This is a genomic window from Moraxella sp. K02 (assembly GCF_041154755.1).
In the GTDB taxonomy this organism is placed as follows: domain Bacteria; phylum Pseudomonadota; class Gammaproteobacteria; order Pseudomonadales; family Moraxellaceae; genus Faucicola.
Genome location: NZ_AP031590.1, coordinates 519,043 through 749,728, shown reverse-complemented (window position 1 = coordinate 749,728; position 230,686 = coordinate 519,043). Strand labels below are relative to the sequence as shown.

General features: G+C 43.1%; 198 protein-coding genes, 6 tRNA genes, 1 other RNA gene and 7 pseudogenes (1 of these 212 cut by a window edge). 84 read left to right on the top strand and 128 right to left on the bottom strand.

What is annotated here, in order from left to right:
- A protein-coding gene (locus ACAM39_RS03445) for a carbon starvation CstA family protein (protein ID WP_472828267.1) crosses the window boundary here: on the bottom strand, nt 1–216 show its start. 1,875 nt of this gene lie to the left of the window's left edge; the window shows 216 of its 2,091 coding nt (coding positions 1–216); it begins with the start codon at nt 214–216; its stop codon lies beyond the left edge, outside the window.
- Between the two features lie 483 nt (nt 217–699).
- Here ACAM39_RS03445 and ACAM39_RS03440 point away from each other — a divergent pair, with 483 nt between their 5' ends.
- From ACAM39_RS03440 to scpB, 6 genes are all read left to right on the top strand, one after another.
- On the top strand, nt 700–1,689 hold the full coding sequence (locus ACAM39_RS03440; protein ID WP_369628561.1) for an LpxL/LpxP family acyltransferase: 990 nt from the start codon (nt 700–702) through the stop codon (nt 1,687–1,689).
- Nucleotides 1,690–1,816: 127 nt separating this feature from the next.
- Nucleotides 1,817–2,908, top strand: coding sequence for a tryptophan--tRNA ligase (gene trpS / locus ACAM39_RS03435; RefSeq protein WP_369628232.1), 1,092 nt, complete (start codon nt 1,817–1,819; stop codon nt 2,906–2,908).
- A gap of 10 nt (nt 2,909–2,918) precedes the next feature.
- Complete coding sequence (locus tag ACAM39_RS03430) at nt 2,919–3,533, top strand: O-methyltransferase (protein ID WP_369628231.1); 615 nt, start codon at nt 2,919–2,921, stop codon at nt 3,531–3,533.
- A 7-nt stretch (nt 3,534–3,540) separates the two neighbouring features.
- A complete protein-coding gene (locus ACAM39_RS03425) occupies nt 3,541–4,167 on the top strand; it encodes a nuclease-related domain-containing protein (protein WP_369628230.1) in 627 nt (208 codons plus the stop codon).
- Entirely contained in the window at nt 4,164–4,952 is a 789-nt protein-coding gene (locus tag ACAM39_RS03420; RefSeq protein ID WP_369628229.1) for a segregation and condensation protein A, read from the top strand. The genes ACAM39_RS03425 and ACAM39_RS03420 overlap by 4 nt, the downstream gene beginning before the upstream one ends.
- Nucleotides 4,949–5,494 carry an SMC-Scp complex subunit ScpB gene (gene scpB, locus ACAM39_RS03415; RefSeq protein ID WP_065263368.1) on the top strand — a complete coding sequence of 182 codons (546 nt, stop codon included), beginning with the start codon at nt 4,949–4,951 and terminating at the stop codon, nt 5,492–5,494. Before ACAM39_RS03420 ends, scpB begins: the two co-directional genes overlap by 4 nt.
- A 62-nt stretch (nt 5,495–5,556) precedes the next feature.
- Here the strand turns inward: scpB and ACAM39_RS03410 are convergent, their stop codons facing one another.
- Nucleotides 5,557–6,255, bottom strand: a complete 699-nt coding sequence (locus ACAM39_RS03410) for a DUF805 domain-containing protein (RefSeq protein WP_369628228.1) — start codon at nt 6,253–6,255, stop codon at nt 5,557–5,559.
- A 234-nt stretch (nt 6,256–6,489) separates the two neighbouring features.
- Here ACAM39_RS03410 and rluB point away from each other — a divergent pair, with 234 nt between their 5' ends.
- Nucleotides 6,490–7,353, top strand: a complete 864-nt coding sequence (gene rluB, locus ACAM39_RS03405) for a 23S rRNA pseudouridine(2605) synthase RluB (RefSeq protein ID WP_036591148.1) — start codon at nt 6,490–6,492, stop codon at nt 7,351–7,353.
- Between the two features lie 96 nt (nt 7,354–7,449).
- On the opposite strand, the gene ACAM39_RS03400 is transcribed toward rluB, so the two are convergent.
- The 5 genes from ACAM39_RS03400 to ACAM39_RS03380 all read right to left on the bottom strand — a co-directional run bounded on the left by ACAM39_RS03400 (nt 7,450) and on the right by ACAM39_RS03380 (nt 11,529).
- Nucleotides 7,450–8,181, bottom strand: coding sequence for a hypothetical protein (locus ACAM39_RS03400; RefSeq protein ID WP_369628227.1), 732 nt, complete (start codon nt 8,179–8,181; stop codon nt 7,450–7,452).
- A 199-nt stretch (nt 8,182–8,380) separates the two neighbouring features.
- Complete coding sequence (locus tag ACAM39_RS03395; RefSeq protein ID WP_369628226.1) at nt 8,381–8,701, bottom strand: hypothetical protein; 321 nt, start codon at nt 8,699–8,701, stop codon at nt 8,381–8,383.
- A 98-nt stretch (nt 8,702–8,799) separates the two neighbouring features.
- Nucleotides 8,800–9,108, bottom strand: a complete 309-nt coding sequence (locus ACAM39_RS03390) for a hypothetical protein (RefSeq protein ID WP_248145401.1) — start codon at nt 9,106–9,108, stop codon at nt 8,800–8,802.
- Between the two features lie 35 nt (nt 9,109–9,143).
- On the bottom strand, nt 9,144–9,896 hold the full coding sequence (gene rpe / locus ACAM39_RS03385; protein WP_369628225.1) for a ribulose-phosphate 3-epimerase: 753 nt from the start codon (nt 9,894–9,896) through the stop codon (nt 9,144–9,146).
- A 511-nt stretch (nt 9,897–10,407) separates the two neighbouring features.
- Nucleotides 10,408–11,529: an endonuclease/exonuclease/phosphatase family protein gene (locus tag ACAM39_RS03380; RefSeq protein WP_369628224.1), complete on the bottom strand. Its 1,122-nt coding sequence runs from the start codon at nt 11,527–11,529 to the stop codon at nt 10,408–10,410.
- Nucleotides 11,530–11,832: 303 nt separating this feature from the next.
- Between ACAM39_RS03380 and asd the strand changes: the two genes are divergently transcribed.
- The 3 genes from asd (at nt 11,833) to ACAM39_RS03365 (ending at nt 16,775) form a co-directional block, all read left to right on the top strand.
- Nucleotides 11,833–12,975, top strand: coding sequence for an aspartate-semialdehyde dehydrogenase (gene asd / locus ACAM39_RS03375; protein ID WP_309596319.1), 1,143 nt, complete (start codon nt 11,833–11,835; stop codon nt 12,973–12,975).
- A 430-nt stretch (nt 12,976–13,405) separates the two neighbouring features.
- Complete coding sequence (locus ACAM39_RS03370) at nt 13,406–14,869, top strand: type IV pilus assembly protein FimV (RefSeq protein WP_369628223.1); 1,464 nt, start codon at nt 13,406–13,408, stop codon at nt 14,867–14,869.
- A gap of 157 nt (nt 14,870–15,026) precedes the next feature.
- Nucleotides 15,027–16,775: a hypothetical protein gene (locus ACAM39_RS03365; RefSeq protein ID WP_369628222.1), complete on the top strand. Its 1,749-nt coding sequence runs from the start codon at nt 15,027–15,029 to the stop codon at nt 16,773–16,775.
- A gap of 96 nt (nt 16,776–16,871) precedes the next feature.
- Here the strand turns inward: ACAM39_RS03365 and ACAM39_RS03360 are convergent, their stop codons facing one another.
- The 4 genes from ACAM39_RS03360 to ACAM39_RS03345 all read right to left on the bottom strand — a co-directional run bounded on the left by ACAM39_RS03360 (nt 16,872) and on the right by ACAM39_RS03345 (nt 20,357).
- Entirely contained in the window at nt 16,872–17,408 is a 537-nt protein-coding gene (locus ACAM39_RS03360; RefSeq protein WP_313425427.1) for a gamma carbonic anhydrase family protein, read from the bottom strand.
- A gap of 105 nt (nt 17,409–17,513) precedes the next feature.
- Nucleotides 17,514–18,609 (bottom strand): peptide chain release factor 2 gene (gene prfB, locus ACAM39_RS03355; protein ID WP_369628221.1). Its coding sequence is split into 2 segments (ribosomal slippage): nt 17,514–18,536 and nt 18,538–18,609, totalling 1,095 coding nucleotides; the frame shifts between segments, so codons are not numbered across the junction.
- Between the two features lie 101 nt (nt 18,610–18,710).
- The gene (locus tag ACAM39_RS03350; protein WP_369628220.1) at nt 18,711–19,415 is read right to left on the bottom strand and encodes an HAD family hydrolase; all 705 of its coding nucleotides are present in this window, start codon (nt 19,413–19,415) and stop codon (nt 18,711–18,713) included.
- Nucleotides 19,416–19,445: 30 nt separating this feature from the next.
- Nucleotides 19,446–20,357, bottom strand: a complete 912-nt coding sequence (locus ACAM39_RS03345) for an energy transducer TonB (RefSeq protein ID WP_369628560.1) — start codon at nt 20,355–20,357, stop codon at nt 19,446–19,448.
- A gap of 345 nt (nt 20,358–20,702) precedes the next feature.
- Here ACAM39_RS03345 and ACAM39_RS03340 point away from each other — a divergent pair, with 345 nt between their 5' ends.
- Nucleotides 20,703–21,419 (top strand): hypothetical protein, encoded by a 717-nt coding sequence (locus ACAM39_RS03340; protein ID WP_369628219.1) that lies wholly within the window; start codon nt 20,703–20,705, stop codon nt 21,417–21,419.
- A gap of 91 nt (nt 21,420–21,510) precedes the next feature.
- On the opposite strand, the gene ACAM39_RS03335 is transcribed toward ACAM39_RS03340, so the two are convergent.
- The 17 genes from ACAM39_RS03335 to rplU all read right to left on the bottom strand — a co-directional run bounded on the left by ACAM39_RS03335 (nt 21,511) and on the right by rplU (nt 40,503).
- A complete protein-coding gene (locus ACAM39_RS03335; RefSeq protein WP_369628218.1) occupies nt 21,511–22,380 on the bottom strand; it encodes a ferredoxin--NADP reductase in 870 nt (289 codons plus the stop codon).
- A gap of 95 nt (nt 22,381–22,475) precedes the next feature.
- Nucleotides 22,476–23,996 (bottom strand): NADH-quinone oxidoreductase subunit N, encoded by a 1,521-nt coding sequence (locus tag ACAM39_RS03330; RefSeq protein ID WP_369628217.1) that lies wholly within the window; start codon nt 23,994–23,996, stop codon nt 22,476–22,478.
- Nucleotides 23,997–25,583: an NADH-quinone oxidoreductase subunit M gene (nuoM, locus tag ACAM39_RS03325; RefSeq protein WP_369628216.1), complete on the bottom strand. Its 1,587-nt coding sequence runs from the start codon at nt 25,581–25,583 to the stop codon at nt 23,997–23,999.
- Between the two features lie 5 nt (nt 25,584–25,588).
- Nucleotides 25,589–27,490 carry an NADH-quinone oxidoreductase subunit L gene (gene nuoL, locus ACAM39_RS03320; protein WP_369628215.1) on the bottom strand — a complete coding sequence of 634 codons (1,902 nt, stop codon included), beginning with the start codon at nt 27,488–27,490 and terminating at the stop codon, nt 25,589–25,591.
- Between the two features lie 7 nt (nt 27,491–27,497).
- The gene (gene nuoK / locus ACAM39_RS03315; RefSeq protein WP_007115476.1) at nt 27,498–27,821 is read right to left on the bottom strand and encodes an NADH-quinone oxidoreductase subunit NuoK; all 324 of its coding nucleotides are present in this window, start codon (nt 27,819–27,821) and stop codon (nt 27,498–27,500) included.
- Complete coding sequence (gene nuoJ / locus ACAM39_RS03310) at nt 27,821–28,465, bottom strand: NADH-quinone oxidoreductase subunit J (protein WP_369628214.1); 645 nt, start codon at nt 28,463–28,465, stop codon at nt 27,821–27,823. Before nuoJ ends, nuoK begins: the two co-directional genes overlap by 1 nt.
- On the bottom strand, nt 28,462–29,013 hold the full coding sequence (nuoI, locus tag ACAM39_RS03305; RefSeq protein ID WP_007115474.1) for an NADH-quinone oxidoreductase subunit NuoI: 552 nt from the start codon (nt 29,011–29,013) through the stop codon (nt 28,462–28,464). Before nuoI ends, nuoJ begins: the two co-directional genes overlap by 4 nt.
- Before the next feature lie 15 nt (nt 29,014–29,028).
- Complete coding sequence (gene nuoH, locus ACAM39_RS03300) at nt 29,029–30,084, bottom strand: NADH-quinone oxidoreductase subunit NuoH (protein WP_007115473.1); 1,056 nt, start codon at nt 30,082–30,084, stop codon at nt 29,029–29,031.
- Nucleotides 30,084–33,086 carry an NADH-quinone oxidoreductase subunit NuoG gene (nuoG, locus tag ACAM39_RS03295; RefSeq protein ID WP_369628213.1) on the bottom strand — a complete coding sequence of 1,001 codons (3,003 nt, stop codon included), beginning with the start codon at nt 33,084–33,086 and terminating at the stop codon, nt 30,084–30,086. Before nuoG ends, nuoH begins: the two co-directional genes overlap by 1 nt.
- A gap of 9 nt (nt 33,087–33,095) precedes the next feature.
- Nucleotides 33,096–34,568 (bottom strand): NADH-quinone oxidoreductase subunit NuoF, encoded by a 1,473-nt coding sequence (gene nuoF, locus ACAM39_RS03290; protein WP_128681081.1) that lies wholly within the window; start codon nt 34,566–34,568, stop codon nt 33,096–33,098.
- Complete coding sequence (gene nuoE, locus ACAM39_RS03285; protein ID WP_076774498.1) at nt 34,565–35,074, bottom strand: NADH-quinone oxidoreductase subunit NuoE; 510 nt, start codon at nt 35,072–35,074, stop codon at nt 34,565–34,567. The genes nuoF and nuoE overlap by 4 nt, the downstream gene beginning before the upstream one ends.
- 13 nt (nt 35,075–35,087) lie before the next feature.
- Entirely contained in the window at nt 35,088–36,890 is a 1,803-nt protein-coding gene (gene nuoC / locus ACAM39_RS03280; protein ID WP_472828221.1) for an NADH-quinone oxidoreductase subunit C/D, read from the bottom strand.
- Between the two features lie 127 nt (nt 36,891–37,017).
- Complete coding sequence (locus ACAM39_RS03275; protein WP_007115468.1) at nt 37,018–37,680, bottom strand: NuoB/complex I 20 kDa subunit family protein; 663 nt, start codon at nt 37,678–37,680, stop codon at nt 37,018–37,020.
- 93 nt (nt 37,681–37,773) lie between these two features.
- Nucleotides 37,774–38,307: an NADH-quinone oxidoreductase subunit A gene (gene ndhC / locus ACAM39_RS03270; protein ID WP_472828220.1), complete on the bottom strand. Its 534-nt coding sequence runs from the start codon at nt 38,305–38,307 to the stop codon at nt 37,774–37,776.
- A gap of 528 nt (nt 38,308–38,835) precedes the next feature.
- The gene (lolA, locus tag ACAM39_RS03265) at nt 38,836–39,525 is read right to left on the bottom strand and encodes an outer membrane lipoprotein periplasmic chaperone LolA (protein WP_369628211.1); all 690 of its coding nucleotides are present in this window, start codon (nt 39,523–39,525) and stop codon (nt 38,836–38,838) included.
- A gap of 362 nt (nt 39,526–39,887) precedes the next feature.
- Complete coding sequence (gene rpmA, locus ACAM39_RS03260; protein ID WP_036591251.1) at nt 39,888–40,151, bottom strand: 50S ribosomal protein L27; 264 nt, start codon at nt 40,149–40,151, stop codon at nt 39,888–39,890.
- A 40-nt stretch (nt 40,152–40,191) separates the two neighbouring features.
- On the bottom strand, nt 40,192–40,503 hold the full coding sequence (gene rplU, locus ACAM39_RS03255) for a 50S ribosomal protein L21 (protein WP_007115464.1): 312 nt from the start codon (nt 40,501–40,503) through the stop codon (nt 40,192–40,194).
- A gap of 443 nt (nt 40,504–40,946) precedes the next feature.
- Between rplU and ACAM39_RS03250 the strand changes: the two genes are divergently transcribed.
- A complete protein-coding gene (locus tag ACAM39_RS03250) occupies nt 40,947–41,867 on the top strand; it encodes a polyprenyl synthetase family protein (RefSeq protein WP_369628558.1) in 921 nt (306 codons plus the stop codon).
- Nucleotides 41,868–42,035: 168 nt separating this feature from the next.
- Nucleotides 42,036–43,121: an alpha/beta fold hydrolase gene (locus ACAM39_RS03245; RefSeq protein WP_369628210.1), complete on the top strand. Its 1,086-nt coding sequence runs from the start codon at nt 42,036–42,038 to the stop codon at nt 43,119–43,121.
- A 14-nt stretch (nt 43,122–43,135) separates the two neighbouring features.
- Here the strand turns inward: ACAM39_RS03245 and ACAM39_RS03240 are convergent, their stop codons facing one another.
- Entirely contained in the window at nt 43,136–43,714 is a 579-nt protein-coding gene (locus ACAM39_RS03240; protein ID WP_369628209.1) for a TetR/AcrR family transcriptional regulator, read from the bottom strand.
- A gap of 287 nt (nt 43,715–44,001) precedes the next feature.
- Here ACAM39_RS03240 and ACAM39_RS03235 point away from each other — a divergent pair, with 287 nt between their 5' ends.
- On the top strand, nt 44,002–45,063 hold the full coding sequence (locus tag ACAM39_RS03235; protein WP_369628208.1) for an efflux RND transporter periplasmic adaptor subunit: 1,062 nt from the start codon (nt 44,002–44,004) through the stop codon (nt 45,061–45,063).
- Here ACAM39_RS03235 and ACAM39_RS03230 read toward each other — a convergent pair.
- Both ACAM39_RS03230 and ACAM39_RS03225 read right to left on the bottom strand, forming a co-directional pair.
- The gene (locus tag ACAM39_RS03230) at nt 44,959–45,459 is read right to left on the bottom strand and encodes an IS630 family transposase (protein ID WP_369628142.1); all 501 of its coding nucleotides are present in this window, start codon (nt 45,457–45,459) and stop codon (nt 44,959–44,961) included. The genes ACAM39_RS03235 and ACAM39_RS03230 overlap by 105 nt on opposite strands.
- Before the next feature lie 32 nt (nt 45,460–45,491).
- The gene (locus tag ACAM39_RS03225; RefSeq protein WP_101965293.1) at nt 45,492–45,872 is read right to left on the bottom strand and encodes a helix-turn-helix domain-containing protein; all 381 of its coding nucleotides are present in this window, start codon (nt 45,870–45,872) and stop codon (nt 45,492–45,494) included.
- Between the two features lie 44 nt (nt 45,873–45,916).
- On the opposite strand from ACAM39_RS03225, the pseudogene ACAM39_RS12430 reads away from it, so the two are divergent.
- From ACAM39_RS12430 to ACAM39_RS03210, 4 genes and pseudogenes are all read left to right on the top strand, one after another.
- Nucleotides 45,917–45,973, top strand: a pseudogene (locus ACAM39_RS12430) (hypothetical protein); the annotation flags it as partial.
- Between the two features lie 3 nt (nt 45,974–45,976).
- Nucleotides 45,977–46,366, top strand: coding sequence for an efflux RND transporter periplasmic adaptor subunit (locus ACAM39_RS03220; RefSeq protein WP_369628207.1), 390 nt, complete (start codon nt 45,977–45,979; stop codon nt 46,364–46,366).
- A gap of 14 nt (nt 46,367–46,380) precedes the next feature.
- Nucleotides 46,381–49,644 carry an efflux RND transporter permease subunit gene (locus tag ACAM39_RS03215; protein WP_369628206.1) on the top strand — a complete coding sequence of 1,088 codons (3,264 nt, stop codon included), beginning with the start codon at nt 46,381–46,383 and terminating at the stop codon, nt 49,642–49,644.
- 76 nt (nt 49,645–49,720) lie between these two features.
- Entirely contained in the window at nt 49,721–51,307 is a 1,587-nt protein-coding gene (locus tag ACAM39_RS03210; protein ID WP_369628205.1) for an efflux transporter outer membrane subunit, read from the top strand.
- A 102-nt stretch (nt 51,308–51,409) separates the two neighbouring features.
- On the opposite strand, the gene ACAM39_RS03205 is transcribed toward ACAM39_RS03210, so the two are convergent.
- A complete protein-coding gene (locus tag ACAM39_RS03205; RefSeq protein WP_369628204.1) occupies nt 51,410–52,018 on the bottom strand; it encodes a thioesterase family protein in 609 nt (202 codons plus the stop codon).
- Between the two features lie 147 nt (nt 52,019–52,165).
- Here ACAM39_RS03205 and hemB point away from each other — a divergent pair, with 147 nt between their 5' ends.
- From hemB to ACAM39_RS03165, 8 genes are all read left to right on the top strand, one after another.
- Nucleotides 52,166–53,170 (top strand): porphobilinogen synthase, encoded by a 1,005-nt coding sequence (hemB, locus tag ACAM39_RS03200; RefSeq protein WP_313013231.1) that lies wholly within the window; start codon nt 52,166–52,168, stop codon nt 53,168–53,170.
- Nucleotides 53,171–53,612: 442 nt separating this feature from the next.
- Entirely contained in the window at nt 53,613–53,843 is a 231-nt protein-coding gene (locus ACAM39_RS03195; RefSeq protein ID WP_369628203.1) for a hypothetical protein, read from the top strand.
- 251 nt (nt 53,844–54,094) lie between these two features.
- Nucleotides 54,095–56,134 (top strand): UvrD-helicase domain-containing protein, encoded by a 2,040-nt coding sequence (locus tag ACAM39_RS03190; protein WP_369628202.1) that lies wholly within the window; start codon nt 54,095–54,097, stop codon nt 56,132–56,134.
- 431 nt (nt 56,135–56,565) lie between these two features.
- Nucleotides 56,566–57,135, top strand: coding sequence for a porin family protein (locus ACAM39_RS03185; RefSeq protein ID WP_369628201.1), 570 nt, complete (start codon nt 56,566–56,568; stop codon nt 57,133–57,135).
- A 176-nt stretch (nt 57,136–57,311) separates the two neighbouring features.
- Nucleotides 57,312–57,776 (top strand): dUTP diphosphatase, encoded by a 465-nt coding sequence (gene dut, locus ACAM39_RS03180; RefSeq protein WP_369628200.1) that lies wholly within the window; start codon nt 57,312–57,314, stop codon nt 57,774–57,776.
- Nucleotides 57,777–57,888: 112 nt separating this feature from the next.
- Nucleotides 57,889–59,457, top strand: a complete 1,569-nt coding sequence (locus ACAM39_RS03175) for a phosphomannomutase/phosphoglucomutase (RefSeq protein WP_369628199.1) — start codon at nt 57,889–57,891, stop codon at nt 59,455–59,457.
- Nucleotides 59,458–59,518: 61 nt separating this feature from the next.
- Nucleotides 59,519–60,415: an acetylglutamate kinase gene (gene argB / locus ACAM39_RS03170; RefSeq protein WP_100269645.1), complete on the top strand. Its 897-nt coding sequence runs from the start codon at nt 59,519–59,521 to the stop codon at nt 60,413–60,415.
- A 274-nt stretch (nt 60,416–60,689) separates the two neighbouring features.
- Complete coding sequence (locus ACAM39_RS03165; RefSeq protein ID WP_369628198.1) at nt 60,690–61,196, top strand: BLUF domain-containing protein; 507 nt, start codon at nt 60,690–60,692, stop codon at nt 61,194–61,196.
- Nucleotides 61,197–61,328: 132 nt separating this feature from the next.
- Here ACAM39_RS03165 and rnpB read toward each other — a convergent pair.
- From rnpB to coaD, 4 genes are all read right to left on the bottom strand, one after another.
- An RNA gene (gene rnpB / locus ACAM39_RS03160) (RNase P RNA component class A) lies at nt 61,329–61,683 on the bottom strand.
- A 28-nt stretch (nt 61,684–61,711) separates the two neighbouring features.
- Nucleotides 61,712–62,125, bottom strand: a complete 414-nt coding sequence (locus tag ACAM39_RS03155; protein WP_065252345.1) for a PaaI family thioesterase — start codon at nt 62,123–62,125, stop codon at nt 61,712–61,714.
- Nucleotides 62,126–62,191: 66 nt separating this feature from the next.
- Nucleotides 62,192–62,455, bottom strand: coding sequence for a YfhL family 4Fe-4S dicluster ferredoxin (locus tag ACAM39_RS03150; protein WP_313013250.1), 264 nt, complete (start codon nt 62,453–62,455; stop codon nt 62,192–62,194).
- A 43-nt stretch (nt 62,456–62,498) separates the two neighbouring features.
- Nucleotides 62,499–63,023: a pantetheine-phosphate adenylyltransferase gene (coaD, locus tag ACAM39_RS03145; protein WP_135888323.1), complete on the bottom strand. Its 525-nt coding sequence runs from the start codon at nt 63,021–63,023 to the stop codon at nt 62,499–62,501.
- Nucleotides 63,024–63,443: 420 nt separating this feature from the next.
- Here coaD and smpB point away from each other — a divergent pair, with 420 nt between their 5' ends.
- Together smpB and ACAM39_RS03135 are read left to right on the top strand one after the other, a co-directional pair.
- Nucleotides 63,444–63,914 carry an SsrA-binding protein SmpB gene (smpB, locus tag ACAM39_RS03140; RefSeq protein WP_007115442.1) on the top strand — a complete coding sequence of 157 codons (471 nt, stop codon included), beginning with the start codon at nt 63,444–63,446 and terminating at the stop codon, nt 63,912–63,914.
- Nucleotides 63,911–64,702, top strand: coding sequence for a methyltransferase domain-containing protein (locus ACAM39_RS03135; protein WP_369628197.1), 792 nt, complete (start codon nt 63,911–63,913; stop codon nt 64,700–64,702). The genes smpB and ACAM39_RS03135 overlap by 4 nt, the downstream gene beginning before the upstream one ends.
- Here ACAM39_RS03135 and ACAM39_RS03130 read toward each other — a convergent pair.
- Nucleotides 64,699–65,898: an extracellular solute-binding protein gene (locus tag ACAM39_RS03130; RefSeq protein ID WP_369628196.1), complete on the bottom strand. Its 1,200-nt coding sequence runs from the start codon at nt 65,896–65,898 to the stop codon at nt 64,699–64,701. The two genes, ACAM39_RS03135 and ACAM39_RS03130, sit on opposite strands and share 4 nt — an antisense overlap.
- Nucleotides 65,899–66,065: 167 nt before the next feature.
- Entirely contained in the window at nt 66,066–66,746 is a 681-nt protein-coding gene (locus tag ACAM39_RS03125; protein WP_369628195.1) for an alpha/beta fold hydrolase, read from the bottom strand.
- A gap of 232 nt (nt 66,747–66,978) precedes the next feature.
- Here ACAM39_RS03125 and ACAM39_RS03120 point away from each other — a divergent pair, with 232 nt between their 5' ends.
- Nucleotides 66,979–67,845 carry a rhomboid family intramembrane serine protease gene (locus ACAM39_RS03120; protein WP_369628194.1) on the top strand — a complete coding sequence of 289 codons (867 nt, stop codon included), beginning with the start codon at nt 66,979–66,981 and terminating at the stop codon, nt 67,843–67,845.
- Nucleotides 67,846–67,995: 150 nt separating this feature from the next.
- The gene (locus ACAM39_RS03115; RefSeq protein ID WP_369628193.1) at nt 67,996–69,534 is read left to right on the top strand and encodes a fumarate hydratase; all 1,539 of its coding nucleotides are present in this window, start codon (nt 67,996–67,998) and stop codon (nt 69,532–69,534) included.
- 237 nt (nt 69,535–69,771) lie between these two features.
- On the opposite strand, the gene ACAM39_RS03110 is transcribed toward ACAM39_RS03115, so the two are convergent.
- Nucleotides 69,772–69,993 (bottom strand): PspC domain-containing protein, encoded by a 222-nt coding sequence (locus tag ACAM39_RS03110; protein ID WP_036597767.1) that lies wholly within the window; start codon nt 69,991–69,993, stop codon nt 69,772–69,774.
- A 513-nt stretch (nt 69,994–70,506) separates the two neighbouring features.
- Between ACAM39_RS03110 and nadR the strand changes: the two genes are divergently transcribed.
- From nadR to ACAM39_RS03075, 7 genes are all read left to right on the top strand, one after another.
- Nucleotides 70,507–71,577, top strand: coding sequence for a multifunctional transcriptional regulator/nicotinamide-nucleotide adenylyltransferase/ribosylnicotinamide kinase NadR (gene nadR / locus ACAM39_RS03105; RefSeq protein ID WP_472828266.1), 1,071 nt, complete (start codon nt 70,507–70,509; stop codon nt 71,575–71,577).
- Between the two features lie 108 nt (nt 71,578–71,685).
- Nucleotides 71,686–72,432 carry a nicotinamide riboside transporter PnuC gene (gene pnuC, locus ACAM39_RS03100; RefSeq protein ID WP_369628191.1) on the top strand — a complete coding sequence of 249 codons (747 nt, stop codon included), beginning with the start codon at nt 71,686–71,688 and terminating at the stop codon, nt 72,430–72,432.
- Nucleotides 72,433–72,615: 183 nt separating this feature from the next.
- The gene (locus ACAM39_RS03095) at nt 72,616–73,071 is read left to right on the top strand and encodes an Mpo1 family 2-hydroxy fatty acid dioxygenase (RefSeq protein ID WP_369628190.1); all 456 of its coding nucleotides are present in this window, start codon (nt 72,616–72,618) and stop codon (nt 73,069–73,071) included.
- 150 nt (nt 73,072–73,221) lie between these two features.
- A complete protein-coding gene (locus ACAM39_RS03090; protein ID WP_369628189.1) occupies nt 73,222–74,412 on the top strand; it encodes a hypothetical protein in 1,191 nt (396 codons plus the stop codon).
- A 444-nt stretch (nt 74,413–74,856) separates the two neighbouring features.
- A complete protein-coding gene (locus ACAM39_RS03085; RefSeq protein WP_369628188.1) occupies nt 74,857–75,228 on the top strand; it encodes an HAD-IIIC family phosphatase in 372 nt (123 codons plus the stop codon).
- Between the two features lie 43 nt (nt 75,229–75,271).
- Entirely contained in the window at nt 75,272–76,846 is a 1,575-nt protein-coding gene (locus tag ACAM39_RS03080) for an aminoglycoside phosphotransferase family protein (protein ID WP_369628187.1), read from the top strand.
- A complete protein-coding gene (locus tag ACAM39_RS03075) occupies nt 76,837–77,568 on the top strand; it encodes a glycosyltransferase family 2 protein (protein WP_369628186.1) in 732 nt (243 codons plus the stop codon). The genes ACAM39_RS03080 and ACAM39_RS03075 overlap by 10 nt, the downstream gene beginning before the upstream one ends.
- Before the next feature lie 75 nt (nt 77,569–77,643).
- On the opposite strand, the gene ACAM39_RS03070 is transcribed toward ACAM39_RS03075, so the two are convergent.
- From ACAM39_RS03070 to ACAM39_RS03040, 7 genes are all read right to left on the bottom strand, one after another.
- Nucleotides 77,644–78,720 carry a WavE lipopolysaccharide synthesis family protein gene (locus tag ACAM39_RS03070; protein ID WP_369628185.1) on the bottom strand — a complete coding sequence of 359 codons (1,077 nt, stop codon included), beginning with the start codon at nt 78,718–78,720 and terminating at the stop codon, nt 77,644–77,646.
- Nucleotides 78,721–78,950: 230 nt separating this feature from the next.
- On the bottom strand, nt 78,951–79,922 hold the full coding sequence (locus ACAM39_RS03065) for an HpcH/HpaI aldolase/citrate lyase family protein (protein WP_369628184.1): 972 nt from the start codon (nt 79,920–79,922) through the stop codon (nt 78,951–78,953).
- Between the two features lie 77 nt (nt 79,923–79,999).
- Nucleotides 80,000–81,136 (bottom strand): cysteine protease StiP domain-containing protein, encoded by a 1,137-nt coding sequence (locus ACAM39_RS03060; protein WP_369628183.1) that lies wholly within the window; start codon nt 81,134–81,136, stop codon nt 80,000–80,002.
- 2 nt (nt 81,137–81,138) lie between these two features.
- On the bottom strand, nt 81,139–81,969 hold the full coding sequence (locus ACAM39_RS03055; protein WP_369628182.1) for an HAD family hydrolase: 831 nt from the start codon (nt 81,967–81,969) through the stop codon (nt 81,139–81,141).
- A 96-nt stretch (nt 81,970–82,065) separates the two neighbouring features.
- Entirely contained in the window at nt 82,066–83,265 is a 1,200-nt protein-coding gene (locus tag ACAM39_RS03050; RefSeq protein WP_369628181.1) for a phosphoribosyltransferase domain-containing protein, read from the bottom strand.
- A 27-nt stretch (nt 83,266–83,292) separates the two neighbouring features.
- A complete protein-coding gene (locus tag ACAM39_RS03045; protein WP_369628180.1) occupies nt 83,293–84,375 on the bottom strand; it encodes an ATP-grasp domain-containing protein in 1,083 nt (360 codons plus the stop codon).
- A gap of 264 nt (nt 84,376–84,639) precedes the next feature.
- On the bottom strand, nt 84,640–85,629 hold the full coding sequence (locus ACAM39_RS03040; RefSeq protein WP_315264095.1) for an extracellular solute-binding protein: 990 nt from the start codon (nt 85,627–85,629) through the stop codon (nt 84,640–84,642).
- A 182-nt stretch (nt 85,630–85,811) separates the two neighbouring features.
- On the opposite strand from ACAM39_RS03040, the gene ACAM39_RS03035 reads away from it, so the two are divergent.
- The 3 genes from ACAM39_RS03035 (at nt 85,812) to ACAM39_RS03025 (ending at nt 90,279) form a co-directional block, all read left to right on the top strand.
- Nucleotides 85,812–87,413, top strand: a complete 1,602-nt coding sequence (locus ACAM39_RS03035; protein ID WP_369628179.1) for an ABC transporter permease — start codon at nt 85,812–85,814, stop codon at nt 87,411–87,413.
- Nucleotides 87,410–88,486, top strand: a complete 1,077-nt coding sequence (locus tag ACAM39_RS03030) for an ABC transporter ATP-binding protein (RefSeq protein ID WP_369628178.1) — start codon at nt 87,410–87,412, stop codon at nt 88,484–88,486. Before ACAM39_RS03035 ends, ACAM39_RS03030 begins: the two co-directional genes overlap by 4 nt.
- Before the next feature lie 425 nt (nt 88,487–88,911).
- Entirely contained in the window at nt 88,912–90,279 is a 1,368-nt protein-coding gene (locus ACAM39_RS03025) for a tyrosine-type recombinase/integrase (RefSeq protein ID WP_369628177.1), read from the top strand.
- A 107-nt stretch (nt 90,280–90,386) separates the two neighbouring features.
- Here the strand turns inward: ACAM39_RS03025 and ACAM39_RS03020 are convergent, their stop codons facing one another.
- Nucleotides 90,387–90,638 carry a helix-turn-helix domain-containing protein gene (locus tag ACAM39_RS03020; protein WP_188875799.1) on the bottom strand — a complete coding sequence of 84 codons (252 nt, stop codon included), beginning with the start codon at nt 90,636–90,638 and terminating at the stop codon, nt 90,387–90,389.
- Between the two features lie 160 nt (nt 90,639–90,798).
- On the opposite strand from ACAM39_RS03020, the gene ACAM39_RS03015 reads away from it, so the two are divergent.
- Entirely contained in the window at nt 90,799–91,161 is a 363-nt protein-coding gene (locus ACAM39_RS03015) for a hypothetical protein (protein WP_369628176.1), read from the top strand.
- Nucleotides 91,162–91,322: 161 nt separating this feature from the next.
- On the opposite strand, the gene ACAM39_RS03010 is transcribed toward ACAM39_RS03015, so the two are convergent.
- Complete coding sequence (locus ACAM39_RS03010) at nt 91,323–92,435, bottom strand: hypothetical protein (RefSeq protein ID WP_369628175.1); 1,113 nt, start codon at nt 92,433–92,435, stop codon at nt 91,323–91,325.
- Nucleotides 92,436–92,556: 121 nt separating this feature from the next.
- Between ACAM39_RS03010 and ACAM39_RS03005 the strand changes: the two genes are divergently transcribed.
- From ACAM39_RS03005 to ACAM39_RS02985, 5 genes and pseudogenes are all read left to right on the top strand, one after another.
- The gene (locus ACAM39_RS03005) at nt 92,557–93,456 is read left to right on the top strand and encodes a competence protein CoiA family protein (protein WP_369628174.1); all 900 of its coding nucleotides are present in this window, start codon (nt 92,557–92,559) and stop codon (nt 93,454–93,456) included.
- Between the two features lie 12 nt (nt 93,457–93,468).
- Complete coding sequence (locus ACAM39_RS03000; protein WP_128680693.1) at nt 93,469–94,008, top strand: Holliday junction resolvase-like protein; 540 nt, start codon at nt 93,469–93,471, stop codon at nt 94,006–94,008.
- A gap of 23 nt (nt 94,009–94,031) precedes the next feature.
- Nucleotides 94,032–94,436, top strand: coding sequence for a hypothetical protein (locus ACAM39_RS02995; RefSeq protein WP_128680585.1), 405 nt, complete (start codon nt 94,032–94,034; stop codon nt 94,434–94,436).
- 84 nt (nt 94,437–94,520) lie between these two features.
- Complete coding sequence (locus tag ACAM39_RS02990; RefSeq protein WP_188875803.1) at nt 94,521–94,694, top strand: hypothetical protein; 174 nt, start codon at nt 94,521–94,523, stop codon at nt 94,692–94,694.
- 595 nt (nt 94,695–95,289) lie between these two features.
- A pseudogene (locus ACAM39_RS02985) lies at nt 95,290–95,797 on the top strand (transposase).
- Nucleotides 95,798–95,804: 7 nt separating this feature from the next.
- On the opposite strand, the pseudogene ACAM39_RS02980 reads toward ACAM39_RS02985, so the two are convergent.
- Nucleotides 95,805–96,164 (bottom strand): annotated as a pseudogene (locus ACAM39_RS02980) (transposase); the annotation flags it as partial.
- 332 nt (nt 96,165–96,496) lie between these two features.
- Here ACAM39_RS02980 and ACAM39_RS02975 point away from each other — a divergent pair.
- The 8 genes and pseudogenes from ACAM39_RS02975 to ACAM39_RS02940 all read left to right on the top strand — a co-directional run bounded on the left by ACAM39_RS02975 (nt 96,497) and on the right by ACAM39_RS02940 (nt 105,443).
- Nucleotides 96,497–96,913 carry a cation efflux protein, CzcI-like gene (locus tag ACAM39_RS02975; RefSeq protein ID WP_227522854.1) on the top strand — a complete coding sequence of 139 codons (417 nt, stop codon included), beginning with the start codon at nt 96,497–96,499 and terminating at the stop codon, nt 96,911–96,913.
- Nucleotides 96,914–97,036: 123 nt separating this feature from the next.
- A pseudogene (locus ACAM39_RS02970) lies at nt 97,037–97,628 on the top strand (transposase family protein).
- 32 nt (nt 97,629–97,660) lie between these two features.
- Nucleotides 97,661–98,986, top strand: a complete 1,326-nt coding sequence (locus tag ACAM39_RS02965) for a TolC family protein (RefSeq protein ID WP_369628172.1) — start codon at nt 97,661–97,663, stop codon at nt 98,984–98,986.
- Between the two features lies 1 nt (nt 98,987).
- Entirely contained in the window at nt 98,988–100,217 is a 1,230-nt protein-coding gene (locus ACAM39_RS02960) for an efflux RND transporter periplasmic adaptor subunit (protein WP_309576110.1), read from the top strand.
- Nucleotides 100,207–103,347 (top strand): efflux RND transporter permease subunit, encoded by a 3,141-nt coding sequence (locus tag ACAM39_RS02955; protein WP_369628171.1) that lies wholly within the window; start codon nt 100,207–100,209, stop codon nt 103,345–103,347. Before ACAM39_RS02960 ends, ACAM39_RS02955 begins: the two co-directional genes overlap by 11 nt.
- An 86-nt stretch (nt 103,348–103,433) precedes the next feature.
- Nucleotides 103,434–104,336, top strand: a complete 903-nt coding sequence (locus ACAM39_RS02950) for a cation diffusion facilitator family transporter (protein ID WP_065263189.1) — start codon at nt 103,434–103,436, stop codon at nt 104,334–104,336.
- Nucleotides 104,337–104,368: 32 nt separating this feature from the next.
- Nucleotides 104,369–104,869: pseudogene (locus tag ACAM39_RS02945) on the top strand (transposase); the annotation flags it as partial.
- A 66-nt stretch (nt 104,870–104,935) separates the two neighbouring features.
- Nucleotides 104,936–105,443 (top strand): annotated as a pseudogene (locus ACAM39_RS02940) (transposase).
- A 51-nt stretch (nt 105,444–105,494) separates the two neighbouring features.
- Here ACAM39_RS02940 and ACAM39_RS02935 read toward each other — a convergent pair.
- The 14 genes and pseudogenes from ACAM39_RS02935 to ACAM39_RS02870 all read right to left on the bottom strand — a co-directional run.
- Nucleotides 105,495–105,743 (bottom strand): annotated as a pseudogene (locus tag ACAM39_RS02935) (SOS response-associated peptidase family protein); the annotation flags it as partial.
- Between the two features lie 200 nt (nt 105,744–105,943).
- A complete protein-coding gene (locus tag ACAM39_RS02930) occupies nt 105,944–106,615 on the bottom strand; it encodes a hypothetical protein (protein ID WP_128680589.1) in 672 nt (223 codons plus the stop codon).
- Nucleotides 106,608–107,036: a hypothetical protein gene (locus tag ACAM39_RS02925; RefSeq protein ID WP_128680590.1), complete on the bottom strand. Its 429-nt coding sequence runs from the start codon at nt 107,034–107,036 to the stop codon at nt 106,608–106,610. The genes ACAM39_RS02930 and ACAM39_RS02925 overlap by 8 nt, the downstream gene beginning before the upstream one ends.
- 4 nt (nt 107,037–107,040) lie before the next feature.
- Entirely contained in the window at nt 107,041–108,111 is a 1,071-nt protein-coding gene (locus ACAM39_RS02920; RefSeq protein ID WP_188875973.1) for a hypothetical protein, read from the bottom strand.
- Nucleotides 108,112–108,204: 93 nt separating this feature from the next.
- A complete protein-coding gene (locus ACAM39_RS02915; RefSeq protein ID WP_369628170.1) occupies nt 108,205–109,836 on the bottom strand; it encodes an HsdM family class I SAM-dependent methyltransferase in 1,632 nt (543 codons plus the stop codon).
- A gap of 8 nt (nt 109,837–109,844) precedes the next feature.
- A complete protein-coding gene (locus ACAM39_RS02910) occupies nt 109,845–110,189 on the bottom strand; it encodes a HepT-like ribonuclease domain-containing protein (RefSeq protein WP_369628169.1) in 345 nt (114 codons plus the stop codon).
- A gap of 14 nt (nt 110,190–110,203) precedes the next feature.
- Nucleotides 110,204–110,494, bottom strand: a complete 291-nt coding sequence (locus ACAM39_RS02905; RefSeq protein ID WP_369628168.1) for a nucleotidyltransferase family protein — start codon at nt 110,492–110,494, stop codon at nt 110,204–110,206.
- A gap of 20 nt (nt 110,495–110,514) precedes the next feature.
- On the bottom strand, nt 110,515–111,702 hold the full coding sequence (locus tag ACAM39_RS02900; protein ID WP_369628167.1) for a restriction endonuclease subunit S: 1,188 nt from the start codon (nt 111,700–111,702) through the stop codon (nt 110,515–110,517).
- Nucleotides 111,699–114,794: a type I restriction endonuclease subunit R gene (locus ACAM39_RS02895; RefSeq protein WP_369628166.1), complete on the bottom strand. Its 3,096-nt coding sequence runs from the start codon at nt 114,792–114,794 to the stop codon at nt 111,699–111,701. Before ACAM39_RS02895 ends, ACAM39_RS02900 begins: the two co-directional genes overlap by 4 nt.
- 130 nt (nt 114,795–114,924) lie before the next feature.
- A complete protein-coding gene (locus tag ACAM39_RS02890) occupies nt 114,925–115,173 on the bottom strand; it encodes a helix-turn-helix transcriptional regulator (RefSeq protein ID WP_081454561.1) in 249 nt (82 codons plus the stop codon).
- Between the two features lie 124 nt (nt 115,174–115,297).
- Complete coding sequence (locus ACAM39_RS02885; RefSeq protein WP_369628165.1) at nt 115,298–116,167, bottom strand: recombination directionality factor; 870 nt, start codon at nt 116,165–116,167, stop codon at nt 115,298–115,300.
- A gap of 142 nt (nt 116,168–116,309) precedes the next feature.
- Nucleotides 116,310–117,368, bottom strand: coding sequence for a YqaJ viral recombinase family nuclease (locus ACAM39_RS02880; protein WP_369628164.1), 1,059 nt, complete (start codon nt 117,366–117,368; stop codon nt 116,310–116,312).
- A gap of 133 nt (nt 117,369–117,501) precedes the next feature.
- On the bottom strand, nt 117,502–118,494 hold the full coding sequence (locus ACAM39_RS02875) for a DUF932 domain-containing protein (RefSeq protein WP_369628163.1): 993 nt from the start codon (nt 118,492–118,494) through the stop codon (nt 117,502–117,504).
- Nucleotides 118,495–119,012: 518 nt separating this feature from the next.
- Nucleotides 119,013–119,903, bottom strand: coding sequence for a YagK/YfjJ domain-containing protein (locus tag ACAM39_RS02870; protein ID WP_128680609.1), 891 nt, complete (start codon nt 119,901–119,903; stop codon nt 119,013–119,015).
- Between the two features lie 646 nt (nt 119,904–120,549).
- Here ACAM39_RS02870 and ACAM39_RS02865 point away from each other — a divergent pair.
- Nucleotides 120,550–121,668 (top strand): hypothetical protein, encoded by a 1,119-nt coding sequence (locus ACAM39_RS02865; protein WP_369628162.1) that lies wholly within the window; start codon nt 120,550–120,552, stop codon nt 121,666–121,668.
- Nucleotides 121,669–121,785: 117 nt separating this feature from the next.
- Here ACAM39_RS02865 and ACAM39_RS02860 read toward each other — a convergent pair.
- Nucleotides 121,786–121,861: transfer RNA gene (locus tag ACAM39_RS02860), tRNA-Arg, on the bottom strand.
- 279 nt (nt 121,862–122,140) lie between these two features.
- Here ACAM39_RS02860 and ACAM39_RS02855 point away from each other — a divergent pair.
- From ACAM39_RS02855 to nagZ, 5 genes are all read left to right on the top strand, one after another.
- Nucleotides 122,141–122,734, top strand: coding sequence for a c-type cytochrome (locus tag ACAM39_RS02855; RefSeq protein WP_369628161.1), 594 nt, complete (start codon nt 122,141–122,143; stop codon nt 122,732–122,734).
- A 159-nt stretch (nt 122,735–122,893) separates the two neighbouring features.
- Nucleotides 122,894–123,853: an ABC transporter ATP-binding protein gene (locus ACAM39_RS02850; RefSeq protein ID WP_369628160.1), complete on the top strand. Its 960-nt coding sequence runs from the start codon at nt 122,894–122,896 to the stop codon at nt 123,851–123,853.
- A gap of 1 nt (nt 123,854) precedes the next feature.
- Nucleotides 123,855–124,628: an ABC transporter permease gene (locus tag ACAM39_RS02845; RefSeq protein ID WP_369628159.1), complete on the top strand. Its 774-nt coding sequence runs from the start codon at nt 123,855–123,857 to the stop codon at nt 124,626–124,628.
- 38 nt (nt 124,629–124,666) lie between these two features.
- Nucleotides 124,667–125,518: an NADPH-dependent 7-cyano-7-deazaguanine reductase QueF gene (queF, locus tag ACAM39_RS02840; RefSeq protein ID WP_369628158.1), complete on the top strand. Its 852-nt coding sequence runs from the start codon at nt 124,667–124,669 to the stop codon at nt 125,516–125,518.
- 112 nt (nt 125,519–125,630) lie between these two features.
- Nucleotides 125,631–126,671, top strand: a complete 1,041-nt coding sequence (gene nagZ, locus ACAM39_RS02835) for a beta-N-acetylhexosaminidase (protein WP_369628157.1) — start codon at nt 125,631–125,633, stop codon at nt 126,669–126,671.
- Between the two features lie 147 nt (nt 126,672–126,818).
- On the opposite strand, the gene ACAM39_RS02830 is transcribed toward nagZ, so the two are convergent.
- The 17 genes from ACAM39_RS02830 to ACAM39_RS02750 form a co-directional block, all read right to left on the bottom strand.
- Nucleotides 126,819–127,391, bottom strand: coding sequence for a hypothetical protein (locus ACAM39_RS02830; RefSeq protein WP_369628156.1), 573 nt, complete (start codon nt 127,389–127,391; stop codon nt 126,819–126,821).
- Between the two features lie 266 nt (nt 127,392–127,657).
- Nucleotides 127,658–127,733: transfer RNA gene (locus ACAM39_RS02825), tRNA-His, on the bottom strand.
- Nucleotides 127,734–127,764: 31 nt separating this feature from the next.
- A tRNA-Arg gene (locus tag ACAM39_RS02820) sits at nt 127,765–127,838 on the bottom strand.
- Nucleotides 127,839–127,900: 62 nt separating this feature from the next.
- A tRNA-Pro gene (locus tag ACAM39_RS02815) sits at nt 127,901–127,977 on the bottom strand.
- A gap of 153 nt (nt 127,978–128,130) precedes the next feature.
- Nucleotides 128,131–129,267 carry a quinolinate synthase NadA gene (nadA, locus tag ACAM39_RS02810; protein WP_369628155.1) on the bottom strand — a complete coding sequence of 379 codons (1,137 nt, stop codon included), beginning with the start codon at nt 129,265–129,267 and terminating at the stop codon, nt 128,131–128,133.
- 190 nt (nt 129,268–129,457) lie between these two features.
- Nucleotides 129,458–130,897: a lipopolysaccharide biosynthesis protein gene (locus ACAM39_RS02805; RefSeq protein ID WP_369628154.1), complete on the bottom strand. Its 1,440-nt coding sequence runs from the start codon at nt 130,895–130,897 to the stop codon at nt 129,458–129,460.
- 33 nt (nt 130,898–130,930) lie between these two features.
- Complete coding sequence (locus ACAM39_RS02800; protein ID WP_062334149.1) at nt 130,931–131,116, bottom strand: hypothetical protein; 186 nt, start codon at nt 131,114–131,116, stop codon at nt 130,931–130,933.
- Between the two features lie 155 nt (nt 131,117–131,271).
- Nucleotides 131,272–132,693: an FAD-dependent oxidoreductase gene (locus ACAM39_RS02795; RefSeq protein ID WP_224053509.1), complete on the bottom strand. Its 1,422-nt coding sequence runs from the start codon at nt 132,691–132,693 to the stop codon at nt 131,272–131,274.
- A gap of 150 nt (nt 132,694–132,843) precedes the next feature.
- On the bottom strand, nt 132,844–137,313 hold the full coding sequence (gene gltB, locus ACAM39_RS02790) for a glutamate synthase large subunit (protein WP_369628153.1): 4,470 nt from the start codon (nt 137,311–137,313) through the stop codon (nt 132,844–132,846).
- A gap of 222 nt (nt 137,314–137,535) precedes the next feature.
- On the bottom strand, nt 137,536–138,519 hold the full coding sequence (locus ACAM39_RS02785) for a hypothetical protein (protein ID WP_369628152.1): 984 nt from the start codon (nt 138,517–138,519) through the stop codon (nt 137,536–137,538).
- 69 nt (nt 138,520–138,588) lie between these two features.
- Entirely contained in the window at nt 138,589–139,686 is a 1,098-nt protein-coding gene (aroB, locus tag ACAM39_RS02780) for a 3-dehydroquinate synthase (protein ID WP_369628151.1), read from the bottom strand.
- Between the two features lie 68 nt (nt 139,687–139,754).
- Nucleotides 139,755–140,291 carry a shikimate kinase gene (locus tag ACAM39_RS02775; protein WP_160002372.1) on the bottom strand — a complete coding sequence of 179 codons (537 nt, stop codon included), beginning with the start codon at nt 140,289–140,291 and terminating at the stop codon, nt 139,755–139,757.
- A 107-nt stretch (nt 140,292–140,398) separates the two neighbouring features.
- A complete protein-coding gene (gene pilQ, locus ACAM39_RS02770) occupies nt 140,399–142,753 on the bottom strand; it encodes a type IV pilus secretin PilQ (protein WP_369628150.1) in 2,355 nt (784 codons plus the stop codon).
- A gap of 17 nt (nt 142,754–142,770) precedes the next feature.
- Nucleotides 142,771–143,304, bottom strand: coding sequence for a pilus assembly protein PilP (locus ACAM39_RS02765; RefSeq protein ID WP_369628149.1), 534 nt, complete (start codon nt 143,302–143,304; stop codon nt 142,771–142,773).
- Nucleotides 143,304–144,053 (bottom strand): type IV pilus inner membrane component PilO, encoded by a 750-nt coding sequence (locus tag ACAM39_RS02760; RefSeq protein WP_369628148.1) that lies wholly within the window; start codon nt 144,051–144,053, stop codon nt 143,304–143,306. The genes ACAM39_RS02765 and ACAM39_RS02760 overlap by 1 nt, the downstream gene beginning before the upstream one ends.
- A gap of 2 nt (nt 144,054–144,055) precedes the next feature.
- Complete coding sequence (locus ACAM39_RS02755; RefSeq protein ID WP_135888357.1) at nt 144,056–144,727, bottom strand: PilN domain-containing protein; 672 nt, start codon at nt 144,725–144,727, stop codon at nt 144,056–144,058.
- Complete coding sequence (locus ACAM39_RS02750; protein ID WP_369628147.1) at nt 144,727–145,779, bottom strand: pilus assembly protein PilM; 1,053 nt, start codon at nt 145,777–145,779, stop codon at nt 144,727–144,729. Before ACAM39_RS02750 ends, ACAM39_RS02755 begins: the two co-directional genes overlap by 1 nt.
- A 201-nt stretch (nt 145,780–145,980) precedes the next feature.
- Between ACAM39_RS02750 and ACAM39_RS02745 the strand changes: the two genes are divergently transcribed.
- A complete protein-coding gene (locus tag ACAM39_RS02745; protein WP_369628146.1) occupies nt 145,981–148,707 on the top strand; it encodes a penicillin-binding protein 1A in 2,727 nt (908 codons plus the stop codon).
- 75 nt (nt 148,708–148,782) lie between these two features.
- Here the strand turns inward: ACAM39_RS02745 and ACAM39_RS02740 are convergent, their stop codons facing one another.
- The 23 genes from ACAM39_RS02740 to ACAM39_RS02630 form a co-directional block, all read right to left on the bottom strand.
- Complete coding sequence (locus tag ACAM39_RS02740) at nt 148,783–149,301, bottom strand: DUF6586 family protein (RefSeq protein WP_369628145.1); 519 nt, start codon at nt 149,299–149,301, stop codon at nt 148,783–148,785.
- 86 nt (nt 149,302–149,387) lie between these two features.
- A complete protein-coding gene (rpoC, locus tag ACAM39_RS02735; protein ID WP_369628144.1) occupies nt 149,388–153,620 on the bottom strand; it encodes a DNA-directed RNA polymerase subunit beta' in 4,233 nt (1,410 codons plus the stop codon).
- A gap of 145 nt (nt 153,621–153,765) precedes the next feature.
- Nucleotides 153,766–157,884 carry a DNA-directed RNA polymerase subunit beta gene (gene rpoB, locus ACAM39_RS02730; RefSeq protein ID WP_369628143.1) on the bottom strand — a complete coding sequence of 1,373 codons (4,119 nt, stop codon included), beginning with the start codon at nt 157,882–157,884 and terminating at the stop codon, nt 153,766–153,768.
- A gap of 537 nt (nt 157,885–158,421) precedes the next feature.
- The gene (gene rplL / locus ACAM39_RS02725; RefSeq protein WP_036597696.1) at nt 158,422–158,793 is read right to left on the bottom strand and encodes a 50S ribosomal protein L7/L12; all 372 of its coding nucleotides are present in this window, start codon (nt 158,791–158,793) and stop codon (nt 158,422–158,424) included.
- A gap of 69 nt (nt 158,794–158,862) precedes the next feature.
- A complete protein-coding gene (gene rplJ, locus ACAM39_RS02720; protein ID WP_007116396.1) occupies nt 158,863–159,372 on the bottom strand; it encodes a 50S ribosomal protein L10 in 510 nt (169 codons plus the stop codon).
- Nucleotides 159,373–159,714: 342 nt separating this feature from the next.
- Complete coding sequence (locus ACAM39_RS02715) at nt 159,715–160,215, bottom strand: IS630 family transposase (protein WP_369628142.1); 501 nt, start codon at nt 160,213–160,215, stop codon at nt 159,715–159,717.
- A gap of 32 nt (nt 160,216–160,247) precedes the next feature.
- A complete protein-coding gene (locus ACAM39_RS02710) occupies nt 160,248–160,628 on the bottom strand; it encodes a helix-turn-helix domain-containing protein (RefSeq protein ID WP_101965293.1) in 381 nt (126 codons plus the stop codon).
- Nucleotides 160,629–160,677: 49 nt separating this feature from the next.
- On the bottom strand, nt 160,678–161,352 hold the full coding sequence (rplA, locus tag ACAM39_RS02705; protein ID WP_369628141.1) for a 50S ribosomal protein L1: 675 nt from the start codon (nt 161,350–161,352) through the stop codon (nt 160,678–160,680).
- Complete coding sequence (gene rplK, locus ACAM39_RS02700) at nt 161,353–161,784, bottom strand: 50S ribosomal protein L11 (RefSeq protein ID WP_036597691.1); 432 nt, start codon at nt 161,782–161,784, stop codon at nt 161,353–161,355.
- A gap of 214 nt (nt 161,785–161,998) precedes the next feature.
- A complete protein-coding gene (gene nusG, locus ACAM39_RS02695; protein ID WP_369628140.1) occupies nt 161,999–162,529 on the bottom strand; it encodes a transcription termination/antitermination protein NusG in 531 nt (176 codons plus the stop codon).
- A gap of 140 nt (nt 162,530–162,669) precedes the next feature.
- On the bottom strand, nt 162,670–163,137 hold the full coding sequence (secE, locus tag ACAM39_RS02690; protein ID WP_369628139.1) for a preprotein translocase subunit SecE: 468 nt from the start codon (nt 163,135–163,137) through the stop codon (nt 162,670–162,672).
- Between the two features lie 73 nt (nt 163,138–163,210).
- Nucleotides 163,211–163,286 (bottom strand) — tRNA-Trp (locus ACAM39_RS02685).
- A gap of 73 nt (nt 163,287–163,359) precedes the next feature.
- Nucleotides 163,360–163,872 carry a DUF2726 domain-containing protein gene (locus tag ACAM39_RS02680; protein ID WP_369628138.1) on the bottom strand — a complete coding sequence of 171 codons (513 nt, stop codon included), beginning with the start codon at nt 163,870–163,872 and terminating at the stop codon, nt 163,360–163,362.
- 152 nt (nt 163,873–164,024) lie between these two features.
- Nucleotides 164,025–165,344, bottom strand: coding sequence for an SPOR and LysM peptidoglycan-binding domain-containing protein (locus tag ACAM39_RS02675; protein WP_369628137.1), 1,320 nt, complete (start codon nt 165,342–165,344; stop codon nt 164,025–164,027).
- Nucleotides 165,345–165,506: 162 nt separating this feature from the next.
- Nucleotides 165,507–166,856, bottom strand: coding sequence for a bifunctional tetrahydrofolate synthase/dihydrofolate synthase (gene folC, locus ACAM39_RS02670; RefSeq protein WP_369628136.1), 1,350 nt, complete (start codon nt 166,854–166,856; stop codon nt 165,507–165,509).
- Between the two features lie 24 nt (nt 166,857–166,880).
- Nucleotides 166,881–167,786, bottom strand: coding sequence for an acetyl-CoA carboxylase, carboxyltransferase subunit beta (gene accD / locus ACAM39_RS02665; RefSeq protein WP_369628135.1), 906 nt, complete (start codon nt 167,784–167,786; stop codon nt 166,881–166,883).
- A gap of 148 nt (nt 167,787–167,934) precedes the next feature.
- A complete protein-coding gene (gene trpA / locus ACAM39_RS02660) occupies nt 167,935–168,756 on the bottom strand; it encodes a tryptophan synthase subunit alpha (protein WP_369628134.1) in 822 nt (273 codons plus the stop codon).
- 16 nt (nt 168,757–168,772) lie between these two features.
- Nucleotides 168,773–170,050, bottom strand: a complete 1,278-nt coding sequence (locus ACAM39_RS02655) for a hypothetical protein (protein WP_369628133.1) — start codon at nt 170,048–170,050, stop codon at nt 168,773–168,775.
- Nucleotides 170,051–170,125: 75 nt separating this feature from the next.
- The gene (trpB, locus tag ACAM39_RS02650) at nt 170,126–171,352 is read right to left on the bottom strand and encodes a tryptophan synthase subunit beta (RefSeq protein ID WP_036601146.1); all 1,227 of its coding nucleotides are present in this window, start codon (nt 171,350–171,352) and stop codon (nt 170,126–170,128) included.
- A 16-nt stretch (nt 171,353–171,368) separates the two neighbouring features.
- Nucleotides 171,369–172,121 carry an SDR family NAD(P)-dependent oxidoreductase gene (locus tag ACAM39_RS02645; RefSeq protein WP_369628132.1) on the bottom strand — a complete coding sequence of 251 codons (753 nt, stop codon included), beginning with the start codon at nt 172,119–172,121 and terminating at the stop codon, nt 171,369–171,371.
- 94 nt (nt 172,122–172,215) lie between these two features.
- Nucleotides 172,216–172,860 (bottom strand): phosphoribosylanthranilate isomerase, encoded by a 645-nt coding sequence (locus ACAM39_RS02640; protein WP_369628131.1) that lies wholly within the window; start codon nt 172,858–172,860, stop codon nt 172,216–172,218.
- A 129-nt stretch (nt 172,861–172,989) separates the two neighbouring features.
- The gene (locus ACAM39_RS02635; RefSeq protein ID WP_369628130.1) at nt 172,990–173,412 is read right to left on the bottom strand and encodes a YgaP family membrane protein; all 423 of its coding nucleotides are present in this window, start codon (nt 173,410–173,412) and stop codon (nt 172,990–172,992) included.
- Nucleotides 173,413–173,430: 18 nt separating this feature from the next.
- Nucleotides 173,431–174,312, bottom strand: a complete 882-nt coding sequence (locus ACAM39_RS02630; RefSeq protein WP_369628129.1) for an MBL fold metallo-hydrolase — start codon at nt 174,310–174,312, stop codon at nt 173,431–173,433.
- 299 nt (nt 174,313–174,611) lie between these two features.
- On the opposite strand from ACAM39_RS02630, the gene ACAM39_RS02625 reads away from it, so the two are divergent.
- The 5 genes from ACAM39_RS02625 to ACAM39_RS02605 all read left to right on the top strand — a co-directional run bounded on the left by ACAM39_RS02625 (nt 174,612) and on the right by ACAM39_RS02605 (nt 178,295).
- Nucleotides 174,612–174,920 (top strand): ArsR/SmtB family transcription factor, encoded by a 309-nt coding sequence (locus tag ACAM39_RS02625; RefSeq protein WP_257619619.1) that lies wholly within the window; start codon nt 174,612–174,614, stop codon nt 174,918–174,920.
- A 93-nt stretch (nt 174,921–175,013) separates the two neighbouring features.
- Nucleotides 175,014–176,729 carry a SulP family inorganic anion transporter gene (locus tag ACAM39_RS02620; protein ID WP_369628128.1) on the top strand — a complete coding sequence of 572 codons (1,716 nt, stop codon included), beginning with the start codon at nt 175,014–175,016 and terminating at the stop codon, nt 176,727–176,729.
- Nucleotides 176,730–176,792: 63 nt separating this feature from the next.
- The gene (locus ACAM39_RS02615) at nt 176,793–177,125 is read left to right on the top strand and encodes a protein tyrosine phosphatase family protein (protein ID WP_050323982.1); all 333 of its coding nucleotides are present in this window, start codon (nt 176,793–176,795) and stop codon (nt 177,123–177,125) included.
- Between the two features lie 30 nt (nt 177,126–177,155).
- Entirely contained in the window at nt 177,156–177,605 is a 450-nt protein-coding gene (locus ACAM39_RS02610; protein WP_369628557.1) for a YaiI/YqxD family protein, read from the top strand.
- A gap of 6 nt (nt 177,606–177,611) precedes the next feature.
- On the top strand, nt 177,612–178,295 hold the full coding sequence (locus ACAM39_RS02605) for a hypothetical protein (RefSeq protein WP_369628127.1): 684 nt from the start codon (nt 177,612–177,614) through the stop codon (nt 178,293–178,295).
- 13 nt (nt 178,296–178,308) lie between these two features.
- Here ACAM39_RS02605 and ACAM39_RS02600 read toward each other — a convergent pair whose 3' ends face one another.
- The 6 genes from ACAM39_RS02600 to ahpF form a co-directional block, all read right to left on the bottom strand.
- Nucleotides 178,309–178,788, bottom strand: coding sequence for a DMT family transporter (locus ACAM39_RS02600; protein ID WP_369628126.1), 480 nt, complete (start codon nt 178,786–178,788; stop codon nt 178,309–178,311).
- Nucleotides 178,789–178,818: 30 nt separating this feature from the next.
- Nucleotides 178,819–179,784, bottom strand: coding sequence for an EF-P lysine aminoacylase EpmA (epmA, locus tag ACAM39_RS02595; protein WP_369628125.1), 966 nt, complete (start codon nt 179,782–179,784; stop codon nt 178,819–178,821).
- A gap of 107 nt (nt 179,785–179,891) precedes the next feature.
- Nucleotides 179,892–180,995, bottom strand: coding sequence for a 4-phosphoerythronate dehydrogenase (locus tag ACAM39_RS02590; protein WP_369628124.1), 1,104 nt, complete (start codon nt 180,993–180,995; stop codon nt 179,892–179,894).
- Nucleotides 180,996–181,113: 118 nt separating this feature from the next.
- Nucleotides 181,114–184,065, bottom strand: coding sequence for a hypothetical protein (locus ACAM39_RS02585; protein WP_369628123.1), 2,952 nt, complete (start codon nt 184,063–184,065; stop codon nt 181,114–181,116).
- Between the two features lie 165 nt (nt 184,066–184,230).
- Nucleotides 184,231–185,133 carry a 3-hydroxyacyl-CoA dehydrogenase gene (locus tag ACAM39_RS02580; protein WP_369628122.1) on the bottom strand — a complete coding sequence of 301 codons (903 nt, stop codon included), beginning with the start codon at nt 185,131–185,133 and terminating at the stop codon, nt 184,231–184,233.
- A 173-nt stretch (nt 185,134–185,306) separates the two neighbouring features.
- Nucleotides 185,307–186,890 carry an alkyl hydroperoxide reductase subunit F gene (gene ahpF, locus ACAM39_RS02575; RefSeq protein ID WP_369628121.1) on the bottom strand — a complete coding sequence of 528 codons (1,584 nt, stop codon included), beginning with the start codon at nt 186,888–186,890 and terminating at the stop codon, nt 185,307–185,309.
- Between the two features lie 338 nt (nt 186,891–187,228).
- Between ahpF and ACAM39_RS02570 the strand changes: the two genes are divergently transcribed.
- Nucleotides 187,229–187,453 carry a YdcH family protein gene (locus tag ACAM39_RS02570; RefSeq protein ID WP_062334032.1) on the top strand — a complete coding sequence of 75 codons (225 nt, stop codon included), beginning with the start codon at nt 187,229–187,231 and terminating at the stop codon, nt 187,451–187,453.
- Nucleotides 187,454–187,609: 156 nt separating this feature from the next.
- Here the strand turns inward: ACAM39_RS02570 and cytX are convergent, their stop codons facing one another.
- Both cytX and ahpC read right to left on the bottom strand, forming a co-directional pair.
- Nucleotides 187,610–188,809, bottom strand: coding sequence for a putative hydroxymethylpyrimidine transporter CytX (gene cytX, locus ACAM39_RS02565; protein WP_369628120.1), 1,200 nt, complete (start codon nt 188,807–188,809; stop codon nt 187,610–187,612).
- 138 nt (nt 188,810–188,947) lie between these two features.
- Nucleotides 188,948–189,514 carry an alkyl hydroperoxide reductase subunit C gene (ahpC, locus tag ACAM39_RS02560; protein ID WP_239741573.1) on the bottom strand — a complete coding sequence of 189 codons (567 nt, stop codon included), beginning with the start codon at nt 189,512–189,514 and terminating at the stop codon, nt 188,948–188,950.
- A gap of 581 nt (nt 189,515–190,095) precedes the next feature.
- Between ahpC and ACAM39_RS02555 the strand changes: the two genes are divergently transcribed.
- From ACAM39_RS02555 to ACAM39_RS02510, 10 genes are all read left to right on the top strand, one after another.
- On the top strand, nt 190,096–191,064 hold the full coding sequence (locus ACAM39_RS02555; protein WP_369628119.1) for a hydrogen peroxide-inducible genes activator: 969 nt from the start codon (nt 190,096–190,098) through the stop codon (nt 191,062–191,064).
- 6 nt (nt 191,065–191,070) lie between these two features.
- The gene (locus tag ACAM39_RS02550) at nt 191,071–192,606 is read left to right on the top strand and encodes an exonuclease SbcCD subunit D C-terminal domain-containing protein (RefSeq protein WP_369628118.1); all 1,536 of its coding nucleotides are present in this window, start codon (nt 191,071–191,073) and stop codon (nt 192,604–192,606) included.
- Complete coding sequence (locus ACAM39_RS02545; protein ID WP_369628117.1) at nt 192,603–196,388, top strand: AAA family ATPase; 3,786 nt, start codon at nt 192,603–192,605, stop codon at nt 196,386–196,388. Before ACAM39_RS02550 ends, ACAM39_RS02545 begins: the two co-directional genes overlap by 4 nt.
- 208 nt (nt 196,389–196,596) lie before the next feature.
- Nucleotides 196,597–197,511, top strand: a complete 915-nt coding sequence (locus ACAM39_RS02540) for a bifunctional enoyl-CoA hydratase/phosphate acetyltransferase (RefSeq protein WP_036599742.1) — start codon at nt 196,597–196,599, stop codon at nt 197,509–197,511.
- Between the two features lie 50 nt (nt 197,512–197,561).
- The gene (locus tag ACAM39_RS02535; protein ID WP_369628116.1) at nt 197,562–198,791 is read left to right on the top strand and encodes an acetate/propionate family kinase; all 1,230 of its coding nucleotides are present in this window, start codon (nt 197,562–197,564) and stop codon (nt 198,789–198,791) included.
- Nucleotides 198,792–199,102: 311 nt separating this feature from the next.
- Nucleotides 199,103–199,693, top strand: coding sequence for a phasin family protein (locus tag ACAM39_RS02530; RefSeq protein ID WP_369628115.1), 591 nt, complete (start codon nt 199,103–199,105; stop codon nt 199,691–199,693).
- A 199-nt stretch (nt 199,694–199,892) separates the two neighbouring features.
- Nucleotides 199,893–202,034, top strand: coding sequence for a class I poly(R)-hydroxyalkanoic acid synthase (gene phaC, locus ACAM39_RS02525; RefSeq protein ID WP_369628114.1), 2,142 nt, complete (start codon nt 199,893–199,895; stop codon nt 202,032–202,034).
- A gap of 175 nt (nt 202,035–202,209) precedes the next feature.
- Nucleotides 202,210–202,872, top strand: a complete 663-nt coding sequence (gene coq7, locus ACAM39_RS02520; RefSeq protein WP_051500389.1) for a 2-polyprenyl-3-methyl-6-methoxy-1,4-benzoquinone monooxygenase — start codon at nt 202,210–202,212, stop codon at nt 202,870–202,872.
- Between the two features lie 217 nt (nt 202,873–203,089).
- Nucleotides 203,090–204,148 carry a tetratricopeptide repeat protein gene (locus tag ACAM39_RS02515; RefSeq protein WP_369628113.1) on the top strand — a complete coding sequence of 353 codons (1,059 nt, stop codon included), beginning with the start codon at nt 203,090–203,092 and terminating at the stop codon, nt 204,146–204,148.
- Between the two features lie 199 nt (nt 204,149–204,347).
- Nucleotides 204,348–206,663, top strand: a complete 2,316-nt coding sequence (locus tag ACAM39_RS02510; RefSeq protein ID WP_369628112.1) for an esterase/lipase family protein — start codon at nt 204,348–204,350, stop codon at nt 206,661–206,663.
- A 118-nt stretch (nt 206,664–206,781) separates the two neighbouring features.
- Here the strand turns inward: ACAM39_RS02510 and ACAM39_RS02505 are convergent, their stop codons facing one another.
- The 5 genes from ACAM39_RS02505 to ndk all read right to left on the bottom strand — a co-directional run bounded on the left by ACAM39_RS02505 (nt 206,782) and on the right by ndk (nt 212,140).
- Complete coding sequence (locus ACAM39_RS02505) at nt 206,782–207,681, bottom strand: LysR family transcriptional regulator (protein ID WP_065263258.1); 900 nt, start codon at nt 207,679–207,681, stop codon at nt 206,782–206,784.
- Nucleotides 207,682–207,908: 227 nt separating this feature from the next.
- Nucleotides 207,909–209,924, bottom strand: a complete 2,016-nt coding sequence (dnaX, locus tag ACAM39_RS02500) for a DNA polymerase III subunit gamma/tau (protein WP_369628111.1) — start codon at nt 209,922–209,924, stop codon at nt 207,909–207,911.
- Between the two features lie 64 nt (nt 209,925–209,988).
- Nucleotides 209,989–210,327: a Grx4 family monothiol glutaredoxin gene (grxD, locus tag ACAM39_RS02495; protein ID WP_007116440.1), complete on the bottom strand. Its 339-nt coding sequence runs from the start codon at nt 210,325–210,327 to the stop codon at nt 209,989–209,991.
- A 173-nt stretch (nt 210,328–210,500) separates the two neighbouring features.
- Nucleotides 210,501–211,001 carry a 2-C-methyl-D-erythritol 2,4-cyclodiphosphate synthase gene (gene ispF / locus ACAM39_RS02490; protein ID WP_239741560.1) on the bottom strand — a complete coding sequence of 167 codons (501 nt, stop codon included), beginning with the start codon at nt 210,999–211,001 and terminating at the stop codon, nt 210,501–210,503.
- A 707-nt stretch (nt 211,002–211,708) separates the two neighbouring features.
- On the bottom strand, nt 211,709–212,140 hold the full coding sequence (gene ndk, locus ACAM39_RS02485) for a nucleoside-diphosphate kinase (protein ID WP_369628110.1): 432 nt from the start codon (nt 212,138–212,140) through the stop codon (nt 211,709–211,711).
- 308 nt (nt 212,141–212,448) lie between these two features.
- Here ndk and ACAM39_RS02480 point away from each other — a divergent pair, with 308 nt between their 5' ends.
- The 4 genes from ACAM39_RS02480 to ACAM39_RS02465 all read left to right on the top strand — a co-directional run bounded on the left by ACAM39_RS02480 (nt 212,449) and on the right by ACAM39_RS02465 (nt 215,224).
- Complete coding sequence (locus ACAM39_RS02480; protein ID WP_369628109.1) at nt 212,449–213,264, top strand: phosphodiester glycosidase family protein; 816 nt, start codon at nt 212,449–212,451, stop codon at nt 213,262–213,264.
- Between the two features lie 150 nt (nt 213,265–213,414).
- A tRNA-Ile gene (locus ACAM39_RS02475) sits at nt 213,415–213,491 on the top strand.
- Nucleotides 213,492–213,803: 312 nt separating this feature from the next.
- Nucleotides 213,804–214,412 carry a TetR/AcrR family transcriptional regulator gene (locus ACAM39_RS02470; RefSeq protein WP_369628108.1) on the top strand — a complete coding sequence of 203 codons (609 nt, stop codon included), beginning with the start codon at nt 213,804–213,806 and terminating at the stop codon, nt 214,410–214,412.
- A 110-nt stretch (nt 214,413–214,522) separates the two neighbouring features.
- Complete coding sequence (locus ACAM39_RS02465) at nt 214,523–215,224, top strand: IS1 family transposase (RefSeq protein ID WP_369627291.1); 702 nt, start codon at nt 214,523–214,525, stop codon at nt 215,222–215,224.
- A 188-nt stretch (nt 215,225–215,412) separates the two neighbouring features.
- Here ACAM39_RS02465 and ACAM39_RS02460 read toward each other — a convergent pair whose 3' ends face one another.
- From ACAM39_RS02460 to ACAM39_RS02450, 3 genes are all read right to left on the bottom strand, one after another.
- Complete coding sequence (locus tag ACAM39_RS02460; protein ID WP_004961451.1) at nt 215,413–215,712, bottom strand: DUF1330 domain-containing protein; 300 nt, start codon at nt 215,710–215,712, stop codon at nt 215,413–215,415.
- Between the two features lie 3 nt (nt 215,713–215,715).
- Nucleotides 215,716–216,399 (bottom strand): type 1 glutamine amidotransferase domain-containing protein, encoded by a 684-nt coding sequence (locus ACAM39_RS02455; protein WP_369628107.1) that lies wholly within the window; start codon nt 216,397–216,399, stop codon nt 215,716–215,718.
- A gap of 693 nt (nt 216,400–217,092) precedes the next feature.
- Complete coding sequence (locus ACAM39_RS02450) at nt 217,093–217,395, bottom strand: putative quinol monooxygenase (protein ID WP_369628106.1); 303 nt, start codon at nt 217,393–217,395, stop codon at nt 217,093–217,095.
- A 552-nt stretch (nt 217,396–217,947) separates the two neighbouring features.
- Between ACAM39_RS02450 and ACAM39_RS02445 the strand changes: the two genes are divergently transcribed.
- A complete protein-coding gene (locus tag ACAM39_RS02445) occupies nt 217,948–218,946 on the top strand; it encodes a zinc-binding alcohol dehydrogenase family protein (RefSeq protein ID WP_369628105.1) in 999 nt (332 codons plus the stop codon).
- 263 nt (nt 218,947–219,209) lie between these two features.
- Here ACAM39_RS02445 and bfr (ACAM39_RS02440) read toward each other — a convergent pair whose 3' ends face one another.
- The 5 genes from bfr (ACAM39_RS02440) to ACAM39_RS02420 form a co-directional block, all read right to left on the bottom strand.
- Nucleotides 219,210–219,680, bottom strand: a complete 471-nt coding sequence (bfr, locus tag ACAM39_RS02440; RefSeq protein ID WP_369628104.1) for a bacterioferritin — start codon at nt 219,678–219,680, stop codon at nt 219,210–219,212.
- A gap of 35 nt (nt 219,681–219,715) precedes the next feature.
- Complete coding sequence (bfr, locus tag ACAM39_RS02435) at nt 219,716–220,195, bottom strand: bacterioferritin (RefSeq protein ID WP_007116451.1); 480 nt, start codon at nt 220,193–220,195, stop codon at nt 219,716–219,718.
- A 202-nt stretch (nt 220,196–220,397) separates the two neighbouring features.
- Nucleotides 220,398–220,601: a (2Fe-2S)-binding protein gene (locus ACAM39_RS02430; RefSeq protein WP_007116452.1), complete on the bottom strand. Its 204-nt coding sequence runs from the start codon at nt 220,599–220,601 to the stop codon at nt 220,398–220,400.
- 76 nt (nt 220,602–220,677) lie between these two features.
- Entirely contained in the window at nt 220,678–221,079 is a 402-nt protein-coding gene (locus tag ACAM39_RS02425; RefSeq protein ID WP_007116453.1) for an ExbD/TolR family protein, read from the bottom strand.
- 47 nt (nt 221,080–221,126) lie between these two features.
- On the bottom strand, nt 221,127–221,792 hold the full coding sequence (locus ACAM39_RS02420) for a MotA/TolQ/ExbB proton channel family protein (RefSeq protein WP_369628103.1): 666 nt from the start codon (nt 221,790–221,792) through the stop codon (nt 221,127–221,129).
- Between the two features lie 267 nt (nt 221,793–222,059).
- Between ACAM39_RS02420 and ACAM39_RS02415 the strand changes: the two genes are divergently transcribed.
- Complete coding sequence (locus ACAM39_RS02415; protein ID WP_369628102.1) at nt 222,060–222,260, top strand: hypothetical protein; 201 nt, start codon at nt 222,060–222,062, stop codon at nt 222,258–222,260.
- 2 nt (nt 222,261–222,262) lie between these two features.
- On the opposite strand, the gene ACAM39_RS02410 is transcribed toward ACAM39_RS02415, so the two are convergent.
- From ACAM39_RS02410 to ACAM39_RS02400, 3 genes are all read right to left on the bottom strand, one after another.
- Nucleotides 222,263–224,287, bottom strand: a complete 2,025-nt coding sequence (locus tag ACAM39_RS02410) for a TonB-dependent receptor domain-containing protein (RefSeq protein WP_369628101.1) — start codon at nt 224,285–224,287, stop codon at nt 222,263–222,265.
- Nucleotides 224,288–224,508: 221 nt separating this feature from the next.
- On the bottom strand, nt 224,509–227,280 hold the full coding sequence (locus ACAM39_RS02405; protein ID WP_369628100.1) for a molybdopterin-dependent oxidoreductase: 2,772 nt from the start codon (nt 227,278–227,280) through the stop codon (nt 224,509–224,511).
- A gap of 39 nt (nt 227,281–227,319) precedes the next feature.
- Nucleotides 227,320–228,645, bottom strand: a complete 1,326-nt coding sequence (locus tag ACAM39_RS02400) for an NAD(P)/FAD-dependent oxidoreductase (protein ID WP_369628099.1) — start codon at nt 228,643–228,645, stop codon at nt 227,320–227,322.
- A 486-nt stretch (nt 228,646–229,131) separates the two neighbouring features.
- Here ACAM39_RS02400 and ACAM39_RS02395 point away from each other — a divergent pair, with 486 nt between their 5' ends.
- Nucleotides 229,132–230,604 (top strand): MFS transporter, encoded by a 1,473-nt coding sequence (locus ACAM39_RS02395; RefSeq protein WP_369628098.1) that lies wholly within the window; start codon nt 229,132–229,134, stop codon nt 230,602–230,604.
- Nucleotides 230,605–230,686: the final 82 nt, after the last annotated feature.

The following is a 230,686-nucleotide window of genomic DNA, read 5'->3' as shown; positions in this document are numbered from 1 at the left end:
TGTCACGCGGCGGGGATTGAGTTCAAAGACTTTTTTGGCGATAAATAAACTATAGTAGCGATAAGCAATGCTATATGAACACACGGCAGCGGCAACAAGCCATACGGCGTTGATACTTTCGCCGCGGTGCAGGGCGATTGTCCCTAATGCCACTGCGCCAATAATTGCAACAAGTAACCATACTATCTTTGATAGCATGGGGGAGTTACTTGTCATTGCGGAATTTGTCTGCATGTCAACTCCTTTTTATATGAAGATCATCCTAGGGTAGAGATAAACGCAACTATATGAAAAAGCAATTATGTTAAATGGAACTAAATCAACATGTAATTACGTTAAACAATCCTTGCTAGTTTTTTGTAATATTTTGCAAATTGTAACATGGATTAATGGTCATTCGTCATTCAATGTATCACTGTTACTCAATATATACTAAATTTACTGGCTTTAGCCCGCGTCGTTGTTTGGTATAATGACCCAATCAGCTTAAACGCCTATACATCTCAGCCTATATTTTTTTTGCATTTTTTATATATCTGTATTTTTTATGAAACATACCCTATGAAACCAACCCAAAATCATAAGCCTCAAATGTTTGACCCAACAGCCAAAATGACCACGGTTGATACTGCCAGTAATGATAGCACCAGTAATGTCGATGCCAATCTGCTACATCAGTCAACCGTAACACTTGAAGGCATGCCAAAGGTGAGCGAGTTGCAAAAACTGCAATCAGATAACCGTACAGCGCGTAAGCCTTTTCAGTGGCAGTTTTTATTGCCGCAATATTGGGGGATTTGGCTTGGGGTTGCGCTGATTTTGCCATTGATTTATTTGCCGTTACGTTATCAATTTAACATCGGTCATTTTTTGGGAAAATTATTATTTGGACTGATTAAGAGCCGCCGAGCCGATACTTTGACCAATCTGTCATTGGCGTTTCCAGAACTCAGTGAAGATCAGCGTTTAGAGATGGCAGAGAAGATTTTTATCAATGCCGGTGTGGGTGTGTTTGAAAGCCTGTGCGCGTGGTATCGACCGGATGTGTTTACCCGCTGCGTCACTGTATCTGGGCTGCACCATGTCAAAAACGCCCAATCGCAAGGTAAAGCGGTGATTTTACTCGGTATCCATTCGACTTTGCTCGATTTGGGTGGACGGCTGACCACCATGTTTACCCCGCTGGATGTGGTGTATCGACCGCAAAACAATGCACTGCTTGATTGGTTTATTTTTAACGCGCGCGCCAAGGTTTATAGCGACCAAATCAGTCATCGCGATATGCGCCATTTTGCCAAAAATCTCAAAGACAATCATGTGGTATGGATTACCCCCGACCAAGATTTTGGGCTAAAACAAGGCGTGATGGCAGATTTTTTTGGGGTACCCGCTGCCACTTTGACTGCACCACGTCGCATGGCAAAACTGGGCAATAAAGCCAATCCGCCTGCCGTGATGATATTGCATTTTTATCGGGAAACCCCGGATGAGATGCCAAAGGGTCGCAAACCGCATTATCACATTATCTTCTCGCCTGTCATTGACAACTACCCAACCGAAGATGAATTAGCGGATGCCAAACGCATCAATCAGCTATTAGAAAATTATATCCGTATCGACCCGACCCAATACATGTGGTTTCATCGGCGCTATAAAACCCAGCCTACTGGTATCCGCTATTACCGCTAATTTTGCTCATGCGAGTCATGTGGCTCAGCCAATTTTTGGCATGAATTTGTAGTCAAAAACCGCTATACTAACGGACAATTTTTTTGCCTATTTTGTACTTTTTTTGCTTTTGTTTGGAATTTTGAATATGAATGATAAAACAGCCGCGCCGCGCCGCATTTTAACTGGTATTACTACCAGTGGCATTCCCCATCTTGGCAACTATGTCGGTGCCATTCGCCCAGCCATACAATCGGCGATACAAGGCGCCAGTACGGGAGAAAGCGACGCTTATTTTTTCTTGGCGGATTTGCATGCACTTATCAAATGCCACGACCCTGAGGCGATTCATGCATCCACCAAGGCAATTGCTGCAACGTGGCTTGCGTGTGGTCTCGACCCTGAGCGGGTGGTGTTTTACCGCCAGTCGGATATTATCGAAATTCCAGAGCTAACTTGGGTGCTCAACTGTAACTGTGCTAAAGGTTTGATGAACCGTGCGCACGCCTACAAAGCCGCCGTAGATGCTAACCGTGAAACGCCAGACACTGACCCTGATTATGGCATTTCGATGGGGTTATTTAGTTATCCTGTGCTAATGGCCGCCGATATTTTGATGTTCAATGCCACCCATGTCCCTGTGGGTAAAGACCAAATCCAGCATATCGAGATGGCACGTGATATCGCAGGTACCTTTAATTTTCGCTATTGTGACCCAGAAAAACCGATTTTTGTATTGCCCGAAGCCATGGTAGATGATGACACGCCGCTACTTACAGGGCTTGATGGTCGTAAAATGTCAAAAAGCTATGGCAATACCATTCCGTTATTTGGCGACCCTTCATCAAATCAGCCGCAAGTGGATGGTGAAAAAGCGCTGCGAAAAGCCATCATGCGTATTGTCACCAATTCACAATTGCCAGAAGAACCCAAAAACCCCGATGAATCCACGATTTTTGAGATTTATCGTGCATTTGCTAGCGCAGAAGAACAACAAGTACTGCGTCAACGTTTTGAGCAAGGTATTGCTTGGGGCGATGCCAAAGAAGTGTTGTTTGAAAAAATTAACAGCGAAATTGCCCCTTTCCGGGCTCGTTACAATGAATTGATGGCGAATCCAAAAGAATTGGAAGAAATCCTACAAATGGGCGCAGAAAAAGCCCGCCGTGATGCGCGCAAACGCCTAGAAAAAGTACGAAAAGCCATTGGTATCAAACCCCTTGCCAAACTCAAAAAGTAACGAGTCACTCATGTCATTTGCCCACTTTAAAGCCTACACCGATAGACTTTATCAAATCGATAAAGCCTTTGACGATGCGCAGCCCGACCGTCTCAACCGACATCGCCACCTTGAGCCTGATTCAGCCGAGTTTCTTGCCAGTCTGGTTATCAGTAAGCGGGCTAAAAATATATTAGAAATTGGCACATCAACGGGCTACTCTACACTATGGCTAGGCTATGCGTTAGCCCAAATCAATCGCGCCAGTACCGCGGATACTGCCACATTGACCTCGATTGATATTGATGAATGGCGATTACTAACCGCGCGCAATCACCTGCGCACCTTGCAGTTTGACCACAATATCACGCTACAACAAGTCGATGCGAAGGATTTTTTACGTCAGTCAACCGCCCATTTTGATGTGATTTTCTTGGATGCAGAGCGCAAGTTTTATGGTGACTATGTGGCTGACTTTAAGCGATTGCTCACCTTTGGCGATATGCTAATTGTTGATAATGTGATTTCTCATGCCGATGAAGTAGCAGCGTTTTTGTCAGCCTTTGAACAGGACAGCAACTATTTGTGCTCTACCCTATCCATTGGGGCAGGATTGTTTGTGGCGGTTAAACAATCAAAGGATTAATAACAAAATGCTATGGGAATTATTAAAACAAATTTGGTGGTTAATTCCTCTTTTCCTTATCATTAGTTTGTTAAAATCGCCTACTTTTAAAGGTTGGTTTGGCGAAAAAATGGTTGAAAAAGCTGCTAATCGCAAGCTGCCACATGATAGCTACCATGATTTTCAAAACGTCACTTTAGCAACTGATGAAGGTTCTACGCAAATTGACCATATTTATGTGTCGCGTTTTGGTATTTTCGTGGTTGAAACTAAAAACTATAAAGGGTGGATTTATGGTAAAGTCAAAGATGCCAAATGGACGCAAAATATTTATGGCAAAAAACATCTTTTCCAAAATCCGTTACGACAAAATTATAAACATATCAAAACATTAGAGAGTTTATTAGATTTACCGAATGACGTTTTTCATTCAGTTATTGTATTTACAGGTGAATGTGAATTAAAAAGTAATTTTCCAGCCAATATCTGTCGCTTGGGAAATTTTACAGATTATATTTTGTCATTTGACCAACAAAAACTCAGCGACATACAAGTTCAGCAAATCTGCCAATTATTGGCTAAAAATCGTCTTGATAATACGCTCAAAACTCGCCATCAGCATATTCAAAACCTAAAAAAACAACATCACAAATGACCAATTTAGCCATTCGAATTTTTGAGACGCCCGTTCAAAGTCTGCCCGAAGACCTTTATATTCCGCCTGAAGCCTTTGCCATTTGGCTGGAGCAGTTTGAAGGTCCGCTGGATTTTTTGCTGTACTTGGTCAAAAAAAATAACTTTGATATCACCACCACAGCGATTTTGCCGATTACCGAGCAGTACCTGACTTATATTGGTGAGCTCGATGACAATCATTTTGAGTTGGCAGGCGATTATTTGCTGATGGCAAGTACCTTAATTGCTATCAAAAGCGAATTGTTACTACCAAGTCCGCAACGGCCAGAGGATGAAAAAAACCCTACCAAGCAGCTGATTGACAGACTTGAACAATACGCCCAAATCAAACACGCCAGTCAGCGTATCGATGCGTTAATGCGGCTTGAGCGCGATGTGTTTTTGGCATATGCCAGTTTGCCAAGTCCTGATATATTAGCCAAAGAGGTTGCACCCTATCCTGCCACCATGCTTGCCGACAGTTTAATCAAAATGCAGCTAAAACCCGATTACCAAATGCACCACGTCAAAGCTGATATCGTGCCTTTGGCAGAGCGTATGGCAAGCATTAGCCATATGTTGGCAAGCCGTGGTCAAGGCACTTTCCACGATATATTAGATAAATCACAAGGCAAACTGGGTGTGGTGGTGAGTTTTGTCGCCATTTTAGAATTAGCCAAACAGCGGATGCTAAAATTTGTCGCACAAGACGATGACAACGCTTCCGATGTAAGCGAACTAACCTTGATATGGGCATCGTCATGACCGATTTTAACCAACAACATCAGCTTGCCCAGCAGCATAGCAAATCTATCGAAGCGATTTTGCATGCTTCAGAAACCCCGATTACTGCCAAACAGCTATGTCACTGGCTATCGATTAATCCAAACCAACTGAGCATGGCACTCACGGTCTTGCAGCAGCGTCTATCACAAGGCGCATTAACCTTAGCGGATACCGCGAGCGGATACCGATTGCAAATCGCCAATGACTTTAGCCCGCTGATTCAGCAAGTTTTTCCCCAGCGTCAAGAAACCCTAAGCCAAGCGTTATTAGAAACGTTAAGTGTGATTGCTTATAAACAACCGGTGACGCGTGGCGATATTGAGCAAATTCGTGGCGTGACTGTATCAAGCAATATTTTACGGCAACTATTTGATAAGGGCTGGATTATTGAGCAAGGCTTTCGCGATACGCTGGGACGTCCTGCACTACTGCATACCACCCCAGCGTTTTTAGCCGCCTTTGGGCTTAAAAGCTTGCAAGATTTGCCAAAGCTAGCTGATGTGCAACAGCTTGAGCTATAAAAAAGCTGCCGACTGGGCAGCTTCTTAAAGATCCTGTTTAAAGACCCTGCATCAAGAATGCATTAAGGCAAGCGGCGAGCAGGGGCGCCCCACTGGTTGACATTCGGCTTGGTATCTGTGCAATACCACACCAGCAGCATAATCCCGCCAATGATGGGGATAAAGGCAATCAGCATCCACCAACCTGATTTATTAACATCATGTAAACGGCGAACACCGACTGCAATATTGGGAATCACCAACGCCAAAGAAATAAGCCCCGCCACAATGCCATCAGTACCAATCATATAATCAATGATTGCCCCACCCAGATACAACATGACCCACGCCAAATAAAAATACCAATATTCTTTACGTCTAGCACGCCCTTTAAAATTGGCATAATTGCTGAGACTTTTTTTAACCCAATCAAAAAAGCCATAATTTTCTTCAATCGCCCATGCTGGATTGACGGCATTCATGCCCGCTGCGTGAGTAACTTGACCATAGTTGGCAGTTGTAGGGTTGTCTGTATAGCCGTGATGGATGGGCGCAATCGTGCTATCTATCGGTTTATTTAGATTGATTGCATTGCCTGCGGCAAGACCGACAACTGCCACCGCATAACCCTGCGCATCGACACTAAATTCTACTTGTTGTCCTGCCATCGGTGCCGTGGCTTGTTGCCATTGTTGGCTAGTAAATGGGTAATTTTTGCCGTCATCCCCCATGATGATACCTTGACCATGTTGCGGCGAGAAATTGGCTATTTGCCCTTTCATTGTTATTATTCCTTTTAATTGTATTGATTCACTTATGTCGATGATTATAACGTAAAATAATTTTTACAATGTGATATTATTTATATTAAATTTTTGGTTAAAATACTGGTTAAAATTTAGCCACATGACTTTATACTAGCATTCAACCATCGCTTGTCCTACAATACGCACAAGCATGAAGTTTCATGCTGGCACAACATTGTGAAATGTTGCTACCTATTAAAGGATTATTGAATGAAAGACGAAAAACTGCAAAAAGCCCTCGCCCGGCTAGGCTTAGGTTCGCGCCGCCAAATGGAAGATGTGATTCGCGAAGGTCGCGTCAGTGTTAACGGCACTGTCGCTACCATTGGTGACCGTGTCGGACAGGGCGATGAAATCCGAGTCGATGGACGTTTGCTACGCTATACCGCAGAAAACGAAAAACGCCGCCGTATCTTGATGTATTACAAGCCAGAAGGCGAAATTTGCTCAGCCCATGACCCAGAAGGTCGTCCTACGGTGTTTGAGCGCCTGCCACCACTGAACCATGACCGCTGGGTAATGGTGGGTCGGTTGGACATCAACTCAACGGGTTTATTGCTATTTACCAATGATGGTGAACTGGCTCACCGTCTGATGCACCCATCAAATGAAATAGAGCGCGAATATGCGGTGCGTGTGATGGGCGAAGTCACCCCTGAGATTATCTTAAATCTCAAACGTGGCGTCATGCTAGAAGATGGTATGGCACAGTTTGACGACATCGTTGAAAAAGGCGGTGAAGGTATCAACAAATGGTACCAAGTCAAACTCAAAGAAGGTCGCAATCGTGAAGTACGCCGCTTATTTGAATCGCAAGGCTTAAAAGTAAGCCGATTACTGCGTATCCGTTACGGCTCTGTCAGTCTCCCAAGGGAACTTCGCACGGGTCGCTACCTTGAGCTAGATCGCCGTGAGATTGACACCTTAGCAGGACTTGTCAACATTCGCCCGCGCCAAGGCACAGGGCTTTACGGCATTGCCAAACGCCGCCAAGAACGCTTTGAGAAAAAACCGCTAAAAGCGCGCCGTGGTGGTCATCATTTACGCCGCGATAAAGAAAAAAGAAGCAGCTAACCGCTATAAAACTTACAAAAAAGAAACTTACAAAAAAAGCGTATCAAATTGATACGCTTTTTTTATGTTAATATACCAATGTTAATCTACCATCGACTACGTGCGATTTTTGACATAGCGGTAAGTTGACGCAAATTGCTGGCTGACTTCATGAAACATCTCATTGAGCAATTCATCTAATTGCAGATTGACCCGAGCCAATACCTCAATTAGCATCTCGCCTGCGGTCATCTCACCCTGAATTTTTTGATTGAGCTGACTGGGATGATATTTGGCAATTTGGTCATACTGGTGCACTGCTTCAGGAATCGTCTGTTCAAGCAAGCGATTGACCACAAACTTATTTTCAGTCAACCATTGGGTTTGCGGGTGGTCTGGTTGATTGGCTGACTGGCTTTGGTCACGTTGCCACGCCTGATAACGAATGTGTTTGTCATGGATGGTATCAAGCAGCATCACGGCAGCGGTTGGCATACGTTCAATTGACGCGCCATCAATACCTAAAATCGAAGGTGAAGATAATCGCGGTTGTTGATTTTTTGCTTTAAACCATTTTTTATTGCTTGCATGTTTGCTAGCACGTGGCATTAAGTCAAAACGGCTATCACTACCGAAGGTATTGGGAATTGGCAGGTTTGATTGGTACGCCAAACGCATGGTTTCTGGTTTTGCCGGCGATGCTGTGGGCGGCACAGAATATTGAGACATACCGACCTCAATACCTGCCATGTCATGTAATTTATACCAAGCCAGCCTTATCCATCGATACACCAAAAAGCTTATCAACAAAATCAACACAGCCAGTAATATACCGAGCAAAATATTCATCTATACGCCCTAACAGCTTGTTTATCAATAAAAACCTGACTATAAAAAGCAAATATAGCATTACTATGATTGCAACTGTTTAAAAATTCAAGCATGTTAGTTTTAGGTAAGCCTAAAAATTCCTCGGTCAAAAAAAAGTATTGCGCAAAACTTTTAGCTATTACTTTTAGCTATTAACTGCTACCCTAAATCATCATATTTACATGGTATGCCAATAGCGAAGTTTATTAATTACAAATAAAAATGCCACAAACATACCGAGATAATACGCCAATTTAAGCTCAAAACTGTCATCCCGTAACTTAAAAGGTAATGCGCAAATAGTGACGGCAAGCGGAATCCACAATAGCATAAACACCCAATTTTCGATGACATTGAGCCAGCCTTGCATTCCCTTGCTACTACGTAAAGCCGCCAATCCTAACAACAAACAGGCAACTATCAGTGTGTTGATTAAGCCTTTTGGAAGATTGCTGGGATAAATCGATAATTCTTGCTTAGTATAATGTGGCAATGCCATTCAATAAATTCCTAAATAATTACTGAGGATTGGTGTTATGTGTAGCGTCAATTTGTGGCGTTAATGTCTTGATGGGTGCCGACTCGCCGAACGAACCGCTACGAATATGCCGCCATCATCCATAGCATCGCCACACAGCTAAATAACAAACCCAAGGTTAACGCATTGCGATTTTGAATCGGTGCACGCCCCGAGTAGCGATTTAACACCTTTGAGCCAACGACAAAAGCCAGTGGAATACCCAGCCAAAAAATCGCAATGGTACTCACCAGTGAGGGCAATATTGATGATAAACTATCGCCAAACATCAACCTAAACCCAAAACCTGCCAGTCCTAGCAACACCGCAAATATTGCCAGTCCAATTGTCAGCCCTTTGGGTACTAAAGACGGGGATTGAACGTCCATACCAATTTCCTTGTGTATCATGGCTTGTGGCGCATTTACGCTGGCAAGCGACCGACCAAAGCCAGTTCAGCACGCATCGCATCAATCGCTTGGCGATAATCAGGTTGATTAAAAATCGCTGAACCTGCGACAAACATATCAGCCCCTGCTTCGGCAACCGCACGAATATTACTGGCTTTGATACCGCCATCGACTTCAAGGCGAATATTGCGACCCGATAGCCTAATCATTTCGCGCACTGCTTCAATTTTTTTGAGGGTGCCATTAATAAATGCTTGCCCACCAAACCCTGGGTTAACACTCATCAATAAAATTTGGTCAACTTTATCCATCACATAGTCTAGATAGTGTAGCGGCGTGGCAGGATTGAGCACCAGTCCACAGTCAGCGCCCCCATCTTTGATGAGTTGTAAAGAGCGATCGACATGTTGCGTGGCTTCTGGGTGAAAGGTAATGATGCTGGCGCCGGCTTTTAAGAACTGCTCAATCATATTATCAACCGGTGACACCATCAAATGCACATCTATCGGCGCAGTTACCCCATAATCACGCAGTGCCTGACAAATCATGCTACCAAAGGTCAAATTTGGGACATAATGATTGTCCATCACGTCAAAATGCACCACGTCTGCACCTGCGGCGATAACCTTCTCGACCTCCTCGCCCAGACGGGCAAAATCTGCCGACAAAATCGAAGGCGCAATCAGAAATTGGCTATCATTAGTTGGATGAGCAAAGTTATTAGGTGCTTGTTTAGGTGAGTCTTCAAGAATTTCAGACTGGTTCATCGTCATTGTCCGTCAGCTTTGATTAAAAATTGCGGATATTTTAGCAAAGATTATTTTAAAAAACTTCGACTATTTGGTGACTATTACTTGGTGGCTATTATTTGGTGGTTATTATTTGTTAACTGGGACTACCGACAGCGACTATTTGCTGCCCGTGAAAATAAATCTGCCACAAGCCTTGCAGAATTTACATTTAACTAGTCAAAACAAGCAAAAAACAAGGTAGCTAGACTATGCTAGATTATGATTGATAAATACCAAAAAAGATAAAACCCAAGTCTTAGGGCAATAGACTTGGGTTTTAGGGCACTTCATGTCAACTATGTTATTATTATTGGCTTTCCATGATATTACTCATCCTGAGCGTTTCAACACTACCATTCCTTGGTATCATCCTTGTGTTGATGAGTTCATTGTAGGTTGTTGCACGGTTGGTTACTAGCCGCAAAAGGCGGAATCTGTTGTAAGCAAATGCTTACATGCGGTTTTAGATTGCCCGCTGTTAGCTTTCTCATAAGCCTTTCAATAATTTGCTAGCATCACTAGCGCTATCACTCTGAGCTTCCGATAGTTTTTCGCCTTCTTTGACCCCTTCTTTGATGGTTTCTTTTGCCTCTTGGTGATCGGCGATGCTTGGCAAAGGTTCAGGCTGCTCATCCATGACTTCAGGTTCATATTGTAAAGTAGTCAGCACGGGGAAATGGTCGGAGCCAATGTTCGGCATACGCGCCATGGATACCAACGTGAAGTGATTGCTGTGAAAAACATGGTCAAGCGCCCAGCGCAAAAATGGGTAACTGGCGTGAAAGGTATTGATGAATTTGCGCCCAATGCGAGGGTCTAGTAGGCCTGAGATACGCTGGAACATGCGTGTGGTATGCGACCAAGCCACATCGTTAAGATCACCTGCAACAATCACCGTCAAATCGTTGGCGTTGATGTGCTTGCCTACCATTAATAGCTCAGCATCCCGTGTCACCGATTTATCGGCTTCGGTTGGACTCGGTGGCATGGGATGCAAGCAGTATAGCCAAACAACCTTTCCCATGGCTAGGCGAACTTGGGTATGAATTGATGGAATATCATCAACCACCAGATATTTTACTTGGGGATTGATAAGCTCAAGCTTTGAGTACAAATGCATACCATACAAGTTATCGAGTGGTACTTTGACGTTAAATGGATAGTCAGCCTCAATGGGGCTTAAAGCGTCTTGCCACACTTGGTCAGTTTCGAGTGTCAATACAATATCGGGTTGATGGGTATGGATAAGGTCAATCAAAGCTTGTTTATTTGGATTGGTCGTCAACACATTGGCAACCAATAATTTCACTTGATAATCGCGTGACTTTGGCTTTGCTGTTTGCACTTGTTTCTTCCACAAAAACGTATAAGGCAACACCATGTACGCTTGCATAGCCAGCGCAATAACCAGCAGTAAAATCAATCCCATCTGCCAACGACTGTCAAAAGCGCCCAGCCAAAGTAAGCCAATGAGCGCCACTACCCCCAAAAAAATCAATTGATTTCTGGGAAAATCAGCAATCCTAAACCACCATTCAAACCTAGGGATGGTTGCCCAAAAAGTTGCAAAAACCACAAAACCTGCTAGCAACTGTAACAACAGCGTCATTGTCTATCCTTTCATGTTATATTGCGGTTCACGTTGGTCAATATTAGCTTGTTATCATTAGCATGGCGATATAGTAGCCACAAAAATACGGCTGATAAATTGCAGTTGTGTTGCCAAACGGTATTTTTCACCCTGACATCGCTATCAGCCTACCATCTATAGCTAAATAGATGGCCCATGTAAAAAAAAATTCACTTGCAAAACCTTACAAATACAGGCAAGGTAGCAGGTTACTAATTGAAAAATCAATGTGGATTTTCTGCACTATTTATTTTATTTTGTTTACAGTAAGGAAGGGTTATCATGAGTCAGCTACGCGTAGGTTTGGTCGGATGGCGTGGAATGGTCGGTTCGGTATTAATGCAACGTATGATGGATGAAAACGACTTTGAAGGGATTACCCCCGTGTTTTTCTCTACCAGTAATGCCGGTGGTGATGCCCCTACCCCAAATGGCATTGCCCCTAGCAAGCTTGAAGATGCGCATGATTTAGCGGCTTTAGCGGCTTGTGATGCCATTATTACCTGTCAAGGCGGTGACTATACTAAAGAAGTCCATCAGCCGCTACGTGATAAAGGCTGGACAGGTTACTGGATTGATGCAGCAAGCACCCTGCGTATGACTGACAATAGCATCATCGTCCTAGACCCAGTCAACCGCAATGTCATTGATGACGCTATCAAAAATGGTCAAAAAGACTTTATCGGTGGTAACTGTACGGTATCTTTGATGTTGATGGCGATTGGTGAGTTGTTCAAACGTGATTGGGTTGAATGGGTATCTGCGATGACTTACCAAGCGGCAAGTGGTGCGGGCGCCAACAATATGCGTGAGCTTATCAAGGGCATGGGCTACATCCATGATGGCGTCGCAGACGAACTCAATAACCCGGCAGGCGCAATTTTAGAAATTGACCGTAAAGTAGCCGAATTACAACGTAGCAGCGACTTCCCAAAACAATACTTTGGTGCGCCGCTTGCTGGTAGCTTAATTCCTTACATTGATGTGCAGCTAGAAAACGGGCAATCAAAAGAAGAGTGGAAAGGCTGTGTTGAAACCAACAAAATCCTAGGCAATGATGCAGACAAGACTAATGCCAACATTGTGCCGATTGATGGTATCTGCGTGCGTATCGGTGCCATGCGTTGTCACTCACAAGGCTTGACCATCAAACTAAAAAAAGACATCCCTCTAGAAGAAATTGAAGCTGCGCTTCGTAACAGTGGTAATGAGTGGCTAGATGTGGTAGAAAATGACAAAGCAGCAAGCGTTGAGCGGTTAACCCCAGTCGCGGTCACTGGCACCCTTAAAGTTGCCGTAGGTCGTCTTCGTAAGATGAATCTAGGTGGTGAGTATTTATCCGCCTTTACCGTGGGCGATCAGTTGTTATGGGGCGCGGCAGAGCCATTACGCCGCACACTTGCGATTATCCGCAATCAATTATAAACCCAAGGTTTGTTCTAAAAACACGCTGATTAGGGCGTGTTTTTTTATGCCTGAGTAGATAAACCTGATAGTGTTAATCCGTTATTTACCCCTAAAAAACGCCATGACCAGTAGACAGGGATTGCCGTTGTCAGGGTATTGATAGTATAACGTCATTATCCAAACATCAATCCACGCGTAAATTGCTATCAGCAGAGGGCTTTATCCCAAGCTTTATGCCAATAATAAGCGAGCCAGACTATTGAGAGTTTTGGACAAAAAGTGTAAAGTTGAGCAGATAATTTGACTGAAACTTTTGTCAAGTTGTTGGACTATCGATTAATTTGATATTTGAATATTGCCTGTCGGTATATTGACTACCATGAACCAAACAAGTAGGCATTTTTTAACACCCCTAACTAGGCTATGATACCTTCAGCAAGGATTTTTTATGTCTTGGCAAAAATACTCTGTACACTTGGTATTGGGTTTTCCCTTATCGCTTCCAATTGTCGCTTACGCCGTCAATATTGGCGATACTTATGTACAAACCCAACAAAACCAACCTTTAAACGCCAGTATTAATGTCAGTGATATCAATCCAAGAAATTTTTCTGTCAAAGTCGCCCAAGCTGATGTGTATCGCCAACTAGGCTTGTCAAAAGATGCCGATATTCAAATCAAATTTGTCCCAACCAGTAGCAATGGCGGTCAGATTGTATTGACAACCAACCGTGCGATTAATGCCCCATTTACCGATGTGGTGCTCAATATCACGGAAAATGGCGTGACCAAAACGCTGCCAAAAACCTTGTTGATGCCCATCGACAGCGCACAAAAAATCACCACGCAAGCCAATACCACGGCTTTGCAATCACCTGCGCAAAACATCGTCATAGGTTCGGCCAATCCTGTGCAGTTGCCTGTTATGTCGCCCGACCCTATGCCCATGCAGCCGATAACGTTGCCATCAACCACCATCAACCAACTGCCTAATTTACCTACAACTGGTATGCCCGTTGGCGCCGCCTCAATGACGCTGGCTAGCGAAAACAGTGACTACTTGCGTATCCAAGAAACGCGAACGGTTCGAACTGTTCAGCCAAATGGCACTGTCTATAATCCAGCTGTGCCACAAACGCAAAACCCCATCCAAACAAACGACACAGATAATCAATTGCCAAGCCCGGCAGCTAGTTATGGCAACCAACCTTTAGACAAATCCAAATCCAAATCTAAATCTAAGTATAGCGCCAAAAACCCGCAAATCATTGGCGAGACAACCACTTATACACTACAGCGCAATGATAACCTTTGGACCATCGCCAGTAATATCGCAGCGGTAAACCGCAAAGATATCGATCAAGTGATGGCAGATATCATGGCAGCCAACCCGACCGCGTTCCCCGATAATGACCCAAGCAAACTTGTCGCCAATACTCAATTACAAATCCCAAAATACAAAGTAGTCCCTTCACAAATTGGGATAAAATCAGCCAATAAAGCGCGACAACAATATCGTCAAAATAAAAGACGTGTCGCAAGCAAAAAATCTGTCATCGCACCAAAATCTGCTGCTAAACAACCAGCCACCCCAAAAACGACAAAAAAGACACTTAAAGCACAAAAAACACCGCGTCCATACGCAGCGACTAAAAAATCTGAAATGACCATCATCGCACCTAATCATACCAATGGTTTAGTACAAGGTCAGCGTAGCAACAACAAGGTAGGCAAAGGGATGTCATCCCAAGTGGCGGCTCAAGTGCAGCAAAAACGCCAAGCCACCGCCCAGCAAGCCACTAAAGTTAACAAACTCAATCAAGACTTAGTGGGTGCTGAAAATCGCTTGAAAATACAAAACACCAAGCTTGCCCAATTAGAAAAACGCTTAAAAGAGTTAAACAAAAAATAATACAGCGCGTGGATGATATTGCCTGTGTGCTGTGTCATTCCATACCGTACAACAAATTTGTGGTGATTCATTAGTCGCATTAAGCGGTAGCTTATATCTTGCTATGCCCTAATGATAACTATCTACCGTAACGATGAGGTAAAAGATGGATCCGATAATGATAGGTATCGCAGCAGTGGTGATTTTGATAGTTATTGCTGGGGTTTTCTTAATGAAGAAAGGTAAAAGCCAGACAACGGTTGCTACTCATACCCAAGTCAAACGTCCAAAAACCTTGGCTGAGCAGCAGCGCGAATTAGAACTGCAACGTCAATCGCAGACGCCAAGCCAAGCTGCGCCTGACCTACCGCAAACGACTTTGCAGACTGCTCAAAACCTCAATACCGCCGAGAGTGCGCAGCATGAGTTACAAGCGGCTGAGCAATTGATTCAAACCCAAGACTATGAGGGCGCTATCACAACGTTACGTCGTGCGCTAAAAAATCATCCTTCACATAGTGGGTTGAATTTTACTTTACTTAATAGCTATGCCTTGGCTAAAGATTATCAGCACTTTAATACCTTCTACCTAGAGGTATTGGCACTCAGCGATGTTGATCTCACCACCCAAGCCAATAACCTAAAAATGCTGGTAGATGAAGAACAAAGGATAACTGCACGCAGCACAGTGATGACCGATACCCCTGAAGCTGTTGAATCAGATGGACTTGATTTTGATTTGCCAGTTTTTAAACAAGACAGTGATAAGCCAGCCATCAACAGCACTTTACAGGTTGCCATGCCCAGCGTCACTGAAGCGGCACAGCCAGCAAACCCAGTTGATGGTGTTAGCAACAATGCCGATAATGAGTTAGATTTTGACTTTACACTTGATGTACCTGAAACCAAAATCGCCCCTCTCCCCACTGCAACTGAGCCTACCACTGAAACCACAGCGGCGCAATCACAATCAAATGAGTTCACTTTTGACGATTTTGATTTTGATCCACCTAGCAAAGAGCCCGCGACCGCTGCGACTGTCGCTGCCCTTGCCCTAGAATCACCTACCGAAATTTTTGCGCCGATAGATGAACCTGTTACAACCGCGTCAGCAAATAACGTCAATAACAATGCTATTAGCGACAGCGATTTTGACTTTGACTTTAGTTTACCAGAGACGCAATCAACACCTGCCGCTACGGCTACAGCGCCAATGCTAACGACCCCAACGGCTGCACCGAGCGCTGACAACAACATCGCAGATGATTTTGATTTCGACTTTGATTTGAACGCTGAACCAGCGGTTACTCCAACCAATGACGCTACTACAGAAGCAGTCTTAAGCTTTGACGCGTCAGATACCAAAGCATCTAGCAATCTAACTTCTGATGCGGTGACTTCTGTACCGGTTGCCAGTGATGAAGCCACAGATATTACATCGTTTGCTTTGGATGATGAATTACTACGCCAAGCAGAAGCGGCTTCACTAGCCAAGCCTGCTACCCCATCAGTCGCTGAGCCTGTCGTTGACTTGGCAGAAGTCAGCGCTCCTGAAGTCAAAGCCCCTAAACCATCTGATTCGCTACTTATCTCAGATGATATGTTTGATTTGTCTTTTGATGACTCAACTACTCAGGCAGCTACTCCAGCAAATACACAAACAACTACCACCCCAATCGCTAGTCCTGAAACGACATCGATTGCAGATAACGCAATCTCAACAACAGCACCAGTTGTTGAAGATTTATCAGCGATTCTCGATGTCATTAAGGATATCGACACGGATACCTTAAACGTAGATTTGGCAGAACAGTATGTGAATTTAGGGGAATACGACAGTGCCAAACGCTTGCTTGATGAAATCAAAGACAGTAACAACACGATATTGGTAGAACGTGCTACAGCGTTAAGACAACGTATTGCTTAATCATGTATTGCATAAAAAAAGGATAGTAAATTGACTATCCTTTTTTTGGTCTAATTTTTTTTGAATTACTTTATAAAAACTTAATACGCAAAAAACTTAATACTCAATCGCTATAGGCTTAAGTCCTGCTTTAAAAGCATGGGCTTTTTCAACATAATGTAATGCGGATAGTTGAAGCATCACTTCGCGCCCCTGCGGCAAGGTTTTGACAACTTTAGCCGGGCTACCCATCACGATGGAATTATCTGGGATTTGCATATTTTCGGTGACAAGCGCATTGGCACCGATGATGCAGTTTTTGCCGATTTGGGCATTATTGAGCACAATCGCACCGATACCAATTAAGCTATTATCACCAACAGTGCAGCCGTGTAGCATCGCCAAATGCCCAATTGTCACGCCTTCGCCAATGGTGACGGCGATACCTTCATCGGTGTGTATCACACTGTTTTCTTGCACATTACTATTTTTGCCCAAATAAATCGGCGCATTATCTGCGCGTATCACCGCGCCAAACCACACACTGACGTTATCAGCTAAATGTACATCGCCAATGATTTCAGCGGAGTCTGCGACCCAGCCTGTGAAGGGTGCCTGATAAGTGGGTTTTTTATCTTGCCATTGGTACAGCATATCAAATCCTTATGAAAAAAAAGCGCATCAACTAAAAAACTGACCCTCTAATTTTAGCAAGTGCGGATAAATTAGCAATGGGTTATTGTAGGCAACGTAGTTAAATCAAAGCCCTGCTTTTAGGCTCGCTTCGATAAATTTATCCAAATCACCATCCAGCACCGCTTGGGTATTGGAAGTTTCCACCCCTGTACGCAAATCCTTAATCCGCGAGTCATCGAGCACATACGAGCGAATTTGACTACCCCAACCGATATCCGATTTGGTGTCTTCTAGCGCTTGTTGCTTTTCCATACGCTGCATCATTTCACGCTCGTACAGTTTGGCGCGTAGCATTTTCATTGCCGTGTCTTTGTTGGCATGTTGGCTACGTTCATTTTGACATGCAACCACAATCCCTGTCGGTTGGTGGGTGATACGCACCGCAGAGTCGGTGGTATTAACGTGCTGACCGCCGGCACCGCTTGAGCGATAAGTATCGATGCGTAAATCGGCAGGATTGATATCAATCTCGATATTATCATCAATCTCAGGCGATACAAACACCGCCGCAAACGACGTGTGGCGACCGTTGTTGCTATCAAACGGTGATTTTCTTACCAAACGATGCACACCGATTTCGGTACGTAACCAACCAAACGCATAGTCACCTTTGACATGAATCGATGCGCTTTTAATCCCTGCAACCCCACCTGCTGATAGTTCCATGATTTCGGCTTTAAAGCCATGTGATTCACACCAGCGCAAATACATCCGCAGCAGCATCTCTGCCCAGTCCTGCGCTTCAGTACCGCCTGAGCCTGACTGGATATCAACATAGCAGTTGTTGCCATCCATCTCACCGTTAAACATACGTTTAAACTCTAAATCTGCGACTTTGGCTTCGGCCTCATCGAGTTCCGCTTGCACGTCTGCCAGTAGTGTCGCATCATCGGCTTCCACCGCTAAGTCAATCATGGCTTTGGCGTCTTCTAACTTGTCATCTAAAGCGGTAATCACGCCAATGACATTATCAAGCTGCGATTTTTCTTTACTGATTTTGGTGGCACGCTCTGGGTCGTTCCACAATTCTGGGTTTTCAAGCTCTAAATTGACTTCTTCCAAACGCTCTTGCTTGGCTTCGATGTCAAAGATACCCCCGAAGCTGATTGCCACGGTCAGTTAAGTCTTTGATATGCTCTAAATACGGGTTGATTTCCATGTGAGGTTACCTTAATGTGTTTCTATGAAAAATGCGCTATTATACCTGAATCTGTCACTGGATTCATCTTAGCTGTCGCCATTCATCTTAGCTGTTGCATACTACGCCTGTGCTTCCATCGACCAATCTTCCACTGCCCAATGATGAGCTAAGGCATGCGCGTGTAGGGTATCATCAGGACATACCGCAATCGCTACATCCGCCCATTCTAATAGCGGCAAATCATTTTTTGAATCCGAATAGGCATAAGTTTTGGTATAAGTAATACCTTGCGCATTTTTTTGAGCAATCCAATTTTTTAAATGAATGATTTTGCCTTCTTTAAAGTTTGGCTGTCCTGCGACTTTACCCGTGTATCCCTGCTCGGTGACTTCAAGCTCAGTGGCTAAAATATTATTTTCCTCTACCAAAAATAATTTGTTAGCAATTGCTTTGACCACAAAGGCATTGGTGGCGGAAATCACCACCACATCGTGCCCCGCTTGTAAATGTGATTGGATGGCGTTAACCGCTTTTGGACGCACTTTTGGCGCGATTTCATCTTGCAAATATTGTTCACGCCATTCGTGTAATTGGGCTAAAGTATGCTGTTTTAAAAAGCCTGCCACAAACTCATTATAGACGACCGCATCGAGCGTCCCTGCGATATAGTGCTCATAAAACTCCCGATTTTTAGCACGATACAGCGATTCTTCTACCAGATGATGTTTGACCAAAAACTCGCCCCACATATAGTCACTATCAGTATCAATGAGGGTGTTATCGAGGTCAAATAGCGCCAATTCTTTGTGTAGTACGGTTGACATAGGACAGCCTTTAGCATAGTTAGTGAAAAGTTAAATTGCGGGGTTTTGGTCATCGACAGCTAAGGTATCACCAAATCGCCAAGTACGGATAATGCGCAGCTCCAAATAATCTTGCATTTGCTTTGAGAACTTACCAAATGGCGCAGCTTTTCGCACCGAATTTTTTGCTGCTTCATCCAAGATGGTAGCGCCTGATGACTGTAACACTTTGATGGATTTGACTTGCCCGTTAGGCTCGATAATCACCATCAGCATGACATCGCCTTTGATGCCTTTGGCGCGGGCTTCTTGCGGATATTGCTGGTTGCCAATATGATAGGCTTGTTGGCGAAAGTTCTCGATATAGCGCGCGGCTTCACCGGTGGTGGTGGAGTTACTGCTGATAGTTTTGACCGCAGATTTTTTGGCTAGTAATTGGCGGTTACTGCTGATTTTGGTTTCAAGGGTGGCGATTTGTGCCTGTACCCGTTGTTCTTGCGCGGCTAGATTTTCGCTATCATCTTGTTTTTTATTATTATTTTCTCTGCGGATTTTTTCAAAGCTTAACGTGGTACGTAAATAACTTTCTTGAAACGCTTGTTGACGCGTTTGGCGTTCTTGACTCACGATATCATCGGTTTCATTGATTGCTTGGTCTTCTAAAGGACTCATGGTATTGTTTTCAAGCCGTAGCTTTTCGTTGGACTCACCGCCACCTTGCTGGCCGGCATTGGCGATAAAATCGGCTTTTTCATTCTTTTGCAGATTTTCGGTCAACACCGTGGTGACTTCTTGCACCGCTGCGGTTGGTGAGCTCTTATCTTCAAATTGGATACCAAAAATAACAGCCGCATGAATTGCCACCGCCGTAATGGTAGCAAATAGCATGACGCTGTCTTTGCAAGGCGCGGTATGTGGCATTAACTTTTGAAAAACATCACGGTGACTGTCTTTGCTATACACCAAACTATAACCCTTTGAACCATTAGGACACTATCACTAGGAAACTAGCACTAGGAAACTAGCACTACAACCTTGCTAAAAAAATACAAATCACTCATGTATTATAACGCGCAGATATTATAGATTAAATCATACATTGGCTGAAGCTAAATTCATACGCCATTAGCAATCAGTGGTTAGCAAGCAATAAGTAGCAAGCAATGTTTACCAATTAATGGTACAAGATTTTTTGTAGACGGGTCAGTGACTTTATGATTAATGCCTTTATAATTAGCAACTTTACAATGCCCAAAAACTGACTACAATAATAGCTTTCAATACAAATATAAAAACTGAGAAACGATAGTGATAACAAGCAAAACGCAACTGGATGAATTTTTTGCCACCCATTCTGAAGAAATCGCACGTGAACTGATGCAAAAATCGCAAACGTGGTATGAAAAAATCGAAGATTTTGCCGGTCAAGAGTTTATCGTACCCGCCACCGAAAAACAGCTAAACGATGCCATTCAAAAATTTGTGGTTGAAAAAGTCAAAGCGATATTGAGTATGCATCTAGAGATTCATGAAGGCTGGCTTCGACTGTATGCAACGGTCAACTATAATGGCATCTACGCTGACCTTGCTGTCAATTTAGGTGTGGTACATGCCCAATTTGACCGTTATCGCCAACGCTTGGTATTTCAGCAATTGACTGACACCGATGTCATTGCCTTGTATTCAGATTCGTATCTGAAATCAAAATCGATTCATGCGGCGCTTTGGTTTTATAAACGGGTGTTAAAGAAAGACCCGCTCGGCATGATTTTGGAGAAAATCAATTTGGTGCAGCAAAAAGATGATATCTTGTATCTCGATATTGGTCGCTGGCTGAAGAAAAACGAAAAAATCATGGCAACGCTGCGCAAGGTGCAGGTGAATCATGGCTATCTTGCTGAACAGCAACTCCTGCTGAGAGCCAATGCCAATATTGGTGAAATTCTCAACATAGGTAGTAGTGACCAATTAATTACCGAAGCGGATAATCCTGCAGTGACCACTAACGCAACAAAAGCGGCTTAGTATTTTTTTTCATCGGCATCGAAGCTCATCCTTTACCGCTTTTACTCTACTGATTTTTTTACCGATTGTGATTTGCCAATTAACAAGGTGCTTACCAATAGTTTTCAACGGCGATATTGCCTTCACCGCGGCGATTCATGGTCAACCCAATCGATTTTAAGGCTTCTTTGGTATCTTCGACCATTTGTGGGTTACCACACAGCATCACGTGACTGCGCTCTTTATCCAGTTTTTGCCCTACCAACTGGGTTAACTTACCCGACACTATCAAATTAGGAATACGCGCTTTTTCCCCCGCATAATCCGCTTCCCGCGTGACAATAGGCAAAAATACAAACCCTGCTCCATTGTCGCCATAGATTGACTTAATCGACCCAATCTCCGCTTGATAAGCCAGCTCTTGCGAGGTGCGTGCGCTGTACACCAAAATAATGCGTTGATATTGCTGCCATACATCAATGGTCTTTAAAATCGATAAAAATGGGGCTAAACCTGTGCCAGTTGCCAGTAACCATAAATCATTGGGTAGGGGTAACTGGTAGCGGGCTAAGGTCAAGTAGCCAAATGGCGTGGTATTGAGCAATAAACTATCGCCCACTTGGATATGATTAACCTTACTGGTGAATTCCCCGTGAGGAATGACCACCGAGAAAAATTCAATAAATTCATCATAGGGCGAAGATGCGACAGAATACGCGCGAAACACATAGCCATCAAGGTCAATGGGCTGACCTTGCGTCTCATAACCCTGTTCCTCATGACCTTGCGTCTCAGAAGTTATTAACTTGGTCTCATGGTTTTGTGCAAAATATTGCAAATCTTTGTCATGGATACCGAGCCTAACAAATTGCCCTGCGGTAAATTTAAAGCCATCGGGGCGCGTGACTTTGAAACTTAGCAAAGTTGGTGCCCAACGAGTCACTTCAATCACTTTAACGCGAATACTTTTATCATCTGACATGTTATCTTAACCATTTTTTTTGCATCATTATAAACAAAAAAGCGTACCTTAATGAGCTAAGATACGCTTTTTTATGTTGCAGTACTAAAATTGGATTAATATAGGCGAACTAGCGTGATAATTTTTGATAACGTTTCGGGGAAAACACCGAAGTACAATACCGCTAACGTCACCAACAATACCATGATGCCGCCTGCTTGAACACCCCAATGATTGACCGCATCGTGCGGCTGCACTGCTTGGGGACGTCTAAACAAGGTGACCATAAGATTTAGATAGTAATACAGGCTAATTGCACTACCCACGATAATCATGGCAGTGAGCCACCAACTTTGCGCTGAAACCGTAGCAAAAATCGCAAAGAATTTGCTGATAAAGCCTGCGGTCAATGGAATACCTGCCAATGATAACAGCATCACCGTCAATACAGCGGTCAGTACAGGACGTTGCCAAAAAATCCCTTGGAAGTTGTCAACCAATTCCGCTTCACCTTGACGTTTATACGGGCTTGACATGATAGTCACGACACCGAACGCACCAATGGTGGTAAACGCATACACTGCCATGTAAAGGCTAACAAAACCTGCTGATTCAACTTTCACGGCGCTGATGATAGCTAACACATAACCGATATGCGCAATGGATGAATACGCTAACAGACGTTTTATATTTTGTTGACGGAGTGCCAGTACGTTACCAATAATCATCGATAAGCTGGCAATCACCACAATCAAGGTATTGATGGCTGGCAAGGCTAAGGTTGCCGTAGACAGTAAAAAACGTAACCCTAGCGCCATCATAGCTACTTTGGAAACACTGCCTAAGAAAGTCGCCACAGGCGCAGGCGCACCTTGGTAAACGTCCGACGTCCAAGTATGGAATGGTACTGCTGAGAGCTTAAAGGCAATACCAAATAGCATTAATGCCGTACCTACCACCAAAATCGGCATAATCATACCATTTTGAAACATGGGTACGATTGCCATACCAATTTGACGGAAGGATAAAGTACCTGTGTTTGAGTAAATTAATGCCATACCCATTAACATGGTAGCAGAGGCTGTCGCCGATAAAATGAGGTATTTGAAACCCGCTTCTAACGATTTACCACGCGCATAAGTATAAGCCAACATACCATATAGCGGTACCGACAATAACTCTAAGCTGACAAAGAAAGAGGCTAAGTTATCAGCGCATACCATAAACAGCGCGCCTAATGTTGAGATAAGCATTAGCAAATACAATTCTTCTTTGTTGTCGCCATAGCCTTCAATGTAACCATACGCCAAGGTAAAACAAGCCAATGAGCTGATTAAAATAATCACCATATTAAACTGGGCAAAGCTATCCACTGCAAATAAGGGGGCAATCAAGCCTTGCGATGGCGTAAATAATTGATACAGACCATGCAACATGCTATCAGGATTGCCACCCAATAACTGTATTAGCACAACAAACAAGGCAGCATTAAGACCAATGACACTAAGGGTGCCTGCCACAAAATTTGAACGCTTCATGGCGATGGCAATCATCACCACCACCGTGGTGATTGAAATTAAAATCATTGGAAACAATGGCATGAGCACATTGCTAGCAAATGGAATAATAGGGTTCATCTATTTTACCTCCATATGAGCAAATGGCTCTTGAGAAGTAGGTACAACTTGCTGGACATGATATGCCTCACTAATCCACTGCATACTGTGATCAGAGGTATCTAAGAATGATTGCGGATATAGACCTAACCATATTAAGCCAAACGCAAGCACCAACAAGATTGCCGCTTCACGCGCATTGATATCACGCATCGGTGACATTTTTTCAATCGTCGCTGTTGGCGTACCAAATAATGCTTTATAAATCATAATTAATGCGTATAAACCTGCAACGACTAAGCTAAAGGTGGCAAACACCACTGCCACAGGATGCGAGGCAAAAGACCCTAGAAGAATTAAGAACTCACCAATAAAGTTACCGGTACCTGGAATACCTAATAATGCGGCGGCAAAGAACATAAGTAACGGTGGGTAATAACGCATTTGACCCCACATACCACCCATTTGGCTCAAGTCACGGTTATGTAGACGCTCATAAAGCTGACCGCTCATGATAAATAATGCCGCTGAGCTAAGACCATGTGCCAACATTTGAATCATCAAGCCTTGGAAACTAATTAACGTACCGGCATACAACGCAAGTACCACAAAACCCATATGTGAAATACTGGTATAAGCCAGTAACCGCTTGATATCTTGCTGCATAAACGCAAGCCAAGCCCCATAAAAAATACCAATACCGCCCAAGGTAATCGCAATCGGTGCAAACTGAGCACTGGCTTCTGGGAATAATGGTAGGACAAACCGCAATAAACCATACGCCGCGGTTTTAATCAAAATACCGGCCAAATCCACCGAGCCTGCAGTCGGTGCCTGTGCGTGCGCATCGGGTAACCAACCATGCAGTGGGAAAATTGGTAATTTAACCGCAAAGCCAATAAAGAACATCAGCATGATTGGATATTGCCATTTCCCAAGATCTGTACCTAGCAAATCCATATAGTTAAAAGTTATTTGACCTGTGGTTGATGCATGAATCATCACCAAAATCAAAATACCAATCAACATAATCAAACCCGATGCTTGGGTATAAATAAAGAATTTGGTTGCCGCATATTCTTTGGTTTTACCACCAATCGCATTGTGTCCCCAAATTGCAATCAAGAAATAGATAGGAACTAACATCATCTCCCAAAAGAAGAAGAACAAGAACATATCGATTGCTAGGAAAACACCAATAACACCGCCCAAGCTCCAAAGTAGATTAAGATGGAAGAAGCCCACACGGCGAGTAATCTCACCCCATGAACACGCCACCGCCATCATACCCAAGAAGGCTGTTAGGCTCACCATCAACAGCGATAACCCATCAATGGCTAGATGGAAACTGACCCCCAATGAGGGCATCCAAGATAGTTGAAACTCTGCCAACCAAGTCGGTTTAGCAGTCACCTCAGCAATGGTTTGTGCTGAGCCAATAAAGTTACCGTTTTGCCAAATAGCTACCGTAATCAAAAACGTCAATAGCATGCCAAGAAACGCAATCCAACGCGGAAAACGTTCATCAACTTTTTCAACCAACCAGCACAGAAAACCTGCAATGATTGGAATAAATATCAAGGCGGGTAATAAGAGATTATTTTGCATAACTGTTACTTCCCTATCATCATCATTACCAACACCAACAATACTGCCATGCCAAGACCGAAGCTAGCAGCATACCCACGAATCGAGCCTGATTGGAACCATGTCGCCACTCGGTTACCTGCCAGCGATAGGGCTGGTAAAATATTCCAAGTGCGGTCAATCGGATCAATTTTAATCAACTTACCAATCAATAAGAATGGTTTAACAAATACAATGTCATACAAAGCATCAAAGCCTAAACCATGATAGCACCAGTAATTAAGCGCACGGCCCAAACCTGTCTGGTTAAACTTACTCACGATGCGACCTTTATCTAGGGCAAACAAGAAAGCACCCACAATCAAACCCGCCAACATCGCAGCCATCACAATCATTTCTGCCGTGTGCTTACCTGATTCTACCTCAGGATGAATCACGCTAAAACTCTGTGGCAATACGCCTGCTAATGGTGGATGAATCATCGCCCCCACCGCAGTTGATAGCACTAGCAATACCGCGAGCGGCAGCCAGTATGTCCAACCTTTAAGATGGTGAATCGGCGTTTTTTCTTCACCAAAGAACACAATCCAAATCATACGAAATGTATAAATCGAGGTTAAAAACGCACCCACCACTGCCATCCAGAATAAATTCATATGACCTGATGCGAAGGTTTCCCAAATGATTTCATCTTTTGAGTAGTACCCGACCGTAATCCAAGGAATCGCAGCAAGTGCCCCACCACCGATCGCAAACACCGCAAATAGGAATTTGTTTTTATAAAATAACCCACCCATTTTAAAGATGTTTTGCTCATGATGGTAAGCCAAGATAACAGCACCTGACCCTAGGAATAATAAAGCTTTAAAGAACGCATGGGTCATCAAGTGGAAAATCGCAACTTGCCAAGCGCCTACCCCTAATGCCAAGAACATATAGCCGATTTGACTCATGGTCGAATAAGCTAAGATACGTTTGATATCAGTTTGTGCCAGCGCACAGAAACCAGCAACCAACAATGTTGTTGCCCCAACGATACCTACCCAACTTGCCAATACATCAGGGGTTAATAAGAACACAGGATGTAAACGGGCAATTAAATACACACCTGCGGTAACCATCGTTGCCGCATGAATCAAGGCTGAAACAGGCGTAGGACCTGCCATCGCATCGGCAAGCCAAGAATGCAATGGAATCTGTGCAGATTTACCCATCGCACCCAGCACTAGCATCACAGCCGCAACTTTGATGGTAGGATAGCTATGACCAAAAATCGTCACCGTTGACCCTGCCGACGTTAGCATTTGCGATACATTGGCATTGATATCTAAGATATTTAATGTACCCAATTCACGGAACAACAAGAATAAGCCAAACGCTAAAAACACATCACCCACACGGGTTACGGTAAAGGCTTTCATCGCAGCACGGCCATTGGCGCGCTCGTGATAATAAAAACCAATCAATAAGTAAGAACAGATACCAACGCCTTCCCAACCTAAGTACAACAGCACTAAATTGTCAGCAAGCACAAGTAACAACATACTTGCGACGAACAGGTTCATATAGCTAAAAAATCTTGCGTAGCCTGTTTCACCGCGCATATACCATGACGCGAAAATATGAATTAAAAAACCGACACCGGTAATCACGCCCATCATGGTCACGCCCAAACCATCCAGCATGAGACCAAATTTTGGGGCAAAACTACCAACTTGCATCCACGTCCACAACGGCTGATTAATGACAGCGCCTTGTGGGTGGTTCATTAAAAAATCACTGCCTGCCATCAAGGCACACAAAGCAGCCAAACCCATACTGCCGACACCGACCACTGCGGCTGCGTTTTCGCTTAAGCGGTCACGCATGGTCGCTAGAATCAGAAAGCCAATCAGCGGCAGCATAAAGGTTAAAGGTAACATACTCATTTTGATTTCACCCTTTCATCTCATTTGCCGTATCGACATCTAAATGACCACGCTTATGATAAAACTGTAAAAGAATAGCCAACCCAATTGCAACTTCAGCGGCTGCCAAAGTTAGCACCAAAATAAACATAATTTGTCCGTCAGGACTGACCCAGCGACTACCTGCCACTACAAATGCTAAGGCAGCAGCATTCATCATAATCTCAAGACTCATCAACATAAACAAAAAATTACGTCGTACCATCACACCACAAAAACCAATGGCAAACAAAATCGCTGACAAGATTAGACCGTGCTCTAATGGCACATGCTCTAATGGAAAGTGTCCCATTATGCCTTCTCCTCCTGAACTTCGCGTAACACAGCCGGTTGGCTGGGCTCTTTATCAATAAAATTCGTTAAGGCAGGTTGTATGGTATTACCAAGCTCACTGTTATGACTTTCATTTTCATCATCCAAGGCAGATTTTGCCAAATGATAAGCCGCCACCAAACCCGCTAGTAATAAAAACCCTGCAATTTCGACCAACAATAAATATTCAGTAAATAATTTGGCACCGATCATTTTTGCCGTAACTGGCTCCACCCCAATAAACGCTGGCATCGTTCCTTCCAACCCATGTTTCATGCCAATCAAACTAAACAGAGTCAAACCCACAATAAATGCAAGTCCTGCAGGTACTGCCCAAGCCGAGGATGATAACCAGCTTTCTTCTTCTAAGGTACTTTGGGTGCCTAAGTTTAGCATCATCACCACAAAGACGAACAATACCATAATCGCCCCTGCATAAACGATGATTTCAAGCGCACCGGCAAATGGCGCACCTAAGGCAAAGAAAATACCGGATAACGCCAACAGCGTGACAATCATGTTTAATAACGCATGCACAGGATTGGTGCGAGTAATGACGCGCAAACTAGCCAAAATAGCGACAATCGCTAATAAATAAAACCCTATCGTTGCTCCGGTTATCATGGCAATAAACTCCGTAAATCAATCGGCGCAGACTCATTTTGGTGTGCCCCTTTAGGTTTATCTTTGGTCGCCATCCCAGTCACACGGTAATAATTGTAGTCAGGGAATTTACCCGGGCCTGAAATTAACAAATGCTCTTTTTCATACACCAAGTTTTGACGGTTATATTCACCGAGCTCAAAATCTGGCGTCATCTGAATAGCCGTTGTCGGGCACGCTTCTTCACACATACCACAAAAGATACAACGCGAGAAGTTAATACGGAAAAACTCTGGATACCAGCGTCCGTCTTCACGTTCTGCTTTTTGTAGTGAAATACAACCCACCGGGCAAGCGACGGCACATAGGTTACAGGCCACACAGCGCTCATCCCCATCCGGGTCACGTGTCAGTACAATACGCCCCCGAAAACGCGGCGGTACAGGAACAGGTTGTTCTGGGTATAAAATCGTATCACGTTTACGGGTCGCATGACTTGCGACCATGATCAGGGTGCGCAGAATTGAGCCAAAACCCGTAATCGTGTTTTTTACCATAGTCAAATACATACGTTAATCTCCACCTTACCCTACACCATGGGTGCGCCATAATACATAGGCCGCCGTCGCGAGTAAATTAATCAAGGTAATGGGTAGACAAATTTTCCAGCCAAAGTTCATTACTTGGTCATAACGGGGACGCATCAACGCCCCACGCGCCAATACAAACATGGTCATGAAAAATAGCGTTTTTAACATGAACCAAATAATCGGCGGGATAAAACTCAGTCCATCAAATAATGGCAACCAACCACCAAAGAATAAAATAGTAATCAGCGATGATACCAACACGATATTCACATACTCACCGACAAAGAACATACCAAATTTCATACCTGAGTATTCAACATGATAACCTTCGGCCAATTCTTGCTCTGCTTCTGGCTGGTCAAATGGGAAACGGTGGGTGACTGCCACACCTGCAACCATAAAGGTTAAAAACCCTAAAATTTGACCAAATACATTCCAGTGCCAAAAACCACCGGCTTGTGAGTATACGATATCGCGTAAGTTAAATGACCCTGCCAACGCCACCACACCCATTAGCGATAATCCGAGAAAGACTTCATAACTAATGGTTTGGGCAGCAGAGCGTAGACCACCGAGCAAGGCGTATTTATTGGCTGATGCCCAGCCACCAAACATCACGGCATAAACTGCCAACCCTGCCATCGCAAAAAAGAACAAAATACCGATACTCCAGTCTGCGCCACCGAGTGATGGCGTAACTGGTACAATGATATAAGCGGCTAAAGCGGTAAACAATGAAATCGCAGGCGCCAAGACAAAGATAAATTTATCGGCAAATTTGGGGGTCCAGTCTTCTTTAAAGAAGATTTTGAGCATATCCGCAGCAACTTGTAGCGAACCTTGCCAACCTACACGGTTTGGACCATAACGGTCTTGCCACAGTGCCAACATGCGACGTTCATAAGGAATCATCAACGCAGCAAAAATCACCACCGCCAAGAAAATAACAATTGATTGCACTGCCAAAAATACAATTGACCAAGCTTCAGGGGACATTACCCCAGCCAGCCATGCAGGTAAATCGGGCATCTGTCTAACAGAATAATCCATTATACCCCCTCCCCTGGAGTTACTTGAGCTGTCACGCCACCATTATTAGCTGGTGATACCGCTTGAGTGACAGTGTTGGTAGTTGCTGATTTTACGATACTGATGTCCGTATAATGCTGCGCTAGCAGGGCTTCTAATTCACCCGCCTGACCCACAGGATAGCCCACACAGCTTTCGGCTAAGTAATCGACAAGCTGCACAGGTAATGTGGTCGCTACACCCTTCACTGTGACCGTTAACATATCACCTGATTGTAGCTGCCATTTATCCGCATCATCCGTTGATACACTAAAAGCAGCTGGCATCAATTGTGACGCGACCACTTCACTACGGGCAGTGAGTTCATCACTAGCAAAAATATTATACACAGGGACTAGCTGGGTGGAACCTTGTTGGCTAGCTGCCGCAGGCGCAATATACTCACGTTTTGGCAATGCGGTTAACGCATCAAAAATACGCACCCCTGGATCGCCATGTTTGAGATGACCACCCACTTTATCTTGGTATTTATTCCAAGCTTGCGGTGAGTTCCAACCTGCTGACCAAGCAAATGGAATCATTGATGAATCCGTTTGGGTGCCCACATAACCTTCTTGTGAGAAGGTCAAGCCAGTATCGATATCTTTCGGCTGCTCTGGCTCATGCACAGAAATCGGTGCACGCATCGCTGTACGACCTGAATAACGGCGTGGCTCACGCGCGACTTTTAGACCAGTAATACGGTAATCGGCTGATGGCGCTGCTTGTCTGATTGCGGCTAATTGTGGATTGGTGTCTGCGACCGCAGTAATCACATCATCAAGCTGCGTCCAGTCAATCGCACGGCCATTGAGCTCAGACTCTACCGCATGCAACCAACGCCAGCTTTCTTTTACCATGCTGTGCGGGCGATAGTAAACAGGATCATAAACTTGGAAGAAACGCTGTGCACGACCTTCTGCTGAGATTAGTGTGCCGTCCGCTTCTGCAAAAGTTGCTACAGGCACCATCACATCAGCTTGGTTATGCCATTGGTAAGCTTCATGATCGAGTACAATCAATGATTTATTGATTAGCAATTGGTTCATTTGCTCAGCGGTTAAGCGGCGGCTGATGTCATTTTCCATGACAATCACCACATCGGCATCATCATCTAATTCATCAATCGCTTTACCACCCAGCAAGTTGACGCCTATGCTATTGGCAGCAGGTACTGACAAGTATAAACCCGCTTTTTCTTGATAGCCTTTGGTGGGAGTCATACGGCTTGGACGTTTAACTTGCTTGGCTTGTTCAGCAAATGCCGCTTCATCCATCTCTTGTTTGAGTTTGGCTTGCTCTGCATCGATTTTGGCAATCTCTGCATCCACTTGGACGTTGTGGGTGTCAACCACGCCTTTTTCATAGATGACCACTTCACCGCGTTTTTGCTCAGCGATATTGGCAATTTGTGCCGCCGCTTCTATGATAGCGGTGTGGTATAGTGACGAACCTGAGATGATAAGTGGTTTGGTTGCTTTAAGCAGCGTCTGCGCGATATGTTTAGCAAATGCTTGCATATCGGCATTATCGTCTTCATCGATGACCAAATCTTTTGGTAATTGTGAGGTGGCCAACGTTTTCATGTGCTCAGCGATGCTAAAGCCTAATGCAGCGATATCGCTTGGTGTAGCGACGCAGCTTACTTTGGCGATATCATCAAGGCGTGTATCTTTGACATCCACAATAAAGATTGGGCTGTAGTCTTTTTGACCGATACGAGCCACAGGCTCTGCCAAGAAATCTGGCGTTTTTAGTGCATCTGCCATTTGTTTGGCGCGATTTTTTGCCGCTTGCCGTACTGCCAGTGCAATACGTGGACTGGTTTGGGTAATATCTTCACCCAAAATCAATACCGCATCATAATCCTCAATCTCACGCATGCTTGGATTATGGATATTTTCTGTGGTCAACACATCGATACATTTTTGTACCACAGTTTTTTCTTGTTTGCTAATACCAATGCTAAAGTTTTCGGCACCGACTAAGCGTTTTAGCGCATAGTTTGATTCAAGGCTGGCAACGGGTGAACCAATACCAATGGCTTTTTTGCCTTGCAACCGGTTTTTGATGGCATCGATAGTATGGTCAATGCTTAGATTGGTTTGTTTACCATTGATACGCTCTACCGCTAAAATCGGACGGTCAGCACGATTGACATAACCATAGCCGAAACGACCACGGTCACACAGGAAGTAAGCGTTGACTTCACCATTAAAACGGTTTTCGATGCGGCGCAATTCACCATAGCGCTCACCCGCTGAGATATTACAACCTGCCGAACAGCCATGACAAATGCTTGGGGCATATTGCATGTCCCATTTACGATTGTAGCGCTCTGAGTGAGTTTTGTCGGTAAATACCCCAGTTGGACAAACTTCGGTAAGGTTACCTGAAAATTCACTTTCAAACTGACCGTCTTTATCACGACCAAAGTACACACGGCTTGCTGATGCATAAACGCCCAAATCTTCACCACCTGCGTAGTCTTTGTAATAACGCACGCAGCGATAACACGCGATACAGCGGTTCATCTCATGATTGATAAATGGACCCAAGTCTTGGTTTTGGTGGGTACGTTTAGTAAAGCGATATTTACGATGATTGTGACCTGACATATAGGTCATATCTTGCAAGTGACAATGACCGCCCTCTTCACAGGTTGGGCAGTCATGGGGGTGGTTAGTCATTAAGAACTCAACCAAACTTTTACGGAAGTTTTTGACTTCTGCATCCGTCACTGAGATCCACATGTCTGGGGTCGGGTTGACCATACAGGACATGACCAAACGACCACGACCGGCTTCATAATCTTCTTTGTTATTATATTGCTTGACGGCACACTGTCGGCAAGAACCCACCGAGCCCAATGCAGGGTGATAACAAAAATAAGGGATATCGATGCCAAGCGATAAACAAGCTTGTAGCAAGTTATCGGCACCATCAACTTCGACGTCTTGACCGTCTATATGAATAATTGCCATGTTAATTCCTTACACTGATTGCCCATTGGTGGCCTTAACCGGTTGATACACTTCAACTTTTCCGCTGTTTGCGGATGAAGGCACGCCCGTTGGGGACAATTGTTCTTCAGGCGCCACGTTGTTACCAATTTTGGCTTCAAATTCTGGTAAAAAGTATTTTAACGCACTTTGTAATGGCTCAACCGCACCCGGTGCGTGGGCGCAAAAGGTTTTACCTAACCACAAATCTTTGGTCAATTGGCGCAATACGTCAATATCGACAGGTTGACCATTGCCTGTATCGATGGCATGCAAGGTTTTGACCCCCCACGGCAAACCATCACGGCAAGGCGTACACCAACCACAGGATTCACGAGCAAAGAATTTTTGCAAATTGAGTGACAATGACACCATATCTTGCGATTCATCTACCACCATAATCAAGCAGGTACCTAAACGGCTACCTGCTTTCATGATGGGTTCAAAGTCCATTGGCAGGTCTAAATGCTCGTCACTGGCGGTTAAAAAGTCAGTTGATGCACCGCCTGGTAACCAAGCTTTTAATTTACGGCCGTCTTTCATGCCTTTGGCATAATCAAAAATAATTTCGCGAGCTGTGGTACCAAATGGCAGTTCCCATAGCCCTGGGTCATTGACTAGACCTGAACAACCCATGATTTTGGTGCCTGGGTTTTCTGATTTGCCTTGTGCTAAGCCTTTATACCATTCTACGCCATGCAGCATGATGCCCGGCATGTTGTTTAAAGACTCTACGTTATTCACCACAGTGGGACGACCCCATGCCCCTGATACTTGTGGGAAGGGTGGCTTAGTACGTGGATTGGCACGGCGACCTTCAAGCGAGTTAATGAGCGCAGTTTCTTCACCACAGATATAACGGCCTGCACCGGTATGCACGTGTAAATCAAAGCTATAGCCGGAACCTAGAATATTATCGCCTAAATACCCTTTGGCACGGCACTCATCCAATGCATTATTTAGGCGTTTAGCGGCTTCAATGTACTCACCACGGATAAAAATATACCCTGCGGTTGCGCCAATGGCATAACCTGAGATAATCATCCCTTCAATCAGCTGAAATGGTAGGCGCTCCATCAATAGACGGTCTTTAAATGTACCTGGCTCCATCTCATCTGCATTACAAATCAAGTAACGAGGTCCGCCATCCGGTGGTGTCATAAAGGTCCATTTAAGACCTGCATTAAAGCCTGCACCACCCCGTCCACGCACGTTGGCATCTTTAATCATGTTGCCCACTTCTTTGGCAGATTTAGCCAAGGCATTTTTTAGACCTTCAAACCCTTTTAGGCTTTCATAGGTTGCCAAATCTAGCACTGAGTCATAATGCGCCAAACGCCAAGTCAGGGGCTTGGTCTCACTGGTGGCTGTTGCTTTATCACCATAAATAGGAATGCTTTGCTCGCCCAATTGACTGGGTGATTTGCCAATTTTTCGATTATTAATTTGACGGGTTATATTCATGCGTATTGCTCCAGCAATTCAGCAATCTCTTCAATTTGGACAGGACCGTAGGTATCTTCATCAATCAAAACCGCTGGACCTTTATCACAGTTGCCTAAACAACAAATGGGTAATAAGGTAAAACGATTATCAGGGGTAGTTTGACCAAAACTAATGCCTAAAGTGCGCTCAAAGGCTTGACCTAAATTCTCCCCACCTACCAGATAACACCCAATCGAGTCACAGACCAAAATCACATGACGACCAACCGGTGAACGGTAGATACGGTTATAAAAAGTCGCAACCCCTTCCACGTCGGTAACTGGGATTTTTAAGATATTAGCTATCGCGTTGACTTGTGCATCATCTACCCAGCCATTACGGCGTTGGACAATTTTTAGCGCATCAAGTGATGCCGCGCGGCTTTGTGGGTAATGATGCATAAATTCATGAATGTCGTGAATTTCTGCTTCGGTTAGAATGCTTGCGACATCCACCTTTGGGGTTTTATCAGTTACAATCTTCATCGGTGGTTTTCTCCTAACGGTCAACGTCTGCCATAACAACGTCAATTGACGCTAGATAAATAATTAAGTCAGAAACCAAGCTACCATTAATGACTGACGGCATTTGCTGTAAATGCGCAAAGGTCGGCGTACGAATACGGGTACGGTAACTCATGGTTGAGCGATCAGACGTAATATAATAGTTGGTAATACCTTTCACCGCTTCCACCATAAAGGAGGACTCGCCTTCTGGCATGACAGGACCCCACGATACTGAAATAAAGTGGTTAATCAAGGTCTCAATATCATTTAAGGTGCGGTCTTTGGGTGGTGGGACAGCCAGTGGGTGATCGGCTTTGTATGCCCCCATTGGCATGTTGTTAAGACATTGCTCAATGATACGCAGTGACTGACGAATTTCTTCAATTTTGACCAAACAGCGGTCATACGCATCGCCATTAAACCCAATTGGCACTTCAAAATCAAAATTTTCATAGCCAAGATAAGGACGCGCTTTACGTACATCGTAAGGGATACCTGTGGCACGAAGTCCATGACCTGATACGCCCCAAGCCAGTGCAGATTTAGCATCGTATTGGGCAACGTTTTGGGTGCGCAGTTGTAATACTTTGTTTTTCATGGTGGCTTTGACGTATTCATCGATACGTTTTGGCATCCAATCTAAGAATTCACGAACCAGTTTGTGCCAGCCGTTTGGCAAGTCCATCGCGGTACCGCCGATACGAAACCACGCTGGGTGCATACGATAACCGGTTACCGCTTCAATCACATCATACGCTTTTTGACGGTCGGCGAACATATAAAATACTGGCGTCATACCGCCCGCATCCTGAATGAAGGTACCCCAGTACAGCAAATTATTGGTGATACGGAAGAACTCACTCATCATGATACGAATGGTATTCGCGCGGTCTGGTACCGTAATACCTGCCAATTTTTCCACTGACATGATGTAGGGCAACTCATTCATCACCCCCCCAAGATAATCGATACGGTCAGTGTAAGGAATAAATGAATGCCAAGTTTGGCGTTCAGCGATTTTTTCAGCGCCGCGATGGTGATAACCAATATCTGGAATACAGTCGATGACCTCCTCACCATCTAGCTGAAGCACAACGCGAAAGGCACCGTGCGCCGAAGGGTGGTTAGGACCCAAGTTTAGGAACATAAAGTCTTCGTCACGGCCACTACGTTTCATGCCCCACTCTTCTGGGACAAATCGTAGGTTCTCCTGCTCAAACATCTGCTTGCCTTTATCGAGATAATAAGGCGGTACTTCAGTTGCACGAGAGGCGTATTCTTTACGCAGTGGATGCCCTTCCCAGTATTTTGGCAATAAAATACGGGTTAAATGTGGGTGACCATCAAAGGTAATACCAAACATATCCCACGCTTCGCGCTCATACCAGTTGGCATTCGGCCAAATGCGGGTTGCCGTAGGGATGTGTAAATCAGCTTCTTTGAGCGCCACTTTGATACGGATGTCCGTATTGCGCTCTAACGACATTAGATGATAGAACACGGTGAAATCACTGTCAGGCAAGGCATTGCCATCTCTGTCTTTACGATGTTGGCGTAAGCGCTCATCAATCGCTGAGATATCCAGTAACATCACATAAGGCTGTGGCAAGGTGCGAAGATACAGGAGTACTTCGATGACCTGTTCACGGCTGACCCAAATAGTGGGAAAAGCGTCAAAGGTTTTTTGTACAACAAACTGCCCCTCAAACTTGCGATTTAATTCTGCAATCACTGCTGGGACATCAGTTTGTGCTTGATTATCAGTTACCGTTACCATGAGTGGCACTTTCCTCATTCACAATTATTAAGAAGGTAGTGGAATACCTTTTTTGTTTTGAACGCAATTCGCTAAGCTTTTACTTAGCGAGAATTCATCCTAAATCCATCCAGAGATTGACTCTAGCATTAAGCAATCTCTAGCATTAATCAATGTTATCTGGGCTGCGTAGATTTTTGACCGCGATGCGATCTGCTTGTTTACGGTCACGTTCTGGCTGCATGACAGGTTGGTAGATACCTTGGTCATTGACATGAATACCGAGTGGACGACGTTCTTTAGTAATCGATTCTTGCAGCAGCATGATGGCTTGAATCAAAGCTTCTGGACGAGGTGGGCAACCAGGGATATACACATCGACAGGAATGATTTTATCAACGCCTTGCACCACTGAATACACATCGTACATGCCGCCTGAGTTAGCACAGGCACCCATTGAGATGACCCATTTAGGCTCAAGCATTTGCTCGTAGAGACGCTGAATAACAGGCGCCATCTTCATAAAGCAAGTACCTGCCACAATCATCACGTCAGCTTGGCGTGGTGACGCACGAATAACCTCAGCGCCAAAGCGCGACAAGTCATGCACGCCTGTCAATGTCGTTGCGTATTCTACATAGCAGCACGAGGTGCCAAAGTTAAATGGCCACAATGAATGCTTACGACCCCAGTTTGCAAGGCTATGGGTCAAATCTTCTAATCGTGTCATGACGACGTTTTTATTGACTTCCTCTTCGTCAATAATTTGACGGGTTTGGTCTGGAAATCTGTCGGCATCTGGATTGGCTTTGGTTAATGTATATTTCATAATGCTCGATCACCTTGATTTTTAAAGCAGGATTTCGCTCTATATCACTACAAATGCAAAAGACCTTGCAACACAGATTACAAAGTCGGATTATTATTTTACCGCGTTATTGTTTGGGTTTTGGTTCATTGCGCCAGACAACTGGGCCGGGATTTTACCAGTCGGGTCAACTTCTAACTCTTCAACACCATTAAAGCGGGTAATATCCGCGAGATTAAAGCCCGCAGGCGCAGCAGCTAAACGCTTTGGTTTTGGCTTTTTGTCAGCAGGTGACCAGTTAAGTGCCCCTAGTTTAAGCAGATAATATAGACCGATTAATAGCTCTACCACAAACAGCACAACGGTCCAAAATCCCAACCAACCTGCTTCTTTGACCGATACCGCATAGGTATATAGGTATAATGCTTCTAAGTCAAAAATAACAAAGAAGATAGCGACGATATAGAATTTTGCAGATAAACGGATTCTGGCAGAACCAGCACTGACCACGCCCGACTCGAAATTTTCTTGCTTTTGAAAGCCTTTAGAAGTACCACCTAACAATCTTGGTACAACAAGCATGAAAATACAAAGTCCTATGGCTGCCAAAATAAATACAATTGCAGACCAATCAATGACTGGAATCATGAGGATACTCCTGGGCAATACGACTAACAGTTACGTAGGTTAAGCAATTCAAGTTGGAACGATATTTTTGATACTTCCACCAAGCCCGTCTGGCTCAAGCGTAATATCACAAAGACGATGGCAGATAACGTCTTAAGAACTATTTTCCTTAAGATTACCTCGTACCAGCTAACAAGCTGCCCCGCTGCACATCCATTGACCATTATTGTAATCGGTGAGTGATTGGCTAGTTACTAAACAGGCTAGTCAAATATATTGCTAAAACCACGATTAAAACCTAATATAAAGTAGCATTACATCACTTTATAAAAATGCGTATTTTAACAAAAGTAACTATATATTGCTGTTAACTGGCTAAAACACGGATAGTTTACTCATTTTATGTAAAAAATGCTAGTAGCAGGCTCCAATCTTCCGGTAATTAACCGTTAATTGAATAGCAACACTCTAGCAAAAAAACCCTGCAGTAAGCAGGGTTTGTCAGCCAAAAATCATTTGAATAATTTATTTAATGAAATAGTTAACTACTTATTGGTTAATCACATCAACGCCTTTAGGTGGCGTGAAGCTAAATTGATTACTGGCAATTGACGTATTGCGTTTCACATTTGAGAATCGAATACTGGTGGTTTGTCCCAAATTATCATTTAATACCATCATCACAGGATTACCGCTGTTAAAAGCGATGCCTAAGCTTTTAAAGTTGGCATTGCCACTTTTTGGATACAGCACGTAATAATTTTTTGAGGCAATCGGCTGGGTCACATTAAAACTATTGGCGATTTTGCTGGGATCACCTGACAAAATCAGTGCTGGGGTATCCCCTACTTGATTGCTCACGCTTTGCTTGGTCGCTTGATTTAAATCTTTATCGTATATCCAAAGCGTATTGCCATTGGCAACAATCAGTTGCGATGCCGTACCACCAATCTGCCAACGAAACTGATTTGGGCGTTGCACAGCCATGGTACCTGAGAAATTCTTTGATGCTTTACTTAAGCCCTTGCCACCTGTGCTAGAGGTAGTTTGACTAAAATTGGCGGTCATGCTTTTGACATTTTTAAGTAGGTTGTTTAAGTTTTTTGCCGCGCTTGCTGAGTTGGCGACAGCGGCATTGGCTGATTGCATGGCGACTGTCATCGGCATACTAGTAATCAATAATGCTGATAATGTACCAGTAGCTAATTTACTGATAATTTTATTGGTAGATGTTGTCATGGTAGGTCCCTCATTCAATAAAAATTGTTAAAAGTTTAGCAAAAGTATTCAAAAATAATATCAGCCCAACAGGCTAATCAATAAATTAAAAATTAAAAATTAACAAGTTAAGCTAAATTCGCTGACAAATATTGTCGCTAAATTTTTCTTACCCTACTAGACGCCCCATGCAATGATTGTTGTTGAAGTTGTAACAAATGTAACAATAGCTGAGCGCTAAGAAAGTTTTGACTAAGCACTGACCAAACAATGTCAAACCATTGAGGACTATCCAAAACCCGTTAAGAGACTTGACTACCAACAATAAAAAACCCAATAAGTGCGACTTATTGGGTTAATTTGTTTAACAACAAGCTGAGTGATTATTCAGCTGCGCCTTCAACAAATACGTAGCGACGATTGAATTTACCTTTAACGGCAAATTTTACGACGCCGTCAGTTAAAGCAAATAATGTATGGTCACGACCCATACCTACACCTTCACCTGCGTGAAATTCTGTACCACGTTGACGTACAATGATGTTACCAGCAACAACTTGCTGACCGCCAAAGATTTTTACGCCAAGCATTTTTGGGTTTGAATCACGACCGTTACGGGTAGAACCTGCGGCTTTCTTATGTGCCATGTCGATGTCTCCTAGAGATTAATGTGTTTGAAATAGTCAATTAAGCAGTGATTGCTTTGATTTTTAACAAAGTATACCATTGACGGTGACCTTGTTCTTTATGATAGTGTTTACGACGTTTGTGTTTTACAATACGTACTTTCTCGCCACGACCATGTTCTACTACTTCAGCTTCGACCACTGCACCGGCAACCACAGGTTGACCAATTTTGATATCGCTGCCATCAACGACCATTAAAACGTCTTCAATTTTGATGGTATCGCCTTTTTCAGCTTTTAGCAATTCAACTTTTAAATATTCATCTTGAACGACGCGATGTTGTTTACCACCACTTTTGATTACTGCATACATCTTGGTTGCTCCAATAAACCCGTACACCGTGGCTACCAAGGGCGATAACACTTCTACGACGGATACACAGGGAAATATAAGGTCGCAATTTTAACGTTTTTAGTATTTAAAATCAAGTAAAACTTCACGGATGTTGATGCGATTTTGGCTAATAAATTATTGCGCGTTTCTCAACGCAGTGTCCGCTCAGTAATACAAGTCGCCAATAAAAATACACAGCTATAACTTACACAAAAAACGGCAGTATGGTATGATTTTGCCGGCTTTCACCACAAGCCAAATACCACGAATTTTCACTCCAAGCTTTGAGCCAACCTATGCTAGACAATCAACAATTAAATCCTACATCCACTGCTATCGATGCGGGTGTTACTAAAGACAGTAACAGCACGCCTGTCACCTATCAGCAGATTCAATCTATTATCGCTGACGATTTCGAGATTATGGATAAGCAGGTGTATGGCAGTCTAAGCTCAAAAGTCAAACTGGTCATGTCGGTGAGTCAGCATGTCATCAACGCAGGCGGTAAGCGTATGCGCCCGCTGATTTCGCTGCTTTGCTCACGTATTTGTAACGATCAGCCTTCACAAGCTGCCATGCATTTGGGCGCAATCACTGAAATGCTGCATACTGCAACGTTAGTACATGACGATGTGATTGATGCGTCAGGTATGCGCCGTGGTAAGCCGACCGCGAATGCAACGTGGGATAATGCAACGGCTGTATTGGTCGGTGACTATCTGATTGCCCGTTCATTTAATCTTTTGGTAGGTTTTGGCTCGTTGCCGTTATTGCAGTTATTCTCGGATGGCACTTGTGATATCGCTGAAGGGGAAGTATTGCAACTACAACATCAGCATGACCCCAAAGCCACCGAAGCCGATTATATGAAAATCATTGACGGTAAAACCTCTCGGCTATTTATGATGGCAAGTCAAGGGGTGGCTATTTTGGAAAATCGCCCTGAATACAATGACGCCTTCGCCACATTTGGGCAGCACTTTGGTAATGCCTTCCAAATTATTGATGATATCTTAGACTTTGTCGGCGATAGTGAGGTGCTCGGCAAAAACGTGGGTGATGACATTGCTGAAGGCAAGCCAACCTTGCCGCTGATTAAAGCGCTTGAAATGACCACGGGTGATACGCATGAAAAATTACGGATTGCCATTCAGACGGGTGAAGTAAACGATACCCACGAAATTATTGAGATTGTCAAAACCAGTGGTGCACTGGCATATTGCCGTGACAAAGCGATGCAAGAAAGCGAGATTGCTAGACAAGCCGTGCTGACCTTACCAGATTCAAAATACCGTCAAGGTTTACTCGATTTGATGACGCTTGCCAGCCAACGGCTTTATTAATTGTTAATTAGCGCTGAGTGGTGATCAGTTTGATGTCCAATTCGATATGCGGTAAATCATACGTCATTAAGTCGTCATATAATTTTGCTAATTTTTTGATAGCTTTTTGATTAATAGTTTTATAATTGATGGCTTTTTGATTGTTAGCTTTTTAATTATGGATGCTGTATGTCTGATGTTATGCCCACTTCATTACCCGATATTAAACAACAACTTATCGAAGAAAAAACTAAAGAAATTCAAGCGCAATCGGCATTAGACACCATTGAATCACCTGCCACCATCGACATTAAATTTCGACCTTCCAAACACGCGGATTTTATGCAAGCCGCCAAGGTGCACACCCCAAAGTATAAATTCTATGTGGAAGTCGGTGGCAACCCTACCCACCCTACCATCGTACTGATTATGGGGCTAGGCGCGCAAAGCTTGGTATGGCCCAATGAATTTTGCTATGCGCTAATCAATGCTGGATTTCGGGTCGTGCGATTTGACAATCGCGACATTGGCAAATCCAGCAAGCTTAAGCACAAAAAATTGACCCCCGCTCATGATTCCCCCATTTATAAAGCCAAATTGCTGGGCAGATTCGGACTGGGGCTACCGCTAAAAAATTTGGAAACACCGTATGATTTGTACGACATGGCAGAAGATGCCTATCAACTGCTCAAAATATTGGGGATCAAAAAATACTTTGTGATTGGTCAATCGATGGGCGGTATGATTGCGCAAATCATGGCAGTGCGTTATCCCCACCAAGTAGAAAAATTGGGACTATTATCCACCAGTAACAATCGACCCTTTTCGCGCCCACCCGCTGTTGAAGCCATCAAGGCCTTTACCCAGCCACTACCCGAAAGCCAAGATGCTGACGCATTGACCCAGCAGTTTGTGCAGACCATCAAGACCATCGCCAGCCCCGATTACTTTGATGAACAAGCGGCCTTGAGTAAAGCTAAAAAACTGTTTAAACGGCGTTTTTACCCAAAAGGCACGCAGCGGCAGTTACTGGCGATTTTGGCGACGGGGTCACTGGTCGATATTGACAAACAAATTCACCAGCCCACCCTCATCATTCATGGCAAACAAGACAAACTCATTCCATTTAGTCATGCCTATTCGCTTGCCAAGCATATTGCACACAGTCACTTGATACTCATTGATGAGCTCGGTCACGACATGCCACTTGCGCTGATAGAACAACTGGCAAGCCAGTTTATCGCGCATTTTAGTTACAATGCGCCAATCAATTGATTGTGATGCGAAAATTAACTCATTGTGATGATAAGCATTTGCTCCCATTCAACCTTTAAATCGGCTGGGATTGGCAAATCTTTTTCAAAATAGTATTTAAAACTTGACATCAAGATAGTTGCCATCATGGTGGCTTGGTAATCAATCGCCTCAGCCGTCAAATAGTCTGTCGCCTTTTGTTTTTTAGCCAGTTCAATAAAGTTTTGCTTACCCATCAAAAACATATCATGATAAAGATTGTGGTGTTGGGTACGGATTTTCCACAGGGCTAGCATCTGTTGGCGGCGTTCAAACATTTTTTGTGAATGATTTTCCATAATCATTTGTAGCATTTGACTATCAGCATTGAGCCTGTCTTGAAATAGCTGGCTGACTTCCTGCTTGAAATCATCAATCATCTGCCCAGCCAAATCACCCTTACCACTGTAATATTTATAAAAAGTAGCGCGATTGACTTTGGCGCGCTCCAAAATTGCTTGGATAGCAATATCGTTGTACTCCTGCTCGGACAACAATATAATAAAGGCTTCACGGATGGCTTTATGGGTTTTGACAACACGTAAATCAGGTGACTTGTTACGACTTAAAGTCATGCGCAAATGTTTCCTTGTTAAAAAAATCGATCAATGGCTTTGACATTTTAAAATTTTTATGTATACAAATAGGCAATAATTGTTGCTTAAACACTTACTTTGTTTAATATTGTCGGTTTCCCAATTAGAGATTTTTTTTTAAAATAATGGCTGCCGATCACTAGGTAGTAATGTAGCTATCTTTTAGTTATCCTAAAGTTTTGTGTCTTATCGTAAATATTGCAACAACAATGTCGCATTTATTTTATAATATTTTTTTAAAATTCCCTATTTTTTATGAGGTTGGTATGAGATACCCAGTGTTGTTCATGGTGTCATTAGCGAGTTGTAGCTTATTAATCGGGTGTAATAAGTCAGACACAGCAGCCCAGCAACAAAGTGGCGGCGGTGCAGGAGCACAGGCGCAAATGCCACCCACAATAGTCAATGTACAGCCTGTAACATTCCAAACGATTCCACTTACCAAAGAGTTATCAGGTAAAGTTGTCGCCTATCAACAAGCCACCGTTACGCCGCAAGTATCAGGTATTATTGACCGCCAGTTGTTTCGCGAAGGCACTTTTGTCAAACAAAATCAGCCGTTATATCAAATCAATACCGATAGCTACACCAGTGTACTTGCCGGTAGTCGCGCAAGCCTTGATCAAAGTCTTGCCAGTGTCAATACCGCAAAAGCCAACTATAATAATGCCTTAGCGGTGCTAGAAACCCGCCAAGCCGAACTTGCGCTGGCTCAAACCAATTTAAACCGTCTAAAACAGCTACGTGGTACTGAAGCTATCTCCAGTCAAGAATATGACCAAGGGGCGACCGCCGTGCGTACCGCGCAAGCAGCGGTTAAAAATGCGCAGGCGCAAGTCGGGGTGGCACAAGCCAATATTGATGCCGCCCAAGCAGCGGCTCGCGGCGCACAACAATCAGTGAATAGCAACCAGCTCACCATGAGCCGTACCGTGGTTAAAGCGCCTATTAGTGGTATCACCAGTCGCTCAAATGTCAATGTCGGTGCGCTTGCCACCGCGGGCTCGACGCAGATGGTAACCGTCTCGCAGCTCAATCCAATTTATGTCGATATCAGTCAGTCAGCCGCCGAGTTATTGGCACTTCGTCAGCAATTTGCGGCTGGTAAACTTAGCACACCACGTACCGCTCAGGTTCAGTTAAAGCTCGCTGATGGCTCAACCTACCCGATGGTAGGACAACTTCGCTTTGAAGAAGCTAAAGTGGATATAGTAAACCCTAAATTAAACTGCACAGTATTTAACACAATCATGAAGCGAATCGAAGTCATTAATCGAGAGTTTTACCTTTTGCTTAACCACTGCCCACTTATGCTCCACAGGATTTAACTCAGGAGAATAAGGTGGTAAGTACAGTAACGTTAAGTTGTATTTTTCGGCAATCTGTTTTAAATCACCACCCCGATGAAAACGCGCGTTATCCATGATTAAAAAACGCTGTGGGTAGCTGTCGAGTTCATCTTTAGGCAAAGATTGACCAAGCGTGTGAAGCCAATTTTCTACCGTATCACGCTTACACCCACCTTCAAAGGTCACAGGCGCAATCAGTTTAAATTCAGCCATACTCATTGCACCGATAAGATTTAAGCGTTTGCCTTTATTGGCATCCATTTTAGCATAGCAAGGTGTGCCAACCGGTGACCAGCTACGATGATAGCTTTGTCTTTGGTAAAAGCCTGTTTCATCCATAAATAGGATGTTGGTTAGACCAAACCAAAAAGCCATGATAGCTAAACATACGCTGAAACCTTGCTGTTTTACGGGGTCTGATTCTTTGTAGGTGAAGGTCTTTTTTTAAATGTCCAGTTGATACGATGTAAGGTATCGACAAACGCATTGTAGGATATACTGACATCGGGATGGTCTTTTAAATATTGTTCTCGTAGCTGTTTAGCGGTATCAAATTGTTTAGCTTTGACATATCGTTCAAAGCTATCAAGGTCAGTGATGATGTGTTTTACACCCGTTGGTTGTGCTTTCTTAGGTTCGGTATTGCCTTGGTCGTGGTACAAGGCTATCCAACTGTTAAGCGTGTTGCGACAGATGCCGAATATTCTCGCTGTTTTGCTTTTGTTATTTGTTTCTTGCCAGTAGGCTATGGTGCGTTTGCGTAAGTCTTGGTCGTATAGGTTTGGCATGGTGCTATCTATGAAAGTTTAAGTTGTGTTCATTATAATACAGGATTTACTATAGTACCACAGGCACGGTTAATCTGCGTGCGGTATTTAGCAATGATAACTTTGTGCTGTTGCCAGGGATGATGGTGAATGCCCAGTTGATTCAAGGTATTATCAATAATGCCGTATTATTACCACAAAGTGCCATTAATCGTACAGCCAAAGGTGAATCAACCGTGTATGTGGTTGACGCCAATAATAAAATCCAAGTACGCCCAGTTACAGTTCAAGGTACGCACCAAGGTCAATGGATTGTCACTAGCGGTCTAAAACAAGGTGAGCAAGTGGTGATGGTTGGTGGCGCCAAAGTCAAACCAGATCAGCAAGTCAAAGCCATGCCTTATGTGGCATCGCAGCCAGCCTCAACCGCGGTACCGACCAATGCTTCTACCACGACGACGACCAAAACGACCGTAACAAATAGCTCAACTACCGCCAAAACTGCGCAACCATAAGCACGGGAGATATCATGTCACGCTTTTTTATTGATAGACCCATCTTTGCTTGGGTGATTGCCATGCTCATCATGCTGATGGGTATCTTAGCAATTTTTAAATTACCGATTGAGCAGTATCCACGTATTGCCCCACCTACCATTAGTATCTCAGCCACCTACCCAGGTGCCGCTGCCCAAACCATTGAAGACTCCGTCACTCAGGTGATTGAGCAAAAAATGAAAGGGCTTGATGGATTGATGTATATGTCCTCAAGTTCATCATCCAGTGGGGCTGCGCAAATCACCTTGACCTTTGAGAATGGGACAGATCCCGATACAGCACAAGTCCAAGTCCAAAACAAACTGCAATCTGCCATGAGTTCGCTGCCAGAGATGGTGCAGCGCATGGGGGTCAACGTCAATAAGTCCACGAGTGGCTTCTTGATGGTACTGGCGATGACATCTGAAGATGGCAGTATGGATCGTGCCGATATTGCCGATTATCTCAACTCCAACGTGGTTGACCAGATCAGCCGTGTCGAGGGTGTAGGTAACGTCAATGTGTTTGGCTCTGCGTATGCCATGCGTATTTGGTTAGACCCTGAAAAACTTCGTACCTATGGTTTAATACCCTCGGATATCACCAGCGCAGTTCAAGCGCAAAACGCACAAGTATCAGCCGGTCAGTTAGGACAAACACCCACTGACGAAGCCCGTCAAGTCATTAATGCCACCGTGACTGTGCAAAGTTACTTACAAACCCCAGAGCAATTTCGTAATATTTTACTTAAAAGTAATACAGATGGTGCGCAAATTCGCTTGGGTGATGTCGCCAAAGTGGAAATTGGTAGTGAAAGCTACAGCGAGATTGCCCGCTACAATGGCAAGGATGCGGCAGGTATCGGTATCTCACTGTCATCTGGCGCCAATGCTTTAAGCACACGTAACGCCGTAGAAGCCAAACTTAAAGAGCTTGAACCTAATTTTCCTGCGGGCTTAAAAGCCTCAGTTGCTTATGACACCACGCCATTTGTACGTTTGTCGATTGAGGAAGTAGTCAGAACACTTGCTGAAGCGATTGCACTGGTATTCTTAGTGATGTTCTTGTTTTTACAAAGCTGGCGCGCAACGATTATTCCTACGTTGGCAGTACCTGTGGTAATACTGGGTACGTTTGGTATTTTGTACGCATTTGGCTATACCATCAATGTGTTGACGCTGTTTGCCATGGTGTTATCCATCGGTCTGTTAGTCGATGACGCGATTGTCGTGGTCGAAAACGTTGAGCGTTTGCTGGAAGAAAATCCAGACATGACGCCACTGGAAGCCACCCGTGAATCAATGCGCGAAATCAGTAAAGTGGTGATTGGTATTGCCTTGATTTTGTCGGCGGTATTTTTACCGATGGCATTCTTTGGCGGCTCAACTGGGGTGATTTATCGACAGTTCTCAGTGACGCTTATCAGCAGCATGGTACTATCTGCCTTAGTTGCGTTGATTTTCACCCCTGCCCTATGTGTGACTATCCTCAAACGCACTAAAGCCCATGACAAACACAGCGGGCATCAGACCGGTTTCTTTGGCGCATTTAACCGTATGTTTATGCGTCTTAGTGAAGGCTATGAAAGCTTCGTAGGTCGCAGTATCAAAATGCGCTGGCTATATATGATTCCTTATGCCTTGGTGATTGCGGCATTGGTGTTCTTATTTACCCGTATTCCAAGTTCATTTATTCCCGAAGAAGACCAAGGTGTGCTGTTGACATTGGTGCAACTGCCTGCCGGTAGTACCCAAAATCAAACGCAAGCGGTTATCGAAAAGGTCAACGCCTATTATAAAACCCAAGAAAAAGACCTTGTAGAATCTGTATTTACGGTCAATGGCTTTAGTTTTGCCGGTCAAGGGCAAAATATGGGATTGGCATTTGTACGCTTAAAAGATTGGGATGAGCGCCCTGGTAAAGAAAATACCGCGCAATCGATTGCCAAACGTGCCATGGGTTATTTTATGACCCAAGTCAATGAAGCCCAAGTATATGCCATTTCACCGCCTGCTATTCAAGGTTTGGGTACGGCAACGGGTTTTGATCTGCAGCTACAAGACTCCGGCAACTTAGGTCACGAAGGCTTGCTGCAAGCCCGTAACATGCTACTGGGCATGGCGGCGCAAAATAAACAAGTCAGTGGCGTGCGTCCAAATGGACAAGAAGATTCACCCCAATATAAAGTCAACGTCAACTATGATGCTGCTGCTGCGATGGGTGTCGCGCCGAGCGTGATTAACAGTGTTCTTAGTACCGCTTGGGGTAGTAGCTACGTCAATGACTTTATGGATCGTGGTCGTATCAAAAAAGTGTATATGCAAGGTGAAGCTGAGAGCCGTACCACCCCAGAGGATATCAACAAATGGTATGTACGCAACAGTGACAATCAGATGATTCCGTTTAGCTCATTTGCCACCGGTGAATGGCAGTATGGTTCGCCTACGCTAACGCGTTACAACAGTTTGTCATCGATGAACTTGCAAGGTAACGCAGCTCCAGGACTGAGTACCGGTCAAGCGATGACTGCGATGGAACAAATGATTGCCAAACTGCCAAAAGGTATCAGTTATGAATGGACAGGTTTATCATTAGAAGAGAAAAAATCTGGCGCCCAAGCACCTATGCTGTACGCCATTTCGATTTTAGTGGTGTTCTTATGTCTAGCTGCGCTGTATGAAAGCTGGTCAATTCCCTTTGCAGTGCTGCTTGTTGTGCCACTTGGGGTATTAGGTGCTGCACTGTTTACGGGTTTACGTGGGCTTTCAAACGATATTTATTTGCAAGTAGGTCTGCTGACCGTTGTGGGTTTATCTGCCAAAAATGCGATTTTGATTATTGAATTTGCCAAAGAACGACAAGATTTGGGACATAATCTATATGATTCGGTTACGGTCGCTGCTCGCCAACGCTTACGCCCGATTATCATGACATCATTGGCGTTTGGTATTGGTGTGGTACCCTTATTCTTGGCAACAGGCGCAGGCTCAGGTAGCCAAAATGCGATTGGTACAAGTGTGTTAGGCGGCGTGGTCAGTGCAACTATCCTAGGGGTGTTTTTTATCCCAATGTTCTATGTGTGGATACGCTCACTGATTAAAGGTAACAAACCGCATGACCCCAATGACGGCAATGATGGTGACTTACAACCCGTATCACCCTACTCACCTAATCCTGCTGAACCTGTCGCTGTCACACAGCCCACACAGGTGAGCATCTATAAGCCTGATGATAGTTCACAATCCAACCATCAATAAGACATAAATGGGTAAACATTTTACCCATTTAATCTTTTACAATAACAAACACATTATATTTATACAGGTAAGTTATATGGATTCTACCTTTCGCCTAATACCCCTGACCGCTATAGTAGCTACCCTACTCTCGCTCACCGCTTGTCAAACCATTCCAAAAGCCAAAACTGAGCCTGTCGTAGCACAGCCGCATATCGCAATTAATCAGCCTTATGAAACCTATGACAGTCAGACCGTCAGCGGCACCAGTCAGCCGAGCATCGCGTCTCAGCGTTGGCAGGATTTTTATAGCGATGCCAAGCTAAAACAACTGATTCAATTGGGGTTAGACAATAACAAAGACATCAGTGCCACGATTTTGGCGATTCAAAAAGCCCGCGCACAGTACCAAATCCAAGACATCGCCGATGTGCCTACTATCAATTCATCTGCCAATGTAAATCGTGCAGGTGACTTCAAAGGCAATGCTGCCAACACTTATAATGTTGGACTAGCCATGTCAAGTTACGAGTTTGACTTTTGGGGACGTATTGCGAGCCTCAAAGATGCCGCCTTACAAAACTACCTTGCGACCACCGCTGCCAAAGATGCCGCGCAAATTAGCTTGATTAGTAACATTGCGCAAAGCTATGTGGCCTACAGCTATAGTTTGGCACAACTGCAACTTGCCAAACAAACCTTAGCCACACGCCAAGATTCACTTCGCATTAACCAGCTGCGTTTTAAAGCAGGTCTTGATTCGCAGCTAAGTACCGTACAAGCCCAAGCGGCGGTTGAAGCTGCCAAAGTGTCTATCGCCCAAGCACAAACCAATTTGTTGACCAACCAAAATGCCTTACGCTACCTAGTAGGCGCCCCGGTGGATAATAGCCTACTACCTGCAGCGGGCATTAGTAGCATCACCAATAATCGTATTTTTGGCACGGGCTTACCCAGTGATTTATTATTGTATCGTCCTGATTTGCGTCAAGCGGAATATAACTTAAAAGCCGCAGGGGCAAATATTAACGCCGCGCGCGCGGCGTTTTATCCAACCATTAGCCTATCCGGCAATGTGGGTGCTGCCAGCTCAAGCTTAGGCGATTTGTTTAAAACAGGCGCATTTAGCTGGGGTTTTGGACCGAGTGTGAGCTTGCCGATTTTTGATGCAGGTCTACGTAAAGCCAATTACCAAGTGAGTGAAATCGAGCAACAACAAGCGCTAAATACCTATGAAAAAGCGATTCAAACCGCTTTTAAAGAAGTCAATGACGTATTTGCCAATCGCGCAACGTTAAATCAGCAGTTGACCGCGTACAACCAGTCGCTCGCTGCCAACCAAAAATACTATCAAATTGTTCAAGCCCGTTTTAAAGCAGGTTTGGACAATTATTTGGGCGTATTGGATGCACAGCGTTCGATTTATAGCAGCCAACAAAGTATTCTAAATACCAAGCAGTCGCAATTGCTCAGTCAAATACAGCTATACCAAGTTTTAGGCGGCGGGGTAAGTCGCGATGTGCCGCTCGAAACACCCATAGAAAAACATACAAATTTCAGCACCAAGTTGTCACAGGTTGCTAATAATGCCCAGCAAAAAATTACTGATGCAGCCCATCAGCCTGACCAAGCGAGCACTACAACCACCTCAACAACGACCACTACAACAACCGTCCAACCTTAATACATTAGACCTAGCTCATTAGATCTAGTGCATTAGATTAGTCATAAGCTGTTATAGTAAAAAACCCACACTGATGTGGGTTTTTTACTATAAATGGCTGCTTTAAAACGCATAACTGGCGATGCCATGCGCGATGAGTTTTCCTTCATCATTGACCAACATCATCCGCGTGGTGCAGCCTTTGCGTCCCATACGAATCACTTCGGCTGTTACCATAAACTCATGGCCGCGACCAGGGGCTAGATAATCAACACGCAAATCGACGGTTGCCATGCGTTTAATTTTTTTGGTCTGCTCTGCAAACGTGCCTTGGTCTCGACGATAGATTTCAAGCATGCCTTCAAGCCCGCCTATGGTATCTAATAGCGTCGCCGTCATACCGCCATGCAAAATCTCAAAATTTGGATTGCCGATGAGGGCTGGATTGGACTTGACCTTGCCATATACTTTGCCATCTTCATAATGATAGGTAGTAAAAGTATGCGCCACAAACGGGCTTTGGGACATGATGTTGGCGAGCTGCTGCCCTAGCACATCAATACCAGGTTTGCTGATGGGGTGATGCTCACTGTCTTCATTGAGCTGCAGTTGCAACTCGTTTGCCAAATCAGAATGCTCGTCATTTTCTTTAGACATTGTGTCAGTCATATTAGTGCTGTCAATCGATGACTGAGCGGCTAATTGATTGGCATTTACAGGGTTTAAACTCACGGCGCCCTCCATGCGTAAGTAGATTGTGGTAAGATGGCTTTTTAAAAAATTATCATTCTAGCAAATTTTGCTTATTTAGCCTTATACAATTTCTGCGTTACTTGATAACGTTAGATAATAAGCTTCACTCGAGAACCAGAGGTCTTCATGAGTTATATTTTTAATCGTTCATTCCCCAATACTCGCTTACGTCGCCTACGTTACAACGATAATATCCGCGCCATGGTGCAAGAAACCAGCATTGAACCCAAGCATCTGATTGCGCCCGTGTTTGTCATTGAGGGTAAACAGCAGCGCCAAGCCGTGGCAAGCATGCCAGGCGTTGAGCGTTTGAGCGTAGACTTGCTAATCGAGTATGCCAAGCAGCTACTCAGTCTAGGCGTTACCACCATTGATTTATTCCCTGTCATTAGCCCAAGCCTTAAATCGCTACAGGCTGAACACGCCTATGATGAGAACGGTCTTGCCTGCACTGCTATCAAAGCAATTAAAGACGCCTTACCTGAGATGGTAGTGATGACTGATGTGGCGCTCGACCCTTATACCAGTCATGGTCAAGATGGTATTGTCGATGACAATGGCTACGTGCTTAATGACATTACTGTTGACATCCTCGCCAAACAAGCCCTGAGCCACGCCCGTGCAGGCGCGGATATCATCTCACCAAGCGATATGATGGATGGTCGTATTGCCGCGCTTCGTCAAGCATTAGATGGAGAAAATTTTATTAATACCGCCATTATGGCGTATTCTGCCAAATACGCGTCTGCGTATTATGGACCGTTTCGTGATGCCGTCGGCAGCGCAGGCAACCTTAAAGGCGGACACAAAAAACAATACCAAATGGATTTTGGTAATCGCGCCGAAGCCCTGCATGAAGTCGCCCTCGACATCCAAGAAGGCGCTGACATGGTAATGGTAAAACCAGGTCAGCCTTATCTTGATTTAGTACGCGAGGTCAAAGACACGTTTGGCGTGCCGACTTATGCGTATCAAGTATCAGGTGAATATGCCATGCACATGGCAGCGATACAAAACGGCTGGTTAAGCGAGGACGTTATTTTGGAATCACTGTTAGGGTTTCGCCGTGCAGGTGCCGACGGTATCTTAACTTATTTTGCAATGACAGCCGCCAAGCAGCTCAATCAATAATGTTGTAAAGTTTGATTAAAACTAAAGGCGACACTGGCTTATCAATCCGTGTCGCCTTTTTTGTGACGTTACACTCGTTAACTTAAAAGCATCGAGCGCGCTAACGAGCGTAATAAAAAGTTACTTAATGTGATAAAGAATAACAAAGCTGCTAACTTTTATTATTTTTTTACCCATTTATTTACTAAATATAAACTTAGTTAATCAGTCAATTTCATGCACAATAAGTTAAAGTAAAGAAGCTAAAGCAAAAATACTAATTCTTATTTATCTATTTACCCGTATTCACTAAGTTTACTAATTTTGGACGAGCCATTTTTAGCGTCTTACAATAATTGATTACTTTTTGGCATTATATTTTTGAGAGAAATAAGCAGATAATGGGGTTCATAACAAATAAAAGACGAGAGTGGTATCTGCTAGCTGATTAATGGAGGATAAGATGATGCGTAATGAACCAATTTCTAATAGTTCGATTGCTAATAGTTCGATTTCTAATAGCCCAATCAAAAACGCCATGATGGCAGTGGCTATGATGTTATTTTTGGCACTCAGCTTTAAACTGTCAAGCGATTTGACAATGGATACTCAGCCATCGATAAGTCCGACTGACGCGGTCGTTAGTACCTTAAATCAGCCGGGCCAACAGGTGGTATTGTCTACCCCTAATTAACCTACCCATAATTAACCTATTTTTATCAATTTAAATAGACCATACGATTAATAAAATATGCAATGAATAAAAGATGCGCTGTGGCATCTTTTTTTTATGGCAGTCATTGACGACCACTGGGTTATCAATTGTTGCACCGATTATTTCTCAAAATTTTACCGCCAACTATGTCCTTATCTTTTGCGCTTTAGACTATAATAGTCGATTGTCCATTTTTTACTGAGCAACTTTTATTAACGGTGGAAGCGACTATGAGCCAATTAAACCCTCGCCAACAAGAAGCCATGCAATATGTCTCTGGACCCTTGCTGGTATTGGCAGGTGCAGGTTCGGGTAAGACATCGGTGATTACCCGTAAAATCGCTTATCTGATTGAAGAGTGCCAAATGCCTGCCGAGCGTATTACCGCGGTCACCTTTACCAACAAAGCGGCTCGCGAGATGAAAGCCCGTGTGCAAAAATTATTGCCGAGTGACAAAACCAAAGGCTTAACTGTCTCGACTTTTCACCAATTTGGCTTGCAGTTTTTACGTTATGAGTTATTGCATACGCCGCTTAAAGGCAATTTTTCCATCATGGATGCTGAAGATAGCAAGCGGTTGTTGATGGATTTGATGGTGCGAGACAACATGAGTGGTGCCGAGAGCCGCGAATTGGTCGGTAAAGCCATCAAAATGATATCCGATTGGAAAAATGACCTTATCCCGCCTGAAAAAGCAGCAGATACGCTCACCGACCCTGAAGATATGCTATTTGCAACGCTGTATCAACTCTACGAGCGTAACCTACGTGCCTACAATGCGGTGGATTTTGATGACTTAATTGTGATGCCGACACGGCTGTTGCAACAAAACACCCAAGTACGTGATAAATGGCAAAATCGCATACGCTATCTATTGGTAGATGAATACCAAGACACCAATACCGCGCAATATGAATTGATTAAACTGCTAGTTGGCGTGCAGCCGCGTTTTACGGTGGTGGGTGATGATGACCAATCCATCTATGCATGGCGTGGGGCAAAACCTGAAAACATGGCACTGCTGCAAGAGGATTTTCCCAAATTAAAAGTGGTTAAGCTTGAGCAAAACTATCGCTCTACGTCACGTATTTTGCACGCTGCCAACTCAGTGATTACCAATAATGAGCATTTATTTGAAAAAAAATTATGGTCAGATAAAGGGCATGGCGAGCTGATTCGGATCATCAATTGTCGTAACGATGATGATGAAGCAGAACGCGTTGCCAAAGAAATCATCACCCACAAACTTCGCAATGCCAATGAATGGCAAGATTATGCGGTACTGTATCGTAGTAACTTTCAGGCGCGGATGTTGGAAGCCCAGCTACGTCAGCTGCAAATTCCTTATAAGTTATCAGGCGGCACGTCGTTCTTTGCCCGTAGCGAAATCAAAGACATTATGAGTTATTTGCGCTTGATTCTAAATCCTGAAGACGACAGTGCCTTTTTACGCATTATCAATACCCCAAAACGTGGGCTTGGACCTGCCAGCCTTGAAAAGCTCGGACTATTTGCCCAAGAACACCAAGTCTCGCTCTTGATGGCAAGTAGTCATAGTGGACTGACGCATGTGTTACCCAAAAAAGCCAGTGGCGAGCTTAAAGAATTTGCTGATTTTATCGAGCGTTATACCCAAGAGCTATACCAGCATCCCGACCCTGTGCCGCTGGTCAAGCAAATGATTGATGAAACTGGCTATATCGATTTGGTACGAAGCGAAGCAAAAACCCCGCAGCAAGAAAAAATTCGTATTGATAATATCGAGACGCTTTACGCCAGTATCCAAAACCTGATTAACCGCGCGGATGATGACGATGATCGCACCATTGATGCAGTCATCCGTAAGCTTGTGTTACTTGATATGCTTGAGCAGCAGCAGGAAGAGGAAAATACCAATAAAGTCAATCTGATGACACTACACGCCGCTAAAGGGCTTGAGTTCGATTATGTCTATATCATGGGACTTGAAGAAGAACTATTACCGCATAAAAACTCCATTATTGCTGAATCCATCGAAGAAGAACGACGCTTGATGTACGTGGGGATTACCCGTGCCCGTAAAGAGCTGACCATGACGCTGGCGGCACAGCGCCGTGCAGGGGGTCAAATGAAAACCACCACCCCTAGCCGATTTATTGACGAATTGCCGACAGAACATATCGATGCCCCTGGCATGAAAAAATCAGTGGCGGCGCACCAACCCAAGAAAACCGCAGAGGATTATTTGGCCAATATTCAGGCGTTACTCAAAAGCAAAGCCGCCAAATAATTACTTGATAATAAACTGCTGCGTAGAAAAAAGGGCGAAAAAGGTAACTTTAAGCCCTTTTTTTATGCAAAAAAGCTTGTATGACAAAGATTTGACCCAACCACCCAAGTAAATGTAACTAAATATTTCTTAAAAAACTGGTGTTTGACAGGAGATGTAACAAAAAATTTCAAATAGGTAGCTTAGTTACCTTTTTGGCAAATTTCATTTCATAACTTAACGTCCGACCTGTTAAACACAGACAGTAATCTAGATTTATTTTGCTATGATGGCTTTAACAAAACAAGCAGGGCAATAACTGGTTGATTAATCAGGGTCAATTAATAACGCTGAGTAGCAACTAGTTATATAGCTAATATTCAAATGAACTTAACTAAAATTTTATATGGCTTGTTGTGATACTTTTCAAAAAACTTCTGAAGGAGAAGACGATGAAAACTTTAAATAAAACCCTTTTAGCTTTAATTGCAGGTACAGTTGTGACTGCAGGTGCAAATGCTGCCCTTTACCAAACCAATACTGTTGGCTACACTGGTCAACCTTATGTAGGTGTCAAAGCGGGTCAATTTAATACTGATGTTGACCGTCTTGATACTGATAACCAAACCGCTTATGGTGTGTATGCAGGTTATAATTTTACCCCTAACTTTGGTGCAGAAGTTGAATATGTAGATTCTTCAAAAGAAGATCTAAAACTTAGCGGTACAAAAGTAGGTGAAATTAGCACTAACACGGCAGGTTTATATGGTACTTATAAATACCAATTTCCAGCATCTAATGTTTACGCCAAAGGTAAATTAGGTTTTGCGCAAACCCAAGTTGATGTTGGTGATGATAAATATGACGAGTCAGGTCTTGCAGGTGGTATCGGTTTAGGGTATAACCTTTCACCAAATGCATCTGTAGAAGCTGAATATACGCGTCTGCCTTCAGTGGACGTAACAAACAATGTTTCAGTTGACTCAGACTTAGTTACTGTCGGTGCTCACTATAAATTCTAATTGAATTGATAGATGAAGATTGAATAAAAAAGAGTAGCTTATGGCTGCTCTTTTTTTTGGTTTCTTTTTTTGGTCAAAAAAACTTACTTTGGTATTCGCTCAGTATCGCGCCATTTAGGTTTATAATATAGTGGTTTTTTTACATTTTTTTATAAATTTAACATAAGTTGGTAAGCATGAAGCAAGTACAAGTCAAGATTTTAAACCCCAAAATTGGTAATGATGATAAATTTCCCCTACCTCATCGCGCCACAGACGGCTCGGCGGGTATAGATTTACGTGCTTGTATCGATGAGCCTATCACTATAAAAGCTGGTGAAAGCCAATTGATTGGTACAGGACTCGCCATTTATATTCAAGACCCTGATTATGTTGGCTTTATCATGCCGCGCTCAGGGCTAGGGCATAAGCATGGTATCGTCCTCGGTAATTTAACAGGCGTGATTGATGCTGATTATCAAGGCGAATTAATGGTCTCTATTTGGAACCGTAGTCAAACCAATTATACGTTACAACCTGGCGAGAAAATGGCGCAGTACTTGGTCTTGCCGATTGTGCGTTCGACTTTTGAGATTGTAGCGGAGTTTTCTGATATCAGCGTACGCGGTGAAGGCGGCTTTGGCTCAACGGGAACCCATTAGTTATTAGCATTTTTTCAGTTCTTTTTAACAATTTATAACAGAGTATTTAATTATTTTGCCAAATTTCAATGCTATGATTTTGGTAGTATAAAATCAGTTAGATGTTTTTTTTATGAATACTCTGTTTATTCATCCTTTCTTTCCGCAAAAATCTCTTTTTAAAGCTTACGATATTCGTGGTGATGTCACTTTATTTACCGATGATTTTGTCTGGTCATTGGCAAGGGCATTTGCCGAGCTTTTTGTCTATGCTCACCAAACCGCGGCAACAACGCCAACGCTAGCGGCAAACAAGCCTACGGTTGTCATCGGGTACGATGCTCGCCACCAAAGCCAAGAGATTGCCAAATATATGGCGTATGCTTGCCAGCAAGCAGGTCTAGTAGTGCAGTGGTTGGGATTGACAACCACGCCGATGATGGCGTTTATGGCTCAGCAATTTTCCGGTAATGGGCTGATGGTCACCGCCAGTCATTCGCAAAAACATATCAATGGCATTAAATGGCTTATCAATCATGAGTCGCCAAGCGGTGATGATGTGCAGCAGCTTTATGAGGCTTTAATTGGCTACAAAGCCATCGTGCCTGAGGACAGGCTTATTGCTGCTATCAGGCAAACTACTTATTCAACGCCCAAGGATTTTTTTGCAGCTTATATTCAGGCTATCGAGCAGGCTTTTACTCACATCAATCAAACCAAACTCACTCAAACCACCTATTTCCATGCCCCACAGCAAATTGTCATCGACTGTATGCATGGTGCGACCAGTGATTTTGCAGAGGCTCTATTTAGCCAGCTTGGCTATTGTTGCATCATGCTAAATGCCTCTCCCGATGGCAATTTTCCCCAAGGCAACCCAGACCCGACGCAGTCCAATCGCTTGACGCAGTTAGTTCAAACAGTCAAAGCTACAGGCTCAGATATTGGCTTGGCTTTTGATGGCGATGGCGATCGGGTGATGGTAATTGATGCACAGGGTCACATGATTAGCCCTGACAATTTGCTTTATCTACTCTCTCGCATTGCCATTGAAGAATTGCCCAGTGCGCATACATCAACTGCTAGAAAAGTCATTTTTGATGTCAAATGCTCGCATCATGTACCCAATCTCATCGCTTCGCATGGCGCCGCCCCGATGATGACCAAAACTGGCAGTAGCTTGATGCGAAAGTCGCTACAAAACAAATCAGACAACGCAATTTTTGCAGGTGAGTTATCAGGGCATTTTATTTTTAACGATGGCTATTTTGTGCTACATGACGACGCCATGTACGCGGCTGCCCGCTTGCTCAATTGGCTGAGCCATCAACCTACCAGTCTTAACGATATCCTAGCGAGTTTGCCCACTTGCATTAGTACGGCGGATATGTATTTACCTATTGCGGATAACCATTATGGTCAAACCGTGATTGCTCGTATCACGGCACTGGGGAAAAAGCCGTTTAAACGGTTAAAATCCTCATTTGCGGTCAAAAATGTCAATACGATTGATGGGTTACGCTTGGATTTTGCGGATGGATTTGGTATTTTACGCAAGTCAAATACGGGCAGTTTTTTGACCGTGCGTTTTTCTGCCAATGACGTTGCTGAGCTGCGGCATATTCAATCTATTTTTGTTGACTTATGTCGTACGATTGATGACAACCTTGCCGAACAAGTCGCACAAATTCAGCCTGTATAAACACCGCTGTTAAAAACGCATTTTAAAAAATGTCTCTAGCAAAATTATATAAGGATTTGAAATGGCATTAGATCTTGAGCAAGCCATGCATACCGCTGACGTATTGACCGAAGCACTACCCTACATCCAGCGTTTTGAAGGTAAAGTGATGGTGGTCAAATACGGCGGCAATGCCATGACTGATCCGATATTAGAGAGTTCTTTTGCCAGAGATATCGTCATGCTAAAAACCGTAGGCATTCATCCCGTAGTTGTCCATGGCGGCGGTCCACAAGTCGATAACTTGCTTAAAGAATTGGGGCGCAGCTCTGACCGCATTGATGGCATGCGAGTGACCGACAAAGCCACCATGGATGTGGTGGAAATGGTACTTGGTGGTAGTGTCAACAAATCTATTGTCAATCTCATCAACAAACACGGTGGTCGTGCTATTGGCTTAACCGGTAAAGATGCCAGTCTCATTCGCGCTAAAAAATTACCGATGACCAAAACGGATGAACAAGGCAACGAACAACAAATTGATTTGGGATTTGTGGGTGATGTGGTCAGCATCAATCGCGATGTGATTGATTTGATGATTGCCTCTAACTTTATTCCTGTCATCGCACCGCTTGGCGTGGATGATGAAGGCAATACTTACAACATTAATGCCGATGTGGTGGCGGGGAAAGTCGCTGAATTCATGCTCGCGGAAAAACTGATTTTACTCACCAACATCAAAGGGGTGCTGGATAAAGAAGGCAATGTTGCCACAGGACTTACCCCTAGCAAGGTGGATGAGATGATTGCCGATGGCACTATCTCTGGCGGCATGATTCCAAAAATCAGCTATGCACTAGAAGCGGTAAAAAATGGGGTAAAAAGTGCAGTGATTGTCGATGGTCGTGTCCCGCATGCGACCTTGTTAGAGGTCTTTACCGATAAAGGCGTTGGCACCCTCATCAGCCGCCATCCTTGAACTAACTTTTGCGTTACTTAGGTTTCTGAGTTGTTTTTGGGTTGCTTTTGGATTAATAAGCCGCTGATTCAGGCGGTTTTTTTTCGCTCATGATATGGGTCAAATATTGGATAGATTTTAGAATTACAACACAAATGTAATTGGTATTTTTTCTAATATTGACTATCATGACTATTTTATTTTGTAAATTTATATAATATTGCAAGCGGCTATAGCAGATAGTAGCAATTATTTGGAGTTCATATTCACGTACCACTTACCAAGGACTATTGGAATGTCGCAAAAATACTTTATGGCTTATTGTAGTGAAATAACGCTGACTGCGGCGTTAAATCAACGTACATTTACCCACATTCTGAACCAATCTATTAAAAATAATACCCGCTCTGGTATCACTGGTTTTTTGCTGTATGATGCGTGTAAGTTTTTTCAGTATTATGAAGGCGATGCGTTAGCGTGTGCAAACTTGCTGCATGTTTTAAGACAAGATAATCGCCATACCCATATCAAACTCATTGGTCAAGGCTATATTTCAAACGCCGTTTTTGACAACTGGTTTATGGGTTGTTTTGATTTATCCAAGCATTCCTATCTCTTTAAACACCATGCTTTTATAGAATCATTTGATGTCTATAGTTGGGGCATGCAAGAAGTCGTCAAGCTGATTGATATCATGTCAGAGCAAAGAATCACTTACATCACGCCGCAACAACCTATCAAATCACTGTTTAGTAAACGCTTTATGCGTATTCGAAATTTCACCCTGCCGTTTCAAGGTTAGTGGCTAATCTCAAATCTACCAAATCGGCAAGTTAAACCAGCTTTACGCTTTATGATAATCAGGAAGTTAAAACGGTATTATTGTCATCTACAAAAATAAAAAACCTATTGATAACAATAGGTTGATTAAAATAAGCATGGCAAACCGATAAGCCGGGTTCTGTCGAGGACGAACATTCATCTAGGCGTATCGTTACCAATACGCTCAAGCAACCTACCCGTGTCCAACGCGGGCAACGCCATACGGACACCTATTTGGTCTTGCTACGAGTGGAGTTTACCTTGCCATGAACTGTTACCAGTCATGCGGTGGGCTCTTACCCCACCCTTTCACCCTTACCTTATTGCTAAGGCGGTCTACTCTCTGCTGCACTTGTCGTAGGCTTACGCCCCCCAGCCGTTAGCTGGCACTCTGCCCTGTGTAGCCCGGACTTTCCTCCCCTTACCCACTGTAAACAGGGGCAAGCAGCGTTCGTCTGGTCTGCCAAGGCAAGCATTATAACAGGCTTTATCTATTTAGTCACGGTCAGCAGGCAACGCATACGTACCGACTGCATGCGCCACAGGTCTGTCATCACCTTCTGAATAAATCAATACATCCCCTACCGCAAGCGTACGCCCGACTTTGATAAGCTGGCATTTGGCGATAAGGTTGGCTTGTGCAGCGGGTTTTCGCAGAAAAGACACGTTAAGATTGGTGGTCACTGCCAATGGTACGATACCGATTTCGCCCAAAATAGCCACATATAGCGCAACATCGGCCACTTTCATCATCACAGGCCCTGATACCGTGCCACCCGGTCGTAACTCATCGTCACCAATAGGATGTGACACAATGGCTTGCCCATTACCCACCGATTCGATGTGGCAGTTGGCTTGGGGGAAAGATTGCTTCAGAAAAGCACTCAGTTCTGCTTTATTGGCGGGCATAGACATTCCTTATCTATAATGGCTTTGTTAAAATTCGACGTTGTGAAAAATAGCGGTTATGAAAATTTATTGACTGGTTTTAGTTTGGGTGATGCGCTCAAATTTGAGCATTAACTGCGCTGGCGTCTCCAGATAGTTCGGATCTCTTGGAATACAATCAGGTACGGGACAAAACAGCGAACACTGCGGCTCATCAAAATGACCGACACACTCGGTACACAGCGCAGGGTCAATTTCATAAATCAACTCGCCCACATAAATCGCATCGTTAGGGCAAAGTGGCTCGCAGACATCGCAGTTGATACATTCATCAGTGATTATTAATGCCATAGCTTTTAAAACGTTCACAAAGAAACGTTTATTTTACCACGACTTACCAACCCTGTTGTTTTTTTCGTTCAAATGCCTCTTCGACACACGGCGGTACAAATTTACTCACATCACCGTCTAATTTGCCAATTTCGCGCACCAGCGTTGATGAGATAAAAGAATATTGCTGCGATGGGGTCAAAAACACCGCTTCAAAGTTTGGGTCTAGTTCACGATTGAGATTGGCGAGCTGAAATTCATACTCAAAATCTGACATCGCCCGCAGTCCACGCAGCACACCTGTGGCTTGTTGATTTTTTGCCAAATCCACCAACAACCCATCAAAGCCAATCACAGATATATTGCTCAAGCCTTTATCATGACAGGCTTTTTCTACCAATCCAATTCGTTCCTCCAAAGTAAATAGCGGTTTTTTATGATGCCCAATCGCCACCGCAACAATCACCTCATCAAACAGGCGGCAAGCGCGCTTAATCAAATCAAGGTGCCCTTTGGTAATTGGGTCAAATGTACCTGGATAGATAATTTTAGTATAAGGCGTGGCAAGTGGCTGGCTGGCTGCTGACATGGCTGTCTCTTTATGATAAATAATGCGCTATTTGGCGCTAACAATATGATTAAAACAAAGATTGCTAGTTTGTTGCTAATCCTAGCAAAATTTTACCCCAATTAACAATCAAATCTCACTATCAATTTGTGTTTAGCGTGTTATCATGACAGCTTTGCAGCATTTTACCCAAAGCCTAATTAAAACTTAGGGTAAAGCCTAGCAATAAAAAACTTAGTAATCCAAAGCCCAATAATCAAAAACTTAAACTTAGTAATCAAAACCGAAGAATTGATTTATTGGGATTTATCGCCATATTAAACGGCTTGTCATACTGATTTATGGCAACACGATTCTTGTAATAAGATTATGGCAATAAGATGATTAAAACACGCTGTGCAGCATTGGGTACGTCCGCGATGTTGCAGTAAGGAAACCTAAATGACTAAAAAACCAAAAATGCCTAGCTTGATTGCTAGCAACAAAAAAGCGCGTCACGAATACTTTATTGAAGAAAGCTTTGAAGCGGGGCTTGAGCTACTCGGCTGGGAAGTCAAATCCATCCGTGCGGGTAAAATGCGTATCACCGAAAGCTATGTGATTTTTAGAGATGGTGAAGCCTTTTTGTTTGGCGCGCACATTCAGCCACTGTTATCGGCATCGACTCACATTGTCGCTGACCCCCTTCGCACCCGTAAGCTGCTACTACACCGCCGCGAGATTGATAAGCTCTTTGGCATGGTCAACCAAAAAGGCCATACCTGTGTAGCGCTCAAAGTGTACTGGAGTCATGGCCGCGTCAAATGCGAAATTGCCCTTGCTAAGGGTAAAAAACTGCACGATAAACGCGCCACCTTAAAAGAGCGTGATTATCAACGCGAAAAACAACGCGGACTGAAAAATCTTGTATGATTAACCAAGACCGCAATTTTGATGATATCAGCGCGCATTTTGAAAAAAAAATATACGGCGGTTTAAAAGGTGAAATTCGCCTTGCCGTGCTGCGCCATGATATCTTTGGCTGGGTAAAGTCATGGCAACAGACACACACCCGCCCCCTTCGCATATTGGATGTAGGTGCAGGCTTGGCGCAAATCAGTATCGAACTTGCCAAAGATGGGCATGACGTCACCATCAATGACATCTCCGCCAATATGCTTGAGATTGCCAAACAAAACGCAGGCGAGGCGACACAAAATATCACCTGGCATACCTGCCCTTATCAGAAATTGGATGATAAATTAACGGGCAAATATGATTTGATTCTTTGCCATGCCGTGCTTGAGTGGTTGGCAGAGCCAAAACTGATTATGGATTTTTTTGATCGGTGGCTTGTCGATGATGGGGCTGAAAAAGGGGTGCTATCGCTGTGTTTTTATAACCCTGCCAGCTTTGTGTATCGTAACTTGGTGATGGGCAATTTTAATCTACTAAATAACAAAGATTTTAAAGCCGATAATGGCAGTTTGACGCCCAATCACCCAGTGGCAAAAGATGAGGTGATTTCTTGGATTAATGATCATCATTACCAAATCTTGCATACCTCAGGATTACGGGTGTTTCATGATTACTCACCGCTCAAGCGTGGTGGACATACCAATCCACAAGCGGTGATTGATATGGAAGTCGCCTATAGCGGGCAAGACCCATATAAATGGCTTGGGCGTTATTTGCATTTTTTGGTCAGCAAAGCTAATTAGTAATAACCCGCTTGCTGCATTGAATCGACTGCCAGCGCTTGTCTTTCGCCATAAAACCTCACTGGTATCTGGCTGACTTCGATATCCCCCCAAGACTTGAGTAAGACCGAGGCTTCGGCATTGGGGTCAATCGGAAAGGTGTTACTTAAACTGGCATACAGCGATTGCTGATCTTTGGCAGCCAGCCATTCAATCAGCCCGAGCGCCAACTCGGTATGCTTGGCGGCATGCGGAATGGCAACGCCTGTGATGTTGGTACTGACGCCGCCGTAGCCCTTATTGATCCATTTGATTTTAATCGGGGTATCGGGATGCGCTTGTAGATAGCGTCCGTAGTGGTTGCTGTTGACTAGACCGATTTGGCATTTGCCGCTTTCTATGGCCTTTAGCACTTCACTGTCATCCAGCAGCACGGGCACGCTTAGATTGGCAAGCCAGCCTTGCATCACTTCTTGGGTGCGTTTATCGCCCAAATTATTGATGAGATTGACCACCAGTGATTGATTAGGGATGTATTTGCCTTGGCTTAGGCACAGTTTTTGTGACCATTTAACTTTGGCCAAGTCGGCATAGCTTGAGATATCATTGGTATGGAGTACACGACTATCATACACCGCAGTACGCGCGTAGCTAGATAATGCAATCCAATTGCCATCAGGATCACGATAACGCTCTGGGACATGCGCCACTGCTTTTTCGGCATTAAAGGGTTGTAATAGCCCCTCTTCGACTGCGGTACTAAAAATACCCGCATCTTCAGTCAAAATCACATCTGCAGGGCTATTGGCGCCCTCTGCTTTTAACCGTGCCAAAATTGACATTGGTTCATCTTGCACGATATGAATCGGCACATTGATTTGCCTAGCATAGCTAGTTAATAACGGCTCAAGCGCCGCTTTGTCAATCGAGGTGTAAATCGTGAGTTGGTTGGGCACTGCTGCAGTTGTACTCGCAATACTTGCATTTGGCGTCGCATTGGTATTACTGGCATTATTGCCATTAGCGCTCGAAGCGGTGGTCGAAGCCGATTGTGACGTTGGGGATGGCGGCGCCGATGACGGAGTACAGGCAGTTAGCGCACCCGATATACTGACCAGGGTAATTAACAAGGCGCTGATGGCTGATGATTGCGCATTGACATTTGTACGCACCTTATGCCCCATCATACAACCCATCACATCACTTGCTTTCAACACAGCTTAACCTTCTTCAACAGCTTTGCCTGACCATCGCTCAATGGATGATGGCTAAATACATCATCGCTAAATAGAGCGCCTAAAAAACTTTGGATGATTATAGCATTTTGCCCCAAGATAATTCTTAAAAAAACTTTGAATTGACGGGTTTTTAACCCTATTTTGTCTCAACAATTTTTTGTATGCAAAAAATGCCCTTGTTGCAAAAAATGATGGATTTGTATCGCTACTTCATCATTTATCAGGAGTCCCGTATGGGACGCATTGACGATGATATGGTCTTTAGCAGCTGCAAGCTGAGTTTCATGCACAAATACCGTGCCGTCATTGGGCTGCAAATGCGGCTCAAGCTTGGCAAGCTCACGGTTACGGGGTAATACCACTTTGCCAAGCCCCACCGAACGAACTCCCGCAATACTACCTAGCTGCACTGCATCTTTGAGTGCAGGCGCATTGCCATCTAGCCCCTGTAGATACGAGCGACCGACAAATTTGGGCAGGATTTTGACGATGTTATTGGCACTGATGCTGCCATTGTGCGGCGTCCCAAGTGTCACACATCGAGTAATCTGCCACTGTGGATATCGCTGCAAAAAGTCTCGAATAACCAGCCCACCAAGACTATGACCGACCAAATAAATAGGCACACCCGCTTTTTCATGTTTGGTCAGCCAGCGGTGCAAACGGCGGCTATGGTTGGCAAGATTATGCGCGATGCTAAAATACCCAAACCTATGACACTCGTAGCCGAGTTTGGTGAGTTTTTTGGCAAGCGGTCGCATCGCCCAGGCATGCATGTGTAAACCATGAATGAGGATGACAATCGGTTTGGATTGGCGTTTTATCATAAAGCCTTTTGTATCTATGATTTGTATCTATGATGCTAAAAATTTGGCGAAAATGCCTCCCACTTAGCTTATCATTTTCTCGGTTGCCCCGACGGGTTTGCAAAACATTGTTACCATTTCATACTATAATTGCGATTTGTGAATTGATGATAATGATTTTATACAGGCTTTTTTCTTTTGAAATTTTGGCTTAACTTGGCTTACACTTAAATTGGTTTACATAAGGCGCGCTATGACATTTCAGTCCCCAATCCAACAAGCTTTACAACACTACCCTATCACGTTGGCGTTGGTGGTAATTTGTGTTGGGGTGTTTGCCTTACAGCTATTTTTTGGCGTCAATCCGACCAACCCCACTAATCAATCGTTAATTGTTTGGGGTGCCAATTTCTTACCCTTTTCGCTGGGTGAAGCGCCGTGGCGATTGGTGACCAGTCTGTTTTTGCATATTGGTTTTATGCATTTGCTGTTTAATATGTTTGCTTTATATTATTTTGGACAAGTGGCTGAGCGGATGTTTGGCGCTGTCAATTTTTTAGCGTTGTTTTTGTTATCAGGGGTTGGCGGCAATTTGCTCAATAACTTTTTGGGCTTGCATAGCGTGATGGCAGGTGAGCCGCCGATTATTAGTGCCGGTGCGTCAGGTGGTATCATGGGCATTGGGATGGCGTTATTGGTGACAGCGCTAACCAAAACATCGTTTAATAATTTTGCGTTAAATTTTCGCTCGTTACTGATAGTGATGGTGATTAATTTGGGCTATGGTTTTTTGGTGGGCGGTATCGATAATGCCAGTCATGTGGGCGGTGCAATTATAGGTGGCTTGCTGGGTATGGTGTACATCATACAGTATCGCGTTATCCGCCAGCAGCAGCTATTCGCCCATAAAGCTAGTAGCGCGCATTGGCCACCCAATCATCTTGGCGATCGACCAATCTCTGGCAGCACTGCCCCATTCATACCGCCTTCTGTGTTAAAGGGTAAAATCATTACCGCAAGCTATGTAGTGTTGATAGTGGGATTTATGGCGATGTATGGCTGGCTACATATCAGTTTTATGCAATTACTCAATCATGCGTTGCCAAGTATTATCCATTAACAGTTAATAATTTTTTAACGGGATAAAAATTTTAGCGGTTGACCGTTTAAAACGCTTATTCCTGCGCCCTTTTGCCAATCTTGTTTGCCAATCTAGCAAGTGACAATGCTATAATAGCGCCACTATTTAGCCAGTGAAAAGGACTAGCCAATGACCGTCATCAAGAAAGACGACTTTATCAATTCTATCGCCAACGCCTTTCAATACATCAGTTATTATCACCCAAAAGACTTCGTTGATGCTGTATATGAAGCATGGCAAAAAGAAACCAACCAATCTGCCAAAAACGCCATGGGGCAAATCCTCACCAATAGCCGTATGTCAGCGATGGGTCATCGTCCGATTTGCCAAGATACTGGTAGTGCGGTAGTGTTCCTTGATATCGGTATGAACGTGCAATGGGACTTGCAAGGCTCAGCGATGAGCGTTGAAGACATGGTTAATGAAGGGGTGCGCCGTGCTTACAACAATCCAGACAACCCACTACGGGCATCCATCCTAGTAGACCCAATTGGCAAACGTCAAAACACCAAAGACAACACGCCAGCAGTGGTTCACATGAGCGTGGTACCGGGTGACAAAGTTGATGTGATTTGTGCCGCGAAAGGCGGCGGTTCAGAAAACAAAGCAAAATTTGCGATGCTAAACCCCTCAGATTCGATTGAAGAATGGGTGTTAAAAACCGTCCCACAAATGGGGGCAGGTTGGTGTCCACCTGGTATTTTAGGTATCGGTGTCGGCGGCACGCCAGAAAAAGCCATGATGCTTGCCAAACGCTCACTCATGGAACACATCGATATCCATGATTTACAAGCCAAAGCCCAAAGCGGTGCCGAGCTTGATAGCGTTGAGCGCTTACGTCTTAATATGTATGACAAAGTGAACGAGCTTGGCGTTGGTGCCCAAGGTCTTGGCGGCTTGACTACGGTACTGGATGTAAAAGTACTAGATTTTCCTACCCATGCCGCAAGTAAAGCCGTTGCCATGATTCCAAACTGTGCGGCGACTCGTCATATTCACTTTACCCTAGACGGTCAAGGGGAAGCTGCCTTGCCGGTACCTTCCCTATCAGATTGGCCAGAAGTGTCATTTGGCTCCGATGATGTGATTAAAGTCAATGTTAACGACTTAACCAAAGAAACCTTAGGTCAGTTTAACATCGGTGATACCTTACTACTTAGTGGTAAAATCTTAACGGGTCGTGATGCCGCGCACAAACGCATGGTCGATATGCTTGCCAAAGGCGAAGCGTTACCCGTTGATTTACAAAATCGCTTTATTTATTATGTCGGTCCTGTCGATGCAGTGGGCGATGAAGTGGTCGGTCCTGCGGGTCCCACCACCTCAACGCGTATGGATAAATTCACCGATACAATCTTGGGTCAAGGCTTGATTGGGATGATTGGTAAATCTGAGCGTAGCCCTGCGACTTGTGAAGTCATCGCCAAACATGGCGCAATTTATCTCATTGCAGTGGGTGGTGCCGCCTACTTGGTATCAAAAGCTATCAAAGGCGCTAAAGTGCTTGCCTTCCCAGAGCTAGGCATGGAAGCGATTTATGAGTTTGAGGTAGAAGATATGCCTGTGACCGTGGCTGTGGATAATCAAGGCAACAGCATCCACCGTTTTGATAAAGTCGCTGAACGCGCTCGGCAAGTGATTGCCGAGCCTGTACGTTTTGTGCCTTAGTCAATTTTTTCAAAATTTTTGATACAAGATTTTTAATATTAATAAAAGCCTTAAGCATTCCCTTAAGGCTTTTTTTAGGTCAAAAAAATACCCAGATAATGTATTATCTGGGCAGGAGGAAAAGTGGAGAAGTTTATAGTTATTGTTATAGCTAGTTGTTATTATTCATAATACTTTTAATTTTTTTGGCTGTTTTTCTTGATAATTAGCAGTTATACAAAGAAGCCTATCAACCCATCAAACCGCACGATAGGAATTTTGGGTGGCATTTGGCATGACAATCCATAACACGATATATATCAAAATGCCTGGCACTGCGACACTCGCGGTTGAGATAATCACAAACAACAAACGCACCAATGTTGCATTCCAGCCAAGATACTCTGCAATACCCCCCAGCACACCTGCAATCATACGATGATTCTGAGAGCGATGAAGTTTTACCAGTTTATTTGCCATTCAATTTTTTACCTGTTAAAAATAAAGAAAACCACTTACGACTTAGTTAAAACCTAACATCTTTAAAAATTAACGCTTTTAAAACGTGCTGCCGTTAGAAAATTTAGTGCCATCAGCTAAAATTATTGGTTAAAGATGCTGCGTTTTGGTGATGACTTATTATAAGCAAATGCAGAGTGTAGTTGGGTGACAAAACGTAGAATGATGTTTCTTTTGGTAACTTTTTCTACAGCATTATTATCATGAGCGATTATGAGGAGCGCTGTTATCGTGGCTATGCTGTTATCGCGGCTATATAATGTTTTTGGTAGCGTGTGTGCACCGATTCTTACAAATTGTGATACTAGCGTTACAAACGATTGTAACTTCATAGCAGCTAATCGATTATCATAGCGTTACTTTTTTATAGCCTTACTAGGATATCCTTAGTAGGGATATCTATCCAAGTAATCAAAAAATCAAGTCGATAAAAAATAGTTAAAAAAACCATGATGAAGTATTGAGGAAAGCATGATGCAAGATGTGGGTATCATTATTGGACATTTTGAGCCGCTGCATTTGGGGCATGTAAGAACGATTTTGCATGCGTCTGGGCAAGTCAAAGACTTATATATTTTTATTACTCCCCACCCTGCGCCAAATCCAAATTTTTCCATTGATTTGAAAGATAAGGCGCGCTGGATGACCATGGCATTTGCTGATTTGCCATTTGTGCATATAGAGATTTTACCTGATTTGGTAACCCCCTCGTATGAAGACAATTATCAAGATTTGAGCGTTAATGAGGTCAATGCGATATTAGCGGATTTGCAACAACGTTATCCCAAGTTGAGCGCATCCACCGATACGGCAGGGACAGTAGCCCCTGTCGTATTTATGGATGAAACCCATCCGTTTGTCGATTATGATTTACATTTACCTGTGGTGACGACGCCACGCCAACATGGTTTTGATAGCCGCAAGATTCACAATAACCCCGCGCTGTATTGGTCAGCGATTCATCCGCAAGCGCGAGGTGACTACACTAAAACTGTGGCATTGGTGGGTGGTGAAAGCTCAGGTAAAACCACACTACTGCATAAACTAGCCAACTATTATGGTGCAAGCTATGGCTTAGAAATGGGACGGCTGTTTGTGCAAACCGATTTGGGGGGTACTGAGCTTGGTATGCAATACGATGACTATCCGCTCATGGCAACTGACCATGAACAAGCGATACGCGCCGCCAAACGCTTTGCCCCTGCCCCAATCACCTTGGTGGATACAGATTTTGTGACCACGCAAGCATTCTGTGAAGAATATGAAGGGCGTACCCACCCGTTTTTGACCGCCTGTATCGATGAGTTTCGCTTAGATTATACCCTGATGCTTGCCAATAATACCCCTTGGGTCGCCGATGGGATGCGCTCTCTAGGCAGCGAGTCCCAGCGTGAGCGTTTTGAAAATCGTTTAAAACAAATCTTTGCCCGCCATCATATTGCGCCGCTATTTATTGATAGTCCAGACTATCATCAACGATTCTTGGATGCGATTGCGCTCATTGATGCACACGTTTTTCACCACTATCAAGATATCGAGGCATAAAATAATTTTCTAGACATGCTTGGTAAATATGCTAAAAATTTTTGGTTTTATTTTTTAAAGCTTAATTAAAAAAATGTTGTTATGGTTGTAATGACTGTTGGAGGCGAAATGCGAATTGCAATTTTGGATAAAATTACCGGTGAATGGGCACAAGAATGGACGGTGGTATGGTTCTTTTTTGGGGTAATTGCACTGGGTACCGGTTTTTGGTTGACCACAGAACATCGAGCGTTGGACTGGTTTTATTTGGGGGTGTCTTTTATCGGGCTATTGTGTGTGGTATCGCTGAGTTTTCGCCGCAATATCGCAGGTAATGGCTTTGGTATGTTGGCAACGGCAGGTGAAACCATTGTACAGGGAACTGCAGGTGCGGTGGGTTTGATGCTCGCACCGCTGTTTAACTTTTTTACCCATTTATATGGCATTTTTTATTGGTCAAAAAATACCGATGGCGATGGCAATATGATTCCCAAATCAGCCAATAAAATTGTTTGGTTGGTAACCATTGCCTTTATCGCGATTGGCTTGGCATTATTTCCAACTGTCAATAATTGGCTAGCGTCGATGGGTTATGGCGTGGTCGCCGACGATGGCAGTAAATTTTTGGGCGTAATTGATTTTTTTTGGATTAATGTGTTGGCATTTGTGCTATCCATCACAGCGCAAGCCACGATGATTTTACGCTATTCATTCAACTGGTGGTTATGGATTGCGGTGAATTTTGTTTGGCTGATTGTCAACTTGATGTCGCAAAATTATGTTTTTGCCATTCAAACCATGGTGTACCAAATTAATGCGTTTGTGGGGCTGTATGAATGGTATCGCAGTGAGCAAAAAGCCAAAGGCTTGGCGTAATAGCCATTAGTATCAAAAGCCATTGTTATTAAAAGCCACTGATATCAAAACCTATCAGGGTAAATTCGCTGGTTTGACAAACGACTAGGGTGTGATACGATTCAGTGGTAACTGATGGGATTCACACCCATTTTTTATCAGCAATTTTTTTCACTGTCTTTATTATCTTTAAGGAAGAAGATTATGGCAACCGTGACCCTGCTTCATTCAAAAAAATCCCTACAAAGCTGGCTGGCTGACTACGCCGTGAGCCACCAACATCCTATCAATAAAAAAATTCATTGGCTGTGCGTACCCACGATTTTTGCCAGTATCTTAGGCATGGGAATGTCATGGCAGGCGGCATTTACGTTGGTACTGATTGCTTTGGTAATGCTGTTTTATCTACGCTTGTCTACGCAATTATTTATTGCTATGGGCATGTTTGTACTGTTTTGCTTAGCAGCGATTGCTATCTTGCCATTTGGGTTTAAGTTTTATTTTGGCGTATTTGTGATAGCGTGGATTGGGCAATTTTTCGGTCACAAAATTGAAGGCAAAAAACCGTCATTTTTTGAAGACTTACAATTTTTGTTGATTGGTCCTGCCTGGGTCGCAAATTCATTGAGTGAAAAATTGGCAAAACCTAAAACATCATAAAAAACTTCATATTCACTAAGAAAACCCAACATATTACAGCGGCTATTTCCTAGATAATTGCAATGGCTTTGACTATCGCTAGGTTTTTTGGCGATGTATGGTCGACCTACTCACCTTGAGTGCCATATCACTTGTTAGCTTGTTGTTATTATGATTAAAAAAGTATCCAACCGCTGGCAACGTATTGACGTGCCGCAAAAATTCCCGACTATCCATGCGGCTTTGGCTTATTGTAAAAGCCAATTAAATAACTTGGGGGATAAAGGCTTTATCCAAATCAAAATTGCCGATGGCGAGTATTATTTAAGCCAAGTTGAAATTGATTTTTTTAGTGATCGGGTAGAGATTATTGGCAATTTGGACGATCCTGATAAGGTGCAGTTACATTTTGATGATGCCCATAACCGCTGTGGCTTTTTGATGCAGCGGGGCAATGGTATTTTTAAAATCGATGGCATGACTATCAATGGGACTAAGGCGTTTTTGGGCTATGGACAGTGGCAAGATGAAGGCTATGGTGCCGGTATCATGTGTAATTACAATAGTCAAGTGCTGATCGGGTCAAAGGTCCGTATCAATAAGTTTTATTATGGGGTTGCCGCCCGCTTTGGCTCAAGTATCCGCTGTGAGCCTGGGGTGATTGTACAGTTTGCAGGGGATGTCGGATTTTTCGCGTATGGGGGCTCGATAGATGCCCAGCAATGCGAGGCGTATCACTGTGCGCATTTGGATGAAGAGTTGGGTTTTGGATTTTGCGCGGAATCCAGCGGCTTTATCAATGCCGACAACAGCGTGTCTGCACACAACCATATCGCGGGGTTTTATGCACTTACCAATGGCTCGATGTGGTGCCATGATACCAGTGCCAGCGAAAACAAACATGGCTTTTTGGCGCTACACAGTGGCGTGCTAAGCTGCAATAGCATTAACCGACGTACCAATGCCTATCGCAATTATGGCTACGGCTATTTTGCTGACAATGGCGGACGTATTTTAGCCAATCGCAGTCTTGGCAATGAAAACGTGGTCGGTGGCTATTTTGCCCGTCATCATGCTAGTATCGATATCACCCATGCCAATGCCAACCACAATGAGGGTCATGGCTATACTGCAATCAATGCCACCTTGCTCGGTAACGGTGCTGAAGCGCGATTTAATCAAGGTAATGGCTTTGTCATAGGACAGTCAGGTTTTTTGGATGGCAGTTTTTTGATGGCGTATGGCAATGAAGGCTATGGCTATCACTTAGATCATTGCCAAGCCTTTATGCCCAATGCCCGTGGTTGGAAAAACGCACTGGGTCGTATGCACAAAGTCCATAGTCACGTCGCTATCAAATAAATTTTCCACGCCTTGCCGCGTTTTGCCTACTGTTTTTCTAGCTTTTTCGCCTTTTAATCTTTTAGCCTGTTAGCTCATCGTTAATAAAAGCCAATCTTTCATCAAATCACAACCTATTTCATTTAGATTCATCAGGCTCTTACCCGCTTTTTACTGCATTTCTCGTGCTATGGCTTACTCTCAAAAATTGTCAACATCGATTGATTAATTAGTTAAAAGCGGTTTATCTTATATTAAGCATTATGATTAAGCCCTATAATCGATTTTTTTCTCGCATTCTTACCTAAAATTACAATAAGTAATGAATAAGTAATATGATTTGGTATGTATTCGTTTTAAGGTATGGAAGTTAAAATAACAATCAAATAATTGATTTTATTAAGAATACAAAAATTTTTAGTTTAAGTCTATTTATCTTACTGTCCCCTTAGGAAAATAATAACAATGAAGCGGCTAATCTTTGACCTAGATGACACCCTATGCACCACCCAAAATGGCGACTATGCCAATGCCCAACCTATCACCGAAGTTGTCGAAAAACTTAGAGAATACCATCGACAAGGGTTTACCATTATCATCAATACCAGTCGCAATATGCGCACCTATCAAGGCAATATTGGCGCTATTAATAAAAACACGTTGCCAATTATCATCGATTGGCTGAGACGACATGATATCCCGTATGATGAATTATACGTGGGTAAACCTTGGTGCGGCTTTGAAGGGTTTTATGTGGATGATAAAGCTATTCGACCCGACGAATTGGTCAAGCTAAGCTATGCAGAGATTTGCCAGTTACTTGATTTAACACCTTAATAAAAAATAAAAACAATAACGACAGTTAAGGTAATTTAACGCTATGATACTCATTAACGCCTCTTCCTATGTCAATGCCGAATTTGAAGCAGAAATTGGGCGCATTCCGCCTTGTATGCTGCCCATTGGCAATAAAAAACTATTACAGCTGCAAGTCGATGTGGTACGCCAACAATTCCCCCATGAAAAAATTCTATTGTCACTACCCGAAGCTTATACTTTAACCATCAATGAAAAAGCAGTGATTGAGTCACTTCCCATTGATGTGGTGACAATCCCTGAAAATTTGGCATTGTCTGAGACGATTTTATATGTGCTTAATCTAGCCATTGATAAATCATACCAGCATATTCGTATCATCCAAGGGGATGTATTTTTACCACACTTAGTTGATTGCTCAGATTGTATTGGCGTGTCGGATAAAACGCGCCAATACGATTGGCAACAAACCAAAAAAATGAAAGAAAACCCCACCGATTGGATTGGCTATTTTGCCTTTTCCTCACGATTGGAGTTGATTAAAGCGCTGGCGATTAGTAAGAAAAATTTTGTGCGGGCGATTTATTTGTACCAACAGACGATGCCAATGAAATCGGTCAACATTGAGTCGTATTATGACTGCAGTAATTTTGTGCATTATATTCATGCCCGTGCCAATATGACCACCGAACGCGCCTTTAATTCACTGCAGATTCGTGAAGGCATTGTCACAAAAAGCAGTGATGACAACAACAAAATTGAAGCGGAAATTTATTGGTACACCCATATTCCTGCGCCACTCAGACGTTTTACCCCGCAGTTGATTGATTATCAGCAAGTGGACGGACAGTTTAGTTATAGCTTAGAGTTTTTGCCATTGTTACCGCTCAATGAGTTGTATGTGCATGGCTTAAATACCACTGAGTTTTGGCAACATATTTTTCAGCTATTAAAAGAATTTTTTAGTATGGCCAATCAGTCCGACGTGCATCGCCATATCGAAACAGGGTTTGCCAAATCGTATGCTGAAGATTTGTACCATAAAAAAACTTTAAAGCGGCTGTACGCGTATGCTGATGATGCCGATGTCGATTTGAACCAACCTGTGATATATGATGGAACGATGCTTGGCAGTACGCTAGAGATTGCGCAAGATTGTATCGACAAAGCCTTGGCACTGCCAAACACTGTGAGTGTCATGCATGGCGATTTATGTTTTAGCAACATCATGTATGACATGCGCGGTCGCCGGGTAAAAGTTTTTGACCCACGTGGCACGGATTCTAACGGCAATTTTAGTATTTTTGGTAACGCAAGCTATGATTTAGCCAAGCTCACCCATTCTGTGATTGGTATGTATGATTTTATCATCGCAGGGCGTTATGAAATTATCGATAGCCCTAGTGGTAGCGATATACGATTTGATATTGATAAGCGTTTGGAGCAAATCCAGCAAGACTTTTTTGCCGGCACCTGGGTCAATGGCATGACGACAGAATCTATCATGCCAGCGGTGGTGTTATTGTTCTTATCCATGCTACCATTGCATGCAGATAGACCCGATCGCCAGCGCGCCATGCTGCTCAATGCGTATCGTTTATACAAAATGTATGTGATGGAGGCAGTGACATGTTCGTAATTCCGATGGCAGGGCTAAGCAGTCGTTTTTTTAAGGCAGGCTTTGAGGTGCCTAAGTATCAATTGTCGATTGCTGATACCATTGTTTTTGATTTGGCAATCAAGTCGTTTGAGCGCTATTTTAGTACCGATTTATTTTTGCTTATCGTGCGTGATGTGTATGATACCCCACGATTTGTTGCTGAGCGATTAACGCGCTTGGGTGTGCGTAATTTTATGATTCATACCCTTGATGGCGAGACAGCGGGGCAAGCTGAAACAGTAGCGCTGGGACTCGGTAATCCTAGCATTGATGACAATGAGCCGATTTATATTTTTAACATCGATACCTTTCGCTATGGTTTTGAAAAACCTGACTGGGTAGAGTCTGTTGATGGCTATTTAGAAGTATTTGAAGGCGAAGGCGACCATTGGTCATTTATTGCCGTCGATGACGATGACAGGGTGATTAAAACCACCGAAAAACAGCGTATCTCCAATCTTTGCAGTGATGGTTTGTATTATTTTAAATCCAAGCAGCAGTATCTATCGTTGTTTCAACAAGCGATTGCGCAACAGTTGACGGTTAACAATGAATATTATATTGCCCCCATGTATAATTTATTAATCGCACAAGGCGGCAGGGTTGGCTATGTCAAAATCACGGAGGACGACATTGATTTTTGCGGTACGCCGGATGAATACCAAGCGCTTAAAGCCCACGGTTTAAAGATTGAGGTTTAAAAATTGGCGTTTAATTGTTTAACTGTTGGAAAAAAAGCTTACCATCTGTTGGGTAAGCTTTTTTATTTAGCGAATTTAGGGATAAAGACGCGAGAAAATCTGCTGTTGATCAACTGGGCTAGTTTGATAAAACTCTGCCGCGGCAATACTTTTCATTACCGCTCGTTCATCCGCATGCGCCAAGCGGGTTTCGTCCACTTGGTTAGGATACCAATATTGATAAAACAGCTGATACCAGTCATCATGGCTGATGCAGTTCATCGCCATAAAAGCATCGGTCAATGTCCACTCGTATTTGGGTAACCGCAGCCCGTAGTCTGTCATATCAAGCACAATCACTTCACTCGCCAAAAATGCCTTGTGCGCGTCTAGAATCTGCTCGTTGAGTTCATTGTAATAGCTTGGTGTGGCAGCGTAGCCAATTTGATTGGCATAATGACTGGCAATATGCTGCTCGACAGCCAACCGCGTGCGAAAAGTATTGTCCGCAAATTTGGCATCGACATCTTGTGCATGCGATTCAAAATAAGTGGCATTGTCTCTAGTCATCAGGGGTGCCGACCAAAACGCCTGCAGTCGCTCGGTCTTGCCAAACTGCGCCCAATCGCTGATATGAAACGCCATATGCTCAAACATGCTGGGGTCAATAGTAAAAAATGACGGCACTACTATTGGTGAGTAGTCGGTTCCTTTAGTTTTTGAGGATAAATGGGTCTGGGAATGTAACGTTACTTGCTGGGTATAATAGCGATAAAATTGTAGCAGGTTGTCATTGAGCAAGTAGCTATCGGTGCGCAGTTTGAGCGCATATTCGGTGCTGACTTGGCTTAAACCCGCTTGCGTGGAGATGATTTGTCGATTGACGTTGTTGGGAGCGTCATAGCCAAATTTGATATTGGGCAGACCACCAGGATCTGGGTTTAAAATCAGCTGATCGATACCCAATTTGTCGGCGCTATCAAACTCGGTGGGCAACGCAAGCGTATCCCAAGTCGATAATACAATGGTCGCATGGGGCAATGCTGCTCGGGTTTTGGCGACGTTAGCCATAAAATCACTGCCGTCATCACCGCCCTGCCCTAGCTGGTGAACGTTGATACCACCTTGAAAAATAACCGTCACTGACTGACTGGGGAGAGTATTTGCTTGCATAGGTTTCCATGATGCTGGTTATCAATTAAATTGTTATCATAAATTATTGTTATCTGCTAACCCGTCATCATACCGCAATTTTGTTCAATTATCGGTCAGTGATTTGTTATCTGACTTTGATATAACAAACTGTTAGACAGTGGCTTTTAGACCTTGGCTGTTAAACCTTGGCTGTTAGACCTTAGCTTTTAGACCTTGGCTGTTAAACCTTGGCTGTTAGACCTTAGCTTTTAGACATTGGCACGGAGCATCACACTGGTCGCCCACGCGCGATGCGTGGCTGGCTCAAGCATACTGTTGTCTTGCTTGAACACCGCCTTGGCATCAGCAGCAAGAATCGCGGTGGCTTGACTGCGCTCTATGTCATTGACATAAAAAGCGTGTTTGACTGCAGCAATTTGCTCAGGGTGAATGATGGTCTTTCCCACCAGTCCCAAGGCGACATCTTGCCGCAATTCTTCAGCAAACAAGGCAGGTTTATCCAAATACTCAAACACGGGCGCAGTCAAATAAAAACCCTGCGGCACAAAACACGCAATTAACTGATAGATAAGTATGCCGACTGGGGTTTGATAGATTGTCACATCGGACGGGCGACGCAAGCGCAGCGAGGCAAATAAATCATTGCCGCCAATACGCAGTGCCAAAATCGACTGGCTAAACCCTTCACTAAACGCTAGCGCCAGTTCTTGGTTGTGTATCGGGTTAAAGATGAGCCGAGTCTCAAGGGTCGGCATCAATAACTGTGTCGATGGCAATGCCTGACAAGCCAATCGCCAATCGGCAAGGCTTTGCATATCGATTTTTGGTAACACAAAGCCATCCACTAAGGCAATCGTCTGCCAACTGGCAAGCTCGCTGAGCATCAAGGCGTTGCGCGGTCGGATAAACACCATCGGGCGTGAGGCTCGCGGTGAAATTGGGCGCGATTCATCACCAAAACCATGCCTCTGGGCGTGCTGAGCCCATGTTGCAAGCAGCTGCTTTAAGTTTGCGAGCGCGGCAGGAATCTCACTTTCACTTACCGCATCTTCCAAACAAATCACGATACTATCAATCTCAGCCAATTTTTGCTGGCTAATAATTTGCCAAATGTCTTGGCGCGTGGCTGGCATATAAAGCGTCGCACCCAGCTGGTAGGGATTGATAGTCGGCGCAACAGACGCAGCCAAAAAATGATTTACAGGGTGTAATAGTGTCATAAAAGTACAATGTGCGTAAAAGAGCGATTAGGATAAATGGGCGGTTAACAAGGTCGATGAGCGCAAAGAAGCGGTTATCATTGGCTTCTGTTCTTAATAATGGTGACAGCTTGGTAAGGTGCAATGCTGGCATCTGCAATTAATTGAATATTTTTTTCCTCACAAAGATGACGCAGTAATGCCGTATCTTGTCCGTCTGCCATCTCATTGACCAACACACACTCAGGGTCGCGCCGTAATATCGCGCGGGTCGCCTCGGCAATGGTGGGTTTGATACGGTTGCGATTGCTGATGGCAAAGCGCGCCGCCAAGTCATCTATCACAGACTGGGTGGCAAAAGTCGGCAATAACTTGCCCGTTAGCGGCGTTGGTAAGGGCGTTTGCTGACGCAGCGCATCAATGGTTTGGATAAACTCGCCACTGCGATCCCAAGGCTGTAACTGGTCATAATACACTGCTTGGTGCAGTCCATCACTGGGCTCACGATACAGGGTACGCGATATCAGCCCAGAGACAGTGCTATTGAGCAAACTTGCCGGCATCAGCCAATCATCATCACTCGCCGATAGCCAAGCCACCCCGGCAGGATCTGCCAACGTCACCAGTGGAATCACCCCGCCACCTTGGTGAAATAGTTGCGCTTGTTGCCGCTTATCATTGATTTGGGCTAAACTTCGTTGCAACTCACCATAGATAGCCCCTTTACCCGTCCAACCATCGACAAACACAATCGGGCTATGGGGATGCTGCTGCAAAATATATTGCAAGGCAACAGGGTCAAGCCCGCGGTCACGGATGATACTCACCCCGTAATGCTGACTGGCTAACGCATAGCTGGCAGATGCATCACTAAGCGCTTTTTGCAGCAATACCCCAATCGGCAATCCTGCCCGCACGAGACTGACCAATATCAGCGGCTGCGAGTCACTCACGCAAGCATGAAATAGCTGATGTAAGCTAAAGGCAAGGCTTGTGACATCATTTGCCATGCGCTGTTTGCCTGCCGCCAATGCTTGATTGTACAAGGCTTCATGCGTGGCGCTGGGCGGTTTTTCAAGCGTCAGCATATCTGAATAATGGCGCTGACCTGATTGGATTAATGCTTCTTTTTGGGTTGGGCTGATATCACTGACGCTATCAGCACTGACGATATCGAGCAGCAAGGTAACATCAGCGGGTAAATAACTACCCGAAAAATTCGCCTGAATTGTCATGATTATAAACACCCTTGACTGATAGCATCATGCAGTTGCCCTCGATTGGGCGTGCCATACCAGTCCAATAATTGTAAAAACGGCAAATCCGCCAAACTATCACCAAAACCAAAACAAGGGCGGTTTTTATCCAAATGATAATCGAGCAAAAAACGCATCGCGTGATGTTTGTTGACGACGTGCGGCAAGATTGCCAAGTTATTGGCATTGACATGGATATAAAACTCATCGCCCAAATCAGCCGCCTCATTGAGCACACTCGGCAGCTGTGCCGCAAACTGTAGCAAAGCATCATGGTCTTTATGCCGATGTTTGATGGCGACATACACCATCAAATCCGCCGCGTTATTGTCTACTATAAAGTGTTCATAATGTGGGGTTATGCGTAGTGCTTCAAACCCTGCCAATCGCGCCATAAGCTGGGTCAGTTTGGGTTGTAGCGCCACCAATTGCCCTGCCATTAGCCGCTGCCAACGCGCACAAATCTGCCCCGATGGCGCTACAATCACCGCACCATGGGTCAAAACTTGCCAACTATCAAACGGCAGTTTGACGCGCATAATCTCAGTGGTATCTCTTGCGGTGACAGGGATGAGCTCTGTTGATTGGGATAACCAATTAAAAAAATGGCGCTGCTTTGGGGTCAAAAAGCTCAATGGCGCATTCTGCTTATCGACGGTCGCCGCCACCAACCCATCCATTGGCAATTGCCAAGCTGCAATTTTTCGCTGGGTTTGAAACAAGGTATCATCCAAATCCATCAAAGCATAAGGCTTGACTAGCGCGACTTTTGATTCAAAAAAACGGGCTTGGGGTTTAAAAAAATCGGTCATTCACACTCACTTTTATCAAACTTAACTTTTATCGATTTTGTGGCTGATTAGCTTTCGGACTTCAGGTGTCAGATTTTGGGTATCAGATTTCGGGTGTCAGATTTTGGGTCTCGGTGAAATTACCATGACATTATCAAAGCGCTGCCAAATCTCATCCACGCTATCTTGGGGGGTTTCCACGCACAACAGCACCCAATCCCACGCCTCAGGCGTCACGTTGTAAACAAAATTGGTCATGCCCAAGCCATAATGATCAAAGAACTTGATAACACTAGTCACGGCGCTATCAGCATGGATGGCGATGGGTGACCGCGTCAAGGCGGAAAATTTGACATCCGCTTGATACTGCGCCAAGCGTTCGGCAAGCAACAACGGCAACCAAACAAACTCATTACTGCCCAGTACCAAGATTTTTTGATGAGCAAATGACGCTAGGGTTAATTGTCTTTGGCTCAGCGTATGATGCAAACCTTGCAGCAAAAAATCCAACCCCAATGTACTATCGCGTGTCGGTTGCCTCCCCCAATTGCCGGTAGGTAGCAGTGGCTGACTGCCTGCCTCTGTGGTTGACACATTTGGCATGGTAACCGCGGGTGCATTTACCCTATCTGTCCACGTCCAATCGCCTGCCAGCAAATGATGGCGAAAAAAAGCGATGTCATTAAAAATATTATTATCCGTTTTGCCCAGTTTCTTACTAAGTTTTTTGCCCAGCGACCAATCAACTAACGTCGCCAAATGCACTTGCTCAAGCTTACTCATTCCTGCTTGACGCAGGGCGTTGACCACATTTTGGCAGGTATTACCTGTGGAGGCTTCGTCATCGACCATAATCAAGGTTTTGGCGTTTTCAACGTTTGCTTGTAGCGCGCTGTCATCACTTTGGTAAATCAAATGCACACTGGCATGACTATGATCTTCGCTAAACGTGGTAAGCAGCTCTGCTGCCTGTGCATGCCGCGTCGAGTTGAGCAAAATAGCCTGCGGATAACGCGCCTGTAGCACTTGATGCACCCCTGCCGACAGTCCGACTGCGGTCTCCGCCATGCCAATCACCACAATCGGCTCGGGCAAATCCTCGGGTATGAGAGTCGCCAACTGGGTGAAGGCTTGTCGCATTTTATCGGGGGATACCGGAATATGCCGTCCCAATACTTTGGATACAAACAAAAACGCGCGCTTGGGATTGATGCGCTCAGCAAACCCCAACAAATCATCAAGCTGATAATCTGCCGTGGTTTGATAACGTAAAGTAAGCTCGCCACGCGATAACGAAATGATTTTTTGCTCAGTCATGGCGTCTATTATCCTGTTATTTTTGCGTTAGCCGATTTTGACACTGGTCATCAGCGGGCGCACGATGCAAGGGGTGATGGTATCACGTACCGCTGCCAACTGCGGTTTGGCAATACAGCCTGACCAATAGGCAAAAGCTAATTGGGTTAAATTCATCATGCCGTCGTCAAAGGCATGATCGGTGTAACCAATACCGCCAGAGGCGCGGCTATTGATTTCCAGTACCTTGTGCATGCCATTTTCATCAGCCTTGGTTTGGATGCTCACAATACCATCGGCTTTTAGGGCTGTCACCAGACGCTTGACAAGTTCCATCACTCCCTCGTCATAGCCCACATGCTGCTCACTGCCTTCTTTATAGCGCGTCACTGCGGCTAACACTTCCCCTGTCTCACATACCACATCAATCGAATATTCTTTGCCTGCTAGATATGGCATCAACAGCATGGCAATGGGTTTGTCAGTTATGATCTGGCTATGGTTATAAGCGTGTAAAAATTGCGCCAGATGGATTTTTTTATCCTCAGTAAAGTATAAATGCTCAAAACTATCCCACGCATCGACCGCTGCGGTATCGAGTCGCCAAAATCCTTGCGCAAATATGCCTTTGACGGGTTTTACACATAACGGCTGCTCACCATGCAACGCTAGCAGTGCCATTAACTCATCTGTATTATCGAACTGCCAGCCACTTGCCACAGGGATGTCATGTTGCTGGCAAAAGGCTGTAAAAGCGGCTTTATCATCCATTAATTCAAGCGTGGCTGTGTCAGTTGCGCCTGTCAACAACCGAATACCGGCTGCTTTGAAGTCTTGACGTCTGACTTCATAATCTTGGCTATTGCGCCCTGTCAATATCACTTTGCTATTATGCTTTTTGGCCTGTTCAAGTACAAACCCAACCCGCTCACTTGGCTCGGATGGCTCTTGGTACGCTATATCGGCACAGTTTAAGATTTCTGGTCGTGGCTGTCGATGAGATGCCACGATGGTCATGGGTAAGTTATATTGGCATTTCATGGCTTGCATGGCAAGTAGCATCTCACGCTGGCTTGACTGCCCTTCTGCCAACCAAATTGAAAACGGGGTATTACTGGGGTTTAAAATCATTGAACTTCCATTGGCAACGCATCATGCCATTTAACTTATTATCAACTGGATGAAAAGCCGTATCATAGAATAAAACTGGGTTGGATGAATAGCATTTTTAGCATTTCGTCCACTAAAAAATCTTGGGCAACTAAACGAGTGAGTAACGCCATCATAATTTTTTTCCTTTACCCCTTAATCAATAAAAAAAACGAATGCCACCTCACAGTGACATTCGTTTTTTTTACCTAAACTGTATCTTTAACAAACAAGCGAATACCGTGTTTATTTATAACCCGCTTTTTTCATTAGCATAATCGCATGGCGTTGGTTTTTACCAGCCACGGATACATTGATAATGTCCTGCTTAAAGCTGCCCCATCTGGCGACTTTTGGATCTGGTGCGATGCGTGGGTTGGCTGGGTATTCACTGTTCAAGTCAGCAAATAAATTTTGTGCCTCTGCGCCACTGAGCCATTCCATAAATTTTTGTGCTTGTGCCGCGTTTTTGCTGTGTTTAACTACGCCAATACCCGATACATTGACATGGGTGCCCTGCCATTTTTGGTTGGCAAAATAGGGTTTGACCTTAATGTTTGGCTTGGTATCAAGCAGCCGACCATAGTAGTAAGTATTGGCGATACCGACATCACAGCGACCTGCGTCAATTGCTTCAAGCAGCGCTGTGTCATTGGCAAATGGCGCGGTGGCTAGATTACTGACCCAACCTTTTAAAATACGCTCCATTTGTGGTAAGCCGTTGTGCTGAATCATGGTGGCAACCAAAGATTGGTTATAGACATTGTCCGACGTTCTTAAACACAGCTTGCCTTTCCACTTGGGGGTAGATAAATCTGCGTAAGTTGATAGCTGGCTTGGATTGATTTTGGTTGGGTTGTAAAAAATGGTACGGGCGCGCACTGACATACCAAACCAACGATTTTGTGGGTCTTGGAATTGCGGCGGGATATTGGTTTCGAGTACTTTTGAATTGACAGGTCTTAAGATGTTTTCTTGCGCCGCTTGCCATAAGTTACCGCCATCGACTGTGATGAGTAAGTCAGCTGGGGTATTAGCACCTTCTGCTTTAATTTTTTCGATCAGTACGCCTGCTTTATCGTTGACCAGCTTGATTTTTACGCCTGTTTGCTGCTGGTATTTTGCCACAATCGGCTTCAACAAATTATCAGCACGCGCTGAATAAATCACCAGATCACTTGCTAGCGCAGGTGTTACCGCACCCATCAACATACCAAAAGCCATCAAGCGTTTCATAATTTACCCTTTTATTCGTCCTAAAAAATTATACCGAACACCCTACTAAAAAGCAGACCTTGACGATGCGACGATGCAAGTTTAAATCGCCGCCAAACGTAGTGGTTTCGTAGTATAATATAGAATATTTATTTAAACAATAATAATTATTATTTACATTAAGGTTAACGATTTGGGTGCACATGAATAAGGGTATTGGTTTGGCTCGGTTTTGGCTGGTGCTATGTTCGACTCTAGTATTGCTGCCGCTTTTGGTGGTACTTACTAGCTTTGGTGAGATTGACCAAGAGATTTGGCAGTTTTTGCTTGATTATCAGTTGGGGTTACTACTTAAAAACACCCTGATATTGCTAATCACGACGTCCGTCGGGATTTTGCTACTTGGCGTGACCACCGCATGGCTGACGGCGATGTACCAGTTTCCAGGACGTAAGCTATTTTTTTGGGCGATGATGCTGCCACTTACTGTACCTGCTTACGTATTGGCGTTTGTGCAATTGGGTATGTTTGACTATACGGGTGCGATTAGTACCTATTTGCGAGAGCAGCAGGGGTTTGCACAAGGACTGCCCGATATCCGCAATATTTGGGGATTATCGATTGTGCTGATACTCGCGTTTTATCCCTATGTGTATCTGCTCGCTCGCAACGCCTTTACCAGTATGGGGCAACAGGCGCTGGAGATGGGCGCATCGCTTGGCTTGACGCCGCGCGAATCGTTACTCAAAATTGCCCTACCGATGGCGCGTCCATGGCTCATGGGTGGCTTGCTGCTGGCGATGATGGAAGTCCTCGCAGATTTTGGTGCGGTATCTGTCTTTGGGGTAGAAACCTTCACTACTGCTATTTATCAAGCTTGGTTTGGCTTTTTTTCCATTGATACTGCTAAACAACTGGCTTCTTTACTGGTGCTATTTGTATTTGTCATGATTATGCTGGAGCAGCTGAGTCGCGGCCGCCGTCAATTTGCCACCAAAAAATCAACGGCAATCCAGCCAAAGCCGCTACCTAGTGGTTTGGGTTGGCTGACAACGGTCTATTGCGGTGTGATTTTGCTGGTCAGCTTTGTGCTACCTGTCATCCAGTTGATTGTTTGGGTGGTCGCACATTGGCAGCAGGGCGATGTGAGCGCGTTGCTCCAGCCGATGGGCAATTCATTAGTGATTGGGCTTGTTGGTGCGGTATTGGTCATGGTTGTGGCATTGCTACTTGTGATTGCCAAGCGCAGTGATAAGTCATTGTTTGCCACGATTTTGATGCGTATTACCACGCTCGGCTATGCCATCCCTGGTTCGGTATTGGCGATTGGTATTTTTATCCCAATTGCAGCGATGGACAATCTGTTATTACAATTTTTGCCCGTCAGTGATGGTACGACCGCTATCATCAAAGGCACGTTAATTGTGATGCTTTTAGCCTATATTATTCGCTTTTTGGCGCTGGCAGTGTCGAGCATTGAGGCAGGTTTTGAGCGTGTCCGCCCAAGTCTTGTGGAGTCGGCAGTCATCCTCAATGTGCGCGGTGTTGCGTTGATTCGCCGTTTGTATATCCCTTTGGTCAAAAGCTCGCTAGGCGTTGCCGTACTCATGGTGTTTGTCGATTTGATGAAAGAGATGCCCATCACGCTAATGACCCGACCTAGTGATTGGGACACACTTGCGGTGCGAATTTATGCCTTTACCATGGAAGGGCAGTTTCAGCAAGCCGCATTGCCTGCACTGGTCATTATACTAGCGGGACTGCTGCCCGTGATTTTGTTTTCCAAGGAAAGTAACGTAACATGAACTTCAATGATTTATCGCAGAACGCGGTATCGGATGCGCATTTGACTGTGAATGAGTTATCGCTCAGTTATCACCCGTCTAGCAAAACCGTCCTCGATCAGATTAGTTTTGAGTTGCCGCAAGGGCAAATTGCGTGTTTGGTCGGTCAATCTGGCTGTGGTAAAACCAGCCTGCTACGCTGCATTGCAGGTTTTGAAACCCCGACAGCAGGCTCAATTCAATTTGGTAAGCGGACGCTATTTGATAGCCGCACCCACATCAATATCCCTGCTTATCAGCGCCAGATTGGCATTGTGTTTCAGGATTATGCGCTGTTTCCGCATTTGACGGTGGCAGACAACATTGGTTTTGGGCTTCAACACTTGTCAAAAACTGACAGAAAGGGCAACATTGATGCTTTACTTACCTTGATAGGACTGGCACATTTAGCATGTCGCTACCCGCATCAATTATCTGGCGGGCAGCAGCAGCGGGTGGCATTGGCACGGGCGATTGCCCCCAATCCACAGCTGATTTTGTTTGATGAGCCATTCTCAAGTCTCGATGCCGATATGCGAGAAGCGTTGGCGATGAGCATTCAGCAGCTACTTAAAGCCAAAAAAATCAGCGCCATTGTGGTGACCCATGACCAGCAAGAAGCCTTTATGATAGCCGATAAAATCGGTATGTTGGCAGATGGTCGATTGCAGCAATGGGACACGCCAATTCAATTGTATCAAGCCCCCAGTACCGCCACGGTGGCAAAATTTGTCGGCAAAGGTAGCTTTCTACAGGCGCAGCAACATGGCAATGACTTGGTGACCGCAATCGGTACGTTGCCAATGAGCGATTATCCTTATTTTGCAGACAGTCACCAAGTGCTGATTCGACCAGAATGGCTATCGGTGGTACCCCAAACAAACAGCGCGGTTAATGGATTGATTATCGCCAAGCAGTTTAAAGGCAGTCATGTGGTTTATGAAGTGCAGCTTGCTAGTCAAGAGCGTGTGTTGGTCTACTCACCCACAGATGTTGCCATATTGGGCGAAACCGTAGGGCTGCTGATCACTCACCTGCCTGCAAGCCGTCAATAAAGGTGAACCGCCCCGGAATTGTCGGAGACCTAAAACTCTTGAACAATACCCTTATGAAAACCAAAAAACACCCAACAGAAGTTAAAAATAGAGCCGCCGAGTTGCTGATCGAATTGCAAAAGATTATCCTTCACTATGGACAGTCATACAAGCAATTACATTCTACCAATGGATATGTATCGCCTATTATGTATCCATAAAAACATGAATAAATTAGAATCCTCATGAAATCAATAATTTAGGCATTAAGAATGGTGCGCTCGGCGGGTGTCGAATGACTATCTCATATGAAATCGCATTGTCTCTCAATCCCTTTATTATCAACGTTTTACTATTTATTATTATCTCATACTGTGTTTTAATATCCATATAAATTCTGCATTTCAAGTACCCCAACAAGTACCCCAAATTTGAAAGCTTTATATATGGACTCAAGAAAACCTATTACCACCGATCGCAGTATTGCTACTCATAAACCTGATGACAAAGAATATTTTGTTTCTGTCAAAAATCATCCACGCCTATCATTACGAGTACGTCCGAATGATACGAAGTCGTGGGTGTATCGCTACTACTCACCCAAAACCAATAAACAAGGCAAAATCTCATTTGGCTCTTATCCTAGTATTTCACTTGCTCGTGCTTGTGATTTATGGCGTGAAAATGAAGAATTACTTAGCAAAGGCATTGATCCTAAGGATAATCGAGAAACGGTTAAGCAAGCGTTATTGCGAAACAATGATAACACATTCGGTCATTTTACTGACGAGTACTTTGAAACGCTCAAATCAACGCTTAAGCCTAACACCTTACAACGTAAACTAAACTGCCTAAAACTACTTAAAGACAGCTTTGGTGAAACACCTATCGATGAAATAACGCCGCCGCATATGCTTTCAATGTTGATTGATGTGCAAAACCAGTTCGTTAAGGCAGACGGTAAACCTACAGAAAAAGCTGAACGCTGTGCCAGCATCGCTAGCGATATTTTTAAGTATGCTAGCGCTCGTGGTTTTTGTAGTACAGATCCAGCCAGTATGGTAAAAAGCCAATTGATTAAGCCCGTATACGGTCACCGTCCTGCAATTATTCAGCCCGATAAATTTGCTAAACTGTTGCAAGATATCGATTCTTTAAAAGATAAAGTTGACTCAAATACCATCAGCTCCCTTAGGCTATTACCGATGCTTTTTGTACGCAATGGCGATTTACGTCGTATGCGTTGGGCAGATTTAGACTTTAACGAAGCCAAATGGCGATTTCAGCCGCTTAAAGGCGAAGGCAAAGAACACATGGTGCGAGATATGGTTGTACCTCTACCTCACCAAGCGATTACCATTTTGAAAAATCAATTTAAGATTAATGGGCATCATGAGTATGTTTTTTATAGTCCTTCTGCCAAAAAGAATGGCATTATTTCGGACAACACTGCCAATAAGCATCTTAAAGAATTAGGCTATCAAAATATCCATTGCGTGCATGGATTTAGGGCATCAGCAAAAACGATGTTACAAGAACAATTGAAATATCCTGCTGTGATTGTTGAAATGGGACTTGGTCATATAACAAAAGACCAAAATGGCACCGCTTATGGGCGTTTTGAGTTTTTAGAAGACCGAGCTGAAATGATGCAAACTTGGGCAGATTATCTTGATGATTTACGCAACGATGAAGATGTGAGCCGTTTTAAAAATCGCACTTCATTGAACTCAAGCAAAGGGACGCCTGACGAACTTATAAAACAATTAATTAAACAATTAGGAAAAGATAAAATATTAGAATTATTAAAATAATATTTTTATTTAAACAATGAGAACTGCAATTATGCTAGCTGTAATATTGGTTATACTGTTATCACCCCTACTCTTCAAAATTTTCATTGCAGCTTTATAATAAAAACTTAATTATTCAAAGTCTCATTACTAATAAAAACTGTCTGTAAGAGATTGATTGGATTTACATTCAATTGTTTACAAAGTTCAAAAAACTCAATGATATCAATTTTTCTTTCCCTACCCTCAATCTTAGCAATATAAGATTGAGGTTTATCTAATTCATCTGCAAGTTGCACTTGCGTCAAATGCTGAGATTTACGAGCATCTATCAGACATTCAATTAATCTCTCATATCGTGGATTGTGAATAGTCTTCACTTTTAGCATACCAACTAAGAATTGATTTGCTATTTTTATTCCTTTTTAGGATAATCCCAAATTAGGATATTAGTGATTAAATTTTTAGATGTAAATTGTCATTTTTATTCCTCCAAAAACTATAAATTTTAAGGTTCATATATTTTTAGGAAGAGAAATTATGAAGAAGTTGGCTTTGAATCTATCAGTAGCAACGTTCCTTTTAACTTGTTTATTTTTAACAGGTTGTAGCTCATCAAATGGAGCAAGTGAAGATATATTAAATGTAAGTATGGAAGATAGACCTAATCCTTGGAGTTCAAGACCTATAACCTATGCAATTATTCAATCTAAAAGTTCAGATAATGTCACGGTCAATGGGGTTACAGTCAATCGCGGTAACTGTAATTTATTGCGCTTTCAACCTAGAGTGTTGGGATATGGTCAATCGATGGAAGTCCCAATTCAAAGCTGTAATACCAAAGACGTCCTTGAAGTTCAAATAGATACTGATAAAGGCACCTCACAATTTTCTTTTAACTAGTTTCTTGAAATTCTACTTAATAAATAGGTTAATTAACTTTGACTAATAACATTTATCAAAGCTAAGCTGCTGATTTCTAAGTAGCTTGGCTTGTATTTGAGAATGTTTTAGAAGTCAATGATAAAATTTTGAAGTTTGATTGAATGTACTTTTGATGATTTTTATAAACCCTTTAAATAGCCTTCATGCCCAAGAAAAAACCCAGTTAATTTCATCCTATCAAATGAAAATACATGGTCATCTGGAGCATTCCTGCATCGACCAACTAGATAATATTTATATATATCGTCACCGTAACTTAGTTGAATTTGTGACGCACATATGGGACAAATTGAGATTATTTCACTCACTCTAGCAATATTAAAGTCAGTAGGACGAAATAGCTCTAAATCTGCATTAAATTGATTCCCACTCAATAGAAACGCTGGTGCTTTTATAATGCGTCTTGAGACTAATGAGTGCATTCGTTGATACTTATTTTTATAATTAGAGTAAAGAAACGGAATTAGCACAACTAGATAAACAAACGTTAAAACAGTCATCCAAATATTTTTTGATAATAACGCAGAGACAAATAATCCAATTGTTGCTAGTAGTACAATCCAATTAAAGACATACCCTATCATTAAAGCTAACATAAACGTAATGCCTTTAGGACTTCGAACAATCAACTCCCCCTCTTGATTGAAAAAAAACCTTGCCCTTCGAGATAGATTCGATACATTCAACGCGCTACGTTCATAAACTATGTCCAAATTATTTTTAAAGTCAGATATTATATTGGGTGGCTGTAGTAATAATATAGAGTCTTTTAATAGTGTATCTAGATTTTGAGATTGGACATCATCAACGGATATTTTAGAAAATTTATCTTTTTGATTTTCCGTTTTACCGCTCAAATCATACGGCATAAACTCTAGCCAAAACTCTTTTGGCTGATTACCCTCTGTAGGGTTCTCACGAACGATAGGTCTGACACCAAGTTTGCCAAAAAAATCAAAACCTATTTGTTGCCCTTCAATTAATTTGTCCAACTCTTGTTGTAAATCTTCTGCTTTATATTTTTGTGGTGTTTTTTCCTGAACCAAACTTATATCTATATCTTTTGCATTGGCGTAAAGCAAATTTCTTAATTGACGAACTGGAAACTCTTGGTCATTCTCAACTTCACCCTCTAACAGCTCAATAAGCATTTTTCTTACAATAGATTTTTTGCCAGTATTATTAGCAAGTTTTAGCAAAAAGTCACAAATATCTAACTTATTGATATTCATTAATTTATTCCAAAATTACGGTGTATCGTGGGTGTTATTTCAGTGTGTGATGGGTTCTCAGTCAAAAATTATAACACTATTCTTCCCTTACCCCACCAACCTAAAGTAAGGAGAAACCAAAATGTTAATGACGATTGCAGTAAATAAAAACGACCAATTAGTAAGTATTAAACAAGTTGAGCGAGGACTCAAATGTGACTGTTTTTGCTTCGAATGTGGCGAGCCAGTAGTTGCTAAAAAAGGTGAAAAAAATGAACATCATTTCGCTCATGGTAGTAACAAAGAAAGCTGTAATATTAACCCAGAAAGCATTTTACATAAATTTGCCAAGCAAGTCATTGTGGAAGAAAAACGTATAACTTTACCTGCTTTACCAAATAGCCAAAATAAAAGTAGCAAAGTCTGGCAATTTACTAAAGTGATCCCTGAGCAGTCAGTTGGCAGCTTTCGCCCTGATTTGGTCGCATGTGATGAACATGATTTAATGTTTATTGAGATTGCAGTTACTTCGTTTATTGACTCGGATAAGTTTGAATTGATTAAGCATCACAGCATTCAAACAATTGAAATAGATTTACGAGAGCTATTAACACAAGATATCGAGCTACCTAGTGAAGAAGCACGGGCTTATATTTTGAACGAGGTTAATAATAAGCGATGGATTTATCCAGAGCCAATAGTTTTTGAACCTGTCGTCGGAGTCAAAAATCCCACCGTTACAACTATGCCACAGTCATTACCTGTACAGTTAATGGTAGAAAGCAAAGCGACTAAGAATAGTTTTACCAAGTACCGTTTTACTATCATGGGAATGTGGGTCGATGTGTGGGCATTTGCTGATGGTGGGCTATCTGTCAAATGTGTTCATTATCATCCTGAAATTGTGGCAATGCTGAAATCTTGGAAGAATGAAGGTGGCGGTAACTACTCACAAAAGTTTAAAAGTTGGCGCTATAGTCTTCCTTTTGCAAATGTCGTTTTACAGCGTTTACAACAACTTGATACCACACCAAAGGCGTAATGGAGCATTATGATGAGCGTGACCAACATTTTAATTATTGCAGTTATGGCAGTATTGGCTTTGTTTATCTATTGGCTAATGAAACGAAATTTTGAACAATCGATCACCATTCAATCGCTTGAACAAGAGATAGCCAAACTCAGTAATCAGCAACTTGAACGTGAAATGACATTCCAAAGACAGCTTGAAATCGAAATTAAGCAAGCTAAGAAACGGTCAAATGACGCGCAACGAAATGTGTTAAAGGGGCAAATTGGCGAACAATTTACCCCATTTATTACCGATTTCCCTTACAATCCCGCGGACTGTCGTTTTTTTGGAGAACCTATCGACTATCTGATTTTTCACAACTTACATGATTGTAGTGAAGGGAGTGTAGCTATTGAAGAGGTGAAAATAATCTTTGCCGAGGTGAAAACTGGCAAAGCTAAACTAAGTCCAAGACAAAAAATACTGCGTCAAGTCATCGCTAATGGTCAGGTTGAATTTAAAGAACTGCGAATTCAGGTAGATGAAGAGACTCAAAATCCACTAGTAGTTACGGTTAATTAAATTGGGAAAAATTGGAGTACATGATGGCTAGAAGAAATGGCATTCAATGGGATAAAATTATTGGTGCAGTGGTATTTTTTGGGGCATTAAAGTATTACATCGTTCCAAAATTTATGACCGATATGGAGCATACTTCAAAAGCAGCAATAGATAGAAATATGCAAAACTATCGGCAATCTATCGCCAAGCAAAAAGCGGATGAACAGGCTCGACAAAATGAAGCTTTTAAACCTTTTTATGTTGATAAGCCACACCAAGGCTATACGATTCATAAAGCAGAAATCCGTACTTGTGCTATGCCGCAGTGTACTGTGGTGGGTCATCTGCCAAAAGAAACCATGGTTAAATGGGATAAGATTGAAAATGGCTATATTAATTACGACTCAGTATACTTTATAAAATTTTCAGATGTAAAACAGTTATTTTAAAAAATTATTTCCAATATACTTGAAAAAATTATTATTCATCTCAATCCAATCTATACCCCTTTTAATTTTATGGAGTTTAATGAAATGGATCGTGATTATAAGATTGAGGAAATTGATGACGACAATATGTCACCAATGAAAAAACAAATGTGGCATGATGTTGAAGTTGAGATGGATAAAGTTGGGCTCTCCTGGGATAATTTCCCCGAAGGTGTTGACCCAGGTAGTTTCGTAGATGTAACCCATTACAAAGAGTAATTTTATTTTTTATTCATTATCTGTCGCCTCTATAGGAATTTCGAAGTTAAAAATAATGCTCGATAACTTTGCTGTTTGCTCAACTAAATTATCTGATATATGGATTGTTTTAGAGTATTTTGGCTAATTTTACTTAAATTAAAATATAAATTTATGACGAACCCTCCTTTTCTTAGATTATTTTAGTTAAATAAGTGAATATAATTTAAGCAGGGCAATTTTAAGCTGAGTATCTTTTCATTAGACTAATATTTGAAACAAAATATTAACCTATAATTACATTTTTTAACGAGAAATTTCATGATTAATTGTTAGACTAAAAATGGGTGGACTAATGATAGAAATCTAGTGAACATAGATTCGTATCAAATAAAAAGTTATTAAAGCTTGGACTGCAAGTATCTAACTTCTTATTTTTTATTACGAATAGCTTCTTTATTTCTGATCCCACCCTCCTCTTAAAAGCCGTATGAAAATTACGGCTTTTTTTATTGTTTGAGTTTTATAGAAACGATTTGAATAATAAGAACCTGTTCACGATTAAAAAATATGCTAGGATAAGCTACATAATCGATTAATAACCGAATCAATCACCATGAGAAAAGCCTATCCAAGCGACATTAGTCGAAAACAATTTGAGCACATACTACCGATTTTAGAAAGTGCTCGGAAGAAGACCAAGCCAAGAACGGTTGACCTTTACGACGTATTTTGTGGGTTATTGTATGTGCTAAGAACAGGTTGCCAATGGCGACAGCTACCCCATGACTTTCCCAAATGGCGCACCGTCCACTCGTACTTTCAGAAATGGAGTGAGCTTGACGAAGAAGGCAACAGCCTTCTTCATCAAGCCTTAAAAAAAATTGGTCAAAAAAGCGCGAAAGAAGGACAAACGTAAGGGCAAAACCAGTTTTACCACAGAAGTTGCCAAAAGAGATGAACTGCATACGTTTAAAGTCATACCAAAGCGATGGGTTGTAGAACGTTCGTTTGCTTGGCTTGAGAAAAATAGACGTCTATGGAAAAACTGTGAGCGTCATTTAAATTCGAGCCTTCAATTTACCAATCTCGCTTTCATCGCTTTGTTATTGAAAAGATTGTGAACAGGTTCTCAGTAGTGGTTTGACCTTTGGCGTAAAAGCTGATGATTTTGTCATCAAGACCTGAAATACGGGTTTGGTGCTTACTGACAAGTACAGGCTCAAAGCTACTGTCGCGGTCTCTTGGGGTGGAGGTCTCAAGCTCGCCTGTGTCGCTACGGACTCTCTTTTTAGTGTGCCCATTGCGCTTATTAGGCCTGTCTGCCTTTTCATGCTTGGGGTAGCCGAGATGCTCTTCCATTTCTGCTTCTAGGGCAGTGTCGATGAAGGACTGCATGAGCTGCTTTTGAAAGTCTTTGATGTCATCGAAGCTTTTCATGCTGCTGGCCATTTGCTCAGCCAGTTTCTTGATGTCAGATTGGTTAGTCATTGCTTATTCTCCTGTTAGTGGATTATAATAAGCAGTTACACAAAGTTTGGGAAACTCTCATGGAAATTGACTTTTGAGTTTGAAGCAATGTACAATGATAAGATTAACCCGTTAGGTCAGGTGGCCTAACTTAAATAAAAAGTCTCCGACAAACCCGGTACGGTTCACTATCTATTGTTATTCTTACCTGAAATTGATGTGAGCTTATAGAGACAAGGTAAATTTGCAAAAGTGCCGGCTATTCAGTGTTCATTGAATGTTTAATTTAATTTATTAAGCTTGACCTTGGAGTGGCTCTAAGCCTTATACTTGGTACAAATTTTTCGATTGTTATGATGATGCGTTCTACTACATGGATTACAGTCTTGGTTGGATTGTTCATGTTCCAAAGCTTTTGGAATGTGGCGGCGGCCTTTTGTGTCCATGAACAACAGCCTCAATCACAGCAGAGTTATCATTTTGGTCATCACCAAAATACCTTGTGTGCCAGCGATAGTCGTCAACACGATCATAATGGACAGTCAGAAAACATAAAAACATTCAGTAGCGATTTAGAAATCGGTGAAGATCATCAAGATCATCTACCATCGATGATGCATGTGATTGTACAAAATGAAAAAGTAGATGTGTTTCATCCAAGCTCTGAAGTTAAAGTGAATCCACAATTTCATTGGAAAAACAGCTATCAGGCTCCTGACCTGTTTCAACAAAGCCCACCTCCCGAATTTTCCCCGCTCATGGTGGGGTAGCCTAAAACATTCCCACCACTTTTATTATTTAAACCCCACTCTCAACACTTTTAGAGGGGGTTGAAACAAAAAAGGCATGAACTTAAACTTTAATCAATGACCAAAAAGATTAGAGGATAAGCCTTGCCCATCGACGAATTTATCATTAAAATCTATCTAATGGTAGATGACTACTACAAAAAGATTGTAACAAACCGGCTAAGGCAAGGCGGATATGCACCAAAGCTAACCGACAGTGAAATTATCACCATGGAGATAGTGGGTGAGTTTTTACAGATGGACACCGACTCACAAATCCATCAGTATTTTAAACAGCATTGGCAAACATGGTTTCCACAAATAGGCTCATATCCCAACTTTGCCAAGCAGTGCGTCAATTTACTACAGGTAAAAACTTTGATACAACAGCATATCGTTAAACAGCATGGGCAAGACAACATTCATTTTATTGATGGCTTTCCCATTCCTGTGTGTCAATATGCCCGATAACAGACCGCTTAGTGTACTTAATCGCCTTAAAAATGCTCGTCGCAATATTGAGACGGTGATTGGTCAGTTATCACAGCGGTTTAATATGCAAAAGGTGAGAGCGAGAGATTTATGGCATTTGTCTCACAGATTTATGCGTAAAATCTTGGCTCATAACGTTTGCTTTGTAATCAATAAACAGTTAGGTAATCCCCCACTTCAGTTTGAATTGCTTATTTCAAGTTGAGAGTGGGGTTATTTAAATAAGTGGGAAAAATCATGTCTTCACAATCAATTATACTCTTGCGTCATAGCTTGGTTGCTTGTATATGTGCAGCGGCTATGCAATATAGCTATGCTGAAAACGTTACCAGCTTTGAATCCGCTTTAGCAAAAGTACAAAGTTACCAGACTCAAGACAAGCCGTGGCAACAAGTTCAGCAAATATCTGAATTGAATATTCAGCAAAGTCGGTTATGGCAGAATCCAAGTATAAGTTTAGAACAGTTTGGCTTTGGCTCAGGTCAAGAACAGGAATTCAATGTTGGCGTTAGTCAACCTCTAGATCTATTTGGTCAGCGTAAGCTGAACCGGGTGATTGCCAATACCTCGAATCAACAAATCCAATTGCAACAGCAATTATGGAAGGCACAAAGCCAACTGATTGTTAAATTTGCATGGTCGCAATTTGCACTTGCTGAGGTTGAGCAGTCTGTTTATTCAGTACTGTTAAAAACAAGTAAAGCCAATCTGGACAGTGCCCAGAAACGCTATCAGGCAGGCAGTATTGCCCTGGTTGATTTTGAGCGTGCCCAAATTGAAGCGCTAGAAATCCAACGACTTTATGAGCAAGCGATGCTGAATAAACAAGCTGCCGGTCGTCAGCTGTCTAATTTGTGGGGGGGGGAAACATCTTCACATCTTCAATTGAATAAAACCGCTATCCCTTGGCCAGAGCAAAGTCTCCAAACTGTGCAACGGTATATTGCTGAAGGGTGGCTAGAAAAATTCTATGCCTTGAACATTCAGCAATCGGATCATCAAATTGAAAATTTAAGAATTCAGGCACGTCCCAATCCGACTTTAAATGTAGGCATGAGAAGTAGCAAAACCCCTAATAAAAGCAACGATACGACTTTAGCAATCGGCGTGGCTATTCCACTGAATATTTTCAATCGCCAGCAATATGCGATCCCGATGGTCCAGCAACAGCAAATATTGCTGAACCAACAGCAGCAGCTTGAGCTGAAGCAACAAATACTCGATATTGCCAACAGAATGCATCAGCTCAAAGGTTTACGTAGCCAGTTCGATGCCACAACAGCACAAGTTACTTTGGCGACCAAAGTTCAGAGCCGTACTTTACAAGGGTTTCAGGCAGGGAAACTGTCCATTACCGACGTTCAGCAAGCAACCACCCAACTGCAGAATCTTCGATTGGGTCAATTACAAATTCTACGTCAAGCTTGGCAAACTGCCCTAGCAGCTGAGGCACTCAGTATTGGCACAAGTTATGAAGAAATTAGCCGTTCGGATGCCTATACACAACTGAATAAAAAGGCAGTCGAAGCATCGCAAAATTTAATCAATAGGGGAGCACGATAAAATGAACGCCAAGCAAAACGGAAAAATATCCCAGTCTCTCATGATTGTAGTTTTGATTCTGATTACGGTCTTGGTCAGTCTGGCTATTTGGTTAAGTTCAAAAAAAACTGAATCTGAGGGGCGTGGTTATGATGAGGGAAATGCCGAACAGTCTGATAAAGATAGTTCTGAAGAAGGACATGCTGAAGAAGGCGAAATACAACTGACCAGCCAACAAATGGTTGAACAAGGTTTAAAAGTTGCTGTTGCATCCACAGGATTGGTTGAAAAGCTGACAACCCTGCCAGGTAAATTGGTGGTGAATACCGATCAACAAGCGCAGATATCGCCTAATTTTAGTGGTTATGTCGAGCAGGTCAATGTGGCTTTAGGACAGAGCGTGCAAAAAGGACAAACGCTGGCTGTACTAATCCTGCCTGAACTGATCGACCAACAGGCAAATCTGCGTATGGCACAGGCAAATCTGGATTTGGCCCGTAAAGATTACCAGCGCGAACAGCAACTCTGGTCACAGGGGATTTCTGCCAAACAGGATTACCAGCGTGCCGAAAATGCCTACCGTCAAGCGCAGATTACTGTCCAGTCCTCACAAGCACGTTTAAATGCATTAGGTGCAAGTGGCAATAACAATGGGCGTTTTCTGATTAAAGCACCGATCTCTGGGGTGATCAGTAAAAAAGATATTGTGGTCGGTGAAAATGTGCAACTGGCGGATCAGCTTTTTGTGATTGAAAATCTAAAAGACCTTTGGTTGGAATTTAATCTACCAAATACCTCAAATATTCAACTTCAAGTAGGGCAAATTTTAAACTTTAAAACCAATGGTTCTGATCAAAATTACCAAGCAAAAGTACAAACGCTGAATCCAGAGGCAGATTTACAAACTGGACGTTTACAAGTGCGTGCCAAAGTCACCACACAAGCGGATGTACTGCGTCCAAATGTTTTGGTAAATGTTTTTGTGACTGATGCACAAGCAAAAACAGCGTTAAGAGTCCAGAAAAAAGCCTTACAGCAGGTTGAAGGAAAACCTGTGGTATTTGTGATTGAGTCTGAAGAAAAGGGACTGGTTCATCTTAAAGCACAGCCAATAGAAGTGGGCGTGAGCAGTCAGGATGGGCAATGGCTAGAAGTCATTTCTGGATTAACTGAAGGGCAGAAATACATTGCGGATGGCAGTTTTCTATTAAAGTCTGAATTAGAAAAAGACGAGGCAGGCCATGGACATTAATTCTGATCTGCCAAAACCAGAAGGTTTATTCGAACGAATCATTCAGTTTTCCATACAAAATGCGATTTGGGTGTTGCTCTTTGCCTGTACCTGGATTGCAGTGGGTATTTATAGTTATCAGAAGTTGCCGATTGATGCTGTTCCTGACATTACCAATACCCAAGTACAGATCAATACCCAAGCCAAGGGTTTTACTGCGCTTGAAGTCGAACAGCGGATTACCTATCCCATTGAAAATGCCATGGCTGGCATTCCGGATCTGGAGCTTACCCGTTCCATATCCCGTTATGGACTCTCTCAAGTCACCATTGTCTTTAAAGATGGGACTGATATTTATTGGGCCCGTCAGCAGATTAACCAACGGATACAGGAGGCGCAATCTGAGTTGCCTGCACAAATCGCACCGACGATGTCCCCCGTTTCTACGGGTCTCGGTGAGATTTATCAATGGGTACTGAAGGCAGATCCGAATGCGAAAAAGCCGGATGGAACTGCATACACGCCGATGGATTTGCGTGAGATTCAGGACTGGATTGTGCGTCCTCAACTGCAACGTGTTAAGGGAGTTGCAGAGGTCAACACTATTGGTGGTTTTGAAAAAACCTATGTGGTCTCTCCCGATTTAAACCGGATGCAGCAACTGAATATCTCATTAGAACAACTGCAACAGGCTTTAGCGCAAAATAATGAGAACCGAGGTGCAGGTTATATTGAAGACAATGGTCAGCAACTGACGGTACGTGTACCGGGTGCATTCAATGGGCTTTCTGATATTGAGAACACCATGCTGGGTAGCCCAAATGGCAGCCCAATTCGGGTTGGTGATATTGCGCAAGTCTCTATTGGGCATGATTTAAGAACCGGTGGGGCAACCTATAACGGCAAAGAAACCGTTTTAGGGGTTGCCATGATGGCGATGGGTGGAAATAGCCGGACTGTTTCTAAAGCTGTGGATGCCAAGCTTCAAGATATTCAGAATAGTTTGCCTAAAGGGGTAGTGATTGAAACGGCGTACGACCGTACTACCTTGGTTGAGAAGGCGATTAAAACCGTTCAGAAAAACTTGGTAGAGGGAGCAATCCTGGTCATCATCATTCTGTTCCTGTTTTTAGGGAATATCCGTGCTGCCTTGATTACTGCCTGTGTCATTCCACTCTCTATGCTGTTTACCTTAACCGGGATGGCACAGAAAAATATCAGTGCCAATCTGATGAGTTTAGGTGCACTCGATTTCGGCATCATTGTCGATGGTGCTGTGGTGATTGTCGAAAACTGTATCCGGCGTTTAGCCCATACACAGCAACTGTTAAAACGACCTCTCACACAAAGTGAACGCTTTAAGGAAGTTTTTCTGGCTGCCCGCCAAGCACGTCGTCCTCTTATTTTTGGTCAGCTTATTATTTTGGTGGTGTATTTGCCGATTTTTGCTTTAAGTGGTGTGGAAGCAAAAATGTTCCATCCGATGGCATTGGCAGTGGTACTCGCCCTTGTTGCAGCCATTATTTTATCGATCACCTTTGTGCCTGCTGCTGTGGCATTGTGGGTCAAAGGCGATATTCAAGAAAAAGAAAGTCGTTGGATGTTATGGCTAAAAGCTAAATATCAGCAAACTCTTGATATTTCGTATCAATACAAAGCAGTTGTGCTGATTTTTGCACTGTGTGTATTAGTGATTACGGGATTTATCAGTACCAAACTCGGCAGTGAATTTGCACCACAGCTCAGTGAAGGAGACTTTGCGGTACAACAGTTACGTTCACCAAGTACAGGCTTAGAAGAGTCTTTACGTATTCAGAAGAATACTGAAAAACTTCTTTTAAAGAGTTTCCCTGAAATTAAGGCAGTATTTGCCAGAACGGGTACAGCCGAGGTTGCAACAGATGTCATGCCACCCAATATTTCAGATGGCTATATCATGTTAAAGCCTCGTTCAGAATGGCCAAATCCTAAAGAAAGTTTAGATGAATTACGTGGCCGTATGGTGACGTATTTAGCCACGATTCCAGGCAATAATAGTGAATTTTCACAACCGATTGAACTCCGATTTAATGAATTGATCTCAGGTGTGCGTAGTGATGTTGGTGTGAAAATCTTCGGTGATGATATGAATGTCCTCAATACTGAGGCGACTAAAATCTCCAAAATCATTCAGCAAACATCGGGTAGCAGTGCCGTGAAAGTTGAGCAGACCTCAGGTTTGCCATTACTGAATGTCGAGGTAAATAAAACTTTGGCTGCACAATATGGTTTGAGTGTGCGTTCAATTCAAGACCTTGTGGCAACCAGTATTGGTGGACAAAGCGTGGGAGAGATTTTAGAAGGCGATCGTCGTTTTGATTTTGTTATCCGTCTTGGAGAGCAAGACCGTAGTGTCGCATCTGTTTCCCAGTTACCTATTCAGCTTCCAAATGGTGGCAGTATTTTATTGTCGGATGTCGCGCAAGTCTCGACCATTGAAGGAATCAACCAAGTCAGTCGAGAAAATGGTAAACGCCGAGTTGTGGTTACAACGAATGTTGAAGGGCGTGATTTAGGGTCTTTTGTTTCTGATGTACAGACACAGCTCAAAGCATACACTTTGCCAAGTGGTTATTGGATAGAATATGGCGGTCAGTTTGAAAATTTGGCTTCAGCCAAAGCACGGATGCAAATCGTGATTCCACTGGCTTTAATCACTATCTTTATTTTACTGATGGCGGTCTTTCACAATGTCAAAGAAAGTCTATTGGTCTTTACCGGGGTACCCTTTGCCTTGACCGGTGGTGTGCTGTTCCTTTGGCTAAGGGATATTCCATTATCGATGTCAGCTGGAATTGGCTTTATTGCCTTATCTGGTGTTGCAGTCCTCAATGGACTGGTAATGCTGACCTTTATTAAGGAATTAAGGGACAAATATCCAGTGCATAAAGCCGTGTGGCAAGGGGCTATTTTGCGCTTAAGACCAGTGTTGATGACAGCTTGTGTGGCTTCACTGGGTTTTGTACCAATGGCGCTGGCAACCGGAACAGGGGCTGAGGTTCAACGGCCACTGGCAACCGTAGTGATTGGCGGGATTATCTCTTCAACATTACTAACTTTGGTGCTGTTACCCGTGCTTTATCGTTGGATAAATGAAAAAAAAGTTTCTTAATCCAATAGATTAGTCGATTTACAGCAGAGATATTGGCTGTTATCCAATATCTCTGCTCATCATAAATAGAATAAGGAAAATATTTTATGTCAGAACATCATGATCATAGCCATGCGGTTGTTACTGAAGAAAATAGTAAGAAGTTAATGGTTGCCTTAGGTTTAACGACTACTTTTTTAATAGTAGAAGTTGTCGCTGCTTTTATTACCCAAAGTTTGGCTTTGTTATCTGATGCAGCTCATATGTTTACTGATGTAGCCGCTTTAGCTATTGCTCTTGCCGCTATCAAAATTGGTAAAAAAGCCGCAGATGATAAAAGAACTTTTGGCTATCAGCGATTTGAAATTTTAGCGGCTCTGTTTAATGCGGTGATGCTTTTTGTGGTAGCAATATATATTGTATATGAAGCTTATCAACGTTTTACGAATCCTGCTGAAATTCAAAGTGTTGAAATGATGATTGTCGCGGTCATTGGTTTGGTCGTAAATTTGATTTCAATGAAAATCCTTTCTGCTAGTGCTGAAGGAAGTCTAAATATAAAAGGTGCATATTTAGAAGTTCTTAGTGATGCTCTAGGATCGATAGGCGTGATTATCGGAGGAATAGTTATTTATTTTACCCAGTGGATGTGGGTTGATACCGTAATCGCTGTGTTAATTGGCTTCTGGGTCTTACCTCGAACTTGGATTTTATTAAAACAAAGTATTAATATTCTGCTTGAAGGAGTTCCTGATGAGATTGATATTGAGTCGTTAAGAAATGATTTATTGAAGCTAGAGGGCGTTGAAGGGATTCATCAGTTGAAAGTCTGGGCTATATCCTCAAAAAATATTCATTTAACTGCTCATTTGGTTGCTCCGAATAGCAATACAGATCAACTCTATCAAAAGGCCTTAGAAGTTCTAAAACATAATCATAATATTACTGAAATTACGTTACAAATAGAAAATACGAAATGTAAGGCAGAGAGTTTCCCAAACTTTGTGTAACTGCTTATAATCCACTAACAGGAGAATAAGCAATGACTAACCAATCTGACATCAAGAAACTGGCTGAGCAAATGGCCAGCAGCATGAAAAGCTTCGATGACATCAAAGACTTTCAAAAGCAGCTCATGCAGTCCTTCATCGACACTGCCCTAGAAGCAGAAATGGAAGAGCATCTCGGCTACCCCAAGCATGAAAAGGCAGACAGGCCTAATAAGCGCAATGGGCACACTAAAAAGAGAGTCCGTAGCGACACAGGCGAGCTTGAGATCTCCACCCCAAGAGACCGCGACAGTAGCTTTGAGCCTGTACTTGTCAGTAAGCACCAAACCCGTATTTCAGGTCTTGATGACAAAATCATCAGCTTTTACGCCAAAGGTCAAACCACTACTGAGATTGTCGAAACCATCAAGGACATCTACGACGTCGACATCTCAAGCAGCTTGGTTTCCAGAGTCACTGACAACATCTTGGATGACATCACCGCTTGGCAGAACCGGCCACTGAGCAGCGTCTATCCTATCGTCTACTTAGAACCTGTTCACGATTAAAAAATATGTTAGGATAAGCCACATAATTGATTAATAACCGAATAATTCACCATGAGAAAAGCCTATCCAAGCGACATTAGCAAAGAACAATTTGAGCACATACTACCTATTTTAGAAAGTGCAAGGAAGAAGACCAAACCAAGAACGGTTGACCTTTATGACGTATTTTGTGGCTTGCTATATATACTAAGAACAGGTTGCCAATGGCGACAGCTACCCCATGACTTTCCCAAATGGCGCACCGTCCACTCGTACTTTCAGAAATGGAGTGAGCTTGACGAAGAAGGCAACAGCATTCTTGACCAAGCCTTAAAAAAAATTAGTCAAAAAAGCGCGAAAGAAGGACAACCGTAAGGGCAAAACCAGTTTTACCACAGAAGTTGCCAAAAGAGATGAACTGCATACGTTTAAAGTCATACCAAAGCGATGGGTTGTAGAACGTTCGTTTGCTTGGCTTGAGAAAAATAGACGTCTATGGAAAAACTGTGAGCGTCATTTAAATTCGAGCCTTCAATTTACCAATCTCGCTTTCATCGCTTTGTTATTGAAAAGATTGTGAACAGGTTCTAAGACTAAATCCAATTAAGTGCATAGCAGATTTATTCAGCTATTAAATTGAGTAAGCGACTTCGTAAATAGCAGCTACAGTAAACGGCTGACCGTCTTTACGGTGAATGCCCCATCGCTGTGATTTGCCATTGTCATAATAGCGTTCATAGATGGTTTGAACAGGGATTAAGGCAAATTGGCTTTTATACCATGCGTCACGGTAACTGGGCTTTTCCATGACGGTCTCGGAGCGTGCATTATAGGTGTACTTGGTAATATCGGTACTGTCTACCCATTTAAGAATTAAGCCAAAGCGAACTTGTCGTCATTGAGATTCTGAATCGTTTTGTGTGGCAAAAAGTAAAGGCATGTTATAGTTGGGATAAACGTCATCTTTAAAATCAAAACAAAGCTGTTGGCTAGTGAATAGCTTTGCCTGAGCTAAGGTGACGGGTTGAAAGTTGGCACACATGAATCATGTTAAACTATAGGATTTTGAAAATTAGAGATTTAGTCTTTTGGGTGAAATCTTAGTTCTAAAGCCATATGGCGTACACAAAACTCTTTTTCTGTAGATGGATGTTTATGATAAGTATAAAAAGCTAAGGAGTTTTTGGGACAACTCTCAAATCTTAGAATAGGAGAGTAAGGCATTTCCTTACTATCCTCTGGCAAAGTCTCTTTTTTGTTCGTAAAATAACTTTTCCATAATTCAAGTATTTCTGGTTGAGATTTGCCATCTTTAGCAATGTAAATAATTAAACCACCATCCGTTTGATTATCCAAGCCAGTTGAGTAACGATATAATAATTGTTTTAAGCCATGATAAATATGGGTATTGTTGTTATTAATCTTACCTTCTCCTAACCATAAATAATCAGTATAAGGTAAAGTAACTACAATATCTCCGTGACCATTTACAAAAGTTTCATGTTCAGCAAGCCAACCACGAGAAAATAACATTTCGCAAATAGTTGTATTTATCAAATTCTCACCGTTTTGTGAGTTTTCTAGCATCCCTGCATAATAATACTTTCTAAATCTAGTTAATCTTGATAGCACGAATTCTAAATCATCATAAAGTAGATTTAAGAAATCGTTATAGTCAACTGGGTCTGGTTCAACACTACGTTGTCTATTTTTCTTATTGGCTAAAGTCGAATTAACAAGTAGTTCAGTCACTTTTTATCGCCCGTATTAAATCATCAGAGGGCGAGAAAAAAGTAATTACTTGTTTACCAAACTCTTCTTCTGTTAAATCTTCTCCAGTTATAGGATTAAAAAAATCATCATTCTTCATCGCTTCAATAATTTCTTCTCTATCTGGTACGGGTTGAAAACCTTTACGAGGATGTAAAGCCTCAAATTGTTGTTTTAAAATATTATATTGATGTTTGGTCAATAAAAATACCGCATCATAAAAGACATCTTCATCAACTTTAGGGCTAATTCTATATAAATCTGTAAATGTTAAATGAGGCTTTTTATCCGCACCAACAGAAACATAATCTATAATTGCATAACAGACAGAAGCCATATTTGAAGAAATATGGCTATTCGTTTCAATCCTACGTTTTGCAGTTGATACGATATCCGAAAGCATGGCTTTAACCTATTAGTTTTTCAATGACAAAATTTAGGTCATTAATATTTCTTGTACCATATATTTGTGCATCAAATAATTGAGAACCACCCTCTGTATGTATTGCTTGGTAATTACTTTTCAAAGAAATATCTATATCTTTAGTATTTGAGTCTTTAGAATAAAATCTAGTAGTAATTCTATAAGGGGTTATATCATTATTCAATGGTTGACCATCTGATTGTTCATTTCTAACTCCTTTCACACCAGAATTATGGTACTGAGATGTTCTGATATCAACACTACCACTTTTGAGAATCTCATGGTGGGCTGTTCCAGCAGGGGTTAAAAAGTAAATTTCTATTACACCGTTTAATTTATCAAATGGAAGATTATAAAACTCCTCAATTTTCGGAAATAAATTAATTGTCCTATCAATTAAAGAAATTCCAAACTGTCTTTTAATGAAGTTCAGAAAGTTGATTTTAGAGATATTTAAGTCATTCGCACCTAAAACCATTGCCAAATCAACACCAACTATTGCACGGTCAGCTTTATGGTCTAACAAAATGAAATCATGACAAATAATTGGGATTTTCTTTATTCCAATTACTTCTTGATAGTCATCAGCTATATTATCATTCAAATCATTAGGACTAAGTTTTTGCCTTAGACTAATTTCTTTTGTAATGCAGAATTGATATAGAATCTTGTCACCTTCTAAATCTATTTTAGCAAATTTCGAATAATTTAGTTCAATACTTGAATCGTCATGTGTAAAAAAATCTTCTAATTGCGTTTCAAGTTCACTAATATTTAAATCAGTTACAAATAAAATAGCCTTATCGTCAAATTGGATATGACTCATTACAAGGTGATTTAATCTTTCTTCAAGTAGTGCAAGTTTTTCAACATCGAACTCAGTATGAAGCTTACCTTTAAGCTTATCAAAATTTCGAGCAGACAAGCTATTTTTAACAGAACGATGTACCGATTGGACATCAGTTAGAGGGATTTCTCGCTCGTTGGCAATATCAATTAAATTAGAAATACGTTCTCTCAAACTATCATCGTCAAATTCATTATTTTGTATCATATTTTTCTCCTTGTATTTTCCTATATAAATGTTTCATTATGAAGACTTAAAGTTACTATAAACGACGCAAAATGTCGTAATTAAATTATAAATTTAATTAAACCCCAACCCCTTCATCTGCTCCGCAATCTTCCCTTCCAACTCATGCGACTGTTTGAACAGAGTATTGAGCGTGTCGCTAAATTCGGTCATCTTGGCATTAAACTCATCCGCCGTAATATCGACATAATCGATCTTCACGTCAAAATACTGCCCGGCACTTAGACTGTAGTTTTTGGCTTTGATATCGTCATAGCTGACGACCACGCTAAAATCCTCAACCGCTTGCTTGGCGGTAAAGGTATCGCAAATTTGGGCTTCTTCATCATCACTCAAAACCGTTTTTTGGTTTTTACCCTCTTTGATTTTTTTGCCAAGATTAGACGCATCGATGAGCACCACGTCGCCTTTGTTAGCCTTGTCAATGAATAGTATCGAAACGTTTGTACCTGTCGTGGCAAAAATATTTGACGGCATAGAGACGACACCAGCGAGCATTTTATTATCGACTAAATGCTCGCGGATTTTTCTATCTATGCCACTTTGGGCGGTGATAAAGCCCGTGGGCAATACCACTGCCGCTTTACCCTTATCTTTTAGACTGGTGATGATATGCTGTAAAAATAGCTGATAAATCGCCATGCTTTCTTTTTTGGCTTTGGGAATGGTCGGTATCCCTGCAAAAAAACGCTCTTTGTTTTCTTTGGTGTCGAGATTGTTTCGGAAGTCGCTAAAGTCGAGTTTGAACGGTGGATTTGACACAATATAGTCAAATTGTTTTAGGTTGCCTGATTTCTCAAGATGAAACGGTGATTCAACGGTATTGCCTTGAATGACATTAGGAATTGAGTGGACTAGGTTATTTAAGATTAGGTTTAGGCGTAGAAGGTTCGATGATTTTTGCGAGATATCCTGCGTGTAAATCATACATTTGTCCTCACCAATGGCATGGGCGACGTTCATGAGTAGCGTGCCAGAGCCTGCGGATGGGTCATACACAGAGACGTTTTTGACGGTGCCACGTTCGCTTGTTGGTACTAGGATATTTGCCATGATACGAGCCACAGCGTGTGGCGTGTAATATTCGGCATATTTACCACCTGCGTTGCTGTTGTAGTCTTTGATAAGGTATTCAAAAATTTGGGCATAAAAATCAAATTTTTGGTCAAAGATACGCTCAAAGCTAAAGTCGCCTAGTTTGTTGATAATGGCTCGGCAGAAGTCGTCACGCTTGCCTTCATCGGTGATAAATTGGCTTAGTCGGTCAAATAGGACAACCTTTGCTCCGCTGTTGGTTTGAACAGAGTAGATGTCGGCATTTTTAACCGCGATGTCGATTAAGGTATCGTCAAACAGTTTGGCGAAGTCATCATCATTTTGTCGGGCATATAAGTAGCTGATGAAATGATGTGGCTCAAGCTTGGCGGTGTCCACGACCATCATGTTGAGCATTTCTCGCTCATCTTCGCTCATGTCAGCTAGGGCTTTTTCCCATTGTGGGTTATTGGCTAGGCGCTCGTCGAGTTGTTTGACGGTGTAGGCGTATTTGTCGTTTAGGTATTTGTATAAGAATACTTGGCTGATGATTTTAAATTCGTTGCCGTCATTGCCTAGTCCATAGTTGGCACAGATGGTTTTTAGGCTGTCAATCATGGCTAGGGTTTGGGCTTTGTAATCTGGGGTCATGGTCACTCTTACTGTTTGGTAATGTCTTTTAGCTGTGTCAAAAGTTCTGGTATTGAGCGTTTGGCAGTTTGATAGATGATATTAAAATCAAGCTCAAAATAACCGTGGGCGATGATGTTACGCATACCACGCATATATTTCCATGGGATTTGTGCGTTATTTTCGATGAACTCTGGGTCTTTTTGGTAGATGGTGTTGGCTATTTCACCCAAGGCAATCAAACTCATGGCAACGGCATTTTGGGTGCGTTTGTCGCTCATAAATTCATCGTGAGGTATCCCTTCGATAAACAGGGCGATATCTTGGCATAGCTCAATCATTTTATTTAGGTAGTCTGGGGTTCTTTCATACATGGCTGATTACCTAGTTACAATGGAATGGCATATTGCATGACTTCATCTTTGAATTTTGGCGGTAGGCTGTTGTCGGTGACGACATCGACTTTAAGATTGAGCAGTTCTTCAAGTTCAATTTGTAGCCCGCAAATGTCAAAGAGTGTGGTGGTTGGGCTAGCTTCGACAAGTAGGTCTAGGTCGCTGTTTTCGGTGTCCTGCCCTTTGGCAATTGAGCCAAATATGCGTAAGTTTTTTATGCCGAATTGTTGGGCTAGGTCTTTGATAGTTTGCTGGTGTTGTTGTATTTTTTGGGATGGTTTCATAGATAGTCCCTTTATGGGTTTTATTGTACGGTGACTTGTCCGTTCATCAGCATGGGTAATAGCCAGTCTCGCAAATTCAATAGATGCTCATTTTCCATTTCATTAACTGCTACTTTCTCAAAAATTGGAGCAGCAAAAACAGTAAATTTATCTTGAATCATATCATTTGGTTTTATAATCAATAACTCTTCTAAAAAATTTCTGGATAATTCAACTTGACCAGTAGAACCATTTGCAGCAGTTTCAATAAGTGATTGATTTCTTAGCATAGCTAAAGATAAAACCAACGGCTTGATAATTTTTGAATTGCACCTTACAGCTGTAACATGTGAATCATAAATTACATTTTCTTCTGGCAACCTTTTAATAAAAGCAACTCGCCCTAAAGTTCCAACCCCCGTTGAGTTTATTAATATATCGTATTTAGCTAGGTAGCGTTCAGTATCTAAAATTCTATTTTTTACATCTCTTCTTGCAAAATCAAAATTAATAGTTTGGTTTCTAATACATTTTTGGTTCAAAACTAGCAATCCTTGCTCGTTCTCGCTATATATTGGTGAAATTCCACGGCGTATAAATATGGAAAGGTTAGCTAGACTATCAACCTCCCACCCTTTCGGAATTTCACGTTTTAGGATTTCGTTATAGACCATTTCACCGCCCGATGATTTGTAGGGCTTGCCGTTGTCATCGGGGAAGTCAAATTGGACAAACCAGTAATCGTATAGCGTTTTTGCCATCTGCTCTAACGTGGCGTTTATTTGATTATTTAAAGCGATTTTTTCATCAAGGGTTGATAGAACCGATGATATTTGCTTTTGCTCAGATTCACTTAAATTTTTTAGACCAATATTTTGCAAAATTGGCATTGTAAGAAATTTTGTTTGAGAGCCTTGAGATTTTTCTTTAAGCCTTTTTAATTCCAATTTTAAGGAATAGTAAATAAAATCAATATCAAATCCTTTTTTTGCTGTCAGCACATAGGTTCTTTGATAAGCATTGAATTTACCCTTGAATCTATTAACGTGAAAATTGCCTTTAGCATTATTGCCTGCAACTAGAACTACATCATCATCAAAAGCAAAACTATCAATAGTATCTGGAAATTCTGCACAGGTATAAAAAGGATATTGTCCATTTTGAATCGCTTGATTTGCATCAAGTTTGCCTGTGGTAATTTTACAAGCTATGCCAATATTGTTATTCATTTATCACCAAAATTAGTAAAATCTTTTTTAAAACCTTCCAAATACTCTTTTAAAATCATTTGGTTAATAGACTTAATCGCTTGTACATCTAACGGCAATTTTTGCTCCATCTTAAACCGTTTAATCACCGACGGCATCATCTGATTTTCAAAAAAACTCACATTCTCCAAAATCTGCGACAAATTCAACACCTTTTCATCGGCATCCGCTTTCACCCCAGTTAACGCTTCATGAATTTTTGCCTGCTCTCTACTCATCTCAGGCTTAGCCATCAAGCGTTTATGAATCCGTGCAAACTTCGCATCGCCTTCATACTTATTGCGTATCAACTCATTCTTGCGATTTAGCTCTTTAACCTTGACATAAATACTATCAAGGAGCGCCATATTCTCTCGCATTTCTACTTGCGACACTTCGCCCAAATTCTTTTTCTTAAAAATCCGCTCAAGCTCTTCACGTAAGGCGATAAACTCTGGGTCGTCTTTATCAAAATTACTGAGTAACCCTTCTCTAGTTTTACGCAAACTATCCTTCAAATCATCGGCAAGTTTTAGCTCCGCTTCGCTCACCTTTTTAAACTGAAATACAATGTCTTCAAGGGCTTGATTCAATAAATTGGTCGTGTCGCCTTGTTGCAAAGACTCTTGCAGGTTTAGCATGACAAGGCGGTCATTGGTGTAGCGATACAACAAATTAAGCTTTTCAAAATCCAGACGCTTTAACACGTCATAATCACCCTGAAAACGTGCCACGTTATACAACTCACGCGCAAGGCTTAACGCTTTATTTAACTCAAGGATAATTGCCTTATCATTGATTTGGCTAATTTCATCGCTAAATTGTTCAGCATTCTCGGTCGAATACTCAAATAACGCATTTTTGATGATGGCAATGTCTTGGTTGATTTCTTCGGCAGTTTTAAATAACTGGGAGTAGCCTGCAATATCGTCGCCTAGCTCACCTTGTAACTCATCAAAATAGGCTTTATTGGTTTTATCAAACTCTTTGCTAATATCGGCAAAATCGACCACATAGCCAAAACGAAAATCTTTGTAAGGGCGGTTTACTCGCGTTAAAGCTTGCAATAGATTGTGGGCTTTAATCAAGCGACCAAGATACAGCTTTTTGAGCCTTGGGGCATCAAAGCCAGTGAGTAGCATATTGTACACAAATAGAATGTCTATTTTACCAGCTTTAAAGTCTTCGACCCAGTCTTTACGCTCTTCTTTTGTACCAATATCGTGCAGGATAAGGGCGGATGACGTGGCATGACGGGGAATAAATCGCCTAGGCTCAGTTTGGTATTTTTCCACAAATAGCTGATGCATCAGCTTGGCTTGGTCGGAGCTGTCACAAATCACCATTGCCCCAATCGTATCATCTTGCATTGTGCCACGACTGGTCTCAAAGTCATTGATGATATAGTCAAGCATGGGTTCGACAAATTTTTTGTCACTGTAAATTGCTTTTCGGTCAATACTACCCTTTTCCACTTTGAGTTTTTTTAGGATTTCGTTTAGCTGGATTTGATAATTTGACTCAATTGCTTCACGCATCAGGCGAAGTGTATAGCCGTCTGCAATCGAAGCGTTATAATAGTATTTATGAATATAATTGCCAAAGGTCTCAGTGGTTTTGTGCTGTTTATTTTTTTGTTCAGCGGTATCGTCTTTTTTGCTAAAACTGCCAATTAACGGTGTACCTGTCAAACCAATTTTGATTGCCTGTCGGTCGGATTCTTCAAGGTTGGCAAGGAATGAGCCTTTCGGGTCATAGCTACGGTGGACTTCATCCAAAAAATAAACCCGTTGGATATTCACATTATAGTCATTGGTCGAGATGACATGGGGGTCATCTTTAAACTTATGAATATTGACCACAGTAATTTCAGGCTTGCCTGAATGGTTATGCAGCGCTTGGGTGGATTTGATATCCTTGCTAAAGGCTTCACGAGAACTAATCAAATGCACAATCAAACCACGAGCTTTGAATTCACGGTCGGCTTGTTGCAACAAGTCGAGCCTATCAACAATAAAATAAAACTTGGGAATCACCCCACGTTTGGCAAAGTAATCGGTTAAAAATCGTACATTATAAAAGGTTAAAGCAGTTTTGCCGCTCCCTTGTGTATGCCACACTACGCCTTTTTTAACGCCATTCTCTAGTGAATGGTTAATGGCAAAAGTAGCAAACATCTGCGGGTATCGCATGATGTGTTTCTGGATAGCTTTGCGGTCTTCTTTGACATATACCAATGCATAACGGAGCATAAAGGCTAACCGCTCACGACTAAGTAGAGACGTACAAATACGATTAGTCGGGCGGTCTGGATGTTTGTTGGTTTGAAATTCTGGACTGGTATAAATTGACGGATTATTGGTATCTTTTAAAACAAACTTTTCTTGCGCTTCGCTAATGTCTTTGAGCAACGTGGCAGTATTTTGCGGCGCTTCTTCACGGAAATAATTGAATTTGACTTCACTGTATGACGTGGTGGCATAAAATGCCCCTGTGACTGGCTCTGGGTCGGCAATGTCATACTCCATGTTATTAGAAAAAATCATTAACTGGGTAATATTCACAAAGCTTCTAAAATTTGGATTGGCAAATCGCGTATTGATACGTTTACGCTCCGCTATGACACCTTCACGGTTGTTAGGTTTTTTTACTTCAATAAAGACCAGCGGCATACCGTTAATCAGCAAGGTAATATCTGGTCGAAACTCTTCATCACCCCCTGCGATTTGAGTGATACAAGGTAATTCTGTGACGACATGAAAGCTATTATTATTGAAGTTAGTAAAATCAATGAGCTTAGTGCCAGACTGGTTTTGCAGTCGCTCAAAAAATGCCTGCCCCAGATCGTTATTTTTTAGCTCAAGCTTAATATCGGTAAGCAAGCGATTAATATCATCGTCTTTTAGGCTTGGATTAATTCGTTTAAGCGATTGAACAAAAATGGGGACTAAAATGTTACATTCCCCATCAAAATCGTCCTTGTATTCCTTAATCGAAAGATATTCATAACCTAGTCGCATGAGATGTAGGATAGTGGGGATTTTTACACGAGTATCTTCGGTTTGACGGTTCATTGTTCTATTCTTATTCAATAAAATGGTTTTGCAAATTTATTTTGGGAATCGAACTACTATACAAAATTTGTGCAATTAAACCAAATAAAAAAATAAAGCCATTAAAACATGGCTTTATTTATGCCATCAGTCATGCAGACCGACTAGCAATTTTGTGATGAATCCATTCCGCTACTTCACTAGCCACCCACGCGACCCGCACTTGAGAAAGCTGTACCTTTTTTGGGAAAGTTGGGTCGTAGTGATCAGACTTTTCATCAATCATGCGATAAATCGTGGCTCGGCTTAGACCAGTGCATTTAATAACATCTTGGATTGAGATAAGCTGTGGCATCACGATTGTTGTTAGCTGAAGGTTGGTTGGATTGATTGTTTTCATGATTAACTCCTGCATTGATACAAAGGGAATTTCCTTTCATATCAATGCGCTGTCTCATATTTTTTTACGCCATCTCATCTTAGCTAACCTTCCTCACACTCCGCCGAAGCTCATCCTCAAGCGACTACCACTGTCCATCGGATGAATGACTATCACTCCCCACTGACCGAACAATCCCATCATTATCCACATCAGCATTGTAAAACTCCTCCACGATTGCCAATCCCTCATCTGAATCCACCTCAAACGCTGAATTGGCATAGCCAAGCTTAGCCACCTCCTCTAACGCCTGCTGATTGAAGCCAGACTGCAATTGCTGCGCATGAATCGCCTGAGCATTTTCCACCGCATCCTTTAAGCTCACATTATCCTGCAAGGTCAAATCCACGTAATAGATGGGCGTACGATAGCTTTGTGTCGTACTCTTCCCACGAATCGTCAGCTGTAACGGTAAGCAAGACAACAACCCACCCGATACCGCATTAAAGTAGCTTAAGCGAGCCATCAGCGTTCTGATTGAATTGTAGCCCGTGGTACGAAAGATAAATGAGCCTAACTCATCGACATCATCTAAGTTGGCATATAGTCTTCCGAACACTTTACAGTTACCATTTTGTCCGATTGGGCATAATTCTGGACTGGGGCAAGGCAATTGCTCAACGCCGTTTTGGGTACGTCGTTGGCACAGCTCACCATTACCCACACAGATAGGTCTGCCTGTTTGCCGATCAAACAGCGTATATTCGGCTCGAAGGTTTAACTCAGGCGTGTTAAACAGCATCCGTACCGGGATTTGACGTAGCTTGCCATTTGCTTTGGTTTGGCGTAGCTTGTCATCGAGTGGATGCTTAATCCAACCCTCCTTGCTTTGCACTTGGCTGGTAATGGTGAATTGGTCATCTTTCTCCGGTAAGCGTTTACCATTTTTCTCAACGACCTTACCAATGGTGATTCTGCCTAAGATAGGCGGTGTGATGGTTAACCCTTTAATCATGGGTGTTCTCCTTGGTTTAATTTAATAAATGGGTTTAAAAGGCTTGCTTAATTGGCTGACTGAATCAAATAAAAAGCCCATGCTTGACCAGCAAACATGGGCGATACAGTGATTAGGATAATGGGATGCTTGTTAGCTTGAATTACGCCTTGGTATTCACTAGAAAACGACGACTGCCTTGCCTTACCTGTGGATATTGATTAAGTAGTTCAGGTTGGTCTTTGAGCAGTGCCTTTGTATCTAAACTCACGCTATCTTTAGCTTTCTTCCAGCTAACTGAGCCATTGGCAAAGGTGGCAAGCTCTGCTGTTTTCATTACCTGCTGAATTTGCTGTTTGAGAAAATCAAAGCGGTGTTGATGGTGATCAATCAGCTTTTTCTGCTCGGTCAATTCATTAAACCAAGTGTTTAAGATGTCATTGTCCCGATAGTCAATCATTTCACCCTGACTAGTGGGATAAAGCTGGCTTAAGGCTTTTGCTGCTGACTCACTACCATCAGCAGGCGGTGGCACATCCTGTTGCACATACTCCCAGAACCGGCGTTCTTGCTGAATGAGTTGATTAATGATTAACTCATCGCGTTTGATTTCATACACCCGAGCTTCATGCCCACAGATGAGTACACAGACATGGGCTAAGCTTTTACCTGTCACCGCTAACTGGTGCTGTACTTGGCAAGTGACATACAGCGGCACACCATGCTTCCATAGCTTTGCGCCATGCTCCCCTGTGGTTTTAATCTCAAGAACCCCCACTTCTGATTTATTAACAGCATAATCAAGATTGGCAAGCATAAAGGAGTTATCGGGGTCAGGATGTTGCAGGACTGCGTTAACACGGCGAACTTTATTGCCTGTCTTAGCGGTGTAGTACTTGGCAATAAGGGGTTCTAACTCTTTACCCCAATACAGTGGTGAATAGGCATTTTCTATCAGCCCATCGGATAAGTCTGGGTTTTGTCGTCCTGTCTTGATGAGCCATAGCTCAAGCATAGACATGTAAGGATTAAGCCCACAAGCGGCAGCGGCATCACTGCCACCAATGCCTGTGTTGCGAACGGCTAACCAGTCTTGATGGGTTAAATCTTTGATTTCAGCGAGGCGTTTGGCAGATTTGGCTCTACTAGGTTTCACTTGGGTAATAACTTTGGCGACGTCTTTATCTTGGGCAGGTGGTATCGGTAGGGTTAAATCATTCATGGTTTTTCTCCTTTGGTTAAATGTTTGTAAAAAAAGGGCATAAAAAAACCACGCCTTATTGCTAAAGCGTGGTGGTTACAGTGTTTTAGATAGTAGATAAATTGCTTTAAGCGACTTGTTTTAATGACTGATGCTAAGCAATCAGTCGCATCGCTTCTTCAAGCCCCTTTTGCTTTAAGTTTGCCCCAGTGCCAAACCAAGCTGAGTCTAACCGATGGTCGGTAGACATAGCCCGGCGTTCATGGTCAACAAATTCAGTCACGGCACACAATAAGCCATAAGCGGTATCACGGGCGGAGTCTAAGTCTGCACCACGACCTTGCCCATTGAACATGGTCATGATTTGATTCATGGCTTTGGCATTGGGAACCGCCTTTTGGGTTTTCTTATTGGTTGGGAACATAATCAGCGTATCGTCAACATCATTGAACAAGCGGTTGAGATAGTTGGTGGCTTGTGCTTGAGTTATCCGCCGTTCAGTGAGCTGCTTCATTTGGTACATATGTTCATTCCACTGATTGATGGAAATCCCGAGTTGGTTTTTTACCTTATTAGCATCAAACACAGTTGAGTGTGGCACTTTGACCACCCCACTTGATTTGTCCGCTAGGCTAATTGCAAGGGTATTGTTACACACCACCCGAATACTGGTAAATTGGGCAGTAGTTGCCAACGTACCATCACAAGCGGTTGCCAGTAAGATATAGCCATTACTGACATCTTTGCCTTTTAATGCCGTGGATTGTCCTGTTTTCGCCAGTGCCCAGAACTTACGACCGCCTTTGAGTACGCCTGCGGTTTCAAGCTCAAAATCTGCTTGCTCAGTCAAATCCCGATAAAACTCCAAGATTTCACGTGGCTGGACTTCTTGATAGCGTTGTGAGACGACGGATAGCGGTTCAAGCGTATCTGAGCGATACAGTACCTTGTTATCGGCAAATGGCATAATGAGCTTGCCACCTGCGGCATGATTGGCATAGTAGCTGACATCGGATGATTCGATTGTCCAGTCCATGCCTGCTTGCTCTGCCCAAACTTCGATGGGTTGATTGGGGGTAAGCTCGTTACCTAAACCGTGCCAAGGGGTTTCACCAACATATGCCATTGTTTGTAGTTCGTGTGACATGAGATATTCTCCTTTTTTGTGTTAAGTTTAATAGATTGGATGGACAGGCTATGTCCCATTTAGCGTTGTTGCATCAAAGACATATTCACAGTCAATGCACTGCATTTGCTGTGAACCTGGAAAGATGGTGAATTTGGTTTGTACTAAACTTATCGCAATATTAGCGACCGTGCTGATGGCAATACCTGCATAGGGTGGCAGTCGATAAGCATTACAAATACTGGAACTTAACCCCTCTATAATCCTAGGATGCAATAGTGTCTGGTTTAGGGGTAAGCTAAAATTAATATTATCATTACCAAGCTTGTATACATTGGATGAATGACAGTTAGGACATAAGGTTTTTATGGGCATAGAAACTCCTTGTTAGGTCAAATTTGTGGCATAAAAAAAGGTCTGCTTTTTAGGGCAGACCTTTAATGTGCGTTTATGGTTGAAGGTGCTTAGATAGTCATATTAGGCTTTCTTCTAGTGAATAATATATATTTGAAATTTTTTAAAAATTTGATCACTTTCTTTTATTTTAATATGCCCTTGCCAAACGTTTTCATACCTGATGGCTTAACAACTAGATATTGGTCAAACTTAAGCGGGGCTGTTAAATACAAGGCAGTCGATACAGCATTTTGCATCTCATGGAGGTTATTTCGATGGATTCTGCCGATACCCAATCTACCTTGCTGTTGATAGCTATATTTGGTTTCAGGATTATTAGAATTATGATACTCGCCTAATCCATTCGTGATTTTCAGCCACTTTTCGCCTATCTCTTTGCCAATATGGAAGTCGGCTTGGCGTTTTGAACCATCATATACTAGCCATAGATGGCAGTGATATCCTTTTTCTACTCCTTGTTCAATTGCCCAGGCATGTCCCACTAAGTCTCTAAAGCAAGTTTTCCTATTCGAAATCAAATCACGTAAACTGACCATGTTCTCTTGAAAATCTTCGAGACTTATCAAACTTCTCACTTGTTTTTTATAAGACAGGGTAACAAAAACTACTAAAGATTTTGCGTATTTTTCAAGCACTTGATTAGCATACCCATACAACTCATTACGATTAGTATTTTTCTGCTTGATTTCCCTATTATATTCAGACCAAATTAGTGGCTCATACGATAATAAATAATATATAAATCGATTTGCTGACTCTGCATTCCAAATATACTCACTAAGCAATATTTCACCAATACAAGCATGACTCGCACCAACAAACGCATCAATGGTTCTGCTGTAGCAGTAATCATTATCATAAATTTCAAAAAATGATCTTTGAAACTGATTTAGAGTCGAAACAACACTTAGTATATCTATCGATCGTAGACTGCTATGTTGATTTAGAATGTTTTTTACAAAGCTATCGATTTGGTGAAAAATGCTAATAGATTCTAGATTTAAAACTGGCATTACCTTTACTCCATTTGATTGATTTCATATCAAATGGAGAATCAATATTTTTTCAGTCCAATAGTTTTGAACTAAAATCGATCAAATAATCTTATATTTATTATTATTAGATATATACCTTCGTCTTCCAAAAAATTTGAGCCCTAGAATGACAACAATTTTGAGTAATAACTAATTAGAAAAAAGGGATTTATTAAGGTATTAGGACAGATGAATTTAAAAATGGACTTGACTCAGAATTTGCATTTTAAATTGTTAATCAGAGCTTTTTTAGAAATCTGAAAACTACCTAAACAACTTTTTTATCAATTTAGCTACCAACCAACCTTTAAGATTATGTTAATAAAATTAGTACTTTTGAAAAAACTTTACCGAATTAGAGTGATATAGAATTTAAATTTACAGATAATCATATAACACCTGCTTAAAAATATATTTTAACTCAAATTTTAGTGCTCTCTTTACAATTTAACTATATTTTGGCTAAATAGCTGATTTATCGGTATTTGTATACGTTTTAGCTACGGTTTAGATATGATTAAGTTATTTTTAGGAGTTGATATTGATACGAAAAATGTATATATTTGACTCATGTTTTTGTTGAATTGGATAGAATAAAGTGAATAATGAATTGAGAACTTTACACGTGAATTCTGGATTTTTAGAAAGTTCTTTACAGAAGATTGAATCTCATAATGTAGGGATGGCAATTACTCAAGACAAGGACTTTTATAAATATTACTTAAATATCATAAGGACATTTTCTATCAATGATGCCAAGCAACTTATTTATATTTATAGGCTATATGAAGGACTGTTTCCTAACTTCGACTTTTTAACCGAAGAAGATGTTTTAATTGAATTGAATACCATCGTTCAAAACATGCCTACCCCTTCGAAGAATTTAGGTAAACTATTGTCATTTAGGTCTGATAGCCTATTGCCAACAGGTACTCATCAATGGATTTATAAGAATAGCATCGCAATGTTAGTTTACGCTCACATGCTACCCAGTGAGCTATTAACTAAAGTTTTTTATGGGCTAGATGAATTAAAAGACGCTTTTGAGAATATGATTAACTTTAGCATACCAGAGGAAGATATTATTTCAGGTCAAGTTGTTTTTAGAAAAATTGATTTTGGTAAACCTATCAATAAAGATAAAATCATCTATGAATTTAATAAGTTAAAGGGTCACTACTTACAAAATGAGATACCAAAAAATAAGCTGAAAAAAATTTATGAGGCAACAGATGACCAGTTAGATGCTATATTAGAGAGTTTAGATAAAAAAGGTCTAAGAATATTAAAGGAAAGATTTTTCGCTATTGATAGAGTTGATAAATTGAACTTGGTAATCGCTTCGCTTAATTCGATACCTAAAGATGGCATATTCGAAGAAAGGGAATTATCTGAAGATAAGTATGGTGAACTTCAAGTTAGTCCAAATCAAAATATTATGATTGCATCGCAGGATGGTGTTATCATTTTAGCTGATGATAGATATGGCTTTGATCGTAATAAATACAAATATATTGTAGTTGAGGGATATAACGTTCCAAATACAAGGACGTTTTATGGAGGACATACACCTATACTAGCAAGTTCATTGCCCGAAGGTAAATATCAACTTAGATATGTCGGTAAGAAAGAAAAAGTTAAAATAATTGAAAATCCTGAAGAAGTTTTAGAGCAAATAAAGAGGTTGCTCAAGTCAAGGAATATTAGATTGAAAAAGAAAATAGCTAGAAATAGTGAAGGATAAAATTTTTATAACGGTAAACAAAATATTAAGACTTAATTATCAAGTACCCCAGTAAGTACCCAATTAAGTTTTATATAAAGTTAAATATAATAAATACAATGATTTACATAATTAAAATGGTGCGCTCGGCGGGACTCGAACCCACGCCACAGGCTTCGGAGACCTGTACTCTATCCAGTTGAGCTACGAACGCTTTGATTGGGATTGAAAAAAAGCAGTGGGCTATTTTAGCAAACTTTTCGTACAATAAGCAAATCATCAAAATTACTGCTAAAAACTGCTCGGCAAAGTTGATAGCACATATTAAATAAGCATAGCTTTTTCAGATAATTTTCCCTTATAATAGTATGGAAAATAAATCTATGTAACATTTATCGCATCAACGGATACAATCGAGCAATCTAATGGCTCATATTGTTCGTTTTAAAAGTATTACGATAATTTAATTCACCTGTTTGAGAGAACGTGACGAATGAAAAAAGTAGTGATGTTATCAGCGGTTACTATGCTAAGTCTTGCGGGTATCGCTGTCAGCCAAGCTGAGGATAAAGCCAGTGCCCCCGCAGCGGCATCAGCTACCGCTAGCGCTTCAAGTACCGCGACAGCCTCAAGTACTACAACTGCTTCAGCCCCTGCATCCTCTGCCGCTCCCGCAAAAAAAGAAGCAGAAAAAGCACCTGAAGACCCACCTCAAGTTGCAAAATTGGTTGCATTATACCCAAATCTAATCGCACGTATTGCACCCCAAGGTAAAGTTTGTTTTGAAGGTAAAGAGTGTGATATCACTATTGCCGCTGCATTGGGCGCCGCTGACCCAAACAAACCACGTGAAGGCAAAGTAATTTATGAAGGTGTGTGCCATACTTGTCACACTGCAGGTCTGTTAGGTGCACCTAAACTGGGTGATAAGGGTGCATGGAGTGCTCGTATTGGTAAAGGGACTGCGACTTTACATCAACATGCTATTCAGGGTTTTAACGCTATGCCAGCAAAAGGTGGTAATGCGGATTTGCTAGATGTGGAAGTGACCAACGCGGTTGATTATATGGTGTCTCAATCCAAATAGTCATTTTTAGCCTAGATGAAGCCTATCAACTGATAGGCTTTTTTAATTGTATCATTGATATAATTTAATTTAACCAATATAAACTTAGTTCACGCAAATCTTTAAACTGTCCAATCCATCCCCATTAAGGCCTCACCTTTAACCAGAACCTGCATTGCTATGGCAAACTTTGACACTACCATCCCTGCTCTAAAAATCACCCAGCTTACCAAAACCTACCCAAATGGTTTTGCAGCACTCAAAGGCATTGATTTGACCGTACCCCAAGGTGGATTTTTTGCCCTACTCGGTCCCAATGGTGCGGGTAAATCCACCACCATTGGTATTATCAGCTCGCTATTTAAACCCAGCTCAGGCTCGGTAGAAATTTTTGGGGTAGATTTGCTTAAACAGCCTGCCAAAGCCAAGCAGTTCTTAGGCGTGGTGCCGCAAGAATTTAACTTTATGCAGTTTGAAAAAATCGAAGATATTTTGATTGCCCAAGCGGGTTATTTTGGCATACCTCCCAAGCAATCTCGCCCGCGCGCCGAAAAACTGCTTAAAGCATTGGGGCTTTGGGAAAAACGCGACAACAAAGCACGTATGCTCTCTGGCGGTATGAAGCGCCGTTTGATGATTGCGCGTGCTTTAATGCACCATCCCAAACTGTTGATTTTGGATGAGCCGACTGCGGGCGTGGATATTGAACTGCGCCGCTCGATGTGGGATTTTATGCAGCAAATCAACACCCAAGAAGGCACGACCATTATTTTAACCACCCATTATTTAGAAGAAGCTGAGCAGCTGTGTAAAAACATTGCTATCCTTGACCAGGGTGAAATTCGTATCAATACTGATATGAAAAGTTTGCTTACCAGCCTTGATGTGGAAAGCTTTGTGTTTGATTTGGCGCAACCTTATCCCGCCTCCATTGCTTTAACCAATGTGGTAAAAACCAAACAGCCAGATCCGTTGACCCTTGAAGTCACACTCAAAAAAGGCGACAGTTTAAATGACGTATTTGCCCAGTTGAATGCTCAAAATATTCAGGTAGCGAGTATGCGTAATAAAGCCAATCGCCTTGAAGAGTTGTTTTTGGGGATTGTTGAAAATAATTTGACTGAAAAATTGGAGAATTAAGATGGATTTTCAGCACCAGTTGGTTGCATTTAACACCTTGTTAGTCAAAGAAATCCGCCGAATTCTTCGCATTTGGCCGCAAACGCTGTTGCCCCCTGCCATCACCATGAGTTTGTATTTTATCATCTTTGGTAAAATGATTGGCGCGCGCGTTGGCGATATGGGCGGTGTCTCTTACATGCAGTTTATCGTGCCTGGCTTGATTATGATGTCAGTGATTACCAATAGCTACTCCAATGTGGTATCGAGTTTTTTTGCCACCAAGTTTCATGGTAATATTGAAGAGATGCTGGTCAGTCCGATTTCTAAACATACCATTTTACTGGGTTTTATCGCGGGCGGTTTGTTTCGGGGGTTGACCATTGGCGCGATTGTGACGGTGCTTGCGTTGTTTTTTACTCAGTTATCACTGGTGCATGCGTTTGTCACGATTTTTACTGTGGTGATGACCTCGGCATTGTTTTCGCTGGGCGGTATGATTAATGCGGTATTTGCGCGCTCGTTTGATGATATTTCCATCGTACCCAGTTTTGTGTTGACACCCTTGACGTATTTGGGCGGTGTGTTTTATTCACTGAATGATTTATCGGGATTTTGGCAAAACATATCGCTACTAAACCCCATTGTTTATATGGTCAATGCTTTTCGCTATGGTATTTTGGGTCATTCAGATGTCAATGTATGGTCATCTTTGTTGGCGATTGGGATTTTTACCGCGATATTTTATGGCATTGCGTATTATCTTTTAGCAGATGGCTCACGCGTTCGTTTATAACTTAGATAACTTAGATAACTTAGTTAAATTCAAAAAATATGAAACCACTTGAAACTCACGGTATTTTGGGTCAATCCACCCACTATCCAAAAACCTATGCTCCCGATATGCTCTACCCTATTCCCCGCGCATTAGGACGAGCAAACCTAGCGCTGCCTGCTGACGCCTTAAGCATCGGCATGGACTGGTGGCAGGTATTTGAAATGTCTTGGCTGAATTCGCACGGCATTTCACAGGTGGCAATGGCGCGCCTTGCTATCCCTGCCACATCAGACTATATTGTCGAATCAAAATCGCTCAAACTTTATTTTAATAGCCTAAATTTCACTGAATTTGACAATCAACAAGCTGTTAAAGCAACGGTGGAAAAAGATTTATCCGCTTGTCTAAAAACCGATGTGACGCTTGAGATTTTTGAGATAAACATCGTAAATAGCTTACCCATCAGCGCGCCGCAGGGTGACTGCATTGATAACGCGTTAGATAACAGCGATAAAAAAATCGCCATCGTCAGTGATGTAGATCCTTCAAGCTTGACCGTTGCCCATCATGGCGCCTCGGATAGCCAGTTACAAATTTTGCATTCGCATCTGCTGCGCTCAAACTGCCCTGTCACCAATCAGCCAGATTGGGGAACACTGGAAATTCAGATAGATAGCCAAGTGATTGACCGAGCAGGACTGCTTGAATATATTCTGAGCTTTCGTCAGCATAATGGCTTTCATGAACAATGCGTGGAGCAAATTTTTAGTGATTTAACCCAAGCTTTTTCGCCAAAAACGCTCATGGTACGCGCATGGTACACACGCCGTGGCGGGATTGATATCAATCCTTGTCGGGTGAGTGATATCAGTTTGTTGCCGCCACCGTCACGGCTCAACCGTCAGTAAGCTAGTCGCATTTTTATCAAAAAAAGCGTATGCTATGTTTTTCAAAATTTTCCTGCCTAAAACTAAGTTTACCTAATAGTTGGCGGCAAGCAATACCCAGAAGGATTACCGCATGCAAGCAGTCGGTCAACTCATGCTCGATATTGAAGGCACAGCGCTTAGCCTAGCAGATGAAGCACTGCTACGCCAACCGGAAGTTGGCGGCGTGATTTTGTTTGGGCGCAATGTAGAAAGCCCTGAGCAAGTACGCGAATTGACTGATAGTATGCGTGCCATCAAACCCAATATTTTAATTGCCGTTGACCAAGAAGGTGGTCGTGTCGCTCGCTTACGCGCGGGTTTTTCGCCGCTACCTGCGATGGGCAAACTCGGTGAAAGGTTTGAGCATGACCCTATCACTGCGCTTGATCTTGCTTATTGTGCGGGCTATTTGATGGCAAGCGAAGTCCTAGCGGTTGGGATTGATTTTAGTTTTGCGCCTGTACTTGATATCAATGGGGTGAGCCGCGTCATTGGTGATCGCGCGTTTCACGCCCATCCGATTGCAATCACCGCCTTATCTGCTGAATTTATGCGCGGCATGAAGCTTGCCGGAATGGCAACTACGGGCAAGCATTTTCCCGGTCACGGCTCAGTTGCCCCGGATTCTCATGTGGATGATGCCACCGATGAGCGCAGTTATGATGAGATTCGCCAATACGATATGCAGCCATTTATTCGCAATAAGCCGCTACTAGATGCGCTCATGCCCGCTCATGTGGTATTTAGCACAGTTGATAACAAACCTGCAGGGTTTTCATCGATTTGGCTACAACAGATTATTCGTGGTAAACTAGGGTTTAATGGGGTATTGTTCTCCGATGACCTATCGATGAAAGCGGCACATGTTGCAGGTGATGCAGGTGACCGTATTGCGGCTGCCTTAACGGCAGGTTGCGATATGGGATTATTATGTAATGACCGCCCTGCTGCCTTGGTTGCGCTTGAAAGTTTACAAAAACAGCCGACACTGCTCAATACCACCAGCCAACATCGGTTATCTACTATGAAAGGCAATATCAAAGGCTGGCGGGGCTCACTGGCCGACTCAGCCAAAGACTGGTCACACTGGCAAAGTAGTCAGCGTAAAGTGCTAGAAAATTTCTTTGCATGAATTTGCTTAAAACAAGGAAATTTGAAACAAGCCACTTTAAAAAAATCAAATTTGAAAAAAATAAATTCAAAAAAAAGCAACGCGGCAACGTTGCTTTTTTTATAACTACTTTCTTGTAGCTAATTTTTATAGCTACTTTTTGATTCATCAATTGACATAGCGTAATTGACCTATCATTTTTTGCAGATGCTCACCACTTAACTGACTCCAGATGTTATAAAAACAGCCATTGTTCAGCACGAGGTAAGCCAGCATTTTACCCTGTGGATTATTGCCTTCTCGCCCAAGCGTCACATAACTGCCATCGGCATAGTTTTTACGATATGCCCAGCCCTCATATAAGTCATGCTTAGACGTCGTACCTGCATTGGCTACGCCATAAGCACTGCGTAAAGGCTTGCCTTTATAGTTTTTCAAATCATACGCCACCGCAAAGCCACCTGAAAAATTGGCAGCGCGTGATTGTGCAGTTTTGATATTCACTGATGAATGATTAGCAATGGCTAAAATTGGACAATATTTATAATCAGATTGTCGCCATTGTTGTTGATAAATTGGGCTAACTTGGCTACTTTTGAGTGATGCATGCGATTGCCAAGGGGATTTTGGCAGTTTAGTAGCCGCTTGGGCAATATTAGCAAGTAAGCTAACAAGTAAGCTAGCACTTATAGCAAAGCTGCTCACAGCGAGTTGATGAAACCTAGCGTTACGTCGTCTCATATTCAGGGTCTCACGCCATTTCATTTTAGGTTGGTTATCAAGTAAAATCGCATTATTGGCAATTTACCTTTACGAGCTTATCTTTTAGTACAATATATGACCCTAGTATATAAAATAAATAATGGTTGATCCTAAAAAAGTGTAGCCCAACCGTTGTTTTTTATAACAAATTTGCAAACGTAATAAATAGATAAGGGAATAGATAAGGGAATAGACAAGGCATAAAAAAAGCCCTTAATTCATTGAATTAAGGGCTTTTTTGAATATGGGGCGAATGATGGGACTCGAACCCACGACAACCGAGATCACAACCCGGGGCTCTACCAACTGAGCTACATCCGCCATAAGGTAGGTTTTACAGACTAGCAAAATGCGCGCCTGACAGGATTCGAACCTGTGACCACCCACTTAGAAGGCGGGTGCTCTATCCAACTGAGCTACAGGCGCATAAAAAAAGCCTGCTCGGCTCTTGATTCATCTTTTCAACTTGGTTAAGTTTAAAGAATGAATGGTCGGAGTGAAAGGATTCGAACCTTCGACCCCCTGGTCCCAAACCAGGTGCACTACCAAGCTGTGCTACACTCCGATTGCCTAACTAGGCTTTAATTTTTACTTCAATACCTTAACAATGGTAAGCTTAAAGGCTATCATCGCTAAGTGGTGCGTATATTAAAGCAAGTTAGTTAGACTGTCAACGACTTTTTTCAATATTTTAAAAACAGACAATGGTTGTTGACGCCTATCTTTTGAGCGTGGCGCCAAATGCCAACATACGATCTAGGGGTTTTTTAGCTTGTTCGATTAGCTGCGCATCAACAAAAATCTCGTGTGGTACGGCGTCAGGCGTGCCTACTTTCTCCAGTGCATGGATGATTTGGTCTAAATCATTCATCGCCATCCATGGACAGTGCGCACATGAACGACAGGTTGCACCTTCCCCACGCGTCGGCGCTTCGATAAACACCTTATCTGGCGCCGCTTGCTGCATTTTATAAAAAATACCGCGATCGGTCGCGACGATGAACATCTTGTGCGGTAGGGTTTGCGCCGCTTTAATAAGCTGACTGGTGCTACCGACGGCATCTGCCATTTGGGTCATCTCAATCGGTGATTCTGGGTGCACTAGCACCGCCGCATCGGGGTACATCTCTTTCATAGTTTTTAGGCTGCGGCTACGGAACTCTTCATGCACGATACAAGCGCCATCCCACAGTAGCATATCTGCGCCCACTTTTTGCTGGATATAACGCCCCAAATGCTGGTCAGGTGCCCAAATGATTTTTTCACCTTGGCTGTCTAGATGGTCAATGAGCTCAACCGCGATACTCGATGTCACCACCCAATCTGCCCGCGCTTTAACAGCCGCTGAGGTGTTGGCATACACGACCACAGTACGGTCAGGATGTTGGTCACAAAACGCGCTAAAGTCTTCAATCGGACAACCCAAATCTAGTGAGCAAGTGGCTTCTAGCGTTGGCATTAATACCGTTTTTGCAGGACTTAGGATTTTGGCGGTCTCACCCATGAATTTGACGCCTGCAACAATCAACACATCAGCATCACTATCACGCCCAAACCTTGCCATCTCTAAACTATCCGACACGATACCGCCTGTGGCTTCGGCAATTGCTTGGATTTTTGGGTCGGTGTAATAGTGAGCAATTAACGCGGCATTATGCTGTTTTAACAAATCGGCAATGCGCTGTTTTTTTTCTGCAAATTCGGCATCGTCAATCTCAATATCTTGGGGTATACCGAGCTTATCGAGATGTTGTTTGACAATATCTTTGGCAGACACTGCTAGCAGTTGCTCATTATTCGCTAATAGAGGATTGGCAAGCTCGGTAGTTGCTTGCGGCGTACTTGATTGTTGCATGAAAAACTCCTTCTCATGAGATGACTTACCCATGTCTATCACAGGTAAGTAGCAATTCATTGATTCTCCTGCTGTTACTATAGCAAACTTTTTTGCGCAAGGTGAATCAATTGCGACTAGTAACTGATATAAGGGTAATTTGGCTAAATTAAATACTGAGACCCATTAAAATGTTATTAAGGCTCAATTGTTACGCTTTTGCTTTTACCAAACGTTTTAACAGCGCGCGCTCGCTATAGCCGATTAAGCCAATATAGACCAGTAATAAGGTATTGGATAACCAAAAATTCATTTGAAAAGCACTGACGATTATCACACTAAACAGCATCAGCGTGCCCAAAAAGAAAACGATTTTTTTGGTTTGGTAAGGTATCGGATAAAAATGCTGTCCAAGCGCGTACGATACTATCATCATGAGGAAATAAACAAAAAGCGTCACCCACGCCGACACCATAAAGCCGTACTGCTTTAAAAACAGCATATGGAGCAAAATAGTCAGTCCCGCCCCAAGCCACGAGATGGCTGAGCCAATCCCAGTACGGTCAGTTACTTTATACCAAGTTGATAGGTTGTAATAAATCCCAAAACATAGGTTTGCAATGACAATAATCGGTACGATATTAATCGCTGTCCAATAACTGGGATCGGTGATAAATAACCGTTTGAGCCATGAAATATTGGCAATAATTCCAAGCGCCACCACCGATGCAAATAAAGCAAAGTACTCCGTCATCATGGCATAAGTATGTTTGGCATTGGCATGGTGCATTTGTTTGAATAAAAACGGCTCAATCCCCATCCGATACGCAGTCACAAACAAAGTCATTAACACCGCCAATTTGTAGCAGCCACCGTATGCCCCCGCATCGCCTTTATCAATCATATAATATTGAATGATTTTATCGAAGTTTTCATTCACCATAAACGCCAACCCTGCCAGCATGACCGGATAAGAATAACGAATCATACGTTTGAACAAGGCTTTATCAAAATGTAAGCGTACTTTTTTGATAATCGGAAATAGCATCATAAAAGTGGCGAGACTGGCAACTAAATTGGCAAAGAATGGATACGCCACTTGCTCGGTCAAACCGAAACTTTTGGCAGCCTCTATGGGCACAAAGCGAAATAGCGCAATAACCACCACAGTTTGTATCAAAATCGACACTACCCGCACCACCGAATACTTCACAGGCTGGTTGTGATAACGTAGCCAAGCAAACGGAATGGTACAAATCGCATCAAAAAACGCAATCCAAGCAAACCAGCGCAAAAATTCAGGATGATTGCCATAATCCATCAGCATTGATAACGGATTGCTAAATAGCAACACCATGACCAAAAACCCGCCTGCCAACATGGCAATAAACCAAAACGCCGTGCTAAACACATTTTTTTCGGCGGCGCCTGTTTTATCTTCACCTGAAAAGCGAAAATAAGATGTTTCAAAACCAAAAGTGAGCACAATATTGATAAAAGCAATCCAAGCATATAGGCTGGTAAAGATAGCAAAGGCTTCTTTATCGATGTAATTGATATACAACGGATTGAGTAAAAAGGTAATGACACGGGGTAAAATCGCACCGATACCATAGATAATGGTTTCACCTAACAGTCGTTTGATATTCACAGGCTATCCAAAGTTAATGTCGCTTGATGGGTTTTAAGGTTGGCTAATAATAGGCTTTTGGCGTTGTAGCGCTAACAAGGCGTGTTGCACTTCTTGTACTTTTTTCTCGGTCAATAAATTGCTGATATTAATCCAAATCCAGTGAAAGCCATACCCGCCGTCCTGCATTTCAATTTTGGCATGTTCAATCGTCCAGTTTTGTACCAAAATGCTGCGCAAATGGCATATCATTGACCTAGTAGTATGATGAATTTATGCGACATAATAGCCCAAAGTGGACAAAAACGCACCGAAATTTACCTGTAAAAAAACCCAATCAATATTGGGTTTTTTGACGTAATTAACAGCAATTCTTAGCTAGAAAAGGTTTATGCTTAAACATCTAGGTAATCTAGGATACCTTTAGCGGCCTCACGACCTTCCCAAATCGCGGTTACCACCAAGTCTGAACCCCGCACCATATCGCCACCTGCGAAGATTTTTGGATTCTTAGTTTGGTACTTATAGGTTTGTAACTCAGGCGCAATCACCCGTCCGCTATTATCCATCTCAATGCCTTGGGTGGTAAACCAATCAGCCGGGCTGGTGCGGAAACCAAATGCCATAATCACCGCATCGGCTGGCAAGATTTCTTCTGAATTGGGAATAGGCTCTGGGCTACGACGACCGCGGTTGTCAGGTTCACCAAGTTTAGTGGTCACTACTTTAACGCCCGTTACTTTACCGTTTAAACCGATAATTTCAATCGGCTGACGGTTAAATAAAAACTGTACGCCTTCTTCACGCGCGTTACGCACTTCACGGCGTGAGCCTGGCATATTCTCCTCATCACGGCGATAGGCACAAGTCACAGAAGTTGCACCTTGGCGGATACTGGTACGGTTACAGTCCATCGCGGTATCACCACCGCCAAGAACGACCACTTTTTTACCTTGTAAGTCGATGTACTCTTGTGGGTTCGTTTCCCAACCTTGGCAGCGGTTGACGTTTGCGATTAAAAAATCAAGCGCATCATACACGCCAGATAACTCTTCGCCGGCATAACCGCCACGCATATAGGTATAGGTACCCATACCCATAAACACCGCGTCATACTCACTGAGTAACTCATCAATGGTGACCTCTTTACCAATCTCGGTATTTAAACGAAATTCAATGCCCATGCTTTCGAAGACTTCGCGGCGACGACGCATGACATTTTTTTCCATTTTAAATTCTGGAATACCAAAGGTCAGTAGTCCACCAATTTCAGGGCGTTTGTCAAATACCACAGGTTTGACGCCATTACGTACCAGTATATCAGCACAGCCAAGACCGGCAGGACCTGCGCCAATCACTGCAACTTTTTTATCCGTCCAAGTCACACCGCTCATATCTGGACGCCAGCCTAGCGCAAACGCAGTATCGGTGATGTATTTTTCCACATTACCAATGGTGACCGCCCCAAAGCCGTCATTGAGGGTACAAGCCCCTTCACACAGACGGTCTTGAGGACATACTCGCCCACAGACTTCTGGCAACGTGTTGGTTTGGTGGCACAAATCTGCTGCTTGGAAAATATGACCTTCGGTAGCCAGTTTTAGCCAGTTTGGAATGTAGTTATGGACGGGACATTTCCATTCACAATAAGGGTTACCACATTCAAGACAGCGGTGCGCTTGGTCAGTCACCTTGTCTTGCTCAAATGGATAGTAAATCTCAACAAACTCGTGAGTACGGGTATTAATGTCTTTTTTTGAAGGGTCGACACGTGCGACGTCTAAAAACTGAAAATCGTTGTGTAATCGTTTTGCCATGCCACAATGCTCCTAAGTGAGTGGTATCCAGCGATTCACTGTATACCGACCTGCTTGACAGCGAACTTTTAAAATTTAAGTTAAAGGTAGAGCGCTGGTCACGCGCTACCTTTAGCAATCCAATATCATCAAATTATGCTACACAATCGCTTATTGTGGGTCTGCCATGGTCGTTTTTAGTAGCGAAGTAATGTTCGCGGCTTTTGGTTTGACCAAATAGAACTTACGAACATAATGCTCAAAGTCGTCAAGGATGGTTTGACCCCATTGGCTACCTGTTTTTGCCACGTGAGTTTTGATAATCGACATCAAGTTGATACGGTGATTTTCTGTTTGCTCACTTGAGATACGATGCATATCGATAAGCTCATGGTTACAACGGTCAAAGAAATCGCCATCTAAATCAAGTACGTAAGCAAAACCGCCTGTCATACCGGCACCGAAGTTTAGACCGGTTTTACCCAAAACCGTCACCACACCCCCTGTCATGTATTCACAGCAGTGGTCGCCGGTACCTTCAACCACCGCGAAACAACCTGAATTTCGAACCGCAAAACGTTCACCTGCGGTACCTGCCGCATATAGATGACCGCTTGTGGCTCCATACAAACAGGTGTTACCGATGATAGCGGTTTGCTGGCTGGCAAACGTCGAGCCTTTTGGTGGGTAAATCACAATTTCACCCCCTGCCATGCCTTTACCTACGTAGTCGTTGGCATCCCCTTCAAGCTTAATGTTCAAGCCGCCTGCATTCCACACACCTAAACTTTGACCCGCGGTGCCGGTTAAGTGTAAGTTAATTGGCACGCTTGCCATACCATTGTTGCCATGCAGCGCAGCAATCTCCCCTGAGATACGCGCACCGATAGAACGGTCACAGTTGCCAATACGATAGCTAAAGTCACCGCCTTTGGCTGATTTGATGGTATCCATCATATCGATAACCATTTGTTCAGCGAGCAAGCCTTTGTCAAATGGCTCATTGCGCTCAACTTGGCAGGTTTGTGGTTTGCCATCGGCTTTGCTATGGGTAAATAATAGCGGGGCTAGGTTCAAGTGTTGTTGCTTGTTGGTGGTGCCTGACATGACTGATAGCAAGTCAGTGCGACCCACAAGCTCTTCCATTGAGCGTACGCCCAATGCCGCCAACCATTCACGGGTTTCTTGTGCCACAAATCTAAAGAAATTAATCAGCATGTCGGCTTCACCGATAAAATGCTCATCGCGCAGTTCTGATTTTTGCGTTGCCACGCCCGTTGGACAGTTGTTTAGGTGACAGATACGCAAGTACTTACAGCCCACCGCAATCATCGGCGTGGTACCAAAACCGAAGCTTTCTGCCCCCAATATTGCTGCTTTTACTACGTCTAAACCCGTTTTTAAACCACCATCTGTTTGCACCCGTACTTTATGACGTAGTCCGTTGACACGAAGCGATTGGTGTGCTTCAGATAAACCTAGTTCCCAAGGCGAGCCTGCATAGTGAATTGATGATAAAGGAGACGCTGCGGTACCACCATCATACCCTGAAATGGTAATCAAATCGGCATACGCTTTTGCCACACCCGTTGCAATAGTGCCTACACCTGGACGCGACACCAATTTGACTGATACAAGCGCGTTTGGATTCACTTGTTTTAAGTCAAAAATTAGCTGCGCCAAGTCTTCAATCGAATAAATATCATGATGCGGTGGTGGTGAAATCAAGGTCACACCTGGCACTGAGTAACGCAAACGCGCAATTAAGCTATTTACTTTACCACCGGGTAACTGACCGCCTTCACCGGGTTTTGCCCCCTGCGCGATTTTAATCTGCATCACTTCTGCAGAACGCAAGTAAGCCGGTGTGACCCCGAAACGACCTGAGGCGACTTGTTTGATTTTTGAGTTACGAATCGTGCCATAACGTGTGGGATCTTCACCGCCCTCACCCGAGTTTGAACGTCCGCCAATCGTGTTCATCGCGGTTGCAATCGCCTCGTGTGCCTCTGGCGACAAGGCGCCTAATGACATACCTGCTGAGTCAAAGCGTTTTAGGATTTGTTCAATAGGCTCAACGTCATCAACACTGATGGATTTACTGGTATCTAACTGCAGCAAATCACGTAACGTCGCGACAGGGCGGCTGTTGACAATAGACGCATATTCTTTGTAGTTGTCGTAGTCGCCCGTGCGTACCGCTTTATGTAGCGCTTGAATCACATCGGGGTTGAAGGCGTGGTATTCTTTGTTAAAGACGAATTTTAACAAGCCGCCTTGGTCAAGCGGTACACGTTTGGTAAAGGCATTTTTTGCCAAGATTTGTTGGTCAATCGCCAAATCGTCAAACGTGGCACCTGAGATACGGCTTTCAACCCCAGTAAAGCAAAGCTCAACCACTTCTTCTGATAAACCCACGGCTTCGAACAATTGCGCGCCGCGATAAGAAGAGACAGTCGAAATACCCATTTTTGATAGGATTTTTAACAAGCCTTTATCCAAGCTTTTACGGAAGTTGTTTTTGGCGTACAACGGGTCACCAAGCAAGTCGCCTTTATCGACCAAGTCTGCAATCACATTGTAAGCCAAGTATGGATAAACCGCGGTAGCACCAAACCCTAACAAGACCGCTAATTGGTGCGAATCACGTACCAAACCTGTTTCGATGATTAAGTTGGCATCTGCGCGTAAACCTACATTAATCAAGTGATGATGCACCGCACCCGTCACCATAATGGCATTGGCAGGTACTTTACCTTTTTCAATATTGCGGTCAGATAATACAATCAATACTTTACCTGCGCGTACCGCTTGTGCAGCTTGCTCACAGATGTGTTTGATGGCATCATCTAATGGCATTGATTCATCATAATTTAAATCAATGGTTTCAATTTCAAAACCTGGTTTTGTGACGCTGCGTAGTTGCATCATTTTGCTCGATGACAACACAGGCGATGACAACACGATACGGTTGGCGTGGTCTGGCGTAGGTTCAAAAATATTTTTTTCGCTACCCAAACAAGTTTCCAAGGACATCACAATCGCTTCGCGCAAAGGATCGATTGGTGGGTTGGTAACCTGAGCAAATTGTTGACGAAAGAAATCAGCCACGTGACGAACTTGTTTTGATAGTACCGCCATCGGGGTGTCATCGCCCATTGAGCCAACGGCTTCTTGACCGTTTTCGGCTGAAGGACGGATAATTTCTGTGCGTTCTTCATTGGTGATATGAAACATTTTTTGCAGCGCTAACAGATGCTCGCCTGTTTCACGTTGCTCATAAGCTTTTTCTTCTAGCTGCTCATCATCTCGTAGACGTACCGCATTTTCACGTAACCATAGGCGATATGGGTGGGCTTTTTTCAGCTGACGACCCACTGCTTTGGTGTCCATGATGTTACCAGTTTCAGTGTCAATCACTAGCATTTGACCCGGTCCGACACGACCTTTAGCAATCACGTCTTCAGGCTGATAATCCCAAGTACCGATTTCTGAAGCCACGGTGATATAGCCATTTTTGGTCGTCACCCAACGTGATGGACGTAAACCATTGCGGTCAAGCATACAAACCGCATAGCGACCATCTTGGATCACTAGGCCGGCTGGGCCATCCCACGCTTCCATGTGCTGTGAGTAAAACTCATAAAACGCGCGTAAATCCATGTCCATCGTGTCAACATTTTGCCAAGCGGGTGGCACGAGGATAGAAAGCGCACGGAATAAATCCATGCCCCCTGACACCAGTACTTCAAGCATATTGTCTAAGCTTGATGAGTCAGAGCCCACACGGTTGACGAGTGGCTGTAATTCTTGCAGCTCTGGAATCAAATCGGTGACAAATTTTGGCGTACGAGCGACTGCCCAGTCACGGTTACCATCAATCGTGTTTAATTCACCATTGTGGGCAAGATAGCGAAAAGGCTGTGCTAATGGCCATCTTGGCAGGGTATTGGTTGAGAAACGTTGGTGGAATACCACAATGTGTGACGCCAAACGTTCGTCTTGTAAATCCAAGAAAAACGCGGGTAAATCGGCAGGCATGACCAAGCCTTTATAGATAACCACTTGTGAGGTCAATGAAGTCACATAAAATAACGGGTCATCTTTCAGCGCGATTTCTGCTTTGCGGCGTGCAACGAATAATTTACGGTTAAACGTTGCCTCGTCCATATTGATTGGGCAATTAACTAAAATTTGTTTAAAGCCTGGGAGTGATTCACGGGCAATGTCACCCACGATACTTAAATCAACCGGCACATCTCGCCAGCCAGCGACTAGCAAACCTTGTGCTTCAATCGCTTGGCTTAGTGCATCTTGGCTTTGCTGTGCTAATGCTTTGTCAAGGTTAACAAATACCGTACCTACGGCAAAAATTTCGTTTAGGGTAAAGCCATTGTCTGATGCGATTTTTTTAAAAAATACTTTGGGCGTCGCAATCAATAGACCACAACCATCGCCTGTCTTACCATCGGCTGCCACGCCACCGCGGTGGGTCATACAGCTTAAACTATGAATCGCTGTTTGCACTAAGTCATGACTAGCTTCACCATGGGTATGCGCAATCAAACCAAACCCACAGTTGTCTTTGAACACATCGGGTTGGTAAAGATTATGCTGATCTGAATACTGATTTAAAGACATAAGCGTGTTCCCTTAACAAGCTGGTAGCAAAGAAATGGGCATACTATAAATATGTGCAATGTTTGCTATTGAATCATAAAAGATTGGAATAGATAACCGTCATGTTTGTTATCTATATGTACCATAAGAAATAAAAATGATACCCTTCGTTATATTAACGAAAAAGGGTGAAAAAATCCACTGTTATTTGAAAACCAAACTGAACCAACCTGTCTAACCTCACTAGTTGGCTTGGGACTTCTGCTTGATTAACTCGCCCATGCTATCCTTTGAGGCATCTTTCGGTTTTGGCTTTTCTTCAGCCGGCTTGCTGTGGGTTTGTTTGGGTTTAACTTCAGCATTATCGTTCTTGCTATTGATAACTTTTGGTTCTGAACGGGTGACATTTGAGTCGTTACTGTTACTTTCAGCAATCACTTTACCTTCTTGGATAGAAAGGGTCTCTTGCGGATTGGCTGACTTTTCAATGCTAGTTTTTGGTGCTACGCGTTTTGGTTCTGCTGCTCTAGGGGTCGCAGCTTGTGGTTGTCGTTCAACTTTGGCTTTTGGCGCAGGCAATAATTTTGGTGTGGCGTTTAGTTTGACTTCTCGCGCGGCTGTCTTACCGACATCACGAAGGGGCGGCGCGACTTCATACTCATCCATTTGTGGAGCATACATTTTAAATTCCTCAGGAAATGCTTTGACCTCTTTTGGTAAATTAAAATTCACTACTTTAGCCGCGCCAACTGCTTCTTGTACTGAGCCAAATACGCCATAGGTGACCACAAAGCGTTTTTGGTTATGCGCATCAACGATACGAAAATAATTAAATTTATCACGATCGTCACGGCTATTTAGGTAATCGGTGACCACTTCGTGCTCCACCACGTTCATGACTTGAACTGTCCATTTACCGTTATTGGCCTTGATAAAGCGACTGTCCTTAAATTCTTTAGGATAGTTGCGCATATCACGAATCACCGCATCAAATTTGATGGGTCTAACTTTGGTATTGAGCTCTTCAGGTGTTTTGGCCAATAGGAGCGCGGTGGGATCTTGATTTTGATTGGCATTACTCGCTGCTTTCACCGCACTTTTGGCAGGCTTTACTGCAGAGGCAATCCACACCATGACCGTCAAGCCGCCTGCAATCGCCGCTAAAATCAGCCAAGTGGTCACTTTAAATGCCCATGAACGATACAGCGTAGATAAAGAATGCACCATAAAACAACCTTCTGTCTGAGGTAAGGTTAACGCCCGATAGGACGCTTTAACCCATCTATAAAATTTATATCAATTAGGTTTGTCAGTCAAAGCCAGCACGTCTGTCAGTAACGCTGGATCATACGCTGACGTCAATACCGCTTGTCCCAATTGTTCTAGTAATACGAGACGAATTTTGCCAGATTTGACTTTTTTATCATGCCCCATCAAATCCAGTGCTGTGTCCACCTCAATGACTGGCGGATGGGTGGGTAAATCAGCACAGGCGATTAAAGCACTGGCTCTGTCAACATCGTCGGCGCTAAGCCACCCTTGTTTTTGTGACAACTGCATCGCTTGAATCATACCTACCGCGACTGCTTCACCGTGCAGCCAATTGCCATAACCTTCATGCGTTTCAATCACATGACCAAAGGTATGACCAAAATTAAGTAGCGCGCGTGTATTAGCTTCAAACTCATCTTGCGCCACAATATCTGCTTTATGCTGGCAAGAAATCAGTACCGCTTGGGCTAATAAATTCAAATCGAGCGCGCGTAACGACGTTATATGGGTTTCAAGCCAAGCCAAAAACGCCACGTCGCCGATTAACGCGTATTTAATGACTTCCGCTAACCCTGCTGATAATTCACGCGGTGGCAAGGTCTTTAAGGTGGTCATATCTGCCAAAACAAGACGCGGCTGCCAAAACGCGCCAATCATATTTTTGCCCAAGCGATGATTGATGCCTGTTTTGCCGCCCACGCTAGAATCCACTTGCGATAACAACGTTGTGGGGATTTGGATAAAATCCACACCGCGCATAAAACTTGCTGCCGCAAAACCTACCATATCACCAATGACGCCACCGCCAAGGGCAATCAGCGTACAGTCACGGTTAAAATGATTTTCCATCAACTGATCATAAATACGGTCAATGCTTTGCTGGGTTTTATATTGCTCACCATCAGGTAAAATACAAGTCTTAATGAGTTTATCTGCAGGCAGACGTGCGACGAGTTTATCAAGATATAGGGGTGCAACTGTCTCATTGGTTACAACCAATACTTGTTTGCCGCCAATATAGTCAGCAAACTCAAAGGTTTCGATGAGATTTTCCCCAATAAAAATGGGATAGTCGTGTGAACGTGTATGGACAATTAACTCACGGCGCATGGCAGTACTCATATCAATGTTATCTTTTTGGCATCTAGCAGGTTGTCATCAATTAGCTTGTCATATCTACAGTGCTACATTTAGACGGTTATATTGGCGTCTTGCAATTGCAGCAAAATATCATGAACCATTTTTTTTGGGGAGCTATGACCCGTAACAATGGTGATGTCGGCAAGCTGCTGATAAATTGGGTCACGTTTACAAAAAAGCTCGGTTAGCTTTTGCTTAGGATTGTCTATTTGTAATAACGGACGGTTACGGTCACGACAAGTGCGTTCATATTGAATGTCAACTTCTGCCCGCAGATAGATGATTATACCACGTTTTAAAAAATGGTGATTTTCAGCGATAGTAACTGCCCCACCGCCTGTGGCTAGTACGATATGATCGAGCTGGGTTAGTTTATCAAGCACACGTGTTTCGCGTTGACGAAACCCTACTTCACCCTCTTTCTCAAAAATCCAGCTAATACTGGCACCTGAGACGCGTTCTATCTCCTGATCACTGTCATAAAACGTAAATCCAAGTTGCTGCGCCAACAGTTTACCAATTGTGGTCTTACCCGCACCCATTGGACCAATCAAAATAATTAACGGCTTAGGTTGATTACACTCCATAAAAAAACCACAAATCACTCTATAATATATTGAAAACATTATACTGTGATTTGTGGCAATGCGCTATAAGACTATTTTGTTATACAAAACGTCTGTTGCGGTGTCAATTAATTGATACGACCCGTGTCATTCACCAATTTTGGGGTCACAAAAATCAATAATTCTTGCTTGTTATTGCTTTTTGAGGTGCGTTTAAAGAAGCGATCAACATAAGGTAAATCCCCTAAGAAAGGGATTTTAGTCACATCGTTACCTAAGGTATTTTTAAAAACGCCACCGAGCACAACCGTTTGACCATCATCGACGACTACATTGGTTTTAATCGAATCTTTAGAAACCGCTGTCGCACCATTGATGATGGTTGGTGAACCATTTTCAATACTCAAATCCAGACCAATACGACCTTCAGGGGTAATATTAGGGGTCACTTCAAGACTCAATGCCGCTTCGATAAAGCTCGTTGAGGTCGCCCCACTGGCAGAGGCTTCTTGATAAGGGATTTGTGTGCCTGACATGATTTTGGCGGTTTGTTTGTCGGCGGTTAGCACTTTTGGACTGGAGATGACTTCACCTTTGTTATCCGCTTGCATGGCTGACAATTCTAAATCTAATAGTAAATCTGAAATGCTCAACAAGCCAAAGGCAATCGAGCCTGCGGCGTTGGTTGCCCCCAAATTGACACTGAGGTTATTAGCGGCAGTGAGACCACTATAGACTGGATAGGTAGTACCATCGGCATTCGTAGCCGTGGTATAAGTCTTAAGGTTATCAATGGTACTTAAATTACCACCCACTAGCAGGTTGCGATTACTTGCCGCGCCTTGCGATAAAATTCCCCATTTCACCCCAAGTTCTTTACTAAAGGTGTCTGTCGCACTCACAATACGAGCTTCAATCATCACTTGTTTGACGGCGATATCGATTTTACTAATCAAATCACGGATGTTGCTGATGGTTTCAGCGGTGTCTTTAACAATTAAGGTGTTGGTTCTGCTATCGATTGTGACTGTACCTCTGTCTGTTAACAATGAGCTGCTGCCACTAGAACGATCGGATGTTGCTCTACCTGCTTCAATCAGTGTTCGTACATTTTCTGCTTTGGCATAGTTGAGTCGGATATATTCGGTACGCAGTGGATCTAACACTTTTTTCTCTTGTTGCGCTTTTAACTCATCGGCTTCTTGTTTGGCAAGTTCTGCCGCCGGTGCCACCCAAATCACATTACCATTAACCCGTTTATCCAAATTTTTACTTTTTAGGATAATATCTAAGGCTTGATCCCAAGGCACGTTAATCAGACGCAAGGTAATATTACCACTGACGCTGTCACTGGCAACAATATTGGTATTGGTATGTTGTGCCAACACTTCTAAAATCGTCCGCACGCTGACATCTTGAAACTCTAGTGATAAAGGTGCCCCGCTGTAGGTACGTTCTTCAATAGTCGGCTCGCGCAGACGTTTGGGGGGATCGATATTGATATTTAGCTGATTGCCTGTTTGAAAGGCTTTATAGTCATAATCGCCTGTCATGGCAACACGAATCACGCCATTGCGTCCTTGGTTGGTTGCGATAACATCACGCACCAAGCCATTACCTACGGTCATTTGTTTTTGGAGGCGACTGGGAATGGTGGCGCCTGTCAGACGAATGACTAACTCGTCACCCATGCGCTGCACATCCACAGGGATACTGTCATTTACCAAATTAACGCTAATATTACCGCCGCCGTTCGAGGTACCATTAAAATTAATCGCCGCTAGACCATCATAGTTATATTGTTGAACAACCGCGGCAGCAGGATTTAATAAAGGATTGACTTTGACTACCATGGTATTGGCGGGTGGCGCGACTTTTGGTGTTTGGGTCACGACGGCAACAGGTGGTGGCGTTTGCACGACCACAGGCGGCGGCGTGACAATCACAGGGGCAGGAACAGGTTCAGTCACGACGACAGCAGGCGCTACTACTGCGGGCTGACTCACAACGACGGGGGTAGTCACCACAGGTGAAACGATTGCTGGATTGGTAGCTACGGTGGTTACTGCAGGGGTGCTTCCCTTCGGCTGCATGGAGACAACGAGGCGATTATTGACCACACGCGTACTATAGGTTGCTTGATTTGACAGTTCAATAATCATACGTGTCATACTGTCATTGGTCAGCGTGGTGACATTGTTGACATAGCCTTTGTTATAAGTTTGCATCCGTGATGAAATTTGATTATTCACATTGGGAAAATCCAACACCAGTCGTGTAGGTGAGACAAGTTCATAAGCCGTCGGGGTCACAGCACTATTAGCAAAGTCGATATTGAGCTCTGTTAACATAGCGCTCGGCGTGGTAACCGAGATATTTCTAATGGTATCAGCTGCAAACACGCTGCTAGATACTAACATCGCACTCATCGCTACCGCTAGCTTAGACGTTGAAGTTCGAAATGGATAGGCATTAAAATTCATTGAGTTATCCCTTTGTTTTATTGACTAACTGCGGCAACAATTGAGTTTGGTTTTTCGACATAGCCGACACGACTGTCTGGTATGATTTCAATTAAGTTAATTTGGGTTGGCGTAATCTCTGCAATACGCCCATCATTTTTACCCATATAATTACCCACTTTGACACTGGCAATGCCGCCATCTGGGCGTTGAACAAGACCATATACCTCGCCAGATGATGACACCATCGTACCTTTATAGGTAAGCTCATTCAACTCAAATTGTTCAAGCGGCTCTTTGAGTCGGGTTACATCAGGTCTGACTCCTTGCATTTGCTGTACTTGATTGGCTTGCAGCATTAAACTGGGCGGCATAAATGGGCTACGCAGCTGTGAAGCGCTGTAATTAAACTCTTGTACCACTTCAGGTGTCGGTGGTGGCTTTACCGGTTGCGCCGGCTGTTGACGGATGTCCTGCATTTGTTGCTCTGCCAAACCGACACGGTCGGTACAGCCAGATAAGAGGGCTAATAGCGCTAAGCAAATAGTGAGCGATTTTTTATTTATTGCCATTATTTGCTTCCTTTATTGTCAGACCCAGCTGGATTTTTTTGATTATCTTTTTGTGCCTTTTTCAATTCTTCTTCAGTTAGCTCTTTTGAACGATAAGTTTTAACGTTCAAAACAAGATTGGTTTCTGGTAGCTTGTCTAGGCTAGGACTAGGGTTGGTGACTTCAAAGTCATGTAAGGTAATAATGCGAGGTAGTTTAGCAAGCCCACTAATGAATGACCCAAATTGGTGATAATCTCCTAAAGCGGCAATACGAATTGGCTGCTCAATAAAGAACTCTTGCGACACTTCTGGCTCAACTTTGATATCCTGAAATTTGACATTGCTGCCCACACCAACCATATTAATCCCATCCACTAGGTCAGAAATACGGGTGTCTTTGGGTAATTGATTGAGCAGTTCTTTAAAATCAGACTGCATTTTTAATACTTGCGCTTGATATTCTTTTAAATGACGTGCTTTGGATTCTTTTTGGCGATATTGATCGAGCAAGGTTTGCTGCTCCGCTTCGGCAGCGGCAATCTCCTCACGTTTGGTACTAATCGGTAAAAACCAAGTTAAAAAGGCGATAACAGCGACCATAAATAGCAAGACGGTAACCTTAACAGGCACAGGCCAGCTACCATAATTGTTTTGGTCTAGTGATTTAAAGCTCTCGGCGAAGGCTTTAACATCAAACGATTTTTTTGCGGTAATTTGAACAGGTTTTTTGACGAGTCTCGGTCTTTTTAGCGGATTGGTTAATTTCACCGTTATTTCTCCTTACTCGCACTTGCTGCAACGCCACTTGCAGCGGTGGCACTGGCGACGTCGGTTTGCTTAACCATGGTTGTTACCACAAAAGTCACGTAATTGGCTTCTGGTAATGTTGCGCTGGTACTGCTAGCGCTGATGTTACCGGCAGCGGGTGCGGGTGTGGGGGCTTGATAAGCCACTGCATTGGGCTGCTGTATACTGACCACCGCCGATTTTTCTAACCACTGGGTTCCATCAAGACTGCGTATAAATGTTGAAATCACATTCGGGTTGTCGGCTTGACCGGTAAAGGTGATGGTATCAGCTTCACGCTTCATGCTGGTTAAATACATTTGTGCGGGGATAATTCTGGCAATATCGTCCCAAATACGAACAGGCACAGGGCGACGACCTTGCAAGTCTTGAATCACTTTCATACGCGCGATGATATCATCACGCTGCTGCTCAAGGGTTTCGATTTCTTTTAACGCCTTGTCCAAATTAGCGTTTTCTTGTTTGATGCGTTCATTAGCAAGCTGCTGGTTTTCTAGGGTATTTTTATAGTAACTCCATGCTGCAAAGGCACCGAGTAGCGATAAAAACAATACCGCAACCACTAAAGTCATAAACTCACGGTTTCTACGTTCTCGAAGTTCTTGACGCCAAGGAAGTAAATTAATCTTTGCCATTAATCAAAACTCCGTAACGCCAAGCCACAAGCCGCTATTAAGCTTGGCGCGTCCATAATCAGTAATTCAGTGTTGATATGGTTATTAATCGTCATATTTGAAAATGCATTGGCAATACCTGTGCGGGTACCAAGTTTTTGTTCAACCATGCTTGCTAGACCCGCAATGCTGGCACTGCCCCCACCCAACAAAATATAATCTACTTGGCTATTTTGGCTGGATGAAAAATAAAACTGCAGCGAGCGGGTGATTTGCTGCACAATGGCATCTAAAAATGGCATTAATACATCCGTATAGTAATCATCTGGCAATGACAGGGTGCGCTTATTAATCATCGCCTCCTCGAACGTCAAACCATAACGGCTTTGAATACTTTCAGTTAACTGGGCGCCACCAAAAAGCTGTTCACGGCTGTACACAAACTCCCCGTCTTTTGCAATATAAAGTGTGGTTTGGCTGTGCCCGATATCAATGAGGGCTACATGCTCAGGTTGACCTGGCAAGCTATCGACCATTAATTGAAAGGCGCGTTCAACTGCGTAAGCCTCTACATCCACAATTTTAGTTTCCATTCCCGCCAAAGCACCCGCATCGACACGCTGGTCGACGTTTTCAGTGCGAGAAGCAACTAACAATACCTTACACATATCAGGCGTGGCTGAAGGACCTATCACTTCAAAATCTAAATTAACTTCTGATAAAGGATAGGGAATATATTGGTCAGCATCCAGACGGATACGAGATTCTCTTTCAAGCTCTGTGAGATCCGCTTCCATCTCAATAATTTTGCTAATGACCGAAGACCCTGATACGGCTGTCGCGATATGTTTACTAGAAAAACCGCTACCACGGGATAATCTTGCGAGGGCGTCACTGACCGCGTCAATATCTACAATATTTTTATCCACAACTGCACCGCGGGGTAACGGTTCAATGCCGTAATTTCTTAAATGAAATAGACCTTGCTGCCGTGTTATTTCAACCATTTTTATCGCAGTGGTGGTGATATCTACCCCAACGACTAGCTTGTTGTTTTTTGTAAATAACCTCACAAGTTTGTTCCTTGTATACTAAGTTCGGTAACGTGATTTTTACTACGCTACAATACTTTAGAAACTTTAGAGATTCAACCTTTAGTTATGACTAATTTATTAGATGGCTTAAAAACAATATAAAAGCAAAATAGATTTTTCACAGAACTCAAATTTTTTTAGGTATAATGGGGCTTTATTTTGCTTTGAGCTAATGACTTTATGACCCAGTCGACTGCTGCTACCTTTACTTGGATGAAATTTTTACTCAATCTCTTGGTTGCAATTTTAGCGTTTCTTTTTATTTTGGTATTAGCTTTCCCCATCGGTTTTTATGGTATGGCGATGTATATATCACCTAGCCTGCCAAGCTTAGACGACCTTAAAAAAGCCAAGCTGTCAATGCCACTACAAATCTATACCGAGGACAACCAATTAATTGGTCAATACGGTAATGATATGTCTCTGCCAGTGAGTTATGAGCAAATTCCCAAAAATATGGTTAATGCTTTTTTAGCGGCCGAAGATTCGTCATTTTTTCAGCACAGTGGTATCAGTATTAAGGGCATTGGGCGCGCACTGACCGAAGCGGTGAGCGAGGATAGCCAGACAGGTGGGTCAACGATTACCCAGCAGGTTGCCAAAAATTATTTTTTATCCTCCGAACGTACCCTGAATCGTAAATTAACGGAGTTATTTTTAGCCCGTAAAATTGAAGAAAAGCTATCCAAACAAGACATCATGACCTTATATGTTAATAAAATCTATTTGGGTCAAGGTGCGTATGGGATTAAAGCTGCCGCTAAGCAATATTATAGTAAATCATTAAATAACCTAACCATTGCTGAAATGGCAATGATTGCCGGTCTGCCAAAAGCGCCATCCAAATACAATCCTGTTGCCAACCCTGAGCGCGCGTTAGAGCGGCGCAACTGGATTTTGGGTCAGATGCTTAAAAATGGCGCAATTAGCCAAGTGCAACACGACGAAGCGGTTGCCGCACCCATCGGACTGCGCCTATACCAAGCAAAGCTTGATAAAAACTTACCGTATTTGGCGGAAATGACCCGTGCCTCATTGGTAGAGCAATATGGCGAAGCTGTCATCAATTCGGGCTGGCGTGTGAAGCTTACCATTAATAGCGAAGCACAAGAAATTGCAGAAAACGCCATTAAACGCGGTCTATTTGCGTATGATCGCCGCCACGGTTGGCGCGGCGCCCCTGCTAATACAAAAGATAAAGAAAAACTTGGCAAGCTTGCCAATTTCCCGGTTATCCATTCTTTTTATCCGGTTGAAGTCACCAAAGTCTATCCTGGCAATGGCTTTGATGCGGTCATGAAAGACGGTACCCAGATTAAAGTGCCTTGGTCAAACATGCGCTGGGCGACATTGCACTATCGCAATCCGAACTCAGCATTTATCTCAAACAACATCGTTAACCTGCATGATATTGTGTATGTCACATCAAATGCTGACAACACCAGTTGGAGCTTGGTGCAAATTCCAGCCGTTGAAGGCAGCCTAGTATCGGTCAATCCAGAAACTGGCGCGTTACTTGCGGTCGTTGGTGGCTTTGATTTTAATAAAAGTAAATTTAACCGCGCCATTCAAGGCTATCGCCAACCAGGCTCAACCATCAAGCCATTAGTCTACACCACTGCCCTAGAAAAAGGCTTTAGCCCAGATACCATGATATCTGATGATCCATTGACCGTCGGTTCTTGGAAACCCAAGAACTCAGATGGGCGCAATTTGGGGATGATTCCACTGCGTAAAGGTTTATACCTATCGCGCAACCTAGTATCGATTCGAGTGCTACGTTCAGCGGGTATCTCTGATACACGTGAGCTACTCAATGAATTTGGGTTGGAAAAAGAACGCATGCCAAACACGTTATCATTGGCACTCGGTTCTGGTGAAGCGACCCCATTACAGATGGCTACGGGCTATGCGACCTTTGCCAATGGCGGTCACCGTATTCAACCTTATTTTATTCAGCAGATTTTTGACTACAACGGTAAGCTGCAATACCAAGCCAACCCAAAACAAGCCTGTGCAGTATGCTTTAACAATGATTTACAGCAAACCAATGAAGACAACTTAACAGCATTCCAAGAACAACAAACTGCTTTGTTAAGTGGTCAAAGTAAAAACATGCAAGCAGGCGATAAAGCGACTGAAAAATCTGATTTATTCAACGCAAACCCACTGGCTAAAACCAAAGAACCAGAAAATTTAGACAAACAAGATAAGAAAAAAATTAGCAAAGAAGAAGCGGCATTAGAAGCTAGCACTCAGCAAATGCTAGCACGCCAAGCGTCCCTTGAAGCGCAGTTATATGATGCAGGTCCCGACACTGATAAGCTAAAACCCATGCCTATTCAGTATATTGCAGCGCAGCAAGCGCCCCGTATTCTTTCTTCTAATGTGGCATTCCAAATGGCGAATATCTTACGTGATGTCATCCAGCGCGGTACCGCGATTAAGGCGCGGGCGTTAGGTCGCTCAGATGTAGGTGGCAAGACAGGTACTACCAATGATGCCAAAGATGCGTGGTTTGCTGGTATCCACCCTAGAATGGTGACGACAGTTTGGGTCGGTTTTGACCAACCGATCGGTATGGGTAAAAAAGAATTTGGTGGCGTGGCGGCGCTACCTATTTGGATGGATTTCACCTCTAAAATGCTCAAAGGTCAACCTGTGGAATGGGTATCAGTGAATAATCGCGCCAAATCCAAAAAACAAGAGCAGGAAACCATTGAGCTTACTGACAATGGTACTAGACGCGTCGATAGCAAGGGCAATGAAATCACCAGTGATGACAGTAAACCCCCGCAAGCGGTTACCCGAAAACGCCCTGAGGAACAAGCATCCGTGCCGATGCCCACGACGGGTAACAATATCAACTACGCTCAGTTAAATAGCAATAAACCACTGAATGAATGAGTCGTTAATAAAAAAGCTCGATTAATTATCGAGCTTTTTTATGGTCTTTGCTAAGCACCAAGGTTGATTAAACAATTAAAATTCAATCATCCCTTCTCGCAAACTATCGATAGTATCAACCAAATCGCCACGCCATTGGCGAATCATATCGACTGAAATATTGGTACTTGATGGGCTTGCCATAACATCAATCACTGGCAGTTTAGCATTTTTGTTGCTTTCATCACTCTCATTGCCGAGGTTTTGGGGCACAGGTTTATAGATAATTTGCTGCCATGCTTTTTCGATATCGCCCAAATAATCATTAGCTAATAGTTGCTTTAACCGCATGACTTCAGGTGATACTTGGGTTTTAGTTTCCAACGCATCACTAATTGATTGCAGACTGGGGTTTAGCATAGTTAAATTATAATAGCGTGCTACTTCCTGTAAAAATGCCAAATACCCGCTGTACAAATGCATAAGCGCGCTCTCTATATGCGCCTCTTGTAACTGACCCTTCTGGGTCTGCTCAGCTTGCTGACAATAAATTCGGCAAAAATACATTTTTTGATTGGTTCTATCTGCTTGATAACGTGCAACACGACCTGCCATATTGTTTCCTTAGACATTTGATACGGATATTTTGATGAAAAAAAAGGCCAGTTGCAAGCACCGGCCTTTTTATGACTGATTAACGATTATTTTGCATCTTGGCTATTAAACTCTTCAGCAAATTTGTCTTCAAATGACATTGACGCAGGCTCCATGTTTTCGGCAAACAAGGTGTCTAATGCTTCTAGCTGCTGATTTTCAGTAGCTTCTGTGGCGGTGGTTTTACCGCTCTCTAGACGCTGGGCATGGTAAGCTAGACCAGTACCTGATGGGACCAAGCGACCGACAACCACGTTTTCTTTTAGACCGCGTAAGTCATCAATCTTGCCAGTAACTGCTGCCGCCGTCAATACGCGCGTTGTTTCTTGGAATGACGCCGCAGAAATAAAGCTTTCAGTTGCCAATGAGGCTTTGGTGATACCGAGCAATAAACGGTCAAACTTGACTGGGAACTTGTTCTCTTCGTCGAGTTTTTTGTTCATGGCGACGATATCAGCGTATTCAGCTTGGTCACCTTTGAAGTAGCTTGAGTCACCTCCATCGGTAACTTCAACTTTACGTAGCATCTGACGAATAATCACTTCAATATGCTTGTCGTTGATTTTTACCCCTTGTAAGCGGTAAACGTCTTGTACTTCATTGACGATGTAATTGGCAAGCTCAGTTTCACCTTTTAAGCGTAAGATATCGTGCGGGTTTTGTGGACCATCGGCAATCACCTCACCACGCTCAACACGTTCACCCTCAAACACGTTGATTTGACGCCATTTTGGAATCAACTCTTCATGCACTTCGCCATCATCATTGGTGATGATAAAGCGGTTTTTACCTTTGGTGTCTTTACCAAAGCTTACTGTACCACTCATTTCCGCCATAATCGCATGATCTTTTGGACGACGCGCTTCAAACAAGTCAGCAACACGTGGTAGACCACCGGTAATATCTTTGGTACCTGATGATTCTTGTGGTACACGACCTAAAATCGAACCTGTTGTTACCTCATCGCCTTCACGCACACGAATGATGGTTTGCTGTGGTAAGAAATACACCACTTCTTTACCCTCTTTAGTATCAAGGATAATCGCAGGACGTAAATCTTTACCCGAGCTTGGGCGGTCTTTGGTCGCTAAGATTTCGTATGAGCTCATGCCTGTTGCTTCATCGATTTTCATGGTGGCGGTTAAGCCATCGGTGATTTCGCTAAAGCGTGCGGTACCTGATACCTCGGTAATGATTGGATGGGTATGCGGATCCCATTTACCAATGGTTTGACCTGGGGTAACTTCAGTTCCATCAGCCACTAGAATTGACGAACCATACGGTGCTTTATAGCGCTCACGCTCACGGCCCAATTCATCGGTAATACTAATTTCTGCAGAGCGAGAAACTACCACCAAATGACCGTCGGCATGGCTTACAGATTTCAAGTTTTGGAAGCGAACAGTACCGCCTTTATTAACCTGAATACTGTTTTCCACGGCTGCGGCGCTCGCGGCACCACCCACGTGGAAGGTACGCATGGTTAGCTGGGTACCCGGCTCACCGATTGATTGCGCTGCCATGACACCCACAGACTCACCAATATTGACGCGGTGACCACGTGCTAAGTCACGACCATAACATTGTGAACAGACACCATGTGGCACTTCACAAGTAATCACAGAACGTACCCAAACTTCGTCAATACCATGTTCATCAAGTACTTTTACCCAATGCTCATCCAGCAGGGTACCTGATGGGATGGCTAGTTCGCCTGTTTTATTTGACATCACATCTTTGGCGGTAACTCGACCTAGCACGCGGTCAGCCAATTGTTCAATGATTTCACCACCCTCAATGTGTGGCTTCATCAAGATACCTTTATCGGTACCACAATCAGGCTGGGTGATAACCAAATCTTGTGCAACGTCAACCAAACGACGGGTTAAGTAACCTGAGTTTGCTGTTTTGAGTGCCGTATCAGCTAGACCTTTACGGGCACCGTGCGTCGAGATAAAGTACTGTAAAACGCTTAAGCCTTCACGGAAGTTAGCTTTAATTGGGGTTTCAATAATCGAGCCGTCTGGTTTTGCCATCAGACCACGCATACCTGCCAACTGACGAATCTGTGCGGCACTACCACGCGCCCCTGAATCCGACATGATATAAATCGAGTTAAACGATTTTTCTTTTTCCGCTTCACCTTGGCTATTGACAACGGTATCTTGTGATAGGTTATCCATCATCGCTTTGGCGATTTGGTCATTGGTACGTGACCAAATATCAATGACTTTGTTATAACGTTCACCCGCGGTCACGAAGCCTTGTTCAAACTGGCTTTCAATCTCACGAACTTCCGCATCCGCCGCTTCGATGATTTTGTTTTTGGTAGGTGGAATGAGCATATCTTCCATACCAATAGATACACCTGACAACGTCGCTTGGGCAAAACCCAAATACATCAATTGGTCAGCAAACATGACGCTGTCTTTCACGCCCATTTTGCGGTAGCAAGAATTGATAAGGCGAGCGATGTTTTTCTTAGTCATCTCTTTGTTGACTTCATCAAAGCTCATACCTTTTGGGGTAATATTCCAAATTAAACAGCGACCCGCAACGGTATCAACCATTTTGGTAACGGTATTGGCATTGCCTTCTTCGTCATACGTGGTTTCTTCAATACGTACTTTAATTTTCGCATTGACGCTTAAATCACCAGTACCTAGCGCGCGATACACTTCTTTCACGTTTGAGAAAGTCATGTTTTCGCCTTTGGCATTGATGTGCGAGCGGCTGATGTAATACAACCCCAATACCACGTCTTGTGATGGCGTGATGATTGGCTCACCATTGGCAGGTGACAAGATGTTGTTGGTTGACATCATCAAGGCACGGGCTTCAAGCTGGGCCTCCAAAGTTAACGGTACGTGTACCGCCATTTGGTCACCATCAAAGTCGGCGTTGAACGCGCTACAAACTAGGGGATGTAGCTGAATTGCTTTACCTTCAATCAGTACAGGCTCAAATGCTTGTAAACCCAAACGATGGAGGGTCGGTGCACGGTTCAGTAGCACTGGGTGTTCACGAATCACGCTGGCAAGCATATCCCACACTGCCGGTTCTTCACGCTCAACCATTTTCTTAGCGGCTTTGATAGTAGTCGCGATGCCATTTTGCAAAAGTTTGGCATAAGTAAAGGGTTTGAACAGTTCAAGTGCCATTTTTTTAGGCAAGCCACATTGGTGTAGACGCAGGTATGGACCCACTGTAATGACCGAACGACCTGAATAGTCAACACGTTTACCAAGAAGGTTTTGACGGAAACGACCTTGTTTACCTTTAATCATATCGGCTAAAGATTTCAAAGGACGTTTGTTGCTACCTGTAATCGCACGACCGCGGCGACCATTGTCAAGCAGCGCATCCACTGACTCTTGTAACATACGTTTTTCGTTACGTACGATGATGTCAGGCGCATTGAGCTCTAACAAGCGTTTTAAACGGTTGTTACGGTTAATGACGCGGCGGTATAAGTCATTTAAGTCTGAAGTGGCAAAACGACCCCCTTCAAGCGGTACCAATGGACGCAAATCAGGTGGCAATACAGGTAACACCGTCATTACCATCCACTCAGGCTTATTGTTTGAATCACGGAATGACTCAAGCAATTTTAGGCGTTTTGACATTTTTTTAAGTTTGGTTTCTGAACCTGTATTCGGAATTTCTTCACGTAACTGGTCGATTTCCAAATCCACGTCAATATCACGCAGCAAGTCTTGAACCGCTTCAGCACCCATTTTTGCAGTGAACTCATCACCAAACTCTTCAAGAGCTTTGAAGTAATCTTCATCATCGAGCAACTGATATTTTTCAAGGCTAGTTAAACCTGCGTCAGTCACTACATAGCTTTCAAAATACAATACGCGCTCGATATCACGTAAAGTCATATCAAGTAATAGACCGATACGGCTTGGTAATGATTTTAAGAACCAAATATGCGCAACTGGGCTTGCTAGCTCAATGTGACCCATACGATCGCGGCGTACTTTGGCGGCGGTCACTTCAACGCCACATTTTTCACAGATCACGCCTTGGAATTTACGGCGTTTGTATTTACCACACAAGCATTCGTAGTCTTTAACAGGTCCAAAAATTTTGGCACAAAAAAGACCATCACGTTCTGGTTTGAAAGTACGATAGTTGATGGTTTCAGGCTTTTTAACTTCCCCATGCGACCAAGATTTGATGGTGTCAGGTGAGGCAAGAGAAATTTGAATGCTGTCGAACTCTTGGTTACCAGAGTCGGCAGGGCTTTTCATGATGTCTAATAAGTCTTTCAAACTGCTTCTCCATCGATTAAATTGAAGGTCGCTACAGATTGACTTTCAATTTAAGGTTAATTTTTATTCGTTTGTCATTAACAAGGTAAACTATTGAGTTTTAGTATAGCGACCTTATTAAAGCCGCCATACTTACAATCACGGCTTAGTTTTTACTTTTGCTATGATCTTTTAACTCAATATTGATACCTAATGACTTAATCTCTTTGGTCAATACGTTGAACGATTCTGGCATACCGGCTGACATGTTTTGTTCACCATCAACGATGTTTTTATACATACGGGTACGACCTTCGACGTCATCGGATTTCACCGTCAACATCTCTTGCAATGTATAAGCAGCACCGTAAGCTTCAAGTGCCCAAACCTCCATCTCACCGAAGCGCTGACCACCAAACTGGGCTTTACCACCCAATGGCTGCTGGGTAACCAGTGAGTAAGAACCCGTTGAACGTGCGTGCATTTTGTCGTCAACCAAGTGGTTGAGTTTGAGCATGTACATATAACCCACGGTTACAGGACGATCAAACTGTTGACCGGTACGACCATCAAACAATACTTGCTGACCCGAGGTTGGCATACCCGCTAATTCTAGCAAGCCTTTGATTTGCTGTTCTTTAGCGCCATCAAATACTGCCGTACCCATTGGTACGCCTGCACGTAGATTTTTTGACATCGTAATGATTTCCTCATCACTGATGCTGCCTAAATCCACTTGCTCGCCGCCAATTTGGTTATAGATTTTGTCTAAGAAATCACGTAACTCAGCAACTGCTGCTTGTTGTTTGATCATCTCGTCAATTTTGATGCCCAAACCCCGTGCTGCACCACCTAAGTGAGTTTCTAGAATCTGACCGACGTTCATCCGCGATGGTACGCCTAGTGGGTTTAACACCACATCCACTGGGTTACCGTTTTCATCATATGGCATGTCTTCAATCGGCATAATACGTGATACCACCCCTTTGTTACCATGACGACCCGCCATTTTGTCACCTGGCTGAATACGACGTTTTACTGCCAAGTACACTTTGACGATTTTTTGCACGCCATGCGTTAAGTCATCACCTGCCGTTAATTTGCGTTTTTTCTCAGTAAATTTTTCATCGATTTCTTTTTGTTTATCGGTTAAAAAGTCACCAATTTGTGATAAACGCTCTGCGGTATCTTCTTGGGTTGGCTGAATATCCAGCAATGTTTCAAGTGACATATCTTGCATTGACGCTTCACTCAACACTGTACCTGATTTTAAGCCCGCGCCACCACTCACAGTTTGACCGTCGAGCAATGAAATAATACGGCCGCGTGCGGCGTTTTCAAAGATACGCAATTCTTCTTTTAAGTCTTTACGATAGCTATCAAGCTGGGCTTTTTCGATAGCTTGCGCACGGCTGTCTTTTTCCACGCCATCACGGGTAAAGACTTGGACGTCAATCACCGTACCTTTGGTAGAAGAAGGCACTCGCAACGACGTATCTTTAACGTCCGCGGCTTTTTCACCAAAAATTGCACGAAGTAGTTTTTCTTCAGGGGTGAGCTGGGTTTCACCTTTTGGTGTCACTTTACCTACTAAGATGTCGCCACCTTGTACTTCTGCACCAATATAGACGATACCTGCTTCATCCAAATTAGCTAGAGCTGCTTCACCCACGTTTGGAATATCGCCAGTGATTTCTTCCGTACCCAATTTGGTATCACGCGCCACACAGGTCAATTCCTGGATGTGGATGGTAGTAAAACGATCTTCTTTAACCACACGCTCAGATAACAAAATTGAGTCTTCGAAGTTGTAACCGTTCCAAGGCATGAACGCCACACGCATGTTTTGACCCAATGCCAACTCACCCAAATCGGTTGATGGGCCGTCTGCCAAGATATCCCCACGCGCAATGAAATCACCTTGGTTGACGATAATGCGTTGGTTAATACAGGTATTTTGGTTTGAACGGGTGTATTTGATTAAGTTATAGATATCAATGCCCGCTTCGCCCGCTTGCATTTCATCTTCATTCACTTTTACAACGACACGGCTCGCATCCACGTCCATAATGACACCGCCACGTTTGGCAGTCACACACACACCTGAGTCACGGGCAACGTGACGCTCCATACCAGTACCAACCAGTGGTTTGTCAGAACGTAAAGTGGGTACCGCTTGGCGCTGCATGTTTGAACCCATCAAGGCACGGTTAGCATCGTCATGTTCCAAGAATGGAATTAAACTTGCTGCCACAGACACAACCTGACGCGGTGATACGTCCATATGGGTCACTTTCTCTGGTGCCATACGCACAAACTCACCATAGTTACGCACAGAGACATAATCCTCTGTCAATTGACCGCTTTGGTCAATCGGCGAATCCGCTTGTGCAATCACAGTGCCCACTTCTTCAATCGCTGATAAATACTCGATTTCATCCGTCACTTTACCGTCAACTACTTTACGATAAGGAGTTTCTAGGAAACCAAATTCATTGGTTTTAGCATAGACAGCTAGTGAGTTGATTAGACCGATGTTTGGACCTTCAGGGGTTTCAATCGGACACACACGACCATAATGGGTTTGGTGTACGTCACGGACTTCAAAGCCTGCACGTTCACGTGTTAAACCACCTGGACCTAATGCAGAAACACGACGCTTATGGGTGATTTCTGACAACGGGTTGTTTTGGTCCATAAACTGTGACAATTGTGATGAACCAAAGAACTCTTTAATGGCGGCTGCCACAGGTTTTGAGTTGATCAAATCTTGTGGCGATAAGTTATCTGTTTCAGCTGAGCTTAGACGCTCTTTAACAGCACGCTCAACACGGACTAAACCCACGCGAAATTGATTTTCTGTCATCTCACCGACTGAACGAACCCGGCGATTACCTAAATGGTCAATATCGTCCACTACCCCACGACCATCACGAATTTCAATCAACATTTTTAATACGTCAATAATATCTTCGTTGGTCAATACACTGCGTTCACGCTGCACATCAGGGTCATTGGTTGGCTCATAGACTCGGCCCAAACGACGGTTGAACTTCATGCGACCGACATTTGATAAATCATAGCGGTCTGCATTAAAAAACATCGATTCAAACAGTTTTTCAGCCGTATCAAGTGTTGGTGGCTCACCTGGACGCATCACTTTATAGATTTCAATCAACGCTTCTTCACGGCTCATCGCGGTATCCGCGCGCAGTGTATCGGCAATGTATGAACCATGATCGATATCGTTAGTGAATAAAATATCAAATTCTTTAATACCGTTATTGCTAATTTTGACCAAAGTCTCGTGATCGAGCAATTGGTTAGCGCGTGCAATAACTTCATCATCCACAACGATATCTTGTGCCAAAATACGTTCATACAAGTATTCATCAGGCACAGATAATTTAGTCATACCGGCTTGTTCGATTTTACGAATGGCGCGCGCGTTGATACGTTTGCCTTGTTCGACAATCACTTCACCATCAGGTGAAACGATTTCAAACTGCGCCATTTCACCGCGTAAACGGTCAGTGACAAGGTCGATTTCAAATTGCTCATCACCTTTATAGACGTGGGTTTTTTCATAAAACGCATCTAAAATTTGCTGTGTATTCATCCCAATGGCATGCAAAATCACCGTTGCCAATAATTTACGGCGGCGGTCAATACGAGCAAACACCAAATCTTTGGCATCAAATTCAAAGTCTAACCATGAACCACGGTAAGGAATAATACGAGCGTTATACAGCACTTTACCACTTGAATGTGATTTGCCTTTGTCATGGTCAAAAAATACCCCAGGTGAACGGTGTAGTTGCGATACGATGACACGCTCAGTACCATTAATCACAAAGGTACCATTTTCGGTCATCAATGGGATTTCACCCATATAGACGCTTTGTTCACGGATATCTTTAATTGCCGCTTTCGCATCTTTGTCTTTAACATCTTTGTCTTTGATGACCAAACGAATTTTTACACGTAATGGTGCTGCATAGGTTGAACCACGTAAAATACATTCGCGCACATCAAATTCTGGTGTACCTAGATAATATTCAACAAATTGTAGCTCGGCATTGCCGGTATGGCTTTCAATAGGGAAAATAGAATTAAAAGCGGCTTGTAAACCAATGTTTTCCCGACCTTTTGGCTTTTTATTTTCTTGCAAAAATTGCTCATACGAGTCAACTTGGATGGCCAATAAGTATGGCACGTCCATGACGGTGGGCAACTTTGCAAAACTTTTACGAATGCGTTTTTTTTCAGTATACGAGTATGCCATTAAAAGTCCTTAAACATTCAAAGCGTTAATGCCTACCCATCTATCAATACTTCAGTGCACTCATACCGCTATGCACTGATAAAGCCACAAATCACCACATTTCCTGTTAGGAAATTAAGTTTTTTGCGCATTTATTAACGATGGAATCTATTTTTAAAAGATTTGATGACCCAATCCCTACAGTCTTAAGTCACCAACTTAAATCCAATTTCCTAACGGAAATCTTAAAACCTTGCTCAATCAGCGGATAAGTTAATCATCACAGGATGGATAACTCAATCGGCAATATAATATAAAATCGATACAAACAAAAACTGTAGAGACGACAAAAAGCCAAACACCTTTGGGGTATTTAGCTCAAGTTTTTTACGCATTACCAGACTTTCTAACTTGCATGGAACAATTCTGTCCTTGGTGCGTGTGCCATCTTATGTTCAATCAGACACGAAAGGTCAAGAGAATGATTATAATAAAAAAAAGCTATTATTGCAAGTGCAATAATAGCTTTTTGAAGTTTAGAAAACTTAAGTGCGAGAATTATTTCAATTCTACTGATGCGCCTGCTTCTTCTAATTTTTTCTTCAATTCTTCAGCTTCAGCTTTCGCTACGCCTTCTTTAACTGTTTGTGGTGCGCCTTCAACTAGGTCTTTAGCTTCTTTTAAGCCCAAGCCAGTGATTTCGCGAACTGCTTTAATAACAGCTACTTTCTTGTCGCCAGCGCCAGTTAATACAACGTTGAAGTCGTCTTTTTCTTCTGCTGCAGGTGCGTCACCGGCTGCTGCAGGTGCTGCTGCTAGTGCAGCGGCTGATACGCCAAATTTTTCTTCCATTGCAGAGATAAGATCTACAATTTCCATTACTGATTTTTCAGCGATTGCATCAAGAATTTCTTGGTTAGTTAATGCCATGATGTGTATTCCTAAATAAGTGAATTTGGTTTAAAAAATGCTAAGCGTAGCTAAGTTTGCTTAAACAAATTAAGCTGCTTCGCCTTCGCCTTGCATTTTGTCGCGTAATGCTGCCAAAGTACGAACAAATTTGCCTGCAGCGGCTTCTTTCATCGTACCCATTAAGCGCGCAATCGCTTCGTCGTAAGTTGGTAAGCTTGCTAAACGATCGATATCTTTAGCAGCGATAAACTCGCCTTCAAAAGCTGCGCCTTTAATTTCAAACTTATCGTTTGTTTTAGCAAATTCTTTGAACAAACGTGCCGCAGCACCTGGATGTTCAGTTGAGAATGCGATAAGTGTTGGACCTACAAATACGTCATTTAACACAGTGTAGTTAGTGTCTTCTAACGCACGACGTAATAAAGTATTACGCACGATACGCATATCGACACCCGCTGCACGAGCTTCTTTACGCAGTTGGGTCATTTTACCTACTGTCACGCCACGAGCATCGGCAACAACAGCAGAAAGGGCACCTTTGGCAGATTCACTTACTTCAGCAACAATCGCTTGTTTGTCTTGAAGATTTAATGCCATGGGTTGTCTCCATATTATCAGTTACCTAGTTATGATTAACTTAGGGCACCAATAAACCTAGTTAATATAATAAGTTAAAGCACAACTTATTATCACTCCGATACGGTGGCAGTCAATGATAAAATTAACTTGCCATCCCGTCTGCGTAGGCTGTGAAAAACTTTCACAATTAAACTATTTACGATTAAACCAATAGAATTATGATTAAACCAATAGAACCTACGGTCTTAGACAGCACAACCCGTTTGTGCTGAACTAAATTTAAAATATGTTAAAAATTCACCATTAAGCGTGATAGCTTAGGCATTACGATAAGGAACTGCATCTATAGTAAACCCTAAATTAAACTGCACAGTATTTAACACAATCATGAAGCGAATCGAAGTCATTAATCGAGAGTTTTACCTTTTGCTTAACCACTGCCCACTTATGCTCCACAGGATTTAACTCAGGAGAATAAGGTGGTAAGTACAGTAACGTTAAGTTGTATTTTTCGGCAATCTGTTTTAAATCACCACCCCGATGAAAACGCGCGTTATCCATGATTAAAAAACGCTGTGGGTAGCTGTCGAGTTCATCTTTAGGCAAAGATTGACCAAGCGTGTGAAGCCAATTTTCTACCGTATCACGCTTACACCCACCTTCAAAGGTCACAGGCGCAATCAGTTTAAATTCAGCCATACTCATTGCACCGATAAGATTTAAGCGTTTGCCTTTATTGGCATCCATTTTAGCATAGCAAGGTGTGCCAACCGGTGACCAGCTACGATGATAGCTTTGTCTTTGGTAAAAGCCTGTTTCATCCATAAATAGGATGTTGGTTAGACCAAACCAAAAAGCCATGATAGCTAAACATACGCTGAAACCTTGCTGTTTTACGGGGTCTGATTCTTTGTAGGTGAAGGTCTTTTTTTAAATGTCCAGTTGATACGATGTAAGGTATCGACAAACGCATTGTAGGATATACTGACATCGGGATGGTCTTTTAAATATTGTTCTCGTAGCTGTTTAGCGGTATCAAATTGTTTAGCTTTGACATATCGTTCAAAGCTATCAAGGTCAGTGATGATGTGTTTTACACCCGTTGGTTGTGCTTTCTTAGGTTCGGTATTGCCTTGGTCGTGGTACAAGGCTATCCAACTGTTAAGCGTGTTGCGACAGATGCCGAATATTCTCGCTGTTTTGCTTTTGTTATTTGTTTCTTGCCAGTAGGCTATGGTGCGTTTGCGTAAGTCTTGGTCGTATAGGTTTGGCATGGTGCTATCTATGAAAGTTTAAGTTGTGTTCATTATAATACAGGATTTACTATAAATTGATGCCAGGACCCATCGTGCTTGATAAGGTGATTTTTTTGATATAAATACCTTTTGAGGTCGCAGGTTTTGCTTTTTTCAAATCAGCGATTAACGCAGACGCATTTTGCTCGATTTGTTCAGCGCTAAAGCCTACTTGACCAATCGTGGTATGAATAATACCCGCTTTATCAACACGGTAAGTTGCCTGACCCGCTTTAGTATTTTTAACCGCTTCAGCAACGTTAGGGGTCACTGTACCTACTTTAGGGTTTGGCATTAAGCCACGTGGACCTAAAATTGTACCTAATTGACCGACAACGCGCATTGCATCAGGCGACGCAATCACAACATCAAAGTCCATGTTGCCCGCTTTGATGCTTTCCGCTAGGTCTTCAAAACCTACGATATCAGCACCCGCTTCTTTTGCGGCATCCGCTGCTGCGCCTTGTGCAAACACGGCAACGCGTTTGGTTTTACCGGTACCTGCAGGTAGGTTAGTAGCACCACGAACCACTTGGTCAGATTTACGTGGGTCAACGCCTAGATTGATAGCAATATCGATTGACTCTTTGAATTTTGCAGGTGGTAATTTGTTTAGGATTTCCACCGCTTCAGTCAACGTGTATTGTTTGTTCGCATCATAGCTTTCAGCGATTGCTTTTTGACGTTTAGTTAATTTAGCCATTTACACGCCCTCCACGTCAATACCCATTGAGCGAGCAGTACCCGCCAATGTGCGAACCGCAGCTTCTAAGTCAGCAGCAGTTAAGTCAGCATTTTTAGTGTTAGCAATTTCTTCTAACTGTGCACGGTCGACTTTACCTACTTTAGTTTTGTTCGGTACGCCTGAACCTTTAGCAGCACCTGCAGCTTTGCGAATTAAGAACGCCGCTGGTGGTGACTTCATGATGAAGGTAAACGATTTGTCGTTGTAAACAGTGATTTCAACGGGAACAGGTAAACCTGGTTCCATGCTAGAAGTAGCTGCGTTGAACTCTTTACAGAATGCCATGATGTTCACACCTTTTTGACCCAATGCTGGACCGATAGGTGGTGATGGATTAGCTTTACCAGCTGGCACTTGTAGTTTGATGTAACCATCAATCTTTTTAGCCATGATAGACTCCTGTTATGGGTAATAGCGCTAGACTCCCACTCATCGAATGGTTCTCTGGCTCCCCGGGTGATATTGTCAATCTTGCAGACAACAGAAAAAATAAAGTGCCATATTATAAGCGAATTTTTACCGAGGTAAAGCAAAAATTGCTAAATTTGGCACTTAGTTACAATTTTAGGGTCAGAAACCCATAAAAAAGCAAAGCTATCAAAAATTAGTTAATTTTCTCTACTTGCTTAAACTCTAGCTCAACCGGTGTTGGACGGTTAAAGACATTGACAGTTAACTGTAAGCGTGATTTTTCGTAATCCACTTTTTCTACTAAGCCTCTAAAATCGGTAAACGGACCATCGATGACCAACACTTCTTCCCCTGGCTCAAATAAGGTTTTTGGACGCGGTTTATTTTCGTTGGTATTTAAACGATTTAAAATGGTATCGGCTTCTTTTGGGGTAATGGGTGCAGGGTTTTCTGGCGTACCGCCAATAAAGCCCATCACACGTGGACAGTCTTTCACTAAATGCCATGTGTTGTCGTTCATATCCATTTCAATCAATACGTAACCTGGGAAGAATTTACGCTCAGATTTGCGTTTTTTGCCATCCCGCATTTCGATAACTTCTTCGGTTGGGACAAGTACTTGACCAAACAATTCTTTGTATTCGCTGCGATTGATACGTTCAATCAATGAACGCTGCACTTGTTTTTCAAAGCCTGAAAATGCTTGTACGATATACCAACGCATGGATAATCTTCCTCTAATTCATTGCTAAACACATCGCCTACTATACCAAATATGAGCAATGCAGGTAAAATATTGATATTGCTAGATAGATAAAAACCCACAGATGTGGGTCAAATAAAAGGGGTTTGGCTAAATTTTTGCTATTGACCAATGACGTATTGAATCAACTGGCTAAATACGGTATCTAATAACCACACGATAAAGGCTAATATCCCAGCCACTACCGCAACTTGCCAAGTGTATTCAAGGGTTTCTTGTTTGCTCGGCCAAGTCACACGGCGTAATTCAACGCGGGAATCTTGCAACAGTGTTTTAAAAGCACTGCCTTGGTTGGTCAATGCCAGTGCCAATAATGCAGCAATGATTAGTCCAGCAATAACAGCCACGCGCATCCATAAACTGCTAGCGGGTTGCCAATATGCGGGTAAATATTGATTAACTAAAGTTGCGCTGATTAATGCGACAAAAGCAAAAATCCACAGGGCAAAATCTTTAGGGGAGTGTCGTTTGGCAATCTCAATAGCAGCAGGTTCGTGGACAACCACTTTTTCACCAGACATCCTTTTGCCATTGAGCTCTGCTAGTTTGTTCTCTAGCATTTGTTTCATAAGGCTGCCCTGTCTATCATTAAAACGTATTTTATTATTAGAATACAGCGTATACGCTAACCTAACTAAAATGTGGCAGGCGATGAGGGACTCGAACCCCCAACATTCGGTTTTGGAGACCGACGCTCTACCAATTGAACTAATCGCCTATGTTGAGTTTGAGTATTATAGCGAGTTTTTTTTTGAATGCAACACTTTCTACAGTTTTTTGCGATTTTAATCTTAGCCTAGCACCGCTAAGATTTTGCGGCGTAAATGCGCAGCATCTGGCATGGCTTCCCCATCGATTCGTAATATCGAAATGCCTGCGCTCAACAGCGCTTTGTCTTTTTTTTCATCTTGCTGCTGACGGCGGCGAGTGTTGTGCGTCCAGTCGTCTAATTCAATTGCCAATAGTACGGTTTGCTTGTCTTGATCGACCAGCACATAGTCAACACTCATACGGCAAATACGATTAAACCAAAAGCCTTGGTCAGTATCGTCATCGTCATTGGGCATGATAATACGCGATAGCTGTACTTGCCCAAAAATAATCAGCTCAGGCACGGCTTGCTGCAAGCGATTAAAAAATATCACTTCGGTCGGTGTCATAATCGGCATCGGCTCAAACGGCCATACCGCTAATTCATCTCCCCGAACCGGCTTAATAACCTCTTCACGGCTAGTACCACTACTACGAAAGGCAAATACTAACAGGATAAACAACACAAACGCTAACACTAAAAAAATTGTCACACTAACCACACACTCATATCAATAGGATAACTACCACAAGGCAGCATTATTCCTCTATTGGGTGATTTTCACAAGCGTATAAACAAATAATACGACACAAAATGTCGCATTGTTTGGATAATTTGGCTTTAATTTTAAAAGGTCAAATAGGTTTACCAGTAAAGCACCCAGCCGCTATTGACATCCACACGGCTATCGTTATTGAGCTTGTCTTTGAGCGCCAAGGCAGCGACTTTGCCTTTTTCTGGACCTACGACGATACGTACCCCTTTGCTGGTTTGGGTGGTTTTGACTTTATAGCCTGCCGCTTGTAATTTTTGGGTGATTTCACTGGCTTTTTTTTGGTCGGTTGCCAATGCAACTTGTACCCCGAACGTACCTTTAACATCCGTTTGTTTCACCGTCTGACGCGCCTGCCTTAAATCGTCTTGTGCCGCTTGGAATGCTTGTTTTTTCTGGGCTTGTTGCTGCGCTTCTAATTTTTTCTGGGCGATTTCTTGTTGTCGTTTTTGCTCTTTTAACTGCGCTTCTTGCTTTTTACGGGCGATTTCCTGCTCTTTTTGCGCGGCTTCTTGTTTTTTACGGGCGACTTCTTGCTGCTGCTGCAGTAGCGCCTGTTGCTTTTTTTGTTCAGCTTCTTGCTTTTTGCGAGCAATCTGATTTTGACGTTGTTGCTCTCGCGCTTGAGTTTGTTGGGTAATACGGTTGACTTGTGCCGCAGTCGGGATGGTGATAGTTTGCCCGACACGTAAATTGCTGGTGGTGTTGAGATTATTGACGCTTGCCAATACGTCGACTGGCACATTGTAGCGACGTGATAACCCTATCAACCCCTCGCCTGCCTTGACTTGATAGGCACCAGGATTGCTAGGGTTGCCTTTTGCCACGGGCTGCGGCTGTGCGACGACGGGTGCTGTCACCGTGGGCTTTGGCGTAGTTACGATTTGCGTGGTGTTTTGGGTTTTCGCAGCGCTTTGGGTCTGTGCAGTATTTTTTACGGTATTGGGTACTGCAGCTTTCGTTTGTGGTGGTGCGGCGACCTTATCAACGGGTCGGGGCTTTACCACAGGTTGGGTAATCGCGGTCACTGAGCTGGCAACCACCGAATTGGTATTGGCGGCATTTTTGTTGGCATACAGTTGATTTTCAGCACGGCTACGCGCTAAAGCTTCGGCTTCAATGCGCTGCTGCTCGGTCATGTATTGCTGGGCTTGCTGTTCTTGCGCAGCGACCCGTTGCTCCCGTTCTTTTTGTTTTTGCGCCAGTAAATTTTTTTCGGTTGCGATATCCGCGGTGAGTGGCTCGTTGCTGCTTGCTGATTGCTTATCTGTCATGGGTTTAGCAATAACTTGTTGGCTATTGGCTGCAGGTTTGGCAGGCGCGTTCAAGACTTGGTGCATAGTGGCATATAACAACACGCTACCGCCTAACAATACCGTTGTACCCAATAATGCTTGCTTAGAAAATTTCATGCCAATTACCCTAGTTTATGTGTCTTGATAAATGATTTTTTCAACCTATAAAAATCAACGAATTTTGACGAATCATAGCAAAATTCGCGTTAGCAGTTTTTACCATTGTTGAGATATTAACTGAAAATTTTGAAAAGTAAAATCATTTGACGCACAAATTCGTTATTCACTGAGTGATTGGCTGGTCAGTACACCGCTGATGGTATAAAAAGAACCACACACCAAAATCAGGTCATTATCTTGGCTTTTGTCAATCACCGATTGGGTCGCCAAATTCAAATCCTCAAAAATAGATACAGCTTTAAAATAGCGTGGTAACAGCTCAGTTAAGCGCTCTTGGCTACTGGCTCTAGGGTGAGATATAACGCCGCTGTGAACACTGTCAATCGGCATCACCGTCTGGGAGAATTGCTGTAGCTGCGCGAGCACCGGCTCGATGTCTTTATCAGCAAGCATGGATATCACCAAATGCAATTTGGCGGTTGGATGCTGGCATTGGTAAGCATGCACATACGGCGTCAACTGTTTGAGCAAAAACTGCATCCCATGGTCATTGTGGGCAACATCAAATACCCATTGGCGAGCTGACATGCGTCTGCTGTCAAAACGCCCTGCCAATTTTACCTTCGGTAACGCAGCTTGGATGTGGTCTTGCGTTATGGTCAATGGGCTGGCTAGGATGGCGGTGATAGCCGTTGCGGTATTGTGCAAAGACAAATTGGGGATAGGCAACGATAAAGTCACCGCGCTATTGCTATATTGCCATGTCGCTCCACCCTTAGTATGGCGGTAGCCATAATCTTTGCCATACTGTAGCAAATGGGCATGGTGCTGTGCCATCAAAGGCGGGATGGTCGATGGCATATCAGTTTCGCCATACACTAATGTCAGGTTATCACGCAAAATACCGGCTTTTTCTGCAGCGATTTTTTCACGGGTGTCGCCAAGCCATTCGACATGGTCGATACCCACATTGGTAATGACCGCAAGGTTTGGCTCGATGACATTGACGACATCGAGGCGGCCGCCTAAACCCACCTCCAATACCCAGACATCACAGTGGTTTTGGGCAAAAATCAAAAATGCGGCAAGCGTCGTCATTTCAAAAAATGACAGTGTCAACCCACAATCAATCCTCGCCTGCTCGATTTTGGCAAACGCATCAATCAGGGTTTGGTCATCGACCATTTCTCCATTGATTCTGACACGCTCGTTAAACACCAGTAGATGCGGCGATTGATACAAAGCGGTTTTATAGCCCGCTTGTTGACAAATCTCGGCAATAGTGGCGGTGGTCGAGCCTTTGCCATTGGTGCCTGCCAGAGTAAACACAAAGGCATCGGTTTGCTTTATACCCAATGCTTGAAATACGGGCATCACCCGCTCAAGCCCCATATCAATCGCGGACACATGGATGCCTTGCATATAGTTTAGCCACTCGGTTAACGAGCTTGAACCGCTAGGCGGCAATGGGGATGGTGAGAGTGCGGCGGGTAAGCTTGACTGTTGCATGAATAAAACCGTGATAATAATGAATTAGTGAGCCTGACGAAAATAGGTCATTTTTTTGAGTAAGCGATGAATCGTTTCTTTCATTTGTAAACGATGAACGACTTGATCGACCACACCATGCTCTACCAAAAACTCAGCGCGCTGAAAGGGCTCGCCCAGCACTTCGCGGACGGTTTGTTCAACCACCCGTTTACCCGCAAAACCAATCATGGCTTTGGGCTCCGCCAAATGGATATCGCCTAACATCGCAAGTGATGCCGTCACGCCACCATACACAGGATTGGTCAGTACCACAATATAAGGAATATTGGCGTGTTTGAGTTTCTCAATTGCTGCGGCAGTACGCGCCATCTGCATGAGTGATAACAAACCCTCTTGCATACGGGCGCCACCCGATGCGGCAAAACACACCAGCGGGATTTGTTCTTTGAGCGCCGTCTCGGCAGCGAGCACAAATCGATCGCCTACCACAGAGCCCATTGAGCCACCCATAAAAGCAAAATCAAACGCACAGGCAACTACGGGTAGCCGCTGGAGTTTGCCTTTCATGACGATGAGCGCTTCGGTTTCGCCCGTCTTGGCTTGCGCTTCGCTCATCCGTGTTGGGTAAGGTTTGCTATCGACAAAGTGTAATGGATTGCCTGCTTGGTACTGCTGCCCTAGCTCGTCATCGACTTGGTCAAAAAACCAGTTCAGACGCGTGCGCGCGGTCATGCTAAGATGTTCATCACACGATGGGCACACATAATTATTAAAAATCAGCGCTGTATTGGTGATGATTGAATTACAGTTGGGACATTGAGTCGATGGTTCGGTCTCAACCGCCGTCAGTATTTGCTTCGCACGCGGCTTGATGGTGGGTAATGGGCGTTTTAACCAAGTTTCTTCCAGTGTCTGTCCCATCGGTTGAGGCTTCATATCAGTGCTCATAATAAGTCCCTATTAACAGTGCAATTTAAGAGTGCCATTGACTAGTAGTTGTTTGAGTGTACAAGTACAAACTCATTTTATAATGCGTATGCTAACTGATTTTAGCAATAAATGAAATGATTAAACTCAAATACCTCAAACCACTCTATCACTCAAGACTATCAATCGCTTCTCTTAGCTCATCCATTTTATCTAAGATGGCTTTTTTGGCATGGGCGATTTTTTGTTCATCGTTGCCGACATCAGCAAAGTTTTTCACCAGCTCACTACCGACAATCACGCCATCCGCATATTGTCCGACTGCTTTTGCCGATGCACCATCACGAATACCAAAACCAACGCACACAGGCAAAGCAGTTTGTGCTTTAATCGCTTGGACGTGTTCGCCCACATCTTGGGCATCCAATGCTTTTGAGCCTGTTACACCTTTGACCGATACATAATAGATAAAACCACCGCCATGTTTTAGCACTTGCTCACGGCGTTCTGGCAAGGTGGTTGGCGCAAGTAAAAAGATTTCGTTCATACTCGATGCGGCAAGTTTTTGGGTAAAATCGCCCGCTTCTTGCGGCGGTAAATCAACCATCAAAACACCGTCAATCCCAGCATCTTGACAAAGGCTGATAAACTTGTCATAACCGATGATTTCAATCGGATTCAGATAGCCCATGACTAGCACTGGCGTGGTGGTGTTGGTTTTACGAAACGCTTTTACCATCTCAATCGCTTGGCGGGTACTGGTGCCACCTGCTAACGCGCGCTCGCCTGCGAGTGCGATAGTTTCACCATCTGCCATGGGGTCGGAAAATGGCAAGCCAACTTCGATGACGTCTGCGCCGTGGTCAACGAGTTCATGCAGTAAGCTGACGGTAACACTTGGGTTTGGGTCGCCTGCCATCACATAAGGAATTAAAGCTTTTTTGTTTTGCTCTCGTAACGTGTTAAATGTGGTTTCAATTCGGGTTTGCATTTTCATCTCTATAAATTTATAAATCTATATCTAGTAAATCATTTGCTAAATCTTTCACATTTTGACGTGAGAGCCAAATAAGAAAACTTTTATCTACAATATTCAACTTAATATTTGCTTGGTCATAATCTAAAATTATTGGTTTAATATTTTTTTTGATTTGCAAAGAATCAATCGATTGTAAGGCTTGGGTTAAATTTCCTGAATTTAATTCAGCACCCCTGGGATGCACTTCATGAAGAAATTTTTTAATTTTTGATTGTTTTATCCCACTACTAAGTTCAGATATATCAGTTGAAATTATGCAATAGATTAACCATTTATACATTTCTAACTCTGTATCTTGAAAACCATCTGCAAACTGGGTTATAAAAGAGTTAAATCTACCTGATTGAAGTTTAACCACTTCATTAACAATTTCTTGAGCATCATTTTCATTACCAATCGTAATTTTATGCTGTTGAGTTCTATGAATATTATATCTTAAGCAACACTGATAACACGATTCCTGAACTATATAAATGCTATCAAAACAATAATTTATAATATACTTTTTAAATTCTTCTGCAAATTGAATGTTTAGTAGATTCTCACCTTTATTAATCACTTCTCCCATTTCCTGATTAGACCATTTATCAGCATCAATGCTTAATAGTCTACCAGTCAAGTCGCCATTATAAACAGATAATCTATTTTCTTCTAACCATACACCAATGATAATAAATGTTAAATCTGAATTTTCGTAAAATGCTTTGAGTTCCACAGCAAAATCTTTTTGCGTAGGAATTTCCAAATAATGAAAATCCTCTAATATTATATATTTATCAAAATTTACTTCTTTAAGAGCTTGAATGATATCATTAGTATCTTCTGGGTCTAGTTCCAGTCCTCTATCAGTAAAAACTCTTGAGCCTGTTTTTTCATAGTCTGCACTTGCAGTTGCATTAGAACCAAAAATTCCAGCTGTAGCTGATGCTAATATTTTGCTTTTACCTGTTTCAGTCTTGGCAGTAGATAATTCAACTCTGAAATCCGCCTGCTTTAGTATTGAAGTATTTAATGCACTTATATCCATTCTATTATTACATTGCACAACAATGTAATCACTTTCATTAATACAGTGCTTTCTTAATGATGTCTTTCCTTGTTTCGAACTCCCATAAATAATTAAATGTTGTTTTCGTTCTAAGTTCGTTTTCAGCGTGAAGTCAGCACTATGCCTTTCAACATAATTTAAAGGTAATTCTCTGTTAATTCCATACACACTAGTTAACTCATAATTTTGGTTGTCCATCATTTTACCTTTAAATTTAAAATAATATTTATAAATTGCCAAACAGGTCGTTAATTTAGTTATTTAAAAGCTTAATCAAATCTCAATTCCATCCCGTTTCATGACCGTATGCAAATCCTTATCCCCACGACCCGACAGATTGACAATAATCGACTGGTCTTTGCTCATGGTTTTGGCAAGTTTCAACGCATACGCAATGGCGTGCGAGCTTTCTAGTGCAGGAATAATGCCTTCTTTTTGGGTACATTCACGAAATCCCACCATCGCTTCTTCATCGGTACAAGGTACATACTGCACACGGTCGATATCTTTTAAGAAACTATGCTCAGGACCCACGCCAGGGTAATCAAGCCCTGCTGAAATCGAATGAGTGCCCAAAATCTGCCCATCATCATCCGCCATCAAATACGTGCGGTTGCCGTGTAATACGCCCACTCGACCGACGGTAAGGGGTGCAGCATGGTTGCCTGTCTCGACCCCATCGCCGCCGGCTTCGATACCGTACATTTTGACGTCTTTATCATTTAAAAAGTCATAAAACAGTCCGATGGCATTACTACCACCACCGACACAAGCGACCAACGCATCGGGCAGTTTGCCTGTTTTTTGGTAGTGTTGTAGTTTGGCTTCTTTGCCGATAATGGCTTGAAAGTCACGCACCAGCATGGGATATGGGTGCGGACCTGCGACAGTGCCAATGACGTAATAAGTGCTATCGACATTGGTGACCCAGTCACGCATGGCTTCATTCATGGCGTCTTTGAGCGTGCGAGTACCCGATGTGACAGGTACCACTGTTGCGCCAAGCAAACGCATGCGATACACGTTCATGGCTTGGCGTTCGACATCATCTGCGCCCATATACACCACGCACTCTAATCCAAGACGCGCCGCGATGGTGGCAGTTGCTACGCCATGTTGCCCTGCGCCTGTTTCGGCAATGATGCGTTTTTTGCCGACCATTTTGGCAAGCAACGCTTGACCGATGGTGTTGTTGACTTTGTGAGCGCCTGTGTGGTTTAAGTCTTCACGTTTAAGATAAATCTGCGCCCCACCGATATCATCACTTAGGCGCTTGGCATGATAAAGTGGTGTTGGTCTGCCAACATAATTGACCAAGTCGTCTTGAAAAGCTTTCCAAAATTCGGGGTCAGCTTTGGCAGTGTTATAGATATGCTCAAGTTGTTCGAGTGCCGCCATCAGGGTTTCAGAGACAAAGCGTCCCCCATGAATGCCAAAATGTCCGCTGGCATCGGGATATTGATTGAAGTCTTTTACTTCAGTTGGGTTTTGAATGTTCATTATTTTCTCTCTAATTTTATAAATCTTTAACGACTTTTAAGCCTGCAAAGGTCTGTGCGGTAGGCATGACTTCGATACGGTTGATATTGACGTGTTTGGGCTGCTCAATCAGCCATGCCACCATATTGGCGATATCTTGTGGGGTGACATATTGCACGCTGTCATAAACTTGCGCGGCTTTGGCGTCATCGCCATGAAAACGAATATTGCTAAACTCTGTGCCACCACATAGTCCTGGCTCGATATTACTGACACGGATATTTTTACCGACCAAATCGGCACGCAAGTTTAGGCTAAACTGGGTCACAAAGGCTTTGGTCGCGCCATACACATTACCACCAAAATACGGATAACTGCCTGCAGTTGAGCTTAAATTAATAATGTAGCCGTCGTTATTGGCGACCATGAGAGGTAAAATTTCATGGGTTAAATGAATTAAGCCTAGAATATTGGTATTGACCATTTGTTGCCAATCGGCAAAGTCTGTTTTATCCGCGGGTTCAAGTCCCAGTGCCAATCCTGCGTTATTGACTAGCACATCTAGGTTATTGAGTACATCGCTTGACAAAGTTTGTAGCGCGGTTTTGGTGGCGGACAAGTCCGATATGTCAAAGTTTAGCGGGATAAATTTGTCGCCCAGTTGCCTCTGTAGTTCGTCCAGTTTTTCTTGACGTCTGCCAGTGCCGATGACGGTATGACCTTTTGAGATGAGTAATTCGGCTATCGCTTTGCCAAATCCTGCGGTTACGCCTGTGACCAAGATATTCATAATAATTCGTCCATCATAAAGTCTTACGTTCTATTATACTAGTACGTTAGTATATACCAATTTATTTGAAAAGCAATCTTTATCCTTACAGGATTTATTTGCGAGTTTGTTCAATAAATTTTTGCATTTTCTCTAAACTTTTCACGCCTTTTGCTGACTCAATGCCGCCACTCACATCCACGCCGTACACATTGGTTTTGGCAATCGCCTCACCCACGTTATCCGCCGTTAACCCCCCCGCCAGAATAATCGGTAAAGGTGAGTTTTTAGGGATTTTATCCCAATCAAAACAATCGCCTGTACCGCCAAATTTATCGGGATGATAGGCATCAAGCAGCACGCTACACGCGCCAAAGTCTTTAAGCGCTTGGATTTGGGCGACAATCGTCTCCGTGGTGTCATCATGGCTGATGCGTAATGCCTTTATCCAGCGTTTATTGATTCTATCCGCCATCAGCTTGCATTCTCGCGGCGATTCATCCCCGTGAAACTGTATGATATCAAACGGCACGTGATGCGATAGATAAACCAATTCTTGCTCGGGCATATTGACCACCAATGCCACCATCGTAGTAAACGCAGGCACCGCTTTGGCAAGCTCACAGGCTTGCTCGGCGGTCACTGCTCGCGGACTTGGCTCATAAAATACAAAACCCACCGCATCGACGCCAAGATTGACCGCATTTGTAATATCTTGAAGTTGGGTAAAGCCGCAAAATTTGACCGCTGTATTTTTCATTGAGTTGTGTTTGTCTTGAAAATGATAAAAGCTAGTATAACGAAAAAAGGCACCCAAACGGATGCCTTTTCTCAGTCTTTTATTAGGGTATAAAGAATGTCACATTCGCTTAAATTAAAGCCGCCTAGATTAAGCCTCTTTTTTTTCTGATTGTTCTGACTTTTCCGCCTTGTCTGCATGGTCAGCTTTCTTGGCGTCTGCAAGTTCTTCTATTTTTTCCTGAGCAGTCTCTTTAAGCGTGGCCGCTTTTTCTTGAACTGTTTCTTTTAAGGTTTCAGCTGTTTGCATGACACTGTCAATCACGGTGCTTTTGTCATCAGCACTATCTTTCGCATGGTCTTTGGATTGCGCTTTAGAGTGTTTTTTGCTATCTGCTGCTGATTTGGCGGTATTGATACCGAGCATGCTATAACAAGGACAATGACCCGTCGCCCCTGAAATTAAAGGCGCTAGGGCTAATAATTTCATTTTTTTTGATTTTGATGATTTTAGTAAAGCTAGACCTGCCACAACACGCGCGATACGTTCTTTGTTGCCCACATTGGTTTTCATTTATTATTCTTCCTTATTTTATGATAATTGATTTAAGGGAATTTTAAGGTAGCGAACGCCATTGTTTTCTGGTTTTGGCAATTCACCTGCATTGATGTTAACTTGTACCGATGGCAAAATCAAACGTGGCATTGCAAGTGTTTTGTCACGTTGGTTACGCATTCGTACAAATTCTGCTTTAGGCGTCCCTTGTTTGACATGAATATTGCGTAATTTTTGCTCACCTACATAAACCGTTGCGATATGCTCACGCCCACCCTTGGGTGGATAATCATGGCAAAGATACAGCAGGGTATCATCGGGCAAGGCTAATAAACGCTGAATCGAGTCATACAAATCCTCGGCACTACCATGGGGAAAGTCACAGCGTGCAGAGCCGACATCAGGGGCAAAAATAGTATCACCAACGAATACCGCCATTTTTTCTTTGTCCCCGCTTTTATCCGTCACTTTATATGCCATATCGGCAGGGGTATGACCGGGTACATGCATGGCTGTAATGCTCAAATCACCCAGTGTTAGCTCGCTGCCTTCCTCAGTCAAAATATCAAATTGACTGGCATCGGTGGCTAGGTCGTCAAAGTTAAAAATGGTTTTAAAGGTTTTTTGCACCTTATCGATATATTTACCCATCACTATTTTACCGCCTAATTGCGCTTTGATATAAGGCGCGGACGATAAATGATCAGCATGGGCGTGGGTTTCGATGATATAGTCCAAGGTCAACCCTTGTGATTTGACAAACCCAATGACGTTATTGGCATTGTCATAGCTAATTTTGCCGGCTGCGGGGTCAAAATCCAATACTGGGTCGATGATGGCACAGTGTTTGCTAGCTGTATCAACTAGAACGTGGGTAAAAGTTTCAGTGTCTTTGTCTAAAAAAGAATGAATGTTCATAAGTTTTCCTGTTATCTAAAAACGCTTTTGGCATATCTTTATGGCAATTTCAACTGAAAAAACACTTTATACTTTTGTATAATAGCGGTAGTGCAAGGTGTTGCTCAATTCATTATATTATTTTATAATATGTTTTTCAATATATTGTATTGGCGCAAACGTTTATTTATTTTAAAATTATGTGATAAGTTTGATGGTAGCAGCAGTTAGTATCAGGCATTGCGTATCAGCCATCAAAATACCTTGGGGGAAAAGTCATGTCTGAAATTGCCGAACCGCAGCCCGATGCGCCTGTATCGATGGATGCAACCATGCTCGATCAAATGCACGCTGCTGCAGGAAAAGCCAGCCAGTTGTTAAAGTCGTTATCTCATCCTGACCGCTTGATGCTGCTGTGTCAATTGACGCAAGGTGAGCATTGTGTGAGCCAGCTTGAAGAGAAAGTAGGACTGGGTCAACCAAGTCTGTCGCAGCAATTGGGGATTTTGCGTAAAGATGGTTTGGTCAACACCCGCCGCGAGGGCAAACAAATCTATTATTCAGTCGCCAGTGACGATGCATTGGCAATCCTCAATGTACTGTATGATCGCTTTTGTCAGACAAAATAATTAAATCTAAAACTGACCAATCTGCTAGTTTATTGGAAGGTAATTTATCGGACGCTAATTTATCACAATAACCACTTTATCGGGATAACCACCTTGCCATTACATTTAGCCTACTTGCGACGCTTACCCCACTGGGTAACGCACTATAACAAGGCAAATCTCAGTCAAGATTTGTTGGCGGGTGTTATTGTGGGTATTTTGGTGATTCCGCAAAGTTTGGGTTATGCCATGCTATCAGGGTTGCCCCCTGTGTATGGCTTATATTCAGCGATTGTGCCGGTACTGGTGTATGCGTGGATTGGCGCAAGCTCGGTCAATGCCGTCGGTCCTGTGGCGATTACGGCGATTATGACCGCACAAGCGCTGCAGCCCTATAGCGAATTACCGCCGATGCATTATGCCATTATGGCGTCGTTTTTGGCACTGATAACAGGGGCACTATTGTGGCTAGCAAGCGTGTTTCGGCTCGGCTGGATTACCCAGTTTATTAGCCGTGGCGTGACAGCAGGGTTTATTAGTGGCGCGGCAATTTTGATTTTGGTCGGGCAAATCAAATATGTGACAGGTATCGCGATCAGTGGCAATTCACTGCTAGAGAATGTTGAAACCTTTTTGTTTCATCGCCGTGAGTTGCACCTGCCCACCTTGATGGTCGGTATTGCGGCATTCACCGTACTGTTTATCAACCGCTATTATCTTAAAACTTGGCTCAAGCCTTTATTGGCGCCCAAAGTCATTGAGGTCATCACGCGTATGTTACCGCTTGCGTTGCTGGCAATCGGCATTATCGCCAGTCAAGTTGGCAACTTTGCCGCTATCGGTATTCGCACGGTGGCAGATGTGCCCAGTGGTTTGCCGCATTTTGTGCTGCCGTTTTATCAGATTTCGCCCGTTGAACTCATTAATTTATTACCTGCAGCCGGATTGATGGCGCTGATTGCATTTGTCTCTAGCAACTCGGTTGCCAGCTCATTTGCCCGACAACGCCATGAAGCTTACGATGCTAATCTAGAGCTCAAAGGGTTGGGTTTTGCCAATATCGCAGGGGCGTTTTTTCAATCGTTTACCATTGTCGGTGGCTTCTCACGCACCGCGGTAAATGTCGATGCGGGCGCGCAAAGTCCGCTTGCCAGTATGTTATCGGTACTGGTGATGGCATTGGTGCTGCTGTTTTTTAGCCAGACTTTAGAGCCACTCCCCTATGCTATATTGGGCGCTACGATCATGTCAGTGATTATCAGCCTGATTGATGTGCAAACGCTCAAGCAAGCGCTGCGCTATGACAAACTCGATGCGCTGGCATTTGGCGTGGCACTCACAGGTGTGTTATTGTTTGGGCTAAATATTGGCTTGGTGCTGGGGCTGTTTGCCTCTTTTGCAGGCTTGATTTGGCAAACCAGCCACCCGCATATCGCGATTGTGGGTCAAATTGGTGATACTGGGCATTTTCGTAATGTTGCACGCCATGCAGTGACCCAGTTTGATGATTTGTTGATCATTCGTATTGATGAAAGCCTGTTTTATGGTAATGCCCAGTCCGTACTACAGTTTATTGAGCAGGCGATTGCCAGTCATTCACAGACTAAAAATCTGGTACTGATGTTGTCGGCAGTCAATCATATTGATTTGACGGCACAAGATATGCTCATCAATCTAAACCAAAATTTGGCAGCTCGGGCTATCGCACTACATTTTTCGGAAGTCAAAGGGCCTGTGATGGATGTGATTGAAAAAACCGATGTGATTCAAAAATTAACAGGCAAGGTATTTTTAAGTACGCAACAAGCCGTTAAACAATTAACCCAATAAATATACTTGTCGCAGTCAGTAAAAACATGAATAATCAACGCTAACTTTATAAGGAAACACAACATGCCAAACAATACTGTTTTTTATGGTCAAATTGAGCCACAGCAAGTTGCTCAAATTCAAGCGCAGGGCTTTAAAACCATTATCAATAACCGCCCCGATGGCGAAGAGCCCAACCAACCGCTGCAAACGGATATCGCTACTGAAGCACAGCAAGCAGGGCTCGCCTATCATTATCTACCGGTCGTCGGTGGTCAATTAACCCGTGAGCAAGTTGAGCAGTTTGCCGAGATTTTTAATCAAGCAGAAAAACCGGTGTTTATGTTCTGCCGTTCGGGTAACCGCTCAAACGTGTTATTCCAGTCTGCCAAACAGCTTGATTTGCTAGACGACTAGTCCTTTTTAGTGAAAGCCATGACAGCAAAAATTACCCTGTGGATAGACGCTGACGCAATTCCCAATATTGCCAAGCAAATCATCATCAAAACTGCGGAGCGCACGCAGACGACCACGATTTTTGTCGCCAATCGTGCCATTGCTTTGCCACGGTTGCCAGTTTTGCAGATGACAGTGGTCGAAGGCGGTTTTGATAAGGCGGATGACTATATCGCAGCGCAGTGTGTGGCGGGCGATGTGGTCATCACAAGCGATATCCCACTTGCCAATGACTGCATTGAAAAAGGTGCCAAGGTAGTCACCTCTCGCGGTTTTGTGTATGACAAAGACAACATCAAGCAAAAGCTCAATATGCGCGATTTTATGGACACCATGCGAAATACGGGCGTGTTAGAACCTTCACAGCAAGGTGGACAAGCGCCTTATAGCGACAAAGACAAGCAAGCCTTTGCCAATATTTTAAATGCTTGGATTCGCTAGTTGATTATGCTAAACCCTATTCGTGCTATTAAGTTATTGTATCAACTGGAAAATCACCCCAAACCGCTGGGTGTCAGTCAGGCGATGATTGAGCAAAATGAGCAGGCCTTGGGCGTTCAATTACCTGCAGGTTTGTATCATTATTTATTGACTTTAGGCAATATCGCTAGTCTCAATAGTGGCTTTAATCACCTTGGCTTATTGCCGTTAGAACGCTTGGGCGACCATCTCGTCATTGGCAAAACCTGCGATAATGACGGCGTTTGGGGCATTCATGTAGATGACCTAAGTCCAAAAAAGCAGCATAACCCGATGGTGCAAATGAGCCGCAACTTTGATGCGATTGAACAAAGCGAAATTCATTGGTTTGATGAATTACCGTTAGCGGAGTTCTTACTGGCGCAAGCGATTATTAATGGCGTCAATGGTGGATTGAAACACCATGCCCAAATTTATGATTTTGATGGACAATCGATTCCAGCCGATTTGAATGAAAAATTACAGCATATCGCCAGTGAAATCATCGAACTGCGGCAGCCGCATGAGCGCTATTTTCAAGCTGAGGATTTTGGCGTGGTGATGTTATTGGGTATAGATGAGTCTATTCCCAATGCCTTTATGATTGCTTCGCAAGATGAACACAAATTCAATGACTATATCCAGCAATTAGCGATTGGATTTGAACATTGACCTAAAAATAGCCTTATGACGACTTAGCAAACCATTTTTGTCCAAACATAAAAAACGATACGCCCACCAGCATCAATACAATCCCCAAAAATTTACTCCAATGCAGGGTTTTAACAGGCATACCAAATAAACCCAAGCTATCCACCACCATACCCATGACCAGCTGACCTAAAATAAACAAAAACACCGTATTGGTAACACCGATTTTTGGCGCTAAAAAAATCGATGCAAAGACAAAAAACGCGCCCAGCGCACCGCCAAGCCATTTCCACCAGTCACTGATTTGCATGTCTGATAGACCCGATTGCACCGCTTGCCAATCGACAAATAGCAAAGACACCAAGCACAATAATAGCGCGCCAACCGTGAACGATACGAATGCGGCCATTAGCGGTTGACCACCAAACATTGCGCCCAATCGGGTATTAATCGCTGCTTGAATCGGGATGCCCAAGCCTGCCACCAGCCCAAAAAATAAATGCCAAACTTTCATGTCAATTCCTATTTTTTGAGTTCACTGCTGTTAGGCGTGAGGGGTGGGTAAAGCGATGACATCGCGGATATGGGTTTTGCCCGTTTTAATCATCAGCAGTCGATCGAGGCCAAGCGCAATGCCACTACAAGCTGGCAGGGCATCACAAGCTGCTAGCAGATTTTCGTCAATTGGCATTACAGGTAGCCCGCGATTTTTACGCGCCACATTGTCTTCATCAAAGCGCAGACGCAGCGCCTGTCCATCAGCCAACTCATCATACGCATTGGCGATTTCAAGACCATTGATATACAGCTCAAAGCGTCTAGCCACCCGATTGCCATCTTTGTCTGTGACTGTCTTGGCGAGCGCGGCAGTGGCGACAGGATAATCATAGATGAGTGTCGGTAGCGCTTTTCCCAAATTAGGCTCCACCAAATGACTAAACAATAAATCTAACCAGCCTTGGTGATCCTCCCCCAAATCAATGTTAAGACCATTATCTTTGGCGATGGCTTTGAGGGTATCGCAACTGGCATTGAAGGGATGAATTTTAACAAAATCCATAAAGGCATCGACATAGCGATAATGGTCAAAAATCACCGGATAGCCGAGTACCGCGGACACCAAGTCATTGGTTTCTTTTGCCAGTTCATCCAAGCTAAAATTGGGACGATACCATTCAAGCATGGTAAATTCAATGTTGTGACGGCTGCCAATTTCGTTGTCGCGAAACACGGGGCAAATCTGGTATATCGGCACTTGCCAAGCTGCCAATAGACGCTTCATGGCAAATTCGGGTGAGGTGTGCAGATAATAGGTTGTTGGATGGTCACCCACAGTGACATTGCTAGAGACGGATTGCAAAAATATATCGGTATTGCCCGCCTGTGACATCACTGGGGTTTGCACTTCTAGCACCTGCCGCTCGGCAAAGAACTGGCGAATGGTGGCATACATCGCAGCCCGGTCTTGGGCGGTTTGTAGGGTGCAAGTAGGTTGATAAGTGGTTGACATAGCAGTTTGGATAGTTGGATTTGCGACAATATTAGCAGACCCAAAAAAAATAGCTAGTATTTTCCCATACTGGCTATTTTTGCTTTATGTCATGGTGAACATTTTTATCAAATTTTAAACACGTATGATTGCCATTCACGGCGCAGCGGGTAATTTTTACGCAGGTTATCAAAGTCTTTGCCTTCAATATCACCGTTTGCATTTGCCACACTACGTAAACGCTTGTCATCGGCTTTGATGTCATACATCACAGGAATTTTATTGAGCAGTTGGTGGCGCTCGTGGTCTTTGAGAGGGTTATGCACTTCTTGAAACAGCGGCACTTCAGCTGGCATCAAGGTATGAAAATCAACGGTTGGGGCAACCTGTAAATAGTTGCATAAGGCATTGTAGACAAACTGTGTGCCCCTAAGTTTGCCTTCTAGGGTATAACCGGCGATATGCGGGGTAACGATACTACAGGCTTTGAGCAGTTGGGCATCGATATTGGGCTCGTGTTCAAACACATCGAGCACACACACATTCGGGCTTGCGACAATATCATCACGACCGAGCACTTCACCGCGTGAGGTATTGATGATGATGGCAGTATCGGATACGGTTTGCCAGCGCGCTTGGGTCATCAAATAGTCGTGATGGGTGGGATATGAGCTGTTGTGCGCATGCGTCAGTGGCACGTGAAAGCTAATCACATTGCTTTCTTGCAGCACAGTTTCAAGTTTGGCGTTGTTGACTACCGACGGTGGTTTGAGTGGGTCATAGCCCAGCACATTCCAGCCATAGGAAATCGCATATTGTGCTAGCGTATTACCGATATTACCCACCCCAATAATGCCAAGGTTGATGGGTTTGAAAAAATAGTCAGGGCGCAAATTGGCAATCGCTGCCACCACATATTGTGCAACCGAGTGTTTACTACAGCCAGAGGCATAGGCAAAAATGATACCGCGCTTGGCGAGGTACTCCACATCGACATGGTCGATGCCGATGGTGGTACTACCGACAAATTTGACGCTTTTATTGTTGTCTAATAACAGCTTGTTGACAGGCGTGACGGAACGTACTAGCAAAATATCAGGCTGATGCTCATCTATCACAGCCGCATCAATCTCGCGCCCTGCCATCGCAATCAATTCGATGGGTCGCCCTAAAGTGTGTTCATTAAAAAAATCGCTTAAATGAGCAATATTGCCATCAGCAATAATTTTCATATCGTATCCCTATCTTTCTTTTTGTTGTCATAACCCAACTTACAGACCGTTAGCATAACAAATTTTTATGACCTTTTGATGTGTATGCTGACTTTTTTCAAATAAAAATTGGGCAAATTTATCGCATCAATTTGACCAGTATCACCATGATAATCAACACAAGCACCCCACCGATAGCAATCACTAGGAGTTTTTTATCTTTGGCTGTATCTTTGGTGGATAATTGGGTTTGTAAGCGCAGCTTGTCATTCATAAGTTGCTGCGTCAACTCATTGGAAAGCGCGGATGGCGGCATTGCCTTTGATGTCAGTGAGGCCTGTGAGGTCTGTGACGTTTGGGCTGCCTGTGGTGTTGACTCTATCGATGGCTGTAAAGTTGGCTGTACATCAGCAATTTTTTGCCGAGTCTTTTGTTGAATAGCGGCTTTTTGAATAGTCGATTGTTGCTTAGCAGTAGCTGATATTGGATTTTCTAGCTTGTCTGACATCAATCCGATAGCTGAACTTTGTTCTCGGCTAGGTGTTCGATTGGGTTTAAATTTTGGCCATAGCCGCTTTTGGGTTGCGGCATCGGTGCTATCCTGTGCGTATTTTTGCTGCCAGTGGATATAGGGAAGTAAATCATAATCTTGCCCAAACTGCTCATAAGCTAAGCTTAGCCAATAGTGATAATAGGCTTTATCCCATAATTGGCTAGGCAATACCATAATCTCGCCCTGCTCGGCTTTATTTTGGTAAGCATTAGTATGAATGATAATGGGCACTATGCTGTTTGATAACATGCCATTGGGCAAATGACGCCGCCAAATCCAACTGGTAGTTATCCGATAGTTTGTCGCTGCGATACTGGCTGGATAAGCCAAATTAAACACCCTAGATGTGTCGTCTTGGCAATGTAATTGATAAAACGCCACGTCAGGCGTACCATTTGGCGGCTGATTGACTGTACAAATCGCATCCATTAATTGACTTGCCTTGGCTTGCAAATCTTCTACCCTTGCTTGCCCGCTTGGATCAAACAAAATGTCGGCACAACTTACCCGATGGTTGGCAAAAGGCGTGTCTCGTTCCTCTTCTGATATAGGCTCGGTTAACGCCGCATCAGATTTTATCACGACGCCCCACACCACTTTGCCATAGCGATATAAATCCTCAGTCGCCTCTACTTGCCGATACAGTTCATCTTTAATCAAGTTATCACTAACATATACTTGCAAATAGCGTTGTTCATGGTGGCTGGCTTGCAAAATATGTTTTGCCAAATCAAACCCGCGCCAATCAATGCTGGTATAGTCAAAAGCTGCCATATTCACATTGGGTTGATTATCAAGTATCGGCAATAGCGCAAAATCAAATCGCGTCACTAGCTGCGCGTTTTGTTGCTGGATACGCTGGTCTTTGGGCGGCAATACCCAGCTATCAAGTTGATTGACATAGGCATCTTGCCACAGCGTTTTGACCGCGGTATTTTGTGTTGAAGGTGTGCTTAGCAGTGCTTGGTAAAAGTGAGTGGTTAACGCGGTTATTTGCTCTGACGTAAGCGCTGTTTGTGCGCTTTTTTGATGACTGACTAACGGATAAATTTTTAGACTGTGCCAATCATTGGCGGACTGATACGGCAATACAAGCTGCAGCTCTAAGCGAGGGTTTTCATACACCCATATCTCAATTACAATCCCTTCGGTGCGCCCCATCGGCAAATTGGTATAGCTATCAAAACAGCCGACGATTATGGGGGCTAATTGTGGGTTTTGATGCAGCGTTTGGTAGAGGCTATCAATCAGCTTGTCTGTATCTGTCTCTATGTTTGTGTTTTTGTCTATGTCTGTGTCTAAATCCGTATCGCTAGGTGATAACAACTTAATATTGGATGGATTAAATGCGGTTAATTCATCCCCTGTATTGTGGCTGCTATGGGCTTGATACACACAAGGTAAAATCGGCTGACCTTGTGATAGCCTTGATAGCACAGACGCCACCAATGCACCCGCCGCCTGCATGGCTGACGTCCAAAGCGCTGGCAAGTCAGCGGTAGCGCTCACAGCGTCTTGATAAGGATAAACCGCTAGGCGCCCTGCATTTTGCCGTTGCAAAATATCCGCAAACTCAGCAGCGGTGGTCGGAAAATTGCTAGCAAGTCCAAATAACCGATTGGTCACTACCAGCATCGGCGTGCGATAGCAGTCCTCAAACAGCAGTACAAAACTATGCTCAAGGCATTCAGCAAACGCCTCGCCCAAGCTATCATACATCTGCGCAAAAGATACCCAGCGCACGGGCGCATTTGCCAAGCGACTGCTGGTCACGCCGATATAAAACCCCAGCAAATAGCAAAATGCTTGACGTGAGGCGTCTTGCAAAAAATCAAGATAATCTGCTTGCGTAAACCCAAACGCCTGCTGGATAGCCGACAACGCCTCATCAATTTGCACCAAACTATCACGGCTATGATTAAAATTCACCGCTGCCAGATAGGTAGAAAATGCGATAGCGGCGTCCTGTAGTTTACCTGTTTTCACTTTTGCCAAATAGCCCTGACACACCGCCTCAGGCGATTGCAATAAGTTGACTTGCGATTGCTGATAGAGGGTCTGCGTCATCTGGGCAATAAACTGTGGCAACACCTCCTTACCCTGCAGCAAATCTGGTAGTAGCTTAAGCGGTTGGCAATAGACTTTGTGTCCGATGCGCGCGGTGAGTGAGCTGTAAAAATTGGCAGGTAACTGTGAGTGGGTGGGGTGCTTATTTTGCCGTGCCAGTTGCGCTGACATCCTGTCATAGTCATACCAAGCAATCGCTTGCCCGGTGGTTTTGGCTAAATAGTCTGCAATATAAGCGGCGAGCGCTACCACAAGCGCTTGCCCGCTTTGGTTTGCCAATAATTGTGGCAACTGAATGTGGCGTTTTGCCATTGCCGCAAAAAACCGACTGAGTTGTTGTAGGCTGTTGGCTGAATAATCAAAGTCAATCTTTTGCAAGTTTTCCCAAAACAGTATCTTAAACGGCGGTGTCTGCTTAGTCTGCAAATAATATAATAAGGTGTTGACTTGTTGGGCTGTGGTCGGCTTCATCGGGGATTTTTGGCAACAATTTTTTATCATTTTGGGGTAAATTGTTGGCTTTGGCAAGTGCTAGACATCGGTGCTGCCGCAATAAAAAAACAAAGCCCATTTTGGGTCAATGGGCTTTTGTCATCTACTGACTTTTAAATACTGACTTTTAAACTTTTTTGACACTTATTTTAAAAATTCAGGGTCTTTATAAGCCGGGTTTGGATAATCATAAAAACCCTTCCCCACTTCAAACCCTGTGCGACCTTTATCAATCAGTTCGGTTTGCAGTTTTTGGATAAATCGCTCGGCAGTTTTTGAGCCTGTTTTGGCTTTTTGCTGGCTGATATTAATAATGGTATTGACCCCTACGATATCCATCATCGCAAACGGTCCCATCGGTGCACCTGTGCCAATCATCCAAGTTTTATCGACGGTGTGGGGATCGGCAATGTCATTGGCATACAAGTGCATACCGGCATTTAAAAAAGGCACCAATAGGGTATTTAAGATATAGCCAGGCTGTTCTTTATTGAGGGGTAACGCCACCATGCCAATGGCTTTGGCATAAGCAACAATGCTGTCAAATACTGCCGGGTCGGTATGCGCTGAGCCCATGACTTCTGCGGTGTTATTCATCCAGATACGGTTGGCAAAGTGTAACGCCAAGAATTTATCAGGGCGACCTGTGGCTTCGACCATTTGGCTAGGAATCAACGTTGAGCTGTTACTGGCAAAAATCGTGTGGCTTGGGGCTACACTTGCCAGCGCCTTATAAAATTCATTTTTGATATCAAGGACTTCTGGTAGGGCTTCGATGACCAAATCAGCCTCTGCCACAGCTTCGCCTAAGTCAGTCACATAGCGAATCGCATGGGTGATTACTTGGGCTTGTGCTGGGCTTTTGTCATAGAATTTGGCGTAGATGGGCATGAGTTTTGCGATGCGCTCTTTGACCTTTTCGGGCTCTTTATCAAAGATTGTGACGTTAAAGCCAAAAAAGGCATTTTGCATGGCGATTTGAGAACCCAGTACGCCGCCGCCGGCTACCGTCACCTGCTTGATGGATGAAGTATTTGCTGTTGTCATGATTTATTCCTTTAAATCGCTATGATAGTTTACAAGTTATTGTAGCGGATTTTGGGAGGTATGCCTATCTCGCCAATATAGACTGACAAGGCAACACCATGTTAGCCGCCAAAAAAAAGCCAAACTATGACGTTTGGCTTTTTTTGAAAAATAACTAAAAAACAGGTGAAAAATTATTGCAACATGAGGTATTCAAACGCACTGAGCGCCGCTTTACTACCTTCGCCCATCGCAATATTAATTTGCTTAAACGGTACAGTAGTCACATCACCACAGGCAAAAATTCCGGGTTTGTTGGTTTGGCATTTCTCATTGATTTCAATTTCACCAAATTTGGTCACCTGTACCAAATCTTTGACCACTTCCGAGTTTGGCACCAGTCCGATTTGCACAAAGATAGCAGATAATGGCAATTCTTTGTTTTCACCGGTGGTACGGTCTTGGTAAATTAGCGAACTGACTTTACCAGCGGTTGCTTTAATCTCTTGGCTCGCTACACCTGTCATGATATCGATATTATCGCGCTCTTTGGCTTTATTAATCAATACTTGGTCTGCTTTGAGCGTGTCAGCAAATTCTAACACCGTCACGTGTTTGACAATGCCTGCCAAGTCAATTGCCGCTTCAATCCCTGAGTTACCACCGCCCACAACTGCCACGTCTTTACCTTTAAAGAACGGACCATCACAGTGCGGACAGTATGCGACGCCGCTACCGATATTTTCATCTTCACCTTTGATGTTAAGTTTACGCCATTTTGCCCCCGTCGCTATGATAATCGCACGAGTACTAAAACTTTCACCGGTATTAAGCGTGATTTGGTAGGTTGGTTTATCCTCGCCTTGCTCATTCATTTGTGCAGAATTTTCGGTGATGGATGTCACGCTTACCATTTCTTTGACCGTGATATTATAAGCGGTGATATGTTTGACAAAATTGGCAGATAATTCATTACCATTGGTCAACGGGATTGAAATCAAGTTTTCGATATCTTGGGTATCTTTCACTTGTCCACCGATACGATCAGCCACCATGGTCACTTTTAAGCCTTTACGTGCCACATAAATGGCTGCCGCGACGCCCGCAGGTCCGCCACCGATGATGGTTACATCTTGCTGCTCAAGCTGTTCGGCGGCTGCTGCTGCACTCATCAAATCTGGATATTGCTGTTGCAGTTTCTCGATAAGTTTGGCAGTGTCAATTTTACCATTGGCAAAAGGTTTACCATTTAAATATACCGCAGGTACGCCTTGGATATTGCGCTCGTTAATCAAGTCTTGGAACACGCCACCATCAATCATTTCATTGCTGATGTTGTCATTGAGTAACGCAAATTGGTTTAGCGCTTGCACCACGTCAGGACAGTTGTGGCAAGACAATGAGACGAACGTTTCAAATTTTAGCGGCTGTTTAATCGCCTTAATGATATTTTGAATACCTGGATCAAGTTTGAGTTCACTACCACCTGATTGTAAAATCGCCAAAATCAATGAGGTAAACTCGTGACCACCTGGAATACCACTAAAAATGATACCTGTATCTTTGTCTTGGCTACGGATTTTAAAACTCATCGGTGATAGATTAGCATCGAATTGTTGACTCAAACGAATCTTGTCAGTAGTGCCTGCAATTTGGGTCAAAAAGTCCACCAGTTCAGCGCGCTGTTCATGCTCACCTTCACCCAACACAAACTCAATCGGGCGAGTCATACGTTCGCTATAACTTTTTACTGCATCTAATAAACCTTGATCTAACATGGTAGTTTCCTTCTAGTTATTGGGTAAGTCATTGTGTTAACCTTATTATTGTGATTTTTGTGGGCTTTGACAATGTGAGAAAGTTGATAGCTATGTTTTAAAAAACAAAACGTTTATTATCTTATACAACAAAATATTAATACATAAATTACTTCAGTCCATTAATGGTGTAACTTTTGCCCCCTCACCAATTGTTACCGATTAGCGTATAGTCAACCATGCGATTTTTCGTTACAATGCTAATAAGACAAATGCAATATATTAACTCAATCAAATTTGTCTTATGTGTTGACCCCTTTGCATTATTTTTCACATACAACCAAAGAAAGGAAAGAACTATGTTTCCAGAACATCGCGAACTTATTAGCAAACTAAAAACTTCTGATAAACACTTTGAAAAATTATTTGATAAACACAACGACTTAGATGCTCAAATCATTAACCTAGAAAAAGATCCTGTTGCAGCAGGCAGCCGTGATGACGAAATTGAAGCATTAAAAAAACAAAAACTGCAATTAAAAGATGAAATCTACAAAATCTTAGAAGACAATAAAAATAAATAAGTTCTAAGCTAAATTCGATTTTATTGACTAAAGCCCTGTTCGTTGTGACAGGGCTTTTGCTATTGATAGCAAGTGTAAGGCTTAAATCAACTAATCAACCCTACTTTAAGAAAAATTGGACTGTAAAAAAAATTGGTTTAAGCGTGGCTGACGGCATTATTTTTTTGTGAATACATTAACCAAGAAGCATAACAGCATCGTCACCATAATCACCGGCAAGGTATTGCCGATATCGAGTGGATGGGCAAGCCAATAACGGTACAAGCAAAAACCAATCGCCCAGACAATCAAATTTTTGACATTAAAACGCTGTTTGATACCGTTATTTTTTAAAATAAAAAAGTCCACAATTTGAATGGCTGCCATTGGCGCAAACACTGAGCCTAAAAAGTATAGAAATTCAGTGATATCATCCATGGGAAACAACATCGCTGCGATAGTACAGATGAGGGTAATGCCAATTGCCAAGCCTTTTTCTGGGAGTTTTTTCCACAGTGAGACACCCGACACGCCTGCCGAGTACGCATCCAAAAACGTGGTTGTCACTGTCGCGAGCACAATCAACAATAACCCAGTCACGCCCAATCCAAGCTGTAATAGCATTTGGGCAAAATCCGATGTTTGGGTATACAGTGCCATGCCCAGTCCAATCGCATACATCCACGCACTCATCACCCCATAGCTCACGGTACTCACGAGCGTCGCTTGCAAAGGTTTTTGCGCATTGCGCGTATAATCACTCACCAGTGGCAACCACGACAACGGCATAATGACCGCGAGCTCCACCGCTGCCCCAAAGCTCATCGCTGCTGCCACTTCTTTTGTCGCTGCCACATCCCCAGCGCCTAACTTAAATAATTTAAACGACAAAATAAGCGTTAAAATAAATAGTCCAGCTACCGCCAACGCATTGATTTTGCCAAAGAAGCGGTTGCCCATCCACAGCCACAGTACAATCAGCGCACCAATCACGCCACACCAGGCGGCTTGTCCGATAGCCCAAATCCCATTGACTGCCAATGCCCCATCATAAATCATGATGGCTGTCCAACCGACCAATTGCACAAGATTTAGCAAAGCAAAAAGCATCCCACCTTGAAAACCAAAACTACCCTTCACCGTTTCCATGGTGCTTTTGCGTTGGGTTGCCCCAATATAGCCGACTAGAAAAAATAGCACTCCGCCTATCATATGCCCAATGACGATGGCTAACAAGCCACGCTCCCACCCCAACGGCGCAAGGTAGGTGCCCGTCAAAATCTCAGCGATTGACACGGCTGCTCCTGCCCACAGCAAGGCGTAATGACTACTTGTCGTCTGACTGCCAGTTTGGTGGGTGGTTTGTGCGCTATCCATGGTTATTTTCTCAAGCTTCAAAGAAGCTGATTTTATCATTGTTAACAACAGTCGTTGAATAAAAAAACCCCAAATCTTTCAATTTGAGGTTTTTAATTTTATCTAACTGTCAGTCAATAAAACATTAGACCATCAAGATTAGATTTTACCTACTAAATCTAGGCTTGGTTTTAAGGTTTCTTTACCTTTTTCCCATGCCGCTGGGCATACTTCACCGTCGTTGTCACGCACGTATTGAGCCGCTTCGATTTTACGGATTAAGTCTTTGGCAGAACGACCGATACCTAGGTCATGAATTTCTGCGACTTTGATTTTACCGTCTGGGTCTACCAAGAAAGTACCACGAAGGGCAGCGTTGTCTTCTTCAATCATCACGTTAAAGCCGCGGGTGATTTTACCAGTACCGTCGCCAAGCATTGGGTATTTTACTTTAGCGATTGCAGGTGACGCATCTGCCCATGCTTTGTGTACAAAATGGGTGTCTGTCGATACCGCATACACTTCCGCGCCTAGACCTTTGATTTCTTCATAATGGTCTGCCATGTCTTCAAGTTCAGTTGGGCAAACAAAGGTAAAGTCATGTGGGTAGAAGAAAAACACGGCCCATTTGCCTTTAACGTCATCTGACGAGATTTCTTTGAATTCACCATTCACATATGCTTGGGTTTTGAATTCTGGAATGGTTTGGTTGATAATTGCAGCCATGGATTTTTCCTTATATAAGCTATTGTTGTGGTTAAAAATTTAGCAACATCACCACTTGGCAAAACCAAATCAGTGAGTGCTATATTGATAACACAAATTTGATGTCATTGGCAACCTAGCTTTTTAGGCTTCTAGCTTGTTAGGCTATAGTCGGTTGCTGTTTTTTACACACCAAACGTTGTTATCGATGGGTCTATCTTAGTACAATTTGAGATTGAGTCTATTTTAAAGTTTTTAATTTATTGATTAATTTTTTTAAATTAACCTTGAGGGTTTTGCCTTATAGTGTCAATCTTTAGGCTATCTTGTAATTATTTTGAAAGGCTCGATAATGAGTTTATTGTCAAGACCAAATTAATGATAGATTAAAAAAAGATTCCCCTCGTAAAAGCACACAAAAATGGTAAACTAAATTTGAAATGATTCGGTTAATTGAAGTTTTTAGCATGCATCTTTTGCGTGTCTTTTGCTAGGGTAGCCGTCAGTTTTTTTACCTTTTTATCTGTTTGTCTTTTTATTTATCTTTAACTAAAACGCGTTAGCGAAAATTTTACGCTATTTTAAAGGTTAAAATCCAAACCATGATTACATTACGACAATTAGAATTTGCATTGGCAGTTGCCAAATATAAGCATTTCAAACGCGCAGCAGAAGAGTGTAATATCTCACAATCTGCTTTAAGCTTAGGGATTGCAGAGCTGGAAAAACAGCTTGACACCCAAATTTTTGAGCGTAACAACAAACAAGTGCTAATCACCCCGATTGGGGAGGAAATTCTTGAGCGAGCCTCGCGGATATTTGCCGAAGTCAATGATTTGGTGACCCGCGCCCAGACGCACCAAACCCCACTCGCCTACCCGATGACGATTGGTATCATCCCAACCATTGCGCCGTTTTTGCTGCCCAAGGTATTGCCGCTACTGCGCCAACAATTCCCACAGTTTCAGCTCAATGTGGTAGAAGAACAAACTGAGCGATTGCTTGAAAAAGTCCGTTATGGCGCGATTGATACCGCCATTATTGCGCTGCCTTACAACACTGACGGCTTGTTATCATTTGAGTTTTGGTCAGAGACGTTTTTGGCGGTATTTGCTAAAGACAGTAAACATGCCAACTTACCTAGCATCAATGCCGATGAGTTAGCCAACAGTAACTTGATGCTGCTAGGCGAAGGACATTGTTTGACCGATCATGCGCTATCGGTATGTCACCTCGATAAAAGCCGTGTCAAACACGCCTTTAGTGAAGCAAGCCTGCATACGTTAATTCAAATGGCTATCAGCGGTATGGGTACCACGCTAGTCCCGCAAATGGCAGCTGGGCAAGTGCGCCAGCAGACTGACAATGTTTCGTTAGTGCCGCTTAATGAAGCCGGTCCGCATCGCCGCTTGGCGTTTGTCACCCGTCTCAACTATGCGCGGGTCGATGATGTGAATCTATTGGGTCGCTTGTTTGCCCAAGGGTTACACGATAGTGAATTGGCGTCTACCTCGCTAGCCACCGCAGACTCTGAGTCCATGACTTCAGCGAAGCCCGCCACAGAGGCATAATTTTTTATGCTGACTTTATTACATACATCAGATTGGCATTTGGGGCGTAGGCTTTATGGTAAGCCACGCTACGATGAATTTAAGCATTTTTTAGACTGGCAGTTACAGACGCTGCGTGAGCAAAAAGTCGATGTGCTACTGATTGCAGGGGATATTTTTGATACCACCGCGCCCAGCAACCAAGCGCAAAATTTATATTATGATTTTTTAAGTCAAGTTTGCCATACCGATTGTCGCCATGTGATTATCGTAGCGGGCAACCATGATTCAGCCAGTTTTTTGGAGGCGCCCAAACAGCTACTCAAAGCCTTTAACATCCATATCATCGGTAGTATGACAGATACGCCGACTGATGAAGTGATTACGTTATCAGATAAAGCAGGGCAACCTGAGCTCATTGTCATGGCAGTGCCCTACTTGCGTGACCGTGATGTGCGAACCGTCGGGCATGGCGAACGCCTTGATGATAAAGAACGAAAACTTGCCCAAGGCATCAAAGCCCATTATGCACAGATTGCCGATATTGCGATTGCGCAACAAGCGCAGCTGCAAGCCAAATATAAGCGTACTATTCCGATTGTGGCAACAGGACACTTATTTACTGTGGGCGGGCAAACGATGGAAGGCGATGGGGTGCGTGATTTGTATGTCGGCTCACTTGGTAGTATCGGTGCCGAGATTTTCCACCCACAGATTGACTATGTAGCGCTTGGGCATTTACATATCCCGCAAGTGGTTGGCGGACAACCACACATCCGTTACGCTGGCTCACCCATTGCCATGGGTTTTGGTGAAAGTCGCCAGCAAAAACAAGTGCATTTGCTGCGATTTGATGCCAACCCTGACTTACTGTCTCAGCCATTACAGACTTTAACCATTCAAAAAAAACCGCTTGTCTCTGCACCAACCCCTGTCAAAAAACGCAAAAGTGTGAGCCATGCGTCGATGGATTTATTTGCAGATGAAGAGTTGCCTGAATCATCCATGCTTGGCGCGATAAATGCAGAGGCTGATATTAACGCAGAGGTTGATGCACAAGTGAGCCATGAAGCAGGGTATGATACACCCAGTTATCATCTGAGTGGGCAACCTAGTGGACAAGTTATTGGGCAGCCTTACAATCTCGCCAAGCTTAGCGATACTACCCTCCTGCAATCACTGCCTGTTCCTGTGTTCCAACCCATACAAACGCTCAAAGGCGATTGGCAAACCATCAAAACTAGCTTACACAGCCTAAAAAAATCCCAACAATCGGTTTGGCTTGAAGTGGTGTATGACGGGCAAGAAGTCGTGGGTGATTTATCAGAAAAAATCGCAGAACTGGTTAAAGGCTCTAGGCTTGAAGTACTACGCATCAAAAATCAACAAAAACGCGATCAGGTGATGCAAAGCCAGCGCATGGATGAGTCACTTGAAGAGTTAAACCCAACACAAGTATTTGAACGCTGTCTAATTGCCCATCAAGTGCTAGAAGAACAAAAACCCATGTTATGGTCAAGATATACTGAAGTGCTTGAAAGCTTGCAAGAGGGTCAGCAATGAGAATCTTAAAGCTACGCTTTCAAAACCTTAATTCATTGCAAGGCGAATGGGAAATTGACTTTCGCCATACTGCGTATGCCGATGAAGGTATTTTTGCCATCACAGGCTCGACAGGGGCGGGTAAAAGCACCATTTTAGATGCCATTTGTCTTGCCTTATACGGTGCGACGCCACGCTTGGGCGAGATTACCCAAAGCAAAAATGATCTCATGTCACGCCATACCGGCGAATGTCTAAGCGAAGTAATTTTTGCCACCAAAAATGGCAGTTATCGCTGTACTTGGCTACAAAAGCGCGCCAGAAAAAACCCTGAAGGCAATTTGCAATCGCCGACGCACGAAATCGCCCCTTTTACCGATGATGCTGCAAATTTACCACCGCTTGAAACCCAAACCAGAAAAACTAGAAAACTGGTCGCTGAATTCACCGGCATGGATTTTGACCGTTTTACCCGTGCCATGCTACTGGCGCAAGGGAGTTTTGCCGCTTTTTTGCAAGCCAATAGCGATGAGCGCTCCAACCTGCTCGAAGAAATCACCGGCACCGAAATCTATGGCGATATTTCAAGAAAAGTACACGAGTTTAAAACCCAATCAGACGCTGAACTTAAGACCCTCACCGATCGCTTATCAGGCATGACAGTGTTATCTGATGAAGAAGTACAAAGCCTAACCTCACAAAAAAACGCCTTGGTGGACATCGTCAATGAAACCAAAACCGCCATGACTAAAATCGAGTCTGATAAGCTATGGCGACAAAATCTTGACGCATACACGCACCAAATCCACCAACTTGAGCATGAAGCACGCGACCTTGTCGAACAAGAAAGCCAATTTGCCCCACAAAAAACCCGACTACAGCGTGTACTAAAAGCGCTTGAAGTGTCGGGTGATGTTAATAGACTTGATTATCAGCGCGATTTGTTGAGCGCACAGCTCAGTGATCTTGCCAGTTATGAGCACCAGCTACCCACCGCCGAACGCGATTACCAACTTGCTCAAAGAAACCAAGATGAGCGTCAAGCACAAGCCCAGCAAACCGAAACCGACTGGCAACAAGCCCAACCGTTATTAAACCAAGTGCGCAAACTTGACACTACCCTTGGGCAAAAAAATCAGTACGATCAAGAGATTGCGCAGCAGTTGTCACAGCTTAGTGAGGAGTTAGCTCATAATGCCCAAAGCATTGATAGTCAGCAGCAGCAGCTTGTTAGCCAGCAAGTAGAGCGTGAACAGCTTACCCAAGCGCAGCAGCAAATCCCCCATGCAACAACCTTGCCTCAAACATTGGCCTCCCTTACCCAACTACAGGAATCTAGCCAAGCACTTAGTGAACAAGTGCAGGCATTCACCACCGAACAGCAGCAGTTACAAGGTGATTTTCAGCACAATGAGCAGCAAGCCAGCGCGCTGCAATCACAGCTCACGCAGTTGCAACCACAAATTTCTGAGCATCGACAAAACTTAGACAGCCAAACCAGTCAATTATATCATCTGACACAAGGGCAATCAGCGGCAGCATTGCGCCAGCAGGTTGAAACTTATTGGCAAACCGACCAGCAGCTTGCCGCCATGCAAAGCGATGTGCAGACTTGGCAAACCAACCTACAACACTATCAGCAATTTGTGCAGCAGTTAGCCGATGGTCAAACTCAATTGGCTCAGATTGCTAGCCAACGACTAACTAGCGAGCAGCAGCAACAAGCCGCCGAGCAAACCGTGGAATTGTTAAACCGCAACTTGATTTTATTGGCAAAAATTCAAGATTTGACCGAAGAGCGAGATAAATTACGCCACGGCGAACCTTGCCCGCTGTGTGGCTCAACCGCGCATCCTTTCGCCAACCATCAGCCCTACACGCCTGATGATACTGAGCAACAATTAGCGATTGCCAAACAACGGCTTGATGACATCAATCGCCAATTACAGCAGTTATTACTTGAAGAGCATGTACTCACTAATAGCCAGCAACAGCGCAATGAGCATTTGCAGGACTTACAGGCACACAATCAACGTTTATTAAAGCAATTACAGCTTGCCCGCCAACACCTTATACATGCTCAGCCTGTACAACAGGCAATTGAAGCATTACCGTCCGTTATAACCCCTAACGGTGATAATGATATAGACCACCAAGTCCTTCAAACATTGGCGACGACAATCAAGGCTGAACAAACCAACAATCAGCAGGCTTTGGCAGCGCTGCAAGATTCACTGACGCAAATCGAAGCCGTGCAATCCGAGCAACAGCAAACTCAGCAGCGCTTAGCAAAACTGAGCGAGCAATACCATGACGTTTTGCAGCAACAAACCTTGCTACAAAATCAGCAGCAACATCGCCAAGACAGAATCCGCGACATTGATGCCCAGCAATTGGTTATCGCCGATAAACAACATCAAGTAATACTGCGCTTTGACAAGTTGCTGATGCCGTTTGCAACGCGCGAACGCACTTTTAGTTTTGCTACCACACAGGATGTGAATACCCAATTAAATCAGCATATCGATACCCTTGCGCAACTTTTACAGCACTATCAGGGATTAGAAACTAAGCTTAGCCATATCAATGACACCATCACAGGGATTGAGCAAGCGCTCACCCGATTGAGCGCAGACCAGCAACATTTAACCCAAAATCAACGCCAAACCCGTCAGCGTCAGCAAGCGCTGGCGCAAGAGATTAGCGACCTACAGACGCAGCGATACGCCTTGTTTGGCGAACAAGCGGTAGACATCGTCTCTCATGCGTTAATCCAAGCAAAAAATCAGGCTTTGCAGGATTATCAAGCCAGCCAAACCGCCTTTCATGAGCAGCTAAGTCAGCTGCAGATTTTGCAACAACAAATCGCATCTTTGACCACTAACACCACCCAACTAAAAATTGCCCAGCAAACCCTACAAGCCGATATTCAGCAGCGTTTTGCGACATTGGGTTTTGTGGATGAAGCGGATTATCGCGCTGCGGTGTTGATCGATACCGAGCGAGAACGCTTACAACAGCTTGCCAGTCAACTCCATGACAGCCAGCAGCGCAATCATAACCTCCTGTCTGAAGCCAAACGCACACAGCAGCAGCTACTCAATCATCCCCAAACTGCGCTGTCACTTGAGCAATTGCTTGATGCGCTTGGGCAATTGCAACAGCAATTTAGCGAGCAGCAAAAACAATTGGGCGCCGTTGAACAGCAGCTAGCAGCCAATGACGCCCTCAAACAAAACCAGCAGCAACTATTAGATGCCATCAACCAACAGCGCAACCATACTGAAGAATGGAAGGTATTACATCAGTTGATTGGTTCAAGCGATGGCAAAAAATTCCGTAACTTTGCCCAAGGCTTGACCTTTAATATCATGGTTGCCCATGCCAATGAGCAGCTCAAAAAAATGAGCGACCGTTATTTGCTGATAGCTGACAGCGAGCAGCCCTTGATGCTCAATGTGATGGACAATTACCAAGGCGGGCAAATCCGCACCAGTAAAAATCTATCAGGCGGTGAGAGTTTTATTATCAGCTTGTCGCTTGCATTGGGACTGTCAAATATGGCCAGTCATCGCATGCAAGTAGATTCGCTGTTTTTGGATGAAGGCTTCGGTACGCTGGATGAAGAAGCACTCGATGTAGCGCTTGATACCCTAACCAACTTACAGCAATCGGGCAAGCTAATTGGCGTGATTTCCCATATTCAGGCGCTCAAAGATAGAATCAGCAGTCAAATCCAAGTAGTGCCGCAAACAGGGGGCATCAGTAAAATTATCGGTGCCGGTATTACCAAGATTAGTTGAAGCAGGCTAGCTTTGGTTAAGCCAAATTAAGTTAAGATAAGTTAATAAGTTAAGCGGCGCGGCAAACCCACCGTAACAATTGATTTATAAACCGATTCATCTTGCTGTCATGTCATTGGTTCATACTGTTTTATGTCAATGTATACCGCTCGCTTAATCAAAACCTAAGTGCGCAGTGTTATTTACGTCAACTCATAAGGGCAACACGATGTTAACCAAACTTTCGCAGCTTTTAGCGCAAGGGCGCTTTGTCTCGCCTGTCCCTGCCGTGGTGGTGCACCCTACTACCGATATCATTTTGCAATCTTGTATCCAAGCCCATCAGCACCACATCATCACCCCGATTTTGGTCGGTCCAAAACACAAAATCGAAAAAGCCGCTATTGACGCCAATTTAGATATTTCAGGCTTTATGTTGGTGGATGCTGAGCATAGCCATGACGCGGTTGAAATCGCCGCAAAAATGGTTCGTGAACAGCAAGCCGACTTTATCATCAAAGGCTCAGTGCATACCGATGAGTTAATGGGTGTCTTGGTCGATAAAACCCAAAACCTACGCACCGAGCGCCGTATGAGCCATGTGTGGTTAATGGAAAGTCCCACGTATCACAAACTTTTGACCTTGACCGATTGTGCACTCAACGTGGTGCCAGATTTGCTGACCAAAAAAGACATTTTGCAAAATGCGATTGATTTTGCGCACGCGCTAGACATTGAGCAGCCTAAAGTAGCCATCTTGGCAGCGGTTGAAGAAGTCAAACCGCAAATGCAATCGACCATTGATGCTGCGGCGTTATGCAAAATGGCAGACCGTGGTCAAATCACCGGCGCCTTGCTTGATGGACCACTAGCGTTTGACAATGCGATTAGCCAGCAGTCTGCGGATATCAAACATATCCACTCACCTGTCACGGGCGATGTCGATATTTTACTGGTACCTGACTTAGAAGCGGGCAATATGCTAGGTAAACAGTTAATTTATTTGGGTGAGGCCAAAGCCGCTGGCATTGTCATGGGTTCAAAAGTGCCGATTGTGTTGACCAGCCGCTCGGATGATGAACTCGACCGCCTGTATTCTATTGCCCTTGGCGCCTACGTTGCGCAAAAGCGTAAACAAGCTTGATGTTAATTCAGGTTACTTGAGATTAATTGAGATTAATTGAGATTACTAGCATGAACGATTCTGTCATGAGGCACACTGACTCGACTCACCCGATTGTGGTGACTTTTAACGTGGGTTCAGCGACTATCAAAATGGCGGCGTACGACACGGCTAAGGCAGTCGACTCATCCCCGCTTGCGTGGTCACCCTTGTTTGATGTCAATATCAACCTAAAAACCAAAAACAAAGTCTGGCACGCCATGCCACAATCTTTGTCTGACTGGGAACCCCAAGATAGCCTGACAGACACCGCGGTAAGCTTGTTTACTCGTGTCAAACAGACCTTTCCTGCGCGTGAGATTGTCTGTATCCACCGAGTGGTCCATGGGGGCAAACACTATCATGTTCCTGTGGTGATCAACGAGACAGTGATGGCACATTTGGTAGAGTTATCACCGATATGTCCGCTACATCAGCCCCCTGCATTATCTGTAGTAAACGCGCTGCAAGCCATTGATAAAAAACTGGTGCACATCGCTGCCTTTGATACCGCCTTTCACTACCATCGCCCAGAGATTTGGTCTAGCTATGCGCTGCCAAAATCGCTGCGCGATCAAGGCGTGCGCTGTTATGGCTTTCATGGTTTATCGTATCAGGCGATTATGCGCAAACTTGAAACTTATCTCCCAAAGATTGCCAAAAAACGCTTAATCATCGCGCATTTGGGTAGTGGCTGTAGTATCACCGCGGTCGACAATGGCGAGTCAAAAGACAGTACCTTCGGCTTTAGTGGATTAGATGGCGTGCCAATGGGTACCCGTCCGGGTCATTTGGATTCTGGGGTGATTTTATATATGGTCGAGCAAGGTTGGACGCTCGAGCAAATGAACCAATGCCTATATAAAGAGTCGGGCTTGCTTGGTTTATCTGAAATTAGCAATGACGTGCGTGATTTGCTCGCTAGCGATGACCCACGCGCCAAATTTGCACTGGCGTATTTTGCCACGCATGCCGCCAAAGAAATCGCAAGCTTGATGGTTAGTATGAAAGGCTGTGATGCGCTTATTTTTACCGCAGGGATAGGTGAGCAGTCGGCGATTATCCGTCAGAGGATTGTCGAACAACTCGATTTTTTAGGTTTTAGTTTGGATGCGGATAAAAATATCGATGGCCGTATTGACGTTCCGATTTTAAGAATCAACTCAGACGATGACAAACAAATTTATGTCATATTGACCGATGAGCAACTTGAATTAGCTTTATCACTTGAGCATGCAATCACGATAGAAACCGATAAGTAAAATTGACAAACCTGTCAACTATTTTTAGGATGAAGGGTAAGATATAACCGATTTTTATCGGTTACCTACTGTTACTGTCTAGTTGATTATACTATTACAAATATTAACATAAATAGTGATTGTTTTTTACTTTTAAGCTCCTTGCAAGGTTTAATTTAGCCATTTTTCATGATATTGTAATATCAAGAAAATAGACTATGCTTAAATCTTATCACATTCATTTTAGTCATATTTTTGATTAGAAAATGTATCGCAACTTGGTATTGTCCAATACCCTTCTTGTTTTTTCTGGTAGCCTAATGAGGTCAATTATGAACAACGATTTTATGGATAAAATGAAAGATGGTTCACGTCAAATGTACGCGCCATGGTCTCGCTTCAACCAAGCGATGTTAAGAAATGCGGAAAAAATGACTGACTTTTCTTTAGAAACAATGCGTCATTACTCAGAAATGGGTCTTGAGCAACTTCGCAATGTTTCTTCTGTTGATTCTCCAGAAGCGGCTTCAAGCTTTAACCAAAAACAAACTGAGCTGCTTAACCAATTGGGTCAAAAAATGTTGTCAGATGCACAGCGTTTGACTGAGCTTGGCAACGAAATCCGTAATGAAGTCATGTCAGCGATGAATGAAATCTATAGCCAAAATGCATCAAGTATGCAAGATGCCATGCAAAGCGCCGCTAGCAACGCATCAAAAACGGCAGAAGACTTTAACCGCAAAGTAAACGAAAACATGCACAAAGCGGCAAACCAAATGTCAGAAGCGGTTAAACAAACCACCCAAAACATGAACAAAGCTGCGACTAACGTGACTGCTGCAGCAACGCACACCAATAATGATGTAACACAAAATAGCGAAGCAGTAAAACCTGCAGCGAAAACAAACCCTGCGGCAAAATAATTGGTTTGATGCATCGTAGTCATTCTTAAGACTGTATCATTTATAAACCGCTATTTATGTTTTACCTGATAGATGAATAGCGGCTTATGAATCTATAAAAGTGGTGGATTAGACAGATGCCTAATCCACCATATTTTTAAGTAAGCATGCGCATTCACAGCGAATTCTTATCGAGCACATCATAATAACGGGACTTATCATGGCAGACAATAAAGACACCCAATATCAAGGAACGAACGCCCAGTTCTCAAGCGACAATGTCTTAAATAGCAATGCTTCAAATGGCAATACTTCCAACACCCAAGGCGCAGAGAATACCACTACCAATGCTTTTGGCTACACGCCATTTGCCAATTTTCCCTTTGGCAATAATGCATTTGGTTTTGGTAGCAATCCTTTTAACAACTTCGGAACCAATGCCTTTGATCTGCCGCAAAATCCGCTGGATTTTTTGAACAAAACCAATCCGTTTGCTCACATGGCCGCTAGTATTCCGCCTTACAATCCTGCGGTCGGTGAATTCTATAGCGAATTTTTTGGCAATATGACCAAACTAAGCCAACAGATTGCACAGCAATCAATGCGTGCCAACCAAGCGCCACAGTACACCAATACCTCCATCATGATGGACTTAATGGATGGCTGGCGTAAAATGGGTCAAATGGTGACCAATCACCCAGGCACGATGGTTGAAGACCAATTGCAGTTGTTCAAAGACCAAATGCACTTGTGGCAAAACACGCTACAACAATTTGCCGGTAAAAAAATCGACCCAGTGGCAAGTCCTGAAAAAGGCGACAAACGGTTTAGTGATGAAGAATGGGAAGACAATCCTATTTTTAACTTCCTAAAACAGTATTATTTATTAACCACCCAAGCGATGATGGATGCGATTGATGGCGTTGAAGGCATTGATGAAAAAACCCGTCAACGCTTGGCTTTTTTTACCCGCCAATGGATCAATGCAGTAGCCCCAACCAACTTCTTAATGACCAACCCAGAAGTACTCCGTTTGACCATCGAAAGTCGGGGTCAAAATTTGGTTCAAGGTATGAAGCAGTTGGCTGAGGACATGGGTAATAGCGCTGACACACTCAATATCCGTATGACTGACCAGAGTGCGTTCCGGGTGGGTGACAACATCGCCACCTCAAAAGGAAAAGTGGTATTTGAAAACCACATGATGCAGCTCATCCAGTATGACCCTTCAACCGAAAAAGTAAAACAACGTCCGTTGCTGATGGTGCCACCATGGATCAATAAATTCTACATCATGGACTTACGTGAGAACAACTCGTTTGTACATTGGGCTGTCAACGAAGGTCATACAGTTTATGTTATCTCTTGGGCGAACCCGACCCCTGAGTACAAAAATGTTGGCATGAGCACTTACATGAAAGACGGCGTGCTTGCAGCGATGGACCAAATTGAAGCCATCACGGGTGAAAAAACCATCAATATTACAGGTTATTGTATTGGGGGTATGTTGACCGCATTGACGTTAGGCTATCTTGCCGCGACCAAGCAAGAAAGCCGTATTGCCAGTGCGACACTTTGGGCGACTATTATTGACTTCTCAGATCCAGGTGATATCGGCGTCTTTATCGATGATAAAATCGTTGCGGCGATTGACAAGCAGAACGCCGACAAAGGCGTGTTTGATGGGCGAATGATGGGCGTGTCATTTAGCCTACTCCGTGAGAACAGCCTATACTGGAACTACTACGTACAAAACTACCTCAAAGGCGAGCGCCCTGTACCTTTTGACTTGTTATACTGGAATTCAGACTGTACCAACGTGACCGCTGCGCTGCATCATTTTCTACTGCGTGAGTTCTATATCAACAACTTGCTGCGTAAACCGGGTGGGGTCGAAATTGACGGCGTGAAAATTGACTTATCAAAAGTTAAAATTCCCGTGTTTATGGTCGCAACTTTGCAAGACCATATTGCAAAATGGAAAAGCTGTTACCCAGGCACGCAAGTATTTAGCGGTGAGAAAGTATTTGTGTTGGGAGAATCAGGTCATATTGCCGGTATAATGAACCCCCCAGGTAGTAAATATGGTTATTACACCAACGATAACTACACTGCGGACGCTGACCAATGGTACAAAGACGCCACCTATGTTAAAGACACGTGGTGGACAAGATGGCATGACTGGATCAAACCATTTGAGGGCAACGAAATCAATGCCCGTGTTGTCGGTCAAAATAGCCAAGGTAAAGAAATCCCAACCTATGGCGATGCCCCAGGTAGCTATGTCACGGTCAAAGCGACTGAAGCCTTAACGGGTCATAACTTTGCAGAAGCTTACCGTTCACAATTACCACCGGTATAATATATCGTTATCACATAAAATCCCGTGATTGCCTAGCCTCTCACGGGATTTTTACAAAATAGCCAAATCGCCCATCAGCTACATAGATTTGCTAGTCAAAAGTTGTGATATTGAGTAGAATTAACGCTATATTCTGCGCATAATAGCGATTGCAAACACTTTGAATAGAGCGCCTATGTCGATTGAACCAACACAAAACAACCTATCACTCAGTAAGCTAGACCGCAATATTGTCTTCTTTGATCGGGCGATTCGCTCGTTTATTCCAAACAGCAATCTTAGCACCCGTCCTTTGCCTGTCTCTAGCCCCGATGTGCCAAAATTATCCGTGGAAGAAGCGCGTCATGTCGCAGGTCTCATGCGTATCAATCACACCGGCGAAGTGTGCGCGCAAGGACTGTATCACGGTCAAGCATTTACCGCCAAACAAGCAACGGTCAAAAAAGCCATGCACCAATCTGCGCTAGAGGAAATTGACCACTTGGTGTGGTGTGAGACGCGGTTAAATGAATTGGGTAGCCATCCCAGTATTTTTAGTCCGCTTTGGTATGGGCTATCGTTTGGCATGGGTGCGGTAGCGGGATTGATTTCTGATGAGTTTAGTCTGGGGTTTGTCGCAGAGACAGAAACCCAAGTCAGCGAGCATTTACACAGCCATCTTGGTAAGCTGCCTGCCCAAGATAAACGCAGTGCTGAGATTTTAAGCCAAATGGATAAAGAAGAATTACACCACCGTGATAAAGCAGTCGAGTCAGGCGCCAGCCCATTGCCCCTACCCGTCAAAACCACGATGCGCTTTTTGGCTAACTGCATGAAAACGGTGGCGTATCATATTTAACCAAGCATGTTTAACTGGGCATGACTGACTGCCTCAATCGTTAGCTGGCGTGTTTATTGCTATAACCTTGCTTAAGCGCGCTGTTTTCGCGTAAAAATATAACAATAACTTTATTTTTTTTTGATAGTATTTTTACATTATTGCTTTACATTGTTGCTATGGGATAAGCTGATTGATTTGTGCAATTAATCCCACCCAATTTTTTAAGGAAATTTCAATGACTCACATGGTAAAAACCCTAGTCTATACCCCCCTAGCCTACACCTTAGCTATTTTGATGGCAACCAATGCCACTGTAGCGATGGCTGCAACGGCAACCGCAAAAACAACGACCAAGACCACCACCACCAAAACCACCGCGGCAAAACCCGCTACCCAGACAACAGTAACTAAAAAAACCACGGTGACCAAAGCCAAAACCACCAACAAATCAACCGAAAAATCGGCTGATACAGTCAGTCATAGCGTGAAGGATACTACCCCACAAACGACACCGCCGTCAGCCACCTCAAATACAGGTTCAATGATAGTACCTGTCTTGACCGCCCCCACGGTTGCCAACGTGATTTATCCATCTACCAACAGCGTACAATTGGTAGGCACGGATATTTCAGCGCAAAATCTTGCCAATATCCCACTGCCGACTTTAACGCTTAGTAATATCTCAACAATAAAAACCGTTGTGGTTCCAAGAACCACGGATAATAGTACACAGTTAGATGTCAGCGTGTTAGACGATTTTATTACTTATGCTACCCCAATGGCACGTCACTACCCCCCTGTTTTTTCGAGCCGTACTGAGCGCTACAATGCCACTGAGCGACTCAAATCCTTGACCGCATGGATTGAAAGCTATGCACAAAACCCAAATGCCTCCTATGAGGTGCTACTGCGTGCAGCAAAACTCAATGCCATGGGTCGTAATCTGGATTTAGGTTCTGATTATGCCGTGCGTGCAGGCAATTATATCGCCCGTGCTGTGAGGCTCAATGACACGGCAGAAGCCAACTTCTTATATGGCGCAATGCTCGCTGAGGGTGGCGGCTTTAAAGAAGGTGCCAAGTACTTAGAGAAAGCCGAAAAAATGGGCTATCTAGAAGCTACACAAAGTTTGGCACAAGCGGATTTATTGGATGACAAAAAAGACCGTGCCATTCAACGGTTAACGGAATTTAAGGCCAAAAATCCAGACAATCCGTATATCGATGAGCAATTACGCATCGTCAATAGCGGTAAATACTACATTTGGGATATCCCTGCAAAAGTCGTTCAATAATTTTTTGCGTTCATACCCTAGTCGTGGTTTAATATCACTGCTAAGTCACCATGCTAATTCACCATCATAGTTGAATTTTAGCATGGTGATTTTTTTCACCCTATCATTCAGTGATAGGCAGATTTTTTGCGCTACATTTTTTTGTGCTATCTATTATTGCTCTATCCTTTTTTGCTCTATTTTAGCCGAGTAAATCACCATGCCGCTAACAAACCAATCTACTAGATTTTGTCAAACGTCTCTCATCACGGCGACGACATTGGTTACTATCATCACCCTTACTGGCTGCGCCACTACCAAAATCGGTAGCCGCGATACTGCAAGAGCCATCATGGATCAGCGCGTCAGCGTGTTATCGGGCAGCCGCTTGAGTTCTGACACCAAAAGCCGTTTAGTGCAGGCAGGTTTAGATGAAGAAAAATGCTTGGCAAATATGCCTGCCTGTGTAGTGACGCTCAAGCAAGCGGATCTTAATACCGATAAAGGGATTTATGGCGCAATTAGTGAGCTGTTTTACGCCTCTGCCCAGCAGCGCCAGCAAGCCAAAACTTGTACCAATCCGCCAAAAGATTTGGCCACAGACTATGCCAAAGATTTGGTTGGCAAGACCGACATTGTAGCGCCCAAACCCGATGAAATCTCTTGTACCACCGCCTTTCAAGACGATATGCTACAATCGATTCGGTTTTCTTACATTTATTTGATGTACGATATCCTCAATCCAGCCGTCGTCAATCAACAACCGTCACAATTGTATTATCTGCCAAAACAACGCGATACCCAAATTCAGGACTTGTATTACGCTGCCATCGATGCGTTAGGTGATCGCTTGTATCATCAAAAAATGGCAGAAAACTATCAAATCACTCGCAACAACCTGCGTGTCAATATCAATGGACAGCCATTTACTGACAAATCGGCATCGATGAAACTGATTTCAAGCTACCAGATTGATTTATCAAAATTTAATACCATCAGTCGCCGCGATGGCTTTGGTATCAATTATGTGGCGCTACTCAATAGTCGCATCAATACGGCGGTGATTATTGACTTGTTGCAACACTATGCCAATGATACACCGTTAGAAGAGCGTATCCACCAAACAGGGCATTTGCCTATGACCGCGGTGTTGGTGCCCAAAGGCAATACCATCGATGAGTTGCAAAAAACCACCGATTTTTCGCTCAATATTTATGATCCTTATCAGTTTAAAAGTGTCTCTATACTCAACAAAGATTTTGCGCTATCGGCGAATTTTTCGGCAGCCTACGGCTTGTGGTCACAGGACAATCGACTAGGCAATATCAGTTATTTTAGTATGTTTTCCTCGCCGTATCAGCAAACCCAGCCGCATTTATTTATGCTTGAGCCCTACAATCCTAATAAACGCGTGATTATCATGATGCATGGGTTGGCATCGAGTCCTGAAACTTGGATTGGACTGACCAATGACATTTTTAATGACCCAAAACTTCGCGAAAACTTCCAAGTTTGGCAGATTTTTTATCCAACCAATATCCCGATGCTAGAAAACCGCCACCAAATTTATGACTTGATTGAACGCACTTTTAAAACTGTCGATCCTAAGCAGCAGGACGTTGCCAGTCAACATGCGGTGCTGATTGGTCATAGTATGGGTGGGGTGATTGGGCGTTTGTTGGTATCAAATGATGACTTAACGCCCAAAGTCGAATCGCTGGTTGCCAATTACTCACAGATGAATAATTTTTCAGCAGGCTACGCGGCATTTGTCCGTCATGCGCAAAACAAAACGCTCAGTGACCGCTTCAAACTTCAAGCGCTGCCGCAGGTCGATCGCGCGATTTTTATCTCTTCGCCATTTCGCGGTACCGATTATGCCGATCGCTGGTTTACTCGCGGTCTACGCCGTATCATCTCGCTACCGGCAGGGTTTATCCGCACCGTGTATGGCAATTTAAATTCGCTATTTACTGAAGGGGTGGTTGCAAGCAATCCGCTGGCACAGCTATTTTTGGAAAATGGCGCGAGCCAGTTGAGCAGCCACTCTTACTTTAACCAATTGACGGCAGATGTCACAATCGCGCCCAATGTTGCCGTCAATAACATCATCGCCACTGATGATAGGGATTTGTCCAATGCGCTCGAACAGCTTACCGCTAAGGCAGCCAATAGCCCTACTGATGATGTATCGGCATCCATAACATCTTTAAAAAATGACAATACAACCGCGACCGTGAAACCCGCCACAGAGACCAAGCTGTATAACACCACGAGTCTGGCGCAAGCCAAACAAAGTCTGGATGAGAAAAAGCAACTCTTAGAATCGGTGAAATATGGCGCAACCGACCGTATCTCCGATGGTATTGTGCCATACAACAGCTCGCATTTAGAAGGCGTGGAATCTGAAAAAGTGCTTACCGGTCGTCACAATGTTCATACTAGCCCGCAGGCGATTTTGGAGTTGCGTCGCATCCTGCATCAACATCTCGCTCGCTATGGCGTCACCCAAGCGCCGCCTGACAGACAGCCTTGATAGCCACTATCAGCCTCAATAAAAAAGCGAATAGCCTTCACTATTCGCTTTTTATTACACTGTTTTTTATTCAACTGTTTATTGCTACTAATTATTGGTACTACTGACAGTCCAACCGCTAAACTTTAGCAAAATACTTAGTCAATACTTCAAGACAGCGCGTCACCTTCGCAGGTTGTTGTTCATGTCTAGGTGTTACCGCATACAGCATATAACTTGGTAATTGGTAACCTGGCAATACCTCTACTAGATCGCCATTTGCCAATTCTTTTTGGATATCGAGTGACATGATACGGGCAACGCCATGCCCTTCTTTGGCAAGGGTCGTGGCAAGCATAATATTGTTGGTTTGAATACGCGTTGGCATACGCACGCGTGATTTTTTACCTGTTTCCACATTGATCATATCAACTTGATTGGGATCTTTGATAAGGCTAATGCCAATCATATTGAGTTTGGCCAAATCTTTTGGCTCGGTCAATTTTTCATTTTGACGTAAAAAATGCGGTGAAGCCACCAGCAGCTGACGTATCTCGGTCAAAGGAAATGCCGATAAACTACTGTCATTAAGGTTTGGTGACATCCGAAGGGCGATATCGATACGCTCTTCAATCAAGTCAACATACTGATTGTCCGCTTCAAAATGGATGGTTAAATCATCATGCGCCGAAATCCAAGTCGACAGCGCCGGTAAAATATGATTCACACCCAATTCTGGCGTGGTCGCAATGCGTAAGTTCCCTGCTAACTCATCGCGTAATTGATTGACACGGATACGACCTTGTTCGGCTGCCGCAACCACATCTTTGGCACTCTCATAAAAACTAGTGCCTGCTTCTGTTAAGCTTAACTTACGAGTCGAGCGATGCAATAACACCACACCCATATCGTTTTCTAACGAGCGGATTTGTTGACTAACCGCACTTGTTGTTATGCCCAGTTCTTTTGCAGCACCACTAAATGAAGCATGACGTACAACACTTGCAAAAACCGCCATGCCTCTTAAATTATCAAGCATATTTCACCCAATTTTATCACTTAATCAAAGTCACTTTTAAAAGCTGATGTATTATACGTTATTAGCAAGATAAATTAAACGACATCGGGATTTATTAACTAAAATTATTAATATTTTTTCAACTATTTAATATTGTATTTTATTGATTTTCTTAACAAATATTGGTTTTCTTCAATTATTCGTCTGTTAAAAAAGTAAAAATTAGAATTTATATAAATTAAATTGACTTATTGAATTAACTTAACAGCGCTAATCGAGGCGTGTTGCTGCAACAGCGCTTGGGTAACTGCTTGTTGTTCAAGCTGATGGGTAGCTTGTTGTAACGCTAGTTTTTCGCGGGCTTCTTGGAGTGCTTCTGGTGTTAATTGCTCTAGCGCTTGAAAATTACTTGCCCCCTCCGCCAAACGAATATCAATACCCTCAAAAAGCTGTCGAAGTTTTTGGCAAAAATTATCAAAAGTTGCGGTATGGGTCAAAAAGCTTTGTTCAGTGAAAAATTGGCTAACCCCATGAATCTCGCCAGTCATCACCCCGCGTTTGGCAAGCACTAATTCATCATCATCGAGCCAGCCTTGTTCACGGGCATTAAATACCCAATAATCCCATTTGGCAGGCGTCCATTCGCCTTCAAGTGGTACATCAGTGGGTTTGAGCAATGCCAGTGGCGATATATCAGCTATATCACTAGCCTCTGCCCCGCTAGTGTATTGGGGATTGTCAACATTAACGTTGACATTGACATGTTCATTAACATTGACATCAGATAAGCGATTGGCATCGTCTTCTATGGGTGGCGTTTGCTGTGTGCTGGTATTGAACGCGGCTTTATCGATAGATATTAAATGGCTACCATCAAATGCCTGTTGTTCAGTGCCTTGTTCAATGCTTTCTTCAATGCCTTGTTCAACGCTATCAACGCTATCAACGTTTGACGCAGATTTGAGCAGATTGTCATTCGATAAGTTATTATCACTCTGCTCCGAACTTACTTGTACGCTATTTTGAGCCAGCACTGAAGATTTTGCAGCTTGTATGGATTCGCTAAACGTTGTGTCAGGACTTTGAGAATCGGGACTTTGAGAATCGGGACTTTGAGAATCAGGACTTTGAGAATCAGGATTATTAGCGATTGGCGGACGAAGCGGAATTTGATTACGATGCAGTGGCTTGAACGCCATCAAGCGCAGCAAACACATCTCTAACGCTTGCATCGGCGTATTGGCTAATGCCAAGTTTTCACGGCTTTTTACCACAATGTCATAATATAGTTGTAATAGCTCTGCGGGTAACTGCTGAGCCAGTTGTTGCAATTGCTCACTTTGCTGGCGATTGATTTGCAAATCAAAATTTGGCAAGACCTGCAAAATGGCCAATTGATGTAGCGTCTCAGCCAACCTGTCAAATACGGCTTTGGCATCCACCACCTGCTCACGCAGAAGCTGAATGGATTGCGTCAGCTGCTGGGTATTTTGCTGATAAATATTAGCAAGGATAGCGATGACATCGGCTTGGTCAATTAAGCCAAGCATCTGGCGAATCACTTCATCTGTGACATTGCCATTGCCAAATGCAATGGCTTGATCAGTGAGTGACAACGCATCGCGCACGGAGCCTTTGGCACTGCTCGATAGCTGCCATAAGGCATCAGGCTCGTAGCTGATTTGTTCTTTGTTCAGAATCGTACCAAGATATTCAGCTAGCGCCACTTGCGGCAAAGGTCTGAGTACAAATTGCAGACAACGCGAGATGATGGTAATGGGCAGTTTTTGTGGGTCAGTAGTCGCAAGCAGAAACTTCACATGCGCTGGCGGCTCTTCGAGGGTCTTGAGTAGCGCATTAAAACTATGCGTCGATAGCATATGCACTTCATCAATTAGATAGACTTTGTAGCGACCTTGCGTTGGTGCATACGGTACGTTGTCGAGTAATTCACGGGTATCTTCAACTTTGGTACGTGATGCCGCATCAATCTCAATCAAATCAATAAAGCGACCGCTATCGATGGATTGGCATACACCACATACGCCACAAGGCTCGCTTGTGACCCCTGTCTCACAGTTAAGGCATTTTGCCAAAATACGGGCAATGGTGGTCTTGCCGACGCCGCGCGTACCCGTAAACAGATACGCATGATGCAAGCGCTGATTGTGGATGGCATTGATTAATGCTTTGGACACATGTTCTTGTCCCAGCAGCTCATGGAAGTTTTTTGGACGATATTTGCGTGCTAGGACTTGATACATGGTTATGGATACATGACAACAAAAACGTTAAAAAAGAAATAACCTTAACCCGCTAGTAGTAAAACTAAACCGCTGGGCTATTGGCTTCAATTAGGGGCTGTAATTCACCGTCTTGGAACATTTGATAGATAATATCACTGCCGCCAATCAGCTCACCTGCTACCCATAATTGTGGGAAAGTTGGCCAGTTAGCAATCTGTGGCAAAGTTGCACGGATTTCTGGGTTTTCAAGAATATTAACAAACGCAAATGGGCGACCAATTTGGGTTAGCACATCCACCGCACGCGCAGAAAAACCGCATTGTGGGAACTGTGGCGTGCCTTTCATATAAAGCAATACGCTGTGTTGAGCGATTTGGTCACGGATGGTTTGTTCGATGTCAGTTTGGTTCATATCAGTCATATGAAATTCCTTTATCAGGCCCTTGTTAAAGTAGAGCGCTATCTTCACAGCTAAAATTTGACTCACTAATGATGAGTGCAGGGTTGCTATTATACGCTATAATGGTTATCGAAAGTAAGCATTCAAGATGCCCACCCAAAAAAAGTCAGCAGCAAAACCACCCAAAAATTCCATTAATCTGATGAAGTCACTTGTTCAAGCAACACCACGCAGCTCACCATAATCCCTTCTTGGCGACCGGTAAACCCAAGCTTTTCAGTCGTGGTGGCTTTCACGCTGATTTGGTCAACCGCGCAGCCCATGACACCAGCAATACGCGATTGAATCTCGGTACGATAAGGCAATAGTTTTGGACGCTCTGCCATGATAGTGATGTCGGCATTGATCAGCGCAAAGCCTTTTGACTGGATAAATTGGTACACTTGGTTCAGCAAAATGGTCGAATCTATATTGCGAAAACGCTCATCGGTATCCGGGAAAAACTGCCCAATATCGCCCAGTGCCAATGCACCAAGCAACGCATCACACAACGCATGTAACACCACATCGCCATCAGAATGCGCAAGCAAACTGTGGGTATGGGGAATTTGTACCCCGCCTAATGTTATAAATTGGTTTTCTGTGCCGTCATTAACAAAGGCATGGACGTCAATACCCTGACCGATTCTTATCATGGTTAATCCTATTTTTCTATCTTACTGTCGTGATTTTGGTAGGCTATTCTGTTTGGTTTAATGGTGTCTATTTTATCGGTCTCTATTTTAACGGTTAAAGCATGATTTACAAGTAGCTAGGCTGCCTTAAATAAAAGCTTTGGATAACGACTTTGAATAAAAACTTGGCATGACCAGTTATTATCGCTGCTTGAGTTAAAAGTTGGCTATCAAACAAGATTCACCCTATAACGTGTAAAAAAATTGATAAACCTTAGTAAATTGCTATGGTATTTTATTATATAACGTTATATAATATAAAAATAAACCCATCAAGTGGGGAACTTGATGGGAGTGGGTAATGCACTACTTGTTTTTATTTTTATTGTTTCTTTCTTCTTCTTTGTTTTACTGATGTTAGCCATAATGCCAAATTATGGCTTTTGTATTTTTATCGTTTTTTATTTTATTTTTTGTCTTATTGATATCGTAGTCAACAAAGTTTGTATTTATCTCGTGATGAATTTATTTTAGCGAATTTGCGTCTATGCTCTATGTGCTCTTTGTTATGAATTGTTAAATTAAGTTTCTTTAGTTTCCTTAATAAAACTATTAATATTAATTTTGCATCCTTGTTTTTGCATTGCTACTTCTTAATGATAAACCATCTGAGTGATAGTCAATAAAAAAACGGCTTAAAATTTAAGCCGTTTTTTGTTGTGTTAGGATTAACGCGTACGTGGGCAAACTTCATTGTCATTGAAAAAATAGCTGATTTCACGGGCTGCAGATGTGGTTGAGTCTGAACCGTGAACCGCGTTTTCATCAATGCTGTTAGCAAAGTCACGACGGATAGTGCCTTCAGCGGCGTCTTTTGGGTTGGTAGCGCCCATGATTTCACGGTGGTTAGCCACTGCGTTTTCCCCTTCAAGTACTGATACGACTACTGGACCTGAAGTCATGAAAGAGACTAAATCATTGTAAAATGGACGCTCTTTGTGCTCAGCGTAGAAACCGCCCGCCTTTTCGTTGTCTAAATGCAACATTTTTGCTGCCACAACTTTTAAGCCTGATTTTTCAAAACGGCTGTAAATTTCGCCAATGTGGTTGCCTGCAACTGCGTCAGGTTTGATAATTGATAACGTACGTTCAATGGCCATGTTAATTTCCTTTAAAATTGAAGGGGATTATGATTTTAAGTGTGAGAAACTGTAAAAACAGCCCGTACCCTGCCCAATGGCTCTGTCAAATCGCGATTTGAAGACACGGGGGGGGTGCTGCTCTTAGTTGCCTATTATAATGATATTGAGGGCAAAAACTAGTTTAATTCATCACTGTTAAGTCGAAATTGCTAGAATATCAAGTTGAACAAGTTTTTTGTAATAAATGGCGGATATATTCTGTGATACGCAACTATGATATAGTAGCCAATAGCTTAAATTTTCTCTCTAAGTTTTCTCTCAATGTTATGACGCTCTCAAACATCACAAAAACACAAGCAGTTGTTGTCAGCCTATGCTTGGCGCTATTATTGGTGGCAAGTATCGGTTTGGCACGTCAGTTTACTGTCAAAACCATCCCAGATTGTCAACGCAAAAACCAGCCGTTCGACTACAGTATCTGCGAGCTTGATGCTAAAAACGCGGCGAATTTTTCACTACAGTGGCAAAATCCCTCGTCCACGAGCCACCCGTTATTACTCACCTTTACTACCCTGCGCGATTATTTGGCAAGCCAGCAACCTGCCAAAACCTTGTTGTTTGCGATGAATGCAGGGATGTACGATGGCAATTTTGCGCCAATTGGATATACGGTCATCAATGGCAAGCAAATCCGAGCCTTAAATCTCAAGCAAGGCGGCGGTAACTTTCACCTAATGCCCAACGGGGTATTTTGGCAAGACCATCAAGGTTTTTATATCACTGAAAGTCAAAGCATGGCAAAAAAACTGGCAAGCGGTGCAAAACCGATTTTTGCCACCCAATCTGGACCCATGCTAGTCATCGATGGTAATATCCATCCGGCATTTGATGCCAATAGTACCTCGAGAAAGTACCGCAATGGTGTTGGCGTATGTGGTCGCAATCCTAGCCGCGTCAAATTTGTGCTGAGCGATACCCCTGTCAGCTTTTATGAGTTTGCGGATTTGTTCAAATCACAATTGGGCTGTGACAATGCGTTGTTTTTGGATGGCGGTAGCGCTTCAGCATTGTATAGTCAGACGCTCTCGCGCAATGACAATAAATATATGGGTGTAATGATTGCGGTGACACAAGACAAGTAATGCGTATCCTATGAGACAAGTTTATGCTGATTTAATCAGCGTTTTGCATAAAATTATCCATTTCCACATTGCAAAAATAATTTTTTAAGGTATTATAATCAGCCTAGTTTTGACAAATTTGCTTATCGATATTTGTGACACTACCCTTTCGGGCCTATAGCTCAGTTGGTTAGAGCAGAGGACTCATAATCCTTTGGTCCACAGTTCAAGTCTGTGTGGGCCCACCATATAAAACAACCACTTAGGTGCATTAATCCTCAGTGGTTTTTTATTTTTTGGATTGTAATAATCAAATAGCCATTAGCGTCAATCCCTATTTTAAAACCATACTTTTAAATCCATACTCATGTGATTGGGTTTTGACTGTTTGAATCAATCACCTAATCACTATCTAATTTTATATAAATACTTGTTTTATATTGAATTATTGATGTTAATAGTTAACACATTCAATGAAAACGTCTTTACATTCATTGTAGATAAGTTATAATAAAAACTATACGACTGGTCTATTTTTTATAATAGCGTACACAATAACTATGGAGTCTGCCCCTATCAAGAAGTCTGAAGCAAAACGCTTACACATTCTTAACACCAGTTCTGACCTGATTTTGCATAAAGGTTTTAGCGGTGTGGGATTACAAGAAATTTTACAAAGCTGCGAGATCCCTAAAGGTTCATTTTATCATTACTTCAAATCTAAAGAGTCTTTCGGCTGTGAATTGGTACAGTATTATGTAGATAATTACCAACGCCGTTTAGATGAACTATGGCGTAGCGACCAATCCGCTTATCAAAAACTAATCGGGTATTTTAACCTGTGGATTGAAGATCCTGATGCGCCATGTAGTTGGGCAGATAGCTGTTTAATTGTAAAACTTGCTGCAGAAGTCGCTGACCTATCTGAAGATATGCGCGCTATTATGTCCGATGGCGTTGATAAGGTAATCCAGCGGATTGCTGAAGTCATCGTTTTGGGCAAACAAGATGGGTCTATCCAAGCAGATACTGATGCCTTGACGGTAGCCCAAGTGACTTACCAAATGTGGATGGGTGCAGCGTTATTAAGTAAGCTGCAAAAAGATAAAACACCATTACATCAAGCGCTAAAAGCGACAGCGTTTTTATTAAAAAGTGGAAAGTCTTAAAAGTTAGCTTTGCTGGCTTAAGCTCACTAACTTAGTTGGTAGTGGTTTGAAAAGTATGCTGAAGTAGAAATAAAAAAGACAGCTTGAGAAAAAGATGATAATTTGAGGTTATGAAGACACAAATTACAATCAGATGCCCAAGCTGTCTTGGCTTAAGTATAAAGAAAAACGGCTGGAAAATCTATGGCAAGCAGAACTATCAATGCAAAGACTGTCATCGACAATTCATTCATGAAACGGAGCTAAGTTACCAAGGCTGTAAAAGCGATATTGATGACAAGATACGTTTAATGTTAGTACGAGGCTGTAGTGTTGCTGACATTGTTGTCATTGAGAAAGTTAGCAAGTACAAAGTATTAAGCGTTTTGGTCAATTCAAACCATGATATAAAACCCAAACAACGGTATTATCGAAAACTGCAAGTTGATGAGTTTTGGACATATGTGGGGCACAAGAAAAACAAGGTATGGCTTGTTTATGCCTATGACCCAGAAACAAGTGAGATTGTTGCCTTCGTATGGGGTAAACGTAATCTAAAGACGGCTAGAGAGCTAAGAGCCAAGCTTGAAAAAATGGGCGTTGACTTTGGCTATATCTGCTGTGATAACTGGGATAGTTTTTTAACCGCCTTTGATTTTGACTTTAAACAAGTAGGTAAACGCCATACGGTTGATATTGAAGGCAACAACAATCGCTTTAGGCAAAGGCTTAGGCGTGTATTCCGAAAGACGTGTTGTTTTTCTAAGAAATTAGAAAATCATTTTAAAGTATTCGATTTACTGTTTCACTATGTCAATTATGGCTGGGTATAGTGAGCATACTTTTTATACCACAGCCACTTAGTTTTACTACCTTAGCTTCACAACAATAGTAACTGCAAAAATTACAATAGCAGCCTAATCATTATGTATGACTGGGCTGCTATGACATCAACTTGATAGCAATGAATATCACTCATGTACTAACTTGTAGGTTAGTAAGTCTGATAGCAGTGCTTTTTTTAAATAGCGTCTTCAACACCTTCAATGATAAAGGCACGATAATTTGCCCCTTTTAGGCGATGTTGTAATGCTTCTTGATAGATGGGACTGTGATACCAGTCTCGCGCGGCTGCCATATCAGGAAAGCGTAAGATAACAGCGCCTTCAATCTCATTGCCTTCAAGCACTTCTAATTGACCATAAAAAGCCAAGGGTGTTAGCTCACGACCTTCACGAGCAAGCGGCGCTTTTTGTGCATATTGCGCCAGTTCCTCAGCGTCTGTAGTTTGCTCACGGGTAAATACCACATACGCAGACATGGGCTACTCCTTATTTAACAATTCAAGCAGTGCGCTGGCAGTTGCAGCAGAAGAGGCAGGATTTTGTCCAGTAATTAGTAAGCCATCTACTTGGACATACACTTGCCAGTCACCCGCTTTAGAATAATGACCACCTTTTTCTTTGAGCATATCTTCGACTAAAAACGGTACAACTTCGGTCAATCCCACTGCTTCTTCTTCAGTATTGGTAAAACCCGTCACAGATTTACCGCTGACCAAAGGCTTGCCATCACTGGTTTTTACATGACGAAGAACACCTGGGGCGTGACAAACTGTAGCAACGGGTTTTCCTGACTCAATCGCTTGTTCAATCAGAGCAATTGAAATCGGATCTTCTGCCAAATCCCACAATGGACCATGCCCGCCTGGGTAAAACACGGCATCATAATCAGCGATAGAAATTTCGCTAAGTTTATGGGTCTGTGCCAATGCTTGCATAGCTACGGGATCTGCTTCAAAGCGATGAGTGGTTTCAGTTTGCGCATCGGCTAAGTTACTTTTTGGGTCTATCGGTGGCTGCCCCCCTTGAGGTGATGCCAGGGTAACTTCAACACCCGCATCAATAAAGGTGTAATACGGTGCGGCAAGTTCTTCTAGCCAAAAACCTGTTTTCTTACCCGTATTGCCGAGTTTGTCATGTGAAGTCAGAACAAGTAAAATTTTCATATTATTTTCTCTGATAGTTTTTAGAATTTGGGTTATTGCTACATGAGCACCGCAGTAAGTCGTGTGCGCAATGTACAAGATGCCGAGCAAATCAATCCTTTATTTAATAGCATTGATTGGTAGCATTGACTAATAGCATTGAAAAAGATTGCGCGACTGATATTTAAGCAAATATTACCCGTCCAACAAACTTAAAAAATTTCTTAACACTGCAAATATTGGTCAACGCTAATCAACACTGGGATTTTGCTGTCATCATGCCGTCACTATACACAAAAATAGACCAGTCGTCTATTTATTTGTAGTGTAGATTTATTGATAGTGTAAATAATAAAATTTAATCAATCGGGAAAAGCAGTTTTTTTAAGTAAGATAGCTAGCTTAAAACTTGATTTAAAAATTGATTTAAAACTTGGTAACGATTAAAACAACAAAGCGATATGATTAATTACAGGGTAAGTAGTTAAATGGCGCAAAGTCTAAATTTGCACATGGCTTGCTATCAGCAAGTTAAGAAAATATTGTAATTGGATACATATAGTCAAATAATCGTCAATGATACAGTATGGGATGACCGATTAGCTAAGTGACTGATTTAAGTGAAGTGATATAATTATAATAAAGAGCTGCTTTTTAGTTAATATTTTAGGCAGCTCTTTAAGAGGCTTAAGCTCAAGAGAATTGGGCTTCAATCTAAGCTGGTAGTTTACTTGCCAACACATCTACTTTTTCAATAGAAGGCGGTTCTGAAAATAGTTCATCTGCTTGAGCCATCAAAGCGGCGGCAACCTTGCCCGATAAATGAGCCTCACGACCTGCTTCATCAGGGAATGCATCAAAAATACCAAAAGTTGAAGGTCCAAGGCGTAGACCAAACCATGCAACTGTGGCGGGTTCTTCATTGACGATAGGCAGACCAGCTTTTAGGAAATCTTCTACTTCTTGTTCTTTACCTGGTTTAGCTTCAAGACGGACATATAAAGCGGTTTTAACCATCACTAATACTCCAATATTGACTAGCCGACATTGACTAGAATCAAAATTGAGTCTAAACCACTGTTATATCCATGTCAAACGGCTTTAGCGCATAGCTTTGTTGTACAAAGGTTACATAAACATTTATGCTTTAAGTCGTGGGGAATGTCTGTATCAGCTTAAATTTGAGGTTGATATTACCCCCTTCCTTTATGCTTGCTTTAACCATAACAAAGAAACAAGCATAAGTGATCAGGTGTAAATGATGTTGCAGTCGCTACCCTTGATTGGGTACACTGATACTACGATGAATGACGGCATTTTACCAAGGGCTATTTTTGGCGAAAACACAGGCGCAAAATGTGAGCTTAGCTAGCATTCTTAACCTGGTGCCCTTAACGTTACGCCCTTGACCCTACACCTTTAGTATAGACTCAGAATATCGACTATTTTTCATTAATTCTATCAGATTAGACTGACTGACCCAAGCTAGCCTGTCTGCAATACACTAAAAACACTGCATTTAATTAAACTAACCCGCTATTAAATCCACTATTATAAAAGGACAAATCCATGAAAGCCGTATCGTATGTTATCAATAACCAGGATGATTTTAAAAACTCATTGGTAGATATTGAAAAAGCGAAGCCTGCGCTTAAAGAACGTGATGTACTGGTAAAAGTTCAGGCAATCTCTGTAAACCCCGTTGATACCAAAGTGAGAAAAAATTCGTCTGAAGCAAATAATCGTATTTTAGGTTGGGACGCCGTTGGGGAAATTATTGAAGTTGGCTCAAAAGTTACCTCGTTTAAAGTAGGAGATTGTGTTTGGTATGCGGGCGATTTAACCCGAGATGGTAGTAATGCTGAGTTTCAAGCAGTTGATGAACGAATTATCAGTCTTAAACCCATTACAGTATCTAATGCAGAAGCCGCAGCATTGCCATTAACTGCAATAACGGCATGGGAAATGCTGTTTGATCGGTTTCAAATTTCAGAAACCGACGTTGGCAGTATTTTGATTATTGGTGGTGCAGGCGGTGTAGGCTCAATTGCTATCCAACTCCTAAAAGCAAAAACCAATCTGACGGTTATAGCAACTGCTTCGCGTGAAGAAACGAAATCTTGGGTGGAATCACTTGGTGCCGACCATGTCATTGATCATAGCAAAGATTTAAACGAACAAATCGAGACACTAGGCATTGCAAAACCAAAATATGTCTTCTCTACCAATCATACAGACACCTATATCAAGCAAATAGTTTCTCTGATTGCACCACAAGGCAAGCTTGGATTGATCGATGATCCACAAACCTTTGATATTATGCCGTTTAAGACTAAATCTATTTCTATCCATTGGGAGCTCATGTTCACCCGTTCAATGTTTGAAACCGATGATATCGAAAAGCAAGGTGAACTGCTGCAACAGGTTGCCCAATTAGTTGACCAGCAAAAAATTAGAAGTACCCTTAACCAAAATCTAGGCAAAATTAACGCTGCAAACTTGGAAAAAGCACATAAGCTGCTTGAATCAGGCAAGTCAAAAGGCAAAATTGTACTAGAAGGTTTTTAAAACATATCTTATAAAACATATCTTATAAAACCCATCTTGTAGAACACAGTCCCTTAAGTAACTCACCAAACGGCTGGCAAAATGAACACCGCCAGCCGAAATACCACATTAGCTTGGCTATGCCAATATGCCAAACACGACAATCAATAAATCACTGCCACTAAGATGATGATAAGCCATGCCATCAGTATAGAGATGACAGAAATCAACGCGGCTTGGGTATATTGATGGTTCATACAGTTATTCCAACATACTAATACGCTTTATGAATCTAATAAACTTTGCGTATAATTTTCGATGCCCATCGAGGTCACTAGTTCTATTTGCGTTTCTAGCCAATCAATGTGCTCTTCACTCCCGTCTTTGAGCTTGACCAATAATTTGCGAGAGACAAAATCGCGCTGCTGCTCACATAAAGCAATCGCATTTTTGATGATGTCAGTTTTTTGATACTCTAGTTGTAAATCACAACGCAAAATTTCAGCGACATTTTCACCGATTAAAATTTTGCCAAGTTCTTGCAAGTTTGGTAGACCATCTAGCATTAAGATACGCTCAATGAGGTCATCTGCCCATTTCATCTCATGAATCGACTGATGATACAATTTTTCATTGAGTTCACTGAGTCCCCAGTTTTTGGCGATACGCGCGTGTAAGAAATATTGGTTAATAGCAATCAATGCCTGACCCAAAACTTGGTTTAGCGCTCTTAGAATTTCTTTATCGACTTGCATAATGTTTACCTTAGTTGCCTTATTGCTTGGTCGCCTTATTCAGAGATGTCACCGAGCTGAGATTGCAGATAATTGGGTAGCCCCATCATATCAATCAATCTTAACTGCTGCTCTAACCAATGCGCATGGTCTTCTTCGGTATCGACCAATTGTGCGACCAAAATCTCACGGGTTACATAGTCTTGCTCTTGCTCACAAAGCGCAATGCCGTCTTTGAGATGTTGACGAACTGCATATTCAAGCTGCAAATCGGCTTTTAGCATACTTGGCACATCATGACCGATGTTGATATCGGCAACTTTCATATTGGGTGTGCCTTCTAGCATCAACACCCGATTGATTAAGGCACGCGCATGATCGCTTTCTTCTTCCATTTCATGATGCATACGCGTATGGAGTTTTGGATAATGCCATTCATGATACATTTGCGCATGAATAAAGTACTGGTCACGAGCCCCCAATTCACCACTAATTAAGAAATTTAGATAATCGATAACAGCTTGGCTGCCTTTCATGGGTATATCCTTGAAAAATGAACAAAAATAACGTTTAGGTATTATCTGAAATACTAAATTAAAGTGACGTTAAAAACAATTCATCGCAGCAAATAATTTACAATATTTGTCAGTCGCTCATTCATTGAGATTAACGAATAAGCTTGGATGTGTGCGTTAACAGCGCATTAGGCAACTTAATAAACTAGGCAACGTTAATACACTAGGCAACTTCAATAAATAAGTGCGTATAGTTATTGATACTCTGCGCGTACTCTTCGAGATAACCTTCAATCATTGGCTGACAGCCACCACAACAAGTAGCCACATCAAGCTCAGCTTGTAACGCCTCTAAGCTGTCATGACCTTGTTCAATGGCTGTTTTGATTTGACTTTCTTTGACGGCATTACAGATACACACAAACATACGCACCTCTTTGATAAATTTTCTTATATAATAATGATAACTATTCTTATTATCAATAAAAATTTTCTCAATCAGGTTATTCACTGACAAACGCAATTTTGGTTAGCTTGTTTTCGCTCGCTGTTGCTAGGATTTGCGCGACGGTATCATATCGACTGTCTTTATCGACGCGTAGCTGAATGCTTGGGGTCTCGCTTAATTTGCCTTGTTCGGCAAAGCGCGTGTTTAATTGCGCCAAACTGATACTGGCATCATCCCAAAAAATCTTGCCATCTTTATCAATGCTTACTTGTATCACTTTGGGCGGGGCTTCATTGACTTGTGCTGAGGTTTTGGGCAAATTTAGCGGCACACTGGGATTGATTACCGTTGCCGTCACCAAAAAAATAATCATCAATACCAGCATGATATCAATCAGTGGAATCAGATTGATTTCATTCATGCCCGTCGAAGCATCATCACCGAGTTGAAATGCCATAAGTTATTCCCTGTTTATCTATTTATCTGTTTAGCGATGAGTCAAGGTTAGGCGTTTTTCAGCATTAAGTCAGCGGCGTTAGTTTGTTGCTTGGGCTGCGAGCTGGTTTGCAAATGGGGCTGGGTGGCTAAACTAGTTTGCGTAACTTGGCTGGAAGAATTCATCAACACGTTGGCAAGCAAGGTATGCGCCGTGTCATTCGCTTGGTGCATGGCTTTGCGATTGATTCGTACTACGACATTGTACATAATCACTGCAGGAATCGCTACTGCAAGCCCAAGCCCAGTCATAATCAAAGCCTCCCCAACCGGTCCTGCGACTTGACCAAGTCCTGCTTGACCTGATTTAGCAATGCTATCTAAGGCATGAAAAATCCCCCACACGGTACCAAATAGCCCAATAAAAGGGGCAATGGCAGCGGTCGTACCAAGGATATTTAAGCCCTGCTCACTGGCAAAACGGTAGCGATTGAGCTGTTGCAGTAGCTGCTGCTCAGTGACCAATTTTTGATTGTCTAGGGATAAAGTGGTGAGTTGAGATTGCTGTTGGTAAATTTGCTGGGTCAAATCTTGCGACACTGTTTTGGCAATTTTTTGGCTGTTTAAGATACGTAAAATGCCTGTAATCCAAGACAGCATCGATAAAACAATTAACACAAAAAATAACGTCTTGGTCACTACATCTGTATATTGCCAGTAATTTGCAAAATCCATAATCATTCCTATAACACGATAAATATAAAGACTAACTCTAAATGTTAGTATAAATGATAATCATTATCAACAAAAATATTAAAAATTAGGCTAAATTGAACAAGCGACTGTATTAAACCACTTTAATTAAGCGAGTTTAAAATATTAAGCAACTTTGATATCAAATGGCTTTAAAACCTCAAGTTACTTTTTTATCTTCGCTTTGTGTTAGCTTTATCTTGGGCAAAACTAACACAAAGCTATTAATAACTTACAGTATCGACTAGGATGAACACCTTGCGCGAAATGCCGTTTTCGGTTACACCGATGAATACCCTAGGCAATTGTCTTGATACCCCGCCAAACCTTGTGATAGTAGGACGGGTAAAAAATTGGATTTTAGACATAAGCAAAATTTTTCTGCAAGATTTTATGAAAATGCTAAACCGCAATGGGCAATCCATCATGCTGATGGTTATCACCCATTGAATTTAAAACTGATAACTTAGCGCTACTTTGACATTGCGCCCCATGGCTTTATCACCGGTATTGGATACGTGCTCATAGTAGTAAGCATCTGTAAGGTTATACACGCCAGCATCCACGGTTAATTGCGGTAACGCGCTTGGACGATAGCTACCAAATACATCATAGGTGGTAAAACTTGGCAAATCAGCCACAGCAGTAGCGCTGGTGCGACGCGTTAAACCTTTGACATGGCGGATGGCGCTTCCAAGGCTGAATTTGTCATTGATGTCATAATTAAAGCCAAGGTTTAACTGATCGCCTGAGTCTTTGTTGAGTTGGTATCCTTGCTCGGTTTCGCTTTTGGCATGGGCATAGCCTGCATTCAAGCGCATATTGTTTAGCCGATATTTTGCGCTCAGCTCGTAGCCTTTAACGGTAGTTTCGCCTGCATTGATGTAGCTGGCACATTGCCCGCCTGTCACTGTGTTGCCTGTGGCACAGTCAATGCCTGTTAAGCGGTCGATTTTATTGTCATACTGGGTATCAAAGACTTTGGCTGTCAGCGACATACTGTCTTGACTGTCAAACACCCCTTGAAAACGGCTACTGATACCCAGCTCTGCGTTTGCGCCTGTTTCTGCTTCGAGGTCTTTATTGACGAAGGTTTGCCCAGATTGGTAGACGGTTTCTGGCAAGGGTGGTCCATTAAACAATTGGGTATAACTGGCAAATAAGCTGTGATTTGGCGTTAGTTTAAATTCCCCTGCCAATGCGCCCGACACTTGATTATAGTCGTCACTGCTTAAGCGCTCTGACGGCTTATAATGGTCAAAGCGTACGCCAGGCGTCAGCGCAAATCGTCCCAATTCGATTCGGTCTTGTAAGTACACCCCTACGCTGGTAGCGTCTTCTGTGATATCACTACTCTCTAACGTCGCTGATTTTTTATAGCCTTCTACCCCATAGTTAAGCGTATGTGTCAAAGCATGGTCACCATGATGCTGCGTCAGTTGCTGTTTGATACTTGCCGTCATGCCATCGGTTTTGCCTGATGTGGCTACACGCGAGGGAGTCGTGCCGCGCAGTCCTTGCGATAGCGATTCATTGGTTAAATGATAAATTTTGCTGTTTAGCTCAAAATTGCTATGCGGTTTATACTCATAGCCGAGTGCATAGGTTTCATTATTGCTGTAGCCAGGGTGAATATTAGCGGATAAATTGGCTTGGTAGCCGATATTGGGGCGAAATGGATAGTTGCCGTCATTATCATAGCTTTGGTAACTGGCAGTAATTTTGTGACCTTCTGCCGGCATCACATTGACTTTGGCTAGTATACTTTTGATGGTAATATCATCACCTTGGATGTGGTTGCCTTTGCCATCTTCGCCGCCATCGCTGTCACGCTCACTATAAGACACAATCATGTCCAAGTGGTCATTGGGTTTGGCATAGGTCGTTAGGCTTCGCTGAAATTGCTGATCGTTACTGGCATAGCCAAGTTTAACCTTTGCCCCCATTTTTTGATCAGGTAGTAGCAAGTCTTGTGCATCCACCGTGGTAAACGCCACACCGCCACCGATGGCATTATTGCCCAAAGTCACCGAGTTATTACCCACTGACACCTCTGTTGTTTTATACAAATCTGGGTCAAGTCCACTAATTCCGGAGTGGTTAAAACCGCGCGTTTCCGGTTGGCGCACCCCATCCACGGTGATTTTTAAGGCACTGCCTGCATTGTCTGAGCCCAAACCGCGAATATAAATATGCTGATCCATCCCCGAAGTGCCACCGACATTCACCCCAGCAACCGTCGGTAAATATTGATTGAGTAAATCAGCTTGCTGTACCTTGACTGAGCTGTCGTGGCGGACGTTCTCAGTTTGTTTGGCTGGGGTATATTGACGGGCATTAAAAGTAATGGTCTGCAAAGTAGTGACGGGTTCTGGCTCACTCGCTGTTGCCAACGGTGAATAAAGGGAGGTTAATACACACACACTTAAATAGCGCAAAGCACCACGCGGCGGTAAACTAGTATTGGCAGTATTCATAAAATCACTCAGATATATAAAAAAAAGAAGCGTTACAAAGCAGCAAGAATAATAATATAAATGATAATCATTATCAATTAATATTTTTAATTCTTTTGCTTTTTTTTAACTCTCTAAAGCTCATTATCAATAAGTTACCCAGTAGAATCAGGCGACATTAAGCGAAATTATAAAGTGGCTTAAAGTTCGCCCAATGATCCTTTTAACCAGTTATAACAATTTCACCCCGCCAAAATTTTGCTAATCTCTCCTAGACAGGAGCCACAATTGGTGCCTGCTTTGCAATGTTTGCCAACTTCAACGACGGTTTTACAGTGATATTTTTTTATCGTCTCAACAATGGTATTTTCACCCACTGACATACAAGAGCAAACAATCCGCCCTGTATCAATAAAACCCGTGGCAGGTTTGCCCATTAGTAGCCATTTACGCGTATGGTTATCAAGACTTCTGCCAAATTGGCTATCTAGCCAGTTATGGGTGGGTAGTTTATGCTCGTGGGTGCTCAAAAATACTAGCGCATGGACTTGCCCATTTTGCAATATCGCAAGTCGTAAATCTTGGCTGGTGTTATCGGTATCAATATGTTGATAATGGATAATATCAAAGTTGTAGGCTTGCGCTGGTCGATTGAGCCATACCCTTAACTGCTGTTGCCAATATTGTTTATCAAACCAGGTTGTCATGACCGCAGACTGATTATCAATGGCAAAAAAATACTGGCTACTGTTTGACTGGCGATTACGCACCCAATAAGTCATATCTGGCGATTCGAGCCAATTTAGCAGGTTTTCATCACAGTGTTTATCAATCAATAACCATCCAAATGCTTGCATGGTCAGCTTTTGCAGCCTGACAGGTTGGTGCTTGAGCTGCGGTTGCTGCGAAAAGGGGTCATAATGATTGCTAATAAGCTTACCGACACGCGCATTGGCAGCAAAGTGCTGATTCCAGTGCATGGGTATAAACACATCGCCTTGGCGTTGTTTTTCAGTCACATCCGCCCGCACTAAGATAGTGCCGTTGGGACTGTTAATTTGCACAAAATCGTTATTTTGTAGACCCAAAGGTTTGGCGTCACTTGGATGAATCGCAACCAGTGGGTGCGGTAAATGCTGATTGAGCTGTGGGGCAATCCCTGTGCGGGTCATGGTATGCCATTGGTCACGCGAGCGACCTGTGTTAAGCACCAGTGGATATTGCTCATCAGGCAATGACTTGGGTACCGCAGGATTAACGGTGACAAAATGCAGTTTTTGGGTATCGGTATAAGTGGTGCCGATAGTGGTATATGGGTCTTGTTTTTGTAGTCCAAAATAATGCGGTTGACCCCACTGAAACGGTGCCAAATTATCATACTCGTTTTGGCTAATATTGGCTAAATGACTGATATTAAAACTTCGGCTATCTGTATTTTTTTCACCGCCATTCTTTTCGCCACTAAGCCGAGCGTGTTCGGCAAACACTTGGTAGTCGTGGGTGTAATCAAAACCCACAAAACCCATTTTCTGTGCCACTTGGCTCACTATCCACCAGTCAGGTTTGGCGTCAGCAAATGGAGTAACTAAGCGGCGCTGACGAGAGATACGGCGTTCGCTGTTAGTAACCGTGCCTGATTTTTCACTCCAGCCTTGCGCGGGCAAAGCCACATGAGCAAAGTCGAGCGTGTCGCTGTCTTTTGAGCAGTCAGACACGATGACCAGTGGGCATTGCTGTAACGCCATGGCAAATTTGTCTGCTTCTGGCAGACTGACCACAGGGTTGGTCGCCATAATCCAAATCGCTTTAATTTGCCCCTCCAAAATAGCATCGGCACATTGGGTTGCCTTGATACCATCTTTACCACTAATGCTAGTCGGTGCTTGCCAAAAGTTGGCTACCGTTTGACGATGGTCGCTGTTTTTGAGCTCAAAATGACTGGCAAGCAGATTGGCTAACGCCCCGACCTCTCGCCCACCCATGGCATTGGGCTGTCCCGTAATTGAGAATGCCCCTGCCCCTTCATAACCCAGTTTGCCTGTATAAAGGTGGCAATTGATAATGCTATTGACCTTATCAGTGCCATTACTGGCTTGATTGACACCCATGGAGTAAAAACTCACGGTTTTCGTGGTAGTGGCAAACAATTGGTAAAACTCGGTTAAATCACTTTCGTTGACACCGCAGATTTTGGCAACTTTTTTAATCGTCCAACTGTCACTGGCTGCAAGCGCATCAGCAAAATTGTCACAATGCCTGAGATAATCGTGATTGGCATAGCCGTTTTGGTGCAAGTAATTGAGTAGTCCGACAAATAAATGGGTATCTGTGCCCGAGCGAATCGGCAAATGCAAGTCAGCAATCGCGGTACTGTCAGTGGCTCGTGGGTCAATCACCACGATTTTTTTGTTGGGATTGGCTTGTTTGCTGGATTTTAACCGACCAAATAAAATCGGATGACACCACGCCATATTCGAACCGATAATGATAAATAGGTCGCTGTTTTCGATGTCTTCATAATTACAAGGCACAGTGTCCGAGCCAAATGCTCGCTTGTAGCCAGCCACCGCTGATGACATACACAGTCGAGAATTGGAGTCCAAATTATTGGTACCCAAAAAACCTTTAGTAAATTTGTTTGCCACGTAATAATCTTCGGTGAGCAGTTGTCCCGATACATATAGCATAACGCTGTCGGCGCCGTACTCATCAATGGTCTGTTGCAATGATTTGGCAACAAAATCGGTGGCGGTATCCCAATCGACTGCCTCGCCATGAATCATCGGATGTGCCAAACGGCGGTCACGATCGAGCGTATCGCCCAATGCTTTGCCTTTGGAGCATAATTTGCCAAAGTTGGCAGGATGGGTTGGATCACCGTCAATGCTGACGTGTTGGGTATTCTCATCAATCGTCGCCAACACGCCACAGCCAACACCGCAATAGGCACAGGTGGTTTTGACTTGGGTCAGGGGAGAATTTTGTGATGCTAAATGTTGTATAGTTGTTGTCACACGTTAACCTTTTACTATTTTTAATTTCTACCAGTCAGATCAGCCCGCCAGCAACTCTTCACAAAACGCTTTGCCAAACAGTAATTTATCTTTGATGGCTGAAATATCTTGTTGATTTTGAATCAGTTCAAAAAACCAACTGCCCTCTTGTACATCACCATATAGCACTGCAGATAAAATACGGTTGTCTTTTACGGTGATTTTTTGGTAGATGCTATGGCTAGGGTCTTGATAAATCAACTGCTCGCAGTCGTGACTCACATCGATATCACCTGCCGAAAATAGCGCCACGCCCGAGACCTTTAGCTTGGTTGCCGTTGGTTGTATGCTAAACACGGGCGAGGTGCTGTCTGGCTGCTCGTTTAAGGTATGTAGCAGAATATTGGCTTGCTCATACACAGGTGCGACTAGCCCAAATAGCTGGTTGTCAAACTGTACACACTCGCCAATCGCATACACGTTTGGGGTATGGGTTCGCATTTGGTTATCAACCAAAATCCCCCGCTCGCAAGTGATACCGACCTGTTGCGCAAGGGCAATATTGGGTCGCACGCCGACGGTCATGATAACGCAATCGCTGTCAATGGTTTTGGCAGGGATGGATGTATCGACATTATCCGTGTAAGTCAGTCCAGTAACCTGGTTATCCTCATCCACGCAAATCGCTTGAGAGTTGGCGTTGAGCACAAACTCAATACCTTTGTTTTCAAAGTAAGTTTGCAGTAAATCGGCAGCGGTTTTATCCAGTTGGCGATTGAGTAAATAGCCTGCCCCATGTACCACCGTGACTTTCGCTCCCTGTTGTACTAAGGCATTGGCAGCCTCAAGACCGAGTAACCCACCGCCGATAACCAGGCATTTTGGAGATTTTTTGCCATTATGATTGGTTTTTGCGATATCTAGCATAGCGTCCACATCGGCTTTGGTACGAAAACCCATGACGCCTTTTGCGGTATGGTTGGGCAATGGCAAAATAAATGGCGTTGAACCTGTGGCAAACACCAATTTGTCATAGCCGATAGTTTCGCCACTGTCGGTGATGACCTGATGAGCAGCAAGATTGATATCGCTAACAGTGCAGCCTGTCTTTACAGTGATGTTATGGTTGGCGTACTCCTCTTGAGAAAATAGATAAATCTCAGCGAAGCGTTTTTCCCCTGCCAATACAGGCGATAGCATAATACGGTTATAGCCTGCATATGGCTCGCTGTTGATAAGCGTGATAGCAAACTCATCTTGACTTTGTTCGCCTTGGCTATCAATCCCCAGTCCGCTGTGGTCACTCAGTCTGCTTTTGGCATACTGCATGGCGAAGCGTGTCCCTGCCATCCCTGCCCCTATGATAAGAATGTGTGTGTGTTGCATTATTTGGCTGACCTTGCTTATCCGACCCAATATTTCATACTTTAGAATCTAGCACTTTAAAATTTAGCCCTTTAGATAATTCAAAATTTATGCCAACCGTTTTAAACCTTTGTTTTTTACTGTTTTTTATGGTGTTTTAAATTTTGGCTATTATTTGCCGGACAGTGTGATGGATGTTGACCACTCTTTGAATTTAACCTCTTTAACTGTAGATAACTGCTTGACTGTTTTTAAAATATTTTTAGCCAATTTTTTCGCTATTCATTTGCATTATTTTTCACCTTATCGATTACTTACCAAAATAGTGCAGTACGGCGTCAAATTTTTATTATTTATGCTAATCGGTGAAAGTTTTATCACAGCAAAATAGCTAATTGATGGGTCATTCAAAAAATCATTGTAAAAACAAAAGTTTATGATAATGGCATAAATATTGCTTTTGCCTTGTTACCGTGAACCGTACAGGCTTACTTAAAGGAGAAGCAGATGCCCCAACGTTTACCGCTGTTTGCTATGAAATTACCCCGTATCAAGGTGTTACATTACACCTGGTTTGCTTTTTTCGTCACCTTTTTAATTTGGTTTGCTCATGTGGCATTGATGCCAACCATCAAACAACATTTTCATTTGAGCGATGGACAAGTCAAAGCGATCTTGATGCTCAATGTGGCTTTGACCATTCCTGCCCGTTTGCTAATCGGCGCGATGGTCGATAGATACGGCCCCAAGCGTTCATATAGTGCTGTGTTGTTGATTAGCGGTTTTTTGTGTTTTGTGTTTGCATTTGCCCAAAGTTTCCAAATGCTAGCGATTGGGCGGTTTTTGCTAGGTTTTGTCGGTGCAGGATTTGTGGTTGGGATTCGTTTGATTTCAGAATGGTTTCCTGTCAATGAAGTCGGCTCAGCAGAAGGGGTGTACGGCGGTTGGGGCAATTTTGGGGCGGCAGTAGCGTCAATGTCGATGCCGATTCTTGCCTTAGTGTATGGCGGAGCAGACGGTTGGCGGTATGCGATTGCGACCACAGGCGTGATTGCGATTGTTTACTCGTTCATTTTTTATCGTGGTGTCAGTGATACACCCAAAGGCGCGACCTATTTTAAACCAAAAAAATCAGGCGGTTTAGAAGTATCAAACAAAGCAGATTTTTACTTTTATGCGGTCATGATTTTACCGGTTTATGCGATTTTGTTTTTGTTGGCGTGGCGTTTGTCACCTAGCGGATTAAAATTATTAACCGCCAATCAAACCATGCTGGCATATGCGGTGGTGGCGGTGCTTGTAGTCTATCAATATATCAAAATCTGGTCAGTCAATAAGCATTTATTTGATACATCTCGCCCTGCGGTAAATCCAGAATATGGTTATCAGTTCAAACAAGTGGCGATCTTGGACATGGCGTATTTAGCATGTTTTGGCTCTGAATTGGCAGTGGTCTCGATGTTGCCGCAATTTTTTATTACCAACTATGGTGTATCGCATACTTTAGCAGGGTTGACTGCAGGCTGTTTTGCGGTGATGAATTTATTTGCTCGTCCTGGCGGTGGTTTTATGTCCGATGCGGTCGGTCGTCGTAAAGTATTGATGATTGCATTGGCCGGGCAAACGGTGGGTTATCTGCTAATGACGCAAATGACCAAGTTACCATTGGCGGGTGCAGTGGCAATCGTGCTGCTTACTTCTGTATTTGTGCAAGCAGCATGCGGTGCAGTGTATTCAGTGGTTCCGCTCATTCAACGCCGTATGACAGGGCAAATTGCTGGTATGGCGGGTGCCTATGGTAATGTAGGTGGGGTGTTGTTTTTGACTATTTTCTCAATGGTATCGCCAACAGGATTTTTTATTACCCTCGCGATTTTTGCAGGGATTGCCTTTATTGGCGCGACCTTCTTGAGCGAGCCACAAGGACATATGGTTGAGGTGCACGAAGATGGCACGATTGAGCGAATTGCGGTAGCGTAATCGCTCTCTAAATCCAACCAAAAAACAGTCAACCAGCGGACAAGGAAATCTAGTTAGTAAGGCAAAAAAGGGTGTATACCCT

Bases quoted from the DNA above. Each gene is read 5' to 3' on its own strand.
- ACAM39_RS03440 (WP_369628561.1), top strand. From the start codon at position 700: ATGCCAAAGGTGAGCGAGTTGCAAAAACTGCAATCAGATAACCGTACA.
- trpS (WP_369628232.1), top strand. From the start codon at position 1,817: ATGAATGATAAAACAGCCGCGCCGCGCCGCATTTTAACTGGTATTACT.
- ACAM39_RS03430 (WP_369628231.1), top strand. From the start codon at position 2,919: ATGTCATTTGCCCACTTTAAAGCCTACACCGATAGACTTTATCAAATC.
- ACAM39_RS03425 (WP_369628230.1), top strand. From the start codon at position 3,541: ATGCTATGGGAATTATTAAAACAAATTTGGTGGTTAATTCCTCTTTTC.
- ACAM39_RS03420 (WP_369628229.1), top strand. From the start codon at position 4,164: ATGACCAATTTAGCCATTCGAATTTTTGAGACGCCCGTTCAAAGTCTG.
- scpB (WP_065263368.1), top strand. From the start codon at position 4,949: ATGACCGATTTTAACCAACAACATCAGCTTGCCCAGCAGCATAGCAAA.
- ACAM39_RS03410 (WP_369628228.1), bottom strand. From the start codon at position 6,255: ATGAAAGGGCAAATAGCCAATTTCTCGCCGCAACATGGTCAAGGTATC.
- rluB (WP_036591148.1), top strand. From the start codon at position 6,490: ATGAAAGACGAAAAACTGCAAAAAGCCCTCGCCCGGCTAGGCTTAGGT.
- ACAM39_RS03400 (WP_369628227.1), bottom strand. From the start codon at position 8,181: ATGAATATTTTGCTCGGTATATTACTGGCTGTGTTGATTTTGTTGATA.
- ACAM39_RS03395 (WP_369628226.1), bottom strand. From the start codon at position 8,701: ATGGCATTGCCACATTATACTAAGCAAGAATTATCGATTTATCCCAGC.
- ACAM39_RS03390 (WP_248145401.1), bottom strand. From the start codon at position 9,108: ATGGACGTTCAATCCCCGTCTTTAGTACCCAAAGGGCTGACAATTGGA.
- rpe (WP_369628225.1), bottom strand. From the start codon at position 9,896: ATGAACCAGTCTGAAATTCTTGAAGACTCACCTAAACAAGCACCTAAT.
- ACAM39_RS03380 (WP_369628224.1), bottom strand. From the start codon at position 11,529: ATGACGCTGTTGTTACAGTTGCTAGCAGGTTTTGTGGTTTTTGCAACT.
- asd (WP_309596319.1), top strand. From the start codon at position 11,833: ATGAGTCAGCTACGCGTAGGTTTGGTCGGATGGCGTGGAATGGTCGGT.
- ACAM39_RS03370 (WP_369628223.1), top strand. From the start codon at position 13,406: ATGTCTTGGCAAAAATACTCTGTACACTTGGTATTGGGTTTTCCCTTA.
- ACAM39_RS03365 (WP_369628222.1), top strand. From the start codon at position 15,027: ATGATAGGTATCGCAGCAGTGGTGATTTTGATAGTTATTGCTGGGGTT.
- ACAM39_RS03360 (WP_313425427.1), bottom strand. From the start codon at position 17,408: ATGCTGTACCAATGGCAAGATAAAAAACCCACTTATCAGGCACCCTTC.
- ACAM39_RS03350 (WP_369628220.1), bottom strand. From the start codon at position 19,415: ATGTCAACCGTACTACACAAAGAATTGGCGCTATTTGACCTCGATAAC.
- ACAM39_RS03335 (WP_369628218.1), bottom strand. From the start codon at position 22,380: ATGTCAGATGATAAAAGTATTCGCGTTAAAGTGATTGAAGTGACTCGT.
- ACAM39_RS03330 (WP_369628217.1), bottom strand. From the start codon at position 23,996: ATGAACCCTATTATTCCATTTGCTAGCAATGTGCTCATGCCATTGTTT.
- nuoM (WP_369628216.1), bottom strand. From the start codon at position 25,583: ATGCAAAATAATCTCTTATTACCCGCCTTGATATTTATTCCAATCATT.
- nuoL (WP_369628215.1), bottom strand. From the start codon at position 27,490: ATGAGTATGTTACCTTTAACCTTTATGCTGCCGCTGATTGGCTTTCTG.
- nuoK (WP_007115476.1), bottom strand. From the start codon at position 27,821: ATGGGACACTTTCCATTAGAGCATGTGCCATTAGAGCACGGTCTAATC.
- nuoJ (WP_369628214.1), bottom strand. From the start codon at position 28,465: ATGATAACCGGAGCAACGATAGGGTTTTATTTATTAGCGATTGTCGCT.
- nuoI (WP_007115474.1), bottom strand. From the start codon at position 29,013: ATGTATTTGACTATGGTAAAAAACACGATTACGGGTTTTGGCTCAATT.
- nuoH (WP_007115473.1), bottom strand. From the start codon at position 30,084: ATGGATTATTCTGTTAGACAGATGCCCGATTTACCTGCATGGCTGGCT.
- nuoG (WP_369628213.1), bottom strand. From the start codon at position 33,086: ATGGCAATTATTCATATAGACGGTCAAGACGTCGAAGTTGATGGTGCC.
- nuoF (WP_128681081.1), bottom strand. From the start codon at position 34,568: ATGAATATAACCCGTCAAATTAATAATCGAAAAATTGGCAAATCACCC.
- nuoE (WP_076774498.1), bottom strand. From the start codon at position 35,074: ATGAAGATTGTAACTGATAAAACCCCAAAGGTGGATGTCGCAAGCATT.
- nuoC (WP_472828221.1), bottom strand. From the start codon at position 36,890: ATGAGGAAAGTGCCACTCATGGTAACGGTAACTGATAATCAAGCACAA.
- ACAM39_RS03275 (WP_007115468.1), bottom strand. From the start codon at position 37,680: ATGAAATATACATTAACCAAAGCCAATCCAGATGCCGACAGATTTCCA.
- ndhC (WP_472828220.1), bottom strand. From the start codon at position 38,307: ATGATTCCAGTCATTGATTGGTCTGCAATTGTATTTATTTTGGCAGCC.
- lolA (WP_369628211.1), bottom strand. From the start codon at position 39,525: ATGACAACATCTACCAATAAAATTATCAGTAAATTAGCTACTGGTACA.
- rpmA (WP_036591251.1), bottom strand. From the start codon at position 40,151: ATGGCACATAAGAAAGCCGCAGGTTCTACCCGTAACGGTCGTGATTCA.
- rplU (WP_007115464.1), bottom strand. From the start codon at position 40,503: ATGTATGCAGTAATCAAAAGTGGTGGTAAACAACATCGCGTCGTTCAA.
- ACAM39_RS03250 (WP_369628558.1), top strand. From the start codon at position 40,947: ATGGATAAGCAGGTGTATGGCAGTCTAAGCTCAAAAGTCAAACTGGTC.
- ACAM39_RS03245 (WP_369628210.1), top strand. From the start codon at position 42,036: ATGTCTGATGTTATGCCCACTTCATTACCCGATATTAAACAACAACTT.
- ACAM39_RS03240 (WP_369628209.1), bottom strand. From the start codon at position 43,714: ATGACTTTAAGTCGTAACAAGTCACCTGATTTACGTGTTGTCAAAACC.
- ACAM39_RS03235 (WP_369628208.1), top strand. From the start codon at position 44,002: ATGAGATACCCAGTGTTGTTCATGGTGTCATTAGCGAGTTGTAGCTTA.
- ACAM39_RS03230 (WP_369628142.1), bottom strand. From the start codon at position 45,459: ATGGCTTTTTGGTTTGGTCTAACCAACATCCTATTTATGGATGAAACA.
- ACAM39_RS03225 (WP_101965293.1), bottom strand. From the start codon at position 45,872: ATGCCAAACCTATACGACCAAGACTTACGCAAACGCACCATAGCCTAC.
- ACAM39_RS03215 (WP_369628206.1), top strand. From the start codon at position 46,381: ATGTCACGCTTTTTTATTGATAGACCCATCTTTGCTTGGGTGATTGCC.
- ACAM39_RS03210 (WP_369628205.1), top strand. From the start codon at position 49,721: ATGGATTCTACCTTTCGCCTAATACCCCTGACCGCTATAGTAGCTACC.
- hemB (WP_313013231.1), top strand. From the start codon at position 52,166: ATGAGTTATATTTTTAATCGTTCATTCCCCAATACTCGCTTACGTCGC.
- ACAM39_RS03195 (WP_369628203.1), top strand. From the start codon at position 53,613: ATGATGCGTAATGAACCAATTTCTAATAGTTCGATTGCTAATAGTTCG.
- ACAM39_RS03190 (WP_369628202.1), top strand. From the start codon at position 54,095: ATGAGCCAATTAAACCCTCGCCAACAAGAAGCCATGCAATATGTCTCT.
- ACAM39_RS03185 (WP_369628201.1), top strand. From the start codon at position 56,566: ATGAAAACTTTAAATAAAACCCTTTTAGCTTTAATTGCAGGTACAGTT.
- dut (WP_369628200.1), top strand. From the start codon at position 57,312: ATGAAGCAAGTACAAGTCAAGATTTTAAACCCCAAAATTGGTAATGAT.
- ACAM39_RS03175 (WP_369628199.1), top strand. From the start codon at position 57,889: ATGAATACTCTGTTTATTCATCCTTTCTTTCCGCAAAAATCTCTTTTT.
- argB (WP_100269645.1), top strand. From the start codon at position 59,519: ATGGCATTAGATCTTGAGCAAGCCATGCATACCGCTGACGTATTGACC.
- ACAM39_RS03165 (WP_369628198.1), top strand. From the start codon at position 60,690: ATGTCGCAAAAATACTTTATGGCTTATTGTAGTGAAATAACGCTGACT.
- ACAM39_RS03155 (WP_065252345.1), bottom strand. From the start codon at position 62,125: ATGCCCGCCAATAAAGCAGAACTGAGTGCTTTTCTGAAGCAATCTTTC.
- ACAM39_RS03150 (WP_313013250.1), bottom strand. From the start codon at position 62,455: ATGGCATTAATAATCACTGATGAATGTATCAACTGCGATGTCTGCGAG.
- coaD (WP_135888323.1), bottom strand. From the start codon at position 63,023: ATGTCAGCAGCCAGCCAGCCACTTGCCACGCCTTATACTAAAATTATC.
- smpB (WP_007115442.1), top strand. From the start codon at position 63,444: ATGACTAAAAAACCAAAAATGCCTAGCTTGATTGCTAGCAACAAAAAA.
- ACAM39_RS03135 (WP_369628197.1), top strand. From the start codon at position 63,911: ATGATTAACCAAGACCGCAATTTTGATGATATCAGCGCGCATTTTGAA.
- ACAM39_RS03125 (WP_369628195.1), bottom strand. From the start codon at position 66,746: ATGATAAAACGCCAATCCAAACCGATTGTCATCCTCATTCATGGTTTA.
- ACAM39_RS03120 (WP_369628194.1), top strand. From the start codon at position 66,979: ATGACATTTCAGTCCCCAATCCAACAAGCTTTACAACACTACCCTATC.
- ACAM39_RS03115 (WP_369628193.1), top strand. From the start codon at position 67,996: ATGACCGTCATCAAGAAAGACGACTTTATCAATTCTATCGCCAACGCC.
- ACAM39_RS03110 (WP_036597767.1), bottom strand. From the start codon at position 69,993: ATGGCAAATAAACTGGTAAAACTTCATCGCTCTCAGAATCATCGTATG.
- nadR (WP_472828266.1), top strand. From the start codon at position 70,507: ATGCAAGATGTGGGTATCATTATTGGACATTTTGAGCCGCTGCATTTG.
- pnuC (WP_369628191.1), top strand. From the start codon at position 71,686: ATGCGAATTGCAATTTTGGATAAAATTACCGGTGAATGGGCACAAGAA.
- ACAM39_RS03095 (WP_369628190.1), top strand. From the start codon at position 72,616: ATGGCAACCGTGACCCTGCTTCATTCAAAAAAATCCCTACAAAGCTGG.
- ACAM39_RS03090 (WP_369628189.1), top strand. From the start codon at position 73,222: ATGATTAAAAAAGTATCCAACCGCTGGCAACGTATTGACGTGCCGCAA.
- ACAM39_RS03085 (WP_369628188.1), top strand. From the start codon at position 74,857: ATGAAGCGGCTAATCTTTGACCTAGATGACACCCTATGCACCACCCAA.
- ACAM39_RS03080 (WP_369628187.1), top strand. From the start codon at position 75,272: ATGATACTCATTAACGCCTCTTCCTATGTCAATGCCGAATTTGAAGCA.
- ACAM39_RS03075 (WP_369628186.1), top strand. From the start codon at position 76,837: ATGTTCGTAATTCCGATGGCAGGGCTAAGCAGTCGTTTTTTTAAGGCA.
- ACAM39_RS03070 (WP_369628185.1), bottom strand. From the start codon at position 78,720: ATGCAAGCAAATACTCTCCCCAGTCAGTCAGTGACGGTTATTTTTCAA.
- ACAM39_RS03065 (WP_369628184.1), bottom strand. From the start codon at position 79,922: ATGACACTATTACACCCTGTAAATCATTTTTTGGCTGCGTCTGTTGCG.
- ACAM39_RS03060 (WP_369628183.1), bottom strand. From the start codon at position 81,136: ATGACAATTCAGGCGAATTTTTCGGGTAGTTATTTACCCGCTGATGTT.
- ACAM39_RS03055 (WP_369628182.1), bottom strand. From the start codon at position 81,969: ATGACCGATTTTTTTAAACCCCAAGCCCGTTTTTTTGAATCAAAAGTC.
- ACAM39_RS03050 (WP_369628181.1), bottom strand. From the start codon at position 83,265: ATGACTGAGCAAAAAATCATTTCGTTATCGCGTGGCGAGCTTACTTTA.
- ACAM39_RS03045 (WP_369628180.1), bottom strand. From the start codon at position 84,375: ATGATTTTAAACCCCAGTAATACCCCGTTTTCAATTTGGTTGGCAGAA.
- ACAM39_RS03040 (WP_315264095.1), bottom strand. From the start codon at position 85,629: ATGAAACGCTTGATGGCTTTTGGTATGTTGATGGGTGCGGTAACACCT.
- ACAM39_RS03035 (WP_369628179.1), top strand. From the start codon at position 85,812: ATGAATAAGGGTATTGGTTTGGCTCGGTTTTGGCTGGTGCTATGTTCG.
- ACAM39_RS03030 (WP_369628178.1), top strand. From the start codon at position 87,410: ATGAACTTCAATGATTTATCGCAGAACGCGGTATCGGATGCGCATTTG.
- ACAM39_RS03025 (WP_369628177.1), top strand. From the start codon at position 88,912: ATGGACTCAAGAAAACCTATTACCACCGATCGCAGTATTGCTACTCAT.
- ACAM39_RS03015 (WP_369628176.1), top strand. From the start codon at position 90,799: ATGAAGAAGTTGGCTTTGAATCTATCAGTAGCAACGTTCCTTTTAACT.
- ACAM39_RS03010 (WP_369628175.1), bottom strand. From the start codon at position 92,435: ATGAATATCAATAAGTTAGATATTTGTGACTTTTTGCTAAAACTTGCT.
- ACAM39_RS03005 (WP_369628174.1), top strand. From the start codon at position 92,557: ATGTTAATGACGATTGCAGTAAATAAAAACGACCAATTAGTAAGTATT.
- ACAM39_RS03000 (WP_128680693.1), top strand. From the start codon at position 93,469: ATGAGCGTGACCAACATTTTAATTATTGCAGTTATGGCAGTATTGGCT.
- ACAM39_RS02995 (WP_128680585.1), top strand. From the start codon at position 94,032: ATGGCTAGAAGAAATGGCATTCAATGGGATAAAATTATTGGTGCAGTG.
- ACAM39_RS02990 (WP_188875803.1), top strand. From the start codon at position 94,521: ATGGATCGTGATTATAAGATTGAGGAAATTGATGACGACAATATGTCA.
- ACAM39_RS02975 (WP_227522854.1), top strand. From the start codon at position 96,497: ATGATGATGCGTTCTACTACATGGATTACAGTCTTGGTTGGATTGTTC.
- ACAM39_RS02965 (WP_369628172.1), top strand. From the start codon at position 97,661: ATGTCTTCACAATCAATTATACTCTTGCGTCATAGCTTGGTTGCTTGT.
- ACAM39_RS02960 (WP_309576110.1), top strand. From the start codon at position 98,988: ATGAACGCCAAGCAAAACGGAAAAATATCCCAGTCTCTCATGATTGTA.
- ACAM39_RS02955 (WP_369628171.1), top strand. From the start codon at position 100,207: ATGGACATTAATTCTGATCTGCCAAAACCAGAAGGTTTATTCGAACGA.
- ACAM39_RS02950 (WP_065263189.1), top strand. From the start codon at position 103,434: ATGTCAGAACATCATGATCATAGCCATGCGGTTGTTACTGAAGAAAAT.
- ACAM39_RS02925 (WP_128680590.1), bottom strand. From the start codon at position 107,036: ATGCTTTCGGATATCGTATCAACTGCAAAACGTAGGATTGAAACGAAT.
- ACAM39_RS02920 (WP_188875973.1), bottom strand. From the start codon at position 108,111: ATGATACAAAATAATGAATTTGACGATGATAGTTTGAGAGAACGTATT.
- ACAM39_RS02915 (WP_369628170.1), bottom strand. From the start codon at position 109,836: ATGACCCCAGATTACAAAGCCCAAACCCTAGCCATGATTGACAGCCTA.
- ACAM39_RS02910 (WP_369628169.1), bottom strand. From the start codon at position 110,189: ATGTATGAAAGAACCCCAGACTACCTAAATAAAATGATTGAGCTATGC.
- ACAM39_RS02905 (WP_369628168.1), bottom strand. From the start codon at position 110,494: ATGAAACCATCCCAAAAAATACAACAACACCAGCAAACTATCAAAGAC.
- ACAM39_RS02900 (WP_369628167.1), bottom strand. From the start codon at position 111,702: ATGAATAACAATATTGGCATAGCTTGTAAAATTACCACAGGCAAACTT.
- ACAM39_RS02895 (WP_369628166.1), bottom strand. From the start codon at position 114,794: ATGAACCGTCAAACCGAAGATACTCGTGTAAAAATCCCCACTATCCTA.
- ACAM39_RS02890 (WP_081454561.1), bottom strand. From the start codon at position 115,173: ATGAAAACAATCAATCCAACCAACCTTCAGCTAACAACAATCGTGATG.
- ACAM39_RS02885 (WP_369628165.1), bottom strand. From the start codon at position 116,167: ATGATTAAAGGGTTAACCATCACACCGCCTATCTTAGGCAGAATCACC.
- ACAM39_RS02880 (WP_369628164.1), bottom strand. From the start codon at position 117,368: ATGAATGATTTAACCCTACCGATACCACCTGCCCAAGATAAAGACGTC.
- ACAM39_RS02875 (WP_369628163.1), bottom strand. From the start codon at position 118,494: ATGTCACACGAACTACAAACAATGGCATATGTTGGTGAAACCCCTTGG.
- ACAM39_RS02870 (WP_128680609.1), bottom strand. From the start codon at position 119,903: ATGCCAGTTTTAAATCTAGAATCTATTAGCATTTTTCACCAAATCGAT.
- ACAM39_RS02855 (WP_369628161.1), top strand. From the start codon at position 122,141: ATGAAAAAAGTAGTGATGTTATCAGCGGTTACTATGCTAAGTCTTGCG.
- ACAM39_RS02850 (WP_369628160.1), top strand. From the start codon at position 122,894: ATGGCAAACTTTGACACTACCATCCCTGCTCTAAAAATCACCCAGCTT.
- ACAM39_RS02845 (WP_369628159.1), top strand. From the start codon at position 123,855: ATGGATTTTCAGCACCAGTTGGTTGCATTTAACACCTTGTTAGTCAAA.
- queF (WP_369628158.1), top strand. From the start codon at position 124,667: ATGAAACCACTTGAAACTCACGGTATTTTGGGTCAATCCACCCACTAT.
- nagZ (WP_369628157.1), top strand. From the start codon at position 125,631: ATGCAAGCAGTCGGTCAACTCATGCTCGATATTGAAGGCACAGCGCTT.
- ACAM39_RS02830 (WP_369628156.1), bottom strand. From the start codon at position 127,391: ATGAGACGACGTAACGCTAGGTTTCATCAACTCGCTGTGAGCAGCTTT.
- nadA (WP_369628155.1), bottom strand. From the start codon at position 129,267: ATGCAACAATCAAGTACGCCGCAAGCAACTACCGAGCTTGCCAATCCT.
- ACAM39_RS02795 (WP_224053509.1), bottom strand. From the start codon at position 132,693: ATGGCAAAACGATTACACAACGATTTTCAGTTTTTAGACGTCGCACGT.
- gltB (WP_369628153.1), bottom strand. From the start codon at position 137,313: ATGTCTTTAAATCAGTATTCAGATCAGCATAATCTTTACCAACCCGAT.
- ACAM39_RS02785 (WP_369628152.1), bottom strand. From the start codon at position 138,519: ATGGTGCATTCTTTATCTACGCTGTATCGTTCATGGGCATTTAAAGTG.
- aroB (WP_369628151.1), bottom strand. From the start codon at position 139,686: ATGAGTACTGCCATGCGCCGTGAGTTAATTGTCCATACACGTTCACAC.
- ACAM39_RS02775 (WP_160002372.1), bottom strand. From the start codon at position 140,291: ATGGAGTGTAATCAACCTAAGCCGTTAATTATTTTGATTGGTCCAATG.
- pilQ (WP_369628150.1), bottom strand. From the start codon at position 142,753: ATGAATTTTAATGCCTATCCATTTCGAACTTCAACGTCTAAGCTAGCG.
- ACAM39_RS02765 (WP_369628149.1), bottom strand. From the start codon at position 143,304: ATGGCAATAAATAAAAAATCGCTCACTATTTGCTTAGCGCTATTAGCC.
- ACAM39_RS02755 (WP_135888357.1), bottom strand. From the start codon at position 144,727: ATGGCAAAGATTAATTTACTTCCTTGGCGTCAAGAACTTCGAGAACGT.
- ACAM39_RS02745 (WP_369628146.1), top strand. From the start codon at position 145,981: ATGACCCAGTCGACTGCTGCTACCTTTACTTGGATGAAATTTTTACTC.
- ACAM39_RS02740 (WP_369628145.1), bottom strand. From the start codon at position 149,301: ATGGCAGGTCGTGTTGCACGTTATCAAGCAGATAGAACCAATCAAAAA.
- rpoB (WP_369628143.1), bottom strand. From the start codon at position 157,884: ATGGCATACTCGTATACTGAAAAAAAACGCATTCGTAAAAGTTTTGCA.
- rplL (WP_036597696.1), bottom strand. From the start codon at position 158,793: ATGGCATTAACTAACCAAGAAATTCTTGATGCAATCGCTGAAAAATCA.
- rplJ (WP_007116396.1), bottom strand. From the start codon at position 159,372: ATGGCATTAAATCTTCAAGACAAACAAGCGATTGTTGCTGAAGTAAGT.
- ACAM39_RS02715 (WP_369628142.1), bottom strand. From the start codon at position 160,215: ATGGCTTTTTGGTTTGGTCTAACCAACATCCTATTTATGGATGAAACA.
- ACAM39_RS02710 (WP_101965293.1), bottom strand. From the start codon at position 160,628: ATGCCAAACCTATACGACCAAGACTTACGCAAACGCACCATAGCCTAC.
- rplA (WP_369628141.1), bottom strand. From the start codon at position 161,352: ATGGCTAAATTAACTAAACGTCAAAAAGCAATCGCTGAAAGCTATGAT.
- rplK (WP_036597691.1), bottom strand. From the start codon at position 161,784: ATGGCTAAAAAGATTGATGGTTACATCAAACTACAAGTGCCAGCTGGT.
- nusG (WP_369628140.1), bottom strand. From the start codon at position 162,529: ATGCGTTGGTATATCGTACAAGCATTTTCAGGCTTTGAAAAACAAGTG.
- secE (WP_369628139.1), bottom strand. From the start codon at position 163,137: ATGAAACAAATGCTAGAGAACAAACTAGCAGAGCTCAATGGCAAAAGG.
- ACAM39_RS02675 (WP_369628137.1), bottom strand. From the start codon at position 165,344: ATGAAATTTTCTAAGCAAGCATTATTGGGTACAACGGTATTGTTAGGC.
- folC (WP_369628136.1), bottom strand. From the start codon at position 166,856: ATGCAACAGTCAAGCTTACCCGCCGCACTCTCACCATCCCCATTGCCG.
- accD (WP_369628135.1), bottom strand. From the start codon at position 167,786: ATGAGCACTGATATGAAGCCTCAACCGATGGGACAGACACTGGAAGAA.
- trpA (WP_369628134.1), bottom strand. From the start codon at position 168,756: ATGCAAACCCGAATTGAAACCACATTTAACACGTTACGAGAGCAAAAC.
- ACAM39_RS02655 (WP_369628133.1), bottom strand. From the start codon at position 170,050: ATGGACAACCAAAATTATGAGTTAACTAGTGTGTATGGAATTAACAGA.
- trpB (WP_036601146.1), bottom strand. From the start codon at position 171,352: ATGAACATTCAAAACCCAACTGAAGTAAAAGACTTCAATCAATATCCC.
- ACAM39_RS02645 (WP_369628132.1), bottom strand. From the start codon at position 172,121: ATGAATATCTTGGTCACAGGCGTAACCGCAGGATTTGGCAAAGCGATA.
- ACAM39_RS02640 (WP_369628131.1), bottom strand. From the start codon at position 172,860: ATGAAAAATACAGCGGTCAAATTTTGCGGCTTTACCCAACTTCAAGAT.
- ACAM39_RS02635 (WP_369628130.1), bottom strand. From the start codon at position 173,412: ATGAAAACCAATGTGGGCAACAAAGAACGTATCGCGCGTGTTGTGGCA.
- ACAM39_RS02630 (WP_369628129.1), bottom strand. From the start codon at position 174,312: ATGAACATTCATTCTTTTTTAGACAAAGACACTGAAACTTTTACCCAC.
- ACAM39_RS02625 (WP_257619619.1), top strand. From the start codon at position 174,612: ATGGATGCAACCATGCTCGATCAAATGCACGCTGCTGCAGGAAAAGCC.
- ACAM39_RS02615 (WP_050323982.1), top strand. From the start codon at position 176,793: ATGCCAAACAATACTGTTTTTTATGGTCAAATTGAGCCACAGCAAGTT.
- ACAM39_RS02605 (WP_369628127.1), top strand. From the start codon at position 177,612: ATGCTAAACCCTATTCGTGCTATTAAGTTATTGTATCAACTGGAAAAT.
- ACAM39_RS02600 (WP_369628126.1), bottom strand. From the start codon at position 178,788: ATGAAAGTTTGGCATTTATTTTTTGGGCTGGTGGCAGGCTTGGGCATC.
- epmA (WP_369628125.1), bottom strand. From the start codon at position 179,784: ATGTCAACCACTTATCAACCTACTTGCACCCTACAAACCGCCCAAGAC.
- ACAM39_RS02590 (WP_369628124.1), bottom strand. From the start codon at position 180,995: ATGAAAATTATTGCTGATGGCAATATTGCTCATTTAAGCGATTTTTTT.
- ACAM39_RS02585 (WP_369628123.1), bottom strand. From the start codon at position 184,065: ATGAAGCCGACCACAGCCCAACAAGTCAACACCTTATTATATTATTTG.
- ACAM39_RS02580 (WP_369628122.1), bottom strand. From the start codon at position 185,133: ATGACAACAGCAAATACTTCATCCATCAAGCAGGTGACGGTAGCCGGC.
- ahpF (WP_369628121.1), bottom strand. From the start codon at position 186,890: ATGTTAGATCAAGGTTTATTAGATGCAGTAAAAAGTTATAGCGAACGT.
- ACAM39_RS02570 (WP_062334032.1), top strand. From the start codon at position 187,229: ATGTTTCCAGAACATCGCGAACTTATTAGCAAACTAAAAACTTCTGAT.
- cytX (WP_369628120.1), bottom strand. From the start codon at position 188,809: ATGGATAGCGCACAAACCACCCACCAAACTGGCAGTCAGACGACAAGT.
- ahpC (WP_239741573.1), bottom strand. From the start codon at position 189,514: ATGGCTGCAATTATCAACCAAACCATTCCAGAATTCAAAACCCAAGCA.
- ACAM39_RS02555 (WP_369628119.1), top strand. From the start codon at position 190,096: ATGATTACATTACGACAATTAGAATTTGCATTGGCAGTTGCCAAATAT.
- ACAM39_RS02550 (WP_369628118.1), top strand. From the start codon at position 191,071: ATGCTGACTTTATTACATACATCAGATTGGCATTTGGGGCGTAGGCTT.
- ACAM39_RS02545 (WP_369628117.1), top strand. From the start codon at position 192,603: ATGAGAATCTTAAAGCTACGCTTTCAAAACCTTAATTCATTGCAAGGC.
- ACAM39_RS02540 (WP_036599742.1), top strand. From the start codon at position 196,597: ATGTTAACCAAACTTTCGCAGCTTTTAGCGCAAGGGCGCTTTGTCTCG.
- ACAM39_RS02535 (WP_369628116.1), top strand. From the start codon at position 197,562: ATGAACGATTCTGTCATGAGGCACACTGACTCGACTCACCCGATTGTG.
- ACAM39_RS02530 (WP_369628115.1), top strand. From the start codon at position 199,103: ATGAACAACGATTTTATGGATAAAATGAAAGATGGTTCACGTCAAATG.
- phaC (WP_369628114.1), top strand. From the start codon at position 199,893: ATGGCAGACAATAAAGACACCCAATATCAAGGAACGAACGCCCAGTTC.
- coq7 (WP_051500389.1), top strand. From the start codon at position 202,210: ATGTCGATTGAACCAACACAAAACAACCTATCACTCAGTAAGCTAGAC.
- ACAM39_RS02515 (WP_369628113.1), top strand. From the start codon at position 203,090: ATGACTCACATGGTAAAAACCCTAGTCTATACCCCCCTAGCCTACACC.
- ACAM39_RS02510 (WP_369628112.1), top strand. From the start codon at position 204,348: ATGCCGCTAACAAACCAATCTACTAGATTTTGTCAAACGTCTCTCATC.
- ACAM39_RS02505 (WP_065263258.1), bottom strand. From the start codon at position 207,681: ATGCTTGATAATTTAAGAGGCATGGCGGTTTTTGCAAGTGTTGTACGT.
- dnaX (WP_369628111.1), bottom strand. From the start codon at position 209,924: ATGTATCAAGTCCTAGCACGCAAATATCGTCCAAAAAACTTCCATGAG.
- grxD (WP_007116440.1), bottom strand. From the start codon at position 210,327: ATGACTGATATGAACCAAACTGACATCGAACAAACCATCCGTGACCAA.
- ispF (WP_239741560.1), bottom strand. From the start codon at position 211,001: ATGATAAGAATCGGTCAGGGTATTGACGTCCATGCCTTTGTTAATGAC.
- ndk (WP_369628110.1), bottom strand. From the start codon at position 212,140: ATGGCCATTGAACGTACGTTATCAATTATCAAACCTGACGCAGTTGCA.
- ACAM39_RS02480 (WP_369628109.1), top strand. From the start codon at position 212,449: ATGACGCTCTCAAACATCACAAAAACACAAGCAGTTGTTGTCAGCCTA.
- ACAM39_RS02470 (WP_369628108.1), top strand. From the start codon at position 213,804: ATGGAGTCTGCCCCTATCAAGAAGTCTGAAGCAAAACGCTTACACATT.
- ACAM39_RS02465 (WP_369627291.1), top strand. From the start codon at position 214,523: ATGAAGACACAAATTACAATCAGATGCCCAAGCTGTCTTGGCTTAAGT.
- ACAM39_RS02460 (WP_004961451.1), bottom strand. From the start codon at position 215,712: ATGTCTGCGTATGTGGTATTTACCCGTGAGCAAACTACAGACGCTGAG.
- ACAM39_RS02455 (WP_369628107.1), bottom strand. From the start codon at position 216,399: ATGAAAATTTTACTTGTTCTGACTTCACATGACAAACTCGGCAATACG.
- ACAM39_RS02450 (WP_369628106.1), bottom strand. From the start codon at position 217,395: ATGGTTAAAACCGCTTTATATGTCCGTCTTGAAGCTAAACCAGGTAAA.
- ACAM39_RS02445 (WP_369628105.1), top strand. From the start codon at position 217,948: ATGAAAGCCGTATCGTATGTTATCAATAACCAGGATGATTTTAAAAAC.
- bfr (WP_369628104.1), bottom strand. From the start codon at position 219,680: ATGCAAGTCGATAAAGAAATTCTAAGAGCGCTAAACCAAGTTTTGGGT.
- bfr (WP_007116451.1), bottom strand. From the start codon at position 220,195: ATGAAAGGCAGCCAAGCTGTTATCGATTATCTAAATTTCTTAATTAGT.
- ACAM39_RS02430 (WP_007116452.1), bottom strand. From the start codon at position 220,601: ATGTTTGTGTGTATCTGTAATGCCGTCAAAGAAAGTCAAATCAAAACA.
- ACAM39_RS02425 (WP_007116453.1), bottom strand. From the start codon at position 221,079: ATGGCATTTCAACTCGGTGATGATGCTTCGACGGGCATGAATGAAATC.
- ACAM39_RS02420 (WP_369628103.1), bottom strand. From the start codon at position 221,792: ATGGATTTTGCAAATTACTGGCAATATACAGATGTAGTGACCAAGACG.
- ACAM39_RS02415 (WP_369628102.1), top strand. From the start codon at position 222,060: ATGAACACCTTGCGCGAAATGCCGTTTTCGGTTACACCGATGAATACC.
- ACAM39_RS02410 (WP_369628101.1), bottom strand. From the start codon at position 224,287: ATGAATACTGCCAATACTAGTTTACCGCCGCGTGGTGCTTTGCGCTAT.
- ACAM39_RS02400 (WP_369628099.1), bottom strand. From the start codon at position 228,645: ATGCAACACACACACATTCTTATCATAGGGGCAGGGATGGCAGGGACA.
- ACAM39_RS02395 (WP_369628098.1), top strand. From the start codon at position 229,132: ATGCCCCAACGTTTACCGCTGTTTGCTATGAAATTACCCCGTATCAAG.